Origin of the sequence: Paenibacillus anaericanus, assembly GCF_003994475.1 — a bacterium.
Lineage (GTDB): Bacteria > Bacillota > Bacilli > Paenibacillales > Paenibacillaceae > Fontibacillus > Fontibacillus anaericanus.
Map to the genome: position 1 here is coordinate 1 of NZ_RZNY01000012.1, position 179,890 is coordinate 179,890.

The 179,890-nt window shown below is 42.6% G+C and carries 147 protein-coding genes, 4 pseudogenes, 1 riboswitch and 1 other annotated feature; of the genes and pseudogenes, 28 read left to right on the forward strand and 123 right to left on the reverse strand.

Features of this window, described 5'->3' with window-relative positions:
* From EJP82_RS28660 to arfA, 3 genes are all read right to left on the reverse strand, one after another.
* Positions 1–710 (reverse strand): collagen-like domain-containing protein (locus EJP82_RS28660; RefSeq protein ID WP_484213863.1); only part of this gene is annotated, 710 nt, incomplete at its 3' end.
* A gap of 407 nt (positions 711–1,117) precedes the next feature.
* Complete coding sequence (locus tag EJP82_RS14955; protein ID WP_246054176.1) at positions 1,118–3,085, reverse strand: glycoside hydrolase family 127 protein; 1,968 nt, start codon at positions 3,083–3,085, stop codon at positions 1,118–1,120.
* A 21-nt stretch (positions 3,086–3,106) separates the two neighbouring features.
* On the reverse strand, positions 3,107–4,663 hold the full coding sequence (gene arfA / locus EJP82_RS14960; RefSeq protein ID WP_281278200.1) for an arabinosylfuranosidase ArfA: 1,557 nt from the start codon (positions 4,661–4,663) through the stop codon (positions 3,107–3,109).
* A gap of 135 nt (positions 4,664–4,798) precedes the next feature.
* On the opposite strand from arfA, the gene EJP82_RS14965 reads away from it, so the two are divergent.
* The 4 genes from EJP82_RS14965 (at position 4,799) to EJP82_RS14980 (ending at position 8,286) form a co-directional block, all read left to right on the forward strand.
* The gene (locus EJP82_RS14965) at positions 4,799–5,689 is read left to right on the forward strand and encodes an AraC family transcriptional regulator (RefSeq protein ID WP_127192881.1); all 891 of its coding nucleotides are present in this window, start codon (positions 4,799–4,801) and stop codon (positions 5,687–5,689) included.
* A 224-nt stretch (positions 5,690–5,913) separates the two neighbouring features.
* Complete coding sequence (locus EJP82_RS14970; RefSeq protein WP_127192882.1) at positions 5,914–6,165, forward strand: FeoA family protein; 252 nt, start codon at positions 5,914–5,916, stop codon at positions 6,163–6,165.
* Positions 6,165–6,896 (forward strand): FeoB small GTPase domain-containing protein, encoded by a 732-nt coding sequence (locus tag EJP82_RS14975; RefSeq protein ID WP_127193008.1) that lies wholly within the window; start codon positions 6,165–6,167, stop codon positions 6,894–6,896. The genes EJP82_RS14970 and EJP82_RS14975 overlap by 1 nt, the downstream gene beginning before the upstream one ends.
* Positions 6,874–8,286 (forward strand): nucleoside recognition domain-containing protein, encoded by a 1,413-nt coding sequence (locus tag EJP82_RS14980; RefSeq protein WP_127192883.1) that lies wholly within the window; start codon positions 6,874–6,876, stop codon positions 8,284–8,286. The genes EJP82_RS14975 and EJP82_RS14980 overlap by 23 nt, the downstream gene beginning before the upstream one ends.
* Positions 8,287–8,411: 125 nt before the next feature.
* Here EJP82_RS14980 and EJP82_RS14985 read toward each other — a convergent pair whose 3' ends face one another.
* Positions 8,412–9,521 carry a TcaA NTF2-like domain-containing protein gene (locus tag EJP82_RS14985; protein ID WP_127192884.1) on the reverse strand — a complete coding sequence of 370 codons (1,110 nt, stop codon included), beginning with the start codon at positions 9,519–9,521 and terminating at the stop codon, positions 8,412–8,414.
* 8 nt (positions 9,522–9,529) lie between these two features.
* Complete coding sequence (locus EJP82_RS14990; RefSeq protein WP_127192885.1) at positions 9,530–10,429, reverse strand: copper amine oxidase N-terminal domain-containing protein; 900 nt, start codon at positions 10,427–10,429, stop codon at positions 9,530–9,532.
* A 645-nt stretch (positions 10,430–11,074) separates the two neighbouring features.
* Here EJP82_RS14990 and udk point away from each other — a divergent pair.
* Positions 11,075–11,710 (forward strand): uridine kinase, encoded by a 636-nt coding sequence (gene udk / locus EJP82_RS14995; protein ID WP_127192886.1) that lies wholly within the window; start codon positions 11,075–11,077, stop codon positions 11,708–11,710.
* A 112-nt stretch (positions 11,711–11,822) separates the two neighbouring features.
* Here the strand turns inward: udk and EJP82_RS15000 are convergent, their stop codons facing one another.
* Complete coding sequence (locus tag EJP82_RS15000; protein ID WP_170220199.1) at positions 11,823–12,623, reverse strand: GGDEF domain-containing protein; 801 nt, start codon at positions 12,621–12,623, stop codon at positions 11,823–11,825.
* 494 nt (positions 12,624–13,117) lie between these two features.
* On the opposite strand from EJP82_RS15000, the gene EJP82_RS15005 reads away from it, so the two are divergent.
* The gene (locus EJP82_RS15005; protein ID WP_127192888.1) at positions 13,118–13,531 is read left to right on the forward strand and encodes a GNAT family N-acetyltransferase; all 414 of its coding nucleotides are present in this window, start codon (positions 13,118–13,120) and stop codon (positions 13,529–13,531) included.
* Between the two features lie 68 nt (positions 13,532–13,599).
* Here EJP82_RS15005 and EJP82_RS15010 read toward each other — a convergent pair whose 3' ends face one another.
* The 8 genes from EJP82_RS15010 to EJP82_RS15045 form a co-directional block, all read right to left on the reverse strand.
* Positions 13,600–13,929, reverse strand: coding sequence for an ArsR/SmtB family transcription factor (locus tag EJP82_RS15010; RefSeq protein WP_127192889.1), 330 nt, complete (start codon positions 13,927–13,929; stop codon positions 13,600–13,602).
* A complete protein-coding gene (locus EJP82_RS15015) occupies positions 13,930–14,364 on the reverse strand; it encodes an SRPBCC family protein (RefSeq protein WP_127192890.1) in 435 nt (144 codons plus the stop codon).
* Between the two features lie 184 nt (positions 14,365–14,548).
* A complete protein-coding gene (locus EJP82_RS15020; RefSeq protein ID WP_127192891.1) occupies positions 14,549–16,648 on the reverse strand; it encodes a glycoside hydrolase family 36 protein in 2,100 nt (699 codons plus the stop codon).
* Positions 16,649–16,667: 19 nt separating this feature from the next.
* On the reverse strand, positions 16,668–17,513 hold the full coding sequence (locus EJP82_RS15025; protein WP_127192892.1) for a carbohydrate ABC transporter permease: 846 nt from the start codon (positions 17,511–17,513) through the stop codon (positions 16,668–16,670).
* Between the two features lie 29 nt (positions 17,514–17,542).
* A complete protein-coding gene (locus tag EJP82_RS15030; protein ID WP_211350115.1) occupies positions 17,543–18,445 on the reverse strand; it encodes a carbohydrate ABC transporter permease in 903 nt (300 codons plus the stop codon).
* 98 nt (positions 18,446–18,543) lie between these two features.
* On the reverse strand, positions 18,544–19,863 hold the full coding sequence (locus EJP82_RS15035; RefSeq protein ID WP_127192893.1) for an ABC transporter substrate-binding protein: 1,320 nt from the start codon (positions 19,861–19,863) through the stop codon (positions 18,544–18,546).
* A 106-nt stretch (positions 19,864–19,969) separates the two neighbouring features.
* Entirely contained in the window at positions 19,970–21,577 is a 1,608-nt protein-coding gene (locus tag EJP82_RS15040) for a response regulator transcription factor (protein WP_127192894.1), read from the reverse strand.
* A complete protein-coding gene (locus EJP82_RS15045; RefSeq protein ID WP_127192895.1) occupies positions 21,574–23,292 on the reverse strand; it encodes a cache domain-containing sensor histidine kinase in 1,719 nt (572 codons plus the stop codon). Before EJP82_RS15045 ends, EJP82_RS15040 begins: the two co-directional genes overlap by 4 nt.
* Positions 23,293–23,433: 141 nt before the next feature.
* Between EJP82_RS15045 and EJP82_RS15050 the strand changes: the two genes are divergently transcribed.
* Entirely contained in the window at positions 23,434–24,564 is a 1,131-nt protein-coding gene (locus tag EJP82_RS15050) for a phosphodiester glycosidase family protein (protein ID WP_127192896.1), read from the forward strand.
* Positions 24,565–24,775: 211 nt separating this feature from the next.
* Here the strand turns inward: EJP82_RS15050 and EJP82_RS15060 are convergent, their stop codons facing one another.
* Entirely contained in the window at positions 24,776–25,117 is a 342-nt protein-coding gene (locus EJP82_RS15060) for a DUF1492 domain-containing protein (protein ID WP_127192898.1), read from the reverse strand.
* A gap of 181 nt (positions 25,118–25,298) precedes the next feature.
* Here EJP82_RS15060 and EJP82_RS15065 point away from each other — a divergent pair, with 181 nt between their 5' ends.
* The 3 genes from EJP82_RS15065 to EJP82_RS15075 all read left to right on the forward strand — a co-directional run bounded on the left by EJP82_RS15065 (position 25,299) and on the right by EJP82_RS15075 (position 28,451).
* Positions 25,299–25,511, forward strand: coding sequence for a hypothetical protein (locus EJP82_RS15065; protein WP_127192899.1), 213 nt, complete (start codon positions 25,299–25,301; stop codon positions 25,509–25,511).
* A gap of 357 nt (positions 25,512–25,868) precedes the next feature.
* Positions 25,869–26,702, forward strand: a complete 834-nt coding sequence (locus EJP82_RS15070; protein ID WP_127192900.1) for a methyl-accepting chemotaxis protein — start codon at positions 25,869–25,871, stop codon at positions 26,700–26,702.
* A 153-nt stretch (positions 26,703–26,855) separates the two neighbouring features.
* Positions 26,856–28,451 (forward strand): acetate--CoA ligase, encoded by a 1,596-nt coding sequence (locus EJP82_RS15075; protein ID WP_127193010.1) that lies wholly within the window; start codon positions 26,856–26,858, stop codon positions 28,449–28,451.
* A gap of 69 nt (positions 28,452–28,520) precedes the next feature.
* On the opposite strand, the gene EJP82_RS15080 is transcribed toward EJP82_RS15075, so the two are convergent.
* Together EJP82_RS15080 and EJP82_RS15085 are read right to left on the reverse strand one after the other, a co-directional pair.
* Positions 28,521–29,450, reverse strand: a complete 930-nt coding sequence (locus EJP82_RS15080; protein ID WP_127192901.1) for a DMT family transporter — start codon at positions 29,448–29,450, stop codon at positions 28,521–28,523.
* Positions 29,451–29,636: 186 nt separating this feature from the next.
* The gene (locus EJP82_RS15085; protein WP_246054157.1) at positions 29,637–31,088 is read right to left on the reverse strand and encodes an MDR family MFS transporter; all 1,452 of its coding nucleotides are present in this window, start codon (positions 31,086–31,088) and stop codon (positions 29,637–29,639) included.
* Positions 31,089–31,240: 152 nt separating this feature from the next.
* Here EJP82_RS15085 and EJP82_RS15090 point away from each other — a divergent pair, with 152 nt between their 5' ends.
* The gene (locus tag EJP82_RS15090; protein WP_127192902.1) at positions 31,241–31,783 is read left to right on the forward strand and encodes a PadR family transcriptional regulator; all 543 of its coding nucleotides are present in this window, start codon (positions 31,241–31,243) and stop codon (positions 31,781–31,783) included.
* A 181-nt stretch (positions 31,784–31,964) separates the two neighbouring features.
* Here EJP82_RS15090 and EJP82_RS15095 read toward each other — a convergent pair whose 3' ends face one another.
* Positions 31,965–33,737 carry a glycoside hydrolase family 2 protein gene (locus EJP82_RS15095; RefSeq protein ID WP_246054160.1) on the reverse strand — a complete coding sequence of 591 codons (1,773 nt, stop codon included), beginning with the start codon at positions 33,735–33,737 and terminating at the stop codon, positions 31,965–31,967.
* Between the two features lie 145 nt (positions 33,738–33,882).
* On the opposite strand from EJP82_RS15095, the gene EJP82_RS15100 reads away from it, so the two are divergent.
* Complete coding sequence (locus EJP82_RS15100; protein WP_127192903.1) at positions 33,883–34,818, forward strand: ArsR/SmtB family transcription factor; 936 nt, start codon at positions 33,883–33,885, stop codon at positions 34,816–34,818.
* Positions 34,819–34,963: 145 nt separating this feature from the next.
* On the opposite strand, the gene EJP82_RS15105 is transcribed toward EJP82_RS15100, so the two are convergent.
* The 10 genes from EJP82_RS15105 to EJP82_RS15150 form a co-directional block, all read right to left on the reverse strand.
* Positions 34,964–37,609, reverse strand: a complete 2,646-nt coding sequence (locus EJP82_RS15105) for a cation-translocating P-type ATPase (RefSeq protein WP_127192904.1) — start codon at positions 37,607–37,609, stop codon at positions 34,964–34,966.
* A gap of 215 nt (positions 37,610–37,824) precedes the next feature.
* Positions 37,825–38,844 (reverse strand): DUF2804 domain-containing protein, encoded by a 1,020-nt coding sequence (locus tag EJP82_RS15110; protein ID WP_127192905.1) that lies wholly within the window; start codon positions 38,842–38,844, stop codon positions 37,825–37,827.
* 75 nt (positions 38,845–38,919) lie between these two features.
* Positions 38,920–39,396, reverse strand: a complete 477-nt coding sequence (locus EJP82_RS15115; RefSeq protein WP_127192906.1) for a GNAT family N-acetyltransferase — start codon at positions 39,394–39,396, stop codon at positions 38,920–38,922.
* A gap of 175 nt (positions 39,397–39,571) precedes the next feature.
* Positions 39,572–41,335: a glycoside hydrolase family 35 protein gene (locus tag EJP82_RS15120; RefSeq protein WP_127192907.1), complete on the reverse strand. Its 1,764-nt coding sequence runs from the start codon at positions 41,333–41,335 to the stop codon at positions 39,572–39,574.
* A gap of 44 nt (positions 41,336–41,379) precedes the next feature.
* A complete protein-coding gene (locus tag EJP82_RS15125; protein ID WP_127192908.1) occupies positions 41,380–42,627 on the reverse strand; it encodes an alpha-L-fucosidase in 1,248 nt (415 codons plus the stop codon).
* Between the two features lie 76 nt (positions 42,628–42,703).
* On the reverse strand, positions 42,704–44,308 hold the full coding sequence (locus EJP82_RS15130) for a response regulator transcription factor (protein ID WP_246054162.1): 1,605 nt from the start codon (positions 44,306–44,308) through the stop codon (positions 42,704–42,706).
* A 158-nt stretch (positions 44,309–44,466) separates the two neighbouring features.
* Positions 44,467–46,191, reverse strand: coding sequence for a sensor histidine kinase (locus tag EJP82_RS15135; RefSeq protein WP_127192909.1), 1,725 nt, complete (start codon positions 46,189–46,191; stop codon positions 44,467–44,469).
* A gap of 117 nt (positions 46,192–46,308) precedes the next feature.
* Positions 46,309–47,820 (reverse strand): ABC transporter substrate-binding protein, encoded by a 1,512-nt coding sequence (locus EJP82_RS15140; RefSeq protein WP_246054164.1) that lies wholly within the window; start codon positions 47,818–47,820, stop codon positions 46,309–46,311.
* A 53-nt stretch (positions 47,821–47,873) separates the two neighbouring features.
* Complete coding sequence (locus EJP82_RS15145) at positions 47,874–48,764, reverse strand: carbohydrate ABC transporter permease (protein ID WP_127192910.1); 891 nt, start codon at positions 48,762–48,764, stop codon at positions 47,874–47,876.
* A gap of 19 nt (positions 48,765–48,783) precedes the next feature.
* Complete coding sequence (locus EJP82_RS15150) at positions 48,784–49,761, reverse strand: ABC transporter permease (RefSeq protein ID WP_127192911.1); 978 nt, start codon at positions 49,759–49,761, stop codon at positions 48,784–48,786.
* 240 nt (positions 49,762–50,001) lie between these two features.
* On the opposite strand from EJP82_RS15150, the gene EJP82_RS15155 reads away from it, so the two are divergent.
* Entirely contained in the window at positions 50,002–50,880 is an 879-nt protein-coding gene (locus tag EJP82_RS15155) for an alkaline phosphatase family protein (RefSeq protein ID WP_127192912.1), read from the forward strand.
* Positions 50,873–51,841, forward strand: a complete 969-nt coding sequence (locus EJP82_RS15160) for a metallophosphoesterase family protein (RefSeq protein ID WP_127193015.1) — start codon at positions 50,873–50,875, stop codon at positions 51,839–51,841. Before EJP82_RS15155 ends, EJP82_RS15160 begins: the two co-directional genes overlap by 8 nt.
* 169 nt (positions 51,842–52,010) lie before the next feature.
* Here the strand turns inward: EJP82_RS15160 and EJP82_RS15165 are convergent, their stop codons facing one another.
* The 4 genes and pseudogenes from EJP82_RS15165 to moaC all read right to left on the reverse strand — a co-directional run bounded on the left by EJP82_RS15165 (position 52,011) and on the right by moaC (position 58,595).
* Positions 52,011–55,922, reverse strand: coding sequence for a glycosyl hydrolase family 18 protein (locus EJP82_RS15165; protein WP_127192913.1), 3,912 nt, complete (start codon positions 55,920–55,922; stop codon positions 52,011–52,013).
* Positions 55,923–56,858: 936 nt separating this feature from the next.
* Positions 56,859–57,866 (reverse strand): GTP 3',8-cyclase MoaA, encoded by a 1,008-nt coding sequence (gene moaA, locus EJP82_RS15170; protein WP_127192914.1) that lies wholly within the window; start codon positions 57,864–57,866, stop codon positions 56,859–56,861.
* 56 nt (positions 57,867–57,922) lie between these two features.
* Positions 57,923–58,084 (reverse strand): annotated as a pseudogene (locus EJP82_RS15175) (molybdenum cofactor biosynthesis protein MoaE); the annotation flags it as partial.
* Positions 58,085–58,100: 16 nt separating this feature from the next.
* On the reverse strand, positions 58,101–58,595 hold the full coding sequence (moaC, locus tag EJP82_RS15180; RefSeq protein WP_127192915.1) for a cyclic pyranopterin monophosphate synthase MoaC: 495 nt from the start codon (positions 58,593–58,595) through the stop codon (positions 58,101–58,103).
* An 81-nt stretch (positions 58,596–58,676) separates the two neighbouring features.
* Here moaC and EJP82_RS27980 point away from each other — a divergent pair, with 81 nt between their 5' ends.
* Complete coding sequence (locus EJP82_RS27980) at positions 58,677–58,859, forward strand: hypothetical protein (RefSeq protein ID WP_170220200.1); 183 nt, start codon at positions 58,677–58,679, stop codon at positions 58,857–58,859.
* A 202-nt stretch (positions 58,860–59,061) separates the two neighbouring features.
* Here EJP82_RS27980 and mobA read toward each other — a convergent pair whose 3' ends face one another.
* The 15 genes from mobA to EJP82_RS15255 form a co-directional block, all read right to left on the reverse strand.
* Entirely contained in the window at positions 59,062–59,661 is a 600-nt protein-coding gene (gene mobA / locus EJP82_RS15185; protein ID WP_127192916.1) for a molybdenum cofactor guanylyltransferase, read from the reverse strand.
* A gap of 15 nt (positions 59,662–59,676) precedes the next feature.
* Positions 59,677–60,357 carry a respiratory nitrate reductase subunit gamma gene (gene narI / locus EJP82_RS15190; RefSeq protein ID WP_425464349.1) on the reverse strand — a complete coding sequence of 227 codons (681 nt, stop codon included), beginning with the start codon at positions 60,355–60,357 and terminating at the stop codon, positions 59,677–59,679.
* Positions 60,354–61,061: a nitrate reductase molybdenum cofactor assembly chaperone gene (gene narJ, locus EJP82_RS15195; protein WP_127192917.1), complete on the reverse strand. Its 708-nt coding sequence runs from the start codon at positions 61,059–61,061 to the stop codon at positions 60,354–60,356. The genes narI and narJ overlap by 4 nt, the downstream gene beginning before the upstream one ends.
* Before the next feature lie 44 nt (positions 61,062–61,105).
* The gene (gene narH, locus EJP82_RS15200) at positions 61,106–62,575 is read right to left on the reverse strand and encodes a nitrate reductase subunit beta (protein ID WP_127192918.1); all 1,470 of its coding nucleotides are present in this window, start codon (positions 62,573–62,575) and stop codon (positions 61,106–61,108) included.
* Positions 62,565–66,245, reverse strand: a complete 3,681-nt coding sequence (locus EJP82_RS15205; RefSeq protein WP_127192919.1) for a nitrate reductase subunit alpha — start codon at positions 66,243–66,245, stop codon at positions 62,565–62,567. The genes narH and EJP82_RS15205 overlap by 11 nt, the downstream gene beginning before the upstream one ends.
* A gap of 121 nt (positions 66,246–66,366) precedes the next feature.
* Positions 66,367–66,948: a molybdopterin-guanine dinucleotide biosynthesis protein B gene (gene mobB / locus EJP82_RS15210; RefSeq protein WP_127192920.1), complete on the reverse strand. Its 582-nt coding sequence runs from the start codon at positions 66,946–66,948 to the stop codon at positions 66,367–66,369.
* Positions 66,949–66,960: 12 nt separating this feature from the next.
* Positions 66,961–68,223: a molybdopterin molybdotransferase MoeA gene (locus tag EJP82_RS15215; protein ID WP_127192921.1), complete on the reverse strand. Its 1,263-nt coding sequence runs from the start codon at positions 68,221–68,223 to the stop codon at positions 66,961–66,963.
* Positions 68,220–69,782 (reverse strand): nitrate/nitrite transporter, encoded by a 1,563-nt coding sequence (locus tag EJP82_RS15220; RefSeq protein WP_127192922.1) that lies wholly within the window; start codon positions 69,780–69,782, stop codon positions 68,220–68,222. Before EJP82_RS15220 ends, EJP82_RS15215 begins: the two co-directional genes overlap by 4 nt.
* 115 nt (positions 69,783–69,897) lie before the next feature.
* A complete protein-coding gene (locus tag EJP82_RS15225; protein WP_127192923.1) occupies positions 69,898–70,824 on the reverse strand; it encodes a GAF domain-containing protein in 927 nt (308 codons plus the stop codon).
* The gene (locus EJP82_RS15230; protein ID WP_127192924.1) at positions 70,817–71,470 is read right to left on the reverse strand and encodes a response regulator; all 654 of its coding nucleotides are present in this window, start codon (positions 71,468–71,470) and stop codon (positions 70,817–70,819) included. The genes EJP82_RS15225 and EJP82_RS15230 overlap by 8 nt, the downstream gene beginning before the upstream one ends.
* Positions 71,470–72,759, reverse strand: a complete 1,290-nt coding sequence (locus EJP82_RS15235; RefSeq protein ID WP_170220201.1) for a sensor histidine kinase — start codon at positions 72,757–72,759, stop codon at positions 71,470–71,472. The genes EJP82_RS15230 and EJP82_RS15235 overlap by 1 nt, the downstream gene beginning before the upstream one ends.
* Before the next feature lie 298 nt (positions 72,760–73,057).
* Positions 73,058–74,332 (reverse strand): MBL fold metallo-hydrolase, encoded by a 1,275-nt coding sequence (locus tag EJP82_RS15240; protein WP_127192926.1) that lies wholly within the window; start codon positions 74,330–74,332, stop codon positions 73,058–73,060.
* Entirely contained in the window at positions 74,332–76,008 is a 1,677-nt protein-coding gene (locus EJP82_RS15245) for an ABC transporter permease (protein WP_127192927.1), read from the reverse strand. Before EJP82_RS15245 ends, EJP82_RS15240 begins: the two co-directional genes overlap by 1 nt.
* Before the next feature lie 2 nt (positions 76,009–76,010).
* Positions 76,011–77,096 carry an ABC transporter substrate-binding protein gene (locus EJP82_RS15250; protein WP_127193018.1) on the reverse strand — a complete coding sequence of 362 codons (1,086 nt, stop codon included), beginning with the start codon at positions 77,094–77,096 and terminating at the stop codon, positions 76,011–76,013.
* Between the two features lie 15 nt (positions 77,097–77,111).
* Positions 77,112–78,089 (reverse strand): ABC transporter ATP-binding protein, encoded by a 978-nt coding sequence (locus EJP82_RS15255; protein WP_127192928.1) that lies wholly within the window; start codon positions 78,087–78,089, stop codon positions 77,112–77,114.
* Between the two features lie 182 nt (positions 78,090–78,271).
* Between EJP82_RS15255 and EJP82_RS15260 the strand changes: the two genes are divergently transcribed.
* The gene (locus EJP82_RS15260) at positions 78,272–79,156 is read left to right on the forward strand and encodes a LysR family transcriptional regulator (protein WP_127192929.1); all 885 of its coding nucleotides are present in this window, start codon (positions 78,272–78,274) and stop codon (positions 79,154–79,156) included.
* A gap of 282 nt (positions 79,157–79,438) precedes the next feature.
* Here EJP82_RS15260 and EJP82_RS15265 read toward each other — a convergent pair whose 3' ends face one another.
* From EJP82_RS15265 to EJP82_RS15275, 3 genes are all read right to left on the reverse strand, one after another.
* On the reverse strand, positions 79,439–80,821 hold the full coding sequence (locus tag EJP82_RS15265) for an MATE family efflux transporter (protein WP_127193019.1): 1,383 nt from the start codon (positions 80,819–80,821) through the stop codon (positions 79,439–79,441).
* A 204-nt stretch (positions 80,822–81,025) separates the two neighbouring features.
* Entirely contained in the window at positions 81,026–81,373 is a 348-nt protein-coding gene (locus EJP82_RS15270; protein WP_127192930.1) for a hypothetical protein, read from the reverse strand.
* Between the two features lie 305 nt (positions 81,374–81,678).
* Complete coding sequence (locus EJP82_RS15275) at positions 81,679–83,169, reverse strand: alpha/beta hydrolase family protein (protein WP_127192931.1); 1,491 nt, start codon at positions 83,167–83,169, stop codon at positions 81,679–81,681.
* A 207-nt stretch (positions 83,170–83,376) separates the two neighbouring features.
* Here EJP82_RS15275 and EJP82_RS15280 point away from each other — a divergent pair, with 207 nt between their 5' ends.
* Positions 83,377–84,285, forward strand: coding sequence for an EamA family transporter (locus EJP82_RS15280; RefSeq protein WP_127192932.1), 909 nt, complete (start codon positions 83,377–83,379; stop codon positions 84,283–84,285).
* 143 nt (positions 84,286–84,428) lie between these two features.
* Here the strand turns inward: EJP82_RS15280 and EJP82_RS15285 are convergent, their stop codons facing one another.
* Complete coding sequence (locus tag EJP82_RS15285) at positions 84,429–85,292, reverse strand: hypothetical protein (RefSeq protein WP_246054166.1); 864 nt, start codon at positions 85,290–85,292, stop codon at positions 84,429–84,431.
* 221 nt (positions 85,293–85,513) lie between these two features.
* Here EJP82_RS15285 and EJP82_RS15290 point away from each other — a divergent pair, with 221 nt between their 5' ends.
* Complete coding sequence (locus EJP82_RS15290; protein WP_127192933.1) at positions 85,514–86,128, forward strand: TetR/AcrR family transcriptional regulator; 615 nt, start codon at positions 85,514–85,516, stop codon at positions 86,126–86,128.
* 101 nt (positions 86,129–86,229) lie between these two features.
* Here the strand turns inward: EJP82_RS15290 and EJP82_RS15295 are convergent, their stop codons facing one another.
* The 5 genes from EJP82_RS15295 to EJP82_RS15315 form a co-directional block, all read right to left on the reverse strand.
* Entirely contained in the window at positions 86,230–86,460 is a 231-nt protein-coding gene (locus EJP82_RS15295) for a hypothetical protein (RefSeq protein WP_127192934.1), read from the reverse strand.
* 93 nt (positions 86,461–86,553) lie between these two features.
* A complete protein-coding gene (locus tag EJP82_RS15300; protein WP_127192935.1) occupies positions 86,554–87,432 on the reverse strand; it encodes an SDR family oxidoreductase in 879 nt (292 codons plus the stop codon).
* Positions 87,433–87,497: 65 nt separating this feature from the next.
* A complete protein-coding gene (locus EJP82_RS15305) occupies positions 87,498–88,022 on the reverse strand; it encodes a hypothetical protein (RefSeq protein WP_127192936.1) in 525 nt (174 codons plus the stop codon).
* Positions 88,023–88,145: 123 nt separating this feature from the next.
* Positions 88,146–88,997, reverse strand: coding sequence for an NAD-dependent epimerase/dehydratase family protein (locus tag EJP82_RS15310; RefSeq protein ID WP_127192937.1), 852 nt, complete (start codon positions 88,995–88,997; stop codon positions 88,146–88,148).
* A complete protein-coding gene (locus EJP82_RS15315; protein WP_127192938.1) occupies positions 88,994–89,926 on the reverse strand; it encodes a DMT family transporter in 933 nt (310 codons plus the stop codon). The genes EJP82_RS15310 and EJP82_RS15315 overlap by 4 nt, the downstream gene beginning before the upstream one ends.
* 143 nt (positions 89,927–90,069) lie before the next feature.
* Between EJP82_RS15315 and EJP82_RS15320 the strand changes: the two genes are divergently transcribed.
* Positions 90,070–91,419 carry an aminotransferase-like domain-containing protein gene (locus EJP82_RS15320; protein ID WP_127192939.1) on the forward strand — a complete coding sequence of 450 codons (1,350 nt, stop codon included), beginning with the start codon at positions 90,070–90,072 and terminating at the stop codon, positions 91,417–91,419.
* A 42-nt stretch (positions 91,420–91,461) separates the two neighbouring features.
* Here EJP82_RS15320 and EJP82_RS15325 read toward each other — a convergent pair whose 3' ends face one another.
* The 9 genes from EJP82_RS15325 to EJP82_RS15365 form a co-directional block, all read right to left on the reverse strand.
* Positions 91,462–92,115 carry a M48 family metallopeptidase gene (locus EJP82_RS15325; protein ID WP_127192940.1) on the reverse strand — a complete coding sequence of 218 codons (654 nt, stop codon included), beginning with the start codon at positions 92,113–92,115 and terminating at the stop codon, positions 91,462–91,464.
* Between the two features lie 101 nt (positions 92,116–92,216).
* Complete coding sequence (locus EJP82_RS15330; RefSeq protein ID WP_127192941.1) at positions 92,217–93,290, reverse strand: alpha/beta fold hydrolase; 1,074 nt, start codon at positions 93,288–93,290, stop codon at positions 92,217–92,219.
* A gap of 9 nt (positions 93,291–93,299) precedes the next feature.
* Positions 93,300–93,896: a TetR/AcrR family transcriptional regulator gene (locus tag EJP82_RS15335; RefSeq protein ID WP_246054168.1), complete on the reverse strand. Its 597-nt coding sequence runs from the start codon at positions 93,894–93,896 to the stop codon at positions 93,300–93,302.
* A gap of 58 nt (positions 93,897–93,954) precedes the next feature.
* Positions 93,955–95,181, reverse strand: a complete 1,227-nt coding sequence (locus tag EJP82_RS15340) for an Acg family FMN-binding oxidoreductase (RefSeq protein ID WP_127192942.1) — start codon at positions 95,179–95,181, stop codon at positions 93,955–93,957.
* Entirely contained in the window at positions 95,178–95,846 is a 669-nt protein-coding gene (locus tag EJP82_RS15345; RefSeq protein ID WP_127192943.1) for a TetR/AcrR family transcriptional regulator, read from the reverse strand. The genes EJP82_RS15340 and EJP82_RS15345 overlap by 4 nt, the downstream gene beginning before the upstream one ends.
* A gap of 171 nt (positions 95,847–96,017) precedes the next feature.
* Entirely contained in the window at positions 96,018–97,232 is a 1,215-nt protein-coding gene (locus EJP82_RS15350) for a GGDEF domain-containing protein (RefSeq protein ID WP_246054181.1), read from the reverse strand.
* 366 nt (positions 97,233–97,598) lie between these two features.
* On the reverse strand, positions 97,599–98,198 hold the full coding sequence (locus tag EJP82_RS15355) for a GNAT family N-acetyltransferase (RefSeq protein ID WP_127192945.1): 600 nt from the start codon (positions 98,196–98,198) through the stop codon (positions 97,599–97,601).
* A gap of 35 nt (positions 98,199–98,233) precedes the next feature.
* Entirely contained in the window at positions 98,234–98,623 is a 390-nt protein-coding gene (locus EJP82_RS15360) for an iron chaperone (protein ID WP_127192946.1), read from the reverse strand.
* A 105-nt stretch (positions 98,624–98,728) separates the two neighbouring features.
* The gene (locus EJP82_RS15365; RefSeq protein WP_246054171.1) at positions 98,729–99,541 is read right to left on the reverse strand and encodes a hypothetical protein; all 813 of its coding nucleotides are present in this window, start codon (positions 99,539–99,541) and stop codon (positions 98,729–98,731) included.
* 316 nt (positions 99,542–99,857) lie between these two features.
* On the opposite strand from EJP82_RS15365, the gene EJP82_RS15370 reads away from it, so the two are divergent.
* From EJP82_RS15370 to EJP82_RS15380, 3 genes are all read left to right on the forward strand, one after another.
* A complete protein-coding gene (locus EJP82_RS15370) occupies positions 99,858–101,627 on the forward strand; it encodes an ABC transporter ATP-binding protein (RefSeq protein ID WP_127192947.1) in 1,770 nt (589 codons plus the stop codon).
* Positions 101,620–103,401 (forward strand): ABC transporter ATP-binding protein, encoded by a 1,782-nt coding sequence (locus tag EJP82_RS15375; protein WP_127192948.1) that lies wholly within the window; start codon positions 101,620–101,622, stop codon positions 103,399–103,401. The genes EJP82_RS15370 and EJP82_RS15375 overlap by 8 nt, the downstream gene beginning before the upstream one ends.
* A 370-nt stretch (positions 103,402–103,771) precedes the next feature.
* On the forward strand, positions 103,772–105,178 hold the full coding sequence (locus EJP82_RS15380) for a tetratricopeptide repeat-containing diguanylate cyclase (RefSeq protein ID WP_127192949.1): 1,407 nt from the start codon (positions 103,772–103,774) through the stop codon (positions 105,176–105,178).
* A gap of 81 nt (positions 105,179–105,259) precedes the next feature.
* Here the strand turns inward: EJP82_RS15380 and EJP82_RS15385 are convergent, their stop codons facing one another.
* The 6 genes and pseudogenes from EJP82_RS15385 to EJP82_RS15410 all read right to left on the reverse strand — a co-directional run bounded on the left by EJP82_RS15385 (position 105,260) and on the right by EJP82_RS15410 (position 114,541).
* Positions 105,260–105,664 carry a hypothetical protein gene (locus EJP82_RS15385; RefSeq protein WP_127192950.1) on the reverse strand — a complete coding sequence of 135 codons (405 nt, stop codon included), beginning with the start codon at positions 105,662–105,664 and terminating at the stop codon, positions 105,260–105,262.
* Between the two features lie 65 nt (positions 105,665–105,729).
* Positions 105,730–109,719, reverse strand: coding sequence for a carbohydrate-binding protein (locus EJP82_RS15390; RefSeq protein WP_127192951.1), 3,990 nt, complete (start codon positions 109,717–109,719; stop codon positions 105,730–105,732).
* 346 nt (positions 109,720–110,065) lie between these two features.
* On the reverse strand, positions 110,066–111,751 hold the full coding sequence (locus EJP82_RS15395; RefSeq protein ID WP_127192952.1) for a hypothetical protein: 1,686 nt from the start codon (positions 111,749–111,751) through the stop codon (positions 110,066–110,068).
* 382 nt (positions 111,752–112,133) lie between these two features.
* On the reverse strand, positions 112,134–112,697 hold the full coding sequence (locus EJP82_RS15400; RefSeq protein ID WP_127193022.1) for a GNAT family N-acetyltransferase: 564 nt from the start codon (positions 112,695–112,697) through the stop codon (positions 112,134–112,136).
* A 219-nt stretch (positions 112,698–112,916) separates the two neighbouring features.
* Positions 112,917–113,549 (reverse strand): annotated as a pseudogene (locus tag EJP82_RS28445) (aminoglycoside phosphotransferase family protein); the annotation flags it as partial.
* Between the two features lie 74 nt (positions 113,550–113,623).
* Complete coding sequence (locus tag EJP82_RS15410) at positions 113,624–114,541, reverse strand: AraC family transcriptional regulator (RefSeq protein WP_127192953.1); 918 nt, start codon at positions 114,539–114,541, stop codon at positions 113,624–113,626.
* A 507-nt stretch (positions 114,542–115,048) separates the two neighbouring features.
* Here EJP82_RS15410 and EJP82_RS15415 point away from each other — a divergent pair.
* Positions 115,049–116,401: a uracil-xanthine permease family protein gene (locus EJP82_RS15415; RefSeq protein ID WP_127192954.1), complete on the forward strand. Its 1,353-nt coding sequence runs from the start codon at positions 115,049–115,051 to the stop codon at positions 116,399–116,401.
* A 177-nt stretch (positions 116,402–116,578) separates the two neighbouring features.
* On the opposite strand, the gene EJP82_RS15420 is transcribed toward EJP82_RS15415, so the two are convergent.
* From EJP82_RS15420 to EJP82_RS15450, 7 genes are read right to left on the reverse strand one after another with little or no spacing between them, the layout of a single operon-like run.
* Positions 116,579–117,298, reverse strand: a complete 720-nt coding sequence (locus EJP82_RS15420; protein ID WP_127192955.1) for a 5'-methylthioadenosine/adenosylhomocysteine nucleosidase — start codon at positions 117,296–117,298, stop codon at positions 116,579–116,581.
* Between the two features lie 57 nt (positions 117,299–117,355).
* Entirely contained in the window at positions 117,356–118,138 is a 783-nt protein-coding gene (locus EJP82_RS15425) for an SDR family NAD(P)-dependent oxidoreductase (protein ID WP_127192956.1), read from the reverse strand.
* Positions 118,131–118,592, reverse strand: coding sequence for an S-ribosylhomocysteine lyase (locus EJP82_RS15430; RefSeq protein ID WP_127192957.1), 462 nt, complete (start codon positions 118,590–118,592; stop codon positions 118,131–118,133). The genes EJP82_RS15425 and EJP82_RS15430 overlap by 8 nt, the downstream gene beginning before the upstream one ends.
* Before the next feature lie 24 nt (positions 118,593–118,616).
* Positions 118,617–119,840: a M20 metallopeptidase family protein gene (locus EJP82_RS15435; RefSeq protein WP_127192958.1), complete on the reverse strand. Its 1,224-nt coding sequence runs from the start codon at positions 119,838–119,840 to the stop codon at positions 118,617–118,619.
* Positions 119,841–119,893: 53 nt separating this feature from the next.
* Positions 119,894–120,730 (reverse strand): MetQ/NlpA family ABC transporter substrate-binding protein, encoded by an 837-nt coding sequence (locus tag EJP82_RS15440; RefSeq protein ID WP_127192959.1) that lies wholly within the window; start codon positions 120,728–120,730, stop codon positions 119,894–119,896.
* A 25-nt stretch (positions 120,731–120,755) separates the two neighbouring features.
* On the reverse strand, positions 120,756–121,442 hold the full coding sequence (locus tag EJP82_RS15445) for a methionine ABC transporter permease (RefSeq protein ID WP_127192960.1): 687 nt from the start codon (positions 121,440–121,442) through the stop codon (positions 120,756–120,758).
* Complete coding sequence (locus tag EJP82_RS15450) at positions 121,399–122,487, reverse strand: methionine ABC transporter ATP-binding protein (RefSeq protein ID WP_127192961.1); 1,089 nt, start codon at positions 122,485–122,487, stop codon at positions 121,399–121,401. The genes EJP82_RS15445 and EJP82_RS15450 overlap by 44 nt, the downstream gene beginning before the upstream one ends.
* Positions 122,488–122,980: 493 nt before the next feature.
* On the opposite strand from EJP82_RS15450, the pseudogene EJP82_RS15455 reads away from it, so the two are divergent.
* Positions 122,981–124,535, forward strand: a pseudogene (locus EJP82_RS15455) (flavocytochrome c).
* An 83-nt stretch (positions 124,536–124,618) separates the two neighbouring features.
* On the opposite strand, the gene EJP82_RS15460 reads toward EJP82_RS15455, so the two are convergent.
* The 10 genes from EJP82_RS15460 to EJP82_RS15505 all read right to left on the reverse strand — a co-directional run bounded on the left by EJP82_RS15460 (position 124,619) and on the right by EJP82_RS15505 (position 141,236).
* A complete protein-coding gene (locus EJP82_RS15460; protein WP_127192962.1) occupies positions 124,619–125,188 on the reverse strand; it encodes an SF0329 family protein in 570 nt (189 codons plus the stop codon).
* Between the two features lie 215 nt (positions 125,189–125,403).
* Positions 125,404–126,570 carry a DUF4317 domain-containing protein gene (locus EJP82_RS15465; protein ID WP_127192963.1) on the reverse strand — a complete coding sequence of 389 codons (1,167 nt, stop codon included), beginning with the start codon at positions 126,568–126,570 and terminating at the stop codon, positions 125,404–125,406.
* A gap of 96 nt (positions 126,571–126,666) precedes the next feature.
* Positions 126,667–130,146, reverse strand: a complete 3,480-nt coding sequence (locus EJP82_RS15470) for an InlB B-repeat-containing protein (protein WP_127192964.1) — start codon at positions 130,144–130,146, stop codon at positions 126,667–126,669.
* 826 nt (positions 130,147–130,972) lie between these two features.
* Positions 130,973–132,133, reverse strand: coding sequence for a cobalamin-independent methionine synthase II family protein (locus EJP82_RS15475; protein ID WP_127192965.1), 1,161 nt, complete (start codon positions 132,131–132,133; stop codon positions 130,973–130,975).
* 179 nt (positions 132,134–132,312) lie between these two features.
* Positions 132,313–133,671, reverse strand: a complete 1,359-nt coding sequence (locus EJP82_RS15480; RefSeq protein WP_127192966.1) for an amino acid permease — start codon at positions 133,669–133,671, stop codon at positions 132,313–132,315.
* 89 nt (positions 133,672–133,760) lie between these two features.
* Positions 133,761–133,994: a binding site (T-box leader), on the reverse strand.
* Positions 133,995–134,131: 137 nt separating this feature from the next.
* Positions 134,132–135,487, reverse strand: a complete 1,356-nt coding sequence (locus tag EJP82_RS15485; protein WP_127192967.1) for a helix-turn-helix domain-containing protein — start codon at positions 135,485–135,487, stop codon at positions 134,132–134,134.
* 402 nt (positions 135,488–135,889) lie between these two features.
* On the reverse strand, positions 135,890–136,726 hold the full coding sequence (locus EJP82_RS15490; RefSeq protein ID WP_127192968.1) for a sugar ABC transporter permease: 837 nt from the start codon (positions 136,724–136,726) through the stop codon (positions 135,890–135,892).
* A complete protein-coding gene (locus EJP82_RS15495) occupies positions 136,723–138,051 on the reverse strand; it encodes a carbohydrate ABC transporter permease (RefSeq protein WP_211350116.1) in 1,329 nt (442 codons plus the stop codon). The genes EJP82_RS15490 and EJP82_RS15495 overlap by 4 nt, the downstream gene beginning before the upstream one ends.
* A gap of 10 nt (positions 138,052–138,061) precedes the next feature.
* Positions 138,062–139,525 carry a sugar ABC transporter substrate-binding protein gene (locus EJP82_RS15500; RefSeq protein WP_127192969.1) on the reverse strand — a complete coding sequence of 488 codons (1,464 nt, stop codon included), beginning with the start codon at positions 139,523–139,525 and terminating at the stop codon, positions 138,062–138,064.
* Between the two features lie 13 nt (positions 139,526–139,538).
* Positions 139,539–141,236 (reverse strand): glycoside hydrolase family 13 protein, encoded by a 1,698-nt coding sequence (locus tag EJP82_RS15505; RefSeq protein WP_127192970.1) that lies wholly within the window; start codon positions 141,234–141,236, stop codon positions 139,539–139,541.
* A gap of 67 nt (positions 141,237–141,303) precedes the next feature.
* On the opposite strand from EJP82_RS15505, the gene EJP82_RS15510 reads away from it, so the two are divergent.
* Positions 141,304–142,101 (forward strand): LacI family DNA-binding transcriptional regulator, encoded by a 798-nt coding sequence (locus EJP82_RS15510; protein WP_127192971.1) that lies wholly within the window; start codon positions 141,304–141,306, stop codon positions 142,099–142,101.
* An 88-nt stretch (positions 142,102–142,189) separates the two neighbouring features.
* Here EJP82_RS15510 and EJP82_RS15515 read toward each other — a convergent pair whose 3' ends face one another.
* From EJP82_RS15515 to EJP82_RS15535, 5 genes are all read right to left on the reverse strand, one after another.
* The gene (locus EJP82_RS15515; RefSeq protein WP_127192972.1) at positions 142,190–143,353 is read right to left on the reverse strand and encodes an InlB B-repeat-containing protein; all 1,164 of its coding nucleotides are present in this window, start codon (positions 143,351–143,353) and stop codon (positions 142,190–142,192) included.
* Positions 143,354–143,632: 279 nt separating this feature from the next.
* Complete coding sequence (rlmD, locus tag EJP82_RS15520; protein ID WP_246054183.1) at positions 143,633–145,066, reverse strand: 23S rRNA (uracil(1939)-C(5))-methyltransferase RlmD; 1,434 nt, start codon at positions 145,064–145,066, stop codon at positions 143,633–143,635.
* Positions 145,067–145,528: 462 nt separating this feature from the next.
* Complete coding sequence (locus EJP82_RS15525; protein WP_127192974.1) at positions 145,529–146,410, reverse strand: diacylglycerol kinase; 882 nt, start codon at positions 146,408–146,410, stop codon at positions 145,529–145,531.
* Positions 146,411–146,431: 21 nt separating this feature from the next.
* Complete coding sequence (locus EJP82_RS15530) at positions 146,432–147,208, reverse strand: sirohydrochlorin chelatase (protein WP_127193024.1); 777 nt, start codon at positions 147,206–147,208, stop codon at positions 146,432–146,434.
* 75 nt (positions 147,209–147,283) lie between these two features.
* The gene (locus EJP82_RS15535; RefSeq protein ID WP_127192975.1) at positions 147,284–147,574 is read right to left on the reverse strand and encodes a YerC/YecD family TrpR-related protein; all 291 of its coding nucleotides are present in this window, start codon (positions 147,572–147,574) and stop codon (positions 147,284–147,286) included.
* Positions 147,575–147,789: 215 nt separating this feature from the next.
* Here EJP82_RS15535 and EJP82_RS15540 point away from each other — a divergent pair, with 215 nt between their 5' ends.
* Positions 147,790–148,311, forward strand: a complete 522-nt coding sequence (locus tag EJP82_RS15540; protein WP_127192976.1) for a hypothetical protein — start codon at positions 147,790–147,792, stop codon at positions 148,309–148,311.
* Between the two features lie 28 nt (positions 148,312–148,339).
* Here EJP82_RS15540 and corA read toward each other — a convergent pair whose 3' ends face one another.
* The 5 genes from corA to EJP82_RS15565 form a co-directional block, all read right to left on the reverse strand.
* Complete coding sequence (gene corA, locus EJP82_RS15545) at positions 148,340–149,302, reverse strand: magnesium/cobalt transporter CorA (protein ID WP_127192977.1); 963 nt, start codon at positions 149,300–149,302, stop codon at positions 148,340–148,342.
* A gap of 136 nt (positions 149,303–149,438) precedes the next feature.
* Positions 149,439–150,428, reverse strand: a complete 990-nt coding sequence (locus EJP82_RS15550) for an inorganic phosphate transporter (RefSeq protein ID WP_127192978.1) — start codon at positions 150,426–150,428, stop codon at positions 149,439–149,441.
* Between the two features lie 88 nt (positions 150,429–150,516).
* On the reverse strand, positions 150,517–151,131 hold the full coding sequence (locus tag EJP82_RS15555) for a DUF47 domain-containing protein (RefSeq protein ID WP_127192979.1): 615 nt from the start codon (positions 151,129–151,131) through the stop codon (positions 150,517–150,519).
* 195 nt (positions 151,132–151,326) lie between these two features.
* On the reverse strand, positions 151,327–152,385 hold the full coding sequence (locus EJP82_RS15560; protein WP_127192980.1) for a DUF3048 domain-containing protein: 1,059 nt from the start codon (positions 152,383–152,385) through the stop codon (positions 151,327–151,329).
* Between the two features lie 118 nt (positions 152,386–152,503).
* Complete coding sequence (locus tag EJP82_RS15565) at positions 152,504–153,304, reverse strand: dioxygenase family protein (protein WP_127192981.1); 801 nt, start codon at positions 153,302–153,304, stop codon at positions 152,504–152,506.
* A gap of 99 nt (positions 153,305–153,403) precedes the next feature.
* Here EJP82_RS15565 and EJP82_RS28870 point away from each other — a divergent pair, with 99 nt between their 5' ends.
* Complete coding sequence (locus tag EJP82_RS28870) at positions 153,404–153,523, forward strand: hypothetical protein (RefSeq protein ID WP_425464350.1); 120 nt, start codon at positions 153,404–153,406, stop codon at positions 153,521–153,523.
* Here EJP82_RS28870 and EJP82_RS15575 read toward each other — a convergent pair.
* Positions 153,475–154,245, reverse strand: a pseudogene (locus EJP82_RS15575) (alpha/beta hydrolase); the annotation flags it as partial. The gene EJP82_RS28870 and the pseudogene EJP82_RS15575 sit on opposite strands and share 49 nt — an antisense overlap.
* A gap of 143 nt (positions 154,246–154,388) precedes the next feature.
* Positions 154,389–154,604, reverse strand: a complete 216-nt coding sequence (locus EJP82_RS15580) for a hypothetical protein (protein WP_127192984.1) — start codon at positions 154,602–154,604, stop codon at positions 154,389–154,391.
* Between the two features lie 212 nt (positions 154,605–154,816).
* Here EJP82_RS15580 and EJP82_RS15585 point away from each other — a divergent pair, with 212 nt between their 5' ends.
* Positions 154,817–155,509, forward strand: a complete 693-nt coding sequence (locus EJP82_RS15585; RefSeq protein ID WP_127192985.1) for a DUF1129 family protein — start codon at positions 154,817–154,819, stop codon at positions 155,507–155,509.
* A 47-nt stretch (positions 155,510–155,556) separates the two neighbouring features.
* On the opposite strand, the gene EJP82_RS15590 is transcribed toward EJP82_RS15585, so the two are convergent.
* The 23 genes from EJP82_RS15590 to purE form a co-directional block, all read right to left on the reverse strand.
* Positions 155,557–156,966 carry an erythromycin esterase family protein gene (locus tag EJP82_RS15590; protein ID WP_127192986.1) on the reverse strand — a complete coding sequence of 470 codons (1,410 nt, stop codon included), beginning with the start codon at positions 156,964–156,966 and terminating at the stop codon, positions 155,557–155,559.
* Between the two features lie 32 nt (positions 156,967–156,998).
* On the reverse strand, positions 156,999–157,421 hold the full coding sequence (locus tag EJP82_RS15595; RefSeq protein WP_211350117.1) for a CPBP family intramembrane glutamic endopeptidase: 423 nt from the start codon (positions 157,419–157,421) through the stop codon (positions 156,999–157,001).
* 191 nt (positions 157,422–157,612) lie between these two features.
* Positions 157,613–158,383: a hypothetical protein gene (locus EJP82_RS15600; protein WP_127192987.1), complete on the reverse strand. Its 771-nt coding sequence runs from the start codon at positions 158,381–158,383 to the stop codon at positions 157,613–157,615.
* Positions 158,380–159,081: an ABC transporter ATP-binding protein gene (locus EJP82_RS15605; protein WP_127192988.1), complete on the reverse strand. Its 702-nt coding sequence runs from the start codon at positions 159,079–159,081 to the stop codon at positions 158,380–158,382. Before EJP82_RS15605 ends, EJP82_RS15600 begins: the two co-directional genes overlap by 4 nt.
* Positions 159,082–159,124: 43 nt before the next feature.
* The gene (locus EJP82_RS15610; protein WP_127192989.1) at positions 159,125–159,499 is read right to left on the reverse strand and encodes a GntR family transcriptional regulator; all 375 of its coding nucleotides are present in this window, start codon (positions 159,497–159,499) and stop codon (positions 159,125–159,127) included.
* A gap of 48 nt (positions 159,500–159,547) precedes the next feature.
* Positions 159,548–160,327: an ABC transporter permease gene (locus EJP82_RS15615; RefSeq protein ID WP_127192990.1), complete on the reverse strand. Its 780-nt coding sequence runs from the start codon at positions 160,325–160,327 to the stop codon at positions 159,548–159,550.
* Positions 160,320–161,270: an ABC transporter ATP-binding protein gene (locus tag EJP82_RS15620; protein ID WP_127192991.1), complete on the reverse strand. Its 951-nt coding sequence runs from the start codon at positions 161,268–161,270 to the stop codon at positions 160,320–160,322. Before EJP82_RS15620 ends, EJP82_RS15615 begins: the two co-directional genes overlap by 8 nt.
* 203 nt (positions 161,271–161,473) lie before the next feature.
* Positions 161,474–162,736: a threonine ammonia-lyase IlvA gene (gene ilvA, locus EJP82_RS15625; protein WP_127192992.1), complete on the reverse strand. Its 1,263-nt coding sequence runs from the start codon at positions 162,734–162,736 to the stop codon at positions 161,474–161,476.
* Between the two features lie 52 nt (positions 162,737–162,788).
* Positions 162,789–163,724 carry a VOC family protein gene (locus EJP82_RS15630; protein ID WP_246054173.1) on the reverse strand — a complete coding sequence of 312 codons (936 nt, stop codon included), beginning with the start codon at positions 163,722–163,724 and terminating at the stop codon, positions 162,789–162,791.
* Positions 163,725–163,990: 266 nt separating this feature from the next.
* Entirely contained in the window at positions 163,991–164,212 is a 222-nt protein-coding gene (locus EJP82_RS15635; protein WP_127192993.1) for a hypothetical protein, read from the reverse strand.
* Between the two features lie 94 nt (positions 164,213–164,306).
* The gene (locus tag EJP82_RS15640) at positions 164,307–165,215 is read right to left on the reverse strand and encodes an AraC family transcriptional regulator (RefSeq protein ID WP_127192994.1); all 909 of its coding nucleotides are present in this window, start codon (positions 165,213–165,215) and stop codon (positions 164,307–164,309) included.
* Positions 165,216–165,629: 414 nt separating this feature from the next.
* Complete coding sequence (purD, locus tag EJP82_RS15645) at positions 165,630–166,895, reverse strand: phosphoribosylamine--glycine ligase (protein ID WP_127192995.1); 1,266 nt, start codon at positions 166,893–166,895, stop codon at positions 165,630–165,632.
* A gap of 388 nt (positions 166,896–167,283) precedes the next feature.
* Entirely contained in the window at positions 167,284–168,831 is a 1,548-nt protein-coding gene (purH, locus tag EJP82_RS15650) for a bifunctional phosphoribosylaminoimidazolecarboxamide formyltransferase/IMP cyclohydrolase (protein WP_127192996.1), read from the reverse strand.
* Between the two features lie 181 nt (positions 168,832–169,012).
* Positions 169,013–169,633, reverse strand: coding sequence for a phosphoribosylglycinamide formyltransferase (gene purN / locus EJP82_RS15655; protein WP_127192997.1), 621 nt, complete (start codon positions 169,631–169,633; stop codon positions 169,013–169,015).
* A complete protein-coding gene (gene purM / locus EJP82_RS15660) occupies positions 169,633–170,676 on the reverse strand; it encodes a phosphoribosylformylglycinamidine cyclo-ligase (protein WP_127192998.1) in 1,044 nt (347 codons plus the stop codon). Before purM ends, purN begins: the two co-directional genes overlap by 1 nt.
* A gap of 53 nt (positions 170,677–170,729) precedes the next feature.
* The gene (gene purF / locus EJP82_RS15665) at positions 170,730–172,211 is read right to left on the reverse strand and encodes an amidophosphoribosyltransferase (protein ID WP_127192999.1); all 1,482 of its coding nucleotides are present in this window, start codon (positions 172,209–172,211) and stop codon (positions 170,730–170,732) included.
* Positions 172,193–174,439, reverse strand: coding sequence for a phosphoribosylformylglycinamidine synthase subunit PurL (gene purL, locus EJP82_RS15670; protein WP_127193000.1), 2,247 nt, complete (start codon positions 174,437–174,439; stop codon positions 172,193–172,195). The genes purF and purL overlap by 19 nt, the downstream gene beginning before the upstream one ends.
* Entirely contained in the window at positions 174,417–175,106 is a 690-nt protein-coding gene (gene purQ, locus EJP82_RS15675) for a phosphoribosylformylglycinamidine synthase subunit PurQ (RefSeq protein WP_127193001.1), read from the reverse strand. The genes purL and purQ overlap by 23 nt, the downstream gene beginning before the upstream one ends.
* 3 nt (positions 175,107–175,109) lie before the next feature.
* A complete protein-coding gene (purS, locus tag EJP82_RS15680; RefSeq protein WP_127193002.1) occupies positions 175,110–175,355 on the reverse strand; it encodes a phosphoribosylformylglycinamidine synthase subunit PurS in 246 nt (81 codons plus the stop codon).
* 62 nt (positions 175,356–175,417) lie between these two features.
* Positions 175,418–176,317, reverse strand: coding sequence for a phosphoribosylaminoimidazolesuccinocarboxamide synthase (locus tag EJP82_RS15685; protein WP_127193003.1), 900 nt, complete (start codon positions 176,315–176,317; stop codon positions 175,418–175,420).
* A gap of 73 nt (positions 176,318–176,390) precedes the next feature.
* Positions 176,391–177,689 (reverse strand): adenylosuccinate lyase, encoded by a 1,299-nt coding sequence (gene purB / locus EJP82_RS15690; RefSeq protein WP_127193004.1) that lies wholly within the window; start codon positions 177,687–177,689, stop codon positions 176,391–176,393.
* Positions 177,686–178,876 carry a 5-(carboxyamino)imidazole ribonucleotide synthase gene (gene purK, locus EJP82_RS15695; protein WP_127193005.1) on the reverse strand — a complete coding sequence of 397 codons (1,191 nt, stop codon included), beginning with the start codon at positions 178,874–178,876 and terminating at the stop codon, positions 177,686–177,688. Before purK ends, purB begins: the two co-directional genes overlap by 4 nt.
* Positions 178,873–179,373 carry a 5-(carboxyamino)imidazole ribonucleotide mutase gene (gene purE, locus EJP82_RS15700; RefSeq protein WP_127193006.1) on the reverse strand — a complete coding sequence of 167 codons (501 nt, stop codon included), beginning with the start codon at positions 179,371–179,373 and terminating at the stop codon, positions 178,873–178,875. Before purE ends, purK begins: the two co-directional genes overlap by 4 nt.
* Positions 179,374–179,581: 208 nt before the next feature.
* Positions 179,582–179,683: riboswitch (purine riboswitch) on the reverse strand.
* Positions 179,684–179,890 lie beyond the last annotated feature (207 nt).

Consider the following 179,890-nt stretch of genomic DNA (forward strand, 5'->3'; position numbering starts at 1 on the left):
GCTCCTGTCGATCCTGTTGCTCCGGCTGGGCCGGCGATTCCCGCTGGACCTGCATCTCCCGTTGCTCCTGTCGATCCTGTTGCTCCTGTGGATCCTGTAGCTCCAGCTGGGCCGGTAATTCCCGCTGGACCTGTGTTTCCTGTCGGTCCTCCGGGTGGACCTGTGATTCCTGCTGGTCCCGTGAGTCCTGCTGGTCCCGTGAGTCCTGCTGGTCCTGTGATTCCTGCTGGACCTGTGATTCCTGCTGGTCCTGTGATTCCTGCTGGTCCTGCGAGTCCCACTGCACCTGTCGTTCCGGCTGGTCCTGTGATTCCCGCTGGTCCTGCGCTTCCTCTGACTCCTGCTGGACCTGCGGGTCCTGCGAGCCCTACTGGGCCTGCGCTTCCTCTCGTTCCTTCCGGACCTGCCGGGCCTGCTGGGCCTGCACTTCCTCTTGCACCTACTGGACCTGCCTGGCCTGCGCTTCCTCTTGCTCCCGCTGGGCCTGCGGGTCCTGCTGGGCCTGCTGGGCCTGTTACACCTCCTATACCTATATAACCTTCACCTACATAACCCGCTGGACCGGCTGGTCCTGCAGGTCCTGCGGGTCCTCCGACTCCCGCTGGACCGGCTGGTCCTGCGGCACCTCCTACACCTACATAACCTTGAGGAATATTTACATGTACAATTTGCTCTCTGACGACAATTTTTCTAGAACATTTCCTATTCAAATGTCTTTTTCTCTTCGTAGGGCAGACAGTAACGATTTTTTTCTTGCAGCCCTTTTTTCGATTTTCTTGTGGACAACTCAATTTAAACACCTCCATTTAGATTTGTTGTATATTACTCCAACTATCTATAGGGGGCATGGACATTTGTCTTGTATATACTAGATAACTATCTATTTTCACTTATAAATAGGTCTTTGCACATGGTAGGTTCATCTAATTTTGATTAAAAATGTTTATATATCCAATCACAACTTTTTCAGAGAGGTCATATATTAAGAATGGACAACCCAATAAAGCACTGCACTAAGACCCTCAAACGATTACTATCGGTGAGGGTCCTTTTTCATCCAAAGTGGAGATTCTAAACTTAGACAAACCAAAGGTAATAAAGTTTATTCTACAATACTCTAGATAGGTAGTGCCTCTTCAACCCAAACTGACATTTCACCCAAACCACGGTTGGCCCAGGTAAAGTAAGGAATGAACTTTAACTGAGTACTTTCCATGATCCAGTTGGAATCACTCCGATATAAATGTTCCTGCCAGTTCTCAGCAGCCATCCACCGCTCACCATTGACATGAATAACGTTCAATCCCTCATGAATACGATCATCACGCTTCACTTCAAAAGTAGAGTTACGAGGTAACTTAAGCTGGTATAACTCCGCGCCGTTATCCGCCTCTTCCAAGCAATATACGAATGGCCCACGTTGCAGCGCGACTTTGCCGAAAGTCTGACGAACAAGGGGATGTGCTTTCATCCGTAATACAGGCATAGAGAATACCACATTTATCTCCTCGCCTGGCTCCCATACTCGATTCAAGCGAATATAACCATCCTGATCTCCCTGCTTGAATTCATGCCATTCACCGCCGACTGTAACTTCGACTCGGTCGCACCAATCCGGCATACGTAGAGCTAAAGTGAATCGTAACGCTTCCTCTGTACGAATACGGAAGTTAACTTCTCCATCTGAAGTATACTTCGAGTGTTGCTCCAATTTGATTAGTTTGCCGTTAACTTCTGTATTGAGTTCACTTCCAATATATAATTGAACGTACACTGTTCCATCCTGCATGGTGTACACATAGTCACCGAGCGACGCGAGCAAACGTGCGATGTTAGGTGGACAACAAGCACAGCCGAACCAACCCTGTCGCTCTGGCTTCACATGATCGTAAATCCGGTTCTTACCGTGAGCTGCAGGATATACCTCCAGTGGATTAACATAGAAAAATTTCTTCCCGTCTTGGGACATTCCACTGACCACGGTATTATATAAAGCCCGTTCCATGACATCGGCAACTTTACTATCTGGGGAAATCCGCAACATCCGTTGTGCAAAGAAAATCAGCCCAATAGACGCGCAAGTCTCAGCATATGCTGTATCTCCAGGTAGATCATAATCCATCGTGAACGATTCACCATGTTCCATTGAACCAATACCACCTGTGATGTACATCCGTTTATTCACGATATTACTCCACAGCTTCCTACAAGCTTCGAGCAGACCCGGATCTCCCGTCTCCGCGGCCAAATCTGCCATGGCTGTACACATATAGACCAACCGTACCGCATGACCTTCCGCTGTGTCTTGTTCACGAACAGGGAGGTGTGCCTGACTATAAGCATGATCAAACGTCATCGTAAGCTGTGGAAAGTGAGTTGTTTTACCGCGTTTCTCCCATTGATCTTCATAGAAGTCTGGCTTAGCTCCGCGTTGCTCCAGAAAATAAGAGCTCAGTCGCAAATATTTATCCTCTCCTGTGGCATGATACAATTTCATCAATGCCAATTCGATCTCCTGATGACCATCATACCCTTGCAGTTGGCCGGGTTCGTTACCGAATACAGTATCAATATAATCAGCAAATCGACAGACAACATCGAGTAGTACTCTTTTACCCGTTGCTTGGTAATAAGCCACACCCGCTTCAATCATATGGCCCGCGCAGTAAAGTTCATGGCATTCGGCAAGATTGGTCCAGCGATTTCCCGGCTCTTTCAATGTGAAATAAGTATTTAAATATCCATCAGGCTGTTGTGCCTTGGCGATGATCTCAATCACTTCGTCTGCAATTTGCTCCAGATCGGGATCACTTTGCGTCTCTAGCAGATAAGCGACTGCCTCCAACCATTTGGCAACATCGCTATCCTGAAACACCATCCCATAAAATTCACCCTGTGCTTCCCCAGCGGCAATCTTGAAATTGGTAATGGCATGACTAGGCTCAGCCTCCGGAACCCGATCATTCAATGCTTCCCATTGATAAGGGACAACAACCTTGCGTACCAACCTAATATATTCAGACCAGAATGGATCATGTATCAGACTCTTAGGAATAGCAAGCACTCTTTGGTTCAATTGTGTCATCATCTAGCTCTCCTCTCTATCTTAAGCAAATGTCTTCTGAAGCCGTATCATATTCCACGATAAGTTGGGTAACGAAGCATGAATCCAACCCTCTACGACCTTAGCGTCTCCTCCGTCATGCGGAATCACTGCATCCTGCTGATACACATTGTTGACTGCCTTCACGTTGCCGTTCTCTAATATGGAATGCTGAATCACACGATAATCTTCAAAACCTCGAATATCACATTCCAGTAGAAGAGAGTCTTCCAGACTTTTATTCACCGCAAAAATAACGAGCTCTTCCGTCTCTTCGTTGTAGACAACAACAGAGTCCAACATAGGCACATCTGTGTATTCTTTACTGTCATATAGAGGTGAGACAACAATAGGACGAAGTACAGTTCCCCGCCCATATACGGACGCATGCATATAAGGATAGAAGATACTTTGGCGCCAAGCAGGGCCCCCAGTAACCGTCATAATTGGAGCAATAGCATTAACTAGCTGTGCCAGACAAGCGATCTTCACTCGATCGGCGTTCCTGAGCAATGTGATCAACATGCTTCCAACCATTAGCGCATCCTCGAAAGTATAGGTATCCTCGAGTTGAGATGATGCCACCTGCCAAGGCTCAATCTTCATATCCGACTCTATCGTGTGGAACCAGACATTCCATTCATCAAAGGAAAGATTCATCGTCTTCTTACTACGTTTCTTCGCTTTGATATAGTCACATACGGCAATGACTTCTTTGATAAAATAGTCCATATCGAGCGACTTAGCTAAATAATTGGCGATATCGTTATCTGCGTTGCCATAATATGTGTGTAGGGATAAATAATCCACCTGTTCATAGGTATGATCCAATACCGTTGCTTCCCACTCGGCATAAGTAGGCATGGATCGGAAAGAACTTCCGCAGGCAACTAACTCAATTGAAGGATCGATTAATCTCATCGCTTTTGCTGTTTCACTTGCTAATCTTCCATATTCCACGGCCGTCTTTTGGCCGACTTGCCACGAACCATCCATTTCATTGCCCAGGCACCAGGTCTTTATGCCATGAGGCTTCGTGAATCCATGAGAAATCCGTAAATCACTGTAATAAGACCCCGAGGGATGATTGCAATATTCCAGTAGATTCCGCGCCGCATCAACGCCTCTCGTCCCTAGATTTACAGCCATCATCACATCGGCATTCAGCGTTTTGGCCCAGCGCATGAATTCATTTGTGCCTACTTCATTCGGCTCCGTCGCCCGCCAAGCCAAATCCAATCGTTTGGGACGGTCTTTAACTGGTCCGACGCCATCCTCCCAATTATATCCGGATACGAAGTTCCCTCCGGGATAACGAATGATCGGAACTCCGATTTCCTGAATCATCGCCGTTACATCTTGTCGAAAACCATATTCATCCGCACTGGGATGACCTGGATCAAAGATTCCACCATATACAGCACGTCCTAAATGTTCAATAAATGAACCAAAAATTCTCGAATCAACTTCAGCGAGCTTATATTCTTTATCTATAATCATCTTTGCTATCTCTGTATTTACATTTGCTGTAGCTATAGTTCTCGCCCCCTCTTTCATCATGGAGTACCTTATGAGCATTAATTATTTCAACATTGTAGTAAGCGCTTTATTTATTATGATACATGCTATATCATAAGATTAACATCACGATATCCAACCACATTTTTAAAAATTTCAACCTTTTGGAGGTACCTGATGAACTCTTCTATCCTGCATTTTATCTCCCCACCCATCCCGTATTTTCTGGACTGTGGGCGTGCAACTTTTGATATAGGTGAACGTCATATTACGCGAAATGGAATTGGTGTGTTTGATCTCATTGTCATCACCAAAGGGGCGTTAACGATTGGAGAAAATGATCGGGAATGGGAGTTGCAGCAGGGTGAAGGATTAATCCTTAAGCCGGATGCGATCCATTATGGAGCGGCTCCATGTACTAGTGAGACTGAGATGATCTGGATCCACTTTCAGACTTTTGGAAGCTGGAAGGAATACGGGGATATGAAAGAATGCCTAGATAACCAAGCTGACTTGATTGAATCTCATAAACAAATCGCTTACTTAAACCACTGCGATGTCTGCTCTATCTTCCTCCCCAAGCACATCCGGGTTACTCAGAAGGAAATGGAGGTCTTGAATAATTTCACACACTTGGATCAAGAGCCCCAATCCATGCGAAATTGGAAAAGACAAGCCGCCTTTCAATTATTCATGCAACATCTAGATCGTGATCTAGCATCCATGTCCGATGCATCCGCCTTCCTTTTAGCTGAGAAGATTGAGCTATTTATACGTCAGAACTACGCCCGCAACATAACCAACTCGCTCCTACAGCAGGAGTTAAATTACCATCCTAATTATTTAGCTAAATGTATGCTCAAAATATATGGCATGACACCTATCGAATATCTAACTTACTACCGGATCGAACAGGCTAAGAAATTACTCATTCAAACCTCATGGTCCGTGGCACGAATCGCTGAAGAAGTTGGCTTTAATCATGTCTCCTATTTTTCATCCTGCTTCTCTAAGAAAGAAGGCATCTCACCTTCCAATTTTCGCATGAAATTTATTGGACCTCGCTGATCTATTCACCTAAATAAGCATAAAAAGAAGCCCCACTCCAAAGAAGAAACCTGCTTTCTTCCTCTCTGGATGGGGCTTCCAAAATTTGTTTTGCCTTTGTGCAACATTTTTGTTCCAAAGACAAAGTTATTGTCGTATACTAATCTTGTGGCATCACACAACAATGACAACCATAACCCATATGATAACGTAACTCGAACATAGATGAAGGAAGGTGGATCTTGATGAGCAGAACAACTATCTCATTATCCGAAGCTAAACAAGGTGACATTTTGCGAATTGTCAGCATAGATGTACAGGGCGTTCTAAGACGGAGATTGCTTGATCTCGGATTTGTTGTTGGTAATGAAGTAGAAATGCTGCGGCACAGTCCGCTTGGTGACCCAACAGCTTTCCGCGTAAGTAACACAACGATTGCACTACGTAGAGAAGAAAGCTCGCTGATTTATGGAGAATTAATTGGAGGTGAAGAATGATGAAACATTATACTGTCGCCTTTGCAGGCAACCCTAATACAGGTAAAAGCACACTGTTCAACCTGCTGACTGGATTACGACAACATACAGGTAACTGGGCTGGCAAGACCGTCATTTCTGCTGAGGGTGAATTTACTCATAACAACCGCGTTTACAAGGCGATTGATCTCCCAGGAACCTACTCGCTGTATTCTAACTCAGCCGATGAAGAAGCAGCTCGCGATTATATTATTTTCGAACAACCGGATGTAACGCTTGTGGTACTAGATGCAACTTCCTTGGAACGTAATCTCAATCTTGCTTTGCAAGTGCTGGAGATTACCGGTCGGGCCGTCGTCTGCATCAATCTAATTGATGAAGCGCGTAAGTTCGGCATCGATATTAACCTGAAGGCGATCTCGAAACGGCTCGGTGTTCCAGTTGTAGCGATATCGGCCCGGAACAAAATTGGAATTGATGCGTTACTCGATCAGGTGGAGCGTGTGGCTACTGGAGCCTTTACTTCAAAGCCTCTACAAATCACCTACAATGATGAGATTGAACAGGGAATTGCCCAGCTCGTCCCCATGATTGAAGGAGTTATTGGGTCCAAGTACCCCGCACGCTGGATTGCACTACGATTGATGGATGGTGACGATAGCCTGTTGACCTCGCTAAAAGCCAATATGGATCCAAAATCTACATCGAACGCAAAGGAGGTTGTCGGCCATGGAGTCACCGCTTGTCACTAAGAAAGGAGCCGACACTCTAGATTCTTTGCTCGCAGCAGCGAAGAATTTAGCGGATGGGAGTTCCATCCGCGATGAGATTGTCAGTGGAATTTATGGCGTATCCTCTAGCATTTGCCGGGATACAGTAGCCTATCGCGATAAGAAAAAACTGAACAGCACGAATAAGTTGGATGCTATTGTTACTTCTAAAATATGGGGTTTCCCCATTATGCTCGGCATCCTCGGAATTGTGTTCTGGATTACGATTGCCGGAGCTAACTATCCTTCAAGTTGGCTCGCCTCTCTATTCGGTTTCATTGAGGGTTATCTAACTGCCGGATTTCAAGTAGTTCATGCCCCTGATTGGCTGCATGGTGTACTGGTTCTGGGACTCTACCGAGGAACCTCTTGGGTTATCAGTGTCATGCTGCCACCGATGATGATATTCTTCCCGGTGTTTGCACTACTGGAGAATTTCGGTTATCTCCCCCGTGTCGCCTTTAATATGGACCGTCTATTCAAGAAATCGGGCGGACACGGCAAGCAAGCATTGACTATGTCGATGGGATTCGGTTGTAACGCCGCTGCCATCCTCTCCACACGAATTATCGAATCACCTCGTGAACGGATGTTGGCTATTCTGACTAACAATTTCGTGCCTTGTAACGGACGCTGGCCTACACTCATTCTGCTCTCCTCGTTGTTTATGGCTGGAGCCGCTACAACAGGCGCATTACGTACACTAACAACAGCCTCCGTGCTGATGGGAATCGTACTGCTTGGGATCGTTGTCACTTTGACCGTGTCATGGGTCATGTCCAAGACGGCACTACGTGGAGTGCCAACACACTATACCTTGGAACTTCCGCCGTTTCGTCGTCCGCATATTTGGAAGACGATTCTAGTCTCATCCAAAGAAAAATCACTGAACGTCTTGACTCGAGCGATTGTTGTCGCTGCTCCTGCTGGAGTAATCACCTGGATGCTCGGAAATATCTTTGTCGGCGGAGACAGCATCTTGAATCATATGGCCGCTTTCTTCGATCCATTTGGGCAATTACTCGGTATGGACGGTTTTATCATTATGGCCTTTATCCTCGGGCTACCTGCAAATGAAATCGTACTCCCGATTCTACTTATGGGCTATATGTCTTCCGGGGCCATGGTTGAAATGGATAGCTTGGGTAGCATCAAGGATATCTTCCTAGATCACGGTTGGACGTGGCTGACCGCACTCAGTATGATGTTGTTCTCCCTGCTCCACTATCCTTGTGGTACAACGCTTATCAACATTTACAAGGAAACAAAAAGCATGAAATGGGCCGTTCTCTCAGCCGTCATTCCACTTGGGATTGCCATTGGTGTGACATTTACCGTAGCTCAACTAGTTAGGTTGTTTGGGTGGGTGTAATCGGCTGCTAAAGTGATTCGGTGCTGAACGTAGCACAACAATGCAAAAAGGGGTTCTACCAACATTTCAGAATGTCGGAGGAACCCCTTTTTATATTGTTTACATATCGTTTTTCTCACTTACTATTAATTCGCATTTTCCCAAATTTCTTTATTCATTATTCCCAGTTCTGTTTCATTGGAAATGATAGTATAGACCCAATAATCTGTTTTTTCCGTATTTTCGTTTTGATTAGAATCATGAAGACCTATAGTCTCTTTAACATAAAATTTATACTCATCAAAATTAGAAGCACTCTGTTCCCAATTTTCTATATTAAATGAGTTAAGAGAATAAGTTACTCCTTGTGCATGTAGATCAGATATAAATTGCTTCTGTTCTTGATAGATTTCACTATCCTTGATCAAATACTTTTCTACTATGGAGAAATCATCATTATTAATGGCATCAGCAATAGCTTCTTCATAAGCTCGAATCAGCATCTCTGGCTCATAACTATCAGCATGAGTTGCACCCAAGGCCAACTCACTTTCCTCATTAGAATTCATGCCAGAGTTTGGTTCAAATGAGGGGTCTGCCTCTTCCGAATAATCTTCGGTAACAGGACTATTCGTTCCAAGTTTATATTTTGAAATGTTCCAACTAACGATTTTATCATCGACTACAAAAGCTCGGAAATAATGATCATCCATTCGATATTCATAAATCTCAGCCTTCTTATCCTGATTCTCGTCAATAATCCACATATTCATAAGCTCTTCTGGACCGTATAACTTAAATTGATCCCCATATTTATTTAGTAAAAGGTCTAGATCGTCTCCCACCTTGATCCCTTCCGAAGTAGGTTCTCCATTATCAAATTCCAAATCATACAATATGTAATCTTGATCAAAGGTGAAACTAATCCCCTCGGTCCATATTGATTTATTTCCCCAGTCCCACGTATCTGAATCCCCTGTATTTTCGATTTCGTTAATAATTTCAATATTGTTCTCCTCAAGGATTGCTCTTACTTCTTCAATATCCATTCCTAGCTGAAACAATGGAACTCTTTCTAAATCGTTCTTATTCCCTTTATTATCTGTGCTAACGGGTACTGATACACTATTGATCACTTGACTATTAGAACGAGGTTCTTCATTGTTGTCACACCCGACAATTGTAACTAATATACATGCCAGCAAAACCATTGTTAATGAGTACCTAGTGTAAAATAAAGCTATCCTTCTTCTCATTTTTCCACCTACTTATACCAAATCTCTATATTGATCCCTGCCATATATCCAGATGCCACAACAATTCTATAAGTATCATCTTTGAATACCTTTTCTTCCAATTCATCCTCACGATCATTCTTTTGTTTAACATAATTAATAATAGAATCTACCACTTTCCCATCGACTTTTTGACGTAAAACTTCCTCTGCGTCCTTAAACTTTTCATCGAGATTATCTCCACCAACATCACCAAGAGAGATTAATATAATAATTAGAGTTCTTGTATTCCCATCTTCCTTCTTATAACCATCATCACTTACACCTAGTCCAGATTTATACACTGAATAAAAACTAAATCCCTCAGTTGTTATCTTCTCCGTTTTACCTTCAACTGATCTAGATGCCTCCCAAGCATCCCAATCGAAATTCGGACTTCCTGGGATGATACTAGAATTTGATTCACCTGTCGAAGCCGTTACACCATCTCCCGTAGTTATCGAAACGGTAAAGTTTTGAGAATCCCACTTCACATTAGCTCCGAGTGCTTCACTTACGAATCGAAGTGGTACGAAGGTTCTGTTCGATTTTCTTAGTGCTGCGGTATCCATTTGTTTGCTAGCTCCAGTTACGGTATATGTTTTTTTATCTATGACAAGATTAACGCTCGTCTCTTCCAATTGAATGCTTACTGTCTTTGTTTTACTTGTCCATCCTACCTTGGCTCCTAACGCTTCACTTACAAATCTCACGGGAACTTGAACTCTATTATTCTTATCTACATAGGGCTGTGCATCTGGAAATATAATTCTCTCTCCGTTAAGTTCCACTCTAAGCGATAGCTTAGCTGCCGCGGATGAGAATGTTGGTAGCATGGTCATGATTAAGATAAACACCATTAGAATAATTCCTGTCTTCTTTTGTTTCATTATTAGTCATCTCCTTGATTTTTATTTTAATATTCAAAATATATTCACTCTCTTAATTTACATTTCAGTAGACCATTCAGGTATATTATTCCATTAAATAATAATCCTGCCGATATTTTACCAGTATGGACCATTTTATACAATGATGTGATAGATTAAGCTTTCTAGTAATCCATCACTAGTGTGATGAGATTATTTAATATCTGTTGCTTCATTTAAAAATCCCATAAAAAACAGGCCAATCAAGGTCGTATTTGACCATAATTGCCCTGTTTGATGAAATGCTATTTATCCGCCCAAGCTGTTATTGCTTATCAATCTACTTTCGCTGCTGTGGGTGAATATACTGAGATGGAAATTACATTCAGATTCTGTGTTTTCTTATCGGTAGGTACGACGATTCATTTCAGAAAGAATTTGTCGTCTACTTGGCGCATTCATATTGGGTAAATTGTGGATAATATGTAGTACATTCGGCTCGGATTACGGACGTATCCTTATTTTATACCCAAGATTGTCGAATTTACGAATAAACTATCGCCATTTTGTCGAACCAAGCTGAAAAATTGTCTGTGCTGTGCTACAATATTGAAATTGTAAAGGGAATGTAAAAGGTATTCTTTTAGGGAGGGTTATTGAATCACAATGCTTATCATTGGTATCGCCGGCGGCACTGGATCCGGTAAAACAACAGTGGCCCGTTCCGTTATTGACAATCTTGGATCGGGAAAAGTTACGTTCATCTCGCAGGACAACTACTATAAAGACCATTCACATCTCAGTATGGCTGAACGAGAGTCGATCAATTATGACCATCCGTTCGCTTTTGATAATGAACTGCTGATTGAACACCTTGGCAGTCTGAAAAAAGGTCAAACCGCACATGCTCCAGTATATGATTTCACAGTTCATGCCCGCTGTCCTGAAGATACTGTCGAGCTGAAGCCGAACAATATCGTCATTATTGAAGGGCTCCATGTGCTATCCGACGAGAACCTTCGGAAACTACTCGATATCAAAGTTTTCGTTGATACCGATCCCGATGTACGTATTCTCCGCCGGACACTTCGGGATATTGAAGAGCGCGGCCGGACCATTCAGTCGATCTACCTGCAATACTTAACTACGGTAAAACCGATGCACGAGGCATTTATCGAGCCGTCCAAGAAATATGCCGACCTGATCATTCCAGAAGGTGGACACAATGCGGTTGGTATTCAACTGTTGACTGTCTTGACCGAGAAATACTTGAATGGTGATTATCCAGCTTCTAGCTTGTAAAAAACAACCATGTTTTCCTCAATGGAAACATGGTTGTTACATACCTTCCTATTGGTGGTCCCGGTGATGCGATAATGCATAGTCGGGACCATACTATTTTCATTGTATAGGTTTATTTGTAGACGTAGTATCGACCTGTTCCCAGTTGCTTCGCGCTGTACATAGCTGAGTCCGCTTCCTTCAGCAGACGAGCTCGATCCACTTTACCTGTGCTAATTGTGATACCAATGCTCCCCGAAATAAACAATTCATTCTCATCTAATACATAAGTCTTGGTTGTCTTCTCCAGAATCCGTACAGCAAGTTGTTCTGCTTGTTTTTGGTTGCAGTTCTTGCTGATAATTACAAATTCATCTCCACCAATGCGAAAAATGTACCGACGATTCTTACGCGTAAATTGTTTCAACTCCGCTCCTACCTCTTGTAACAACAAGTCACCCACATGATGACCTAAAGTGTCGTTAATGGACTTAAACCGGTTCAGATCAAGAAATAACACCGCAAGTTTCGTATTTCCAGTACACCGCTCCCAAAAATGGTTCATACCGTTGTTGTTCAGCAGTCCTGTTAGAGCATCCTTATACGCTAGATCCCTTAAATTGGCGCTCTCAGCGAGCATCGACCTTACTATGTAGAACAAGAGTAACAGCAGCCCAACTGTTGCAATATAAGCTAGCAGCGGAATAATAACACCCGTTTCATTTGACTTGGATGTAGACAGTGATTGACTGTTGAGTATGTGCATACTCCAAATCCCGACTCCAAGCAACAGACCTGCCGCAACCCCTCGAACAATCTTGACGTTTCTATTCTTACTTGTAACACCTCTAAATAATCGCTCCATTAAGACAACTACCAGTACCGCAACAGCTAACGATAATATGGCATATATATAGTTCTGAAACTCTTCCATGGTTACTTCCTCACTCTGCAACATAATATTTATAGACTAGCTTATCATTATACTGGACTGATCTGAACAATTTCTGAACAAACATCATATATGGTAAACTCACATTGCGATTGTAGGTTATTTGCACGAAATGTTAGCGCTGCTTGACCATCAATCGAAGATGATTGCGAATCGCTGTAACGGAACTCAGCGACCTTATTCGAGGTTTATTTCACTGTTGTGGATTTTAACGGAACTAGTAGACGTTATTTCATAATAATTCATGCATTAGAGCATCATTGGGGAGAAATAAAGTCTTTCAGTTCCGTTAGTATTTTTATTGACCCTCAAAACTCAAAATAAAGGCTGCTGGTTCCCTTAGATTGATGTCTAAGCGACCTTAGCCTTATAATAGGCTAACCTCATTAAATATAATCTAAATCCCCAGCGAAGGACAGTTTATCAGTCCCCAGCGAATTTTTGTGTTAAAAACGAAAAGATCATCGGAGGTAAATATGGAGACAAATATAAATGTATCATTTGATGCACCAACTCCAACTGAGTATCTTGCACTAAGAGCGGCAGCCGGATTAAGTCCTAAGGATTTACAAGCCTCCCAGATTGCTCTGAGTAACTCAATCTTCATTACAACCATACGAGATCTCGATGATCAACTCATTGGCATGGGGAGAATTATTGGTGATGGAGGTTGTTTTTATCAAATTGTTGATATAGCAGTACATCCAACTAGACAAGGCCAAGGGTTAGGTAAACAAATCATGAGCGTACTTATGGACTATTTAGACAACCACGCTCCAAGTGGAGCCTATATAAGTTTAATTGCCGACGTTCCCGCAGATGAACTGTATACAAGGTTTGGATTTGATTATACAAGTCCAAAATCGGTAGGGATGTTCAAGAAGTATTAGATTTTGAAGTAAAGCAGTTATAAATTAAAACAACCGACTCTATAAAACGAAGTCGGTTGTTCTCGATTTCAACTCTCCCCATCATGCTCAATCACATGCTTAAGGATCGACAATTTATTATTCCAAAATTGTTCGTAATAAGTAAGCCACTGTTTCAATTCAGCTAAAGGTTCTGGCTGCAATCGATAAATCTTCTCCCTGCCTACCTTACGCCCGCTAACTAACTCGGCTTCTGAAAGGACATGAAGATGTTTGGCGATGGCTGTACGACTCATAGGAAAATGAGCTGTTATTTGGGAAATAGGCATCTCTTGTTCTGTAAGTAATCGAAGTACCTCTCGACGAGTCGGATCTGCTATAGCTTGGAATACATCATATTTTTCTGCTGATGAAGACATTTAGCCCTCGACCACCTTTTTAACCCTTTCATTAACAATCGCTACCCAACCCTGTGCCATTCGATCGCGAATAACAGAGCTTTTCTCATTTGCTTTCGTAATAAGAGTATCCGACCCTTTCCAACCACCATGAACCAAAGTAAACTCCGTCTTATCACCCAACTCTTTGAGAATAAACGATACCACCCAACCATCTGTATCCCATGTAAAAGAAAGCTTATGCGGTGCATCGATCTCGACTACTTTACAAGGAGATGGTCCAAAGGGTGATTGGATATGGAATTCATGTCCTACTTCCAGCTTGAAATCATTTGGCATGAACCATGCTGCGATTCCCTCCGCAGTTGAAACCTTGTCCCATACTTTTTGAATGGATGCTTCAACAATAACCGTTTGCTTGATATCTTCTAGTGTATTCTGATTGTTTGTTTCCATAATAATCTCCTTATTATCGCGAATATAAAACCATTTGGTTTCGTTTCATCAATATATAACACCATTTGGTTTCATGTCAACTTTAGTGTATCCAATCATGAGGATTATATTACCGATCTTTACTAATCATATATGCTAAACAAAGAAGGCTATCGTTTATTACTGACGATAGCCTTCCCTACACTTATAAGAGAGTGATCTCTAACAACCTCGCAGCCCTACGACATGGAATCGATACGCTCAGTGAACCTGCGCTACGATTCCAATACCAATCAACTTCCCCATTCGATGGATAAGCTAGCTTGATGTCAACATCACGTCCAATTCCTTCAGGAAGTGGGAATGTGTTAACAGGTTCACCGTCCATTCTCCATACGGCGAGGAATAGGCGGTTATCCTCACGAATGCCATAGCTTAACCAAGGATCTTCAAGTCTTGGCATACCATTAGGCCAGAAAGGAAGCCCAGTAGCGATATGTTCACGGATACTCTTGTAATAAGTAATCCCTTCTTTCACATAGGCAAGGCCTTCAGGACTAATCTCCGCGAGATGACCACTTTGGTGAATACGAAGTAACAAGCTGTTAATCATGTTCATCACAACTTCTTCTCGAACCGCATCTCGTAACGGATAAGACCATACAGCGCACTGCTCTGGTGTTACAAGTGATGCGGAAGCTGCGGCAATGGCTGCATTCTTCAAATAGTCAGTCTGATCACTACTGGACTGGATGCTATGACGACTGAGCATAGCATAATCTAGGCGCATGCCTCCACTCCCACAGTTCTCAATGACAAGTTCAGGATACCGTGCGAACACACCATCCATCCACGAGAGATAGGCACGATTATGCTCTAACAATCCATCGCCGAAGCTATCTGCCTGCAATTCCGTTCCAATTCCTCCATTAATATTGTAATCCATTTTAATATAACCAACGCCATATTCTTGAACAAGCCGATCTATAACACGATTAGCATACGCTCGCACTTCTGGATTACGATAATCGAGTTGGTAACGTGAATGATCGATTACTCTCTTGCCGTGCCGTATGAAGAACCAATCATCTGGAACTTCACTCGCTTTCTTACACTCTACACCCATTACCTCTAACTCTAACCATAAACCAGGCACCATTCCTTGGTTACGGATATAGTCAAGCACTTCCGTTATCCCTCCAGGGAAACGCTGCTCTGAAGGCAACCATTCTCCAACGCCGTCCCACCAATATCCATCGGAATACCAACCGCAATCGATACAGTAATATTCACAACCAACTTCTGCAGCTGCATCTATGAGCGGAATGAGCTTCTCTGTTGTTGGATCACCGAACAAGCAATTCATATAATCATTGAAAATAACAGGTAGCTTCTCATTATCACTATTTGCTCTACGAATCTCCCGGCGATACAAGGTCATCGCATCAATTCCTTTTTGCAAACCGCCTGCCACAGCACTAACTGCTACCGTTACGGTACTGAACATGTCCCCTGGCATCAATTGTTTCCACCAATGATGTTCATTCTCCGTTGGACCACTTAACTGTAAGTAGAGCACTTCGGTCATATCGCTAATCTCATAATGCCAAGAACCATTATGTTCAATCTGCCAAATCAGTCCATCTCCGGTTTCCGTATTCTCCATGAATGCCATCGGCGCATATTGCGAAGATGACCACGTTCCCGTATTGCTGTAGGACAACCGTTTCATGGAGAACTCATTCACCGTATTCAGTCCAAGTTCTGGCAAAGTATTCGATTGCCACTGTGCCTCACCGTACCATGTGTTATGTGGGATGTGTAGCTTAATCTTCCTATCCCGTTCCGCTACTCCCTCTTTACTAAAACCGGTATAGGCGAACGAAGATACATATTCGAGCCCAACAGCTTCTTCTCCACTATTCTCAACTTCCGTCCAAGCGCGTATGACAGGTATACCATCATACAATTGGAAGTGACTACGAATGACCAGTCCTGTAACCTCTTCATCCCTTTGATGAAATACAAGCTTTCGTCCGATTGCATTCCGAGAATCTTCGAACTCGGTTAACTTTAAGCGTTTGCCTGGCAATGTTCCCGTATGTTTTGGGCCATGATGATCATCATGGTTCTCCCCAGATACATGTACTTCTACTAAGCGTAGCTTACTACGGCGTTTATCATCCCATAGTTCTACTTCATTATATGGTTTAGCTCCAAAATGAAGAAAGCGTACATCCCTTTCATTTGTTACTTCAAATTGTAAATGTATCCCATTCTCTAGGATCTTGATGTTCTGACTCATATAAACATCCCCTCTTTGATTATCCTTTCACTGCTCCAGCAGTCATCCCTTCAACAAGGTAACGCTGTAAGAATACAAATAGAATAATGACTGGAATAACACTGAGTACCGACGAAGCCATTAAACTACCCCAATCTGTCTGATAGAGTCCTTTGAACAAACTAATTCCTGGTGTTAATGTTCGATGCCCCTCATCGTTAATGAATACAAATCCAAACATAAACTCATTCCAGGCATTAAGAAAAGCAAACAACGATGTTGATACCAAGCTTGGTAATGAGACCGGAAGTAAAATACGAAAAATCGTACCCAGCTTCGAACAACCATCAATTTCTGCCGCTTCCTCCATCTCAAATGGAACACTGTCAAAGAAACTCTTCATCATGAACGTACACAGAGGAACCGTAAATGTCGTATAGGCAAGAATCAACGAGAGGTACGTGTTAATCAGTTCCATCTTACTCATAATTAAGTACAGAGGAATTAAGAGCAACACACCTGGAATCATTTGCGATAACAACATGGCAACACTGAACACTTTGACACCCCTAAAGCGAAGAAAACGGCTGAGTGCATATCCAGCAAAGATGGATATCATGATTGCACAAACGGTTGTTGTCAGGGCAACGAACATACTATTCTTAAAAAACGTTAGGAAAGCCGAATTATTAAGAACATTATCAAAATGCTTCATTGTTGGCTCGCTCGTCCAGAAACTTGGAGTGACCGAACGAATCTCATTCGACGGTTTGATGGACGTGACAAACATCCACAAAAAAGGAAATATGCAATATAGAGAAAATCCAATAAGGATTACATAGGTTATTGCCTGTAACAAATTTGCCTTTCGTTTACTCATTAGCATAGTTGATCACACTCCTATTATCCGAATACCTAAGCCCGGTTCTTTCTCGATGTATAAAAGTAATATATGATAAATGCGCTTAACATAAAGCCTAACATCAAGGACGCAAGCGCGGATGCATTACCAAAGTTATATTCCTGCATCGCATATCGATAGATCATTATCGGCAACGTCTCTGAGGAATGTAGCGGACCGCCTTCGCTCATAATCCAAATAAAGTCAAAGTTGATCGCTGTCCAAATAATATGAACAAATATAATCGTCAGTGAGACCGTCTTTAGCTGTGGAAGTACGATTTTGAAGAATCGTGTTCTCACACCAGCACCGTCAATCGCTGCCGCTTCAAGTACATCACGAGATACTGATTGAAGGCCTGCTAGTAGAGTAATGGTGAAAAAAGGGAAACTTCTCCATATATTCACGAATGTAATAGTAAGTAAGGCTGTATTCATTTCTCCAAGCCAGTAATACGGCTTATCGATAATGCCCATGCTTGTCAGCCAATAATTGATGATTCCATAATCCGGTGAGAGCATCCAATCCCAAGTTAGACCTGCAACAACAATCGGTACGACCCAAGGAACGATCACAAGAGCACGAAAGAATGTTCTTCCCCTGACATTCTGATTGAGCGCCACCGCAGATATCAATCCAAGAATATATTCTCCGGTTACAGATAAGATGGTCCAAATCAAGGTATTACGTAAAGAGCTCCAGAAATACTCATTCGCGAACACTTCTTTGTAATTATCTATACCAGCGAAACCATTCAGTGATTTATTAAGTAAATTCTTAAAATGAAAACTATCCCATAATACATTCAATAGTGGATAGGCATTCAATAGGATAAAGAACAGTAGTGCAGGGAGTACATACCAGTAAGCAATTCGTCGTATTTTTCTTTCTCTAAGACTCATCGTCTTCATTTCCATTGTTCTCACCACGTTTTTTTAAGATAGAAAAACAAGCATAGACGGAAATGATGTTCTTTCTATGCTTGTTCTTCTTGTAATCTATCTAGTTCAGAAACCTAGTCTGCGCTTAATTCATCCGTCTTTTTCAAACTGTCATTGATCGCTTGGGACAACCACTTCGCTACATCTTCAGGTTTGTCATTCTTCAACATTCCTTTAGCCAATGCATCTTGCATTGCGGTTGTAATACTACCTAGCGATACAGATGGGAACACGACTCCAGAATCCGCAAGTGCAGTGAAATCTTTACCCCACTGACTATCACTAACTACATCTGTTCGTGGTGCTTCATTCAAATTCACCGCACTTTGGTATTCAGCGCCTAACAAGAATTTAGCAAATTCCCATGTTGCATCTGTTTTATCGATTTTAGTCTTGTACATATACAGTGGTGCAATTTCCATGAATGTAGCCGCCTTATCGCTATAAGGTGGAGCCGCAATTTTTACATCAGCCATTTCATCTGGATGTTCTGCGCCATATGTCTCTATCCAAGAACCATCAACAACCATCGCATATTGATCAAGCGCAAAGTTCTGATCTTCTTCTTCCCAACCCCATGTTTTTGCGTCAGATTTGATCGTTCCTGTGCTTAGTAGGTCTTGGTAGAATTGGAATACCTCTGCGGCCTTAGTCAATTGATCAGGGTTATCCTGCCAAGTGTTCTTATACTTTCCATCACTCATTTGCTCAGCCAATACCAGGTCTTTCTGCGCTAAATACATGATGAGTTCCTGAGGCGAACGAACACCAGCTCCAGCAATACCATAAGCCTCTTGCCCTGTCTTTTCTTTAATAACAGGACCCATAGCTATCAATTCATCCCATGTCGCTGGAGGAGCATCATAACCTGCCTTTTTCAAGGTATCTTCATGATACAAAAGTGCACGAATTCCCAAGTAATTAGGTAGCGCTTTCAATTTACCGTCTATAGTCAGAGAATCAATAACGTTGCCGTAAAACTTGTCTTTCTCTTCCCAGCTGTTGAAATAATCTGTCAAATCGAGCAATGTGTCAAATTTATTGAACTCACCGAACCATTCTGCCAGACCCCAACTGATATCTGGAGCGTCGCCTGCGTTAAAGGCAGCTACGAGTTTGTCGTGCATAATATCATAACTAATGACTTGTAGTTTGACATCAATATCATCCCTGCTCTCATCGAACTCTTTAACTAACTTAGTAATCGTCCGACCTTCTTCTGAACTTGGATCCAAAGCTGACCAGAAATCAATGGTAACGACCTTGTCTGACTTCTTGTTAGCGTTAGAACTTGTAACGTTGCCTTTAGTGTCATTGCTTCCACAACCTGCCAAAAGCGCTAATACCATAACCGTTGCAAGCACGAAGGATAACTTATTTTTACTCTTCAACATGATCCCCTCACTTAAATGAGATTTTATTGTTTCTTTTACAAGATTAATTGTACTAAGTAATCAAACATTTGAGCATGATGTAGAATTCAGTTTAATGTTGAATATATTAAGTCGTTTTCCGATAGTCGGTTGGTTTCATCCCCGTATACTTCCGGAACACTTGACTGAAATAACGCTGATCCGCATAACCGACCATAGCGGCAATTTCATAGGTCTTCAGATCACTATTCACAAGAAGTCGCTTCGCATGATCTATCCGTACCTTTGTCAAATATTCCAGATAACTTACCCCATTCTCGTTCTTAAACAGCGTGCAAAAATAGTTTTTATTAATATAGAATTCACTGGATATTTCTTCAAGTGTTACGGTTCTATAGTTAGTGTTGGTATATTGAAGAATTGCACCGATTAATTGTTTACCACTCTTTTCCTTAGGATCAGTAGCATAGCTATTTAGTAAATACTCTATTAATTTCTTCATTTGTTGCTTCACTTGTTCCACTTTTAGTTCATTCACACTAGACTTCACAGTTTCAAGCATAGAGGCTAGTTCGTTATCCCCCACACTTGTCTGTTCAATCTTACTTACAATTAAATTAATCGCCTGTTTCATTTCTAATCCGCTCATCTGCATTAGGGTGCCATCTTGCACTAACCCATCTAGTTTACTTAGCAATGCCACACCATCACGTAGTGATCCTGCATGGACAAGCATTTCTAACATCTCTCCGACTTTTCTCCACTCGGATAACCCTTTAGATTCAGTTATGCTTTGCAATGACTGTTCGTAGTAAGCAATTGCCCCATCATCACTTAGCCTAAGTCCTTCTATTGCACGAACCGCCTCTCGATAGGCTTTTTCCATGAACGTTATTCGGGATTTATATTGACTTACTCCAAACTTCACCTTAACCTGCATCGTATCCCAAATAGACTTACTGAGCCTGTGCAGTGTCTTTTCTAGCCATGCTTCCGACTTTTCACTAACGGAAACTAGGATAAGAAATTCATTTGTTTTATACAAATTGCGAAATACATTTGCTTGTACTCCCCAACCGACCATACATTCATTCAATACATTTCGGAACGCATAGTACAACACTTCCCGATCTCTCTCATATCGACGATTCACATACTCATCTAAATCCGTTAATTTGATAACAACGGCATAGTAGCCTGCTTCTGGTAATTGCAATAACAATTGTTCGGCTCTAACAATCATCTCATTCTCTTCCTGCAGTGTGCCATCTATCACTTCCGACATAAATTGATCCTGCATGAGTACAATACCTTTATGAAGTATCGCTTTCTCATTAATCTCTTCCTTCAAAGCAACTCCTTCATTCTGAATTTGTTCAACAATTTTGCTAAGAACGGTCAAAAATTCGGCTTGCTGAATGGGTTTGAGCAGATAATCAATAGCGTCCAGTAAAAATGCTGGACGCAAATATTCAAAGTCCCCATAGCCGCTAAGCACGAGTACCTTGGATCGATATTGCGAAGATTTTAACCACTCCATAAATCCAAGGCCATCTGTTAATGGCATTTTTATATCCGTAATAGTGAAGTGGGGATTACTCTCCATAACTATTCGTTTAGCTTCTTCACCGTTATAGGCATGGCCGACAATACTCCATCCAAGCTCACTCCAGGGTATCATCTGTTCCAACTGATCATGTACGGATTGTTCGTCATCGACAATTAGTACTTTCATGGACTCACTTCCTTCAGAGGTAGACTTAACTCAATGCATGTCCCTTTACCGTTCTTACTATAGACTCGAATACCATAAAGATCTCCACAAATAAGCTGAATGCGAGAATGTACATTATGCAGACCGATCGAACTATTAGCCCTCTCAAACAGATTCTCTCTACCTAATGAGAATTGTACGTTTTCCAATTGTTCTGTGGTTAGACCTACCCCATTATCCAACACGTATAAATACAGTATTCCATCCTCTCGATTAACCTTAGCAAAGATTTTGAGCAACTTCTTCCCCTGCAAGAGTGGTATAAGTCCATGTTCTACGGAATTTTCAACAATGGGTTGTAAAATTAACTTTGGAATGGATAAGTTCCGAGTGCTAGAGTCCATTTGAAATCGAATTCTTATACTTTCAGGGTACCGCTTGTTAATGATAACCATATAATTTCGTATATGCATCAGTTCATCCTTGACCTGTACCCATTCATTACGAATGTTCATATTGTAGCGGTACATATTGCTTAAGCTTTGACAGATGAGTTTCAAATCTGGGACATCATTGACTTGAGCGATACTCGACATCGTCTGTAGCGTATTGAACAAAAAATGAGGCGATATTTGCGCTTGCAAAGCCTTGATCTGTGATTCTTGATTCGTTAACTGTAACTTGAGTTCATGATCAATCAACTGCTGAATTGTATCCACCATTTTATTAAATTGCTTACCCAGATAGCCGATCTCGTCATTAGTTACTGTATCGATTCTTACGCTGTAATCACCGATTTGAATACGCCCCATCTTTCGATACATACTGACAATCGGTTTCGTCATACTGTAACTCAGGGAGTAAGAAAACACGAGTACTAATACCCCAGATAAAATCAACACCCCGATCACTCCGTTACGAAACAGTATGACCGCCGGATCTGCATAGAAGTTATAGTGTAATGTCCATCCTTCTGTTCCAAGTGGGACCTCAAGTATAATAGGATCTCCCTGTAGTTCCTCGGCAGAGTAAATACTTCCTACTTTCGTAAAATCGGTATGATAAGCAATCTGTCCTGATTGGTTGGTTAGGGCAATGCTCCCATTATAAAAATCGTTATACTTTTCTATTAACTCTCGAAAATATGATTCTCGCATATCAATGACGAGTAAGCCCGTTCGCTTGCCCATCGAGTTAACCGGATATAGATATTGAATGACTGGCTCACTGTACATACTATTGTAATTGAGGAGAATCGTCGGTTCTCCTTCCGATTCCTTGGATTCTAGTAACAAATTCTGAATATACTCACTAGTTAAACGCGGATACAAACTGGGGAAAAAGTTTCCTACCGCCTCATCGTCTACATTGATTAGGTACATCCCTACAATGTCTTTGACCCTCGAGTTGTTGTATACACTCAGAAAAAACTCTTTTATATCGCGCACATTATCATACGTGCGGCTCTCATTTGGTAAATAAGCAGTATTGTTTGTCAAACTCTGAATCAGATCCGGATTCGAGTATATTTGGTAAGCGGTTTCATAAAGGGATTGAAAATATTGCTCCATCGTATCTTTCATTCCTTGCTCTGTACGGGTCTTTGCAAACTGAATGTCTTCCTTCATATCCCTTGAGATCTGATAAGCTATGATAGCGGAAGTAATACTTAGGGGTAGGATCACTACAATAATCATCGACCTAAAAATTTTTACACGTATTCCTTTAAACTTCATCTTATTCACGACCTATCTTATGAGGTTTCAGTACTAAGATTAAAATGCCTCTATTATATATTAACTTTCATAATAAATGGTAACCCTTATCCGATATAATAATATAGGATAACTAAGATAGGGAAGAGGAGCTTCAGTCATATGAAAAAAGTCGTCTTGCTAGTATTTCTGGCCTTTGTTTGTTTTGTACCATCCACGTTTGGGGCAGTTCCAGCCAAGAATTTTGTCATCGTAGATGCAACGAGTAATGAATCCTTTGTTCCCATTAGGTTTCTGAACGGATATAACGGAATCTCGATGACATGGACTTCTACAGATCAACGAATCGATATAGTCAAAGAACAAGTTCATCTCACTCTATTCGTTGGTAAAACAGCCGCAACACTTAACGATGAATCTGTCCAATTATCTACTGCTCCCTTTAACGATAACGGTATAACGTATGTACCACTTAAATTCGTTAGTGAGGCTATGGACATGCAGTTGATCTGGGATAAAGATTCCGCGTCCGTCAAGATCAATCAAGGGGAAGTTTCGGCCTCCTTACCTTTCATCAACCAAGGAAAGAATACCAACAACAGCAAGCCGATCGTGAGTGAGAAGAAAACATTCAAGGTAGGTAAGAAGTCTTTTAACGTACAAATGGTTACAATCTCATTATTGCATCCCAAGATTGATTTGGATGTCGTACTTGCGAGTGATACCATAGGCAAAGTGGAAGATCTAAGTAGTCTGGCCAAACGTAATAACGCCGCCGTTGCTATTAACGGTACTTTCTTTGATGCGTATACGACAGGAGAATTCAAATCTCCTTATGGCTACATTATTAGCGGGAATGAGCTCCTCCACTACGGTGACCGTCGTACCGTCTTTACTTATGACAAGAATAATCTGGTTCAGTTGATCCCAGGAGATGAGTTCCAAGATCGCTTTAAACAAGGTACGATCGAAGGTGGTCTTCAGGCTGGGCCTCGTCTTATAACCAATGGAAAAGTGTCACTTGACGTGGAGAAGGAAGGCTTTAAAGATCCCAAAATATTAACGGGTGCCGGAGCCCGAAGTGCACTGGGCATTACGCGTGATCACAAATTGATCCTAATTACCACAAGCGGTGCAACGATTCCGCAGTTAGCGGAGATCATGAAACAGGCAGGAGCTTATCAGGCGATGAATCTAGACGGTGGTGCCTCTAGCGGACTCTACTATAATGGTAAATATATAACGGCTCCCGGACGTAAGATCAGCAACGCTATTATAATTAGGAATCAATAATTATGTTGAAAAGAAGAACCCCCTAATACCAGGGGGTTCTTCTAGTCTTTCCGCTCCTTTATCATTTCCAGAAACTCCAAGATAATATTAGAAACGGCATCTTCCTGAGGCATATAAATGTACTTGCTAGTTCGCAGGATGTCCCATTTGAAGAGCTCAATCAGCTTTAATGTTGATTCTGGATCATTTTGCTGCGCTTTATGAAGTAAAGTTAGGAACTCATCATCCGGGATAACTCTTGAATCATTTTTCGCTTCCATTTGTTCACCCCTTGCTGACTCATATTTAACTCCCGAGCCACTTCACCTTCTGTCTTGTCTTGGATGTAAATCTTATAGATAATGGTTCTTCCCGTGTTGGAGGGTAGATCATTAATGAGTTGTCTTACTACGATTTTGTTATCAGAAGATGATGTGAAACTGGTTGTGGCCGGTTCAAATCCGATAAACGAACACTCACGCTTCCTTACAACTTTAGCCTTATACTGAATCCGCCAAGCAATCCGATACACTTCTTTTCTATACTCCTCAAATACGGTCTGTTGTTCCATCAAAACTACCTCCCCCTTTCATTTTCATCTTCTATATATAGGGAATTTATAACGATAGTTTACAACCCATATATTTCTTATATTTAGCAATTATAACATTTATTTTCAAATTTATGGTTGTAGAATCACGTGATTATTTTCTCTATAGTGTGAAAGGAACTTCAGGGGAAAGGAGGGAGCGGTCATGCAGGTCACTGATATGATATCATTGGTTACCAATGTGGGATTTCCCGTCACGTTATGCTTTATCCTTATCAAATATGTTCTGCAAACTGTAGGTACCAAACTGGATAAGTTGGAATCTTCTATGCACACACTAACGGAAGAGATTAAAATTCTAGAAGACAACAGCGATGAAATCCGAGATGTAGCGCGCGCTAATCCAAAATCGAAATGACCCTATCCCATCCAGAAATGACACGACTTGCAGCTCCCTCCCCCTTTCTGTGACACCTAAGAATCAAAAAAAAGCAACCTACACCACGGATAAAAGCTACCGCTTAGTGGGTTACTTGTCTAAATTAATACTTGGTAGGTATCCCACTCAGAGAGGGTAATACTTGTGACTAATTGGTGAACGGCTGCTTACTTCATTTTATTCGAAATAAATAAATTTAGCATTATATTTTCTATATTTTTCATAATTTTCTAACTTATTCATAGGGTGGGATAACCTAAATTTTCAAAAATGAGCATTGTAAAAACTTGTCGGAACGAAGTATAATTAATTCAAATTTGAGACAGGCGGTTGATCATGAATACTATAGATATCCTCATAGCTTCGGTCCCTTATATCAAACAAATCGTTAGAGAAGACATTATGATTGGCATTACAGATCTGAATCAATTTCTGTACTACGAGCCTTCGGCGAACATTGATTTCGGTATTCGTCCCGGTGATCCAATCCCTCCAGATGACAAGAATCTTCGTACCGCATTAAATGGAGAGTTCTCTTCTACTCACCTACCAGCCAGCATATATGGGTTCCCGATCAGTGCCATCGCTATCCCAATTAAGGATCAGAACGGAGTCATCATTGGAGCGTTTGCCACGGCTCAATCCACTGAAACCCAGCAGCATCTAGAAGAGAATATGGAGAATTTAAACCATATTACTGGACGTTTAGTAGATATGGTGCAAACCGTTGCCGCGCATTCAGAAGAATTGTCTGCAACAAGCGAACAGATTATGACTAATACTAAATACGCAGTAGAAAATTCTTCAGAGATTAATAATACGATTAGATTCATTCAGGAGATTTCCAATCAGACGAATCTACTCGGACTTAATGCGGCTATTGAAGCTGCCAGAGTAGGCGAATTGGGAGCAGGTTTTGGTGTCGTTGCCAAGGAAGTAAGAAAGTTATCCGTCAGTACCAAGGAAGCTACCAACAATATTTCGACAACATTATCTAGCGTTCAGAAATCCATTCAACAATTGGAATCCGATTTCTCACAAATTGCTCTCTCTTCTCAGGAACAGGCCATTCTAGTTACTGAATTTATGAATGTCATTGAGCAGTTAAATGATTCCAATCAACAAATGAAGTCCTTTATTGAGGGTTTGATCCATCACAACAAGAAATAATTCAATATTATTTGATAAGAACACAGGGCTCCCAATCCATCAGGTTTGGTTGGCCCTCTTTTTTTATTGGTATTAGTACCTAGTACTAGGATAACGTGCTATACTGTTTCTAATGACTACGGATATACCATCATATATTAATAGGAGATGTTCATTTTGGACAATCAGCAATGGATCGCACCGGAATACTATAATCTGACTTCGGAAATGGAACATCATCCTTCCGATAAGGTTGCGCTTAAATGGTTAAGTGAGAACGGAGATTTCGAGGAGATTACTTACGGAGAACTCCGCAAGCAGGCTAATCGACTCGCCGGAGGTTTAGCTGGTTTGGGTCTTCGCCAAGGAGACCCCGTGCTCGTTATGGTTCCCCGGAGAATTATCGCTTATGTCATCTATATGGCTTGTCTAAAGCTTGGGCTTGCCATTATTCCTTCTTCTGAAATGCTTCGGGCCAAGGATTTATCCTACCGCCTTCGGCATTCTGAAGCCAGAGCTGTTATTGCATGGTCTGAGGTCACACCTGAAGTTGATAAAATTTCAGAAGATCTGCCTGCTTTAAATTACCGTCTATCCGTTTCTGGGAATAAAGACAACATCGGTTCAGACTGGATTGATCTAGAAGGATTAATGGAGGATCAACCTGATACTTTCGAAGCTGTTCAAAGTCACAAAGATGATATCGCTATTCTGGCCTATACCTCCGGAACAACGGGCAATCCCAAAGCTGTAGTCCATAGTCACGGCTGGGGTTATGCTCACTTACGGATCACTTCGTCGTTATGGTTCGATATAAAAGCTTCCGATACGGTCTGGGCAACAGCGGCACCAGGCTGGCAAAAGTGGATCTGGAGCCCGTTCTTGACCGTACTTGGAAACGGAGCAACAGGTTTCGTATACAATGGATCATTCGGGCCGGAGCGGTACCTACAACTGCTCCAAGATCATAAAATCCAAGTATTATGTTGTACCCCAACAGAATACCGCTTAATGGCCAAGACAGAAGGCTTAGACCAGTACAACCTGTCTCACCTGCGTTGTGCGTTGTCCGCCGGCGAGCCTTTAAATCAGGAAGTCATTAACACGTTCCAGCGCCATTTCGATATCACCATCCGGGACGGTTATGGACAGACAGAAAGCACTTTGATCATTGGAACACTTAAAGATACTCCTATCCGTACAGGTTCTATGGGCAAGTCGATTGCTCCTGGACTTGTAGAAGTAATCGATGAGGATGGTAACCCACTTCCAGCGGGAGTTGTTGGAGACATTGCCGTGCATTTGAGCATGCCTGCGTTGTTCAAAACCTATTACAAGGACCCTGAACGTAAAGGAAACTGTTCACACGGGAATTATTTCGTTACAGGTGATCGGGCCCGCAAAGATGAGGACGGCTACTTCTGGTTCGAAGGTCGGGGTGACGATATCATCATTAGCTCAGGTTACACAATTGGACCCTTTGAAGTTGAGGAAGCACTTATGAAACATGCCTCGGTCAAAGAATGCGCTGTTGTAGCGAGCCCTGATGAAGTACGTGGTCATATCGTTAAAGCGTTTGTCGTGTTAAAGGATGCTAACTCCGCTTCTCCTGAACTTGTTAAGGAGCTTCAGTCACATGTCAAAGAATGGACAGCCCCTTACAAATATCCGCGTAAAATCGAATTTATCCAGGACCTTCCGAAGACCTCCTCCGGTAAGATACGGAGAATAGAGCTACGTGAACAGGAAAACCGAGCGGCACAAGAGTAAGCTTGCTTGAGATATTGAAAAAAACCGAAAGACTGACACTTAGAACGGTGTCCAGCTTTCGGTTTTTTTCTACGCCAGCAAACGAAGTAGCACAATTCCGGCCAAGGCAAGAGATAATCCCATGATCTCTCGACGGGACATGACTTCTTTTAGATAAAAACGGGCATAGAGCAGTACAAACACAACATTCATAGCACTGATTGCCGATACAATACCCGTAACCCCTTCCCGGAAAGCCGGGATGAGGAATACCATGCCCGCAATATTCGAAATCCCAACAAACATCCCCCAACCAAGCGTTTTGCCATTACTCCATTGGACTGGAACTACTACAGTTTCCGGGGCGGTGTCCGCATCTAATACCGAACCTTCCACTTCGGCTGCTGCTATGCGCATAGTATGTCTCGAAGCTTTTAACCGATTGATGGCCCACTGCGTGCCAAATAATGTTGCTCCTGTTCCATACATGACGGCCAGTACTGGTAGTGTTGATGCTCCAAGTAGTGTTGCTTGTTTGGATGATAGATCCGTCAAACCGAAGAACAGCATGGTTAGCAGCCCCCATTGAATTCCTTTTAACTGCCCTAGCTTGAAATCTTGGGAGTACTTAATCAACAGGAGGCCAAGAATGACCACAACAAAAGACAACAACTGCCAGAGGTTTAACGTTTCCCCCCACAGCAAGTAAGCCGCGATAACAACAATAACAGGTGGCAGCCCGGTGAACAAAGCGATTATCGAGGCTTTACCAACAGCATACCCCTTATACATGGATGCATTAGCGATAAACGAAAATCCCCCCATCAGTAAGCCGATTATAACCCCACTCCCCCAAGGTTGCCCTGCAAATACGTTCACTCCTAAAGCAATCAACGTCCCTGACAAATAAACACCGAATAACAGTAGATTTCGTTCAATTGGACGCTGAGACGTCCACTGATACAAAATTCCTCGTATCCCAAAACACGTTGCCGCAGCGGCGGCAAAGACAAACCACATTTCTCTATTCCTCCCAATCTATTAATCTCTCTAAATCTCACATCTTATAGATACCCAATCCTCTAAACAGAAAGAGCTGACACTTAAGTGTCAACTCCACCTCTTGGACATGCTTATGTATTTAAAGCCATCTTCAAATGGCTTAATGAAATTATATTATACCCTAGTATCGAAAGAAGGGATACATTATACCGCACTTTCTACTGTTGAAATATTCCCTTTGTTGCGGCCCATCAGGAACATTAGCGGAAGTCCACACAACACTATAATTGAACCTAATACAAACACATCATCCACCCCCATCGTAAATGAGAGCAGGCGGATCGTGTTAGTATCACTAACACTTGTGCTGACGAGTTCCTTAGAGTGGAACAAAGATCTGCTCGACAATAGAGAGGTAAATACGGCAATCGCAAACGAGCTTAATACATTACGAATCCAGTTATTAATTGAGGTCGCGTGACCAGACCATTCTACTGGAATTTCCTCCATTGAGGCCGTACTACTTGGAACATTAGCGAAGCCAAGGCCGAAATTACGTATGATCATGGCCCACATAATAAAGTTATTCGAAACGTTCACACCAAGCCAGCTCATCATGAATAACCCGAGAAAAATAAATACAATCCCAAAGGAGATCAGCTTAACTGGGCCAAACTTTGGATATAGCTTACCAACGATTGGACTAAGTAGTGCTAGCACAATAGATGATGGCAACAGAATCAGCCCCGTTGCAAGTGGGGTTTCTCCTTGTACGGTTTGTAAGAACAGTGGTGTTAAATAAGTTCCTGTATACATCGCTACCGTAACAATGCTGTAGATACTGAGCATAACCGTAAATCTTCGATTGCGAAATACACGTAGATTGAGTAGCGGTACTTCTGTTGTCAGCTCCCGCCATACAAACAAGATCAGCAATATGATCCCTACAACGATTAATGATATGGTTTTCCATGAGCTCCAGCCCCAACTGCTACCTTGGCTAAAAGCGGTTAGCAAGACGAGACTGCCCAGAACTACGGTAATGACACCAGGTACGTCCAAAGATTTCGGAATGTTCATTCGATAGTAAGGAATGAGTGTTTGGGTCAAAATAATAGCAATGATCCCCACAGGAATATTGATCAAGAATAGCCAGTGCCAGCTAGCATACTGCAGTAGCCAACCGCTGAATGTAGGCCCAATAGCGGGAGCAACCATGGCAGACAGTGACCAAAGACTAACAGCAAACGCTCTGCGTTTTATTGGAATAACCTGAAATATGATGGTCATCGTACAAGCCATGATGAGTCCACTGCAGGCGCCTTGGAGCATCCGAAATACGATCAGTGAGGTTGGACCCCAAGCTACAGCACATAATAACGAAAAGATGGTAAATCCAATTAAAGCAAATAAATATAGCCGCTTATAACTGAATCTTCCTCCAAGGTAACCGGTAAGTGGTGCTGTTACACCCGTAGCTAACATAAAGCCAGTTATCATCCATTGCATGGTATTTAGGCTGGTATGAAAATGATCCATTAACATCGGAACGGCAATGTTAATCGTCGTTGTACTTAAGACAGAGACGAAAGTTCCGAAGAATATGGCAATCATGATAGGCCAAAAATGATTCTCTCTTCCTTTTGTTTCTTCCATCAACGTTCCCCTCCAATTGCGCATATGTCTATTTTTACATATAATAAGAATAGAAATAATGCTACACCCCTAGGAATACTATGTCAATTCCGACATAGCATCAAAAAACGTTGATGAAAGCGTATTAATACGATTAGGAGGACGTCTCACGAATGAATACACTCTCTTATGGTCTTCTTTCTTTGTTAAGCTTTGCTCCCCTGTCGGGCTACGATTTGGCACAAAAAATCAAACCACTATGGCAAGCTGGGCATAGTCAAATCTACCCCCTTTTAGTGAGCATGGAGCAGCAAGGCTACATATCCTACAAGCTTATCAAACAAGTTGATAAACCAGATAAAAAAGAATATACAATTACTGAAGCAGGACTTATGCAATTACGACAGTGGGTAGAAACTCCTGCTGAGCATCCTGTTCTACGAGATGAGATGCATTTCAAACTGTACAGCCTATGGCTCTCTGAACCTGAGAAGGCTAAGGAAATGCTGCGCAAGCGCGAAGAATTTTGTATGAGTGAGCTTAATCGATATAAGGACATGCTCAAAGGCAATGAAGTTCTTCGCGAGAAGCGAGGCGAATCTCATGAGCCGAAGGCCACGACGTTCGGACGTTATTTGCTCATTCGCAAAAGAATCATGGACATGGAGTCTGCCCTGCAATTTTGTAAGCTTGCACTCGAGGAGCTTGAGTCATGAGTTAGTGGAACTTGGTATTGTGCCGACATCTCCTCCAAATGTCCCCTTCTCACCTTCATAACGGATATGAGTTTTTCCACCATCAAGCTTCCGACAAGAAAAAGCCCCAGTGGGGCTTTTTTAGTATAATTTAAAGAACACTTTCAAACCAATTCCAGAATACGAAGCTGATCTGATTGCTTTAATCTTCAATCGCTGCCTTACGTGTGTTGATTTGGCGAATCGTATCAGGATTGAATTTCGGTTTTCTATCATAGGTATACAATCCATTTACTTCCTGCTCCACATCATATAGCTGGGTATAACAAAATCCAAACATCATTGGGTGATCCAGTAGCACATTCGTTAATCCTTCATAACGCTTAATAAACGCTTCTTCTGATGTCGGTCTGTCTCCATAACCCCAAGATTGCTCATCCTTCTGCTCTGGATTCCACCAGATGCCGCCGTATTCGCTAATGAAATATGGTTGCCCTTCATATTTTTGTCTATCAGAGAACGTAACGAAGACCTCTCCGCCGCTTTTCATAGGTTCATATCTTTCTTTGAACGTCTCCGGATTTTGATCATAGTCATGAATATCAAAAATGTCAGTTACGACATGGAAGTTACCGCTAGTGTCGATAACGGGACGGGTAGGGTCCATCCGTTTCGTTACCTCGTAAGTAATGCGCAGCACATCGTTATTTTGTTTGGCGCCGTCCCGATCCCATGTCTCGTTAAAAGGACACCAGCCTATGAGGCCCGGGTGATTGAAATCTCGTTCCATCCCTTCTATCCATTCCGGCAAAAATTGAGACAAACCTTCTGCTGTACAAATGTCTAATCCCCAGTTGGCATGCTCTCCCCAAACCAGGTAGCCTAGCTTATCCGCCCAGTATAAATAACGGGGTTCAAACATTTTTTCATGTAGTCTAGCACCGTTAAAACCAAGACCCATCGAAATTTCTATATCTTTTCGAAGATCCTCATCGCTTGGAGCGGTATAGATACCCTCAGGATAAAAACCTTGATCTAGCACAAGGCGCTGGAATACGGATTTCCCATTGATCCGGAATGCCATTCCATCGAGTCTTACGGTACGCAGCCCAAAGTAAGAGCTGACGGAATCACTTACCTGACCTTGCTTATACAATGTTAGCTGGAGGTCGTACAGTCTAGCATTCCCAACCTCCCACAAATGAACTTCGGATAGCGGTAGCTTTATTTTTATAGATGAACCGGACACCACCACACTGACTTCTCCGACAGTTTTCCCTTCATAAGAGGCGGATGCGGAAATTGTAGCTGCTGCTGCTGCTGCATTGCCTCCAATTAGTAGCTCCATGTGCACACATGCATTATCCGGGTCCGCTACTAATTTCATGTTGGATAGGAATGACTCAGGTACATGTTCTAGCCAAACCGTCTGCCAAATTCCTGTCGTTCGTGTGTAATCGCAGCCCTGTGAACGGAATCTTCCACTTTGTTTACCACGCGCCTGCCGCCCTGATCGAATATCATCTTCAGCATATACAGTAATGATATTCTCACCTGGTGATATAGCAGCAGTAATATCAAAGCTAAAAGAGGAATATCCTCCACGATGTGTTCCTACGGCTACTCCGTTAACCCATACCTCAGTTTCATAATCAACTGCACCAAAATGAAGTATAATCCTTCCACCAGTCCAATTGTCCGGCAAGGAGAATTCTCGTTTGTACCATACTGCTGCCATAAAATCTTTATTTTCTATACCCGACAGCTTGCTTTCCGGACAGAAAGGAACTGTTATCGCCCCTGACAAATCGTGTCCGGGTTCAGAGAAACCGCGTTCCTTCCCGCTTTTGCCATGATCGATTTCAAATCCCCATTGGCCGTTTAAGTTGATCCAGTCAGGCCGCACCCATTGCGGGCGTGGATACTCAGGTCGAGGAACATTAAGACTTTCAAAATTCATTACAGAAGTCGTCATTAAGTGAGCACAACCTTTCAAAATGAGAAGTTGAGCCCATTTTAGCACCAGTATATGATTTTCGCAATGTTTATTATAGTTTTACAATACACGAACTTCATTGTACAATAATCTCAATCCATCTTTACGAAAAGGAAAACAATTTATGAGCGAAATAATACAAGAAACGCTTCGTTACCCGGCATCGCGTATCTTGGACGTAGCTAAGGCGCTATCCGGAGACGTTCGTGTTCGTATACTTGAGGCGCTCGGTGACAGGCCCATGAGTGTTAGTCAGTTGGCTGAGACCCTTGGCGTGGCTCAACCTACAATTTCTATCAACGTACAAACGCTGGAGCAGGTAGATCTGATCGTTTCTACACAGGGTGCTAATCGCGAGAAAATCTGCTCGGTCACATGCCGATCTATTCAACTCGATCTTCCATCGAAGCCAGGAGAAGGCCTGCATCCAACAGAAGAAATATATATGCCAATCGGAATGTACTCCCACTGTTCTGTACAACCATCCTGCGGTATGGCAGGAAAAGACGGGAGTTTGATCGGCTCTCAGGATGATCCACGTGTATTCTATATGCCTGATAGAATTGATGCATCGCTTTTATGGTTCGCAGAATCGGGTTATGTCGAATACTATTTTGCCAATCCTCTACCACCGGGCGTCATACTGGATGAGATTCGTATTTCGGCAGAAGTATGCTCAGAAGCACCTGCATTCCGCGAGGATTGGGCAACGGATATTACCCTGACCATCAATGACCTGCTTGTCGGCACTTATACTTGCCCTTCCGATTTCGGTGACCGTAAAGGCAAGCTAACACCCGAACGATGGAAGAGTGGAACAGAATACGGTATGCTGACCGAATGGAGTATTTCTGGAAAAGGCAGTCGGATTAACGGTGTTCCCTCTTCTCCAACAACCGTCGACATGCTCAATCTGGCCTTTAACAAACCGATTAGCCTCCGTTTCGAAGTCCGGGAGGATGCCGTTAACAAACGCGGTCTCAATCTTTTCGGTAGCAACTTCGGCGACCATCCTCAGGATATTGTACTATCGTTCATACGTCGTTCCGAACATATATAATCATAAACCCACTTCGAAATATCTTCTGTGGGGTCAGGCTCACTCCACAAGGAAAGTGACTAATCTTCAAAAAAAGTGGCAGGTCAAGGATATCCACCTTGATCTACCACTCCTATTCCAAATCAATCACTTCAAAACTCCCCATTTATGTGCTAACTCTATCCTCGCCGCTATCCTTACCTCGTAGGAACAGCTTTATGAATTCATTTACAATAAGGGGAATCAACCCTAACCCAATCACCCATCCCCAATCGACGAAGGAGAGAAATTGTACCTTAAACGCTGAGGCCAGGAACGGGATGGAAATGACTCCGAACTGCAAAACTAACCCAATGATTATAGCCCCAACTAGATACTTATTTGTAAAAAATCCAACTTGAAAAATAAACTTCGTTGCGCTTCTCATCGATAACGAATAGAACAGCTGTGAAGAAGCTAATACAACAAAGGCCATCGTCCTTGCATTCGTCATCGCTTCCTCAGAGATGTTGCTTGAACGTAGGCTGTACCCGAATTCATGCAATCCCAAATAAAAGGCAACTAATGTTATGGTCCCGATCAAGATACCCCCAATGATAGCTCGCAGCCCCGCCCCTTTGGCAAAGAAGCTTTCCTTCGGATCTCTGGGCTTTCTTCTCATTACATCTTTATCACCAGGATCTAGACCAAGCGCTATTGCGGGTAACGTATCCGTCACTAAGTTGACCCACAAGATCTGAGTTGGCAAGAGTGGTACGGGCCAGAAGAACAAGATCGAAAGGAGTATAGCTACAACTTCCCCAAGGTTACACGATAGTAGGAATATAACCGTCTTGCGAATATTCAAGTAAATATTCCTACCTTCTCTAATGGCGTGTACGATGGTCGTAAAGTTGTCATCGGTTAAGATCATGTCACTAGCGCCCTTGGATACATCTGTCCCGGTAATCCCCATAGCTACACCAATATCTGCAAATTTTAAAGAAGGAGCGTCGTTCACCCCATCCCCCGTCATCGATACGATGTTACCTTTCGCTTTAAAAGCTCTAATAATCTTTACCTTATGCTCTGGAGAAACACGAGCAAATACTCTATAGTTATTAATCTTCTGTGAGAACTCTTCTTCTGACAGCTGATCAATTTCCGCCCCCGTCATACTTTGATCAATTGAATCCGCAATACCGAGCTCCTTCGCAATCGCAACCGCTGTGTTCTTATGATCACCAGTAATCATCACCGGCGTAATCCCGGCCATTTTCGCTTCTCTTATCGAATCTTTTACCTCAAGTCTTGGTGGGTCAATCATACCGACGAATCCAAGTATCGTAAGGTCCTGCTCCATCTCATCTGGATCAATCATACGATCGGTATCCTTATAAGCAGCACCTAGAACTCTTAGTGCCTCATCCGACATCTCTTCGGCTGCCTTAAGATATTGGAGCTTCAGCTCTTCGGTTAACGGTACAACCTCACCATCGACGACAGCAGAAGTGGAGATCTGTAATAGTTGATCGATCGCCCCCTTCGTATGTACGCGAAATCCAGATCTCGTCTGATTTAATGTAGACATCAGCTTACGATCGGAATCAAATGGTTTCTCGGACACCCTTTTGTATTCTGAGTCTAAGGAACGTTTAATTAAATTGTTCTCATTACCAAATACAATTAAAGCTACTTCTGTAGGGTCCCCAGTAGCCTTTCCTTGTTCGAAGGTTGCATCTGAACATAAAACAAGTGATTTTATTAGCTCAACAGGAGGTTCATCCTTGTTTTGACTTGATGATATATAATGCTTCACGACAGACATTTTATTTTGGGTTAGTGTACCTGTTTTGTCCGAACAAATGATATTAACAGAGCCTAATGTTTCGACCGCCGGCAGCTTCTTTACAATAGCATTAATCTTTGACATTCTAGTCACGCCAAGTGCTAATACGATGGCTACAATCGCTGGAAGTCCTTCCGGAATAGCGGCAACTGCTAAACTGATCGCAGTGAGGAACATTTCAAATAGATCCCGCTTTTGAAACAGTGCAATGACAAACACAAGTACACAGATTCCTATCGCGATATACCCTAGGACCTTCCCGAGTTCCTCTAATTTTTTCTGTAATGGGGTCAATTCCTTATTATCATCATCAAGGATCTTAGCGATCTTCCCCATTTCGGTATTCATAGCTGTAGCTACCGCAATTCCTTCACCTCGGCCATAAGTTACAAGCGTGGACATAAATGCCATGTTTGACTTATCTCCAATAGGAGTTTTGGGATCTGTATGAATGTCATCAGCCACTTTGTCTGTTGGTACAGATTCTCCGGTTAATGCGGATTCCTCAATTTGCAGATTTGCGCTCTCTAATAATCGTAAATCAGCGGAAATAAATCTTCCCGCATCTAATATGACGATATCACCAGGCACGACGTCCTCGGACCCTATTTCTTTCACTTCTCCGTCACGTCTGACAAGTGCCTTTGGAGTCGTCATTTGCTGTAAAGCTTCAATCGACTTCTCCGCTTTATTCTCCTGGATCACACCAATAACCGCATTTAAAATAACGACAGCAAGGATAATGAGCGCATCGATAAATTCCCCAATAATCAGGGTTACGACCGCAGCACCTAGAAGGACATAAATGAGCATATCTTTCAACTGCGCAAAGAATAACAAGATCATACTTTTCTTGGGTTTTCCCTCAAGCTTATTCGGACCATATTGCTCCAGCCTTGATTTGGCTTCCTCCGTAGTCAGCCCCGTTGCTGCATTTACTTTAAGCTCTTGGAGAACTTGTTCTTGTGACTTAGAGAACCACATCCAAAACACCTCTTAGATTTAATTTTGGAATTAAATTTGCTAAACCCCATTTCAGCTATTACCCTTATTCTGCTCACTACTCACGATTTTCTTGCATATTTATCATTTCCATTTCAAAGTCTATATACAAAAAAAACCACCTTGGTGCACCAAGTTATGCGGTGTCTAGGTGGTGGAATCTTATATATATTTATATGTATACGATAAAATATCCATTACCAGTTATTTACTGCATGCTCGATAAAGGCAACCATATCCTTCACTTCAATGATTCTACCGTCATCTAAAACCGCTTGCCCCGTAAAAGTACCAAACAATTGATGACACTTATTATCGACAAACAATAGCTTCGTTGCCGTAATCTGATCGTAGATCGGCGTGAATTCCATCTGAAATCTCCCATTGTCACTGGTAACTTGTTTCTTCGACATATACCCTCCAGCAGACAGATCAAAGATCACAGACCCAAGCTTATGAGCGGTTCCATCGTAAAAGAGCATATTCTCCGTAGCTGCCGAGGTATTTCCGAACCCATGCCCAATATTGAAGCCGAATCTTTTGCCATCCACGTAACAACTGCCATTGCCCCAATACCAATCATGCCGGAAAGGCCAGACTCCTCTTCCCCAATCGAGTAATCCAAAGGAACAATCCGGTTCGAATCTATACTCCTTATCTCCAATGAGTACTCTTCCAGTAGCCGGCATACAGTTGATTTTATGATTATAGTAGAACATAGAAGGGTGCTCATCAAAAGGTGTAGCGATCACTACCGACGTGGGATCTGGTTGAGATAACTTAATATCGATATCCATCCTGGGTGAGTTCTTTCCACTAGCCTTCCCAATCAACCTCCGTCCACCATCTGTGATCTGAAATTGGATGAACATATTCCTCTGGTTATACGTCAAATCCCCTTGCTCTGCTGAAGATGGCATCTGGAGCCGATTAAACGGCAAGGCAAGCATTTTTGTAATTTCATAATGCTGTCCTGTCGCAAATTCAAACAATTTTACCGAAATGCTACCTGCATAAGACACGTGTCCAATGGTCATTTGCATACAGTAGTCATCGTTCGAGACCTGATAGAAATCCCACTCTTTAATCCGCCATGGTGGAGCTTTAATACATTCGCGGTTATAGCTTAGTACTGCCCGTGTCGAATAACCATGCTGTAGTAGAGAGCCATTGTTGCCGAGTAAATTACCCGACACGTTAATCTCATTCTGTCCCATATCCGCTACACCTCCAGATTAGTCACTAACCTTCTTATATCCAAGATATAAAGTAAGATCCCTCTGGCTGCTTGTTTAGTTATATGACATCCAAACCGTATTTCCCACCGTCTCAAAATCCTGCTTATACCAAAAATTACGTGATTTTTCTAGCGCATATACATACATTTTTTTGTTAGGGTGCTTTTCTTTTAGCCAGTTCACAAAGAAGGCTCCATAACCGTTACCCTCATAATCTTTCAAAACATCTAACGCTTCAATAAAGATAATATCTGTTTTATTCTTTATATCTATATAGAAGTCCTTTTCCAGGTATTTCTCGTCACTACTGAAATAATCCTGTTCCGCCTTCTGAACTAACTGCTTGCCGCTGCTATATTCCCAAATGACACCATACCCGGCCATTTCCTGTTCAACTTCAATGATATGGATCTCTTTAGGTAACTCCGATAGATCCTTCTGGCTTAATTCCCAGGCATGATAACTCGTTTTTATTTCGCTAAAAATGGATTGTATTTCTTGATCAAATGGTTTTGTGATAATCGTAGGCATTTTCTATCTCCTTTTGCTGTTTATAGCTGTGTATAACACTAACTTATTCAATTCCTTCCGTCAATCTAGGGACCATAGCGGTGCATGATCTGTTGAAATAAGAAAAAGCACCTTATCTAGAACCGATACTTAGTTCTAGATAAGGTGCGTGAGTCGAGGATATGTTACTTCAATATTATATATCCACCCGATTGTTCAACACATGATAATCCTGCAGCATGACCTCTGGAGCGGAGCAACCGTGTAGCTCAAAAATAATCAGCTCATTCTTTCCCTTTCGCAGGAGAGGCCCAGGAATATACAACGTTTCTTGTGGGCCAATTTCCCAATAACGCCCTAGGTTGAAGCCATTGATATAGGCTACCCCTTTTGTCCATCCCTTCATATTTAAGAAAGTATCAGCCAGCTCATCCACCATAAACTCGCCTCTGTAGAAGCTCGGTTCATTAGGTAGAGTTTGAACACTCGGTTCGAATGAGAGGTTAGAGAAGTCATCTAATGGTAGCGAATGAATCGTCCAATGATATAAGAATTGTTGACCAAATCGAACACCTTCAGTAATTCCTTTCGGGTCCTTTATATGTGGGCCATAATTTACTCGTCCCATATTTTCCACCAAAATGCTCACAGTAACGCCTTCTGGAGGAACAGAAAAAGCAACCTCCTGATCCGGGTTCCAACGTTCGATCGTTCCCTTATACGTCCCATCAACAAAAATCATGGCACGGTCCCGTACCTCTTGAAGATTCAGTCTACTTTCCGGTCTAGGTCCCGTCAATCGCGTCGAATACAGGATAAATCCATTATTTTGTCCAAGCCGCTCCATCGGTTCAGGACATGTGCTTTGAATCGGTGAAGATAGACTGTCAAGAGAAGACAATAGCTTCACTTGTTCCGTCATATGTACGATACCAAAATTCCGTTTGGCAATCGGCTCAGGCAGTTCAAGTGGGCCAAGATCCACATATTTTGCGATTACTTTACGTACAGCATGAAATTTCTCCGTGATATCACCACATTCACTGACAAGAACATCATAATCATAACTTGTAATGGTCGGTGCATATTTATCCTGAAAATTAGCTCCATTATAGAAACCGAAATTCGTTCCTCCATGAAACATATAGAAATTGACCGACGCACCGACAGTCATCATCTCATCCAATACATTCGCCACATCATCTGCAGGTCTGGTGTGATGCTCCTCTCCCCAGTGATCAAACCAGCCATTCCAATATTCCATACACATCAGAGGTTGATCCGGTTGATATTCTGTAAGCTTCCTGAAGGCCTCAGTTGGTTGCGATCCAAAGTTAGCAGATGCCCACACTCCCGGTACCATCCCACCTTGAAGCATGAAGTCATCCGGACCATCCGAGGTAAACAACAATACATCTACGCCTCTCTTAATCAATCCGTCCTTCAAATATTGCAAATATACCTGATCATTGCCGTAGCTACCATACTCATTCTCGACTTGCATACAAATGATGGGTCCACCATTCGTCGACAACAGTGGTATCAGACGTGGAATTAACTCATCATAGTAGGCATCCACCTTTTCTAGATAAGGCAAATGATAGCAACGAAGATGCATTCTCGGATCGGCAAGCAACCAGGCTGGGAGACCGCCGAACTCCCATTCTGCACAGATAAAGGGACTCGGTCGAACAATAACATAAAGACCAAGCTCACCAGCAATCTGAATAAACTTCTCCAAATCCGCCATCCCTTCGAATACAAATTCCCCTTCGTATGGCTCATGAAAATTCCACGGTATATAAGTTTCAACTGTATTAAATCCACAAGCCTTCAATTTCATTAGACGATCAGCCCAATACTCCGGTACGACACGGAAATAGTGAATAGCTCCAGAGATAATCTGAATCGGACGGTTCTCTAGCATGAATTGCGACCCGTTAATTGTTAATTTGTTCATAAGTAAGTTCCTCCTAGCAAAAGTATCTCGTTGACTACCATTTCCTATTTCGAGTCAAGCTCCGTGCAATATACCGCAAAGAAGCGGATAAGCGGAAGTTCTATGCACTTCGTCAATTTGAGTCGCAATTGCTTTGTACGAATCGCTTCAAAACGATCTATTTTCTTATGTCCAATAGCAGTACCTTGTACAAGTTCAACCCAGACTCCATCCTTCATACTCTCTAACACATACTCTTGAATCCGTTCACCATCTGAGATTTGCTCCATCAAGATTGCATGATCGATAAGCGACTCTTCCGGCAACGTCAATATCAGCTCTGCGCCCTCACCGGATGATTGCGCGATTGGATGATCGAAACGATGACGGATTTCATCGCCAAACTCTATGACCCGCTCTACATCAATGTCAGGGAATAGTCCGCGATCGTCAGGCGAAATGTTCAGAAGTAACACTGTTCCATGGCCGACCGAACGGTAATAAATGTCCATCAAGTTATCAAGTGGTCGCAAGCTGTCTTCATCGTTTGGATGCCAAAACCAGTTGTTGCTACGAATTGGAACATCACATTCAGCTGGTACCCAGTCCGAAGTTTCTGGTAACCATGTCAGCATATCGCTCGTAAATATGCTTACGCGAGCTTCAGAAGAAGTGTTCCAGCATGGATATGGTGCTAATCCGTCTTCATTCCCTACCCAGCGAATCGTTGGCTGCCCCATATTGAACACCATCGCGTCAGGTTGATATCGCTTAATGAGTCCTATAATGTTGGGCCAATCGTATTCACGACCTTCTGAACCTGCGCCGTCAAACCATAACTCAACGAGTGGGCCGTACTGGGTTAGCAATTCAGTAAGTTGCTCCGTATAGAAAGCATCATACGCTTCCTTGTCAGCATAAGATGGCTCATGCCGATCCCATGGCGACAAATACAATCCAAGGGCAACGCCCTCCTCACGGCAAGCGTCGGCAACCTCACGCACTACATCGCCTTGCCCATTCTTCCAAGGACTCGATTTCACCGAATAATCGGTCGTTTTCGTTGGCCACAAGCAGAAACCATCATGATGTTTGGCCGTTAAGATAAAATATTTAAAACCAGCCCGCTTTGCCGTGCGTACCCATTGCCGTGCATCAAGCTGCGTCGGATTAAATTTCTCTGGCGAATCGGTGCCAGTACCCCACTCTTGATCACAAAATGTATTCATTCCAAAATGACAAAACATTCCGAGCTCCATGTCATGCCATCTCAATTGCTGTTCCGTTGGTTTTGCCAAAATTGATTTACTCATTTCATACACTCTCTTTCATTCTCTTGTATTGTAGCGAGCCACGCGTACATTAGCTGCGATAAACACCTTACGAGATCTAGCTGCCGGAGCAGCCTGAAAGCTTCCTAAACTGTTGAGGATTCGCATGATAGACTTTCTTGAACATTTTAGAGAAATAGGAGAAATTACTGTACCCGATCGTTTGCGCGATATCCGAAATCGGGATCGTTGAGTGGACTATTAGCTCTTTAGCAATCTGCATCCTCTCATTCAGTAAATAGTCCGTAATACTCATCCCTACCTCCTTTTTAAACAAACGGGAGAGATAAGCTGGATTAAGGTGAACGTACTCGGCAAGCATCTCACGGGTGATGTTCTCACTTAGATGATCGGCAATATAGGCACGAAGACGTGGAATAACAGACACTTCCTGATAAAGACAGCGATACACAATTTGGATTAACCAAGTTCCCCATACTTCCATCTGTTCCAACGTCCTTGGGGGTACGTTTACTTGTGGGGCGCTAGCATGATGGATCAACTGATGTGCAGAAAGACCTTTCTTCTGCAGTAAATAATGAATCATTTGCAGAAATCCCTGATAGTAGGCATGTAGAACATTTGCTCCAAAACGCCGGTCCAATGCAAGCTCCTTGAGGCTGCTCTTAAACTGCTGGACTAGTTCTTCTTCCTTACCATTCTCCAGCAGCAGTGCCCAAACTATAAAATCAGGCAAGCGAGGATCTGGGGCAGGCTCTGGACTCTGCTTGCGCAGCCAGTTAAGCTGATTGGACACGCTGAGATTATTGTATTCCATAGATAGAAGTGCTTTGTACATTCCTGTTAGTTCATGCAGCATAACGGGTTCGCCGATATAGCAAGATACCGTGCAGTTCAAATATTGACTACAGGCATCAATATATCCGTTGCATTTCCGATCGATACTGTCCAGAAGCAAGGTTTCCTCCTCAGGTGAAAGGTAAAAGATAGCCATAGTGACTCCTTGCTTGGTATGCACGACCTCTCCTCTATAAGTGGAAATCAGTAGTTCAGAGGATGATTGACGGATGGCGTACTCCATCACTTCTTCGTCTCTCGTGCTGAGTTCCCGCTGCCAATTCTCCACACTTACCATAACTGGGAGCAACCGATCCTCTGGCTGCAGGACAATACCATATTCAGCTGGTAGACTACAGACTTCGCTATGGAAGGCGACGATCCGTTCTGATAGCAGATCGTACCAAAACCGCTCACTAAGCAAGGGCTTTTTTTTGTTCCATAACTCGTAATACGGCTTATATTGTTCACTCTGAGCAAGCTCAGTGTTCTTCTTTTCCACCGTACGGATTGCCTTCTGAATGACTTCTTCCAGGGCTTCGTACTCTACAGGCTTCATCATGTAGTCAAAACTACTGAGCTGAACAGCTCGCTGCATGAACCGAAAATCATCGTGAGCCGTCAGAAAAATCGTTTCTGTATGAGGTGAAAACTCATTAACCCACTCTAGTAATTCGATACCCGTCCCTTTTGGCATCTCAATATCACTTATCATGACGTGTATCTCTTGCTCCTTAAAGATCTTGATCGCTTCCCTCATGTTATAAGCATCATAAACCGCAGAAACACCCAGTTCCGTCCAATTAATTGCATCTTTAATCCCCATGACAGAGTACATCTCATCATCAACAATTAAAATCTGCAATCCTTTCACCCTCCTGCACCTGCATAAATTGTATGACTTTCAGTTTGCACATTTTATAAATTTCACCTTTTAGTAAGCGTTTACACTTATGTTTTTTCATCTCTAGTTCCGGGCAATATTCATTAACACTAGCTTCCTTAATATAGCGGTTTCTTGGACTAACTTGAGACCTCTATTGGAACATCCAACTCTATCAATGCCCCTGAATTCAAGCAATTATCGAAATTCAATCGGGCTGTATTCCCATACAAAAGCTGCAAGCGGTGGTAGCTATTCCAGATGCCCAGATGCTGATCATTGGTTTGATGGAAATAACGACCGCTTTGAAGGGACTCTAGCATCTCTGGAGAGAACCCGCAGCCATTATCGACAATGCGGATACGGCAGAATCTTTGGTCAGTATCCAGCGTGGCCTGAATCTCAATATGGAAGGGTTCCTCCATAAAGTCGAACCCGTACTTGATAGCATTCTCTATAAAAGGCTGCACGATCAACGGAGGAATTGGAACCTGCTTAGCATTCTCATCTATCACGATCTCAAAGGTAATCCTACCAGGAAATCGAAGCTGCTGAATGCACAAGTAGCTGTCCATATGTTCCATTTCTTCGGAGAGCCTCACGAAGGGCTGGCTCGTTTTGGTCGTGAAACGAAAATATTTTACTAGGTTAAGACACATCGCTTGAATAACCGTATAATTTTTGAGCTGGGCAAGATTATAGATAACATTGATGCTGTTTAACAAAAAGTGCGGATTAATTTGCAGCTGAAGATGCTTTAACTCCGCTTTATGCGTGCGGATTTGCTCTTCATACACATTAATTTTCAACTCTTGAATTTGATGCGCCATGTCATTGAACGTTTCAGTAACCGCATGAAACTCCCTGGAGGGGGAGTTATTCAATCTAATGGCCCAGTCGCCTCTCTTAAGCGTACGCATCCCTTTGAGCAAAGCATTCATCGGTCTGAGAATAATACTATTGAGATAGATTAGATATAATAAGAGCAACAAAAAGGCGAATAACGGAATCCATGCGATAACCTCACGAAATCGAGATATATTATCCAACATCCCTTGTTCCGGAATGAAGGCGATTAACGTGACATCCGTTGATTTGATCGGATTACTGACGACAACATAAGTGCCATTCTCTCCTTTCAGCCTCTGGTATCGCGCATCTGAATTAATACGAGGAGGATCTTTAAAGCCTCCAATCTCGAAGCTACCAGCAATCAATCTTCCCTCAGGGTTTGCAAGAGCAGAGAAGCCTTCCCCTCCAAGCTGGATCAGCTCAAGTGGAATCATTAAATGGTTAAGCTGAACCCATGCACCTAAGTAAACACCAAACCCCGAATCTACAATGCGCACTAGACCATAAATATCCCCACAGCTAACCGTCTTCCATCCCCTAAATAAAGGGCTTTCAGGTTGCGCCATATCAAGAATGCCCTGGATACACTGTTTGATGACTATCGCTTCCTCATAAGAATCGGCTTTGATCGATGTATGAATCAGATCCCGATAGACTTTGGAGTAAGCAAATTGAATATCGATACTATTATCAAACCGATTATATCTGCTTAGGCTGTTCAGGATTCGCATCTTGGTCAACGTGTAATCCGAAGAGTTGTAGACCATCTTATTCAAAGACAAAATATCTGCATCATGGGAGGTCATATCGTACAAAAAATTGGCTTCGATTCCAAGGCTAGTTTGGATTTGATTAGAATATAGGGAAATCATATTTTTATTGGATTCCGCCGCCTGCTCGCGTACGGAGTTAGATGCTGTAAAATTACTATAAATCAGTAAACAGACTAGAGGAAATGTGATCGTGATAAAGCCAATGGCTAGCTTGAAACGGAGAGAGCCTTTAGGGTTCATCGTATTCTCCCGCCTATTATTTCATGTTGGTATACTTATACAAGTTATTATATCTTATGTTGTTGGAAAAGGAAGAAGGAGCTGGAAAACACCCTTTCCAGCTCCAACAGCCCCCTATTATTGACTCGCTTTAGCCCATTCATCTAACTGCCGCTGACGTTCCTCTTGAACCTTTTGGAAACCTGCAGCGTCACGTTTAGCTTTGTATTTGGCTATCGTCCCTTCAACATCATCGATGGCACCTGCATTCAGAACCATTTGAAACTCTTTGTCTACATTACTAACCGCCGCCATCTCCGCTTTAACCGGAGTCTCATCAAAGGTAAAGCCCAGAGCAATAGAACGTTCGGCGCTAGCATTAAACTTTTCAAACTGTTCCCATTTATCCGAATCTTCGTTAGCCCAAAGGTAGGAGATGAATTGATTGCCAAACATCCACCCACCTGGACTTGAGTAGCCTTGTGTATCCGCCGTTACACCTTCAGGGTAATCAATCATGTTATCAGATATCTTGACGTAGTGCTTACCCTCGATTCCCCAATCTAGCATATTGAGCAATTTAGCATCCGTGTAAAGCATATTAAGGAACATCATCGCTCTCTCAGGGTCCTTGGAAGTGCGGGAAATTGCAAGCATCGCTCCATTAGCTTCACCTGTCGTTGTGTAAGGTAAAGCCGTCTCAACTTGGACAAGTGGTAATCCCATTGTCACTGTCATTTCCTTGTCTTTACCAGGCTTCAACGATTGTCCGATGGCAAAGGCTTTTCCTGATTTAATCATATTATCTGCTTGGCCACTGGTATCCGAAGTTACAACATCTTTATCAAACCAACCATTAAGGTTCCATTGTCGCATACGCTTGAGGAAATCGATAAATTTAGGATCCTCCAGCGTATCAATAATTTTAAGCTCCTTACTGTCACGAGAAATCATGGAGTTATCGTAGTTAGCAGCTCCCCAAGTATTCGCAAATTTATTGCTAACGACAGGTACGATACCCGGCTCGTTTTCCTTAATTGTCTTGAACATCTCCTCCATTTCCTCTAGAGTTTTAACTCCTTCAGTATTGAACTGATATTTATCGACTAATGCCTTATTTAGCAGGAAACCAAAGCCTTGGGCAAATTCCTTCTTTGTTGGAACGCCATAAGACTTTCCACTGATTTGTGAACCTTTGATAAAGTCATCACCAAGGACAGTCGGGATATCTTTACCTTGGTTCTTTAGGAGATTCGTTAGTTCTAGAAACTGTCCTTTCGATACATCAAGACCATAACCGAACCATCCTGCAGTAAACATTAAATCAAAAGATTCTCCAGAAATTTTCATCAAATTGGTCTTATCAGTCCAAGATCCCCAATCAATAGGCTTCAATTCGATTGTCGCATTGATTTTTTCCGTCAAATACTTACTCATCTCTTCCTGTACAAGTGCAAGATCCTTTTGTGCGTCACCAGGATAGACCAGCGTAAGCTTGTAGGGCTCTAGCTTTGTTACTCCCTCTCCTTCGCTTGATGTAGAGGAGTTTTCGCCTGCTTTCTTAGAGTCGTTGCTTTTCTGACCGCATGCAGGAAGGACTAACATAACCACCATAAGCAGAGCTAATAAGGTGTACATTTTCTTCTTCAACTAAACCATCCCCTTCTTCTCTTAAATTCTATTAAATATCCAACAGCGCAAGTTTAACCTTTAACTGCACCGCTAGTAATACCACTGATGTAATACTTCTGAAAAAACGGATAAGCAATCAGAAGTGGTGCGATACCGATAATAGCCAGCGCCATACGGACCCCTTCTGTTGGCATTTTAGCAAGTAGTTCACCTACCTGACTAGAAGAATCCGCTTTCATAACTAGAAACTGTATATTATTTAGCGTCTTAGTCATTAGATATTGAATATTTATAAGTTCAGGTTTGTCGATAAACAACATGCAATTATACCAATCATTCCAAAAGGCAAGTAGATTAAATAGGGCGATCGTCGCCATAATTGGTGCGGATAATGGCACCACAAGTTTTAGAAAGATGGTCAGTTCGTTTGCCCCATCAATGGTTCCTGATTCAATAATCGATTCTGGAATCGTATTGGCAAAAAAGCTTCGCATCAACAGAACATTAAACGCACTCATTAGTAGATTCGGAATGATCATACCAAACAATGAATTTTTGAGTCCTACCATCGTCACATAAGTGATATACCACGGCACCATTCCCCCACTGAATAACATCGTGAAGAATAGAATGAACGACATCGTACGACGCAGTGGTAAATCCTTACGTGATAGCGGATAAGCGAAGAGTGCTGTAATAAACAAGCTGATTGTTGTTCCTAATAGGGTTACGAGGATGGTTACCCCGTATGACCTTGCGATTTGCCCAAAGTCATTAAACAAGAACTGATAAGAGGCAAAGTTAAGCTTGCTTGGAAAAAAACTGTAGCCATTCTGGACTATAGAGCTCTCATCTGTAATGGATACCATAAACACCAGAACGAATGGCATCAGTGAAACAACGCTAAACAGTAGGAAGAACAGGTGAATTAATGGCTTATGAATACGTGTTGCAAATGGCATCGTTGGATGCCTCCTCTCGTTAGAATAAGGCATTGTCCTTGCTGATTCGTCTCACGGCGAAGTTCGCTCCTAGGATCAGAAAGAAGCACACGACAGATTGGTAAACACCAGCGGCTGTTGACATTCCAATGTCTCCACGTACAATCATTGCCCGATAGACAAACGTATCAATGGTATTCGTCGTTGGCATCAACGGACCGGAATTCATTGGCACCTGATAGAATAAACCGAAGTCCGAACGCATAATGGTACTGATCGAAAGCAGCGTCATGACGATGATCATAGGTGCAATTAGCGGAATCGTAATACGAGTCATCTGCTTCCACTTGCTAGCACCATCTATGGTTGCCGCCTCATAGTATTCCTTATCGATACCGATGATGGCTGCGAAATAGATGATGGCCAAGTACCCCACGCTTTTCCATGCATTAACTATGACCAACACATAAGGCCAGTAATTCGCCTCGTTGTACCAAGAGATCGAATCAAAGCCGAACCAATTCGCGAGTTGCCTATTGATGAAGTCGCTCTCCGCATTCAGAAAGCTGTACACTAGATAAGCGACAACAACCATTGAGATTATATGAGGAAGCAGAAATGTACTCTGATAAAATCGAGTGACTACTTTGTCCTTAATCTCGTTAACCAATAGTGCGATAAGCAGTGCAATTGAAGTATTTACAATAATGAATGCTCCGTTATACAAAACCGTATTTCGTGTTATTAGATAAGCGTCAGGCGAGTTGAATAGAAACTTGAAGTTATATAGCCCCGCCCAAGGGCTCCCAAATATTCCATCAACATAGTTCAGTTCCTTGAACGCCAAGATAACTCCATACATGGGAATGTAATTATTTAAAATCAAGTACGCTAATCCCGGAATCATCATAAGAAGTAAAGCCCTGTATTTTTTTATTTTCTTGCGAAATATCCGCTGCCGACTGGGGACGACTGTGACCGTAGGTACGGGTACATCGGATGATGCAAGTGTTGGCATAAGACTCATCCTCTCTGTTCTTTCCTTCTAACACTTATTATAGATGGCCCCCAATTTAACGAACTACTAGGATGATGACTTATCCTTATAACGATTGTGACTACTTCGTATTCAGCATGGTTTCAGATATTGACGGTTCTAGTAGCTCCTCGTATGCTAAAGGCGTATACAAAAGGTGACCTCTTCTAACCCAGGAAATTACACCTTCCATTAAGAGAAATATACGAGGAGCGATACAGGATGAAACAAACAAAGACTGTGCAGCGGGTGTTTATTCTTGGTATGGATGGAGCGGGTAATTTCGTGCAACAAGCGAATACACCCAATCTAGATGCTTGGCTAGCGCGTGGTGCCTTTACTAATGAGGCACAGGCGGAATTGCCAACGATCAGTGCGGAATGCTGGGGGTCTATACTTCACGGGGTAACTCCTGACAAACATGGCTTGACCAATGATAAGGTGGCTAACGAGTCCTATCTGAACGATTCCCCCTATCCTTCCCTCTTTCGACTAGTTAGGGAGCAACAACCGGAGGCCAAGCTTGCTTCCTTTACCGGTTGGAGCCCCATTAATTCCGGTATTATTGAAGATAACCTCGGAGTACATAAGGTTTCCCTGCCCGATGCAGAGCTTGTTCCCGCTCTCCTGGAGTACATCGAGGAGAATCCCGATATACGACTGCTGTTCCTCCAGTTGGATGAGCCGGATGGCTCCGGGCACAGGCATGGATATGGCGAAGATTCGCCTGAGTATTTAGCTATGATTAGTACTTGCGACGAACGAATCGGGACGATATTGAATCGGATCGAGCAATTAGGTCTCGTCGAGGACAGCCTAATCATCCTGCTCACAGATCATGGCGGAGGAGGTACGGAGAAGCATAATCATGGTAGCGACCATCCAATGGATCGTAACGTCTTCTGGGGTTGTGTTGGCCCTGGAGTCAAAAGAGGTCGTCTTTCGGGTCCTGTCTCCATTACGGATACGGCTGAGGTTACCGCGCTAGCATTAGGTTTAACAGTACCGGAACAATGGGATGCCCGGTTACCGAAGGGACTTCTGGACGACTCGAATTCGAATTCGGATTCGGATTCCCTATGGGAGTCTCATCATGGCTAAGACCCTGCGATTCCGGGAAGATGGGACCTTTAAGATCGTACAGTTTACCGACCCCGAATTTGCTACAAACGATCAGGAAGAACAACAGATGGAAGCTATGATGCTACGTATTCTACAAGATGAGCAGCCGGACCTGGTCGTCTTCACGGGGGATATTATCGCCTCCGCTAGTACTAAGGATCCAGCTGACGCATTCCGGCGGGCCTGCTGCGTGCCGGATCGCTTGAATATACCGTGGGCAGCTGTATTTGGTAACCACGATTCCGAAGCTACAATCACGCGTGAGCAGTTGCATGCCATGCAGCTGACTTACCCTAACAATTATGCCAAGCCCGACCCGCAAGGCGTTCACGGCTCTGGCAATTATGTCCTGACTATGAAAGGAAAGGATCAAGAAGCGGCTTGCGCCCTCTATTTCCTGGATTCAGGCAGCTATTCGCCGCTAGAGCATAGCCGAATGGGCTTCTATGACTGGATTCGCCGCGATCAGATTGATTGGTATGCACGTGAATCCTATCGGCTTACCAACAGCAACGGGGGTACGCCACTGCCTTCCCTTGCCTTTTTCCATATTCCTTTGCCGGAATATAACGATGTGTGGGACTTTAACATCTGCTACGGGGAGCGTAACGACGAATTCTGTTGCGCACCTTGGGTGAACTCCGGTCTATTCGCTGCTATGATTGAGATGGGAGATGTGATGGGTACCTTCGTAGGCCATGATCACGGCCACGACTACTGGGGCGATTGGCACGGCATCCGTCTCTGCTATGGACGCACGACACGTAATGCTTATCTGGATCGACCTTTTGCTCCAGGAGCAAGAGTCATAGTTCTGCACGAAGGACAAAGAAGCTTCGATACTTGGCTGCATCTAGCAGATGGAACTCTCCAGTCCGAGCAGAAAAAACATGAGCCCGTAGGAAGAACACCAAAAATCGGTGCCATGGGACTTCGTTAACTCATAAGATAACACTATGAAATAAATAAAATAGGGCATCCAAAAAGCCATAATGATGGCTGAGGGGTGCCCTTGATATTCCGATTAATTGAATGACCACCGAACTTGCGATGTGTGCAATCAAATAGTAAAAAAAGGCACGGAATACGAATCCCGTGCCTTTCGATGTTTAATTAGATAACCCTAATGTACGTAGAACTCTCATAATCGTAACTGTTCCTTGAGCTTTTGTGATGTTCGACAGAGGATCTAATTTAGTCAGTGAGATTCCTTGCATGATCTTCTGCTCAACCATCAGTGCTACTGAAACTCTTGCATACGAAGAAATGCTTGTTTGATCGCCAAACTGATTCAGTATTGCAGGATCTGCTGCATCAAGCTTCACGCCTGTAAATTTCAGTGCATTATCCAGCATAACTGCCATTTCCTGACGTGTCACCGGATCATTTGGACCAAATGTGTCTTCTGTCTTTCCTTTGATTAAACCGGTAACTTTTGCAGCTGAAATATCGCTTGCATACTTCGATTGATCATCAACATCTTTAAAGGTACCTTTCGTCCCATCTGGAATGATACCTAGTGCTCTAACAATCATTGAAACCACTTCAGCACGTGTAAGGCTAGTATTGACCCCGAATTGATCGGTACTCACTCCAGAAACAATCAGTTTCGCGGTTGCTTGTTCTATATCCTTCTGTGCCCATCCCTTCGTGACATCTAGGAATTTGAAATTGCTCTCTACAATGGTGTAGATACTATTGCCGGCTCTCTTCAACTCTGCCGTTACACTACCATCCGGGTTCACAGTAAATAAGGTTGGCACCGAACGAATCTCTTTCGTGTCCGGGATATAGATTACTCCAGTTGCCCGATTAACATCGATATCTTTAGCGTTTAATTTAAACTTCCGACTCAGAAGTGTGGTGCCAAAGTCTGTAATTTCAACGTATGTCTGATTAGCATTTAATTGTTCAATCTTAAATTCAAGAGGATTTACAAGTTGCTTCAACCCCCTAACTTGCAACTGCTTCGTCAATTGATCGATGTTGTTTGGTTCAGGAGAGGTAATCGTTATTTTAATATCTGCAGAAACATGGATAGGACCCATCGGGATGATATACTCAACTTCATTCATTATGATGGATAGTTGAGCTTGCTCCCCTTTTTTCGCCATAGCAGCAATGACTTCTTTAGTTATGCTAATTTCTATCTGCTTCGCTGCTTTGTCGCTGACTATGATCTGGAAGGTCGTTACAGTAGACTGATCAATAGCTTTTAATGCTGCAGTTGTTGGTATTTTTACATTGAGCTTATCACCATCCTTGGTGATCTGCGTATCCAGTTGCCCTGGCACTTTAATGATTGGTGTTGGAGTCGGTGATGATGCTCCGCCGCCGCCCCCTGAAGAAGATGGTCCTCCTCCTGGGTCTGGCGGCGTTACGACATCTGATTTTGTTGTCACACTGAGCACATTACTATTTATAGATACTTTCTGAATATGATCATTCTCTTTTACGATGGCAATAACATGGATCTTATAGTTGGTTCCGGCTGTAAGAGAACTTATTGTATAATTTGATTCTGTTGTATTGCCCAGCCATACTTTATTCACAAAAACTTCGTACCCAGTTGCCGCTTCTGTTGCATCCCATTTCACTTTAATTTCATTCTGACTATGGGAAGTAGCTATGAGATTTAAAGGAGCAGCAAGTGCTGTGGTATTCACAGAACCATCGATCGGTAAATTTTGAACCAACTCTGTGGTTAACGTTTTATTCCGGTCTCCACTAATTTCCCAGCTCATCACACCGGCAAGATCCAATGATTTTAGCAAGGATGTGGTGTACATGATGGATTCTTTGTCATTATAGGTTATGAAAACTTTCGTATCACTATTGTATACATAAGGTACTTTAGATGCTTCATTCCAATAACGAACATACCCATTTGTGTCCACATAATTATTTTCTATATCTGTATAATCAAATTGTCCGCCTTCCCATGTTCCAAATGGAGTCCCTCCAGCACAGATCTGATATTCTCCATTCTCAGGACAATCGTACCAACCATTACCGTAGAACGGAACACCTACAACTAATTTATAATTGGGGACTCCTCCATTTAAATGTCCTAACATTGCACCCTGAACATTATTTCTAGGTGCAGAGGTTTCAGCTCTGGGATGGTTCTTATCAAAATATAATGGCGCATTGTGATGTGCTAATGTCTCCCAATCTCCGCTGTAATCATAGGCCATAATATTGACGAAATCGAGATAATTTACGGAATTAGCAAGGTCCGCATTCGTAACGAAATTATCTCCCTGTGCAGCAGCAATTGTCTGAAGATAATACTTACCATCCTCCGAACCAGCCGCATCTAAAGCTTCACGTACCGTTTGAACTAGCAGAGTAAAGTTTTCCTTATCCTCTGGTCTTCTAGAATTACTCTCTTCCCCGCCTTCAACTGGATACTCCCAGTCAATATCGAGTCCATCCAATTGATAAGCACGAAGGAATTTCACGACGGAGTTTGCGAAAGCATGGCGAGTCTCTTCCGTCGCCGCCATGTTCGAGAAGTTCTTAGACCAAGACCAACCACCTACAGAAATCATTAACTTCAAATGAGGATTTTGAGCTTTAATAGATGCAAAGGTGTTGAAGTTATTCAAGTCTACTTCAGGATCACCAATGACCATTTCGCCATCAAACACGTAGTTTTGTTGTAAAGGAATATCTTCGTTCTGACACGCTGTAGCTCCAGTTCCGAATCCCTTCCAACATAAGTCGGAGAAGGCATAATTGATATGAGTAACTTGGGATACGTCGACATCCGTTGGCTGATAATTTCTACCCCCTTCGCTAACGGACCATGATGTATAGTAAGTAACGATATTATAATTACTACCTGGTACGACCTTAACTTCATTACTTTCCGATGATTCCCAAAGGTTGTTCTTGCCCACGACTGTAAAAGAGTAGGATTGTGCCTCAGTCAGACCGCTGACTACATAGCGATTGGAATCACTCGAACCGATTAGAGTACCATTCTGATAAACATCATAGCTTGTGGCACCAGGGATAGGCGCCCATCCGAGCGAAGCCGATGTTCTTGTTGCCGTAACAACCTGCAAACTCGTTGGTGCTACTAACTGTCCCCAAGTGATGGTTACTTTATTGCTATTCGCTGAAACAGGGTTTGGGGGATTTTGTGCGCCAACTTCGAAGGTATACGTTTGACCAGATAATAATCCCTCTTCAGGTTTATACTGAATCGTCGTTGCGGAATTGTCCCATGTTCCTCCTTTCCAATCCCCATTTACATAGAGATCGTAACCTGTCGCCCCAGGACTTGAGCCCCAATCCAAGGTTATAGAATCATCCGTCACACCCGCTACTTTCAAATAACTAGGTGGGGCTAATGGTGGATCTGGGTATTCGCTCGTATCTGGAAGTGTTGTAAATGTGACTACGTTGCTCTTTTGTTCCGGAGTGAGATTAGGGGCTTGTATTCCATCCTGCCCAACATAGAAAGAATAGGTAGTCTCCGGCTCTAAACCACCTACTACTTTTGCTCCATCATTTGCCCATGTAATATACTTATTATTTTCATCCCAAATCCAATAAGCCGTAATCCCTGGTATAGGTTTCCACTCTAGTGAGACGGTATTATGTGTTACTTCTACAACCTTTAATTCTCTAGGACCAACGTTCGTTGGAGTCTCTGGTTCCGGTTCTCCTGCAAGCGTAGTAAACTCGATGACATTACTTTTATGCTCAAGAGTAGCCGGTCTTACGAGCCAGGTAATATAAAGTTTATATGTTGTTTCTGGCTGCAAACCCTCTAGTGTCCGGCTTCCGGTATTGCCCCAAGTATAATATTCATCATTGTCAGCGAACCAAACATCAATATCATCACTATTAGGATCAATATCCCATTCTATAGTTGCGCTAGTAGCAGTGATGGAGTCCTCTACTACTTTTAAATTTTGCGGAGCAAGCGGATCTACTTCTGCCGCATGTGATGAAGGTGCGGGAAGTAATGTCCCTACGGCTAAGATAAAGGTCATAATCAATGTCATGATTTTAAAATACCTCTTCTGAACATTTATTCGCACTTGTATCCCCCTTAAAAAACTAATTTTGAAACTTAATTTGTGTAAGCGGTTTCAATGTTGCATATAGAACGATCCGTTCAGCATCACGCTCCTATAGGAGTTTATTTCCGTATTTCTAAATCTCCTACCTCCCTTACAAAATACTGTTTGTATTAGTTAAATTTAGATGTAACAAGCATGAATTGTGGACAAGCACAAAATCAAGGGATACTATCTTCTCTCTATAGGATAAATTTGTATATAGTGAGTCTGGACCACGACTCATATCTGACGTCCAATACTCTCAAATAGAATTAAACACAAATGATCCGTAAGAAAGACACTTTTTTTCAAAGTATCTACCTCACGGATCACAGTTTAATTTATACTTTTTTTATTTATCTGGCTGCTGAATTCCGTTCCGCTAGTGCCCGAACATGCTGCCACATTCATTTAAAGGGAAAAGCTCCTGTTAAGTTACTGAGGATATACATCATTCCTCTATTAACTGGAAAAACTCCAGTTAAATCAATCAACTTTCCATCACTAAGGCTTCATATCGCTTAATTAGATGGAGAAAATCCTGTTGAGTTGCCCAATCGCTGTTCTAAAGTCGCATTAAAAGGAGAAATTCCTGTTATTCCTAGATTAGCGGGGTTTCGTGGGTTTCGTGGGTTTCGTGGGTTTCGTGGGTTTCGTGGGTTTCGCGGGTTTCGCGGGTTTCCCCCATACGGATTCTATTGGAGCGGTTAAACTCTCCACATCCCCTTGCTCGATCTGCTGCTGTAGGCACCCGAAGCACCAAAGTTAAAGTTGCGCTTAACCGGGTTTATAGCTGCTGAAATCTTCAAATCAAGCAAAATATAAAAATAGAAGCAACATACTACTTCTAAATGTTTTTGTCGTGATCATATCCCTACTTTATCCACCGATTTGTGACATTCTGCGAAGAGTGGGCATATGCGTGGTCTGCTCTTCCAACAAATGCTTAGCCATTTCGTGACTTTCAGGTTTAGTGCTAAGTGCTTCTAAAAATAATTGACGAACAGCCTCATCATCACCGATGACTCGCCGAACCTGGAATTGCTCCGACCAGGCGAGGCATGGCTTAATATATCCATCAGCCGTTAGACGCAGACGGTTACAAGTTTGGCAAAAATGATTACTGATTGGGTGTATGAGTCCGAAGCTCCCGATTGCTCCCGCAATTTTATAATTATCCGATGGACCATTGCTACAAAGCGACGAAATAGATTCAAATGACCAATTGTTCTCTGCACATACATCAAACACTTGCTTTAGTGGCAGATATAAACTTTTCCACTGGGAATCATGATGTCCAATCGGCATATATTCGATAAAACGAACATTAATATCACGATCCATTGTTAAGGAAAGAAAATCAGCGATTTCATCGTCATTAATCCCTCTCATGAGTACAACGTTTAATTTTATTGGAGATAAGCCCACATTTATACAAGCATCAATGCTCGCCAGTACTTTATTGATATCCCCCCCGCGTGTGATCATCTTGAAGCGATCCGAATTAAGAGAATCCAAGCTGATGTTAACCCGGGTTAGTCCAGCTTGCTTCAAGCGCTCTGCCCGTGATGCAAGATAAATACCATTTGTGGTTAATGCGATATCCTCAATCCCCGGAATTTGTGAAAGCATGGCGACAAGAACATCTAATTCTTTGCGAACAAGAGGCTCACCACCAGTTAATCGCAGCTTGCGTACTCCCATTCCAGCGAGTACTTTGACCACACTTGTTATTTCATCATAGCTTAACAGATGCTCCGCAGGTTCGAATTCCATCCCTTCTTCCGGCATACAATAGATACAGCGCAGATTGCAGCGGTCTGTAACCGAAATACGCAAGTAATCATGCTTTCGGTCAAAACGATCGGTTAAAGTCTGAATCGTCATACCATTTGCACCTCCTTTTACTCTGCAATTGCTCCTATGATCGGTTTTCCCTCTGGATAGGCCTCATAATCAAGATATAAGGTACGTCTACCCTGGGTAATATCACGAACAGTGCCAATAAACAACGTTACAGCGCCCGCTTCCCGGCGTGTGACATTATCCGTTACCTCTTCCGGAACGATAGGTTGATCCGTAAAATAAAGGGAAGAGTTCATCATCATCCACCCCTTTCAATCACATCGAGTGCGTTTCATTATGATAATAATCTCCACTTTTGCCACCGTTCTTCTGCTCTAAATACGTAGGACCCAAAATCATCCCTTTATCAATTGCTTTGCACATATCATAAATGGTTAATCCGACAACCTGGGCAGCGGTGAGTGCTTCCATCTCGACCCCAGTAACTCCTGTTGTTTTTACAAGTACCTTGATCAGCAACGTTTCATCATCTAGTTCAATGAAAGTGATATCGACCCCTGTCAATGATAGCGTATGACACATTGGAATGATATCCGCTGTTTTTTTGGCAGCCATGATACCAGCTACTTGAGCCACTGCTAAAACATCACCTTTGCCAATACCACCTTCTCTGATTTTGCTTAATGTCTCCGAACGCATGCGGATTTGACTAATGGCGACAGCCATTCTTTGGGTTTTTGTTTTCTCGCTGACATCCACCATATGCGCCCTGCCCTGCTCATTAAAATGAGTCAATTTCGCAGTATTCATCACCTGATCCTCCTTGCCTTTCCTTAGATTACTTTCCCATATCGCCCATCAGCCCCCGCTCATCGGTGGATGTAAAGCACGATGTCCTCAGAAACAACTCATCACACCATAGCTGCCCGAACAGGCACCGTAAATCCAGATAATCTTATACTTTTAGACGATATCATTAATCATATATCGGATAGAAAAATGATCCGTACCATCCACGATCAAATCTACCTTGGACGATTCTACCATGCGAACCAGATCAGTAGCTATCAGTAGCTGTACAATCCAGTACATGCGCATGAATGTTGATGCAGGAATTGATCTGCCGAAGTCGACGAGCTACCGCCACCGCCTTAGGCACCTGCTCCCACAATCAAGACATGCTTATGCTGGAATTCACTTTGCCCTAAAGCTCCGATTGAGGGGGAAGCTCTCCTGCCTGATTTATCTTTCACTATGCACGGACGTAGCCTCCTCATTAGTTCCTAAGCAGCATGGATAAATACTGCTCCGGTGTATCGATATCCATGGTGAAATCATGTGAAATTCCACTCTCGACCCAATCGGACTCCTTAAGCCCTAACCAATTGATCATATCCAATAGCCCTGAAAGTCGATACTGCTCCCCTTCGATCAAACTTACAATAGGACTAAGTAGTCTTTCTGGGCGATAGACCCCATGAAGCATCTGATACTTGTCATTGACGATAGGAACAACTGCGTCATAGTCCATTTGCTTGAGTAGATTAACCATCAATTGTGCAGCTGGAACAGACAAAGTAGGGTAGTCACACCCTACCACCCAAGCAAATTCCGTTCGTAGCTTCAAAAAAGCAGCATGCATACCGGATAGTGGACCATGTCCCGCATAAACATCAGGAAGATAAGTCGCTTTTCGCATCGAGAGGTTGGCATAACAATCAGGGTCAGGCGTTACGACTAGAATATCCCGGCATATCGTTCCCATAACCCGAATTTGCCCTTCAATAATACTTTCACCCTTGAAGGGCAACATCGCCTTGTTATATCCATGCATTCGCGAATTACGTCCACCAGCCAGTATAACGCCCGTAATCACTTGGAACACCGCCTTCTATTTGCGTTTACGATACAGTACATAACTTCTTCGTAAATAGGTGATAGGCATACTCAACATGTGTACGAGTCTAGTGAAAGGAAATACGGCGAATAACGCTAGACCCAAGAGAACGTGTATTTTGAAAATAATCGGAACTTCAGCCATTAACATACCGTCTGGCGTAAAGGTCAATACACCGCGAATCCATGGTGAGATCGTCTCCCGATAATCAAAATCAGAGCTAGCTGTCGTATTAAATAGGGTTGCCGCCATCCCAATCACAACGATCATTGTTAGGAGGATGATAGACAACATATCACCAAAGCTACTTGTCTTCCGGATCCGCGGATCGGTTAGTCGACGATACAAGAGAATCAAACATCCTACCAAGGTTAGTATTCCAGCAAAACTACCAAGTGAAATCGCTATCGCATGGTAAAGGTGATCACTGACTCCAATTCCCACCAACCAAGCCTTTGGAATGAGGAGTCCACCCACATGACCGAATAGCACAAGCATAATCCCGATATGAAAAAGATTACTCCCCCATCGTAGCTTCTTCTTTTCCAACATTTCGCTGGATTTAGCCGTCCATCCGAATTGATCCGTTTGATAACGATAATACAAACCTATCAGAAAGATAACGAGAATGAGATAAGGATAGATCACCCACAAAAACTGGATGCCCAATGTCATTCTGACTCCCCCCTCTCTACCTGATTTCCCCCTTGATATGCAAAAGGTGAACCTCCTCCATATCCTGCTGCAGCCCACATCGGACCACAACCTGTAGTTCCCGTTCCTCCACCAGTACCGCTGTAGCCAACGGATGCTTCGAAATGAAAGGAGCCTTCCTTCACGGATGATTGATCGAGAAGCATCAGGATTCCCATAAGCACATGCCTATACGGACTACCTGCTGCAGCGAGTGCATCTCGCACACCTTCAAGTGCTTTACGGAAGGACAACAACAAGGCGACTCCATTGTTCTCCTCCGCTACTGCGACATATTCAAGGACAAGTGGTAAATAATCTGGCAGTTCTTCACTGGCAAGAATCATACCTTCTTCTTCATAGATTTGCTTCAGTTTAAGTAAGGCAGGACCCCGTTCGCGTTCTTCGCCTAATTGCCCATAAGTCAAATACAAATTCGCTTTCTTGTTGAAGTCAAAGGTCTTCACATAATTCGCCGTAATAACTTCGGAGTCCATACCGACAAACTCCGTGATACAATCGCTTGCATACTCTTGAAGCTTCACAGCTTGATCGTCGTTCTCATCCTGTAACAGCTCGCACCAGTTAACGAACATATCATCCGCTCGCTCTTGCCACTGTTCATCAGGATATTGCAACAGAAACGACATCATCATCCAACTGGAACGGAGCGTTATATCTTGCATTCCTCATCACTCCTTTTAAGATTGGGGGTAGGGATCCGTATGGATTATCCTCCGCACGGTCCTGGTCCACCCATCATATTCGTAAACCCACATGCCCCTTGCTCGCTATAAAGATCCGCGAATTCTTCACGATGTGCTGAAGGGATAACAAATCGATCTTCATATTTAGCAATTGCCAATAAGCGATACATCTCTTCTATTCCCTTCTCTGTTAATCCGAATTGTTCCAGCAGGGCAAGATTAGGCTCCTTGCTCAGATTACGGGATCGCATATGCGTCCGCATAACAGCCATCTTCTTCAACACCGTCTTGATAACCTCGGTATCCCCTGCTGACAGCAGGTTCGCCAAGTACTCTACGGGAATTCGCATATCATCAATAGCAGGGAAGATATCGTCAGCTGAGGCTGCCGTACCTTTGCCCTCCACCATATTAGTAATTGGGCTAAGCGGTGGAACATACCATACCATCGGCATGGTGCGATATTCTGGATGGAGCGGAAGCGCGATTCTCCACTCTACTGCCATCTTATAAATAGGAGAATGCTGAGCAGCATCAACCCAATCTTCCGGAATTCCTGCTTCACGCGCTGCTGCAATCACTTCTGGATCGAAGGGATTAAGGAATATATCAAGCTGTGATTCATAGAGATCTTGTTCATTCTCTACCGAGGCTGCTGCTTCTACGCGATCCGCGTCATACAACATAACCCCTAGATAACGGATGCGTCCCACACAGGTTTCCGAACAAATCGTCGGCAAGCCTTGTTCAATACGCGGGAAGCAAAGTGTACATTTCTCTGCCTTATTCGTTTGCCAGTTAAAATACACCTTTTTGTAAGGACAACTGGATACGCAAAACCTCCATGAACGACATGCGTTCTGATCGACAAGCACAATGCCATCTTCCTCGCGTTTATACATAGCACCTGATGGACAGCTCGATACGCAGGATGGATTGATACAGTGCTCACAGATCCTTGGTAAATACATCATGAACACCTGCTCGAATTCCATGCGTACGGCTTCTTCGATTCCAGCCATATTGGGATCAAGCATTCCCGTTTCGTGCACACCGGCAAGATCATCTTCCCAGTTAGGGCCCCATTTGATTTCCATCTGTTCCCCGGTAATTTGCGATTTCGGGCGAGCAACAGGCTGATGCTTGCGTTCATGACCTTGCTGTAATTTCTCATATTCGTAGTCCCACGGCTCGTAATAATCATCTATCGTAGGTTGATCTGGATTATGGAATATGTGTGCTAAACGCTTCGCACGGCTTCCAGAGCGCAGCTCCAGCTTGCCACCCTTCAGCACCCAACCACCTTTGTATTTCTCTTGATTCTCCCACTGCTTGGGATAACCGATTCCAGGTTTGGACTCCACATTATTGAACCACATATATTCCGCACCTTTGCGGTTGGTCCAAGTGTTCTTACATGTGACGGAGCATGTATGACAGCCGATGCATTTATCCAGATTCATTACCATGCCGATCTGCGCTTTAATCTTCAAGCCAGTTCACCTCCGCTAGTTTACGGATGACAACGTACAAGTCGCGTTGATTCCCCGTCGGACCGTAGTAATTGAAACCGTAGCTAAGTTGAGCATACCCACCAATCATATGCGTAGGTTTTACATGAATCCGTGTCGGACTGTTATGCGTTCCACCACGGGTTGATGTTACGTCTGTTGCCGGAACATTAATTGTTCGATCCTGTGCGTGATACATATAAGTCATTCCACGTGGCATTCGATGCGTGACAACTGCCCTAGCAACAACCGCACCATTCTGGTTAAAGCATTCGATCCAATCGTTATCTTTGATATCTGTGTCCGCCGCATCATCCTTGTTCATCCAAATGGTCGGGCCACCGCGGAACAGCGTAAGCATAGGAAGGGAATCATAGTACATGCTGTGAATGGACCACTTACTATGAGGCGTCATGAAGTTCAACACGATTTCTTTGCCCTTTACCGTCGGTCGATCTTTCGCGGTGTGGAACGGAGCGTGCTTAAGTGTCGGTTTGAATATCGCCATATTCTCACCAAATTCTGTTAACATCTCATGATCCAGATAGAAATGCTGTCGTCCTGTCAACGTTCGAAATGGAATCATCCGTTCTACGTTCGTTGTAAAAGGAGAATAGCGTCTGCCATGCTGCTCGGTCCCGCTGAAAGCCGGTGAAGTAATAACCGTTTTGGGCTGCGCCGTAATCTGGGCAAAAGTAAATCTCTCATCACTGCGATCCTCTGCCATATCCTTTAGCTTGAGATCCGTTTTCTTCTCAAGGGATTCCCAAGCCTTGACCGCCATTTTCCCATTGCTAGTGGAAGATAACGTAAGAATCGCTTCTGCCATATGAAGATCAGTGATTAGCTTTGGACAACCCTCGGCTATGCCGGGTTCATCGACGAGACCGTTGATCTTTCCAACCAGCTCGTATTCATCTGCCGCTGACCAATTCATCCCCTTTATGCCATAAGGCTTACTCTTAACTTGCGGCCCAAGTGAAGTCATTTTGCTATATACTTGAGCATAATCGCGCTCTACAACGACGAATTTAGGCATCGTTTTACCCGGGATCGCTTCAATCTCGCCTTTGCTCCAGTCGTGTATTTTCCCAAATGGCTGTGCCAACTCATCAGGTGTATCATGCAGCAGTGGTACGGCGACGATATCCTTTTGTGGTTCAGTAAATTGATCCTTCGCCATTTCCGAGAATGTTTTTGCGATGGATTTGAAAGTTTCCCAATCCGAACGTGATTCCCACAGAGGTGGCACAGCTGGATTGAATGGATGAATAAAAGGATGCATATCCGTCGATGAGAGATCACTCTTCTCATACCATGTAGCGGCTGGAAGAACGATATCGGAATAGACAGCTGTACCTGACATACGAAAATCAATATTGACCATCAGATCAAGCTTGCCTTCTGCCGCTTCATCTCGCCATACAATCTCTTCAGGACGCATTGTGTCTGTATCATCATTCAATAAACCATTGTGCGCTCCGAGCAAATACTTCAAGAAGTACTCATGACCTTTTCCAGAACTAGAGATGAGATTCGCTCGCCATACAAACATAACTTTCGGATGATTCGCTGCGGCATCCGGATCTTCGATCGCGAACTGCAATTTACGATCCTTAAGCTGCTTCGCCACATATTGCGCTATTTCTTCAGGCGTGTGCGCACCCTCGGCATTAGCTTGATTCACCAGACCAAGCGAGTTCTCATTGAACTGCGGATAGGAAGGTAACCATCCAAGTCTCGCAGCCATTACATTGTAATCTGCATAATGCGCATATCGCGCTTTATCAACAAGTGGTGAAGTATGTCCGTCCACCGGATTTGACTCAAAACGCCATTGATTCGTAGCAAAGTAGAAAAAGGATGTGCCATTCATTTGACGTGCTGGCATCGTCCAGTCTCGTGCGAAGGCTACGGTTGCCCAGCCCTCAGCTGGCCGCAATTTTTCTTGTCCCACATAATGCGCCCAACCGCCTCCATTAACCCCTTGACATCCCGTCATAAGAACGAGGTTTAGAATGCTGCGATAGATCGTATCAGAGTTATACCAATGATTGATTCCTGCGCCTACAATAATCATGGACCGGCCTTTACTCTCGACTGCGTTCAGTGCGAACTCACGGGCGATCTGGATAATTGACTCTCTATCAACACCTGTAATCGCTTCTTGCCATGCCGGTGTGTAAGCCGTCTGCGCGTCATCATAGCTGCCTTCACCACTTGGATTCACTCCATATTGGGCTAGCATCAAGTCAAACACTGATGTTACTTGGAACGTAGATCCATCAGCCCCTACAACAGTCTTGTAAGGGATTGCACGAGACACTATCGTTTTGCCTTCATCGTCGAAGTATGGCAAGCTGATATCCCGTTGCCCACTCGCAGAGCTACCGAGACCAAGTTTTGGGTTTATCTCATCGCCTGTGATCGCATCAATGGGGTTTAGATTCCATTTACCATCCTCGCCCCAGCGAGATCCAATCGTTCCATTCGGAATATGCAACTCCCCGGTATTCTCATCAATGAGCACCGTTTTCCATTCTGCATTATTAGTCTCGACACCTAAGTCCTTAGCGGTTAAGAAGCGATCTGCGGTACAAATCCCATTCTCATCTTGCAGAATAATCAGAAATGGGAAATCCGTGTATTTTTTAGAGTAGTTCTCAAAATAGGTAATGCGCTCTTTCACATAAAACTCATTCAGAATAACATGCCCCATCGCCATAGCGAGTGCTCCGTCGGTACCTTGCTTAGCAGGGAGCCATTTGTCTGCAAATTTGACGAATTCCGCGTAATCAGGACTAATGGACACAACCTTTGTCCCTCGATAACGAGCTTCTGTCATAAAATGTGCATCTGGTGTGCGGGTCATCGGAAGGTTGGAACCCCATACCAATAAATAGCTTGAATTGTACCAGTCACTACTCTCCGGCACGTCAGTCTGATCACCCCATATTTGAGGCGAAGCCGGCGGTAAATCTGCATACCAATCATAGAAACTTAGCAGTGGAGAACCAAGCAACGACAGAAATCGTGATCCTGCGGCATAGCTAACCATCGACATCGCCGGGATTGGAGAGAAGCCAATAATCCGGTCTGGGCCCTCCTTTTTGATCGTATACAACATCGATGCCGAGATGATTTCATTAACCTCTTCCCATGATGCGCGGACCATGCCACCTTTACCACGGGCTGATTTATAAATCAGCTTTTTATTATCGTCTTCTACAATAGACGCCCATGCCAATACAGGATCATGGTTATCTTGACGAGCTTGCCGCCATAATTGTAATAGCTTGCCGCGAATATAAGGATATTTCACCCGCAGTGGGCTATAGAGATACCAGGAGAAGCTTGCTCCACGAGGACATCCGCGAGGCTCGAATTCTGGCATATCGGGTCCAGTTGTTGGATAATCCGTTTGTTGTGTTTCCCAAGTGACGATACCGTTTTTTACGAATATTTTCCAGCTGCATGATCCAGTACAGTTCACTCCATGTGTGGAGCGGACAACCTTATCATGTTGCCACCGATTGCGGTACATATCTTCCCACGAACGATCCGCTGTGGATACTTCGCTCCACCCTTCTGCATTCTTTTCACGCTTGCGGAAAAACGTAAGCTTTTGCAATAGAGGATTGTTCTTCTTCATTCGTTCATCTCCTTGCGCCTTATTCTACTTCTATTGTAGACTTAGCAGCTCGCACAAAAGAGAGGGGAAAACCCTCATTCTTTCAAGGGTTTTCCCTAGTTTTGCTAAAATTCTTATCTTTTCATTTGGATTTATCAGGAGGGAGTAGAGACATTATTAGGGTTTGAATATGATCAAGGAGAATATCCTCTGCATGAATAGAGAGGATTGGGGCGTTATGGGGCTGTTTGTTACTTACACTGTTAGCGGAGAATTTCTTAGGATTCAGCCAACTTACCCAAAGTCGTATATCTGACGTCTCTTTAAGGAGATCTATCATGTGGTTGGACTCACGAATTAAAGCGATTTTGGGGTAAGATGCTGCTTTAAAACCTTCTGCGATTAAGATGTCGACCCTTCCGTTTAGCAGTGCAGCAATTTCCTGCAATGAGGTTGGTTCTTGACGCATCCAACGGGTAGCGGTGTTTGAAGTAAGGACCGTTTCTACAGCTCCATGTGTCAAATGTTTGCTACTATCTGTACCTGGTTCATCAAGCTGAAACCTATGAGCATCATGTTTAGCTGATCCGACCCTTAAGCCTGCGGCCGTTAGTGTTGCTATAAGCTTACAAGTTAGTGTTGTCTTTCCACTGTTTTTATAGCCTACGATTTGTAACACCGGTAAGTCAGAAATTATACTTACACAGGTTGAATTCACTGACATGACGCTCCCCCTCTACAATGGAATAACTTCGACAAGTTCGCCCGCCTCGTAGCCTTTAGGTGAACCTGGAAGGCAGATCAAACAGTTGGCATCACGTAGTGATACGGTAACGCTGGACATGTCATATCCAATGGGTGTAGCTACCAAGGAGCCCTTTTCGCTGGAGAAAACACCACGAATAAAACGCGTAGAACGATCTGATTTCAAATAAGCAGTAGATAATGTGGCTAACATACGTGGCTCTGGTACAAGTTTGGCCCCCATCATGCCACGGAGTGCAGGGCGAAGAAACAATCGACATCCAACATAACAAGCAGCAGGGTTGCCGGATAGTGCAAAGAGTGGTTTGTCATTCCAAAGACCATATGTCGTTGGGCTACCGGGTCGCATTAACACCTTATTAAACTTCAAATCTCCATCCCAATCTTTCGTTAAATCATAGATTATATCGTGGTCCCCCACCGAGACACCACCGATCGTTACGACAACATCATATACAGCAAAGGCATCCATCACAATCGCTTTTGCCTTCTCTACATCATCTGAAATTCGGCCTAACATCACCGGAATCCCCCCGAAATCCATAACAGCCGCTGTGACCATATAGGCATTACTGTTACGAATCCTTCCGGGCTGTAGCGGCTCATGAACATCAAGCAGTTCAGCACCCGTGGCAAGGATTGCTACACGAGGCTGTTGATATACCTGAACTGTAGCGATACCGAACATAGCAAGCAGTGCGATCTCTGCCGGGCCAATACGAACACCAGCTTGAAGAACCAACTCTCCCGAACCTATCTCAATGCCGATTGGTGACACATTTTCACCGGGAATAACCATCCCCTTGACGCAGCACGTCTCTTGTTCATCGGTGCCATAGGCGCTCTCTTCTGTCATTTCATATTTGATAACCGCATCTGCGCCATCTGGTACAACTGCACCCGTCATAATTCTTGCACATTCTCCCGGGCGAATCGTCATGCTTGAAGTTGTACCCGCTGGAATGTTATCAACAACATTCAAAGTAATCGGATTCCGGATCGTTGCAGAAGAAGTATCAGCCGCTATGACCGCATAGCCATCCATACCCGCCCGTCGAAAATGAGGTACAGGCTGAGAAGCAATAATTTCCACAGCCAGATACCTTCCGATGCTTTGCGTAATGCACAGCTCTTCCGTATCCATCAGACGAACTCTATCCATGACGATATGGGTTGCTTCTTCTACACTGACCGCTGTTCTCATGAAGTTTTCTTGCGCTTTTCTTCCACTCATAGGACTACCATTCCGTTTCCATGCATACGATCATTTCCGGAGAAGACTTCCCGGTTAAATCGCTCGGAGGTCGGCTCAATTTCACTAAAGACACCAACATAGTAACTGGTTTCACCGACATCATTTTGTACAGCATTGATCGTCAAGAATTGTAAATATAGTTCGCCATTCTTTTTCTTATTCCATACGTTACCACTCCATGCGTTGTTCTCCTGCAACTGTTTCCACATCAAATCATAAAAATCTTTGTCGTGACGACCCGATTTGAGAAAACCCGACTTTTGACCAATGGCCATATCCGCGGTATAACCTGTGATAGCTGTAAACGCTGGATTTATATTGATGATAATCCCCTTTTTATTCGTAACAAGAATCGCTTGAGAGGTACTCTGAATCATTTGCTCGGCCAATTTCACTCGATCCTGCCAGTACAAATAAAGCACAAGTAGTAAACTGCACATAGCCACCATAGCCAATGCCATAAAACCAATCGCATAGTGTCCGGTTATTGCGAATAATAGTGACAACAAAAGTGGTGGGAAGAATCCCCCTAGACCGCCAAGAGCAGAAATGAGTCCGTTTGCAATACCTGCCTGCTTCGAGAAGTAAAGAGGAACTAATTTAAAGAGCGTCCCATTCCCCGTTCCTGCACAAAAACCAATCAGTAAACATCCGACAGAATACAGCATGATAGATGGAGAAAAGGCGAGTAGAATGCCTCCTATTGTCAATCCGATGAATACAAACACCAATATTTTAAACGGATTAAACTTATCTCCAAGCCAGCCGCCAATCGGCCGCATAAGTGTAGCTAGTGCCACAAAGCCAGCAGTACGCAATCCTGCATCTATTTTGCTAATATCAAATTGTTGGACGAGATAATTCGGTAGAAACACGGTGAATGCTACGAAAGATCCGAATGTTATAAAGTAAAAAAAACAAAGCAGCCATAGCTTCTCGTTTCGATAGATTCCTTTGAACTGCTCCATCAGTGGGATTGTTGATTTGTTCTCTTGTCGATCCCCGATAAAAAAATTAGCAATCGCAAAAATGATGAGCAAGATCAAATAGAACTGTACTGTCGTCCGCCATCCAAACTGCGTTGCTAATAAAGGTGCAAAAAATGTACTTATTGCCGAGCCAATGTTACCAAGACCATAAATCCCATTTACAAACCCATGCTTCGATCGAGGGTAATATTTCGGAAGTGAGGTAACGCCCACAGAGAACGTCGCGCCAGCAATCCCAAGAAATAGTCCACCTGTTATAAGATGATTGAAGGTCGTTGCTTTACTGATGTAGAACACAGGTATGAGCAGGATTATAAAGCTAATCATGAACATCAATCGCGCTCCATATTTATTCGTCCAATAACCGAACGGGATCCGTAATACGGAACCTAGCACCACTGGTAAAGCCGTTACTAGAGATAATTGTCCTGGTGTTAAAATAATACCTTCTTTAATAAACACAATTAACGATGATAATACACCCCAAACAGCGAATCCTAGAACAAGACTTAAGGTTTGTAAAGGTAATAGTGCTTTGGATGGTTTCATACCCACGCCTCCCATAATACGAATTGATCTACTATCCATTATCATGGGAGCATACTACAAAACAAACAGGGGAATTCCCTCAATTCACTCAAGGAAATTCCCCATATGATGACTGTTATTTATTCCAATGCATTTCATCTAGTAAAACGCGGGTTGGAATGGTAAACCTAACTGATTTCTTGTCCTTCTCTATTACTATTTCCAAGTCACATTTAAGCGATTTAAGTTGCTCCATTACGGGGAGGAAAAGCTCATTCGATGCAGGATGAAGGAGATAACCCTCAAACTCAATCAAGGTTTGTCCCAACTCATCTTGACCGATGATCAATTGCGCATCCACTGCCTGAGTCCCACACTCTCTCACCAAAAGTGCTAAGATAGCCGTAATTTCCTCCTGTCGTTCATCGTTCAGTCTTGTTATTCGCTGATCCAGCAGTTCACAGGTTATCCCAGCGGCTCGTGCTTCTTGCAATAGCTTGATAATGGATCCATGTGAATTATTCAGTTTAGAATCTGTGTCTCGAGGACTTTCGTTAATCCATGTTGGCGAAACACTCGAATCCTCACTCCCACTTGGCGCCGTTGGAGCCTCGTCATAGAAACCCGCAAGCGTACCTGCACATGCTTGTACTCGCATGATATCTTCCTCCGGAAATTCTCGTCTACTTCGCTGACCAACGAGCAGCACACCGTAAGCTTGATTTTGCACATGGATGGTGGAATTTATGGATACGCCTACGCCAGAGTATAAGGATTCCACGAGAAATATCGGATATTCCAATACTTCCTCCTGCACTTCCTCTGGAAATGCTAAGACGACATGCGGTGACATGCCCTGTAGTACTTTCCCAGCCATTCCTCTGCCCATACGAACAGCTATTTTTTTGTATCGATCAGATTGCGCTCCAAGCGCGAATCGCCAATAAATATCACGATATTGACCATCCGACAATGCAATAGCCACAAAATCCAGTCCCATCTCATTCTTAAGCTGCTCTAGCTCCCATTGGATCTTCTGCTGTATTGTCAGTTTGTTAATCAAAATCGAGCAACCCCCTTCTATAAGCCAATTTCATCAAATCGCGGCGGTTGTCTAACTGTAGTTTCTCCATAATATTCGCTTTATGGTTTTCAACCGTTTTAACACTGATCAACAGCAATTCTGCCACTTCTTTATTGGTATAGCCTTTGGCCACAAGACTAAGAATTTCCTTCTCCCGCTCTGTAAGAGATTCGAACACATCCTTCGTTTCTTTGGTCTGCCCCTGCAAATACCCTTGAATTACTTTCTTGGTTGCGGATGGATGCAGGTAAACAAGTCCTTGATAAACCTGTTCAATGGCCTGGACGAGTTCAGTCATTGGTGACGATTTTAAAATATACCCGGAAGCACCCGCTTTAAGTGCCCGAAATAAATATTGTTCATCATCATGCATGGTTAGTACGATAACCTTGATCTCCGGAAGCGATTGCAAGAGCTCCCTTGTCGTATAAAGTCCGTCACGACCATTCGGAAAACTCAAATCCATCAGCACAATATCTGGTTTTAACTCCAGCGCCTGTTTGATGCAGGATGCACTATCAGCAGCCTCACCAATGACAGTGATGTTCGATTGTGCATCAAGAACAGCGCGTAGCCCACTGCGTACGACAGCATGATCGTCTACAATAAAAACCTTCACTTTCATTATACCCCCTCCTCTGACCCCGAAATGCTGCGATCCTCGACAGGAACTTGTACTTGAATGATTGTTCCTTGTCCTAGCGAGGATTGAATGTCAAACGAGCCACCCAAAATTTTGACTCGTTCTTCCATACTGTATAAGCCAACACCCTGCCGAAGCTCAGTGGTAATGATAAATCCTAGACCATAATCTCGTACTTCAAGCTCGGCTAGCGTGGACTGAAGCTTCAACTGTACATCTACTACATCTGTTTGAGCATATTTAGCTGCATTCGTAAGAGCTTCCTGAACAATCCGGTAAAAAGCGGTCTCTATCGCAGCTGACATCCGGCCACTATCCTCTTCCACTTTAAAATGAACCTGAATGCCAAATCTCTGTCCGTATGTGCGAAAGTATTTGCGCAGCGCTGCAATCAATCCGATATCGTCAAGAGCTGATGGCCTAAGCTCAGCAGATAAATCACGAATATCCTCGATGGTGTTCCGGATGGATTCCTGCAACGTGTCTAGTTTCTCTTGCAACACATATTGCCGAGTTGCGTCCAAATCCTCTGAAAGCTCGCTATCCATATTTTGCTTCAACACCTCAGATTGGATGAGAATGCTATAGAGCGATTGTCCAATCCCATCATGTAGCTCGCGAGAGATAAGCTTACGCTCATTCTCTTGAGCAAGAAGAATAGAGTGCGTTATCATCTTTGCTATTTGATGCTGCTCCTGCTGACGTTGCTCTTCGATTTCTTGAATACGCAATATACTTAAAGGGCCATGCATCGAGTCCACATAGTGGGATACACTTGCATTGATCGACTTGGCTCCTCCTTGTGGAGTGATTAGCTGTAGTTCTACTGGCTGCTGCAAGGAGTCAGACACAAAACAATCCTGATAGGAGCATAGCTTGTTCAAGCCAGGATAATTCGAACACATGTTGCAAAAACTTACGGATACTTCACCTTCATCAAGCTTCAACATCCGACTCGCTGCAGGATTAATGCGCTTGATATTCATTGTGCTGTCGAGCACAAGAACACCATCCGAAATATGCTTGAATACATTGACAAGCTGCTCCTGCTCTGATCGAAGCCTTCGTCCTTGCGAATATATGATGAAGAAAAAGAAGGTTATAATGATAAGCACGAAGAAAAAAGTGGGTATAAAGCGCTTCCAATCCGTATCCATATTTCCTAACATGACTCGAATCGAGAAGACAATAATGAGGGTAGTGAGGATCGTTAACAATCCATTCTTGACCATAAATCCAGCTATTCCAAGCGATCTCCGAAATGATGACATCGTTGCTTCCCCTTTCATCCTTTCATCAGCGATTGCCTGAGCAAGCGTCCCAAAACAAGCATTGGATTGATGAAAGCCATGCTTCCCTTAGTGGGTTATACGGACCCCTCTTGCTCCCCATGAGCTGTAAATCTCCGTTGCTGTTTCTAGCTGATCATAACACTAACTGATTCATTTCCTTCCGTCAAGATCACACCGACCTCCGAAAATCCAGTGTACACGGGCACTTATCAAGCAGCTGGGACGACAAAAAAACCCGCATTAATGTGCGGGTTTAGAACTTATTGCTTTGTGTCTATCAAAGATTCAATTCTGCACCTGGATGCAATGAGTGCAACCCCTTATGTCCTTCACCCAGCAACCTCGCCACAACCAGATCAGTTTCTTCTTTGGGTGCATGAACCAAAACCACTTGTTTACTTGGCACTTCATTCAACATCATGCTTACATCGAGTAGTCCTTGATGAACTTTATAGCATATGTGCTGTACACTACATTCCGATACATTCGTTTCTTCATCTAATATTTTTCTGGCAAATGAACCACGTGCCGTATGACCTGTCAAAATAACTGCATGTTTCGACGACTGTGATAGTTGATCATAGTACCAGCGTGCTCGTGGGGACTCCATCATCCCATCCCCGGTAAATATAATGCTGGGCATATCTCTCGCCAATAACTGCATACGTTCTTGATCATCTGATGGAACTGTCACGTTACTGCTATTCAACACCTTATCCATTCGGCGCAGCGCATCTACACGGAGCCATTCTGACCAGTTCTTCATTCGCTCAAGTCCACGCCAAATCTCTTTCTCCACGATGATTTCATATTCGAAAAAATGTTCTGATGCCCAGACTAGTAATTCCTGGCCTCGACCAAGTGTAGGAACTGGTAACAACAAGTGTCCACCTGCCTCAAGAACACGCTCAGCAGCTTGCTTAAGTTGCTCCAACTTTACCTGTTGCGTGTCATTCTCCATACCATATGCATTGTCTACTATAGATAAATCGGCCATTAAATCTTTAGGAGAATCTGCGTCTAGTAATTGAGATTCACTGCTATAATCCCCGGAGAAGAATAGCCTGCGCTCTTCCATCTCTAGCATGAACCATACAGAACCGGCTAAGTGCCCACTTCGGCCCCATTTCAACTTCAAGTCATCACTCAGCTCGAACCATTCACCTGGCGAGGCATAATCCTCAAGAAATCGGTAGGTTATCGCCCCTACATGCTCGTCTTCGTACGGAAGTTCTCCTCCACGTCTGATCACATGTCTACGCCAACTGTCAAAATAGTTCTTCAGTTGCTCCGCAGTTGCTCGCGTTGTCCAAATATCACCCTTATATCCGTGTTTATATAATAAGGGAAGTCCTATGGAATGATCCTCATGTGCATGCGACAAAAAAACTACCGTTAATTGTGGAACTTCCTCTGCTACAAGAAGTGGGTAGATTCCTTCTCCCTCTTTCTTCACTCCACAGTCAAACATAATCCGGTTCTGTTCTCCGGAGAAGAAATAACAGGAGCGGCCGTGTTCGCCCGCTCCGCCCCAAATGTTTAATTTTATCATCAAGCATTCCACTTTCTTTTGGAGCCCAGGCTCTCAATAATTACAAGCATAACGGTGGTGAGCCCAACGGATACGACAGCCATCGCCATACCCAACGACACTTGTCCTTGTTCAAACTGAGCAAATATATACGTTGCTGAGGTCTGCACGGATGGTGGCAAAATTAACAACGAGGCCACCAATTCACGTGAGGCGATGGTAAACGTCATCATCCAACCAGCCAGCATACCGGGAACAATTAGTGGTAACAGCACACGGCGGAACACATAATGAGGCTTTCCACCAAATACTTGCCCCGCCTGAAATAACGAGGAATCAATTTGGCCAAAGGCACTTTTAACATATTGCACCGTATAAGGAATAAACAAAATAACATACGTCAAAATGACCATACCATACGTGTTATAAAGTGGAATCGGCATCCAAGGCGAATTCCATAGCAATATCAATCCGACGACCATAACAATGCCTGGTACTGTATTCGGTAGTAGACTAAACAAATCAGTAGTTCTTTCCATACGGGTGCGTGATCGCCCAATGACAATAGCAAACCAGGTGCCGAGCACTACGGCAATCGTGGAGGCTGCAAGTGACAATAGCACACTGTTCATCAGTGATCTCATGCTGGCAGAACCCCAGGTCAACAGTTCTCGGTAAAAATCCAGCGTAAAGTTATTCCAAGCAAGTCCTACTCCACGTAGCTTCATAGTTGAAGCCGCAATGATCGAGAAATAGGGTACCCCTATGGACAGAAGTAGCAACAAAACTACATAGATAACATAAATCCAAGTTCCCCTGCCTTGTGAATGCAAGGAGGAACGACGACTCCCCTTACCACCCACCAGGCTATATGTGAAACGACGACTCAGAATGGACTGCGCATACCATACAAGCAAACATGCGGTAAGCAATACAGATGCCAGCGAAGTCGCCTTACCGAAATCGATCGGCCAACTTGAGATATATTTATGAATCTCCGAGGTCATGACTTCATAACCAATCCGTTTACCAAATGTAACGGGTGTTCCGAATTCAGCAATCGTTTTGACGAAAATGAGCATCGCTCCCATTCCATACGCTGATAGCAGTAACGGTGCAATGATGCGCCGAAAACGATAGGTGAAAGGGGCTCCCAGCACAGCCCCAGCTTCCTCAAGACTACCGCCGATCCGCTCAAGTGCTCCGCGTAGCATGAGATATAGAAATGGAAACAAGTGCAGACTCATAATCGCGACCATCCCCCCGAAGGAGAAGAAAGCTGGGGTCACAGAAGAAAGTCCGGGTATAAGTTGCTCCAAGTACCCGTTTTTTTGCATGAACAGAATCCAACCCATAGAACCTATATAAGGTGGTGTCATGAATGGAATCAAAAAAACGATGTCCAACCAGCGCCACCGGGCAAGCCGGGTATTCACCATAATCCATGCAAGTGGTAATGCAAGCACCGTCGTACCGGCTATAACGCAAATTCCTAGCCAGATGGAGCCCATTAGAACTTTGAATAGCTCAGCGTCGGCCAAAGTACGGAATGGAGCTGCCCACTGCAGCTCACCATCCCGATATACGCTTTGAACAAATATTTCAACCAAAGGGACAACAATCATAATCGTCAGTACAAATAATGCTAGGGCGATGGACCACGCTCGAAAGTGTCGCAGAGATGAAGGGTTCTTCATGATTACTTAAATAATTGTGTGAACTTATCACTCACTTCTGCTCCATGTTCATTCATCCATGACCAATCAACTTTGAGCAGTGGAATTTCATCCAGGTTAGCGCGATTCTCAGCTTTGATGTCGGTACGGCCTGGGAGGAGAGCTGCATCAGATACCAACTTCTGAGCTTCATCAGATAGTAAGTAATCAATAAATGCTTTGGCGTTCTCTTCATGCTGAGTTGATTTCATAATCGCCGCGGGACGTGGGCTAATCACAGTACCTTCCTTCGGATACACGATATCAACCGGCTCTCCCTTAGCTTTTGCCTTATAAGTCATGTAGTCAACCGCAGCCGCTACCATGCCTTTGGCACCTGTGATGACTGGATCCAGTGCTTCTTGATTGGCACCTGCAACAGCTACATCATTATTATTAAATTGCTCGAACAAGGACCAGCCGCTCTCTCCTTTGTCACTGATATAACCTGTTATGAAATCAAGGGCAGAACCCGACAATGTTGGATCAGGAATATTGATTCGCCCCTTATATTCTGGTTTCGTCAAGTCTTCCCAAGATGTTGGAGGGGTTGTAACAAGCTTCGTGTTATAAGCAATGCCAAGGGCAGAAGCACTACTGCTGAAATAGTTCCCCTCTTTATCGGACCAGTCCGGGTTAAGCTTATCTGCATTCTTTGCTTCCGGGTAAGGTAATGTCAACCCATCGTTCTTCAACCCTTGTGCAGAAGGGAGAGATGCCAGAATCACAACGTCAACGACCGGATTGGCTTTCTCCGCCTCCATACGTGCTAGAATTTTGCCTGTTGTTCCTTGGAACATTTCCACTTTCACGCCGGTTTGGGCTTCAAACCCTTCAATGATCTTGTTCGCCAGGCCTTCTGGTCCCGCACTGTAAACAACGAGTTTTTGATCGGTTGCTTGAGTGTTCGCTTGAGTGTTCATTGCACTGTTATTTGCTGACGCCGAAGCCTCTTTGGCAGTCGAATTAGCATTACTTCCGCAGCCTGCCAACGTTAACCCCAGTGCCAGAGTCAGTGTAAGCGAAGTTCCCTTTTTCCATCCCATCTTAATCGAATTAAAATTAACCATCATTAATCTCTCCCTTTATTTAGATTCATCCAAGTGATGAAGGCGATGATGCGGTAAATAAACTTCTGTCTTCGTACCTACAACCTGTCGAGTATGGTGATACGCGGTCCATTGCTCTCCATGTCCTTCCGCTTTGAGCCTGAGTTCATAACGTTCGCCTACGTAGCTGACATGTGTGATCTCAACTTGATAAGAGTGACATTCTTCTTCAGTAGGCTCCCATAAAAGATGCTCTGGACGGAACATCGTTTGTTCTGGCACAAGCCAGTTTGATTTGCCGATAAATCTTGCTACAAAAGCATCTGTTGGTTTACCATAAACCTCTTCCGGTGTTCCCGATTGCAAGATGCAACCACTATTCATAACCACCACTTCATCCGACATGGACATCGCCTCAATCTGATCATGTGTAACATACAGAGCTGTAAGCCCCAGATCACGAACTAATGACATCATTTCCACGCGCATGTCCTCTCGTAGTACTGCATCCAGTGCGCTTAGCGGTTCATCGAACAACACTAGACGTGGCGTAATTGCTACGGCACGCGCAAAAGCTACACGCTGCTGCTGCCCCCCAGACAGCTGATGCGGAAATCTCTCTGCCATCCCTGTCAGCTTAACCTTGTCCAATGCTTCCATCACGGTTTCACGGATTTTGGAGGTTCGCTTCCCCGCGCGAAGTCCAAAGGCAACATTTTCAAATACCGTCATATGCGGCCATAGGGCAAAATCTTGAAACACCATCCCGAAACCACGTTGATGTGTTGGTACCGCCCTTTTCGCTGAACCGGAAAAGATCACCTCTTCACCCATCGAGATCGTACCCATATCCGGTGTTTCTAGCCCTGCAATCATGCGCAGAATTGTTGTTTTCCCGCAGCCCGAAGGGCCTAGCAGTGTCGTAAAGCTTCCCTGACGTACAGTCAAATCCGTCGGGTGCAAGGCGACAGTTCCACCAAAGGATTTACCGAGCCCGCGTATGTTCAAATCCATATCATTACCTTCCTCGTATGCTTTGGCGTTGTGCAATGTTTATCTTACAAATACAAGTTTACGTGTGAAATACGATGCCCGTGTTAAACGAATGTAAAGGCAGAATTAATTATTTCAATGAATACTGTTAACATTCATAGATTAAATCTATAGATAAGGAACAACGAAAGAGAGCGATGATTATGTTAAATTTGAATCTACTAAAGCTACATATCGTGGAGTTACTCGAAAAGCACAACAAGATTACAACTGTCGCAGACATCCTTGAATTAAAACAACCGACCGTCACCTTTCATATGAAGAACATGGAACGAGACTTCGGAGTCAAGCTGTTCGAATCGCGAATGGGAAAAATCATTCTCACAGATGCGGGCTACGCTCTGCTCCATTACGCAGTCAAAATCAATGCACTCGCCGCCGAGGCGGAGCGGGTTGTATTGGAGTTCGACACACTCCGCAAGGGTAGCATCCGCATCGGAGCAAGTTATGTTCCGGCTACTTATGTACTTCCCGCATTATTGCATAGGTTTGGTAAGGAGCATCCTGGAATCCAACTTTCTCTATTTGTCAAAACAGCTCCCGTGATCAAAAATATGCTAGAACACCATGAAATCGATATTGGCATTATCTCGACCGAACCCTTTTCTGCTCCTGGGTTGCTTACGGAAGCGATCTGTGCAGACGATTTGGTACTCATTTGTTCACCAACTCATCCATTGGTCTCTCTGGAAAATGTAACACCTGAACTAATTTCCTCCTCCCCCTTTGTTCTTCATGGCAAAGAATCCAGCACCCGTAGGATGACGGAGACATGGCTGGAACACCATGAGCGACGTCTATCTTCCTATCTGGAGCTGGATTCACTTGAAGCTATTAAACAAACAGTTATGTTTGGGGAGCATGTATCATTCGTTTCCCGCATGGCCGTCCAGGCGGAAGTCCAGCGCGGACTGCTTCAAATGCGCCCGATTCCTGGGAATCTTATTGAACGTTATGTATTTGCCGTGACCAATAAGGAACGGCATCGCTCCGCATTGATCAATCAATTCAGCAATTATTTGTACTAACAAAAAAAGTAAAAATCGTTGCTTGATAAAAACACGGGAAGTAACGTTACGTTTTGGAGGATGTTACCATCGCTGTTAAATGAGAATTTCCTGGATGAACAATTGTAGTGGTTGAAATTCTCATTTAAAGGTACTTGTCCACATTCCTCCAAAACTCCACTAGTAAACGGGTTCTTGTCAAGCACCTATATCAGGAAAAAGCAAAAAAACGATCCACCTAGCATAAGCTTGGTGGATCGTTTGGTAGTTATGGTAGTTATATTAGCTCTCAACTTTGTTACTCTATATCAACTTGTGCCTATACCATTTATCGCCTTTGAATCGCCATGCGAACACAAACCCACGAATGCTCCATTCAGAGACCATGGCTACCCATACTCCCATAATACCTAAATTAAGAGTAATGCCTAAAATGTAGCCTAGTATTACACGGAACAACCACATAGAAAGCAAGGAGGACATTGACGTAAACTTAGAATCGCCTGCTGCCCGTAATGCCGAGGGCATAACAAAACTAAGCGACCACAATATAGGTTGAGCAATCGCTATTAGTACCATCAGTGAGAATATGGTAGGAATCATTACCTCTGGTGGAGAGAACAACCTCACAATAAACGGGAATAATGGCATGATGATTGCCGTCACGACAACGAAGAACACCGTAGAAAGTCCGATAAATGATTTGATAAACTTCCTGGCATCCTCAATTTCCCTGCGCCCGATACACTGACCAACAACCGTTACAACGGCAATACTTAGCGCACTCCCGCCGATTTGAAATAACAACGATATGGAGCCACTGATCGCATTTACCGTAATCGCAACCGTCCCTAATTGAACAATAAACGTCTGTGTTAATAATTTACCACCATTGAAAAACATCTGTTCTGCAGCAAACGGAAGCCCGATGAACATTATTTTCTTGAGAATCGAAAAATTAAGTTTCAGTGCATTTTTTATTTTGAAACGTAACGTTTGATTATATTTCAACAAATATACTAATGAAGCAACCATTCCGAGAACTCTAGCTGAAATCATTGAAATAACTAACCCTATAACTCCCATATCAAAAACCGTAATAAACAAAACATTTAAACCTAGATAAGTTAAATTCATAATTAAAGATAAACCGAGACATGCTTTGGTCTCTGCAACACCTCTCAGCACACCACTTACAGCTTGAAAAATCGCAATAAATGGATAAGAGATACAACTACCGATGAGGAAAATCCTCGCATTTTCGAATATCTCTGCTTCAGCATTCCCAAATAGCAGGTTTAGAGTAGGTGTATGAAATACGATCACAAAAGCACTGATCGATAAAGATAATATCGCAACTGCGGATATGGCTTGCGCAGCAGCCTTCGATACCATCTCTTGATTCCCACTGCCTTTATATTGCGCCACAATGACGGTACCGCCTGTCGCCACAGCAACAAAGACATTGACCAAGAAAATATTCAGCGAATCTACCATACTCACCGCACTAACAGCTGCTACCCCTGAGGAGCTGATCATCGCCGTATTCAACAAACTCATCAAAATAATAAAAGCTTGATCCACAAAAATCGGAATAATAATAGCGATAATTTGTTTGTAATCCATCGATTTGCCCGTAAAGTATTTATTCAATAAAAAAACCGATTTTCGGTTTAAGCTCGGCATTATTTTATTCACTGCATCATCACTTCTTTGCTAGGTTATGTCAAGATACATCGATAAATGTCGAATCACTCTTAATTATACCATTCCTAAACAGAACCGTGATGTGAAAAGTGTTGCTAAATTACAATGTTTGGAAAACAAAAAAACGAACCCCTTTTTTCTGAGGTCCGTCTCTCCTTTTTCTATACAACCACAACTGTCTTTCTATTTTTTATCCACCTGAAGTAGTGTTATGTTCTTTAGCGAAAAAGTATCTCTAATACTATCTTCCGAGATAACATTCAGTTTAATTAAACTAGCTACCTTGGATGAATCCGGCTTAGAGAGCATACGCCATACTTCGGGGTCAGGCAGTGCTTGATACAGCTTGTTATCGTCGTATTCCTTCCGCACTTGATGTACAATTTTCACCCTATAACTTCCTACCTCTAGATCAGATACATCCTGCTCTGCACAATGATTCATGATTTCACTACGTAATTCCGCCAATTCTTGCTCTATCTCCTTGTGACTTTGCTTCAGTTGATAGTATCGTTTCACTTTCTTGTCCAATGTGTTCACGCTCCTCTTAGTACATATTTATGCTGAGGAGTATTCGCACATATCAAAAATCTCAAAATTCTATGAAGTTAATTTCGACCACTTATTAAATTGAACTATTCATTGTGATTATAGACTCCAAGAGCGAAAAGTTCTTACGATCGCTGTTGTCCCCAAATTTCTTGATTGAGCTGTTATAATGGTTGAAATTCGGGGACAAAGGCGAACGCTTCGCTTCTTCAGAATCATTTCGCTCTCTCCGCTATATCATCATGATTTATTTCAACATACCTAATTCCACAATAGAATCTCATCAATTAACGAATCTGAGGGAACTCTACCTCTGGGAAATCTGGACTCGGTCCCTCAAGCAGTTGACCTCCGGTTCCCTTTAGATGTTTGTCAAAAAAGTCGAGAACGTATTGGTTAACAATATACGCACCTCTGCTTCCTTCAATCTCACCTGTCATTCCCATCAAGTTTAGCAGACTTGAATAGAGCTGGAAGTCCGTAAAATTATAATGAGCCGTGCCTTTAATATCAATCAGAGTCCCCCCATGCTGAATAACTTGATTTATAATATCGTTTTCCTTATGCATGTTATCAATAAGCTTAATTAATTCCTCCCTGGTTAAGTTCATCTTCGTTAAGTCTTGATCTGAAATCTCCTTGCTGCTATTCTCCTGAATTTTAATGAAGTCCTCAGATTGGATGAACATAAACGGCTTGGTAATTTCATATTTGCTGTCCAAGTTAAATAATGAACCATCTAGATCAACTCCAGCTTTTAGTTCAGAAATTGAATCATATGCATTGAATGCCGTTGCCCCTCCGAAGGAATGTCCCATAACCCCGATGTTGCCCATATCCAATTTTCCATTAAATCGACTTTGGATACCGCCAGAATTTAATTCCTTCATCTGTTTTAAGATAAACTTAACGTCCTGTGTCCATACCTCCAGTAGTAAGTTAGAGCTTGTGTTTCGATCCATATCCATTTCGTCTGTGTTAAAACTGGTAACATGTCCATCTGGGAAAACGGTTGCTGCTGTATTGTAAGTATGGTCTATTGCAACAACGACATAACCATGGCTCGCCAGATTTTCAGCCTGTGAGGCATGTAATAATCTTCCTGTCCCCATACCATGATTCAGTATGATAACCGGATATGGTGTTTCAGAGGCTTTTACTTCAGCGTCTTCATAAGAGTGACTCTTCATATATTTCCAATAATCAAGCACAAATGGCGGTAAATTCAATGGTTCTGCGTATGCAGCTATAAACTTCTTAAATACCTTTTTATCTTCGGGAAAAAGCGGGCTTTCCTTGCTTCCCTTCGTTTGCCCAGCAGGATACCAAATTTGGACCATCAGTTCCCTTTTATCCGCTGGATCATCCGTAAAAGTCTCATCTCTGCTCTCATCCTTAAAGTAAAAGATTTGTGTTCCCACTTTGTCAGCACCAGTTGGAGTAGGAAGGTTGAATACTGGCAAATAAACAGACAAACCGATCGAAATAACAATTAGCCCTCCCATTAATAAGTAGCAAATATACGCCAGGGGACTCTTGGTTTTGTCCCGAGTTGGTGTATTCCGCCGTCTTAACATAACAACGTTGATACTAATCACAGTGACGCAGTACACAAACAACATCTGCCATCTGTAACCTTCAATTATCAATTGCATAAACAAGGCAACACCACTAGCAGCAGACACAACAGCCCCCGTTAATTTGGTTAGCTTATAGCTAAATAAATGCACCAGCAGGAGCATACAGATTATAGTTAGCATCAATTCTAGCGATCTCATTTCGTACTCCACCCTTTTCATCGTTGATTCTTTAATACTAGTTGAGCAAGTTTAAGATCGAATACCGATTATGTTTAAATTTGGTTTAAAATAACTGGTTTCGCAGAGATGCAAATGACATTTTTTATCGCAACCTGCGATGAATTAAGGTACTATTCAATTTGGACATAGCGGTTTTGTCCAATCTAGAACAAGGGGAAATTTATCATGTGGTTTGTATTTGCTTTAATAACAGCTCTCGCTTGGGGAGGTGCTGACCTATTTTATAAAAAAGGTTCGGATCCTGATGATAGGTTCAGTCATATTAAGATTGTCATTATGGTCGGCTTGATCATGGGGATTCATGCCACGGCTTATATGCTCATCAAGGGAATTACCTTTGATCCAACAGATTTGCTCCGATACTTGCCTGTATCTGCACTGTACATCTTATCGATGACGATCGGTTATATTGGCTTGAGATACATAGAACTCTCAATTGCATCTCCTGTGCAAAATTCTTCCGGAGCCGTAACGGCCATATTATTGTTCATATTTTTCACTCACGAGCTCGGTGTAGTTGAAATTTTGGGTATATCCATTATCACCCTGGGCGTTATCGGAATTGCTATCTCGGAGAAAATCGCCGAACAACAGGCACTCCGACTTAGCTCCACCCTAATCAATAAAAAATATCAAATCGGCTTTATGGCCATTATGTTTCCGCTTCTATACTGTCTAATCGATGGACTGGGGACCTTTGCTGATGCAATTTATTTGGATGAATTAAGCCTGATCACTGAAGACTCCGCCTTACTAGCTTATGAATTCACCTTTTTCATTTGTGCCGTGGTGTCATTTACATATCTAAAGTTTGTTAAGAAACAAACGTTCAACGTTTTTAAAGAACGAAACAAAGGATTCGCCGCCATCCTAGAAACTACCGGCCAGTTCTTCTATGTCTTTGCTATGGCTAGTAATGCCATCATCGCAGCACCACTCATTGCCTCATACAGCATATTCTCAGTGCTACTATCCCGAATATTCCTCAAAGAGAAACTAAGTAAGGTTCAGTACACGATTGTTGTGGTTGTTATTCTCGGTATCGCATTGTTGGGTATTGCTGATGAACTCTGAATTATAGAAGTAGTTACATAAGATTCAAACTCTATAGTTAAACGAGAAAAGGCCTCTCCGAGACAACGGATCAATTCCGTCATCCAGGGAGGCCTTATTTAATTAAATCATTATGTCATTAGCTAACATAAATACAAATGCTCTTACGCAGCTTCTATTGCTGTGTTATCTACCTTCCCCCTACGGAAGCTGATATTGGCCTTCCCCGTATGGAGCTGATACATATGCCAAAATACATAAGGTACAATCAGGACGAAGTTTATTATACCCCAATACTTAAGCACCCCTGCGTTGTACCAGGAAGATGAATCCATAAGGGCAGGGAATAAATTAGGGAAGCATGCTCTAATAATTAAGTGAGTTGCTAAAGTATAAACTCGGGCAATAACGTATAGTTCAGGTCTTCCCTTAAGTACAGGATATAGCTCTGCGGCTAATAGAATACATACTGAACTTGCAAAATATACGGGGGATTCGCCATATACGAAACACGCATTCCAAGTCGTGTATAGAAAGTTCCATGCAATGGTTGTATATACTAATAGCTCGCCATTTTTACCCGCAAGTTTCCAAAAGTTACGCTTTAGTGGAAAAGGAATGGTTACACAAAGCAGAAATCCACATGCAGCATTAAAAATATTTCCCAATGTGAAATCTTTGATCGTCGCTTCTGCAATATTAAGGAAAAGCACTCCATATAAGATCCACAGCACCCACTCCTTGCGGAGCGAATCCCAGAACTTACCCTTAAATTTACCCGCTAAACTATCGGCATTTGCTAGGCGTGAAAAACCCACAAAGATAGTTGGAAAAATGACACTGAGTATTTTGGACCATCTAAACCACCCAACAACTCCACCCATAATCCACATTGGAAAAGTGACAAGTGAACCAATCCAGAATACGTTGGCGAATTTCACATGCTCGCGCATATAACCAACAATCAACATAAGCAAACCAATATAAACAACCATGGATACCATGTATTGCCATAACGGAATTTGCATTTTACGCCCTCCTAGAGATATAAGTAGATGTAAATTTTTAGGTACATAACGAACGTTCGGTTTGGTTACATTGTATCCAGATTATACCACAATGTCAATCCGATAAATCCCTTTTATACCCTTCATTCTATTGGTTGTGTCTGTATTAATATGGTACTATTATTGAAAGTTCCAACGAAGACAATACAAACAGGAAAAATTGCAGGATGGTGGTAGTTTTGATGAATAGTGATGGCAAAGAAAAGATATTGCAGGCCGCCCAAAGGGTAATCATTGCACATGGAATTACAGGTGCTACTATGCGAGGTATTGCACAAGAGGCAGGACTCAGTACGGGAGCCATATATCATCATTATAAAAATAAAGAAGAAGTACTTTATGATGTAATGGATAATAGTTTAAGTGAATCTACTCGGATCGCTGAGAAATCCAAAAATTCACAAGAGAATCATGAAGCTGTGATAGCAGAGATAAGGGATAATATCTTAAAAAGGTTTGAAAAACCTTCAGATAATAGATTACAGTTCTATCTTGCACAAGAAGCCATCATTGGAAATGAAGAGCTTAGATTAAAGTTCAAAGAGAAATATGAGGAATGGATTACTAGAACTGAGGACCTTATTAAATTCTTATACCAAAAGGAAGAAAATCGTTACAGTCGTGCCTTTGCTTCATTATTAATCGGCGCTATAGATGGTGTAGCACTCCAAATGGTATTGGGTTCAAATGTTTCATCTCCTGAGGATATATCTGAGGTTTATCACTACTTATTAAAAGACGGAATACCAAAATTTTTGGATTACTTAAATAGTCAGGACTTGAAACCACTTACCTAATAGCATGGAAACAGCGCAAAAAAGACAACCCCCTACTATAGGAGGTTCGTCTTTTTTTGCGGTTCATTTTTAATTGGTGAACCTCGAACAACTGATTTTAATTATAAAGACAACGACAATATTTTATCCAAATCTTCGATCCAAGAAATAATGAAACCAGAGTTCTCCTGTAGTTTCTGTGGATCCTTTTCATATCCCTGCAACAATTTATGCTGTCGTTCATAATAAATCTTCAGTTTATAAAGCTGATCTTTGTAGTTATATATAGTAGAATAATCTTCTTTTTCTATTGCCATGGATAGTTGCAGCAACACACTTTTCATTTCATCCACGGACATCCCCGTTGTTTTTTTGAAATCTCTCAGAACCCATTGACGCTCGAAAATATTGCGTTTAAACCATCCTTTGTATTGCTCGGTATAGGTTTAAACTATTTTTCCTAATCTGAGTTTGTATTCTTCCCTTTGCTCTTCATTTAGCATTAATGTTGAACGATCTATTGTATGTTGAGTATAGACTCCACCATCCATCAGCGCCTGTATAGAGCCAATCTCCTGACCGTTATATTGTTTAGCCAGTGCAACAGAAATTGCAAAACCCGTGCCGGCTGCCTCTGCATCAAGAATCTGCCCTTCATTGTCTCTATAAAACTCTTCAGTTGACATATTCATAAGCCGAGCAATCGTTTCAATGCCCTTTTGAGCTGTTTTCGTTTTTACAAGGCCTGGTCCAATTGCGTATGTAATAATATTAGTGTCTTCCATTTCCCCGGCTAAAGTATTGCATAATTCAACTTGTGCTGTCTTGAACACTTCATACACTCCCATATACGGCGCAGCACCTGAAGAGGGTACAAAAACAATCACACCTGCGTTGCGTTTGAGCATATCCGGTAAAAACTTCTGGATTAATAACACTGGAGCTCTAACATTTACGAAATAGCTCTGATCCCAGTCTTGAATACTCACAGACTCAATGGCTCCAAATGGTGTAACTGTTGCATTATTAAAAATCACGTCAACAGCACCAAATCGATTGTTGATTGATAGCTTCATTATATCGAGTTCTTGTACATTGCAGATATCAATAGGATAGAACCACACCTTGTCAGTGTTCAGTTCTTTGTTAATCACTGTCTGTGCTTGCATCCCTGTCGTTGTATCGATCTCAGCAATAACGACATTTGCCCCCAGCCAAGTAAGTGCTCTTGCCGCTTCGTAACCAATACCACCACCTCCACCAGTTAAAAGGACAGTGACATTTTTTAAATGATCTCTTTTAAAACTGCTCTTTTCTATAAGCATACTTACCTCCTATGATGCCCTAGTGTCACACATAGATAGATACCGGTTCAAAGGGATGTCTTAAGCTACATAGCATCACTTCTAATGATAAATGCATATTCACTTTCATTTTCTCCCCAGGTACAGTTCAATTGAAAACCTCTGATTGAAGCACCTGGCTCATAATCTGCACTGTTAGAACTTAATCCTGTGGCTAAATTTGTATCCAGAACAAAAGATCCTTTTTTATTTTCCAATTCAAATGGAATTACTTTTATTTCTTTTTCCGTATATTTAATGTCACCACTTGCATCCAACACATAATCTAGCAATTCAATTGAATCTGGAGCAGCACCTTTAAACTCAATATGGAATTCTGCATTTTTTTTGATATAAGGAAGTTCTGAAGCCGATTTCTCCCTCATGATAGTCTGAAAGGTACCCTCCCTGTCATATTTAGCGCCATTCCATTGGTTAAGTCCAACCACATATTCTATTTCCGTATCGCCGGTAGTAATCACTATTTCCGGTGGTTCTTCTAATTTATTATTGCACCCAGACAAAAGAGTAATGAATACAACGAGTAAAGATGATAGTACAAGATTCTTCATTTGTTTTCTCCCCTTCACCTTTGTAACTACCATTTTTGCCATTTCGAAGTGTTTCAGCTTCTTTTAATAAGTATAACTGATCCATATCTATGTTCCAATTTTTAGGTGATTATATTCAATTTGTTACATTAGCCCAACTTTGAATCCATCGCGCCAAGAAGTAAACTGAGGCTGCCAACCATATTTTAATGCTTTACTATTGGATGCCCCCCGTTCACCCCTACCGCTTTCACTCTGAAACACAGGTGCTGGTGCGCTTATCGCATCCGCATAGACCGGCAGCCACTCCGTTCCGGGTGCAGGTTCATTATCCACGATATTGAATGTACCAGAGGGCCAATCTAATGCAAGATGTGCTGCACGGGCCGCATCGTTCACATGCACGAAGGAACTAATTCCTTCACTCGCAGCTAGTTCACCTTGCCGTACCTGCTCAGCAACAAAACCGTTTGTTGCATACCAAGTATCAGGCCCATAAAATAGTCCATAACGTAAAATGACATGCTCCGGCATTTCGGTCACCTTGCTCTCCAAAGCTTGAATCCCTTCGACTGTTGTTCTTCTAGGCATAGGGGCCTCTATATCAAGTGGCTCATCTTCTTTAGCTGGTTCCCCTCCGGGAGAATAAGCCCATGAGATGCTCTGCGCAATTATCTTACGAACACCAACAGCTAACGCCGCATCTACGAGATTACGCGTCCCTTCTTTCCGAATATTTGCATTATCTACAAAGTTACGAGCACTTAGGGCCGTCAGTTGATGAATAATAACTTCCGGTTGAATTCCCCTTATAATTTCAAATACTGCTTCACGGTCAAATATATCTACCGTTACTGGGAAGCCCCCCATATTCTTAATCACAGGAATATAATCCGGGTTTCGAATCAAGCCAGTGACTTCATGTCCGGCTTGGACTAACATAGTTACTAGTTCTCTTCCAACGATGCCGCTTGCTCCTGCGACTACGATTTTCATCCCGTTTTGGCCTCCATTTCAATCTCAGTTACTTTACGTACCCGATAATTAACCCCAATTACACCGGCAATAATTAATGCTGCACCAATGATATGATAAAACCTAAGCTGCTCGTTCATAAAGATAACTCCTGCCAATATGGAAATAAGGTTGCCCAGATTCACAAACATACTCATACTGGTGGCCTCAAGCTTAGATAACACGTAATTGGATAACAATGAAGAAACTAACGAAGACAATAACCCAATATACGCAATGGAAATGATAAACTGAGGATGGCTTAAAGGTTCAATGAATTCGTACATAGTCCCAGATATCACATGTTTAGTAATCGATAATGCATTGAAGCTGACACATCCGAAGAGCATCATCACATAGCTCATTTGAAGTGCGGTAAATCCATCTCTTAGATACCTGGCAACTACACCATATAATGAAAGTAAAAATGCTGACAAGAGGAGCAAAAATATTCCTAAAGCACTCGTACCCTGTGCCGAAGCTCCGCCCATCACAATAATGTAGATCACCCCACCGACCGAACACAACACAGACAGTTTCTGAATCCAAGTGGTTCTCTCTTTTAGAAAGAGTGCAGCAAGGATTAGAGTGAATACCGGCGATGAAGCTGAAATTATTCCTCCGATAGAGGAAGTTGCATGCGTAAGACCAAAAGCTTGAACCCCGAAAAACGCTGTAGGATATACCAATCCGAGCGGCAACAAGCGTAGCCAATTGCGACCTTTCATATCTAACTTAATCCATCCTGCTAGTACAGGAATACCTAACGCTACAAACGAGATAGTAAATCGATAAGCAACGGTGTCGATGGGATCTGCGAAATTCAGGGCTATTTTCGTAAACAAGAAGGAGAAACCAATAATAAGTGCGTATAATAGAGCCAACAGATAGACCTTTTTGGGTCCCTTCATCTCTATTCCCACCTTTCTAATAACTTAGAGTTTGTCAAAGCTGGCCAGCTTGATGAACTCAAGCATAAGGTTTAAGCACTGACCAAACAATCTAAATATACACAAACTGTACCGATACAATTTATTATCAGGAGTGAAGCGCTATGAAGGAATATGCGAAAATAATGAACGATATCGAGCGAAGAATTGATGATGGAGAGATCCGCGGAGGTCAGAGGCTTCCGTCCATCCGCCAATTGGCCGAACATTACTCCTGCAGCAAAAGCACAATCATTCGTGCCTATTCCGAGCTAGAGAAACGCCATCTCGTCTATTCCATCCCACAAAGTGGATATTATGTAGTGCTGAAGAAGGTTGAATTGGAGCCTTCTGCTGGTCACTCTGTCATTGACTTTTCATCTGCAGCTCCTGACCCCAACCTATTCCCTTATTTAGATTTCCAGCATTGCCTTAACAAAGCCATCGATATGTATAGAAGTCATTTGTTTACCTACGGAACGCCACAAGGGCTTCCTTCGCTTCTTAATGTACTGAGTAAGCATCTCACTAACCACCAAGTATTCACTTCACCAGAGCATATTATGATTACTTCGGGTGTGCAGCAGGCACTTGCGATTCTAACTACGATGCCATTTCCAAATGGCAAACGCACCGTACTTCTAGAGCAACCGAGTTATCATTTGATGATCCAATTGCTAGGTTGTTATGGTATCCCGGCTAAAGGGATTACTCGGTCAGAAAGCGGTATTGATCTAAATGAGTTGGAGCATCTATTCCGCACGGGGAATATCAAAATGTTCTATACGATTCCCCGTTTTCACAATCCCCTCGGAACGTCTTATTCTGAGAAAACCAAAAAAGCGATTGGCGAGTTAGCCAAGCGCTATGACGTATATGTCGTTGAAGACGATTATTTAGCTGACATGGAGACCGACACCAAATCCGATCCCATCTTTGCCTATGGTTCATCACATGTCATATATCTAAAAAGTTATGCGAAAATTTTATTTCCTGGCCTCAGGTTAGGTGTAGCAGTCCTACCTCCGGCTCTCCTAGACACCTTCAGTATGCATAAGCGCTTGTCCGATATTGATAGCTCCATGCTCTCGCAAGCCGCTTTGGAAATCTATATTCAGAGCGGAATGTTCGAACGTCGTAAGCAAAAAATAAAGACGACCTATTACAACCGAATGCAAAAATTAAATCATGCGCTCGACACTTTCAATGATACCGATGATATCCATCACGCCCAGATTAGTTCAGGAGTCCATACTCATATTGTGTTACCAGAACAATTATACGTCCCTTCATTGATTAACAGATTAAGTAAAAAGGGAGTTATTTTAAAAGAGATAGAGCACTCCTATCTGCCTTTATTTGACCAGCAACAGTCCATGCTGAAGTTAAGTATAACAAAAGTGGTCGAGGATCAAATCGAGGAAGGAATTCGCACACTTTTCGCAGAAATCAAGAAAACGCGTCGTTTGAGTTGATCACAACAAAAAAGAGAGGGTCATCCCCTCTCTTTGCTATATTTAGAAAGTCATATCACGCCCATGTCTTGCTAAATATTCTTCTTTCTCTTTATAATCTGGCATAATACTGCCGACACGTCTCCAAAATGATCGATCATGATTCATATGATGCAAATGACAAAGTTCATGGATGATCACATAATCAATAACTTCAATTGGTGCCATGGCTAGTCGATAATTAAAGGTTAGTTTCTTATCCGAGCTGCAACTTCCCCACTTGGTTCTAGACTCTACGATATCAATGGATTTGGGTTTTACTCTAAGGTCTGTTTGATATTGAGTAATTCGTTCATTTATGATCTTCTTGCAGCTAGAGAAATAGAACTTCTTGAGTTTTATTTTAAGTTCTTCCTCATTCAAGTCCCCAATATCTATTAGCTCATGAAGAGAATACTCTTTTCCAAGGTGTAGGAATTGGCCTTCGTCCTCATACTCTCTTGGCTGAGGAACCTTCCTAGCCTTCTCAATCGTTTGCAACTTCTCTAGTATCAATTTCCCATGCTGCTGTACAGCATTTATAATGATCTCTTCACTTGTGCCTTTAGGAGCTTTAACGGATATGATACCAAACGAATCTACCTGCAATGCAATCTTCTTTCTTTTCCCGTACTGGATATTTACCTCTATTATGTTATTTTCAAATTCAATTTTCATAAACACCATCGCTTCTACATGTTTTACTGAACCCCCATTCTATCATGATTTCGTTCAGACTTAGCAGGTATTTATTTGTTATCTTAAAAGGGACGTAGCACTCACATCACATCTATAATCTCAAAAAGAGCCTCATTAAACCTTTCCTTTTGGTCAAGCATCGTGATGTGGCCTGCATTTGGAATAGAATAAAATTGCTTGATGGGTGCTTCGACCGTAGAAAAATAATCTTGGGCTAGTCGATAAGGTGTCTGCCAGTCATCCTCGCCATGGATATAAAAAACAGGTGTTTCATATTTTGTACTGATTGCCGCTAGATCGAATGTTTGAATGAGGTAATTCAAAATAGCAGACTGGCCCGTTTCAACTACACCAGAGCTTAGTAAATACCTTGTATCTCTTAACGTATAAAATGGGGAGCAAAATACGTTCCACACCAACTCTGCTGTAGGACCAGCAGCTAGCTTATACTTAACTTGCAGCTTGCGAAACTTTGCCATCTTCTTTTTCATTTCATCATTGTAAATGGTACCCGGATATGGGCTTAGTGCAGTAAGCGCCTGATAATCCCTCTGATTTCCTGATCCTTTTATGTACTCTAGAGCTCTTTCATAACTAACATTTTCATTTCTGAACATATTAACGACCTGTCCGACGCCAATGTACCTTAACACCAAATGTGGATATTTCAGCGTGAACAAGCTTCCCATTACAGAACCCCACGAGTGTCCCATAATGATAATTTTTTCTTTGTTGTATTTAGCTTTTAAGTATTCAACTATCTCATATGTATCTTGGATTACTTGATCCATCGTTGTTGTTGGGTTGACTTGTTTTGGATTATTTTTATAATAGGTTTTACCGCAGTTTCTCTGCTCCCAGTGTACAACAGTCACTTTATTCTCCCACGGTACCTGAAATTCCTGAGCAAACGGTAACATAGGAGATCCTGGGCCACCATGCAAGAACAATAGCACTGGGTTTTGAATATCCTCCCCTCGATGATGCAGATATTGCTGGATCCCCCCAATGGCAACAAATTCTCCATAGTCTACTCCATTTGCTGAAGTAATTTTTATTTCTTTCGCGCGTTTCTTCTTCAAAATGCACAGTGTAGAACATAAACAAACCATGATAAGAACAAACACCGCCAAAATGCTTAATAAAATTTTCATATAATCTCCTCAGCCCTCTATCCCTTGTGACAAATAACCAGCAATTGAATCAACCATAATATTTAGGGCTTGTTCTTTGCTTTCTCCACCATTGTAGTTATCCTGTGAAGCAATAAATTGCAGACTATCCATCAAATAGGCAAGCACTTTGAAATCACAATGGGATTCACGAATTCTAAAGGCGGCTAGTGTCTGGCTAAAATAATCATTTGCCTTCGCTTGTTCCCATTCTTCAACAGCACTTGGGAGCTTGCGGAACAAATATTCCATATCCGATGGCTTTACATACAATGCGAGACTATCCGGTGCCAAATAAATTTCCTTTAGTACTCTTACGAGTCCTTCTTTGGCATTTCCCTTATCAAGCTGAACGGCTATTACTCTATCAAACAGTTTTTTCTCACTCTTTTTGATAACGGCATAGAGAAGTTCTTCTTTTGAATTGTAATAAGCATAAAAGGAACCTTTCGCTATATTTACAGCCCTTGCGATATCTTCAACAGTAACCCGTTTAACACCCTTTTGCTTAATTAGCTCGACTCCATTTATGTACATGGCCTCTCTTATCATTTCTTTCTCGTTCTCACTTACAACTTTGGGCATCATATCACTCCTTTTATAATGACTACTTTTAATAAAATCAGTCATTATAAAAATAATAGGTTTATTCTCCCATTATGTCAATGGTGATTGGGTCACACTCGATCAAATCCATCACATCACGTCGCATGCTTTGTGGCACTTCTTTAGTTGGTTTGCCCAAACGAACGAGCACCTGAATGGTACCTCCATCTGAAGCATAATCAAGATGAATACTGTTGTAAGGTTCTTTCATCTCAGGGTATTCCTCCAGAGCCTGACTTAGTGGTTGCACAACAAATCCTAAACGGTGAGCTGTCAGTGTCAATTTACTATACAGCATGCCGCTTTGGATCTGACTAGAACGGCTATTATCCTTCGTAATAATCATGGCATAGGCGGGTGTATTATCCACCGATGTCTGGGCCGACTTAATAAACATATCCGCTGCAGCTTGCCCACTGTTCATCGATGGAAAGAGCGTAACCAAGCCCTGCATAAGATGCCGCATAAGCCCTGATGTCCCCTGCCCTTCGAAAGAAAAGCCATACCGAAATTTATTCTTCTGGTATTCGTTAGCGCGAAAGATGATTTCCGATTCCTTCATCACACGAGTCACGCCTGCTTCAATGGTTGCCGCGTTCATTGCATAACTGCCCAGTTTATCTACGTTTTCTTTGTCCTGAAAAATCTTTATCGCCATATTCATGTCCGTGGTGAGGTTGATCAGTTGATCTATCTGTTCAGAGGTTAACTTGGTCGATTGATAAGCCACTCGGTTTGTATCTGGCAAAAATATAGGGTCATAAAGGGGACTACTCAGAGGATTGTCTTTCGTCAGCGTGATTTTTGCAACGGGTGTGGTATTCATGCTCTCTAGCAGCTGTTGTTCGTCATAGTCACCTTGTGGAAATAGCTCCACTGTAGATTTATAACCTAATTCATCCCCGGCGATTTTGACATATTCCAAAAAGGTACCTTGCGTAACCATCATCTGCCGTGCAAATGGGTCTACCTCGTTAGTTAAACGGTCGCTGTCAGCGTATAAGTAAAATGCAAGTGGATTATCTCTGTCCAGCCTTATCTTCCACGGTTGCATATTATGTCCGTTTGCAGCTAACAGACCGTGAGCTATAAGGCGAATTCTTGGATCTTCAAATTTTTGCGAGTACGTTGTTTCCCAGGGTTCCAGATATTTGGGCGACCGGAAAACCCCACTTATGATGAATAAGGATGCAACAGCAATGATTAATAAGAGACCTATACTCGAAATAATAATAGTCATTGTTTTCTTCCCCTTCTTCTTACTCATCTAAGACTACCTCCACTTTCAGTTTGAATTGACCTGGTGATAAGTTGAAAAGCTGCTGATAACAATTCTTCCGGTTCCGTCCGGTGATAATTTTTAATATATTTTTCTTTTTTCTTTGCGATATTGAATACACCGATCATGCACGCCCATAATACTAGAGCAGTTTGTACAACATCCAATTCTCCACGGATAGTCCCTTCCGCAATCCCCTTTTCCAGCGCTCCGGTCAGATGCCCCAATAGTTCTTCTCCAAGTGCATAACAATCTTCTTGTGATTGAACGGGAACCCCCTTTTGAAAGTCGAGTTCACCATTTTCATACTCCATAATGGCACTGAAATATTCTGGATGTTCCATGCTGAACCGATAAAGCGTCAAAGACATCTGTTCTAGTTCCGCAATCGCATGATTTGCATTTTCCTTTGGTGCGTCAGTCTTCAGCATAGCGATTAACAACTTATATCCCCTTGTCATAATTTCAAAATAGATCTGCTCTTTACTATTGAAGTAGACATACACTGTTCTCTTACTGAACTCCGCCTCTTTGGCTACATCATCCATCGTGGCATGATCATATCCCTTTGTGAAAAAGATTCTTTCTGCTGCATCTATGATATCGTTCCTGCGGATTTCCTTTTCCTTCTCCTTGCGATCATGGATTCCCAATCGTTACACCCCTCAGATTCATTATAGTGTTACAAAGTAAACTCACAGTTTACTTTAATGTATGTTACGCCCCATATTTTGTCAATATATTCCTTTGTGAAGGCAGATAAAAAAACAGATCCTCCTTCACTCAAGGTGGACCTGTCATATATTCCGAATTATTTATTCGAATTATTTACTCACACAATTTCTGCCTTTTTTCTTCGCACGATATAAGGCGGTATCCGCCGCTTTCATGACGGCATCTGGATTTTTATACTTTTCACTTTTTTGGGAGACCCCGATACTTACGGTTATGTATAGTTGTTTTGAAGATTTTGAACTTTTGGATCTACTCTTTGTGTTCTTTTTTGATCTACCTTTTCCCCGTAATGTGAAAGCCCGCTTTGATATTTTATCTCTTAGTTCTTCCAGATGAGGAAGTACATCATTTATACTTTTGCCTGGGAACAGAATCGTGAACTCCTCACCACCATAGCGGAAGGATTTCCCTCCACCCGTAACATCCTTTATAGTAGAAGCGACTAACTTTAACACCTCATCCCCCGTATCATGACCATGGGTATCATTAAATTTCTTGAAATGATCAATGTCCAGCATCGCAATAACATAGTTCATGCCCAATTTCATCATATCTTGCTTAAGGGCCCGTCGGGATGGTAGACCTGTGAGTTCATCGGAAAAGGCCATGGAATACGAATCTTGAATGATTGAGGTGATAAGAATAATCCCAGAAATCCCGAAAAATATAGGATACAGTATGGGGTTATCATTATGATGTAACACAAAAAACAGGGCAAATAATACACCTATAAAGGAAATATCCTGCGATGATCTATATGAAAATTGCCTAACGATAAGGATGATTAGAGCAGCTATAAAGGCTAAGATTGATACCTGAGATATGAAAGTTACGGTATGTAGATTCACTGGCACTATGTCTTTATTTATCAGGCTCAGGAACTCTCTTTGTCCTGGTTTGATAAGCCAATAGGAGAGTAGGACCTGAGATAGAATAAAGCCTATCCGAATAATCCCCCATAAACTTAAGATACCCCGTTCTTTAAAAAAGGAAAATATCGCAATGTTTATAGGAATCAACAAACAAATGATCGAATAGATATCGGCCACTTGCACTGATTTACCCATAGTCTCCGGCAAATATGTAATTGAAGCTAAACTTAAAGTAAGAATAAAGAGGATGAATAACTCTCTACTACGATTAAACTTCCAAGCGATGGCGCCGCCTATGAGAAATATGGCATAAGGAGAAAGTTCTATTATATCTAATTGTGGCTTTGACATGGTAGTAGTCTTTGTAAAAAATATATAAGCTATAACTATTAGAACAAAGGGTAATAAGATCAATAAGGCAGTTTTAATCATCGTCTTCAAGTTGCATAATCCCCTTCGTGCGTTTGTCATCTGTCCATTAATATTATCGGCTATAACGAGTCACTAGCTTATACTTTATGTTGGGGTTCACATAAAATCTACGTATTCTTGAATTTAATTCAACAAAAATAGCCCCCATCTTAAGAAGGGGACTATCTGGTTCAACACCAACATCAGTGCTTAAAAAAAAGTATACCGCAGATCAATAACCGCTCCGCGGACGGATTATCCTTACGACCGCTCCGCTTCTTCAGGACAATTCCGTCCTCTCCACTATGATCTACATATACTTCTTCAATTAACAAGCACTGATTACTGTTTAGAGCCGATTATCTTTTAGGATTATTTATACATTCATTATATTGTAAGTTCATAAACCCGTACTTCATGCAATCTATAACACAGTGGAAGTAATTCACTTTTTCTTTCGATAGGTGCTTCGAAATTGATATTTCTTATCCCGTAGATGTCCCCTACACTATCAAGATTAAGATACTTTTTAATCACATCATCTTCTTTTAAACCTTTGATATAGGCGTTTAAGTAGGCTTCTTTCATCACAAACCCTTGCTTTATGTACCATCTATTAGAAAGCTCATCATCTTGAGTCCACACCTCAATACGATTTATTCCGATTTGCAGCAGTCTCTCTTTAATAGATTCAAGCAACTTTGTTGCAACTCCCAAATGTCTATACTCTGGAAGAACTCCTAAATGCCATATTGTAGCGCCTATACCACCCTTTAAATAACAGACGTCACCTATAGATTCCTCATATTCCACATCAATGAATCCAACGATTGTTCCATTTTCTTCAGCAACGAGACAAATAGACGATTTTTCATAAGTCTCTTTCTCTCTTCTAATATCGTCAAAATAAGAGCAATCCAAAAACGAAATAACTCTACATCTTACCCAACCTGTTTCATCCTGTTCCACATAATCTCTAATTATCATTTTTGCTCTCCTTAAATCAGGACGCTTATCCTCACTTATTTCTTCTTTTTCTTTTTTTCCTCAGCAAGTTTAATATTCTCGTCCACTCTGAATTTAACGATTTTACTTATTAATTCATAAGGTAGTGGCTTTTCTAACGGAAACTGCACTGACCCTTTTGCTCCCTTATATTCCGCTAGTTCTTCTCTAAAAGCATCAATTCCACTAGGGGTTGGATAAAATCCAATATGATTCTTGTAAGCAGCGAAATGCACCAAATTTCCATGCAACGCAAAAGTAGGCATTTGATAACTCATCTTTTCCTCTGCACCAGGTGCTGACTCTTTAATCACTTTTCTTAATGACTCAAGTATGATTTGAACCTCAGGTGAAAACTTTCGAATGTACTCATCAATCGACTCACAGGTAATTTGGCTATCTTCCATGATTTTCTCCCCTCGTTATCTTCTATTATGATTCCATTTGCTCAATAACACTAACCAATTGTCTCGTTAGATATGGCGAAACGTCGCCGATTCCGGCAACTGTTTCTAGCAGTTCAAAGGTGTGTCCACCCCATGGACCTTGTGGATCAATACTTTCCTGCCAATTCGCAATCCTGCTGGATCAATAAAACTACTTAACTGTTGTATTCCTTCATTTAGTAATTCGGTGGGTAGCGGTTTGTTCCTACGCCGGGACCATTCTACTAAGAAGGACATGCCCCGCAATATATCATATTCAAAAAATCTCGGAAAGCACGGCTTCAACCATTCCGTATCGATGATGTTGCCGCTTTGTTTGGAACATACTAGACGATGCTCAATTAAATAACGTGCGCCTTGATCCAAGAAATCGGCTTCCTGCACAGTAAATGCACGGTTCGTATAATACAGAATAGCCTCAAGCGGAGGTAATGTTGAAACGATAGAGCTCTTATTAGAATGAGTATAGGCATCCGGATCGCAGTTTAGTCCTCCATCCGACAGCTGATGTTGTAGGAACCATTCGCGAATCCACGGCAACTCTTTGTCCAAATCACAGCCATAGGCCATCAATATCATATAGAATACCGCAAGCTCACAATGACAACAATCCATCTTTATTTTATCAGTTTCACTTGTTGGATGATCGTCGGCGGATATGATAAATACCGGCCATGTTTGAGTTTCGAGTATCATTTTTGCTTTGGCAATAGCGGACCCCGGAATTTGCTTCACTTCCCCCATCTCATAGAGAGCAGCCATATGCCACCAGGCGCCGTTCCACTTTCTGCGACTGTCTTCGCAATTTTCCATAGCTAAATCCGTAGTAGATTCAAGAAATCGTATAGACTCTTCGATTGCATGTTGAATATGATCCATGAAATTAACCCAGCCTTTAATATTAATATTATCTATTAACGTTCTGTTTTCCCTAAAAACAGCCTTTTTTACACTCTACACTATGACATAAATATTGGAATTATGATAGGAGATGTTCTATAGGAAATTCTCTATTATTCTAGCTCTTGATGTGCAGAATTTTCTGTTATAGTCTTGATAACTTATTGTTATAAAAAATAGGTACGACATGGGTTCACACCTCCAATTTAAGTGGTATAATCACTTTAATTTGTTGAATATATAGCAAAGTTTTTTTCAACAAGAGTGTACTAACAAACAGAAATCAGGTGATCAGATGTTCGAACTAAAATGGCTATGGCAAAACCTGCAGGGTGACAGAACGAGGTATATTCTGGCTCTTTGTCTCTCGGTGGTGGGCTCCGCGCTCATGATCGTGAATCCGTACATAGGTCAACGCATTGTCGATACGTTCATAGCCAACGACAACGCGGTGCAAAATTTAACACAAGAGCGTGGGCTGCTCATTACGCTCTGCTTAGCCATGATTGGCTTTTCCCTACTTCGTACAGGGTTAGCCTACTTCACAACGATGCAGTACGAGCGTTCCTCCCAGAACATGCTCTATCGCGTCCGCATTTATCTGTTCAACAAGATTCAGGGGCAGGATATGCATTATTACGACCATAACCGTACCGGTGACCTGATGACCAAGATGACAGGTGATCTGGATATGGTGCGGCACTCCATGGCTTGGATCATCAAGACGATTATCGAATCACTTGCGATCTTCATCGCCGCTGTCATCTATTTCTTCACCATCGATGCGCAGTTGACTTTGTGGCTGCTGATTTTGGCACCCCCGATTTTTATCGTGGCTTATATCTTTGCGAAGCGGGTTCGCCCTATGTATACCGACCTGCGTGAGCGACTATCGCAGCTAAACACCACAACGCAGGAGAACATCGCGGGTAACCGGGTTGTTAAGGCTTTCGCACGCGAAGAGTACGAGGTCGAGAAGTTCACGGATAAGAATATCAGTTATTCCAAAGCTAACAAGACAGCCGCACTCGTATGGCTCGATTACTTTCCTTACCTAGAGACCCTTGCGCAAGCCTTCAATGTAATCTTAATGCTGGTAGGTGGTCTGTTTGTCATGAACGGCCGGATCACCTTTGGTGAATTCGCTGCCTTCTCTTCGTTGATCTGGGCCATTTCCAACCCCATGCGCAACATCGGCATTATTATCAACGATATTCAGCGCTTTTTCGCCAGCTTAACCAAGATTGTTGAAATTTACTACGCGCGTCCAAGTATCGTCAACGAGCATAATCCTGTAGACAAACGCCGTTATAAGGGCCGCATTGAGTTTGAGAATATCAGCTTCAAATACGACGGAATTACGGTTCTGCACGATGTCAGCTTTACAGTGGAACCGGGTGAAACCGTCGCCATTATGGGCTCAACAGGTGCAGGCAAAACAACGCTTGTTAACCTGATTCCACGTTTCTATGATGTGTCTCACGGACGCGTGCTGGTCGATGGCACCGACGTACGTAAGCTGGAACTCGATGAGCTCCGTGGTAACATTGGCATTGCAACTCAGGATGTTCTGTTGTTCTCAGATACAATCGATGGAAACATCTCCTTTGGTAACCCTGAAATTCCTGAAGAGGAAACGAAAGAATATGCCCGGCTCGCTGCTGCGCACGACTTTATCACGAAAATGCCTGAAGGATATGACACGATTGTAGGGGAACGTGGTGTTGGCCTGTCTGGTGGGCAGAAGCAGCGTATCGCGCTTGCTCGCGCCTTGGCGGTGCACTGTCCGATCCTGATTCTGGACGACACCACCTCCGCCGTCGATCTGGAAACCGAGGAGCACATTCAGAAAAGTCTACGTGAACTTGACTATCCTTGTACCAAGATCATCATCGCTCAGCGCGTGTCCACTACTGCGGAGGCTGACCGTATCCTCATTCTCGAAGAAGGACGTCTCATCGAGGAGGGAACTCACGCTGAGTTACTAGCAAAGCGGGGTTATTATTACGAAGTGTTTAAGCTACAGAACGAGGGCATTGGAAGGCAGGTGACCGATCATGGCTAGAAATAAATTTGACATCGATGAAGATCTGGAGTCGCCATTTGATATTAAGCACTTTCGGCGCGCGTTAGTCTACATCAAGAGTCAGAAAAAACCGATGATTGTTGCGTTTGTGCTAAGCGCACTATCGGCAGCCATTGCGTTGTCAGCACCACTCATCATGCAACATGTTGTCGACGTGACGATCCCGGCGAAGGCGGCACTCCCCCTAGTAGGATGGTCGGGACTGATGCTGGTGACGATTGTAGTTAGTGTCTATCTGGCAACGATCCGCTCACGTATCATGACGAGCGTTGGTCAGGACATTATTTTTGATATCCGTACGGATCTGTTCAAGCATTTACAGGAACTTCCGTTCAAATATTATGATGATCGTCCACAGGGCAAAATTCTGATTAGGGTCGTTAACTATGTCAACTCGGTATCAGATGTGTTATCCAACGGTATTATCAACTTCATTCTTGAAATCGTGAATCTGATTTTTATTGCTGCTTTTATGTTTGCCGTAGATGTTCGGCTCTCGCTTGTTATTCTCGCGGGACTCCCCGTCTTCCTCGCCATCATGCTGATGATCAAAACCCGGCAACGGCGGGCATGGCAAGCGGTATCCAACAAGAGCTCCAATATGAACGCATATCTACAAGAGAGTATTAGCGGCATCCGTGTGACGCAAATCTTCTCCCGAGAACAACGTAATGAAGGCATCTTTACTCGCCTATCTAGCAATTACCGTACAGAATGGATGCGTGCCTTGCGGTATAACGCCTTAATCCCGTTTAGCGTTGACAACTTGGCTACCATTGTCTCTGCATCGATTTATCTGGTAGGACTACTGGCCCTTAACCCAAAAGATGTGACTTTTGGTGTCATTCTTGCGATGGGAGCCTACGCATTTCGTTTCTGGCAGCCGATTCTGAACCTTTCGAATCTGTACAACAGCTTTATTAACGCCGTAGCTTACCTTGAACGTATTTTCGAAACGCTTGACGAACCGGTAACTGTTAGTGATGTGCCTGATGCGAAGGAACTACCTCCTATCCAGGGCAATGTGTCCTTTGATGAGGTTACCTTTGCTTATGACCCAGGTAACAACATTCTCGAGAACCTTTCCATCGACATTAAGGCGGGAGAAAGTATCGCCCTGGTAGGTCCAACAGGCGCAGGGAAAACAACAATTGTGAACCTGATCTCGCGCTTTTACAATGTGACCGATGGTATAATATCGATCGATGGCCACGACATCTCGCAGGTGACACTTAAATCCTTGCGTAGCCAAATGGGCATCATGCTCCAGGATAGCTTTATTTTCTCAGGTACGATTCTCGAAAATATTCGTTACGGTCGGCTTGATGCCACGGAAGAGGAAATTATCGCCGCCGCGAAGACCGTATGCGCCGACGACTTCATCCGTGAATTTGAACAGGGCTACCAAACAGAGGTCAACGAACGCGGCTCGAAGCTGTCACAGGGACAACGTCAGCTTATCTCGTTCGCACGGACACTCTTGGCCGACCCGCGCATTCTCATCCTGGATGAAGCCACTTCGTCGATTGATGCCAAGACCGAGCGGCTACTTCAGCAGGGCCTGAACGAACTACTTAAAGGACGGACCTCATTCATCATCGCGCACCGTCTATCCACCGTCAAAAACTGTGATCGCATCATGTATGTGTCCGATAAAGGCATCGCGGAATGCGGATCACACGACGAGCTAATGGCTCTTGGTGGCCTATATTACAGGTTATACTCGGCACAGAAGATGGAGATAGAAGCTTAATATAGTAGACAATAAAGAAACACCTTTAAGTTGAAAATACGAGTGTTGTAAAACACTTGTATAACTTGGAGGTGTTTTTACATTATGGCGTTCTTCATTCAGCTACTTCTTATTCGCGTAAGAAAAACCGTACTGATTCAATATGCCACATAACGATTACCTCCTTGTATGTGTCTTATATATGAGTCGTGAGACATGCATATAGGAAGTGGGTCGACATGTAAAGGAGTTGTGAAATTTCGAATACGGATAACCGAGACATAGGTAATTAGGTTTATAGTGTAAAAGGGTATATATTTAATATTATAATGATAAAATTACACATCATAGAAAGATATCTTCTTTATTTACTAGGACTAGGAGTGGCACTATGGCAGAAGATTTGATGCTTTTACAGGAAAAAGTAACATTGCTTAGATCTGAGGGGAAATACAAGGAGACCATTGAGGCTTGTCATAATCTTCTTGAATGGGGTATAGCCGCAAATGATCATAAATCCGTGTTAGTCGCACATCTTAATAAAATAGCTTCTTATTATTGCATTGGCGATATTGAAGAGGCCTTCAACAATATTAGTACTTATAATGAACTCTGTAGTATATATGGAGACGAAATAGATAAGTTAAACTTATACAATATTTTGTTTTTACTTTATGAATTTAATAAGGATTTCAACAAGGCAAAGGCGACACTCGAAGTAAGTATTGATTTAGCAAAAAAGCTGAATAAGTATATCATTATCAGTAATGGATATAGCAATTACAGTCATATATACTATGCTGAAGAAAACTATGAAGCCGCTTTAGAAATGGCTCAAGAAGGACTTGATACGGCTAAATTACTAGAACCAGCAAGTCCAATTTTAGAACTAAGAGTGAAATTAAACATAGCTAAAGCACATATCGGGCTAGAGAACTTTGAGGCCTCGAAGTTGCTGATTGATGAGATGATTAATGATCCTATTCTAGATTCTTTTTTAAGAGAAAAATCCAATTGCTATGATCTACAAGGAAACTGGTACTCCAAACAAGCATTATATAGAGAAGCATTCGAATCTTATACAAAGGCTAAAGATCTTGTGGAAAGCTACAATGATGTCTATTTGCTAAAAACAATTCAAGCCGAAAGATGCAAATTATGTGACCTAATGAATGATGTACAGCTTGGATATTTAGTACAAAAAGAATACATATCAATCCTTAACCAAATTAGTAATAGAGAGTTGGAGCTAGTTGCTCTACGACTAAATATAAAGCACAGCATAACGGACATTGAGAAAAAGGCTAATACCGACTATCTAACCGGTTTATACAACCGGAAATATATTGAGCACATAGCAAATCAATGGTTAGAACAAGCATCTATAACAAACGACAATATAGTATGCATAGCTTTTGACATCGATAATTTCAAATCTATTAATGATACATATGGTCACCTATTTGGTGATGAAGTCATACAACAAGTGAGTAAATCTTTTTCTGAAAAATTCGGAGAACATGATTTAATCGGCCGCTATGGTGGAGATGAATTTATTATTATTTCAAAAAACATATCGCTTCAAGATGGAAAAATTAAGGCTGAACAAATAGAAGAGTCCTTTAAATCCATTGAAATTATGAAGAACGGTCTCTCCATTGCGATAACAGCAAGTATTGGAGTTTCGGATAACTCAGGTGGAACTGTAACCACTTTTACAGACCTATTTCAAAAGGCTGATGTAGAACTTTATAAAGCTAAATTGCTTGGAAAAAATCAGATTAGCTGTAGGAGTTAGAGTTTCATCCCACTATCCCCAAAAAGGAAAAAGAAAAAGAGAAAAGCGTAAGCTCTTCTCTTTTTTTATTTCAATTGATTCTCATAATTTTTGGACATCAAGACTTTCAGGATCAATACAATACACTTGCACTTCTAGTGCATCTATAAGCCTTTTTAGATATATTCTTTCGCCATTATAAAGTTCTTTCATTTCCTTATGTTGTAACGAATCCACGCTAATCAATATCGCTTTTTTAATACATGTATTTGTTCCGAATTCATTTGAATAACTATCCAAAAATTTGGATTTTGACAGAACTTGATAATACGTGGCTATCTCAAGAACACATCTTAACATGGTCTCCTTGTTTTCTTTCACTTTTAATTCGATCAAAAAAATACTTTCATCTGCTATTGAGATTATATCTATCTTACCGTCTGGAGAAGATAAATCGAATGAGGAAAGAATAAAAAAAGATGACTCCTGACGTATTCCAGGAGCCATCTTCTTTCGCCTTAGGCACTTTTTATTAAATGTCTACAACTCATTAAACTTGATGTGCTACACATTTACCAATTATTACCTGAATCCCTGATGACCGTGAAATTTGGACTCTTATCTTCGCCGTAAATCGCGCGAACCCCAGGGTTATTCACCTTTACATTCGTAAAGCTTGCTTGACCAACAACTGGCCCTTGTCCTTGCTCGGCGCTAGCAACAAGTTTGATCCCATAGCGGCTCGGGTTGTTGATGTTGACATTTTCTATGCGGATGTTCTGCATAGGGAGGTTTTCTGGCGATTTGGTCTGGAACATCAAGCCATAGTAAACTGAATTGTTAATGTCTATGTTCTTGACCAGAATGTTCTTGAGAGCTCTGTCTCCTCCGAAGAACCAAATAGCCCCAAAGTTTTGGTATTCGTTAATTTTGTCATCCGCACCCACACTGGTCCAGAAATCTCCTCCCGTTCGATCTAAGGTCACGCCGTCAAACACCGTGTCCTTGTCACCAAATCCTAACGTGTTGTATCCAAAGCTCAAACTGCTGATTGTAATTCCCGGATAAGTCAACGTATCCGCAGCATAGAGGTTTTGGAACAAGTTATCGGAACCTCCGTATGCCGCGAATGCTGCCGCTCGTCTTACGTTTGTTGCGGTCAGATTGGTGTACTTATTCCCTACATTGTAAGAGCCGCCAGCATCAATCGCGCTAAACAGGGCGAATGCATCGTCTCCGGCTCCTCTCGAATAATTGTTATCAATCACGTTATAGGACGATCCGTTTGTCATGTTAATACCGTCTGCAAAGGTATTTTTGATTCGATTGTTTTTAAAGGTATTGTTAGAAGAATTGACTCCCCAGTACAAGCAGATGAAATGCTCGACCCAAATATTCTGGACGGTTACATTCTTCATTCCGTTACCGTCGATAAATTTACCAGGCCCATCCGTTCTATAGATATAGTTCCCCCATGCTGACAAGTCTCGTATCGTTGAACCATCCGCCGTAGAGCTGATATTAAAGCCAATATCGGTATTGGTTTGATTTGTCGGAGCTACCAACTTGGTATGCCATGGGCCGGCGCCAATAATCTCAGTCGCTCTTCCGTATAAGAAAATTTTGTTACTGAGCGTCCATTCACCGGCAGGAATGAAAATTCCTTTCTTCGTTGAGTCCTGTCTGAATTCGTTCAACGCCTGTTCAATCGATTTCGTTGCCGAAACCTCAACATATTTGCTCGGATCAGGATTGGAAGGAGGTGCTGCAACATTTTCTGTTTCAAGCATATCCAAATAGATCCACGGGACATCGCCGTTATCTTTTTGGATCTTTATCTTCGTTCCGGCAGGGAACACCTCGTCAAGTAGCAGTTGTGAGTCTTCATAGAGCCAATAAGCGGTTAACCCTGCTCCTGCCTGATTGTCATATCCCAGTCGGCCCAATGTACTGGGGGTCGCATAGACATGAGAGAACTTGGATGTCACTTTAAAGGCACCCTTTTTCACACCGTTGGCATAGATACTAACAGTTCCCGACGTATTCTCGGCTACTGAGCTGCGAAGCACAAAGGCGTTGGCAGGTGAGGTTAGTGTATATTCTACATATTCACCCGTAGAATCAAGATATACAGCAGAACGGCCTGAAGCTTCGCCAGCATAATCACCCGGCTTGAAGTTTGGAGCTAGTATCGTTCCGTTCGTCTGGTTAGAAGTTGATTCCGCCTCAATAATTGTAAACGGCATATTAGCTCCACGCCCAATATAAACCCTGTTTGTGTTTATATTGTTTTCTTGTTTCGCCAGGATTTCGTTATCATCCGGAGTTACGGTAGCCGTCACTGTGTAGCTACCGTTGGCAGCAGTCCATGTGCCCATAGTAACATTCGCCGATCCCCCAGCTGGTATCGCCCCGTTTAACGTACCATTTAATGAGAGAACCGTGTTTCCCTGACTGTTCTTAAGCGCAAGAGTAACGTTATGCGTGCCGCTCGTGGTAGCAATATTCCCCTGATTCTTAAGATTCACCGTATAGGTTACGGTATCTCCGGCACTAGGGTTGCCCGGGGACCAGATTGCTAATGGTACAAGATCAGCGCTCGGAACCTCACTTACAATCAAAGGTGTGGGATGAGTATAGCTGTTATTGGTCTTATCCAATTCCATAATGCCATTATTCTCATCAACTTTAGCGCTAACCGTATATGAAGCTGCGATTTTAGCGCCAATATTAACTGATACATTTTCGGAAGCGCCCTGAGCCAATTGGCCGACAGTAGTAGTTCCCGCCAAAACGTTATTTAAATAAAAGTTAACCGCTGTTGCAGGAGAAGGTGCCGTACCCATATTTCCAACCGTTGCCGATAAGGTAATAGGTGCGGTTTCATTAGGAGAAACCGGGGCCCAAGTGAGACCTGAAAACGTAAGGTCCGGATTAGGAGCAGGCGTTCCGAAGATCTGGAATTCTGCTATCTGGCCTGCTGAAGATCCGGAATTGCTCGTAAAGACGAGGCGTACTTCCGCTGCACTAGCCGTAAGCGGAATCGTCACTGTATTTCCTGTAGCAGGATTAAACGTATAAGACGTAGCCGGCACCAAATTGACGAAGCTTGAGGTGCTCTGCTCGCGACCTAACACCTGGATATTTTGCGTGCGGGTCCCCCATGAAGATGATGGATTCAGCTTGAGTACAATCGAGTTAATACTCGCATTCGCCCCAAGACTGACGGTTAAATTGTTCGGATATGCGTTGGATGCACCCTCCCAGTAAGTATTCGTGTTATCATCGTTGGCATTGATCGCAACAAAGGTATGAACAGTGGAAGATGCAGTAATCGGTTTATTCAGAGCCAGATTTGTTCCACCGACGACAACTTCACCAACACGTGTAACAGTATTACTGCGAGTGGACGAGTTACCTGCTACATCCTTGGCGATAACATAATACGTAACACTCGCACTCGGCGACTGGCTATCGGTAAAGGTGAGCGTGGTGCCATTCAACGTGCCTTTTAGCTGATCGTTCGCATAAATTTCATAGCTCTGCACGCCTACATTGTCCGTAGCGGCATTCCAAGTCAACAGGATCGTTCCCGTCGTAGGCTGCGCATACGCCAGGTTACTCGGTGCGGTAGGCGGTTCTATGTCTGCACCATTCGATTTGTTGAAATTGATCCAGTTGAAGTTAAATCCATTTCCACTCGCATAGACCTGAAGCGTTTGTAAGCCTGCGCTCAGCGGTACTTCCGCTGTAACCGTTTGCCAAGTTTGCCAGGCTCCTGTATTTGGTACGGAAGTCGTAGCCAACGTTGTCTGTCCCGAGCGAAGCTGGAGTTCTCCCGTATTTCCACTGCTGGCCACTCGATATTCAACGGTGTAAGTACCCGTCTCCGCGACATTTACGTAATAGTCCAGCCAATCACCTACGTCAATCCAACCAACGTTCAATCCTCCCCCTACATCGGATGTCTGCTGCGTTTGAACGCCATTCATAGCATCCCAATTTTCAGCTTCTATTTGTCCGGGGATCGGCTTGGCAGTAGGCGCAGCAGTTGTTCCATAGATCTCCAATTCGGACAGTTGGGCTGCCGCCCACCCCGTATTTGCAGTGAAAAGAACTCGCAAGATTTGCGTATGGGTCGATGGAAAGTTAATCGTTACGGTATTACCTAACGTTTGGTTAAACGTATATTCTGCAGTATCGACTATGGTTGAGAAATCTGTTCCATTTGTGCTGCCTTGGATGGACAAGGTTTGCGTTCTTGTCTCCCAATTAGTCGGAAGCTTCAGCACAACTTGATCAATAGTTTCAGAGTTTCCAAGATGAACCTGAATCCATTGCGGGAATGCATTGTTCGTGCTTTCCCAATACGTTCCTTGATTCTGATCTTTAACGTTATTTGCCACGTATACATCACTATAGCCACTTGCAGTTACGTTTTTGCCGACTGCGAGGTTTGGACCTCCTGCAGCAGAGACTTTAATGTTCGATCCAATACTAGAAAAGAAGGCCGAGAGAATAATGGCTACCGCTAACGAACAAACGACAAACTTATTTCGCATCTTATTCCTTCCTCCTAACAGAGTAATGAAACAATTTCGGACATTACGACAAATACGATCATTCTTACTGTTTTTATTCTGTGACTTGCTACTCACTCTTCTGCAGCAGAACATTGATAACGCTTACAATAATCAAATGTTTATTAATTCCCTCCTTCCATGAGAGCCTGTTTTCCTGGTGTAATTTTATTTTAATGTTACATTTTGGAAATATTAAGGTGTGTTGCAACACTTAATATGTCAATTACTATGTATTTACATATTCTGTTTTTTTCCCTTAACAGTAAGTGGCTCAATTAAAATAAACTAGAGGGAGTGTTACCCTCTAGTTCATTTGACTTATTAATCAATTTAGCGGTATCGAATAAAACAAACGATTTCCATTGCTGTTGGTATACCAAATAATTTTGTTACCACTAATGATGGGACTGCATTCTGATAATACAAAATCCTTGGTCTGAATGTCGCCGATGGCTTTCCCATTCCCATCAATCAGAACATATTTCAGGTCACCAGGATGATTATCTTTATCAAATTCCTGCCATAGCACCATCATCTTGTTGTCTGATATTTTCACCAATTTAGGTATGGAAGCGATTAGGTTCGTGCCTACATATTTAGCCAAGGTGATATGATTCACTGCAGTGCTTGTCTTTGGCAATACATTAAGAATGATATCCCTTTGATCTTTCTCCAAACCAACCATCTCATAAGACGTATACTCCTTGACAAGCGAATGGTCAATGGTATTCATTGCGACAATATAGTTGGCTGCAGACATTTCAAACCCGCCTATAGAAACTCCCGTGGTGTTCGCTCCGATTTTACCAGGGATATCAAACAAGTCTACCTCACTATAGCTGGTTCCGTTTGCTTTATTCAGCACAATCGAACGGGGATAGGCATCACCGTGATCAACCAGAACATGATTACTTCCATCAAACAATACATACTGATCAAAGGAATGACTTACATGATTCTCTTGGAATTTCCCCATATCGTTGGTTACGGTCATGGTTTTGGTATTTACGATAATGGTGAGCTGGGATTGATGATTTAATTTATCCTCCGTCGTGTATCTTGTACGTGAAGTGTGAAATACAAGCGTATCCCCAGCTTCAGCCATCCTACCTGCGCCTGCATCAAAAGGCTCTACTGTATAGCTCTCCCCACCCTTTATGGAGACACTATCGATTCTATTGAAGCTTTTATCATACCGGACGATACGAATTACTTCTTTGTTGTCATCCTCTTCTCGGTTGTCTTGTCCAAAAGCAATATAGTTATACTTCTCCCCACTGTAGAAACCACCAAACAGCGGTAGCTCGTAGGGAATACTCTTGTTTCCACTTAGTTCATACTGTTCATTATATGTTTCAATCGTAACATCCTCATTCGCCTCAATGACACTTACAGTCCCATCGTTATTATTCACAAGATATGAAGCAACTGTACTTTTCCATCTAGGAAAATAAGAAGATTCTTCGTTATTCTTGGCTTCAAAGGCCGTCTTAACACGGTAAGTGTGATCTGAGGTTTGGGAGAATAGTGATATTCGATTGGACTCATTGTCATATTCGATATCAAATGGAATCTTGCTCGCCAAATCTCTCAATTGAAAATAATTGTTTCCATCAATATTGTATGCCGTAATCAGCTGCAACTGCCCATTCACCAGAACTTTTGAGGTTGAAAGCGAGGCTGAATAATTTCTATTGCGACTATAATAGTTGCCGCCATCTGTTTCTTCAGGAGTATAGGCTTGCCCTGTTATGATCTCTATAGCGTTATTTTCTTTATTCCAAGATATATCAAATTGACTCGTAGTTCCTGTGAAATACTCCGCTAAATCACGCAGTCTAAAATAATTGTTATTCGAAATATTGAATCCATTAAGACTCTTCTGTTCTCCATTAAAATATGTACTGCTCTCTGTCACCTTAGCATTCACAGTATTGCTCGCATAGGTTGTAGAGCCCAGAACCGGTGTAATCAATAATAAAATAAGTAGCAAACTAAACATCTTTTTCATTCGTCGTTGCCTCCATCTGTTGTTAGTAATCGAAAAAAATCTTCGTATTTATCTAATGCTCCTTATATTTATCGGTAATTTGCCTTACTTCCTTAATTACAAGAGCTCTATATCCTTCGAGTACCGACGGCCAAGACCCCTATCCGGCTTGCGGATAGGGGGGCTCAATGAACAGTTACTTTTTCATTTGGAATTTTGAGTTATCGGAATATTAGACTTAAACTCTTTTATTTCGAATGACCACTTACTATTAAATAACATCACTAAACTAAAAACGCTGATAACGATAATCCCAATTATAATTGAAAGGATGATGGTAACTTGTCGTTTCATTTCCCAAGAGCCCCCTTTTCAAATACGATGGCACCCTCATATGTTACGACTAATAGTCCTCTTTTAGAATACTGTATATTTCTATATCGATAATTCCTTTACCTGCCCATAGTGTTGCTTGTCTTAATGCTCCTTCTTTGATGAAGCCATTCTTCAGCAACACCTTCTTAGAAGTCTCATTTTGAGGCATTACTTCAGCCTGAATTCTGTTGACGTTGACATCCATGAACAAAAAATCGAGCAATATTTTTACCGCTTCAGTAGCTATACCTTGTCCCCAATTCGCTTCGACCAAAAAGTAGCCAATCGTCACTATGTTTACCTTTTGATTAAAGTCGACAGCTTCAATAATCCCTAGCAGCCGATTGGGTTCAGCGTTTGCAAATATCCCCCACTTCACCCTAGACTTTTTATTATAATCTCTCGCAAAATGGCCGATCATATTTTTCACCGTATCTTTATTGTGTTTGGGTATAATGCCACAGTATTCAAATACTTTGTCATTATTATAGATTTCAAAAACCTCATCAAGATGAAGTTCTTCAATCTTCTTCAATACGAAATGTTCTGACGTAAGGATAGGAAATTGCTCAAAAACTGCTTCTAAGTTCATTCCGCCACCGCCCCGTATGTTCTTTTTTATCGGAATATCTCTAAACTCTAACTCCCTTAAGAATGAGTTATTTGTTATTAAATCTTTTACCATCTCTATTGTATTAGATCGTTTGGGTACACCACCGTTTCTATTAAGCAATATCCATCTAAGACAAGCCAAAGCTTCAAAAACTTCAAGTTCTTTCTGCTCAATATCATTTTCTAATAGATAAGCTGAACGAAACACATGTGCATATCGCTCCGAAATGTATATTTTTTGTAGAGTAAGAGACCACGCAAAATCATATCTTGAATCCCCTAATTGTCCGTTCGTCCAATCGATTACGGTATATCGGTCATTTTCCTCTACTATGTTTCCCACATGGAAATCACCATGAATAATACAATCTTGCTGGATTTGAATGATTTGAACCAGAGAAATTAATGCACTATTTAAGTCATCGTGTTCCCTTACCCCAGGAAAAAAATAATCGTTGAAATCGTACTTGGGAAGATGTATATCTCCAAGCTCTTCTACATGAATTTGATGTATTCTTGATAATATCTTCGCAATATCGATCACTTTCTTTTCATTCACTTTATGAACAGGCATTCCGTCAAAGGTTGTTAGCAACACCTTATCATCGTTTGGATTTATCCCCCAGCCCACTGGCTTAGAGACTGATAATCCTCGTTCAGAAAGGGTATTCAATAAATGAAATTGAAAACTAACATCAGGTTTGGAACTCTTATTCCATACCTTCAATACAAAGCTCTCTTTATCTGAACTTATCTTCGTAACTTCAGCTTCAAAGCCATGATCCATTGAATGAGTGGTTAAGGTTTCTTCTTGATTTAATAAATCATCCATTTTTTCATTTTTTTCTACCCAGTCCACGATACCTATGGGGGTTCCCAAAAATCATCTTCCTTCCATACGATTATTTATATTCTCTTCTTGATCGGTATGTATAAATCGACCTTACATTTCCCTTCCTTATCCTTCGCAGGGTCATTCATACAGAATTCGAGGCATGGTCTATCGTCAGCTTCATACTCGCTATTCGGCAACCAGAGGCTGAATACACTTTGATAGGCGAGAACAAATTTTTCTATTGTGTCGTAGTATTGATATAAAGCATACATTCCACCTTGTAGCGTTTTAAATTGTACATGCATCGTATGCTCGTGTTTCTCAAATTCACTTGGCACGGTAACACAAGCATCGTATCGACAAGCATATTCCTCTACGAGATTCCCATCATCCAAGGAGATTCCAATAAAAAAAAGAGGCTTCGAGGAAAGTCCCTGTTGGTATGCCCAACGACCTAACTTATCCCATGCAACATGGGTATCTAAATATCTCCCCACATGTCTTACATACGCCACTTCATATTCTGGAAGCTCTTTAATGGTTATCATATTCTCCCACGCTCTTTTCAAAAGTTGATTCTCTCTGTTTCTATTGTAATCATGAGGAGGAGATAACTCTCCTTGCTTATTGCTGAAGTGTGATGAGAAATTGCTATTCATTCTGCCGCTATTTCTAACGTCACTTGGTGTTTTGCCATAGTACTTCTTAAAAAGGGCATTGAAGGTTGACACCGATTCGAAACCGCATTCATTCGATATTTGCAAAATGGGCATTGCGGTTTCCACCAACAAATACACAGCCTTTTGCACACGCACTTGATTTACAAATGCTACTGGAGTCACACCGACAATAGATGTAAATATTCTAGCAAAATGATATTTCGAAAAATTAGAAACGTCAGCCAATATATCAAGACTGAGTTTTTGATTACTATTTTCCTCTATGTATTTAATTACGCGATCCATTCTATCTTTATAGTCATTATTCATTTTTCACATTCCCCAATTACATTTTGAGTAAACTACCAAAATTATACACCGCATAAGGAACTCATGGGCGTTCACATAAAAATAATTCTGTTCTGGATTGTAACGGAACCAGGAGACGTTATTCATCCTTAATTATGCATTGGAGATAAGGGCTACTGGTTGCTTTAGACTGATGTCTGAATGCGTCAATCGCTGACTATGTGGTTCGGGCGTTAATTTTAATCATATATTCCAGCAGTTGGATAAAACTATCCAACATCCTACTATCCCCACGACAACATTCGCCTTTTACTATGGACATATCACTTTTCACGGATTATAATAACAAATGTCGCTTCAAAAAACGAACATTAAGTCAATTGTTGTCGACTAATATATGCATTTACCCGAACCGCAGTAGTTAAAGTGATTGGATACATGTTATGTACAAGATCGATATGATAAGTACGATGCAATAGTTCTTTCAATTATAAATATAAAAACAGAAAATTCGAGGTGTGCATCTAAGTGAAAACACAAGCAGACAAGCAAGATAACGCTCAAGTGAAGCCCCAACATTTAACTGTCTTACCCGATGAGAAGATTTCATTCGCCAAATCCACCATCCTAGGTCTACAACATGTATTAGCCATGGACGTCTATGTAGTTCCTTTTCTTATTGCGATGTTAATTGGTTTAAGCCCCAATCAGTCAAGCGCATTGATTCAATCTACTTTTATTGCTGCTGGGCTTGCAACGATTGTACAAACTTATTTCTGTATGAAACTGCCTATGGCCCAAGGTCCTTCTTATGTTCCACTGGGTGCCATCGTCACGATTTATGCCGCTAGTGGTGGTGGGGAATTAGGTTGGAGTTCGGTGTTAGGTGCCAGCTTAATTGGTGCGATCTTAGTTATTATCTTGGGCTATACTGGAATTTTCAATAAGATAGTTAAATCATTTATCCCACCTATTGTAGGGGGTACGATCATATTCATTGTAGGTCTTTCTCTATTGCCTGTTGCTATCAGAGACAATATTTATGGCGCCACTGACGCTACAATCAATCAAAACGTATTATTAGCCCTTATTTCAGGTGCTGTACTTATACTCTTCGTGATCCTAGGTTCTTTGTTCCATACTAAAGGATCGATATTCCGAATCACTTCGGTGATGATCGCATTAATTGTTGGATGTATTACTGCAAATTTCATGGGCATCTTAGATTTCTCAGCTGTTCAGAACGCCAAGTGGTTTAGCATGCCTCAGCTACCGTTTAAAGATTTTGGATTTTCATTCGACTTTTCTGCTATTATCACGATGGTCATTATATATATCGTACTGTTGGCCGAAACAACAGGTACTTGGTTTGCCATCAGCAACGTAATTGATAAACCGTTAACGGATAAAAATATAAACCGAGGTGTTATTGGAGAAGGGATCAGCTGTCTTATTGCTGCAATGCTTGGTTCAACTCCTGTTACAGGCTATTCAACTAATGCAGGTATTATTTCCATCACAGGTGTTGCAAGCCGCCGAGTCTTTCTTGCTGTAGGCGGATGGTTTGTCCTCTTCGGTTGTTCAAGTAAATTGGCCGCTTTAATATCTTCGATTCCAACAGCCGTAATCGGCGGCGTATTCGCCATCGTCTGCGGAATCATCGCCATTAACGGTCTGCAAGTGATGAAAGACGTAACCATTGGCGAGAAAGAAATGTATATCATTTCGATACCCATGATCTTAACGTTAGCGTTAGTGCTCATTCCTAAAGATTTCTTATACACTTTACCTACTTTCGTGCAATATTTATTGGGCTCACCTATTCTAGTTGCTGCGCTGGCAGCGATATTATTGAATAAATTATTACCGAACGCAAAGTAAGTTATAAACGTAGGAATTAAATCAGGGGGAGGTACTTCCCCCTTAAAGTCATAAATAATCTAAACGGGGCTGACCCCCAAGGCTAAATGAATTGTAGCCTTGGGGGTCAGCCCCGTAGTTTATATAATATTTTACCATTCCATTCACTTTGTCTACACGCTCAAGCACTGTTCGTAGTTAAGTAAGTGCTAATGAGGTCAACTGACGTAAGAAAAGCGCTGCGAAATGAGAAGAAGTATCCGCCGCATAATGCAAGTTATCCGTAAAACTGTTGGTTGAACCTTCCTCTTCCCCTGCAATATCGGAAACCGCCTTGATGCCGATAACCGGAATGCCGTATTGGTCAGCTGCCTGTACAATCGCCAGCCCTTCCATGTCAGACACTTTCACATCCGGAAAATCATGCTGAACCTGCTCGACTCGCTGATGGCTGCTCATAAAAGAATCCAGCGTCAGCACCAATCCGCGATCTATAGCATAGGAGAACTCGTGGCTGGCGATCGTTTGAATCACGATTTCCAACCACTTGGCTGCCATGGGATAAGCTGCCGGCATCTGAGGAACCTGTCCCTTCGCATAGCCAAAGCAGGTCGCGTCCACGTCACCATATTTAAACTCAGTTGCAACAACCACGTCGCCAACTTTCAGATTGTGATCAAAAGCTCCCGCTGATCCGATGTTAATAATCAACTCAGGACGATATCTTTCAATCAAGATAGTTGTGGCAACTGCGGCGTTTACCTTGCCAATGCCGCCTTCGACGAGTAGCAACTCCTGCCCATCCAATACAGCCTCTTCGATCATGACTTTGCCAATTTGCACTTTATTCAGCAGATCCGCCTTGGCACGCAGCGGACCTATCTCTTGCGCCATTGCGGCAATAACGGCAATCTTCATATAAATTCATAACTCCTTGCGTAAGTTGCTATTCTTATTGAAATCTTGCGATACCGTCTAATGCATCGTCATTCCGCCCGTCACATTGATCGCTTGGCCTGTCATGTAAGCAGCCAGCTTGCTCGCTAGAAACACTACAACACCCGCGACATCCTCCACTTCAGCCGTACGGCCAAGTGGAACTTGTGAACAGTCTTCTTCATAAATCTCCTCGGCTGTCATACCGCGGATGGCGCCGCCTTCAATACGTTCCCGATGCTTCATCGGCGTCTCAACGATTCCCGGGCAAACCGCATTAACCAGAATACCATCCTTGGCGAGTTCAACAGCCATCACTTTTGTAAGTCCAAGAACCGCATGCTTGGAAGCACAATACGCTCCCATCGCCCGATAGCCATTCTTGCCAGCCTGGGAAGCAATCTGAATGATGCGTCCCGGTTTTTGAGCATCGACCATGGCCTTGGCAAAATGTTTGGAGGTCAAATACAATCCAGTTGTATTGATGGAGAACACTTCTTCCCAATCAGACAGCTTGCTGTCGATCACATAATCCATCGTAGAGGTTCCAGCACAGTTCACCACGATGTCAGGAACACCCGCCTTGTCAAACACAACCGACAGCCATCTTTCCACATCAGCCGACTGGGACAAGTCGAGTCGCGTTTCGATCAAATGTGTATGAACAAGGTGGTATTCCTGCTCAATGCTGATATCTGCAGAAATCACGTTAGCCCCTGCTATCAGCAGTTGTTCTACTACGCCTTTGCCGATTCCTGAACGACCTCCAGTCACGACAGCTAGCTGATTGGATAAATCTTGGTAATCATCGCAGCTACACAATACGCTCGAAGGCGTCGCGGCTAATACCTGCTTCTAGCACAATTCTGGCATATTCCTGTGCCGAAAACAGTGAATGATCTTTATAATTACCGCACTGCAAGGCCGTGACCGCAGGTACTTCCCTTGTCTCCAAGATACGCTTTAACGTTTTTTCAAGTGCAGATGCAACTTCTTCCGGTTCATGCTCGTTCCACAAAATCATATAAAAACCAGTTCTACAGCCCATTGGGGAAATATCAATAACACCCGTAATTTCATCCCGCAAATAGGTGGCCAGTAAATGCTCCAGGGTATGTACCGCTGCCGTCGGCAACGCATCCTTATTCGGTTGCAGGAAACGCAAATCATACTTTTGCACCGTGCTGCCCTTCTCATCATGTTCCAATCCCGCTACTCGAACATAAGGAGCCTTGACGATATTGTGATCCAGTTGAAAGCTTTCGATTTCTGCCATAATGAACATCTCTTTTCTGTTAGTTTATTGGGTAGTTACGGGCTGTTCCAACACAGCCAATTCTGTTACAAGACTAAGGAAATAGGCAACACCATTCTCCAATACGGCTTCATCAATTCGAAATTTAGGGTGATGAAGCGGATAAACGGCGTCCAATGCTTCATTTCTTGTCCCCACAAACACCATTGTCGCAGGCACAAGCGCCGAGATAAAGGCAAAATCCTCACCTGTCAACGATGGCTGGACAGTCGTGATGCGGTCTTTGCTAAGGTGATTCTCGATGGCGCTCGCCGCAAGACGAGTCGTTTGATAATCATTGAACAACGCCTGGGATGGTGGCTCCTCTGGCGGTAAGCCATCCGTTTCAAACCGGATGTGGAAGTCTGCTCCATAAAGGGCAGTCACATGCTTTAATGTTTGAACCAGGTGCGCCTTGACCTCCTGCAACAAATTCACATCCAACGTTCGTAATGTCCCACCAAATTTCGCCTGCTGGGAGATCACATTATTGTTTCTTCCAGCGTTGAAATAGGTGACAGACATTAGTTTGGGTTGTAGCGGATCGGTCTTGCGTTCCAACAGCTGTTTCGCTGCAGTAATCGCCTGAATGGCCACGTTAATCGGATCATTTGCTTCCTCCGGCTTGGCCGCATGTCCGCCGCTACCCAAGATTTCCACGTCAAAAGCTTCACCAGCCGCCATCAACGCGCCATAACCTATACCATATTGGCCTATTGGAATGGAAGGCGAGACATGAATGGCATAGGCCTGATCGACATTCTGCAAAATACCTGTACGGATCAGTTCCCTTGCGCCACCGCCTACCTCCTCTGCGGCTTGAAACACGAAGAGGATTGTACCTTTGATCTGCTTGGCATGTTCGCCCAGAATCTTCAGAACGCCTAGCAAAATCGCAGTATGCGCGTCATGTCCGCAGGCATGCATGATGCCATCCTTGACTGATTTGAAGGCCAGATCATTGTCCTCTTGAATCGGAAGTGCATCAATATCAGCCCGCAGCAAGATAGTCGACCCTTCTCTTGCGCCATCTAGATGGACAACAACACTTGTCGGTGTTGGCCGTGTAATCACCACAGGCAGGTTCATGTCTTCAATTTGTGCCACAATATACTGGGCAGTATCAAACTCCTTGAAAGATAATTCCGGATGCTGATGTAGATAGCGACGCCACTGAATCAACATATCGGTATGCTTCTTAATTTCCTCTGCAATACACCACTCGCTCATATGCTGTTCCTCCTATCTGTTGCTGTATGCCTGCAGATACTTGATTGGTTGCATTACTTTTGATAGTCCCATGCAGGAATTAAGCCGCCCTTATATTCATCCAGCATCGCCTTTGCAACATTGTCTTGCCGGTAAGCATTCACGATTTTTAGGTAGGTTTCATTGTCTTTGTCTTCCGATCTTGCTACAAAAATGTTGATATACGGTTTGATATTCTCGTCATTGGCATCGACTGGAATCGAATAGATCGCATCTGTGATTGGGCTCAGTCCATTATCAATCGCCATCCCGCTATTGGTAATACCAGCAGCAAGGTCAGGCAACAAGGAAGGTATCAGCGCAGGATCTGTTTCAATAATTTCCAGATTGAATTTATTCGCTGTAATGTCCTGTACGGTTGGCATATAGCCCTTGCTGGCATCCACCTCAATCAACCCGGCACGCTCCAGCACTTTCAGCGCTCGGCCCGCATTTGTCGCATTATTTGGAATAGCAATCTTGTCCCCGTCTTTGATCTGATTCACATCAGTAATTTTTTTGGAATATACGCTAAGCGGCGCTACCAACGCTTCACCAATTACGGCAAAGTCATATCCCTTGTCCGCTACTTCTTGTTCGAGAAAAGCATAATGTTGGAACAATGAGAAATCCAGTTCTTTATCCGCTAATGCCTGATTGGCAATAATTCCATCCGTAAATGAGACAAACGAAAGTTCAACTTCTACGCCTTCTGCCGCCAGATTTTCCTTCACAGCGTCCCAAATGACTTTTTGTGGTTCCCCTACAACCCCGATTTTTACAATCGAAGCTTCACCGTCCTTCTTGCCACCACATCCTGTCAAGATTACAGCAAATACTAACAATACGCTTACCCATAGTCTGAATTTCATATTCTCGTTTCCCCCTCAAGTTTGTTTAATAGTATGTAGTCTTTCGTAGAACACTTTTCCCCACCAATTCAATGATGCTTACAATAATCAACAAGGCAATGACCGAAATAGAGGTCGCATCAAGCTGATTTCGCTGATAACCATACATAATCGCAAAGTTCCCAATACCACCGCCGCCAACTACCCCGACGATTGCGGACAACCCAATCAAGTTCACACTGGTAATGGTTGTGGCCCGCACAATAGCTGGAATACTCTCTTTCAAATAAACATGAATGATTAATTCATTCGCACTCATGCCCATCGCTTTTCCTGATTCTACTAATCCAGGATCGATCCCGCTCAGTGCAGATTCGATTTGACGGGAGAAGAAAGGGGTGATGCCAACCACCAGTGGGAAAATCGCACCTGTCGTGCCAATTGCCGTTCCTACCAGCAGTCGGGTTAACGGAATAAGCAAGGCAATCATAATGATAAATGGAATGGAACGCAGTACATTAATGACCTTATCCAGTAAGTAGTAGACCCACTTATTTGCCAGAATGCCATTGGGTTTGCAAACCAGCAGAACAATACCAAAAAACAAACCAAGTACAAACGAAATGCAACCTGCGATAGCAAACATTTGCAAAGTCTGAAGAACAGATTCATAAAAAACATCGGACAATTTAGACACATTCGGCAGCAATTTGTTGATCACTTGATCGAGCATCCCTGATCACCTCCACGGCAACATTTTTTTGATGTAAATAGATCAAGGTTTGATTAATGCTGGCTTGTTCGCCGCTCAGGACCGCGACAAGCCCACCGAGCAGCATATCATTTACAATCTCTATATCACTGGCAATAATATTAAAATCCACATAGAATCTTCTGGAAACCTCTGAAATCAGTGCTTCCGAGACTGTTGTTTTGGTATAGGTTAATTTCAGGATGACCTGGCCTTCCTCCAGTTGTACCAATGGAGAGTTCACACGAATCAACTCATCCACTTTGCTCAGATTAGACGTAGTTTCCAAAAAGGTCTTGGTTAACGGCTCTCTTGGATTGGAGAAGACAGAGAAAACATCGCCCTGCTCCAGAATCACACCTTGGTCAATGATCGCCACTTTGTTACAGATTTCCTTTACGACCCCCATCTCATGGGTAATCATAACGATCGTAATTCCCAATTTTCGGTTCAAGTCTTTTAAAAACTGCAAGATGGACTTGGTTGTTTGCGGATCAAGCGCACTGGTCGCTTCATCACACAACAATACCTTGGGATGATTGGCCAGAGCACGAGCAATCGCTACACGCTGCTTCTGCCCGCCACTCAACTGCGAAGGATAGGCATCGCGCTTGTCCCGAATGTCCACCAATTCAAGTAAATCCATAATACGTTCCTCTTTATGCTGTTTGCTTAATCCACTGTTTCGAAGTGCCAACGCAATGTTGCCGTAAACAGTGCGGGAAGGCATCAGATTGAATTGTTGAAAAATCATGCCCACCTGCCTACGGAAGCCTCGCAGTTCTTTGCCCGTTAGATTGCTAACAATCTGCTTATCGATGATCACTTCGCCGCTCGTCAGGCTCTCAATCCCATTAATACATCGAATCAAGGTAGATTTGCCAGCACCGCTGTAGCCAATAATGCCAAATATATCGCCCTTGTCCACCTCAAGGTTTACATCCTTCAATACTTCAATAGCAATTGTATCTTTATAGAAGCTTTTCGTTACCTGTTTCATTTGGATGAAGCTTTCTTCTCCTGACATTTCGCTGTTCCCCCCAAACTTATGCCTGTCTATGATGAAACATGGCGTATTTTAATCCATAGTTATTTGATAGAAATTATAGGCTTTAATATAGCATCGTTCATATAGCCTGTCAATGACCGTTTTTTACGATGTTTGCATGCATTGTAGTGTCCTTGTTGGAACGGCTGCTATGTGCTGGCTTTACTACTGACTATGTGTTCATAGAGTTCTGGTTCATCTATTTTTCAGATATAGATTGGTTTGAGTCCTAATAGAACTGAAATAAATATGGCGAAATTTCAAAAATAATTGTGAAAAGATTCACATATGATATGATTAATGCTATACTTTTTCATGTCAAAAAGGATAGCGAGTAACCGGGGACGTAACCAAAGAAGAATGGAAGTTCGGAGAACTCGTGGCTCTCACACTCCTTAACCTCCCTATCTCCTATGTTACTTCCTCTTTTTTCGTCCATCCTAAAACTAACGAATTATAGTGGAGGGTTACCATGAAGAAGAAACTATCATCAGTCTTAGCTCTCGTTCTTTCAGCGACGCTTGTGATCGCAGGATGCGGCACTGGGAACAGCAACGGGGGCAGCAGCAACGACAGCGGTAACAGCAATGTAAAGAACACGGTCAATGAGCAAACAGAAACTGATTCTACATCGGGAGCTTCCCAAGCAAGTTATACTCCTATCGATCAACTGAAAGAACAATATGATGTCATCATTGTCGGTGCAGGTGGTGCTGGGATGACCGCTGCGCTTGAAGCAAAGGCAAACGGCATGAACCCGGTTATTTTTGAAAAAATGCCGGTAGCGGGTGGAAATACATTAAAAGCATCATCAGGGATGAATGCTTCTGAAACGAAATTCCAAAAAGAGCAGGGCATAGAAGACAGTAATGATTCATTTTATGAAGAAACATTAGCAGGCGGTAAGGGCACAAACAACACAGAATTACTCCGTTACTTCGTTGATAATTCCGCTGATGCAATTGATTGGTTGGTTGGATTCCATCGGCATTAGATTGAACAATCTCACCATTACCGGAGGCATGAGCGAAAAGCGCACACATCGTCCTGAGGACGGCTCGGCGGTAGGTCAATACCTTGTAGACGGATTGCTGAAAAATGTACAAGAACAAGGAATCCCTCTTTTTGTAAATGCGAAAGTAACAGAAATTACACAAAATGATGGAAAAGTAAACGGCGTCAAAGTTGTTTTCAACGAGACAGACGAAAAAAATATTACAGCTGATGCGGTTGTCGTAACCACTGGCGGTTTTGGCTCCAATATGGATCTGATTACCGAGTCTAGACCTGATTTGGAGGGCTATGTAACAACAAACCAAGAAGGCAGTACTGGTGACGGTATCAAGATGATTGAAGCACTTGGAGGTACAACGGTTGATATGGATCAAATCCAAGTTCACCCAACCGTACAACAAGAACAATCCTATCTGATCGGTGAATCCGTTCGCGGGGAAGGCGCTATCCTGATTAACAATGAAGGCGAGCGTTTCACCAACGAGTTGGATACACGCGATAATGTTACTGCAGCAATTAATGCACTTTCTGAAAAATCAGCTACGCTAGTCTTTGATTCCGGTGTGAAAAGTCGTGTAAAAGCGATTGAACAATATGAGAAAATGGGCTTTGTCATTTCGGCAGATACCATCGAGGCTTTAGCTGAAAAATTGGAGGTTCCGGCGGATAATCTGAAGGCGACACTGGATACATGGAACAGCAGCGTGAACAAAAAAGACGATGCCGAGTTCGGCAGAACAACAGGGATGGACAACGACTTGTCCACTGCACCGTACTATGCTATCAAAATCGCCCCAGGGATCCACTACACTATGGGTGGCGTAAACATCAACACGAATACAGAAGTTTTAAATAAAGACGGTGAGCCGATTACAGGCCTTTTTGCAGCGGGTGAAGTTGCAGGCGGACTCCACGGACAAAACCGGATCGGCGGCAACTCTGTTGCCGAAATCATTATCTTCGGCCGTCAAGCGGGTATACAATCTGCTGAATTCGTAAAAGCAAACAAATAAAGTATGGTAACTAATAAACAACCGCTTGGACTAAAAATGGTCCAAGCGGTTGTTGTATTATGCGTAATACATAGCTATTTAGCTCATAACGTACTAAGCCGTAGTTCATAGAAGTACTGCACAATTGGATGCTTTAACTTCATCTTCTCGGACATATTTAGAATTCGTTTTTTTCCAACTCGTCTGTCCACCAATGCAAGAATATTCAATAAGATATCATTGCTCTCTAAGCTTTCCTCTATAGAAGTAGATAAAAACTTAGTAGCCACAACGATAAAATTTGATTTACTTAATGATGACTGTGCTGACAGAAGCTCTTTTGCATATTCAGATATTTTTCTACTTCTTGCAATTACTTTTAGGCGATCCTCCGGAACTACTCCCTTGGTATCTTTTCTGATCGCTTCAATTTCTTCATTGTTGATAGGAATTTGGATATCTGAATCATTCTTAATTTCCAGCTCCGTCTGATACCATCTGATTGAGGTCGTTCTATCACTCATATTGAGCATATTTTTTTTATCTACCGCAATATAACAAATCCCTGGTTTATCAGGTAAATAACGATAGCTAGAAGCGATGTATTCTACCCTTCCATATAACGCAGGACAGAGAAAACTCTCCAGTTGTTGCTTCAATTTGCTCCAGGACATGTAATTCCCCCTATGTTCTATATTTTAGTTACTTTATCTATACCGCATCGCGAAAACCTCCGCAAGCCCCAGTAGAGCGAACGTTTGCCAACGATGAATTCACCTGTTGTGATACGAATACAACATGGGCTATCCCAAGTCTTTATCAAAGACTCTAAGGATAGCCCATAACGTTTCCAACAATATATCTCAACAACCAACGCTATCAAACGAGTCTAAATCGTCTCAGTACTGAGCGTAAATCCTTCGATCACTGCATCTTCGTCGACCTCAATCAGGATGCATCGTCTCCCTTGATAATTCACCTGTTTTACATACTTTAAATCCTGCGGGCTTACCGAAATTGTGGCTACCTTTGTATCGATCTTAATCGATTTTGAAGTAAATTTCGGCATAACGCTGTTCGCCTTCATTTCATAGTTCTTATCATCGACGATTGTTTGGAATGCCCGTTCCACTTTTTCAGTCGTCAAGTTCTCTACGCCACTTACCGTCAGCACGCGCTCTACATCTTTATAATCGAGCTTCGGAGGTTCATCCTCATCTTCGTTGGTTTCGATTAACTGGTGGATTTCCTCGTACACCTGTGCGAGGGTAGCTACGTCGAGCTGTTCACCCACTACTTCCTTCACGATCTCTTCGAAGATGGCTCTCTCTTCCAGTGCCGTTACGGACCTTTCGGCATTCAAGACCTGTCCGATAAAGTGCGGATCAGGAAAATTCGATTTTGCCGTACAATACAGAATGCGGTTCACATCGGAATAGTTGTCCGTCACGCTCGGGTAAAAGAAGCCTTGTTCCGGCGCACTTAACTTGATAATCGGATCTACAATGATATTGTACTTAAATTCTCTCTCCACATAATCAAACAAGAGAGAATTCCGTGGCTTCTCCGTGGAATTCACGCTGCATAGAATGAATGGATTGGCGAACACTTCATTCTTCTCGCTCTCTTCGGCTTCATCGTTTCTGGCCTTGGTGGGCCGGAAATATTGTCCGCGAACGAACGTGACCACCGTATCCCGTTCATACTTGGTATCCGCCAACATTTTCTCCACCAACAGCAACATCAGGTCCTGCCATTCATCAGAATCACCTGTCACCAAAGCTTGGTGAAGCAGTACCTGCGTGGGTTCCTCAGCTTCCTCCTGAAACTTTAATTCGAACAACTTCTGATCTAATTCACCGGTCAGTAGCTTTTTAAAATTGGCCATGTACAGCTCCTGTTTTTCTCTGTCCACTAGTCCAAACGGCTGTCGCTCCCAATGATAGATCTCGTTACTTTCCTTCATAATATACACGTTGAGAATATCGTAAATATTCAGCAGATCGTGATCCAACTTAAATTGCTTGCGTATATGCGCGACTTCTTTCTTTATCATAATTCGTTAGACAACTCCTAGGAAGTAAATTAGCCTTATAAGTATAAACGATATAAAAGCCCTTCGCTAGAAGGGCTTTTGTGTTACTCCTCTTTACTATGTCAGATTCAATGCTCGGTACAGCATTGCGACAAACTCTGCACGTGTCACGGGTTCATTTGGATTAAATTTACCGTTATCACCTTGTACAATCCCCAGTTCTTCTAATGCAGCGATGTAAGCATAGCTCCAATGCGCCAAAGGCACGTCTTGGAAAGTACTTGTTCCACTTGGTTCTACCTTTAGGGCAAGCACCACAATTTTTGCCATCTGTGCGCGTGTCACAGGTTCATTTGGATTAAATCTACCATTTAATCCATCTATAATTCCTGCTTGTTGAAGTGACGCAATGGCTTCATAGTACGGATGGCTTGACGATACATCAGAAAAGGATACTGCCTCGTGTGTTGGTTCGAACTCGAAAGCACGCATGAATATCAGGGCCATATGTTGGCGCTGAATTGATTCATTCGGATGAAAAGAACCGTCTGGATACCCCGTAATAAATCCTTGACTAGCCAATTCCTCAATCGTTCCTTTAGCCCAATGTCCCGAAATGTCATCGAAACTCACAACCGGAAGCTCTGGTTTCGGTCCACCTGGAGTTGGCTCAGGTTCTTGACCCGGCCCCGGTACTGGGGAAGTGTTTGCAATCCATTTTGCATACAATTTTGTATTTTGGGTCACACGGTCCGTTAGAAGATCCCACTTTTGGGTCAACGCAACATCTTGATACCAGCCTCCAAATGTAAATCCTGCTTTGGTGGGGGTGGGTAGCTCTGCTAGCCTTGAATCATTCTCTACAGATCGATTGACTATAACGTTCCCGCCATTGGTTTCAAAATATACCGTTGAATTTTGTAGTGGTGTTGGAATATAACCTCCTCCTCCATTACTTCCAGAGGAACTATTACCAACCCACTTCGCATACAACATCGTATTCGCTATGACTAGATCCTTCGTGAAGATCCATTGATTTGTTAATGTCATCTCTTTATACCAACCACCAAATGTATAACCTGGCTTCGTTGGTACACTCGGCTCGGTTACCGCTTCGTTGTATGATTTATTCTGAGTCGCTATGACACTTCCTCCATTTGATTCAAATGTCACTGTATAATGATTAACATCCCACATTGCATATAGCGTGACATTAGCTGCGCTTATATTGAATATCTCATTCGCTGCATAGCTTGTCCCACTTCCATCTGCTTCTGTATTCCAACCATTAAACGTAAACCCAGTTCTCACTAGACTTCCAGTATTATCAGCTACTGTTACACTATCCCCAGTCTCATAGGTTTGACTATCTATGGGTACAAGTCCTCCAGTAGTTCCATTTCCGTCATAGCTTACTCTATATTTAAAGATGCTGAATGTAATTGTAGTCGAGTTACCTGCGGCATCCATAACAACAAGTTCATAGGAGCCTTCAGTGTTCACAGGTAAGCCGCTTGCAAAGGAAATGCCGTTCAATGTTGCGGTACCTTCATTAAAGGTAATGGTTCGTGAGGAATTATAGCTTTCTCCATCTGTTACACCGCTGATGATCGGAGCTGTCATATCCAGAATAATACTATCTTGAGCTGACCCAACCGTACCTGCATGATTAATAAATTGCACATAAACAGTCTTGTAACCATCTCCTGCTGGCAATGTAAATGTATATGTCTTGCTTGCAATATATGATTCATCAACTGACCATGAAAGATTGTCACTGGAGAACTTTACATACACGACATCCGTCACGCTTACCACGGGTGTGAGCGCAAGATTTACTTCACGCTCTGCTGTATAAGTATCTCCGTTATTAATAACGACAGTACCCGTTGGGACTACAGTATCTAGTATAATGGTTGATGTGTATGGAAGAGATATATTTCCTGCCCCATCGATTAGCTCAATAGTAATTGCTTTTGCCCCATCGGTACTTCCTACATTAAGCTCAAAGCTATTTCTGTAAGGAATTGTCGTTGGTGCTGATCCATTGATTGTATATCTGATATCAGTAATATCGGTTACACCTGTTGCTGGTGTAACTTCAACGAGTACATCCGAAAGATTCGTATAGGAACTACCACCATTCACAACGACCGTACCTGTTGGATCTGTTGTATCCAAAAGGATACTGTCTTGAATGACGGTAATATTGCCTGCTCGATCAATTAAACGTACATACACCGTTTTATTTCCATCTCCAGCTGGTAATGTATAGCTTTTAATTGAACTAAAGGATTCTACACCCGACCAATTACTATTGTTATTTGAAAATTGTACCCCTACCACATCTGTCACACCACTACCTAGGGATAGATTAAGCATTACATCAGGATTCGTTGTATATGCGTTTCCATTATTAATAACCACAGAGCCTGTTGGGGCTACCGTATCTAGTGTTATGGTTCTTTGATATTCCGGTGATTCATTCCCTGCTCCATCAACAAGCTTAAAGTTCAATACTTTTTCTCCGTTAACAGTTCCTATACCTAGCATAAAGCTTGGTACATAAGGCATCTGTGTAAATGGATTTCCATTAACCGCATATCGGATATGAGTAATATCATTTACTCCCACGTCTGGCGTTACTGAAACGGATACACCTGCACTATTCGTATATTGATTGCCTTGATTTACAATTACCGTCCCTGTCGGAGGGGTTTTATCTATTCGGAATTGAATCGTTTTTGATTGGCTACCGGCTGTAACCGTTAGCGTGTATGAACCTTCAGCAGTAACCTGTGTTCCACTTGTAAATGGATTTCCATTCAAAGTTGCTGTGCCATTGTTAAATTGTGGCGTTACATTCGTGTTGTATAGACCGCCATCTTGAACTCCTGTTATCTGAATGTCGACAATTTCGGAGTATGTAATAATCAAATACGGACCCAGATTGCCGGGATGCACATTTGATTCGGTCATTTGTATAAAATGATCAACATATGCTATACCTTTTTCAGCGGCTTCTTGAGCTGTCATTCCTGAAAGAATAAAGGTTGCTCTAGGAGTAGCTTTCGTGAATTCTCCTGATATATAGCTAGTAAAATCAAAGGGAGCTAGCGTGGGTTTAAGTATTGGGACATTATTGGCTAATGTTCTTGATTGTGTAGACCCTGGACTTCGAGCTGGTGGTGACATCACAGCATCTTGAGTCCAGTTATGATTTGTGCTCGTAGAAACTTTCAGTGAGAAATCAGTTGTTCCTTGAAAAGTACCACCTGTTACAGGGATATACAGATTTGCAGTTTCAACTTCGTACCCTACAGGGATTGTTGGCAAATTAAACTTTAGTAATACTTGAACCTCTAAGGGAGCACCATATGATCCTTGATAGCCTACATCAAGATACCCGAGGTTTCCATCCTCATAAATCATTCCAGCATTAATACCCTCGTAAACGATTGTTGTATCCTCTGTTGCATAACTAGGTGACGAAATTATATTGGCAGAAGCTAAACTTTGATTATTAAGAAATACGATGAATGCAATACAAACTAGCACAACTAGCAAACTTGTAATCGAGATAATTCTCTTTCTCACCACGCACACTTCCTTCCAATACTAAGGGAATTATTGTCAAGCGGTTCCTCATCTACATTACTACGTCTTCCTACTCAGGATCATTTCACATAAATAGCGCCATATTCGGCTTTTTCTTAAACTACTATACGTAAAAATATCACCTCGTCATAGTGAGCGTTGTCATCAATTTTGTCATATGACAAAATGTATTTTTTTGTGAAATAATCCAGTACTCAGTATCAATTCATTACCTGAAAATCGGTCGACTTAGTGGCAAACTTATTTTGCTCAAGTACCTCCACTCCATCTCCTTAATGAAAAAGAGAAAAGCTTAAGCTTTCCTCTCACAAAATTCTCATAACTTTTGGAGATCCTGGCTTTGATGTTTCTAGCTACTACTCGATGTCTAATGAACCTCCAAGACTCACGTTTAACATACGTAAAATACGGCCATTACTGTCATTAACACGATAAATCTTCGGATCGGATTTCTTTGCCTTAAAGCTGATCTTGAACTAATCATATTACACTCTCCTGTTTTTGTTTCGTAGTTTCATAGTTTCATTGCATCTTGAAAATCATGCCCTTTTAGATCAAATAGAAGTATATTCTCTGTTGTAGTCACCTCCAATGAATCAATTTATATTGTCATTGCTACTCATCCAGAATTGAATAATAACGCAAACATACCACTCCTATCTTTTTACTTTCAAGCAACTAAAGTTGTTGTTTTTGGCAAAGAAAAAAACGAAACCCGCAATAAGCGAGTTTCGTTCAATTTATCAAGATTCCACATGTGTTGAGTGTTTTTCAACAATAAGAGATATTGAAGATTAGTTAAATACTACTTACCCCAATATTGCTGGGCAATACGTTGTCCTTGTTTAATTTTCGCCCACTGTTCATCTTCCGTTAATTCATTGCCGCCATCACAGGACGCAAAACCGCATTGATGAGAAAGTAATAATCTATCTTTATCTATAATTTTCGATGCTTCATCAAGCATTCTAATTACACGTGCCTCATCATCAAGCGTATTGATTTTTGAAGACAACAATCCAAGTACAATTTCCGTTTCAGGCTTATCTTTGAAAACCGCAAGCGCCTCAAGTGAGCCTGCACGTTCATCATCCCATTCAAGGAAAAAACGATCGTATTTAAGCTGCTTCAAGAATAGATTAGCAATTTTGGCATATGAGCCACCACCCATATTACGGGAATCGTAGTTACCACGACAGTTATGAGTCCACATTTTCAAGCCTAGGCTATGACCAAAATCAATTATTGTATTGTTAATGTCAATAAATTCTGTAGCTAGAGCCTGTACTTCCTCTTGATTGATATTCTGTCCAGTATATGGAGAGTTCGGGTTATCATCTGCAAATAGCTCCCATAAGCAATCGTCGAATTGAAGGATTTTCCCTCCAGCAGCAGCAAATTCCTCCACAACTTCTTTATATGCCTTAACAAGACCGTTTGCAAGCTCATGTCTATCCTTATAAACTGCATCTTTGCCACCAATGTTATCTGACCAAGATAACTCACCAAAAATATGTGATGGAGAAGGTACGCACAGCTTTGTTTCACGGTCGCCAGCAAGGGCCTGAAGTTTTTTATATACATGAATAAAGTGATGGTTCCTTCCACCTAATTCACCTGTAATGCGCAAACCAATATCTTTTCGAGTCTCATATTTTGAAGTTCCATCGGTATCTCTGAAAAAATATCCATGATCCGCTATATAGCGGTCAATCCCTTGGAAGCCCCAGACAAAGTCCAGATGCCACATAGATTTGGAATATTCTCCATCAGTAAGAATGGACAAACCATTTTTAATTTCATTATCGACTACAGCCTGAATCGCATCAGATTCACACTGCTCATACCCTTGAAAACTTTGGTAAAATGGATAACTGATATCATCACGATGTTCAATTTGCTGTTTATATTCTAATAAATTCGACGGACGTAACAGGCTACCTACGATTTGAAATCTATTGCACATGAAAAATCCTCCTCATTTAACAAATCTCTTTCTGTGCTTTGATTCTAGCATGGAGGAAGACTATCTACGTAACACTTAAAAGTAATATCTGGTTATAGTTAAAAGTTATAACGAGTATCTAAGCTTACCATCTAGCTATTATAGACGATCTTTATATTTATTCATTTACAAAGATATTTTTACGCTCTCTTAGACTTTGTAAAGCGTCCTTTGAAAATATAAGTTAACGTAATCAGGATATAAATTGCTAGGGTAATACTTGTGACGATTATAGAAGTTGTAAAGATAATTCCAATCAATATAGCACATAAAGTAATAATGGCTATCCATGTTGTATACGGAAAGAATTTTACTTTGTAGCCGCTTGTTTGTTCAGGCATATTTTCACGTGATTTCAGATGAGCAATCGCAATGATTAACCAGATAAATAAAACGGTATATCCTAAAGAACCCATTAAATAATCAAATGTTTTACTTCCTGCAAACAAAGAAATGATTACACCAATATATAAAAAAGAAGTACATATTAAAATTGCATAAACAGGAACTTTCTTTTTAGATAGACGGGAAAAGATTTGTGGTATAAGTCCATCCACAGCTTGTGTGTATAGAACGCGTGATGCACCATATAACCCTGAATTCATTGATGAAATAATGGCTAGTAAGATAACAGCGTTCATAATGTGATCTGCACCTGGAATTCCTATCATTTTAAATACCATTACAAACGGACTTTCGGCTACGCCGTTAACTTCATTCCATGGAATTAGACTTACAATGATGAGGAATGGAATGATATAGAATGATATGATCCGTACTAATGTATTGCGAACGGCTTTGGGAACAACTTTTTCTGGATTTTTCGTTTCAGCCAACGTAACACCAATAATTTCTGTACCACCATAAGAGTAGATCACAACAAGCATCGCAGTAATAATTCCTGTTGATCCGTTGGGAAAGAAGCCACCGTGCTTTGTTAAGTTAGAAAAACCAACGGCTGTATGATTACCAAAGGTGACCAGTAATAGCAATAACCCAGCAATAATAAACACAACAATAACCGTAATTTTAATTAAAGCAAGCCAGTATTCTGTTTCAGCAAATACTTTTACTGACAATAAGTTAATGACTGTCACGATCACAGACACGGAAAGAGCGAGTATCCAAATTGGATATTCCGGTAACCAATATTGAATGAATATGGCTGCAACAACGGCTTCAGCCGCAATATTTAATACCCACATTTTCCAATAAATCCAATCTAGAAAATAAGCGGGGTATTTTCCTAGAATCGATTCTACTAAATCTCTAAATGTTCTTGCGTGACTATTGCGAACAGCCATTTCGGCGAGACCTTGCATAACGAATAATAGAATAATTCCACCAATCAAATATGCAATAATAACGGATGGACCTGCCATATCAATGGCTGAACTACTTCCTTTAAATAATCCAGCTCCAATAGCACCACCTAAAGCCATCATCGTAATATGGCGAGAAGTCATTGTACGCTGCAATTTCTGATTGTCTTTCTCCATAACAATACCTCCAAAAAACATATTATACTTACTCCACTCTACTCTCATAGAAAAAAGGCATGTCGTCTCTTCCTTCATAATCAAATGAAAGAAGAGACGACATGCCTTATGCATACCGCGGTACCACTCTTGTTGGTTCATAATGAACCCAGCTTTAAGACCTTGTAACGAAGGTTACTCGTTAAAACATAGAGAATAGTTCAACTATTCTTTTTGTCTTACCACTCCTGGGCGAGTTCAGAGCATTATTGGACTGCGTCACACCACCCGCAGCTCTCTTTGCCAAATAATAGACTCTTACTACTCCCAATCATTGTGTTTGTAATGTTATATCCGAAATTTTCAATTAATAGAATGTACTATACGGATTTGCATTTAGATTGTCAATGATTAATAACACAAAAATATTATGACGCATTCATAAATGATATTAATCGAAAACCTATTAATTAGTTTTTACTTACATCAGCTTAGCTGCTTCACTTTCCAAATCGGATATTTCCAGCAAAATATTGCAATAAGGCTTTAAACTGCTTTTATCACCAAATAGATGCGCTGCCGAAAAATCTTGTGGGATTAGTCGTTCCAATTCCAGAGAAAGTCTGGTAATCCGCTCATAAATGGAGGCCAGATCCGCTCTCCCGTTATCGTAAAAAAACTGAACCGCATACTGTCGATCCAAATATTGCTTGTAGTTGCACATCACATTGAGGTAAGGCTCAAAAGGGTCGTCCCAATCATAAGTCATAAGTGCATTCACAAATGCCTGATGTGCGGCAAGACCATTATATTGACCAAGCGTGAGATACTCTTCCACAATCAGCCGTTTGATCAGCTTCAAAGTTTCAGCAAAGATTTCCTCCTTGGACAGCCCCTCGCCTTTTCCCTCGATAATGAGGATTCGTCCCTTGCTGCCTTCTGCAAAAAATCCATCATGCCAATTCGATTTGCGGAAATAGCCAGTATCGTCAGGCTCCTCCTTATGATCCTCTTCTGAATACATAAAGGGATTGTATCCTAGCAGCACATCTCCATCTTGATCGTAACCGGAAATGACACAAGCATCGGAGCAATTGATTACGCCCTCAAGTGTAATAACAGGGATACCTTTATCAATACTGTCCATAATAAGCTTCTTGTCGATCGCATAAGTGCCCCGAACATGGGGAGTTACCCGATATCCGAGCATTCTAAAGATATGTTCAATGATGATCGGCGTATGTATGACATGATAATTGCCATGATTCCATAGTTCCGCTGTCGGCATGGAGAAAGAAGTGCGAAACGCGCTACCCGATACTGCACATACATCATCATAATTCAGGTTCTCGCCGATAGCGTTAAGCGTTGAAACGACACTGTTCACAAATTCGTTTTGACGCTTCGTATCCGTCCAGTCTACCTTCTGCAAATTAGGAATAATATTTCTCCGCATACTAAATCCTCCTGATATGCTGATCTGTATGGAAATTGGAGCGAATCGGAAGTTATTCAAACCGGAAATGGCAATCCGGGAGGGAGCACAGCGAAATAATCGCTTGAAAGCTTTTGAAAAAGCCTCCACCGTGTCATATCCATATTTAAAGGCAATTTCCGTTACCGTAACCCTGCCTCCTATCAATTCATCCGCTGCGCAGGACAGACGGCGAAACCGAACATATTCCATTACAGAATAGCCTGTTATAGCACTGAATAGATTTTGAAAAGAAGACGACGAGTACTTAATTGCTTTGCCGATCACCTCCGCAGAAAGTTCTTCCAGAAGATTGTTTTCAATATAATCCACAGCCTCTTGGATCTTCTCAATCCAGCTCATTGCCCCACCTCATCCTGATTCCATTATAAGCGAAATGTTAAATCGTTACTTGTCAGAATAGATGATTAATTGTCCATTTTTCAAGTCGTTCAATGATTTTTATATCAATGGCCTCGTCGGTCTGGATATTATCAAAAGTAGTAACATAATTGACTTGGATCAGATGCAATGCATCCATAAAATTCCAATCGCAACTAAAATAGGGACGTGAATAAACCACGTCCCCAATCCTCTATCTAATCACAAACCCTTATAAACCAACAAAGCCACCGACTCCACATGTGTGGAGTGCTTAAATTGGACAAACTTTGATGTGACAGTATTCGCTTAAACAGTAAAATAAATTATCTCAAGTTTAAATATCATCAAATTCGTAATAAAACACCTTTGATGGCTATTTTCTTATCCCTTCACTGCACCGGCTGTCATACCACTTATCATATAACGAATCAGTATGAAGTATAAAATAACAATAGGTACTGCTATAAAGACGGCGCCTGCTGCAAATCTTGAAAATTCAGTTTCGCCAAGGCTCATCAGACCTACCGCTACTGTATAGAGATTTTTTTCCTTTAATAATAGCTTTGGCAATATAAAGTCACTCCATGGGAAGGTAAAACTTGTAAGTGCGGTATAAACGATCATAGGCTGGGACAATGGCAGATGGATTTTTTGAAATATCTGAAAATTAGTTGCCCCGTCAATTTTAGCTGCTTCATCAATAGAGTAAGGAACCGTATCAAAAAAACCTTTTTGGGTTAAATAGCCCATCGGGGCGCTGGAACTGTAAATTAGGATGACACCCCATAAATTATTAATTAGTCCGAATTGTGTCATGATAATATATACAGCGATCATTCCCATAAAGGAAGGAAACATGCCAAGTATCAGAGTACCTTTCATGATCTTCTTCCTGCTCTTGAATTGGAACCTAGACATGGTATATGCCGTTAATATAACAAGAAAAGTACCAATCAAACTGCTGAATACCGCAATTTGCAACGTATTCATAAACCACTGGGGATAATTATACATGGCGGTATCCGTAAATAAGGTTTTAAAGGTATCCAGACTATATTCACTGGGGAAAAAGCCCTCATATGTGTAGATGGATCCTGATTTACTGAAAGATGCTAAAATCAACCAAAGACAAGGAAAGAGGAAAATCAATGAAACTACAATAAGTGTGGAATGTGTAATAACGCTATCTGCCGCATGAAGAAATTTGTTTTTTTTCATCGGAAAACATCCTCCTCTTTATAAGATGGCGATTTAACATAAACCAACAGTGAAATCAATGAGGTGATCAGGAATATGACTAAACTGATTGCCGCACCGATATTATAATAGTTGTTATTAATGGATAAATTAAAGAGCCAGTTAATTAGCAGGTCCGTATCACTAGCTAAGAAATAGCCATCCATATACAATCCGCCACGGAGGAAGAAAAAGATACCGAAATTATTAAAGTTTCCTATAAACTGACCAATCAATACCGGAGTCGTCGAAAACAAAACAAAAGGTAATACAATTTTTGTGAATTGCTTCCACCGTTTTGCACCGTCAATTCTAGCCGCCTCTAACTGGTCCATATCAAGGTTTGTTAATATACCTGTGGTTAATAGCATAATAGAGGGTACTGTAATCCATGCGTTGACCGATAAGCCAATAAGCCTTGCCATCCATTTAGCATCGATATCCAAAAAGCCAATGGCTTTATACCCCATATCTATTATCATTTGGTTAACAGGCCCACCATAAGAAAACATAAAGCGGAAACCAAGCAAGGTAATAAATCCAGGCACTGCGTAGGCTAGGATAGGAAATGCCCTCCATATAATCGTACCTCTTACACACTTTTTATTAAGAAGCAGGGCGAGACCAAGTCCTGCAAAATAATTCAAAAAAGTAGAGGATACCGCCCAAAGCAGGTTCCAGTTAAGAATCTTTCCAAAGGTTGGCGCAAATTGTGAAAGGGTTGCAATCTGTATAAAATTGTTGAAACCCACCCAATCGACCAGTTTGGGAGGAACAATATTACCGCCATAATTCGTAAATGCAACCGCAATCATAAATACAATAGGCAATATACTGAATACAAATACACCTATAATCGGTAGAGACAGTGTTACCTTGTAGAATTTATCATCCAGTAACTTTCTCACATCTTCAGAGAAGGTTCTTGGCTTCCCTCCCTTCTCCACCACAACTTGAGTTTCATATGCATCTCGAACATTTGAAAGGTAGCAGCTAATAAATAGAATAATTGCCGCTATGAAAAGAATACCCATAAGCAGCATAACAACGGAGTTATCTCCTTCAATTCCAAACCATGCATCCTTTTCCTTAGTTCCTAATGTGAAAAAACCTACAAAGTCAGTAAACCCCCGAGATATCAAATAGAGAACTCCACAGGCAAGGATGGTAAGGTATAGCATACCCTTTCCAATTTGACCATACATTAACTGTCCCAGGCCCATAACACATATACTCGCTTTCACATTTTTGCCTGCATTTTTTTTAAAAAAAATTAGTTTCTCTATTTTTTGGCTAAACATATTCATATAGACACCTCTAATTAGAAAGTGTGTGGATGGCATCAAGGATTTGCTGATCTACAACCTTTAGCCCACTCTTTATCTTTTCTGTAGAAGTATATTTTTTATCGGATGTACGGAAGGCGTCTTTTGCCAAATCAGCAAAGAAGGTCTCTGTCGGTGACCACACCTGTACCATTTCAGTAACGGATGGCATGACTACAATATTACCTTCATTTAAGTTATTAAATACAATTTCCGAGACTCCTCCCACTGCTTTAGCAGCATCGGAACGTGCAGGTATACTTCCAAGCAACTCCTGTCTCTTCATAATCATCTCATAACTTGTGGCAAATTCGACAAAAGCAAGGCTCGCATTAGGTGCTTTAGTATAAGCACTGATAGCATATCCATTTATACCGCCCATAGCCTTTTGAGGTATTAATTCTGGATTTTCTTCCGTTAAATCACCACTTGCAGGTAGCATAGGAAGTCCGGCTACAACCAGATTTTCTTCAGCTAATGCTTTGGCCTCCTCCTTACTCTTACCTTGCTTTTCATATTCCAATGCCAGTTCTTTAATAAATAAGGTATAAACATCCGGTGTTGTCATAGTGGCAAAATAAGTACCATCTGCAATTTTGCTATAGCCATTTACTGTTATGGAATCGTCTATGCACTCTTCATTCATTACAGAAGCAAGCTTTAACAACACATTTGCTCCAACCTCTGCATTACCAGCAGATAATCCCACTTCTTTTGGGTTAGTATTATGATCTCCAAAGATATAACCTCCATAGGAGAAAAGGAAGCCGGAAGAAAAATATACATCAAATAATGACCGCATATAACCATATTTTCCAGTACCTGATTCAACGATTGACTTTGAATATTTATACAGAGCATTCCAGTTTTCTACCATGTCCGGTACCTTATTCTTATTGTCATCCCAATTTGTTTCCCAGTCATTAGGAAGCATATCCTTACGATAAAATAACATGGAGGTCTGAACATTTACAGGAACACCCATATAATAGGATTTGCCATCTACCTCAGACTTATATGCATCCCATGCATTGTCTGGAATCTGGGAAAAGTACTCCAAAGACTCCGCAGGGATTGGATAAATATGTTTGCCCTTTACATATTTCATAATGGAATCATTCGCCTGATACAATACATCCGGTCCATACCCATAAGGTCCGTCATCTGCCAAATTACTGCGTTCATCCATATTGGCATCCACTGCAACAATTCCATACTCCTTATATTTTTCATTAAAAGCGTCAATTAATTGATTAAAGTATCCCTGTTGGATGGCAGTATCATTTTCAAGGACACGAAGTGTAACACTTCTTTCTAACTCGCCATTGTAAATTGATTTTAATGCACTTTCCTCAGCAGACGTATCCTTCTCATCCAAGGTGTCTGTTGATGTACAACCAGTCAATTGTCCAAAACTTAATAAAGCCACCAGTACAAGGCAAAGAAATCTCTTCATAATCATCCACTCCTCAATTTTGATAAATTACAAATCCATCCGTTAATAAGTTACATTCCAGCAATTTATTTTGAGCTAGTATTGTTCCAGTTTGGCTGATTCCTACTGTTTTTCCAGATTGATTCAGAATTAAATTAATTTCACTGTTTTCAAAGGTTCGAATGATATAGCATAGATTCTCATCATAGGAAATACGTATATCTCCCTTCTGGAATACAGGCTTTTGTTTTAATGACAACAGATTCTTTAGAATCTCCATAAATGGAATATCCCAGTGGGATTCCTCCCAATCGAAACACCTTCTATTATCCGGATCATATCCACCCTCAAGTGATAATTCCGTTCCATAATAAATACAAGGTGCCCCCATATACGTACACATGACAGCAATGGCTGAAAGTAAGCGGTCCTTATTTTTATTTACAGAGGTAAAAAAACGGTCCGTATCGTGGGAATCCAGAAGATTCAGCATCATAGCATTAACCTGCCCGCTATTTCTCATTAACAAATGATTTAACTTTTCAGCAAACCCCTGTGCGTTAACAGTCTGGAAAGCATAATAATCTAGGCAGGCTTTGGTAAAGGCATAGTTCATGATACTGTCATACTGATCTCCCTGTAAAAATGCATTGGCATCATGCCAATTTTCCCCGATAATTACACACTCTGGCTTAACTTTCTTAACTGCTTCTCTTAACTTTCTCCAAAAGTGATGAGAAACCTCATCAGATACATCCAAGCGCCAACCGTCAATATCATATTCCTTGATCCAGAAGAGAGCTATATCCAGTAGAAATTGTTGTACTTCGGGGTTACTGGTATTAAACTTCGGCATATATTCACAATAAGCAAATACCTCATAATTGATGTTTTCGGTATCAATTTTGTCGCCCTCAATCATAAACCAATTAAAATACTTTGATTCTTTTCCTTTTATAAGTACATCCTGAAATTGTGGCAGCAGATTACTACAGTGATTGAATACCGCATCCAATACAATCTTAATACCTCGTTTATGGGCCTCGTTGACCAGTGTATAGAAATCCTCATTTGTTCCAAAATGCGAGTCAATTTTTTTATAATTGTATGTATCATATTTGTGGTTAGAAATTGACTCGAATACAGGAGTTAAGTAGATACCATTTACCCCAAGGTCTTTTAGATAATCTAACTTTTGTGTAATACCCGGAATATCTCCGCCTGTAAAGCTCTTGGGGTCTGGCACTCCGCCCCATCCCAAATTGATATAATCTGTATTTTTATCTACTAACCCTTGATTAAAACGGTCAATAAATATCTGATAAAATACTGCGCTCCGCGTCCATTCTACAACTTCATGAATATCATTAAGGTTTATATAAGGCATCTGAAAGCAATTATAATAGGACAATTTAAAATCATAGGTGGAAGTTAGTCCATCTTCTGAAAAATAGTAGCATTCCTGACCCTTCCAGATTCGAAACACATAGGTTAGTCTTACATCTTCCAACTCAAGCTCTATTTCGTAATATTTAAATAGATTATCCTTATATTTTTGTTCCATTACTGCAGTTTTTTGTTCCAGGTAGTACTTGTATTTACCACCATATACCACCTCAATTCGGTCTATATCATCTTCTTTATCCATACGTAAACGTAATATTATTGCATTCTGATTTATGGGATAGCAGTATTTGGACTCAGGTATATGTAGTATTGCTTGTTTATTCATAGTATTCATTCCTTTGATGTGATTTTTATATATTCACAAAAATGCAAATAAAGTATATAACTAAGTCATGGATAAAAAAATTACAATTAGGGACATTGCTAAGCAAGCTGGTGTCTCAGTAGCCACAGTTTCATATGTTATTAACAACCGCACGGATCAACGGATCAGCGAAGAAACAAAGAGAAAGGTCATGCAAATAGTCAATCTGTTGGACTATACACCAAATTCCTCAGCGAGGTCCCTGTCTACGAACAAAACTTATAGTATCGCTCTTTATATGATGACTGAGACTTCTCTGTTAAAACGTTCCGAGCAATTACTTTTGATTGAGACATTATCTGAGGTTTCGACTCATTACGGATATCATTTGATTATCCAAGACAATAAGGAAATTGATAAATTAAATCATGTGGATGCCATTTTATGTTTTGATACCACACTTGATTTTTTCCTTCGTATCGGGGATAAAAATCTTGTTCCTGTAATTGCCGTTGACTGCTTAATTGATATTCCCTGGTTTTTTCAAGTTTGCAGCGATTATAAGCTTCTAAAGAAAAATGCTGATAAACATTTTGGAGTTGATAATTATATCTATATATGTTTAACTCCAAACAATGAGCTATTAAAATCGTTTATCTGCAACACTTTCCGTGAAGTAAAGTTTGTAAAGGACTTAAAGGATTTTTCAGAGATTACTAATCAAAATTACGTATATAATCAAAATGCTCTGAATGATCTTATGGCAGAAAATGAAAATTCCTGCTATATTCCATATGACTTACATTCGAAAATGGACAGGGTATATCATTGCATAGACTTAGCTATAAATCGCATTCCTGATATGGAACACACCCAATTTGTATAATCATTTTTGCAGAAGGCTGCCGTAAAAATATGTGGCAGCCTTTTTGCCTTTAGTAGAATATACGGCAGCCTGTTTTCTTTTAATTTTTTTATTTTACCTTAAAGGTTAGTGTCAGTTCTTTCGTTTCCGGGTTATAGGTAAAGGTATACACTCCCGCCGCTTTTGCGATAATATTGTCACTGACACTGCCCTCAACAAATTCCAGTGAATTTTTGTCCTTAATATTACTGAATTTTACATACTCATTTCCTACATTTTCTGTGTCTCCGGTTTTGACTGTGGAAGTAAATAAAAATTCTTCTTTCTCTGCTAACTCAATTGTTAAAGCAGGCAGTCCATCTATTTCTTTGAATCTGTATTTATCCTCATAAACATCATTCCAATTCGTTGTAATGGAACTCTTAATATAGTATGAGGTTGTAACATCTGCGATTGCGTCCTTTGGTTCACCGTTATATACCCACTCTATGGTGTCATAAGGGTTTGAATTAAAATTTTCTTTCGTTTCATCGGTGTAATTGCTATTCTCAGTATCATAGACATCAGCACCAGGATATGTAGTTAACTTAAGTGTATAGTTACCAGATTTAAGGGATTTAATATTCGCCCTTTTGGCTTCATTGGATTGATAATTACTGCCAGCGCCTGAAAAGTATTCAATTCCATCCTGACTTGTCGTTGTTAAATAGCCAGCTCCCCTTTGGTTATACCATGAAGTATTAGTCGCTAACTGAAATTCGTCACCTTCATACAAATCGATACTAATGGAGTAAACGTTTTCAATAGCTTCCTTGGTTAGAATGTGACTGTCATCAATTACAGTTCCCCAGTTGGAGGTGACTAGTATCGGACTCTTACCACTTCCCACAACAGCAAAACTCCTTGTATCTTCTTTTTCTTCTAAAAAGCCTGCAAAGATTTTCGTATCAGCAGTCACTGGTGTGCTAAAGTCATATTTGTGGGTTAAAGAAGGTGTTCCATACCAGCCCATAAATATATAGTTATCTTTCTGCGGGGTATATTCTTTTGCTGATTCACTCTCCTTAACTTCTTCTTTCGATAATTCCGTATTTCCATCCATATCATAAAAAGTTACTGTATATAGAGTCTTCTCTATCGTTTCCTTTGAACTATCCGTGTTGTTTGATACACCAGGTTCCATAGTTGAGTCTGATTTCCCACAAGCAGTCAGTAAAAAAACACTTACGAAAATAGATAATAATACCATAAATATTGCTCTGCTTTTTCTCATAAATTTTACCCCCCACAAATTGATTAACCGGTTAAGCAGAAATTAAAATAAAGAGCGTCTAAGCAAAAGACGCCTATTCATTGTTGCTTAACTGTTTAAGCAGATTTTACTATGCCCGTTGTTATATGTCAATTCCAACCATCAACTTCGCGGTAACCCCGCACTCAGGAATTATTCTATAATCGCTCATCATGATCAGAACGAACATGATGAAAGTATTACGACTGGGCATACAGCTAGAAAAAGAAGTACTCCCAAAACCTATCCACCACTGCAATCTTAACGATCTGTACCATTCCTCACCAACAAAGCCACCGACTCCACATGCACCGTATGCGGGAACATGTCCACCGGCTGTACCTCTACCGTTCTGTATCCGCCATCCTCCAACACTCGCAAATCCCTCGCTAAAGTGGCAGGATTACACGATACATACACAACACGCTCTGGCTTCATTTCGAGAATCGTCTCCAAGAGACGTGGGTCGCAGCCTTTGCGAGGTGGGTCGACGACGATGACATCGGCCTCTATCCCTTGCTCTTTCCAGCGAGGGATGACGTCCTCGGATGCTCCTACTTCAAATGTTACATGCTGCATGTTGTTGAGCTCCGCATTAGCGCGAGCATCTTCGATGGCTTCTTTGACGATCTCGACACCGTACACTTGCTTGGCATGCTGCCCTAAGAATAAAGAGATCGTACCGATTCCACAATAAGCATCGATCACAGTCTCTGCTCCTGTTAGCCCTGCATACTCAACAGTTTTCCCATAGAGCACTTCTGTCTGAACAGGATTCACTTGATAGAAAGAACGAGCCGAGATAGCGAACTTAACGTCACCAATGTAGTCGTAGATCACGTCTTTTCCCCAAAGAACACGGGTAACATCGCCAAAAATAACGTTAGTTTGTCGCGTATTCACGTTCTGGCAGACGCTCACAACCGCAGGAATCTCTTCCCGAATTGCATTGATCCACTCATTCTCACGTGGAATTTTATTCCCATTGGTGACAAGGACGAGCATCATCTCCCCCGTACGGAAGCCAACCTTAACGACGACGTGACGCAATAGGCCTTGTCCTGTTTCTTCATTGTAGGCGGTAATGCCAACGCGGCGACCGATAGCCTTGACCCTAGCAACCACATCATCGTTGCTCTCATGCTGAATGAGACAAGTCTCCATATCTATGATGCGATGGCTACCTCGGGCATAAAATCCACCGACCAAACCACCTTCGGTAACGCCAATAGGCACCTGCGCCTTATTACGATAACGCCAAGGCTCAGACATACCCAGCGTTGGAAGAACGACGATACCACGATTGGAGCTCTCTTCGTCAGTCACATTCAGTTTACCGATTCGTTCCAATGCATCCACAACATGCTGCCGTTTCCAGGCAAGCTGACCTTCGTAGCTCAAGTGCTGGAGTTGACAACCGCCACATTTATCATAGATTAAACAAGGTGCAGCGACTCGGTCAGGGCTCGCTTCTACCACTTCTAGTAACTTAGCATATCCATATTGCTTCTTTATCTTTAGAACTTTAACCCGGACTTGCTCCCCCGGCAAAGCTCCTCCCTGAACAAAAAGCGTGTAGCCATCAACTCGGCCTACTCCTTCGCCGTCATGGTTCATGCCAATGATCTCAATAACCACTTCATCATTTTTCGCAACCGGTAAGCCGGCGATCTGCGTTTCGGCAGGAGTATTCATAGCTCTCCCTGCTCTCCCACCCCTTTTGCCCCCGCGGTTAGTTTGTCCTCCGCTATTCGAGCCTTTTCCGCTTCCTGTCCGTTCGTTCCGGTGACTTGTCATGACGAATGCTTCACTTCTTTCCTAAAAAATTATATATAAACATCTTACGATACTTGTCCACTTATATCCGCACAAATCCCCCGCCGGTACTGGCAGGGGATTATTGATTCTAATCAGAATTCCATTACTTTAAGTGTATTTTATACATCTATTATCCGCTAGTTTCCACTGACCAATATTTTAACTGCATAACCTACACTTAATCAGTCCAAGGTAACTCTTAATTTCATAATATGGGAGATATAACTGTATTTTTGCATCTATTTCACTGGTTTCACTGAATTCTAGAAGAATAACTGTACTTTATACATCTAAACCTCTTCGCTACTTAGCTTAGCCACTAGTTCTTCTCTTCTTCACTTAAGCAAAAATCCGTAGGTGCTGTGGCAGAATCTCGAAGACTCCAGGTAGCTCACCGCCCAATTCTCCATCAAGGTTAAGCAATACATGGCCTGGTGAGGTTACCTCCATCCGCTTCGTCTTGAGATAGACAACGTGAGGATCATTGAAATGATCACCGCGTAGTGCCATCGATACGAGTCGGATAAACTCCGGTAGGTTACATTTCTTGACTGCAATAACATCAAGCAGTCCGTCATCGATCCGTGCTTCTGGAGCTAGCTTCTCAAAGCCACCAACCGAATTACTATTCGCAATCAGGAAGAGCATAAACTCGCCTTCCAATACTTCATAGCCATCAGCGTTAATAATTAATTTCGTTGGTGACAGACTCGCCATCTTCTCGATGCCCTTCATGTAATAAGCTAGTTGGCCAATCAATGTCTTAAGACGGCTAGGTACCTCATAGGTCAATTCCGTCAAAGAACCTCCACCCGCGATATTGATAAAATAACGATCGTTTGCCTTACCGATATCAATCGGCCTCGTCTTATTCTCAATTACTAAATCGCAGTAATCCTCCCAACGCTTCGGAATACCCATAGCTCTGGCAAAATCGTTCGTTGTTCCTAGTGGGAACACGCCGAGCGGCGGCAAATGGCTCTTCCCGGCCATCCCGTTAACAACTTCATTTAATGTGCCGTCTCCGCCCGCAGCTATAATAATATCATAGCCCCTGCTGACAGCGTCAGCAGCCGCAAGTGTTGCGTCACCTTCACCTGTCGTTGCATGACAAGTCGTCTCAATACCAGCCCTGTCAAGCCGCTCCAGTACGTCTGGGAGCAACCGCCGCATTTCCTCCCGTCCAGAGGTTGGATTATAGATCAACCTAGCTTTTTTCATTCCATGAACGCCACCCGTTTTTCATAATTTCATTGATCTCATTATATTTAATATTTGATGTAATATCCAGCGGGACAATAAATGGTGCGGTAGCAATGCTTCCCCTGAATAAATATATTGTAATCCACTAAGGCGTGAAGGTATCGCCGTCTTTGTGAAATAACCAGCACTTAAAAATAGCGGTGCAATAATAACCTCACAACCATGATTCTCCTGCCAGTATATCACTTTACTCCGTACACTGTCGGGATTAAGTAGTGCATAATCTGAATAAGCCAATCCACTAAGCTCTGCCACTCGTGTAGAAAGCGAGGAAATACCCTGCTCCCAACGCTGTAAGAAACCATCATGTTTACTACCATGACCAACTAGAAGCAGTACCTCTTGTGCGGGATTACGAGATAGAAACTTAACCTTATCCCAGATCATCTCAGCAATTACTGGGTCATCATCTATAGGCTCACCAAACAACACGCGGGCGGAGAGACGAAAATGTTGCAAATCAGTCTCCTTCTCCGGCGTGTTCTTCATGCCGAACGCATAAGCAATCTCATCAATATGTGTGCTCCCTGAAGATACAAACAGGGGAATAACGATGAGGTCTGTAACGCCCTGTGATTCCAATCGATCGATTCCATCCTGAATAAGACGTCCTTCCACAATTTCAAGAAAGGAAGTCTCAATCGGTATGCCCCCCGGTAATTCTGCCACAGCTTCAGCTACAGCAGAATCGACCGAGGTTACCCACTCTATGTCAGGAGAGCCATGACTAATCACTAATACACCTGGAATAGACATCTTATTCTCCGTTATAGCCGACCCACGATTCGCCATCGCTTCCAACGGCTCACTGTTCGTCACCGGCTTCATAACTTAACGATCCAAGCGGTCTAAGGCCATCTTGTATCCGTCGTTGCCATAGTTGAGGCAGCGCTTCACCCGAGAGATCGTTGCTGTACTAGCCCCGGTCTCTGCTTCTATCTGATTGTACGTATTCCCTTTGCCAAGCATACGGGCTACTTCCAACCTTTGAGAGAGCGATTGAATTTCATTTACCGTGCATAGATCGTCGAAAAATACATAACATTCCTCGATGTCTTTCAAAGTAAGAATCGCTTCAAATAATTGATCAATACTCTTATCATTTAATTTCTTGAGTTGCACTGAATAATCATCCCCTACCGTTACTGTGAACACACCTTCATTGTACCCGAGTAACGTCCTCCTTTTCAAGCATTAACGGTTTCACGCATTACAGAAAGAACGTTAAAATCCGCATTTGCCCATAAAAGTCGGGACATTCGTCCATACGCCATAAGCTCCGGGCACATACAGTATAGTAATCAAATGCCTATATCAAGGAAAAGGAATGTGATCCTATGCCACATTATAATACTCCCCGGCGAAGTGCAACGCCCTCCTCATACCCATACTCGCAATATTACCCGGGAATCAATCCGTATGAATCAGATCTGTCACTCACGGCGGAATCTTCAGCTCTTACTCCCTATACCTCGCCATCTGTCGGGGGCAATACCTTCGGTGGAGCCGCTGCAGGAGCGGGAATTGCGAAAACAGCTACTGGTGGTTTATCCATCCCCAATCTCGGCGATATAAAAGGTATCGTTGACCGACTTGGTGGTATCGAAGGAATCTTGGCCACGATGGGTAAAGTACAGAAAATGATGCAAACCTTTCAGCAATTCGCTCCTATGGCCAAAATGGTCGCAGGCCTCCTACCAGGTGGCAAGGGTGGGAAACTAAAAGGTGCAGGTGCTGATGGGATCGATGAATTCAAACCTGGCCGCCGTAGAAAAAAAGGTAAAAAAGGAAGTGCTCGCCGCCGCTCAAGCTCCGGCTCCGCAGCCAGTCGCACCAAATCTAAGAAACGCCGCCGGTAAAACGGGGGCGTCTTCTTTCATTCTTAGCTTACTTAAACCAGCCGCGCTTCTTGAACCATAGAATCATCCAAGCTCCTAATAATGCCATTATTAGGAGCACCGTTGCATAACCGTAACGCCAACCAAGCTCTGGCATATTCTGAAAATTCATACCGTAGATACCCGCAATTAAAGTAAGGGGCATAAATACCGTGGTAATTACAGTTAACGTCTTCATGATACCATTCATGCGATTAGAGTTGAGCGATATGTAAGAATCTCGCAGATCAGCAGTCATTTCTCGATCGCTCTCGATCATCTCAGACAGTTTAAGCAAATGATCGTAAATATCAGCGAAATAAGCACGATGTTCCTTCTCCCCCTGAATATGTTGGGAATTGAGAATCCGATACATCATATCCCGCATCGGTACGATGGTTCTTCGTAATTTGAGCAACCTTCCCCGCAAATCAAACACTTGATTCATCAGCACTTCAACCGACTCAGAAGCCCCTTTTTTCTCCAAGTCATCCAGCTCGTCCTCAATCGAATATACACTAGGGAAATACTGATCAACTAATTTGTCGATCACCATATAGGCCGCAGCAAACGGGTCACGCGCCCAGTTCTTTCGGTCATGGGACCGTTTCTCCATGGCCTCCCAGACCTCATCAATTTCTGTTAAAGAATGATGGTGAAAAGATACCAAGTATGTACTACCGATAAATAGATTGACCTCTACCGTTGCTAGCTTATCTGGATCTAAAGCATGTAGCACCAAAAACTGATATTCTTCGTAATAGTCCACTTTAGGTCTCTGCAATACCATGAGGCAATCCTCGATTGCGAGTGGATGGAATTGGAAAAAAGTGCTAAGTTGTTCAGATTCCTCTGGTGTTGGTTCATTGAAGTCAATCCAACTCCATTTGTATTTAGCTGAATTTTTTATTTGCTCAAGTGCAATGTCTGACTCTACTTTATGATCATGCGTAACCCCTAATATCCGAATCAATTTCGCGCCCCCTGTATTCCAGCAAACATTATATCTATCTAGATTGAGCCAATGATACTTGTCATCCTCATTACCCCATTTTATCTAGACACACCAAAAAAAGCCAATCCTCATTGAATTGGCCTTCTTACTTCTGCTAGAACAATAGTTTGTAGATGATTCCGGCAAGTATGAACACAATCGGAATTGTTATCACCCATGCGATCACAATTCTGCCGGCGAGAGACCATTTTACAGCCGAGAAACGCTTCGCTGAACCTACACCTAGTATAGAAGAAGTAATTGCATGTGTTGTACTTACTGGTAATTGAATCAGTGTTGCGCCAAAAATAACCGATGCCGCAGAAATATCTGCCGCAAATCCATTAATTGGTTCGATCTTAAATATCTTTGTTCCCATGGTCTTAATAATCTTCCAACCACCGATAGAAGTACCTAGCGCCATAGCAGTTGCAGCCGATATTTTAACCCAAAGAGGAACATCCATATTATCCTGATACTTCGCAGTTACCAAAGCAAAGGTAATAATCCCCATCGCTTTCTGTGCGTCGTTCGTTCCGTGCGTAAATGATTGCAATGCTGCCGTCATAATCTGCATGGTACGAAAACCTTTATTTACGGAATGCGGGCTACGCTTAGCAAAAATCCACTTCAATATCATCATAACAATATATCCGATGGCAAAAGCAAGCAGCGGAGAAAGGAGTAATCCTTGTATAATTGTTGTAAATCCACTCCAGTTCAACTTGTCAGGACCAGCTCCAACATACACTGCCCCAGCCAAAGCTCCTATCAAAGCGTGCGATGAGGAAGATGGAATCCCAAACCACCACGTGGCAAGATTCCAGATAATTGCCGCGATTAGCGTCGCAATCAGAACCTGCAGCCCGTTGTCCAGATTGGCAGGGTTCGCAACACTGCCCCCGATCGTCTTCGCAACACCAGTAAACATCATTGCACCAAGAAAGTTCATTACTGCCGCCATCATTATTGCTGTACGGGGTTTCAATGCCCGTGTTGAAACAGCCGTTGCGATTGCGTTAGCCGTATCATGAAATCCATTAATAAAATCAAAAGCGAGCGCCAGCACGATAACAATTAATATAATTAGTATACTCGTGTCCATATCTATTTTTGCACAGATGAATTTCTCTCTCTATATTTTATCCGCGCAATTCCAACCTCCCGAATATCGATTGTAACCGAAGTTATTATTAAGAATTGCGCATGATAATGGATTCCAACATATTCGCAACATGCTCACATGCATCCGTTGTCATCTCAAGACGCTCATAAATTTCTTTTTTCTTAATTAATTCAATAGGATCTGTTACTTTTGCAAACAATTCCTTAATACAAATGCGTAGCAACTCATCTCCTTGATTCTCTAGATCATTGAGGCGAATCGTATGCTCACGGATAGCAAGTAGCTTCTTCTGAGACAGCAAATGAATTGCCTTTTGAATTTCATACGCAGAGATGCGCAAAATTTCAGCAAATTTAATAATATGCTCATCCGGTTCATTAAGGTGATACATAAAGAAACGGGATGTAGTTGCCTCCAGGCCATCAATCACATCATCTAACGTCGTAGTCAGATTCATGATGTCATCTCGTTCGATTGGCGTAATAAACGTTTTGTTTAGTTCGACGATAATCGTATGAGTATGCTCATCACAAGCAGACTCAAATTCTTTCATCTTCTTGGCAAACTCTTCCACGTTTTTAAACTCTAATACCTGCTGGGCAAAATAATCTGCTGAATGCACGATTGTATCAGCCATGTTCTCCAACGTTTGAAAAAAGATATCCTTCTTTTTCACTCGCATTTGAAATCTCCTATTCCTATAGTATGTTTGTTTATTTACACTACGTTAACATAACCTTGATTATCTTAACACAACTCCATATCTCTAGGGAATCCTGTCGCAAACATGTCACGTTAGTCTACCTATATATCCCAATAATCGGAGCAATTAACCGTATAAATAAATAATATATCCCATATATTCCTTGTATTTCATTTACTGAACTTCGATATGACTGCTAAAATCCGGACTATTCGGTACAATGTTGAAAAATGTCGTTCCAGGATAGAAGGGAACTTCTATATTATCTTTTACAAAACGAATAACATCATTCGACTTACGGATCCAACTTCCCTCAATAACTTTGCCATGTTGGAACAATAGTGCCTCTCCACCCAGTTCAAGATCGACACTAAGCCTTCCTACATCATCAAGAACCTTATGATCTGCTCCCATAACAACCACATTCGTTGTCGTTATCCCCTCACCTGTATCCAGATCCTTATGTAGTTCACCATTTACGAATCGATTGTACAGCTTAGTCTCGGGATCGTATTCGTAGGCAACTCGGTAATTCTCTAAGAGGAATTTGATCTCTACCTTATTTGCAGGATTTCCTTGCCCAGGATCATCTTCTTCGCGGAATGTATAACTAGGAACCTCAGTATCTTCAACTGCATAATTCCGCTTAGCGGCGCCTTCCATCAGTTTCTCCAAATTAGAGTATAAATTATGCGGGGCCTTACGGGTCTTGTCACGCCAGAAATAAGCGCCCGCATTCGAAATTTCATCTAGATCATCTTTATGCTGTCTTTGCAGAATTGCATATGCATCATTACTCGCACCAGCATGAACAAGGACTCCGTGATAACTCTCACCTAAATCGATCATATAAGGCCGAATACTGCGTATAGGTCCAATCCGTGTGACTTCCTCTTTCCCCTGGTAGATAGCGATTAATCGGGTGACTCCACCTTCCGCCAATACTTCATATACGATATCCGCTCCACCAAGACCCGATTGTGGGCGGGCAGCTGGTGCATTATTAATCATGACTGCTATTGGACGACGAACTACCGGTTCCTCTAGCGGAAGTCCGGTCAGTGGGGCTATGTAGGCTGGCTTTGCTGGGGTTGGTATCAGCTCCTCTTGTATATCCTCCGTTGCAAGTGGAGTCGAAGTATCAGGTACCTCTTCCTTCGGCGATCCGCATGCGGGAATGACGAGGAGACAAAGAAACAGGATCAGGGGAACAGCATGTTTAGTAAAATTCAATATTATAATTCCTCCATAATTCCATATTTTTCTTTCAGTATACGACAAAAAACACCCTTTCGGAAAGACAAGGATGTTGTGGAGTTTACATTATCATTACAAAACTCATGATATCTAATCAGATATCATTATCTCTTCCGCCGAATATCCAACAATTCAAGCTTAGGCTACCATACTGGTAGTCTTGGAATAGCTTACGGGCAGTGCGGTCAGTATCCCCCGCCCCCATAGCATATAGGAGTGGAACCAAATGCTCATTAGCATAAGCAGGCACAGCTTCACGAATGTGAGGGGCTCTCTTCTCGTATTGCATTAGAGAGCGCAAATCCCAGTTCACCAGTTGCTCTCCAATCCAATCATCGAATTCTACAGCCCAAGTCGCTGGACGTGCGTTCACCTCACCGAGTAGACGTAAGTTATGAACCAAACCGCCGCTCCCTATGACCAACACATTTTGTTCTCTAAGCCCGGACAACATCTTCCCTATCGCATATTGTTCTTCGGGCGAACGTTTGGAATCTACAGATAGCGACACCACCGGTACGTCCCCGTCTGGATACATAGCTCTAAGTACAACCCAAGCCCCATGATCAAGCCCTCTTCCTGAGGACATAGCATAAGGTAAATTGTTACTCTTAAAGATAGAGCTAATCTCTTTACTTAATTCGGGGTCACCTTGGACAGGATAGTTAATATCGTACATTTCATCAGGAAATCCGTAGAAATCATGTAGTGTCTCATGACTAGCATCCTCTGTGACATATTGTACTGGAGAATCCCAATGTGCTGAGAAAATCACAACTGCGCGCGGTTTCCTCAGGATCTCTTGTCCCAATTGTCCTAGAAATGTAGTGTACGTATTGTTTTCGATAGCCAGGGTCGGAGATCCATGTGCAATAAAAAGTGCAGGCTGAGTCATCTGAGCAAACCTCCCTAAGCCAAATTGGTTATACTCCCATTGTATCCCGATAGGAAGCGATTTACCAGATGTAGCATACGGAAGATCTGCGTTATGATCATGATTTTTTGTCAGATCATCCAATTCTGCCAATCACTCTGGATGGATTCTAGACCCCCTAGCCAATTCTTCGTCTTCTGCAATAATTGTTTCTGGTGTTCGCCATTCGAGTACGTATGATTTCCTTGAAAGATAATCTCCTTATCACAACGGCCCTCTGAACGAGTCCAGAATACTTTTTGGTACAAGAAGCCGTAATCTACAGGAATATCGTCATCGGAAGAACCATGAACGACCAGTACGTCTCCGGTAAATTTTATCGCCTCTTGAAATGGTTGATAAGTACCTAACGAATCGAAGAAAGTAGGGGTGAAACTATATCCAAGATAGTCAGCGCTACCATGTTTAACAGATGCGTCATACACTTTGCGGCCGGTTATTTTAACAATATCATTAAATGGATAACCAACAGCGGACCATAGAACCAAATTTTTCACGCGTCGGTCTCGTACTGCCGTCAGAATTGCAATCGCTCCTCCGAGACTATGACCGATTAAAGTTACACGGGTTGGGTCAATATCGCCGACACTAAGACCATAATCCAGAACAGCCCGAGTCTGAGCGATCAAGGAATCTATGCCTTCTCTTCCGTAATCACCACTGCTCTCGCCGCAGCCTATATAATCAAATCTAACAACCAGGAATCCGTCGGTAGCAAGCTCACGCGCTGTCTTCAAGAAGAGTCGATCCACACCTAACCGATTGCCTACAAAGCCATGACATATAACTACAAGCGGAACACGTTCCTTGCATCGTCCTTCCTGCTTAACATTTTGCGATGGATAATGGATACTTGCTACAATTTCCTCATTCCCATGATGAATAACAATTTGACGTTCCATCCCATTTGCCTCCCCCACTCCCGCGATGCAGGACACTATATAATATTAATCCGATAAGTTTAATGTGAATTATAAAACTTATCTTAACATCGCAGTAGGGGAAGTGTCAATCAGTTCATGTTAGGTACGCCAATGCATTCATATTAATCATATGACTCAAGAAAATACGACTGTGTCGTTTCTCTTCCTTCCCATTGTTTCATAAATTGTGAATTACTCCATTGCACTGTGCCCGAGGGATGCCCTACTTCATCTTCAAACTCCAAAGAATCTTCCTCTGATACAACTTCCTCCAGACTGCCTCTAGAATGACTATTCAGCAAATAGCGCCGGGTGAGTTCCGATTCATTGTTCATCACGATGTTTAGCCTCCACTTATCAGGTTATAAATACCTTATTTAGTCTTAGAGATATCGGCTCATTTTATTCTCCGGGTTATTACGTATAGAGGGAACTCTTGCGAAGTTGTCGAAGCATGAAGTATACTACTTCAGAAAATCTGTAATCCATCTTCACTTATAGGGGTTTTAGATCAGAACATCACCAATCAGTCCAGAAGGGGAGAAAGTTCTTGAACATACATGAAATGAAGGACGAATCAAAGAAATTAACACAACAAATGAATCCAGCTAACAAGAAATATTTTAACGAGGTGGTAAGGTATATTAGTTCCGACTCCACTACATTAACGGAAACCAAAAGCGCAGAAATTTTACGGGGATTAGCCAAACAAATCGTCAATAATCAGCAGAAGGGTATTTCAGCCCAAGATGTCTTCGGAAACGACGCTTCTGTTTATAGTAGTCAGCTTGTCGAGGACGTGTTAATGCGGAAGCCACGCACTCTGAAGGATAAGATTAAATACTACACCATGATTCCATGGGTGGCGCTAACTTGGGTATTCTTTATTTATATGATTACAGGATTTATGGGTAAATGGTTTGGAGGAGAGCTCGAGTATACGCAGATTAATACGTCCTTTCTTTTACTTGTTGCTGTAATATCGATCATTTTAATCGAAGCCGTTACACGTTTCCTTGGATCAGTGCCGGCAGAGGATGAGAAAGAGAAGAACTTATCTGCTAGGAAATTTGATCTTAAAGCCTTAGGAATATATATTGGTGCGGCAGTTCTTCTAGTTGCAGTTGGCCTTATGCTTGATCAAGTCATGCCATCCTTCACTGTGTCCCCTTGGGATAGCCTCATCGTATTTATCATAGGAGTTCTCGGGCATATTCTCATCTTTGCTCGCCGAGGCAAATAGCAAAAAGCCTATACGACGTTAACATGTCGTATGGGCTTTTTTTGTGCTTATTCGGTTTCTATTCCGAACTTCACTTTAGAATAATCTATCGGAGTTGGTGCTTTCACCTTATCAACTACAATAACCCCGTCGTATTGCTGATTTGGAATAAATCTCATTACATTAGGCCGAACCTCTTCCGCCGTTAAACCGTCTTCAGAAGCGTAGATATGCCTGAATATCCAAGCATTTTCATCATTCTTCACCTTTTGCTGGGTAAAATCAATGAAGGTATTGGTATATCCGCTCTGCATAACCAACTGTTCAAGACTCCCCTTCGTCGCTGGCTGAATAGTAAATGGTTTGTACGAAGAAATCGTGACAGACTCACCTTGGTTCATGTATAACCCGATCACATACATTTTGTCCTGCAGCTTCTGATGGAGCAACTGCCCCATACTTGTAAAACTATATATCCAGTTGCCATCTTCCTTAACCCGAATGCCCGAGGTAATCTTGGCGAGATGATCGTTATGTGCCCACAGAATGACTTTTTTCCCCGGATATAGTGTCTTCATCACCCAGTCTAGATTATCCGCCATCAGTTGGTCGCGTGAGGAGTATGCATTCGTCACGTCATTAAGTCCGCTTTTCAAAAAATCAACATGATCACTTAAAGATTTCAGGTAGATATCACAGATAAGTGGTTGATCAGGATAAATGGCTGCCAACTTTTCTGTTAGCTCTGCTCTATGCTCCTCAATAAACTTGATCACTTCTTGATACTGAGGCTCATACGTATCGATCACCTTTTGCATTTCCGTTCTGTAAGCCGGATCCTTACTACCCATCCCATATTTGTTAAGAACTTCGTAAAAGTCGGTCATCGCTTGGAGTTCAAACTGCAAAAAGTTCTTCCCTTTATCAAGGTCAAGCTTAGCGATTCCTCCGGCAATAAATTGGGTCAAATAGGAACTTGTAAACTGCATATCATATCCCGCCAAGTAAAGTGGCTTATCACCTTTTCCTTGTTGCTTGATATAATCGAATAGCTCCAGTGTTTCTTCTGAATGCCAGATAGGAAAGATCGATGAGGTCATCATGGCCTCGGGGCTGAGAGAATCCCTATTCTCATAAACAGCCGCCGCATCTCCCATCCCCGATTCAAATGCAATAACATCAAAATCCAGCTCTTCATGTAAATATTTAATCAAGCGTGTCTTGATCTCACTGTATTCCGCTACACGATGGAAGTTCTCCCCTAGACTCACAACGGTCTTATCTTTGAGCAACGGCTTGAGAAAACTTAGGTCCGAGAAATCGTCTGACTTCAATGACTTGATCTCGTGAGTATTATTCTTAAGCCAATTTGTCTGGCTCTGATCCACGGCAGCAAATGAATTAGCCGGAGCAAGTAATAACGAGAAACCTGCCACCACAGTCATCATAAACATACTTAATCGCTTATAGCTTTTCATAATCGAATTAACTCCTTATTCTATTTTCCCTATTAAACTAGGCTGTACATCGCGAATAGTGATATTAACAAATTAGACGAGGCATGAAATAACCAACCTGGAATGATGGAGCCTCCAGCCTTTTTCTGACTGATCCATCCCAAAACCCAGCCTATACCGCCAGTTAGTAAAACAACACCGATCATTCTCATTTCAAATCTACCGTTAATGGAAGACAGCATGATCGCATGTAATGAGCCAAATAAAATCGCTTGACTAAGATTAGCTATGGTAAAGCCAAATCTTGAGCAAAGCCGTTTGTTTATGAATCCACGAAATAATATTTCTTCTGAGAGTCCTGTTTGTAGGAAAGAGTAAATAATTGCAGGTATTATTGCTGAGGCACCTTGTGCAGCAAATTGAGAAGTTGCTAATTCAGGTGAGTTCGATAGTATAGGCAAAAGGAATATTATCATTAAACAACCTACGACAACAAAGCAGATATACAACCATAAAAGCTCTACTTTGTTGCGTATAATAGGTCTTGTTAGTCCTAGCCAAACAAAGAAATTTTCTTGTTTCCTACTTGTAAACAACCAAAAGATAAAGGGTATAAATGAAAAGAGCAGCACTTGAATCACTGCACTAATCAATAATGAGACAGTATTCATACTTGTTCTTTACGGTTTAGTAATAATACCGTTGCGTATACAATGAGCGCGATAAAGATCAGTTCAATTGCAACGGTGCGCCAATCGATTAGAAGTAGGCTACGATCGATCGTAAGCTGACCACCACCTGTCATATTCGTCAGCTCAACTTCCGTTCCACGTGATATAACTAGGCCCGACGCACCATTGGTTTCCCCCAGTAACTTCACTTCTAACCAGTTGAGAGCGCTCTGGATGGCGAAGAAACTGATAATCCCGATCCATCCTCCAAGTCTTCCTTTGATTGATGCACTAAGCGTACTCGCTAACATGATCGTTACGAAAAGGAAGGTATATGCCCAGAACAATTGAAACAGTACGACTAGCACATCCGGTACAGAACCTAATAGATCAGCTATCTGATCCGCACTTAAAATGCGTTCAAAATAATTGTAAATAACAATATGCAGTACCGAAATAGCAAGAAGTACAATGAACGTGATCCATCCTAGAACCAGAACGGAAAAGATGATATTACTGGAACGTTGCGGCAATAATCTCCGACTATAGGCTTTAATATTCTTTCTGTATGTTATTGCTACTAGAATGACGCTAAACGTTCCCACGAACGAATATAACACAATAGTTAATGTGAGAATGATTTTGGGGTCCCAGCCCCTGATGTTACCCATAATCGATATAATCAGTTGCAGTGCGATTAAGATAGCACCCACACTTAGAAAAGTAGTGGCATTGCGTTTCAAGTCGTATTTAAGCAGCTTCATCATTCTGCAAACACCTCTTTGAACATGTCATCTACACTTTTACCGTGTTTGATACGAATATTCTCAACTTCATCCTGCATGACAACTTGGCCATCACGGATAAAGATCACCTCATCAAAGATACGTTCAATGTCTCTGACTAGATGGGTTGATATCAGCATACTGCTGTCTTCGCTATAGAACTCTACGATGGCATCAAGAATTTTTGTGCGTGCCACAGGATCGACTCCGCCAATAGGCTCATCAAGCAAATACAACTTAGCGTTGCGGGATAAAGCAAGCGTTAATTGTAGTCTCTCGTTCATTCCCTTGGATAGTGAACTGATCCGATCCCTGGTGCTCAAGTTCATGAAATCAAGCATCTTCCGTGCCTTAGCCTCATCGAAATCGGCATAGAAGTCACGGGAGAATTCGAGGGCATCACTTACTTTCATCCATGATTCAGTTAGTGGACGATCAGGCATGAAGGAGACGATAGCCTTCGTGCTAAGTCCCACTGGAATGCCCGCTACCGAAGCTGTCCCTTGCGAGGGGCGAATCAGCCCCGCAGCGATTTTCATTAATGTTGTTTTTCCGCTTCCGTTTGTTCCGAGTAGGCCAACTATTTTACCTGCACCTATGTCGAATGTAACGTCGCGTAACGCTTTTTTGGAACCATAGGATTTAGAAATTCCTTGAAACTGCAATAAGCTTTCTTCCATTTCCATTCTCCTTATCATTTGGAGTAACTCATCCAAGTAGTATTTAGCTCTTATTCTCCGCTTCGACTGCTTCAGCCACGATGACTGCAATATCCTGATTGGAAAAACCGAGCTCTTGCATGCCATGAATAAAGCTATCCAGCAGATCTCCTGCCATTTCTTTTTTTATGGTCATAATTTTCGATTCCTCACTTGTCACATATCTTCCTAACCCGCGTCTTGTCTCGACTACATCTTCCCGTTCCAGTTCTTGAAACGTTCGTTGTATCGTGTTTGGATTAATTTGCAATTCTGCTGCAAGCTCGCGAACGGAGGGAATTTTATCTCCAGCCTTTAATTTACCGGTTACAATCTCTCTCTTGATCCTATTCATAATCTGCAAATAAATCGGTAAGTTATTATCGAATTCCATACTCACAATGTGAATTGCTCCTTTCCGCCGTTATGCCCGTTTTAGAGCATAGCTCTATGCGACATCCCGTTTTTTAAACGTAACAAAGCTTGCTCCAAGAAACAATACCATATATACAGCAATTACAATAAGTGAGAAATTCATCGTCATCCCTTTAAATGGCGCACCACCGTTACTGTATACCGACAGGTCCGCATTTGTAAAAATTATATATTTAACCACGGCGTATTTAGATAGCAACATCGTAACCAAACCCTCAAGTAGAACTATAAACATGCCTACTCCGATCGTTGCACCTGTTGATTTTGTTAGCACACCCACCATAAATGTGATCGTAACATACACGAGCGTGTATATTAGACTGTATAGGGCTCCCGTAAAGACATCGTTCCAGCCTATCTCAGCTCCACCAAAGCCAAATGCAATTCCTCCGGTGATCATGGCAACAATCCCTGTGCAAAGAAATAGAGATAATGTATACAGCACTGCTGTCACATACTTCGAAGCAAGAATTTTATTCCTACTTTGGGAGCGTATGAGTAGTAGCTTGATCGTCCCTAGACTGTACTCCTTGGTCACGATCCCCGCTGAGGCAATAATAGCCAAGAACGTGATGAACTGGCCCATGCCACTGTGAGACATGACATTGTGAATAAAGTCCAAGGTAGATACAAATTCTCCTTCTGAACCCATTCCCCCTGTCGACTCATATACTTTAGCCAAATAACCGAACAATCCCACAAAAGCGATCAAGACCGCATAAGGGATAAAGAAACTCCGTTTCTTCGACAATTTCAACCATTCGTTAATAACAAGATTTCCAAAACTACGCAATGCGGTTCCCCTCCGTCCATTTCAAGAATTCATCTTCCAGTGACTCGCGGTTCTCCTGAATCCGATAAATCGCTATCCCTTCCGTACCTAAGGCATTCACCACACGTGGGATATAGCTATCACGGACTGCCACTCTAACTTCATTCAATTCCAGAACGCAATCCAGAACTTGTATCTCCTCCATACGTTCCAGCCTTTCTTTAGCTCGCAATGCGTCATCTACACGGAAAGTAACATTCACCTTTTCTGCCGCATCAACCGGCATACTCAGTGATCTCATCGTGACTAGCTTACCTTCTTGGATGACAACAACTCGGCTACACATCTGTTCCATCTCCGATAACAAATGGCTAGAGACCAGAATCGCTATTCCTTCTTGGCTGGCGATTTGCTTCAAATAGTCCCGCATTTCCCTTATACCTGCGGGATCCAGTCCGTTCGTCGGTTCGTCTAAAATCAAGATCGATGGTTCATGTAACAAGGCTTGTGCGATACCCAGACGCTGACGCATCCCAAGCGAGTAGGCTTTAACTTTCTTATTCATCGCTTCCTCTAATCCAACAAGCTTCGTCACCGCCTTAATTCGTTCCTCTGTTATCCCCTTCGTCATCCGTTGGTATTGCTTCAAGTTGTCATAGCCGGTCATATAGGGGTAAAACTCGGGATTCTCAATAATTCCACCAATATGGGAGATCGCTTCGGCAAAATTGCTTCGAATGCTTTGCCCTTTTACGAGCACATCCCCTTCTGTCATCCCAATCAAACCAACAATCATACGAATTGTAGTTGTTTTACCTGCCCCATTCGGGCCGAGCAATCCCACAACTTCCCCTTGCCGCATATCAAATGAAAGTTGATCTACGATCACATGCTTTCCGATCTTCTTGGTTACCTTGTTAACTGAAAGAACGACTTCATGGTTCTCTTGCTTAAGTCCGTTCATAACGCACCTCTTTTGTATTAGTGTTATAGTTGAATAGTACACTAGTAACATGACATTGTAAAGATCTTTTTTTGGGAAAATAATACTTTCGGGTGCCTAAATTCAAACTCTGCAGATCATAATAAAAAGATGCTCACTCAAGTAACTGAGGAGCACCTTAACATATCCATTCATAAATCTATGATTTTCGAATTCTTCTACGCTTAAATCAACAAGTTAAACAAATTTATATCATGATTTAGCTCTTTGTATTCGATACCGCTTTTATCCATCCTGCTAATTAGCCCGTCATAATCAGCTTTGTCACTCAGCTCGATACCAACTAACGCCGGGCCGTTCTCTTTATTATGTTTCTTCGTATATTCAAACCGCGCAATATCGTCTTTGGGACCCAGTACTTGCTCCAGAAATTCACGGAGAGCACCGCTGCGCTGTGGAAAGTTAACAACGAAATAATGCTTCAATCCTTCATAAATGAGCGAGCGCTCTTTCATTTCCTGCATCCGATCGATATCGTTATTCCCGCCGCTTATAATACAAACAACCGTTTTTCCACGGATTTGATCTCGATACATATCTAGCGCAGACACAGGTAGCGCACCTGCAGGCTCAACCACAATTGCACTATCGTTATACAACTCAAGTATAGTCGTACAAGCTTTACCCTCCGGTACTTGAACAATATCATCAATTAAATCAGTACAGATCTTATAGTTCAGATCTCCTACACGTTTAACAGCTGCACCGTCAACGAATTTATCTATGCTCTCAAGCGTGACCACCTTGCCTTGCTTTAAGGCTTTAGTCATGGATGCCGCACCTGATGGTTCTACTCCGATTAATTTCGTTGTAGGACTTACCGTTTTAATATATGTACCTACCCCAGAGACCAATCCTCCGCCGCCAATCGTAACAAAGATATAGTCAGCAGGTGCATCAAGAACCTCCATAATCTCCATTCCGATCGTCCCGTTACCAGCTACGATCTTCTGATCGTCAAACGGATGAATGAATGTTCTTCCACCTTCAGTACAAGCCTTCATAGCTTCTGCATAAGCGTCATCATAAGTGTCACCTGTAAGAATAATCTCCACATGTGAGCCACCAAAACGTTTCACCTGCTTCACCTTTTGGTTTGGTGTCGTACTCGGCATATAGATTTGCCCTTGAATACTAAGTGCATTGCATGAAAATGCTACACCCTGAGCGTGATTACCTGCACTTGCGCATACAATTCCCTTCTCCATATCTTCCGGTCCAAGACTACGAATCCTATTATAGGCTCCTCTTATTTTGAAGGAACGTACGATCTGTAGATCCTCACGCTTTAAGTACACATTACATTCATATTTTGCCGATAAAGTAGGATCTAATTGCAGCGGAGTGCGTCTAACAACTTCCTTAAGAACATGATGTGCTCGTACGATATCTTCCATTCCCACCACTTGCCGTTCTCCCTTGCTCATCTCTTTCTCCTCGATTCGTATGCTTTATATAATTAATTATAAGTGCTATGTCTTAATCTAACGCCCTCACTACAAAAGGTTTCAACTTCTTCTCAATGACCGCACGCTGCGACTCAAGCTGCTCCGGTAGATCAAGTCTCCCACCTAAATCCTCTATTCTCTGATCACATTGAAATCCAGGAAGGTCTGTTGCGATCTGAAAAAGAATATTCCCAGGTTCACGGAAATACATAGCCTTGTAGAATTGTCGATCGACAATTTTGGCAGACTGCATTTCACTAGTTCCAATAAGAGAACCCCATGCTTCCAGTTCCGCGTAATCCTTGGCTCTCCAAGCGATATGATGCACCGTTCCTGCACCACCTTCACCTACTGGGATATTCTCAGCATTCAAATCTATCACATTGCCGAGCTCGCCGTCTGCCTTAAAGCGGATTAAGCCCTCTTCTGCAGCAATCTTGCGAAGTCCAAGTAAGTTCACAAGCACCCGTTCCGTACTTTTACTATTAGAGCTGAATAGAAGCGCACCAGCAAATCCTTTTATCGCAAACTCCACCGGCACTGAACTTAATGACCACCAGCTATTAGGTCCCTGCTCTCGCTCTACTAATTCAATAATTAGTCCAGAATTATCGGTAAAAGTAATATATTTTTCATCAAAACGAGTTGCTTCCATCACTTCAATTTGAAAATGCTTAAGTCTTTTTCGCCAAAAAATCAGGCTATCCTTCGGGACAGCATACACAGTAATACCGACTTGTCCGCCTCCAAGCGTCCCTTGACGGGCATCTTCTTGTGGAAAAAAACTAATGATTGTCCCTGGACTTCCGGATTCATTACCAAAATATAAATGGTGTATCTCCGGGGCATCGAAATTAACACTCTGCTTCACGAGTCTCAGTCCGAGAACCCCCGCATAAAAATCGACTGTAGCCTGCACGTCGTTGACAAATGCGGTTATATGATGAATTCCCGTTGTTACTGGCACGGTCTTTCCCCCTGAACTTTGATAATCGTTACTTGTCGTCCTATTACATTCCCTAATCACCAATCCCAATCCGGGCATCTTGTCCAAAAGAGAACTGTACCCCCTATTATAATGGAAATCACCGTGGAATTTAAAGCGCTAAAGTTCTATATTCGATTTATTCAAACCTTCATCTACAAATTGCATCTAAGTTGTGACACTATAACAATCAGGGCGCCTCTCCAGTTAAAGCCCGAAAGCTCAAATGGAGTGACGCCCTAATTGGTTTAATCCTTCTTTGGAATAAGCCGTTCGTCTGTCTTACCTTCATGATGATTGTCATAAACCAATTCTGTTAGTTCCCACTCCGTCGTTCCGAGCACCAGATCAGCAGGGAATTCCTCGCCCCTTTTTAGACATTCCTCGTGCCCTACTTCGTTAGTATATACGCCATCCACATCCACGATTTCACGGGATATTGGAGACATTTCTTTATCCTTTTTACTCATTACATGACGCCTCCCAAATTCAGAGAATGGGTGAGAATAACTCTCCATTAACATACGTCAAAATAACCTCTGTTATCCTTGGGAAGCGTCTTGGTTATACTTCCATTTTCTTCACTGGACGTAATACAGCATAACCATAACCTTCTGGAAAATGCCGCTGGTAATCTTGTTTCTGCTCTTCATCCCAGACATATCCAAGTGTCCTTGGATCAAAGTTCCAAGCTAGTTCCTCCACGGCCTGCATAACGGGCCAATTATCCTGTAAATAATGATACGGAGGATGATAGAACACGATATACTCCGAATCAGGAATTAGCTTATGCTGCATACCCTCAGGTATATCTCCAATATCATCCATTGGCACGGGAATTCCGTATAAATATCCCTTTCTCCCCTTCTCATAAAACCAACCTGCAGTTTGTCCAAGCTGGCCCAACAATGTGCGGCTAGACATGCTCTCTAATGTACCGGAAATCTCATCACAATTATGATCGTTCCCCCAAAAATCACCATAGTTATCGGTATCAATATCCCATAGACCGATAAATTTGTGGGCTGGAATAAACTCCATTTTAACCTCAACTGGTTGCACTCTAGAATTATCCATCGTATCTTGCTCCTTCATTGAATAATGATAAGGAGAGAACACTTCAGTCCTGACTTTAAGCTGAATTGGATGCTTAGACCTACGATAAACATTTGGTGAAACTCCAAACGCTTTGACGAAAGCACGTGTCATAGCTTCTTGGGAGGAGAAGCCATACATCACAGCTACATCCAAAATTCGTTCATTCGTGTCGCGGAGCTCCATAGCAACACGGCTGATACGCCGCATCCAGACATAATCCCTTAATGTCATTCCCGTGACGAGATGGAATTGCTTGGTGCAGTAATACGGTGAATAACCTAACTGCTGTGACATTTCTAGTAAAGTTGGTGTCTCACCTAAATTATCGTCTACCCAATCAATCATCAACTGCACCATCTCATTCCATTCGTACATTGTAGCTGTCACTCCTCTCATCACAAATCGTAGCATACGAGCAAATATACACTTTTGATCTCACTTGCATAATGAATACAACAGTGATTCAAGAATACCCTGACATCGATAAATACTTATCAGGAAATTCTCCAGCTAATAGATAAATATCCTTCTCGGAAAAGAGTTTAACTGGAATTTCTCCATCTGATTCGATACTTGAAGCTATTACGTGAAGAATCAGCCTCAATTAGCTGGAGTTTTTCCAGTTAGATAGCTGAAAATGGTACCACTCACAAACTTAACAGGAGATTTTCTAGCTAAATAAATAACAGCATCATCTGGGAGTCTAAACACTCTTACAGGTAGCTCTAAATAGAAAAAGACCTTCACAACTACGACTATCGTAGAAATGAAGGTCCTCAAATGTGTACTCTATACTAAGGCTTTAGCCGCAATATCACTGCGATTGTGCTTGCCTTCGAATGTAATGCCTTCAGCTATAGCATAAGCGTTCTTGCGTGCGGCGGCAATGTCTTGTCCTATGCCCACAACGCCAAGGACGCGTCCACCGTCTGTAACCCATTCGTCGTCTGCATTCTTTGCCGTACCGGCATGGAATACAAGCGCATCCTTCGCTTTCTCAAGCCCTGAGATCGGTAATCCTGTCGGATAGGAAGCGGGATATCCACCGGAAGCGAGCACTACGCATACAGCTGCTTCATCGCTCCACTCAATCTCGACCTGATCCAGTGTGCCGTTTACAGCAGCCAAGAAAATTTCCAACAAGTCGCTCTTCAAGCGCGGTAGAACCACCTGTGTCTCCGGGTCGCCAAACCGAGCATTAAACTCGATTGTCTTGGGCTTACCATCAGGTGAGATCATCAGACCTGCGAATAGAATACCACGGAAATGACGTCCTTCCGTAACCATTGCTTTGGCTGTCGGCTTGATAATTGTTTCGATAGCTTCTTCAATAATGCTATCTGCAATGTGAGGTAGCGGGGAGTAGGTTCCCATACCACCTGTATTTGGACCTTGATCCGCATCATAGACCTGCTTGTGATCCTGCGCAGCTGCCATCGGACGAACCGTCTCTCCATCAACAAAGGCCAGAATAGACATCTCTTGACCTGCTAGGAACTCCTCGATAACGACCTGGGCACCGGATTCACCAAAAACCTTATTCACCATGATATCTTTTAAGGCAGATTCGGCTTGCTCGGAGGTAAATGCAACCGTTACACCTTTACCAGCAGCCAGCCCATCTGCTTTGATAACTATCGGCAGAGGTTGGCTCTGTAAATATTTCAGCGCCGCCTCATATTGATCAAACTTCTCGTAAGCCGCTGTCGGAATATCGTATTTCTTCAGCAAATCCTTCATGAACGTCTTACTTCCTTCAATATACGCCGCATTCTTGCGCGGTCCAAATACCGGAATATCCTTAGCTTCAAAAGCATCTACAATTCCATCCACAAGTGGATCGTCAGGACCAACGACAACAAGCCCAACTTTCTTCTCCTGTGCGAAAGCTGTCAGTCGGTCGAACTCGTTCACCTGAATAGGTACAATCTCCGCAATTTCGCCAATTCCAGCATTACCTGGCGCACAATAAATTACTCCTGCATTCGGACTTTTGGCTAATGCCCAGCAAATTGCATGTTCGCGGCCTCCGCCACCAATCACTAAAATATCCATTGTTTCCCCCTTTGCTTCCTAGCAAGAAACGGCAGGACGTCTGCAAGAATGATTAGCGGAGACATGATTCGCACACGTCCCCACTCACCTTACTTATTAACGGTCCTGCCGCCCTATTATAGTTGAACTAATCATTGTGATTATAGGCTCCGTGAGCGAAAAGTTCTTACGATCGCTGTTGTCCCCAAATTTCTTGATTGAATTATTATAAAGGTTGAAATTCGGGGACAAAGGCGAACGAAGCTTATGCTTCCGATGTAGCTTTCCTAAGGAAAGCTTTTAGCTTCTTCAGAATCATTTCGCTCTCTCCGCTATATCATCATTCTTTATTTCATCAAATATAGCCGGTTATAACTTANTTATTTCATCAAATATAGCCGGTTATAACTTAGTGTTTGAAATGTCTTACGCCAGTAAATACCATGGCAATTCCATATTTATTCGCCATTTGAATCGATTCTTCGTCTTTAACCGATCCTCCTGGTTGAATGATAGCCGTTACACCAGCTTTTGCAGCTGCTTCTACTGTATCTCCCATAGGGAAGAACGCATCGGAAGCGAGTGCACTGCCTTGTACCTTGTCGCCCGCTTGTTCGATTGCAATTTTTGCCGATCCAACTCGGTTCATTTGTCCTGCACCTACACCAATTGTCATATCATCTTTAGCTAATACGATCGCATTAGACTTCACATGCTTAACAACTTTCCAACCGAAGAGTAGTTGTTTCAGTTCTTCCTCTGTTGGCTTACGGTCAGTTACAACTTTCAAATCTGCTTCAGTCACCGAGTGAGTATCACTCTCTTGGATTACCATACCTCCGTCGATGGAAGTTACAACGAATTGACTCTTCCGATCGCCACCAAGTTCCAAACCACCTAATTTCAATAGCCGAATGTTTTTCTTCTTCGTAAGGATATCAAGCGCTTCTTGCGTAAAGCCTGGGGCAAGGATGATCTCAAGGAAGATATCCTTAAGTAGATTTGCCGTATCTTCGTCGATGATGCGGTTAGCCGCTACAATTCCGCCGAAGATCGACACTGGATCTGCTTGGTATGCTTTTTCATAGGCTTCATAAATGCTCTTGCCTACACCTACACCGCAAGGATTCATATGTTTCACTGCTACTACGGCTGGTTCTTCAAATTCTTTGACAATCTGCAGAGCCGCATTCGCATCGTTAATATTATTATAGGACAATTCTTTGCCGTGCAATTGCTCAGCCGTTGTTAGTGTGTCTGCACCCGCAAGCGGTTTGCGATAGAATGCCGCCTTTTGATGTGGATTCTCACCATAGCGAAGATCTTGAAGCTTCTCGTAAGTAACTGTGAAGCGCTCCGGAAGTGGATCACCATTCACATTGCTTAAATAATCAGAAATCAAAGCATCATAAGCCGCCGTGTGGCGGAAAACTTTGGCCGCAAGCCGTTTACGTGTTTCAAGGGTCGTGTCGCCTTCACTACGAATCTCTTCGAGAACCTTACTATAGTCGTCAGAATCAACAACTACACTAACAAAGGCATGGTTCTTAGCGGCGGAACGAAGCATAGTTGGTCCACCAATATCGATATTCTCAATGGCGTCTTCATAAGCCACATCCGGTTTAGCAATCGTCTCTTGGAACGGATATAGATTAACGACTACTAGATCGATATAATCAAGACCAAGTTCCTTCATTTGGGCCTGATGTTCTGCGCTATCACGCACAGCCAGGAGTCCGCTATGAACAGCAGGATGTAGCGTCTTTACACGACCATCCAAAATTTCGGGAAATCCTGTCACATCAGAAATACCGATGACAGGTACCCCTTCCTTCGACAACAGGTTTTTCGTTCCCCCTGTCGAAATAATCTCCACACCCAATTGCGACAGCTCACGGCAAAAATCCACGATACCTGTTTTATCTGATACACTTACTAGCGCTCTTTTGATACTCACGAATTGGCTCCTCCTTTATAATGGCAACTGACTTGGACGCTCTAGCGACAAGTTAATTTAATAACCCGATATTTCTCGGGAAATATCGAAATCATGTCACGCATCCACTTCGAAAAATACTTATTTCGCATTCATTGTCATACCCATAGTGCATTTCAGCATATTGGCGCATATTCGAATGTCAGATCCCGTGCTCTACTGTAATCTTTCGACCCGATATATGGACACGTCCCTTAGCGAACCATGACACAACCTTAGGATATAATTCTGACTCCGCTGTATGAATCTTGTCTTCAAGTGACTGAATACTGTCATCCTCGTCGATGTGAACCACTTGCTGAGCAATTACAGCACCGCTGTCCATCCCACCATCCACCAAATGAACCGTAACTCCAGTTACTTTGACACCATAATTCCAAGCTTGACCAATCGCGTTGACTCCAGGAAACGACGGCAATAATGAAGGATGAATATTAATCATTCGGCCAGCATAAAGATCGACCAAAACTGGAGTAAGCAGCAGCATATATCCAGCAAGCACAATGAGATCAATACCTCTATTGGCAAGTTCCGCAGCAATCTCCGTTTCGTATTCTCCCCGGGAAGCGTACGCCTTCGGATCGAATAACAAACAGTCTATACCTGCTTTGCGTGCACGTTCCACCACAGGAGCCTGTGCCTTATTACAGACAAGAAGGGCGATTTCCGCCCCAAGCTTGCCATCATTCGCCCAGTCCACTAGATTCTGAAAGTTACTTCCTTGGCCGGAGGCAAATACAGCAATCCGGTACGGGGACGGCATTATATTTCAACTCCTGCAAATGTCACTTCCCGATTTCCTTCGGTTACCCGTCCTATGACATAAGGGGTTTCTCCCGCAGCACGAAGAGCTTCTAGCGAAGACTTGGCTTGATCTTCACCAACTACGATGACCATCCCTATGCCCATATTGAATGTAGTAAACATGTCACGGTTGCTAACATTACCCTTCTCCTGCAACAGCGAGAATATCGGCAAAATTGGCCATGTTCCATAATCAATATTTACGTTCACACCATCCGGCAGCATCCGTGGAATGTTCTCAATAAATCCACCGCCCGTAATATGCGCCATCCCTTTTACTTTTACCTGCTCTAGTAAGGAAAGTACGGGCTTCACATATAATTTAGTTGGTGTGAGCAATACTTCACCAAGCACCTCGTTACCAAGTTCAGGCAACTTATCATGAAGATCATAGCCAGCATCTTCTAGCAATGTTTTGCGTACAAGTGAGAAACCATTACTGTGGACTCCACTTGAAGCCAAACCGATTACGGTATCTCCTGGTGCAATCGTGCTGCCGTTAATGATTTTACTCTTATCGACAACACCAACAGTAAATCCGGCGATATCGTATTCACCTTCTGCATACATACCAGGCATTTCTGCTGTCTCGCCGCCAATTAGTGCGCAGCCTGATTCCGAGCAACCATCAGCAATACCTGATACGATTGCTTCAATCTTAGTAGGAATTACTTTATCGCAAGCAAGATAATCTAGGAAGAAAAGTGGCTCTGCACCTTGCACAATGATGTCGTTGACACACATAGCTACAGCATCGACACCAATCGTGTCATGTTTGTCCATAGCAAAAGCAATTTTCAGCTTCGTACCTACGCCGTCTGTTCCTGATACAAGCACAGGTTCCTCGTATTTATCCTTATTCAATCCGAACAAGGCGCCAAAACCGCCCAAATCAGTCATTACTTCTGGACGCAATGTCCGCTTAACGTGACTCTTCATCCGTTCTACCGCTTCATTACCCGCCGCGATATCTACCCCGGCATTTTTATATGCTTCAGACACGTAAGGACACTCTCCTTAAGGTTAATTTCTTAATCCTATGAACTACTTAGCTATTAACAACTACAGCCGAATTTCTCTTCACCGTCAAAATCAGTCCGTGTAGGGTAGTCGTTATCGAAGCAAGCCATACAAAGTCCACCTTTGTACTCACTGCTGCTGTCGCCACCAACCGCTTGAATTAGGCCTTCGGGACTTAGGAATTGCAGTGAGTCTGCGTTGATCTCTCGGCAGATTTCTTCAATCGTCTTATAGGAGGCGATCAAGTCTCCCCTATCAGGTGTATCGATCCCATAGAAGCAAGGATTCTTGAAAGGTGGTGATGTAATACGAACGTGGACTTCTGTTGCACCAACTTCACGCAAAAGATTAACGATACGCCGAGAAGTCGTACCACGAACGATAGAGTCATCGATCATGACAACACGTTTACCTTCCACCACACGGCGAACGGCACTCAGTTTCATCTTCACACCCTGCTCACGCAGTTCTTGGCTTGGTTGAATGAAAGTACGTCCCGTGTATTTATTCTTGATCAATCCTAGCTCATAAGGAATGCCTGTCTGCTCAGCATAGCCTATCGCAGCAGATATACTAGAATCAGGAACACCGGTCACAATGTCTGCATCCACGAATGATTCCTGTGCCATGATCTTCCCCATCCGTTTGCGGGAAGAATGCAGGTTAGAACCATTCAAATCACTATCAGGACGGGAGAAGTATATGTACTCCATTGCACATAGTGCCTTCCGCTGCGGAGCGGCAAAACGCTCCTCACGTAGACCGTCCTTATCCAGCACAAGCATTTCACCAGGTTGAATATCTCGAACCATTTCAGCTCCAACAACTTCAAATGCACATGTCTCCGAAGAGAATAAGTACGCATCACCCAGACGTCCCATAGTTAGTGGACGTAGACCGTGTGGATCACTAGCAACGATCAACTTATCATTCGTAAGCAGTAAGAAGGCAAATCCACCAACCAATTGGCCAAGTGCATCCTTTGCCGCTTCGACGAAATCTTTCGAAGACCGCGCGATCAAATGCGCAATAACTTCCGTATCACTTGTCGTTTGGAAGATCGAACCGCTTTGCTCCAATTCATGCCGAATCCTCGGTGCATTGACGATATTGCCGTTCGTTGCCACCGCCAGATCACCATCGCGGTACTTGAAGATAAGTGGTTGAGCGTTCGCCAGTCGACTGTCTCCGCTAGTTGAATAACGGACATGCCCGATAGAACGATCACCTTTTAATGACAGCAACTTATCTCGATCAAATACTTCCTTAACGAGTCCCATACCACGGTGATAATTAAAATCTTCACCATCCGAAACGCATAGGCCTGCGCTTTCTTCCCCCCGGTGCTGCAATGCATGCAGTCCGTAATAGGATAAGGAGGCAGCTTCGGGATGATTAAAAACCCCGAACACGCCACACTCTTCCTTTAAGGTATCAAATATATCGTCTTTCCCTGTACCTTCGTTATAATAATCTCCCGTCCAAAGACCTTGCGGTATTATGAGTTCATCAGACATGGAATTACATCCTCCCAGACCTGCTTCAATCCCTTCACCGGTCTGCTTAGAACGGAGTTACCGCCCAAGATAATCTCAAGGTTTTGACCTTCAACCTTGCCGATATTCTTCACAGGTACACCACGTGATGAGATGAACTGTTCCAATTCAGCTGCTTTTTCAGGTGAAGACGATAGCAGGATACGGGACTGTGATTCACTGAACAATGTGATATCAGGACGAAGATTACTTTCAAACGAAACTTTTGCTCCAAGTCCTCCACTAATACAAGATTCAGCAAGCGCAACAGCAAGACCACCTTCAGACAAATCATGCGCCGAGCGCACTAGCCCTTGCTGGATAGCCGCAAGAACCGTGTCTAGCAAGTTCTTCTCGGTATTTAATTCAAGCTTCGGTGGACGTCCCTCAGTCACACCGTGTACGATCGCTTGGAATTCACTACCTCCAAGCTCAGCGAAAGTATCACCTAGCAATAGAATCGCATCACCCTCGGATTTGAATCCTTGTGTCGTAATATGATCTGTATCGTGAATTAGCCCTACCATACCAACCACTGGGGTCGGATAGATTGCGCCTTTCGTATTCTCATTGTATAGACTGACATTACCGCCGATGACCGGTGTATCTAGTTCACGGCAAGCTTCCGCCATACCATCTACTGCTTTTTCCATTTGCCAGAAGATTTCTGGTTTCTCTGGATTACCAAAATTCAGATTATCCGTAATCGCAAGTGGCTCCGCACCAGAGCAGACGATATTACGTGCCGCTTCGCTGACTGCGATCTTTCCACCAACTTCAGGATCGAGATACACAAACCGTCCGTTACAGTCAGTTGTCATCGCAAGTGCCTTCCGTGTTCCCCGAATGGTCACAACAGCCGCATCCGAACCCGGGCGAACCGCTGTGCTCGTACGAACCATATAATCATATTGGTTATATACCCAAGCTTTACTCGAGACAGATGGAGAAGATAACACTTTATCCAGTGCCTCACCTAGATCCGTAACCTCGTCGTAACGCAATGTATCCACATTGGCATTTTGCTCATAATAAGCTGGAACTGCCGATGGTTTGTCATAGATCGGGCATTCATCTACAAGTGCCGTCACAGGCATATCACCTACTAATTCACCATGATGGAACAACTTCAGCATGCCATCATCAGTTACCTTACCTACTTTGGCACAAATAACGCCCCATCGATCAAAAATCTCCTGAGCTTGCGCCTCATCCTTCGGTTCTACAACGAATAACATCCGTTCTTGGGATTCGGAAAGCATCATTTCATAAGCAGTCATTCCGTCTTCACGTTGCGGTACTTGATCTAGGTAAAGTTCTAGACCATTCCCCGCCTTACTTGCCATCTCAGCACTGGAACAGGTAAGACCAGCAGCACCCATATCCTGAATACCCAGCACGATACCGGAATCAATCAACTCTAGACAAGATTCCATAACCAGTTTCTCCATGAAAGGGTCGCCTACTTGTACGGCCGTCCGTCTAGCTTCTGATTCATCCGTCAATTCTTCCGATGCAAATGTTGCCCCGTGAATACCATCTCTACCTGTTGGTGGTCCAACATAGAATACTGGGTTCCCTACACCCTTAGCTACACCGCGCTGAATTTTATCATGATCAATCAGACCCACACACATTGCGTTAACTAGTGGATTACCATCATAGCTATCATCGAATACGACTTCGCCACCCACCGTTGGAATGCCGATACAGTTACCATATCCAGCGATCCCTGATACGACATGTTCGAATAAGTATTTGACACGCCCACTTTCCAGCTTACCGAAACGCAAGGAATTAAGTACAGCGATAGGTCTTGCACCCATTGAGAAAATATCACGAATAATTCCGCCCACACCCGTTGCCGCACCTTGGTAAGGCTCGACTGCCGAAGGATGGTTATGACTTTCAATTTTGAATACAACCGCCTGATTGTCACCAATATCAACAATACCCGCACCTTCACCAGGTCCCATTAGGACGCGAGGTCCAGTGACCGGAAAACGACGAAGCAATGGTTTGGAGTTCTTATACGCACAGTGCTCAGACCACATTACGCTGAAGACACCAATTTCTGTATAGTTGGGACGACGTCCAAGAAAGCCACAGATCAGCTCGTACTCATTATCCGAGACACCCATTTGCTTATATATTTGCTGTTCTGCAATTTGCTCTGCATTCGGTTCCTTAGCGGATACTTGCTGACTCATGTTGATCCCTCCAAGCCTTTAATATCGAAATAAACATCCCTTTTCCATCTTCAGAACCTAGTAGACTGTCCACCGCGCGCTCTGGATGTGGCATCATGCCAACTACGTTGCCACGTTCATTCGAAATGCCTGCAATATCATCTAACGAACCATTCGGATTCCCTACATAGCGGAAAATAATTTGCTTGTTCTCTTCCAGTTTCGCAAGTGTTGCTTCATCACAATAATAGTTCCCTTCACCATGGGCGATCGGAATCTTGATCTCTTGACCCTTTTCATACTGCGATGTAAATGGATTCTCATTGTTCTCAACCCGGAGTACCGTATCGTGACAACGGAACTTCAACGACATATTGCGACGCAATGTACCCGGAAGCAGTCCTGCTTCAGTAAGAATCTGGAATCCATTGCAAATGCCAAGAACATACTTACCTTGTTCTGCTGCCTTTGCTACCTCAGCCATAACCGGAGCAAACCGAGAAATGGCACCACACCGGAGATAATCACCATAAGAGAAACCACCAGGAACAAGAATACAATCGTATGCTGATAGGTCTGTTGCCGTATGCCATACGTAATCGACAGGTTCATTCAAAGTATCTTCTACCGCTTTATAGCAGTCGATGTCACAGTTTGAACCAGGAAATACAAGCACTGCGAATTTCATGAATCAAACCTCCAATTCAAAGCGGTAATCTTCTACAACTGTGTTAGCTAGTAACTTCTCGCACATGTCTTTAACACGGGCTTCAGCTTCATTCCGATCATTGGTATCCAGTTTGATTTCCATATATTTACCAATCCGAACACTTTGCGCTTCTGTATAACCCATAGAATGAAGAGCCCCTTGTACAGCAACCCCTTGTGGATCAAGTACACTTTGCTTAATAGTTACATAAACCGTCGCTTTAATCATATTCCTCGTATTCCTCCTAGTATTGGAATTTGCAGTGTAAAATTGATGATCATGAAAGTAAATTATGATAGCTCTTGCTTCGTAAGGCGCTTGAATATGTCTCGGTAACGCCGAGTCGTCTCTTCCACTACGGCTAGCGGAAGGGGATCAGGCTTGCTGTTCTTGTCCCAATCTGAGCCTAACAGATAGGTGCGGACAGGCTCTTTGTCCATACTGTCGATTTCAATGTCGAGCGCATAATTTTCTCTAGCCCAGAAGCGTGAAGCATCCGGTGTGAAAATTTCGTCAATCAGAATCAGCTTGCCATCCACCAGGCCAAATTCCAGCTTACAGTCGGCAAGAATGATGTTGCGTTCTTCGCAGTAATCCCGAGCGAATTTGTACATCTCAAGGCTACGGCTGCGAAGTTGCTCCGCAAGGTCGTTTCCGACCATATCCACCATCGCTTCGAACGAAATGTCCTCATCATGACCTACATCGTTCTTAGCAGCAGGTGTAAAGATCGGTTCACGTAGTTTGTCGTTTTTACGGAGACCTTTCGGCAGATTAATGCCATTAATTTCACCATTCTGTACATATTGACGCCAACCGCCACCTGTTACATAACCCCGTACAACACATTCAATATCGATACGCTGCGCTTTACGAGTGACCATTACCCGGTTCTTGAGTATCGGCTTATGTTCTTCATTAATGACAGAACCAAGCTGTTCAATATCTGTATGAATCACATGATTCTCAATTAAATCCTTCGTCTTCTCGAACCAGAAGCTGCTCAGTTGATTCAGCACATTACCCTTATCAGGCACTGCTGGATCCAGTACATAATCAAATGCGGAGATACGATCTGTAACAACGATCAAATAATAATCTCCCAAATCATACAGTTCCCGGACCTTGCCTTTATACAGCAAAGGGGCGTTCACAATATCTTCTGCCGTGGAAATTGCCGGTGATGACATGTTTACTGTTCTCCTTTTGACGTCCTAGGACCCTGCTATGGTCCCACGCCTCATCGATTCATGTATTCTTGAACTATTCAGTCAAGCCTAGCTTGCGGAATATCGTATCCACATGTTTCAAATGCCATGAAGGATTGAAGGCATCTTCAATCTCTTCCTTACTAAGTACCGCTGTGATTTCTGGCGTCTCTTCCACAATGTCACGGAACTGCCGCCTTGTCTCCCAGGCCTGCATAGCGCGTGGTTGCACCGTATCATAAGCTTGCTCACGGCTGAATCCTTTGTCGATCAACTTCGTCAACACACGGCCAGAGAAAGGTACTCCGAATGTACGACCCATGTTACGTTCCATGTTCTCAGGGAACACGGTTAGATTCTTCACAATGTTACCAAAGCGATTCAACATGTAGTTGAGCAGCATGGTCGCATCCGGTAGAATGATACGCTCTACAGAGGAGTGTGAAATATCGCGCTCATGCCATAGTGTCACGTTCTCATAAGCGGATACCATATGACCACGAATGACGCGTGACAATCCAGAAATGTTCTCACTACCGATTGGATTACGTTTATGCGGCATAGCGGATGATCCCTTTTGCCCTTTAGCGAATGCTTCTTCTACCTCACGGAATTCACTCTTCTGCAAAGCACGAACTTCCGTTGCGAACTTATCAAGTGACGTAGCTACCAGAGCAAGCGAAGCCATGTACTCTGCGTGACGGTCACGCTGTAATGTCTGGGTTGAGATCGGCGCTGCTGTTGTACCTAGTTTCTTGCAGACAAATTCTTCAACGAATGGATCGATATTCGCATAAGTACCCACCGCACCAGAAATTTTACCAAACTGTACGCCATCCGCCGCCCGGCGGAAACGCTCTAGATTCCGTTTCATCTCCTCGTGCCACAGTGCCATCTTAAGTCCAAAAGTTGTTGGCTCAGCATGAACACCATGCGTACGGCCCATCATTGGTGTGTTCTTATAAGCTATAGCTTTATTGCGCAGGATCTCGATGAAATTAATGATGTCATGCTCCAAAATATCATTGGCTTGCTTAAGTAAATAACCGAGCGCTGTATCAACTACATCAGTTGAAGTCAGACCGTAATGTACCCATTTGCGTTCAGCTCCAAGGCTCTCAGACACAGAACGAGTAAAAGCGATCACATCGTGGCGAGTCTCCTGCTCGATTTCGTAAATACGATCAATATCAAAAGACGCATTTTTTCTAAGCAGCGCCACATCCTCTTTCGGAATGACGCCGAGCTCAGCCCACGCCTCGCAAGCGCATATTTCAACTTCTAGCCAAGCCTTAAATTTATTCTCTTCTGTCCATATGGCTCTCATTTCCGGTCTGCTATAACGTTCGATCATGAATGTTGATTCCTCCAAATTTTAGTTTGCTGTATCCAGTCTAAACCGTCCTGTACATGACTACATAGTAAATTGATATGTCCCATCTTTCTTTTGGGGGCTGAACCATTCTTCCCATATAGATGAAGCTTCGGTACAACCTTGGAGTTTGCCCAAGTCAAATCTTCCTCTGTTAAAGCCTTAGCTACTGCATCCATATGCTCACCAAGCACATTGACCATTACCACAGGGGATAGAAGACTTGTCTTACCCAATGGTAAGTTGCAGATTGCACGAACATGTTGCTCGAACTGCGACGTCGTGCATGCCTCCATTGTATAGTGTCCTGAGTTATGAGGACGTGGTGCAAGCTCATTGACGTACAATTCTCCACCCTCTGTCAGGAACATCTCCACAGCGAGGAGTCCAACAGCCTCCATCGATTCCGCTATCCGAGCCGCTAGTTGCTCCGCTTGACGAAGCACTGACTCTTCCACTCTTGCTGGAACAATGGAGATATGTAGGATGTTATCCACATGAATGTTCTCGGCTACCGGGAACGTCATAACTTCCCCGCGCGGGCTGCGAGCAGCAATAACTGACAACTCTTTTACGAAAGGGATAAATTGTTCCAGTACAAGCTCTGTTCCCGCTCGGCTCAATTCGCTATATGCAGGGCCAATCTCAGCTTCCGATTTGATGACCCATTGACCCTTACCATCATATCCACCAGTTACTGTCTTCAATACACTTGGAATACCAAGGCGCGATACCGCTTCCCGTAGTTCCATCTCACTACTAATTTCCGCGTAAGGTGCCACCTTCACTCCCGCCGCTTCCACAGCTGCCTTCTCCCGAAGTCGATGCTGTGTCGTGTAGAGCAACTTACTTCCTTGTGGTACATACGATAATCGTTCTAACAATTCAGCTACCTCTACATCAACATTCTCAAACTCATACGTGATCACATCTGAACGTTCCGCCAGTAGACGGGCTGCTTTCTTATCATCGTATCCAGCGACAATTTGCTCTGTTAGTTGACCACAGGGACACTCTGGTGTCGGATCAAGCGTAACAAAATGGTAGCCGAGATTGCTACCTGCAAGAGCCATCATTCGTCCTAATTGTCCCCCACCTAGCACGCCGATTCTCGATCCCGGCCCGATGATGGGTTGTTGATTGTTATCGCCACTAATTGTCCCGCTCATTGCATAATCTCTCCCAATTCAGAACTGCTAGCTAGTACCTCTTCACGAATACGATCACGACGCACTTGCAATCTTTCGGACAGCTGAGAATCAAAAGCACCTAGCATTTGTGCCGCAAGCAAACCGGCATTAATAGCTCCCGCTTTACCAATTGCAACCGTAGCTACTGGAATACCTCCAGGCATCTGTACGATCGAAAGCAGCGAGTCAAGCCCATTCAGCGCTGCCGATTTGACCGGTACGCCGATCACAGGTAGTAAAGTCTTTGCCGCTACCATGCCTGGTAAATGCGCTGCGCCACCTGCACCCGCGATAATTACCTTAAGCCCCCGTGATGCCGCATTCTCCGCAAATTCAAACATCAAATCAGGCGTACGGTGAGCGGAAACAACTTGCTTTTCATAAGGAACTTGGAGTTCCTCCAGTATGGCACATGCATGGGACATCGTATCCCAGTCCGATTTACTACCCATGATCACTGCTACCTGTGCTGACATGACTCAACCCACTTTCTAATATTTATGAACAAACTTATCAATCCAGCGAAGCGATGACTTCTCCTTTAACGCTAAAAAAAGTCCGGCACTCTCTGGAAAATAGCTAGTATTTTCAGAAATTCCGGACATCAAAGTGAATACGAATAGGGATGTAAGAACAATCCCTACCCATGGCAATAACAAAGAAGGTCTCCTGATGGAGTGACCCTTCTGTCATGTATTCACTCGTAGTCCGAAAATTTACGGTTTTCAGGTAGATACTTCCGGGCCATATTCCCGGTGATATACGAGGACTATTCTTTTCGGTGGCTAATCCACCATTCCTTTATTAGTTTAACAATCCTGCACAGGCTATGTCAACTTAAAACCCGAACATTATGACACTTGAAAATAATAATGTTCGCTTTTTGACGAATGCTTTCCTTATAGCTACCACGAATCAATCAAAAAAAGGAATGCCCCTAAAGGCATTCCTTCTCAGGCTGTCGAGAAAGTCTCGACAGCCTTCTTTATGAAT

What these genes read in the sequence shown, in the direction of transcription:
- EJP82_RS14955 (WP_246054176.1), bottom strand. Translation starts at nt 3,085, where the DNA reads ATGACACAATTGAACCAAAGAGTGCTTGCTATTCCTAAGAGTCTGATA.
- arfA (WP_281278200.1), bottom strand. Translation starts at nt 4,663, where the DNA reads ATGATGAAAGAGGGGGCGAGAACTATAGCTACAGCAAATGTAAATACA.
- EJP82_RS14965 (WP_127192881.1), top strand. Translation starts at nt 4,799, where the DNA reads ATGAACTCTTCTATCCTGCATTTTATCTCCCCACCCATCCCGTATTTT.
- EJP82_RS14970 (WP_127192882.1), top strand. Translation starts at nt 5,914, where the DNA reads ATGAGCAGAACAACTATCTCATTATCCGAAGCTAAACAAGGTGACATT.
- EJP82_RS14975 (WP_127193008.1), top strand. Translation starts at nt 6,165, where the DNA reads ATGAAACATTATACTGTCGCCTTTGCAGGCAACCCTAATACAGGTAAA.
- EJP82_RS14980 (WP_127192883.1), top strand. Translation starts at nt 6,874, where the DNA reads ATGGAGTCACCGCTTGTCACTAAGAAAGGAGCCGACACTCTAGATTCT.
- EJP82_RS14985 (WP_127192884.1), bottom strand. Translation starts at nt 9,521, where the DNA reads ATGAGAAGAAGGATAGCTTTATTTTACACTAGGTACTCATTAACAATG.
- EJP82_RS14990 (WP_127192885.1), bottom strand. Translation starts at nt 10,429, where the DNA reads ATGAAACAAAAGAAGACAGGAATTATTCTAATGGTGTTTATCTTAATC.
- udk (WP_127192886.1), top strand. Translation starts at nt 11,075, where the DNA reads ATGCTTATCATTGGTATCGCCGGCGGCACTGGATCCGGTAAAACAACA.
- EJP82_RS15000 (WP_170220199.1), bottom strand. Translation starts at nt 12,623, where the DNA reads ATGGAAGAGTTTCAGAACTATATATATGCCATATTATCGTTAGCTGTT.
- EJP82_RS15005 (WP_127192888.1), top strand. Translation starts at nt 13,118, where the DNA reads ATGGAGACAAATATAAATGTATCATTTGATGCACCAACTCCAACTGAG.
- EJP82_RS15010 (WP_127192889.1), bottom strand. Translation starts at nt 13,929, where the DNA reads ATGTCTTCATCAGCAGAAAAATATGATGTATTCCAAGCTATAGCAGAT.
- EJP82_RS15015 (WP_127192890.1), bottom strand. Translation starts at nt 14,364, where the DNA reads ATGGAAACAAACAATCAGAATACACTAGAAGATATCAAGCAAACGGTT.
- EJP82_RS15020 (WP_127192891.1), bottom strand. Translation starts at nt 16,648, where the DNA reads ATGAGTCAGAACATCAAGATCCTAGAGAATGGGATACATTTACAATTT.
- EJP82_RS15025 (WP_127192892.1), bottom strand. Translation starts at nt 17,513, where the DNA reads ATGCTAATGAGTAAACGAAAGGCAAATTTGTTACAGGCAATAACCTAT.
- EJP82_RS15030 (WP_211350115.1), bottom strand. Translation starts at nt 18,445, where the DNA reads ATGGAAATGAAGACGATGAGTCTTAGAGAAAGAAAAATACGACGAATT.
- EJP82_RS15035 (WP_127192893.1), bottom strand. Translation starts at nt 19,863, where the DNA reads ATGTTGAAGAGTAAAAATAAGTTATCCTTCGTGCTTGCAACGGTTATG.
- EJP82_RS15040 (WP_127192894.1), bottom strand. Translation starts at nt 21,577, where the DNA reads ATGAAAGTACTAATTGTCGATGACGAACAATCCGTACATGATCAGTTG.
- EJP82_RS15045 (WP_127192895.1), bottom strand. Translation starts at nt 23,292, where the DNA reads ATGAAGTTTAAAGGAATACGTGTAAAAATTTTTAGGTCGATGATTATT.
- EJP82_RS15050 (WP_127192896.1), top strand. Translation starts at nt 23,434, where the DNA reads ATGAAAAAAGTCGTCTTGCTAGTATTTCTGGCCTTTGTTTGTTTTGTA.
- EJP82_RS15065 (WP_127192899.1), top strand. Translation starts at nt 25,299, where the DNA reads ATGCAGGTCACTGATATGATATCATTGGTTACCAATGTGGGATTTCCC.
- EJP82_RS15070 (WP_127192900.1), top strand. Translation starts at nt 25,869, where the DNA reads ATGAATACTATAGATATCCTCATAGCTTCGGTCCCTTATATCAAACAA.
- EJP82_RS15080 (WP_127192901.1), bottom strand. Translation starts at nt 29,450, where the DNA reads ATGTGGTTTGTCTTTGCCGCCGCTGCGGCAACGTGTTTTGGGATACGA.
- EJP82_RS15085 (WP_246054157.1), bottom strand. Translation starts at nt 31,088, where the DNA reads ATGGAAGAAACAAAAGGAAGAGAGAATCATTTTTGGCCTATCATGATT.
- EJP82_RS15090 (WP_127192902.1), top strand. Translation starts at nt 31,241, where the DNA reads ATGAATACACTCTCTTATGGTCTTCTTTCTTTGTTAAGCTTTGCTCCC.
- EJP82_RS15095 (WP_246054160.1), bottom strand. Translation starts at nt 33,737, where the DNA reads ATGACGACTTCTGTAATGAATTTTGAAAGTCTTAATGTTCCTCGACCT.
- EJP82_RS15100 (WP_127192903.1), top strand. Translation starts at nt 33,883, where the DNA reads ATGAGCGAAATAATACAAGAAACGCTTCGTTACCCGGCATCGCGTATC.
- EJP82_RS15105 (WP_127192904.1), bottom strand. Translation starts at nt 37,609, where the DNA reads ATGTGGTTCTCTAAGTCACAAGAACAAGTTCTCCAAGAGCTTAAAGTA.
- EJP82_RS15110 (WP_127192905.1), bottom strand. Translation starts at nt 38,844, where the DNA reads ATGGGACAGAATGAGATTAACGTGTCGGGTAATTTACTCGGCAACAAT.
- EJP82_RS15115 (WP_127192906.1), bottom strand. Translation starts at nt 39,396, where the DNA reads ATGCCTACGATTATCACAAAACCATTTGATCAAGAAATACAATCCATT.
- EJP82_RS15120 (WP_127192907.1), bottom strand. Translation starts at nt 41,335, where the DNA reads ATGAACAAATTAACAATTAACGGGTCGCAATTCATGCTAGAGAACCGT.
- EJP82_RS15125 (WP_127192908.1), bottom strand. Translation starts at nt 42,627, where the DNA reads ATGAGTAAATCAATTTTGGCAAAACCAACGGAACAGCAATTGAGATGG.
- EJP82_RS15135 (WP_127192909.1), bottom strand. Translation starts at nt 46,191, where the DNA reads ATGAACCCTAAAGGCTCTCTCCGTTTCAAGCTAGCCATTGGCTTTATC.
- EJP82_RS15145 (WP_127192910.1), bottom strand. Translation starts at nt 48,764, where the DNA reads ATGCCATTTGCAACACGTATTCATAAGCCATTAATTCACCTGTTCTTC.
- EJP82_RS15150 (WP_127192911.1), bottom strand. Translation starts at nt 49,761, where the DNA reads ATGCCAACACTTGCATCATCCGATGTACCCGTACCTACGGTCACAGTC.
- EJP82_RS15155 (WP_127192912.1), top strand. Translation starts at nt 50,002, where the DNA reads ATGAAACAAACAAAGACTGTGCAGCGGGTGTTTATTCTTGGTATGGAT.
- EJP82_RS15160 (WP_127193015.1), top strand. Translation starts at nt 50,873, where the DNA reads ATGGCTAAGACCCTGCGATTCCGGGAAGATGGGACCTTTAAGATCGTA.
- EJP82_RS15165 (WP_127192913.1), bottom strand. Translation starts at nt 55,922, where the DNA reads ATGACATTGATTATGACCTTTATCTTAGCCGTAGGGACATTACTTCCC.
- moaA (WP_127192914.1), bottom strand. Translation starts at nt 57,866, where the DNA reads ATGACGATTCAGACTTTAACCGATCGTTTTGACCGAAAGCATGATTAC.
- moaC (WP_127192915.1), bottom strand. Translation starts at nt 58,595, where the DNA reads ATGAATACTGCGAAATTGACTCATTTTAATGAGCAGGGCAGGGCGCAT.
- EJP82_RS27980 (WP_170220200.1), top strand. Translation starts at nt 58,677, where the DNA reads ATGTCCTCAGAAACAACTCATCACACCATAGCTGCCCGAACAGGCACC.
- narI (WP_425464349.1), bottom strand. Translation starts at nt 60,357, where the DNA reads ATGACATTGGGCATCCAGTTTTTGTGGGTGATCTATCCTTATCTCATT.
- narJ (WP_127192917.1), bottom strand. Translation starts at nt 61,061, where the DNA reads ATGCAAGATATAACGCTCCGTTCCAGTTGGATGATGATGTCGTTTCTG.
- EJP82_RS15205 (WP_127192919.1), bottom strand. Translation starts at nt 66,245, where the DNA reads ATGAAGAAGAACAATCCTCTATTGCAAAAGCTTACGTTTTTCCGCAAG.
- mobB (WP_127192920.1), bottom strand. Translation starts at nt 66,948, where the DNA reads ATGTCAGTGAATTCAACCTGTGTAAGTATAATTTCTGACTTACCGGTG.
- EJP82_RS15215 (WP_127192921.1), bottom strand. Translation starts at nt 68,223, where the DNA reads ATGAGTGGAAGAAAAGCGCAAGAAAACTTCATGAGAACAGCGGTCAGT.
- EJP82_RS15220 (WP_127192922.1), bottom strand. Translation starts at nt 69,782, where the DNA reads ATGAAACCATCCAAAGCACTATTACCTTTACAAACCTTAAGTCTTGTT.
- EJP82_RS15230 (WP_127192924.1), bottom strand. Translation starts at nt 71,470, where the DNA reads ATGAAAGTGAAGGTTTTTATTGTAGACGATCATGCTGTCGTACGCAGT.
- EJP82_RS15235 (WP_170220201.1), bottom strand. Translation starts at nt 72,759, where the DNA reads ATGTCATCATTTCGGAGATCGCTTGGAATAGCTGGATTTATGGTCAAG.
- EJP82_RS15240 (WP_127192926.1), bottom strand. Translation starts at nt 74,332, where the DNA reads ATGATAAAATTAAACATTTGGGGCGGAGCGGGCGAACACGGCCGCTCC.
- EJP82_RS15245 (WP_127192927.1), bottom strand. Translation starts at nt 76,008, where the DNA reads ATGAAGAACCCTTCATCTCTGCGACACTTTCGAGCGTGGTCCATCGCC.
- EJP82_RS15250 (WP_127193018.1), bottom strand. Translation starts at nt 77,096, where the DNA reads ATGGTTAATTTTAATTCGATTAAGATGGGATGGAAAAAGGGAACTTCG.
- EJP82_RS15255 (WP_127192928.1), bottom strand. Translation starts at nt 78,089, where the DNA reads ATGGATTTGAACATACGCGGGCTCGGTAAATCCTTTGGTGGAACTGTC.
- EJP82_RS15260 (WP_127192929.1), top strand. Translation starts at nt 78,272, where the DNA reads ATGTTAAATTTGAATCTACTAAAGCTACATATCGTGGAGTTACTCGAA.
- EJP82_RS15265 (WP_127193019.1), bottom strand. Translation starts at nt 80,821, where the DNA reads ATGCCGAGCTTAAACCGAAAATCGGTTTTTTTATTGAATAAATACTTT.
- EJP82_RS15275 (WP_127192931.1), bottom strand. Translation starts at nt 83,169, where the DNA reads ATGAGATCGCTAGAATTGATGCTAACTATAATCTGTATGCTCCTGCTG.
- EJP82_RS15280 (WP_127192932.1), top strand. Translation starts at nt 83,377, where the DNA reads ATGTGGTTTGTATTTGCTTTAATAACAGCTCTCGCTTGGGGAGGTGCT.
- EJP82_RS15285 (WP_246054166.1), bottom strand. Translation starts at nt 85,292, where the DNA reads ATGCAAATTCCGTTATGGCAATACATGGTATCCATGGTTGTTTATATT.
- EJP82_RS15290 (WP_127192933.1), top strand. Translation starts at nt 85,514, where the DNA reads ATGAATAGTGATGGCAAAGAAAAGATATTGCAGGCCGCCCAAAGGGTA.
- EJP82_RS15300 (WP_127192935.1), bottom strand. Translation starts at nt 87,432, where the DNA reads ATGCTTATAGAAAAGAGCAGTTTTAAAAGAGATCATTTAAAAAATGTC.
- EJP82_RS15305 (WP_127192936.1), bottom strand. Translation starts at nt 88,022, where the DNA reads ATGAAGAATCTTGTACTATCATCTTTACTCGTTGTATTCATTACTCTT.
- EJP82_RS15310 (WP_127192937.1), bottom strand. Translation starts at nt 88,997, where the DNA reads ATGAAAATCGTAGTCGCAGGAGCAAGCGGCATCGTTGGAAGAGAACTA.
- EJP82_RS15315 (WP_127192938.1), bottom strand. Translation starts at nt 89,926, where the DNA reads ATGAAGGGACCCAAAAAGGTCTATCTGTTGGCTCTATTATACGCACTT.
- EJP82_RS15320 (WP_127192939.1), top strand. Translation starts at nt 90,070, where the DNA reads ATGAAGGAATATGCGAAAATAATGAACGATATCGAGCGAAGAATTGAT.
- EJP82_RS15325 (WP_127192940.1), bottom strand. Translation starts at nt 92,115, where the DNA reads ATGAAAATTGAATTTGAAAATAACATAATAGAGGTAAATATCCAGTAC.
- EJP82_RS15330 (WP_127192941.1), bottom strand. Translation starts at nt 93,290, where the DNA reads ATGAAAATTTTATTAAGCATTTTGGCGGTGTTTGTTCTTATCATGGTT.
- EJP82_RS15335 (WP_246054168.1), bottom strand. Translation starts at nt 93,896, where the DNA reads ATGATGCCCAAAGTTGTAAGTGAGAACGAGAAAGAAATGATAAGAGAG.
- EJP82_RS15340 (WP_127192942.1), bottom strand. Translation starts at nt 95,181, where the DNA reads ATGAGTAAGAAGAAGGGGAAGAAAACAATGACTATTATTATTTCGAGT.
- EJP82_RS15350 (WP_246054181.1), bottom strand. Translation starts at nt 97,232, where the DNA reads ATGATTAAAACTGCCTTATTGATCTTATTACCCTTTGTTCTAATAGTT.
- EJP82_RS15355 (WP_127192945.1), bottom strand. Translation starts at nt 98,198, where the DNA reads ATGATAATTAGAGATTATGTGGAACAGGATGAAACAGGTTGGGTAAGA.
- EJP82_RS15360 (WP_127192946.1), bottom strand. Translation starts at nt 98,623, where the DNA reads ATGGAAGATAGCCAAATTACCTGTGAGTCGATTGATGAGTACATTCGA.
- EJP82_RS15365 (WP_246054171.1), bottom strand. Translation starts at nt 99,541, where the DNA reads ATGGATCATATTCAACATGCAATCGAAGAGTCTATACGATTTCTTGAA.
- EJP82_RS15370 (WP_127192947.1), top strand. Translation starts at nt 99,858, where the DNA reads ATGTTCGAACTAAAATGGCTATGGCAAAACCTGCAGGGTGACAGAACG.
- EJP82_RS15375 (WP_127192948.1), top strand. Translation starts at nt 101,620, where the DNA reads ATGGCTAGAAATAAATTTGACATCGATGAAGATCTGGAGTCGCCATTT.
- EJP82_RS15380 (WP_127192949.1), top strand. Translation starts at nt 103,772, where the DNA reads ATGGCAGAAGATTTGATGCTTTTACAGGAAAAAGTAACATTGCTTAGA.
- EJP82_RS15385 (WP_127192950.1), bottom strand. Translation starts at nt 105,664, where the DNA reads ATGGCTCCTGGAATACGTCAGGAGTCATCTTTTTTTATTCTTTCCTCA.
- EJP82_RS15390 (WP_127192951.1), bottom strand. Translation starts at nt 109,719, where the DNA reads ATGCGAAATAAGTTTGTCGTTTGTTCGTTAGCGGTAGCCATTATTCTC.
- EJP82_RS15395 (WP_127192952.1), bottom strand. Translation starts at nt 111,751, where the DNA reads ATGAAAAAGATGTTTAGTTTGCTACTTATTTTATTATTGATTACACCG.
- EJP82_RS15400 (WP_127193022.1), bottom strand. Translation starts at nt 112,697, where the DNA reads ATGAACTTAGAAGCAGTTTTTGAGCAATTTCCTATCCTTACGTCAGAA.
- EJP82_RS15410 (WP_127192953.1), bottom strand. Translation starts at nt 114,541, where the DNA reads ATGAATAATGACTATAAAGATAGAATGGATCGCGTAATTAAATACATA.
- EJP82_RS15420 (WP_127192955.1), bottom strand. Translation starts at nt 117,298, where the DNA reads ATGAAGATTGCCGTTATTGCCGCAATGGCGCAAGAGATAGGTCCGCTG.
- EJP82_RS15430 (WP_127192957.1), bottom strand. Translation starts at nt 118,592, where the DNA reads ATGGCAGAAATCGAAAGCTTTCAACTGGATCACAATATCGTCAAGGCT.
- EJP82_RS15435 (WP_127192958.1), bottom strand. Translation starts at nt 119,840, where the DNA reads ATGAGCGAGTGGTGTATTGCAGAGGAAATTAAGAAGCATACCGATATG.
- EJP82_RS15440 (WP_127192959.1), bottom strand. Translation starts at nt 120,730, where the DNA reads ATGAAATTCAGACTATGGGTAAGCGTATTGTTAGTATTTGCTGTAATC.
- EJP82_RS15445 (WP_127192960.1), bottom strand. Translation starts at nt 121,442, where the DNA reads ATGCTCGATCAAGTGATCAACAAATTGCTGCCGAATGTGTCTAAATTG.
- EJP82_RS15450 (WP_127192961.1), bottom strand. Translation starts at nt 122,487, where the DNA reads ATGTCAGGAGAAGAAAGCTTCATCCAAATGAAACAGGTAACGAAAAGC.
- EJP82_RS15460 (WP_127192962.1), bottom strand. Translation starts at nt 125,188, where the DNA reads ATGTCCTGGAGCAAATTGAAGCAACAACTGGAGAGTTTTCTCTGTCCT.
- EJP82_RS15465 (WP_127192963.1), bottom strand. Translation starts at nt 126,570, where the DNA reads ATGATAAAGAAAGAAGTCGCGCATATACGCAAGCAATTTAAGTTGGAT.
- EJP82_RS15475 (WP_127192965.1), bottom strand. Translation starts at nt 132,133, where the DNA reads ATGTGCAATAGATTTCAAATCGTAGGTAGCCTGTTACGTCCGTCGAAT.
- EJP82_RS15480 (WP_127192966.1), bottom strand. Translation starts at nt 133,671, where the DNA reads ATGGAGAAAGACAATCAGAAATTGCAGCGTACAATGACTTCTCGCCAT.
- EJP82_RS15485 (WP_127192967.1), bottom strand. Translation starts at nt 135,487, where the DNA reads ATGAGCTGGATTGAGAAGATCCAAGAGGCTGTGGATTATATTGAAAAC.
- EJP82_RS15490 (WP_127192968.1), bottom strand. Translation starts at nt 136,726, where the DNA reads ATGAAAAAAAACAAATTTCTTCATGCGGCAGATAGCGTTATTACACAT.
- EJP82_RS15495 (WP_211350116.1), bottom strand. Translation starts at nt 138,051, where the DNA reads ATGAATATGTTTAGCCAAAAAATAGAGAAACTAATTTTTTTTAAAAAA.
- EJP82_RS15500 (WP_127192969.1), bottom strand. Translation starts at nt 139,525, where the DNA reads ATGAAGAGATTTCTTTGCCTTGTACTGGTGGCTTTATTAAGTTTTGGA.
- EJP82_RS15505 (WP_127192970.1), bottom strand. Translation starts at nt 141,236, where the DNA reads ATGAATAAACAAGCAATACTACATATACCTGAGTCCAAATACTGCTAT.
- EJP82_RS15510 (WP_127192971.1), top strand. Translation starts at nt 141,304, where the DNA reads ATGGATAAAAAAATTACAATTAGGGACATTGCTAAGCAAGCTGGTGTC.
- EJP82_RS15515 (WP_127192972.1), bottom strand. Translation starts at nt 143,353, where the DNA reads ATGAGAAAAAGCAGAGCAATATTTATGGTATTATTATCTATTTTCGTA.
- rlmD (WP_246054183.1), bottom strand. Translation starts at nt 145,066, where the DNA reads ATGAATACTCCTGCCGAAACGCAGATCGCCGGCTTACCGGTTGCGAAA.
- EJP82_RS15525 (WP_127192974.1), bottom strand. Translation starts at nt 146,410, where the DNA reads ATGAAAAAAGCTAGGTTGATCTATAATCCAACCTCTGGACGGGAGGAA.
- EJP82_RS15530 (WP_127193024.1), bottom strand. Translation starts at nt 147,208, where the DNA reads ATGTCTATTCCAGGTGTATTAGTGATTAGTCATGGCTCTCCTGACATA.
- EJP82_RS15540 (WP_127192976.1), top strand. Translation starts at nt 147,790, where the DNA reads ATGCCACATTATAATACTCCCCGGCGAAGTGCAACGCCCTCCTCATAC.
- EJP82_RS15550 (WP_127192978.1), bottom strand. Translation starts at nt 150,428, where the DNA reads ATGGACACGAGTATACTAATTATATTAATTGTTATCGTGCTGGCGCTC.
- EJP82_RS15555 (WP_127192979.1), bottom strand. Translation starts at nt 151,131, where the DNA reads ATGCGAGTGAAAAAGAAGGATATCTTTTTTCAAACGTTGGAGAACATG.
- EJP82_RS15565 (WP_127192981.1), bottom strand. Translation starts at nt 153,304, where the DNA reads ATGACTCAGCCTGCACTTTTTATTGCACATGGATCTCCGACCCTGGCT.
- EJP82_RS28870 (WP_425464350.1), top strand. Translation starts at nt 153,404, where the DNA reads ATGATTTTTTGTCAGATCATCCAATTCTGCCAATCACTCTGGATGGAT.
- EJP82_RS15590 (WP_127192986.1), bottom strand. Translation starts at nt 156,966, where the DNA reads ATGAAAAGCTATAAGCGATTAAGTATGTTTATGATGACTGTGGTGGCA.
- EJP82_RS15595 (WP_211350117.1), bottom strand. Translation starts at nt 157,421, where the DNA reads ATGATAATATTCCTTTTGCCTATACTATCGAACTCACCTGAATTAGCA.
- EJP82_RS15600 (WP_127192987.1), bottom strand. Translation starts at nt 158,383, where the DNA reads ATGATGAAGCTGCTTAAATACGACTTGAAACGCAATGCCACTACTTTT.
- EJP82_RS15605 (WP_127192988.1), bottom strand. Translation starts at nt 159,081, where the DNA reads ATGGAAGAAAGCTTATTGCAGTTTCAAGGAATTTCTAAATCCTATGGT.
- EJP82_RS15620 (WP_127192991.1), bottom strand. Translation starts at nt 161,270, where the DNA reads ATGAACGGACTTAAGCAAGAGAACCATGAAGTCGTTCTTTCAGTTAAC.
- ilvA (WP_127192992.1), bottom strand. Translation starts at nt 162,736, where the DNA reads ATGAGCAAGGGAGAACGGCAAGTGGTGGGAATGGAAGATATCGTACGA.
- EJP82_RS15635 (WP_127192993.1), bottom strand. Translation starts at nt 164,212, where the DNA reads ATGAGTAAAAAGGATAAAGAAATGTCTCCAATATCCCGTGAAATCGTG.
- EJP82_RS15640 (WP_127192994.1), bottom strand. Translation starts at nt 165,215, where the DNA reads ATGTACGAATGGAATGAGATGGTGCAGTTGATGATTGATTGGGTAGAC.
- purD (WP_127192995.1), bottom strand. Translation starts at nt 166,895, where the DNA reads ATGGATATTTTAGTGATTGGTGGCGGAGGCCGCGAACATGCAATTTGC.
- purN (WP_127192997.1), bottom strand. Translation starts at nt 169,633, where the DNA reads ATGCCGTCCCCGTACCGGATTGCTGTATTTGCCTCCGGCCAAGGAAGT.
- purF (WP_127192999.1), bottom strand. Translation starts at nt 172,211, where the DNA reads ATGTCTGATGAACTCATAATACCGCAAGGTCTTTGGACGGGAGATTAT.
- purL (WP_127193000.1), bottom strand. Translation starts at nt 174,439, where the DNA reads ATGAGTCAGCAAGTATCCGCTAAGGAACCGAATGCAGAGCAAATTGCA.
- purQ (WP_127193001.1), bottom strand. Translation starts at nt 175,106, where the DNA reads ATGAAATTCGCAGTGCTTGTATTTCCTGGTTCAAACTGTGACATCGAC.
- purS (WP_127193002.1), bottom strand. Translation starts at nt 175,355, where the DNA reads ATGATTAAAGCGACGGTTTATGTAACTATTAAGCAAAGTGTACTTGAT.
- EJP82_RS15685 (WP_127193003.1), bottom strand. Translation starts at nt 176,317, where the DNA reads ATGTCATCACCGGCAATTTCCACGGCAGAAGATATTGTGAACGCCCCT.
- purB (WP_127193004.1), bottom strand. Translation starts at nt 177,689, where the DNA reads ATGATCGAACGTTATAGCAGACCGGAAATGAGAGCCATATGGACAGAA.
- purK (WP_127193005.1), bottom strand. Translation starts at nt 178,876, where the DNA reads ATGAGCGGGACAATTAGTGGCGATAACAATCAACAACCCATCATCGGG.
- purE (WP_127193006.1), bottom strand. Translation starts at nt 179,373, where the DNA reads ATGTCAGCACAGGTAGCAGTGATCATGGGTAGTAAATCGGACTGGGAT.